We start from the raw sequence: 226959 nt of genomic DNA on the forward strand, positions 1-226959 counted from the left end.
AAAACGGAAGAGGCCAGGCAGGAGGCATCAAAGTTTGCTGATGAGCTTGAGGGACTGACGGAAAAAATGCAGGGCATGAACCGCGTTCAGCTTGAGGGAATGATAGCGAAAGCCACTCAGCATATGTCTACTCAAAAAGATGAAATTAAAGAGCTTGGCAGCGAAATAGACAGCCTGAATGAGAGGTACAAAAAGGCAGGGGAAAGGAACTACAGCCTTGCCGGGGCGGAAAGTGACAGAGCCAAAATACTCAATGAAATAAAGATAAAGCAAGCTGAATTAGATACAAAAACAACTGAGTATTCGCGCACATTAAACTCAACAGGACTGATGCAGGCTAAACTCAACGGTGAGTTACTGCAAGGCGCTGATCTTCTCAAGGCTCAATCAGGCTCTGTGTTGCCGAATGCCAGTGCAGCACTTAAAGCGTACGGGTTAAATCTTGAAGACGCCACAAGGGCAAAGCAGAGATTTAACGCAACATCATTGACTGTTGAGCGCAGTCAGGATGGCGATAAGTTACTGGAAAATCTTCGCAAGCAAAATGAGCTCCTGGCAATAACAGATGATCGTCAGAGGGCTATCGCCACCGCAAAGCAGAAAGCTGAAGAAGCAGGAGTCAAGGCTGACTCGACTCAAATGCAGCAAATAGAGAATGAAGCAGCCAGAAGTTATGATCTTGCTGATGCCAAAAAGGAAACAGTTCGCACATCGAAAGCAGCAGCCAGCGCAGCAGCAAAAGAAGCTACAGAAGCCGAAAAGCTCAAACAGAAGATAACTGACCTGGCTAATGCGACGAAGGTTGCAGAGTTGGAAACTAAAGGGCTTTCCCGTGAGGCAGCAATCCTTGAGGCAGTGCAGAAGCTTGGGTCAAAGGCTAATGCAGCACAGATAGCCGAAATAACTGAACTTGCCGGTAAGGAATACGACCTCACTCAGAAGATAAAAGACCGGAAAGATACCTTTGAGCAGAATCCTAGGGTGAAAGCCGATCAGGATATGAAACTGGCTCAGGAGCAACTTGAGCGACAACTGAAAGGTAAGTTGGTTACCGAAGAGCAATATCAGCAACGCAGGGCGGCGATATACGCTGAGTATTCGCGCAAAATATCAGAAGAAACATCAAATGGTCAGGTGAATATTGTCGCTGAGAATCGGGCAAAAATTGACCCAATTCAGGCACTGGCTAACGAAAATGCTCAGAAGTTGGCACTGATGGAATCGTACTATCAGGCAGAACAGGCATTGTTGAAGAAGTCGCAGCAGGACGGGCAAATCAGCCATGACCAGTATATAGCCGCAAAACAAGCTACCGATGCACAGTATATGGCGCTGAAAACCGCACAGGATAAACAGTATCAGGAGCAGCAAATTGCAGCACAGTGGCAACTGCTGAGTCAGCAAAGCATCGGCTATGACATGCTCACATCCGCAGTTGATTCTCTCTCCGGGAATGCGTCCAACGCTATCACCGGGCTGATCACACAGACCATGAGCTGGAGTGACGCTGCGCGGTCGCTGGGTAACACCATGCTTAACAGCGTGGTCAACTCCATCGTACAGGTTGGCGTGGAGATGGCTAAAAACTTCATCCTCGGCCAGACATTGGGTGTTGCCACTCAGGCGGCAAATGCATCAGCAGCTGTTGCTGGCGGCGCAGCGGCATTAGCTGCATGGACTCCGGCGGCTATTGCGGCATCTATCGCAACAATGGGGGCAGCATCCGCGAGTGGTCTTGGTGCGTATACTGCGGCACAGGCGACCGGAGCGGCAACCAGTATCGGAATGAAAGCACTCACGATTGCCGGCGCGCGTAAAGATGGTGGTCCGGTATCTGCCGGTGAAATGTACCGGGTTGGTGAGGGCGGCAAGCCTGAGATATTCAAAGCGTCAAACGGTAACCAGTACATGATCCCCGGCGATAACGGTAAGGTAATCAGTAACCGTGATATCGGCGGCGGACAGATTCCGGTGACGGTGAATATCAATGACTATTCATCCGGCGGCAGCAGGATTGATGCTCAGGCTAGACAGGACAGTAACGGCATGACCATAGATGTGTTTATCGCGGACATGGACAACAAGGGACCGATGCACAGCGCCATCACACGAAACACAACAGCATCTGCGAGGGTGAGATGATTATCGACTATCCTGACTGGCTTCCTCTGGCACAGAAGTCAGACAAAAACATGACCATCGACACCGGTTACATGACAGATCAGCCACAGGTCGGCGCACCGATATTCCAAAAACTGACCGATGACCTGAAAACGGTATGGAATGTCACCTGGATATTCACGCTGGCGCAGGAGCGGGCGTTTGCTCAGTGGCTGCGCCATCCCGATTATCTGGATAACTGTAACCGGTGGTTCCGGATGAAAATAGACATCGGCGGCAGCGGATTACAGGAGCAGGAATTACATTTCTTGCCATATCCTGTGCAGACCAGCGTTAACGGCGCGTCAGTCACATGGACCGGTCAGGTTATCTGTAAAAATCTTCATAACGATGATGATGAATTCGGTGATGTGATTATTGAGTTCCCGCCGCCGTTCGGCAGCTGGCTGGATGTCATTGTCACTGAAACACTGCCACGGTGTAAGGAGGGATAATGCCGACATTGCGTGAGTTCCGCGCACAACGACCAAACCGCATCCTGTACGAAACACTCCAACTATCACACCCATCGTTCGGCGACATTTACCTGATCACTCACCAGATTTTCCCGAAGGCACTCGGCGGTATTGAATACCTGCCGTGTAACTTTGAGATGTCTGAGAGTCAGCAAAGTAAAACGCCGATCATCGACGCAAGCGTAAAATTCAGCCGTGTAGCGCATGAGTTTAAGCAGAAGCTGAAAGCATGGCGGTCGTATTCACGGATGGTGCCGGTCGAGGTGACTTACCGGCTGTTTGATGAAGCGGACAAAGGTACGGCAATCGTGCGCTGGAAGCTGTTTGCAAAGGATGTATCACTGGACGCGGAAGCGGTATCAATGACACTTTCGATGACCAATCCGCTGAACAAGAATGTCGGACGCATTTATGAGCCGCAGGAGTGGCCGGGTCTGGAGGCAGTATGACGACAGATGAATTTACAGACAGGATGAGCGGGGTGCCGTGGGTTAATCGGGCATGTTCGTTTACTGCGTGTGACTGCTGGGGGCTGGTGACGCTCTATTACCGGCATGTTATCGGTGCTGAAATTCACCACGACAGCGGTTATGAATCTGACAGCGATTTTATGACCTGTTATCAAAATGAGGTGGATTTCTGGAAGCGGGAAGAGCACCCGGTAAGCGGCGGGATATTTGTGGCTTACAACGGGTCCGTGCCGGTTCATGTCGGCGTTGTGCTCGGCGGGATGGTTCTGCACAGCCGCGGCGATAACGGGCATGTCCGCCTGGACAGATTACTGACCATTCAGCGGATATACAGCAAAGTGGAGTTTATGACTTATGCCGGTAATTGAAATTCAGCGCCTGCCGGGAGCACCGAAAGAGAGAGTCGAAGTAAAATCCGGCTCTCTTTTTTTTGACTGGCTGAAAGAACAGAGCATCAGTAGTGACGTTGTGATCATGGTCAATGGTGTGCAGCTGGCTGACAGCGACAACCTTGATTTTGTTGTCACTGAATTGCATCACATTCAGGTATTTGACCAGCCGAAAGGTGGCGCAATTGGAAGCCTGTTGAGCCCGATATTCAAACTGGTGTCGAAGGTGTTCTCTTTTCTGGCCCCGAAAACGCCGTCATTCACATCCGCAGACGCGAACGTTAAAGACAGCCCGAATAACCGGCTCACAGGGCAAACTAACGTTGCCAGGACATACCAGGCGCGCCCGGAAATTCACGGTCAGGTGAGGGCATACCCGGATCTGATTCAGCAATCACTGTTTGAGTACATCGATAACAAGAAAAAAGTCACGGAGTGGATGAACTTCGGTATCGGGAAATTTGATATCGAAAACGTGAAATACTCAGAATCAGAATTAACCGCGCTGGACGGTGCCAGCTATCAGATATTTCAGCCAGGTGAGAATATCCCTGAGATATTTGAGGGGTTTGAGTTTCACGATGTTGACGGTCAGGAAGTGCCGGGGCCGAATGAAAGTGATGAAATACCGCAGTATCAGGCAACGGCGAATGAGGTCATTTCCGGTGAGATAAAGGGCGGCGAGGCGATGATTAAAATCAGCCGTCAGAGTGAGTTCGATTACTTCTATGACATTATCAAACCGCGCTCAGTATCAATGACCGTAAATGTATCGTATGGCACACCAACCGGTAACGTGACAAAAGACATCAAAGTCGATGCTTATCTGTCTGAGGCGAAAAAAACAGATGACGGGTCAATCGTATTGCCTAAAAAGTATTACGAGTTCTTTTTCACCAGCCTTTCCGGTGGTGACCTGGCGACGCTGCCGCCAAATGCTGTCGTCAATACCACGAAATTTATTCTGTATGACAATCAGTTTTTGACTGTCGGTCCGTTCTTTTCACCGATGGATGGTGGTCAGTTGTGGGTCCACATAAACGCCCAGCTCGGCGAGGGTGATTATGCCAATGCCAGGATGGAGTTCTGGAAAGTGGATGATAACAACGAGGAAATTTCCGGCACCAGGGAATCATATAATCGTGGATTTCCGGCAGCACCAAAGACAAAAAACTATTACAAAACGGAAAAATTCACACCACAAGGTGGGTACGGTCGATATGCATTCCAGTTAACCAGACTGGAAAACAGTAATGACCATAGCATCCTGAAACTGGAGAAGGCCCACATCATCCGCCGCAGGCTCAATGAGAAGCATCAGGACGATACTCTTGTCCGTGTGACCGTAAGGGCGACAGAGAACCCGACAAGCTCACGTGAGCGCAAATATAACGCCCTGGTGACGCGGCATGTGATTAGCTATGACATGGTCAACCGCAAAGTGGATTACACAGAGCGGCCTTCACGCTCATTTGCGGATGCAGTGGCACATACGTGGCTGGTTACCGGAAAGCAGCCTGAGAACACTATCGACCTGCACGGATTGTACGAGATTTACGCCGGACTGCCTGATAAACGCCTCGGGTACTTTGATTACACATTTGATGATGAGGATGTATCACTCGGTCAGCGTGTCGAGACGATCTGCAACGTGGCGCGGGTGACGGCATTCTTTGATAACGGCGTACTGACATTTTCCCGTGAGGAAGAGCGGAAATATCCGGCGGCGGTGTTTAACCGGTCAAATATCACCGGCAATAACTTCCGCATCTCATACGATATGTCTCTGCCGGGCGGGAATGACGGTGTTGAGGTTGAATACGTTAATCCTCGTACCAACAAAAAAACCTATCTGAAGTACCGCATCGAAAACGGAGCAGTGGTGAAGGGGGCAGCAAAAAGCCCGAATAAAATCACCCTGCACGGATGCAGGAACGAATATCAGGCCATTGACCGTGCGCAGTTGGAAATGGACAGACTGATCAGCCAGCGGACAAGCATCAGCCTGCAAACACTGGCAGACGGTGACTATGTTTATCCCGGCGATATGGTACTGGTGGCAGACAGCTACGACAGTAATCAGCAGGGCGGACACATCACCGGCAGAAACGGCAATGTGTTCAGCACCAGTGAGCGTATTGAGTTTTCCGGTGACATGGTGGTGAGCATCACTGATCACCTCGGAAACTCATCCGGTGAATATCCGGCGCAGGCACGGACCGATACGGATAAAGGTTTTATTGCCGACATCCCTGATATTCAACTCAATATCTATGACGGTCATAATGTTCAGTCACCGTCACGATACATCATATCAACCGTCACTGAAATGGACGCTATGCGCTGGGTAGTCTCTGACAAGAAACCAGACGCAGACGGCACGTTCTCCATCACCGCAAGCGAGTATTTCGCACCGAAAGCAGACTATAACGTCTGACATAACACTCAAACCAACAAGCCAGCCTCAGTGCTGGCTTTTTTATTGGAAGAAAAGGCACATGGCTACTATCCCTACTCAAAATGCAGTACCGAGTGAAGCACCGCGCGACCTGAAATTTAACTCAGGCAAAATTGACGAGTTCGTGACATCGCTGGAACACGAATATAAAGACCGGTTTGGCCGCTGCCATATGACTATCGAAGGCATGAAATGGATGTTCGACCAGCTTGTTTTGCGATTCAAAGTCGATATGAATCAGGCAATAATTTCAGCTGGTTACATCACCGTTGATAGTTTTCAGCAGGGTGCGCAACTGCCAAACAATGAGATCACCCAGCGTAATCAGATTCTGCGTGATGAAACCACCGGTGAATATTATCGCTGGGATGGTGATTTGCCTAAGGTTGTTACGGCTGGCTCAACTCCCGAATCAACAGGTGGTATCGGTAAAGGGGGGTGGATTGATATCGGCGGAGCTAACCTGAGAACTGATTTGAAAGCGGATAACGGGTTCACCTTTGTTGGTGGCCTGACAGAAAACTACCTTCGCGTCTTCGATAATGTCGCTGAAATGGTAGCGGAGACATCACTGCCACTTGGGGCTACGGTAAAAACTCGCGGATATTACTCTCCGGGGGATGGTGGTGAAGGAATTTACACAATCACAAATAATCAGCCAGACACGCTGGTAAACGTCATTCTGGATAACGGACTGACAGCAACACTGGATGTTACAAGCGGAGTTGATATCCTCTCTGTTGGCGCTCAGGCGAATGCTGATATCGGCGCTATTCTGGTTGGCCTTCAGGAAATTGTGGCAGTAAACACCATCCTGATCCCTAAAATGTCATTTGATTGCAACAGTCAGGTTAAGGTTAAAAAGAACTTCCGTTTTTCTCCAGGCGCACAATTTATTAACAGGTCTCTGCGTGATGACTGGTTTGTATTTGAAGAAAATAGCATTGAGTTCAGTACAGTTGGATATGGAAATAAAGCTAGGATTGCAGTTGATAACAATTTATTAGCTTGGAATCATGCGGTTGCTTTAGTTAAGGGTAATAAGGCAATAAGAAATCTTACTATTTCAAATGTTAATTTGGTTGGTAATTATGCAGATCATTCAGGGACAGCCCTAGAGTTAAGAGCTGATTTAAGTAATGACGGAGGAAGGGAAACAGATCCATCAAATCCGTATAAATGGAATAGTATTTCATGGGGGGTATTTAACAATCTGTCTCTCGAGTATTGCAATATAGGGTTGTCAGTTAAGGCATTTCAACCACAGCCATCTGATGTAGGCAGCGTATCTCTAAGCGACGGAGGGTCATGGATAACATCATGCCAATTCAGAAATTTGAAAATTGCCAGCGCTAGGCGCGGGGTGGAAATTATATGTGTGCCACTTGCGGCGGGGGCATACCCATATAACACGCAGATCGCTGAGATACAAATTGACTTTGTCCAACAGTGGATGAATGACTCAAAAGAGGCGGTGTATATAGATGGCGCTGGACAAAATAAAATTGAATTCTTTGCTTGGGACTACGATGGGTACACAACCAAACCAAGTGATGCCGTAATAGTCAAAGGTTCTGACGGTAGAGATAATTTCATTTCAGGAAATATGGCTCTAAAACACGTATTATTTTCATCTCCTGAGAACTCGTATCAGTTACTTTACAAATCAAAAGAGCAAAATCCAATACTTCATCGTAGAATTTGCGCGATAAGGCATACCGGAGGCGGAAATTATGAAATTGAAAAATCATATAGAATACCTTTCGGAATTAATGGTGTAGAAAAAGACCCAAATGATTCGTATTCCTTGATTGTTAATTACGATAGAGGGTTTGGCGGGTTTCAAATACCTTATATTATCTGTCAAGACACAAACAACACGAACGGGTATTCAATACAGCCATTTTATAATTTATCTCAATCATCAACTGGTAAGGCTAATTTTTATATAAGGAAACCAGGCGGGGGCGAAGTGTCGCCGCTAAGTGAAGTTCCAACTGGTGCTATTTTTATCATAGAGATCATTTGCGTATGATTTTTAGCCCATCACATCATAGTGATGGGCTTATTTTTTACTTACAATTCCTATCGAAATCTAAAACAAAAAAGTTACCATTTTTAGGCACTAAAATAGTATAGTATATGTTTTTACTGACTACATTAAATGAGCATTTTTCTTTATTTGAAATGTTCATTTCATCTTCACTAGGGTATAGTGCTGGAAGACTATATAAAGTTATTAATTGCCTATATCCCCAGCTCCACTCATTATGCATTGGTGTTTGAACTAACTTAAATATTATTGGGTTTTCCTTTCCTGAGAAGTTCAACTCATTGGAGTTTGGCATTTTTCCAGAGATAACCATGTTTTTACCAACGAGGTCATTATCAACCAAGTCTCTTGATAAATTGGCAGAAATAATGTCAAGAATCCTCATCTGAGAGCCAAATGAATTGCAGTAAGTAGACATTAGCGTTAGGGAATATATAAATGGCATTAAAAATGCTATGAGCTTTATTTTTTGTGATATGAAATCAGATTTCATTAAAAAAACAGCTATGGCTAACATCGATGCGCCAAACCCAATAAACACGCGTGGAGCATAACCAAAAGGGTCTGTTTTCCGCATAGCAAAAAATGAAAAACCCTGAATCATTATAATGAATACTGGCAATGATATAATAATTACGGTGATTATTGGAGCATATGTTCTAATATTACTTTCTTTTATTAATTTAGCAACAAGTGTAAGTATTGATATAAACGAAAGCAATAATAGTAAAGAGTACGCGACCATGAATCTATCACTGAAAACAACATTCATGTTATCTAAGAATATAGATAGCTTTTCTTTAAATGCGGAGAACCTATCAGGTGATGAGTATATTGTCTGTCTTACTGGGTAGTCTAAAATTTTACTACCTATTTTCCATGAAAATAATGCTAGGCAAACAGAGATTACTTGATGTGTAGTTACTTTATATAATGAAACCTTTTTTGTTTGAAACAGTGAGTTGCTAATGAATAGTGATATTGAAAGCGTTATGAATATCCCTAAACTTGGTTCATATAAAAACATCACTGCCGATAATATGATGGCTGATAGCAGTAGAGATTTTATATTACATATTGATGTTAAATATATTGCGTACACACATAAAAATATACTTATAGACATAGATAAAGAATCGAATTTATAAGATAGATTCTCTATATAAAACGGACTTGTCATAAGTAACGAACAAAATAGTACAGAAACTATGTTCCTCTTTATGGAAAATATTCTTGTCAAATAAACTGATGATAATGAAAAGAATAATAGAGATATAATCAATGGGTATGGAGATATGTTTATCACCAACCCACCGAATGTTAATGCTGAATATATGATATTTGTTAAATATCGAGCATCATGATCCCATCCGTGCCCATCTATTGCCCTTCCAAGATCATCCAGATAATAAATATCTGATATAATCAATGGGAATGTATAAATAAAAAAAACAAGCAGACAAGAAAGATAGAAATTTTTTTTCACTTAGTTCTTTATCTGTGTATGAAAGAATATTCATCTTACTTCCTTTTCAACAAATATTTAGGACGCTTTTTACTTTCAGTATAAATTCGGCCAATATACTCACCAAGCACACCTATCCCGATTAACTGGATACCACCCAGGAACAAAATAGACACAAGCAGTGACGGATATCCTGGCACTGGGTTGCCCCATATGAGCTTATCGATGATCATCCATCCACCGTACACAAATGACAGCGCGGCAACAAACAGGCCGATGTATGTCCACATGCGGAGCGGGAAAGTGGAGAAGCTGGTGATGCCTTCAAGTGCGAGATTCCACAGCTTCCAGCCATTAAATTTCGATTCACCTGCTGAGCGTTCGGCGCGGGTGTATTCCACAATATCAACGTTACCGCCGACCCATGACAGAACACCTTTCATGAACAGGTTACGCTCTGGCAGCAGCTTGATGTTTTCTACTGTCTCACGCGACATCAGCCGGAAATCACCAACGTTTTCTTCGATTTTCGGGGTACTGATTTTATTGTGAAGCTTATAGAACCACTCAGCTGTTTTTCGTTTTAACCATCCATCGGTTGAGCGGTCTGTGCGTTTTGCCAGAACAACGTCAGCACCTTCCTGCCATTTCTCAATGAGAACAGGGATGACATCGATAGGGTCTTGCAGGTCAACATCTATGGGGATAACAGCATCGCCCGTAGCGTGGTCGAGGCCAGCAAACAGAGCGGGTTCTTTGCCAAAGTTACGCGTGAAGCTCAGTGGCTTAACCAGGTTGTCTGCAATAGCCAGTGCATTGATGATACCTTCTGTTGAATCCTTGCTACCGTCATTGATGAAGATGATTTCGACTTCATGCTTTTTTAGTTCTTCATTTTCACGGACAGTTTTGTAGAAGATAGGTATTGCTTCTTCTTCATTAAATACCGGGACGACTAATGATATTTTCATTATTCCATGCCTTTAAAAACAAATAATTTTGAGTAAAGAAATCCGAGCACCAGGCTGATGGCTGAAAACGCCACCAAGGTGATAATAGGTGCGGCATTGACTTTATCCGCGATGAAGCCGGTCAGGTAACTAAGCACACCCATGAACCCCACAAAGGCTACATAGCGGCCACCAGTAGCCTTTTTCTTGAAAGTGAACTTTGCGTTGGCAAAAAACGAGAAGGTGACAGCGACAATGAACGCGATCAGGTTAGCTGTCGCCTGTGTTGTGCTGGCTAAGTAGACCAGTGCAGCAAAGACAACCCAGTGAAGCAGGGTGTTGATAACGCCGACTGAAAAGTATCTGGCAAACAGTTGAATCATCACATTTGATCTATAACGAAAATTGATGCGTGAGTTTACCATTCCTGTAAAGATAGGTCAGCATGAACGTGGAATAATCACTCCTTCTCATACTCGAACCCACGCGGAAGCCTTTTCCCGATCTCCCTGTAGTGCTCCAGCCTCTCTCTGAAGTACGGGCGTAAATGCTCGGGCTGCTGGTTTTCTGTTTCGTACAGATCATACGGCAGTCCAACCCTTTCTTTGTACGCGATACCGGATGCGGCTAAATCGGCATTAATTTTGTCTTTTTCGTCTTGGGGCAGGTTGGCTATGTTGTGCATGTTGGTTTCGGAGTGGTGGGTGATGATGGGAGTATAGCAGGGGAAGGGATATTGGGACGAGTTTGGGACGCGGAACATTTTGCATGCTTGCGTATCAGCAGGTAACTTTATGCATCTTGGTACGTGAGAGCGAGAAAAGATGCGGTGTAACGTGTTGTATTTTAATAAATCTTCGGTTTCGTAATGAAAAGGTCACCAGTTCGAATCCGGTATCCGGCACCATTACTTATCAAAGAGTTAGCGATTATACCCGAAGCCCCGCTGAAACAGCGGGGCTTTCTGATATCAGGGCCGGATAACCGTCAGCGGGACAGACTGTGCAACCAGCCGGTGTCCTTTATTATTAAGATGAAGGTGATCCCCTGAATCATAGTCCGTACTGAGCTGCTGAGGACTGACCGGGTCGCGTACCAGCCGGTCGCTGTCAATAACAGCATCAAACTCGCCGCTTGTGCGCATCCAGTGGTTTATATCCTGCCGTACAGCCTCTTTTTCCGGTGAATAAAAACCGGTCATACCATACTCACCGGTTCCGCGTAGTGGTACCAGGGTGACGACGGTCATACGGATATTTTTTCCCCGCGCCATGGTCAGCAATTGCCGGAATCCCGTAATCACATCCGCTGCCGAAGGCACAGAACCCGCCGGGTCCAAATCGGTTCCCGCCAGGCCGATATCATTTAATCCGACCTGCACGATACAGGCGGTAACACCGGGTTGCATCAGCACATCACGCTCAAACCGCGATAATGTACTGATGCCGATGCCGTCTTTCAGCAGGCGCGAACCTGATTGTCCGGCATTCACCACGGCAATGTTTTCGTCAATAAAACGTTCTGCCAGATAATCAGTCCAGCGGCCATAGGTGTCCATGTCCACGCCGTTGCCGTCAACCATTGAATCGCCGATCACCACGAGTGTGCGGGCTTCTGATTCCGGCTGAATCAGCACGCTTTCAAGTAAAAGACGGGAACTGACAGCCTCGCCGTTTCCGGCCTCTTCCTGTCGCGTCCGGTTACCCGGTTCCAGTAAAGAGAAACGACGGGCATCCCAGTGGAAGGTATTAAGTGGTACCGGCTCCGGCAGGAAGGTCCTCAGCGTGAGCTCCGATAATGACGGAACATGCAGTGCAATTTCATCACTGCACAGGATATCACCGGCAGGGATCACCGCACCCTGCTGTCCGCCAAAGGTGACCGGTATTGCACGGTACTGGCCGGGAACGGAGAGATAACTTTCACCTGTCACCAGTGGCTGTGTGCCGTAGCGGTTGGAAAACACCAGCTGCAGTTTCTGCCCGCCTGTGCTGATACGCAATGACTGCCGGAGTGTCTGATTGCCGGTGATGGCCGGCATATCCGGCGGAAACGGAAATGCTTCACCGGATGCGGGCTGGGAGGCGGAAAGCCATGTGCAGATCGGGCGGACGGAAGAGGACATCAGAGATTCTCCTGCAGACAGAAACAGATTCAGTGTGTGGCCGGTGAGGCGGTCATGAGATCAAACATGTGCATGGCAATCTCTGTCATGGCCAGCAGGCGGTCACGGCTGACACCATCCCGAGCCTGGACAGAAATTCCGTGCAGCAGTGTTGCCACATAGTCCCCGAGTGCCTGTGTATCCGTATGTTCCGGTAAATCACCGGACTCAGCCCCCCGGCGCAGACGCTGTATGATCCCGCTTGTCCGTTCCCGGCGGTGGTCTGCCAGCCAGTGCATAATGGCTTCATTATCAGCAGAATAATTGGTCAGTGACAGCACCACCATACAGCCGTGCGGCCGGTCATCCCGGGTGTAGGTATCAACGGCACCGGTAAGCAGCTTTTTGATAGCACTGCGGGTATCCGGCTCTTTCAGCGCCGCATCCGCAAATGCACCTTCTTCCGCCAGATAAAGGGCTATCGCCTCCCGGAACAGATTTTCTTTCGACCCGAAGGCCGCATAGATCCGGGCGGATGCAATACCCAGCGCCGCAACCAGATCAGACATGGATGTTCCTTCATAACCGCGCTGCCAGAACACCTGTTCAGCCTTGCGTAATGCAACTTCGCGATCAAATTCCCGTGGTCTGCCGGCCATCATATTTTCTCCGTATAGTTTATCTGAGGCAAATGCTACCAGTTCTTTATCGTTTAACAAAGAATTATTTTTTAGTGATTGACAAAGATTTGGATATCTCGTTAACCTATTAATTGTCGATCGACAAATAATTGAATTTCGTTGCAGGCAACATCCGTTTTGACGGGCTGCTGCGGAGACTTTTTAACTTATGACTTATACGGAACAGGTATGAATACATTATTCGGTAAGGTATTACTGGCAGCGGTAATGACTTTCGCAATCCACAATAATGTGCTTGCGGAGAATACACCGAAACCGCCGGTAACAGCACAGGTGAATGAGGCGGATTTTCAGCATCACTATACGGATGTGGCGGGGCAGCGGATACATTATGTGACGGCGGGAAAAGGCGAACCGGTGTTGCTGATCCCCGGCTGGCCGCAGACCTGGTACACATGGCGTTATGTGATGACAGGGCTGGCAGCACAGGGATATATGGCGATAGCGGTGGATCCGCCGGGAACCGGTTTTTCTGCCCGGCCGGACAGTGGCTATGATACCGGTGCGGTGGCCACAACGTTACATACCATGATGAATCAGCTGGGTTATAAAACCTATTCGGTAGTTGGTCATGATATCGGGATGTGGGTCGGTTATGCGCTGGCCGGTGACTATCCGGCAGATATTAAAAAAATCGTCCTGACCGAGGCTGTTATTCCGGGTCTGGCACCGGCTCCGGGTATTTTTGTTGATCCGGAGGAGAATATTTTCCTCTGGCACTTTATGTTTAATCAGGTTCAGGATTTACCGGAAACGCTGGCCGCCGGTAAAGAGCGGGAGTATCTGAATTTTATTTTTGACCACTGGGCATACTGCCGTGACCGCGTTGCCGCACAGACGTATATCGATGCCTATTCTTCTCCGGGCGGACTGCGTGCCGGGTTTGCCTATTACCGGGCTATTCCGCAGACCATCGCGCAGAATAAGCGGCGGGCAGAGAAAAAACTGACTATGCCGGTTCTGGCCATCGGTGCTGATCACGCGACCCGTGATGCCCCGCAGCTGACAATGCAGGGAAGAGCGGTGAATTTGCAGGGCGCGATACTCAGTGAATGCGGTCATTTTGTGACGGAAGAGTGTCCTGAACAACTGATGGATGTAGTACTGCCGTTTTTACGCCAATAAAAACACCGGGATCTGATACGGGCCTCCTTTACGGAGGCTTTATTTTTTGCTGGTACTTTTATTCAGGATTGATATTGTTTGTTGCCGGAAAACAGCCGGATTAAATGATAAGTCAAATATGGCGGGATAACGTCATCATTAAATCAGCGGATATACTGAACAATGAAAAAAATAACGATAATTTCTGCATTGGTTGCAGCGTCACTATTACTGGGTGCCTGTGATAAAACAAAAGCAGCGGATAACGGACAAGGTGAGCGTTATGCAGCTCCTTTCGGTCTGACCTGGGGAATGACGGAAGAGGCGTTGGTACCACGGCTCGGTAGTCAGTCTGAAACGGATAACAGTGAATATGTCTGCCCGCTGACTAAAGTGACGTCTAAAACATTTTCCGGCGGATTAAATGAAGCGGGGGAGTACGAATTCCGCTTCTTACCACAGTACGGACAGCCGGATTTCAGCGGGCTGGTCGGTATTGGTTATTTTTATTCCACAGATGATGAAGCGGCATATCAGACACTGCTGAAAGAATTACAGCACAATCTTGAAGCGGAATATGGGAAACCCTCAATACTGGAAAGCAAAAAAGCAGACGAAGAACATTTTATTTATAAATCCGAAGAAAATGAAATCAGTTTATTTGTCATGATGCGTAACGCCCGTTTTTATATTTCACTGGATTACAGTTATTTTCCCAAAGAACATCAGGTCTCCCTGAAAAATAATATACAAAAAATAAAAGAGACCTGCATTAAGCAGCGGGGGGAGTAAGATATCAATAAGTACAGAAAACCACCGCTCATCCGGTGGTTTTCTGTTTGCGGAATAAAACAGATTAGTGACAGTTTTCTCAGAATAGCGTGTTCCGGTGGCATATATTGGTCATCAGGGAAAATAGTTACCGGGATGGAATGCCGGATGAATAAACGAATTTTCAGAGAATTGTTTCAACCGGACAGATCTTCTGTTCTCACGGGCTGATCCTATTTTATTGCCAATATCTGACTAAAAAATAATTGTCTGCCTGAATGGTCCCCCTGTACCGGAGAGATGAATGTCCGTTTATTTTGTGATTTCTGTACTGATTATTTTTCTGATTATCCTGCTGATTATATTAATTATTACCAACAAAATTGTGATCAGCCGGAAGAAAATAGTTTATCTGTCACTGATTGCGCTGTTTTTTGTATTTTTTATTAAAAGTGCGGTGGTGGAAAAAAATGAACAGATAAAAACTCAGGTTCTTGAGATGGTACCGACACTAAAAGCCATCAATCAGGTTGATCCCGTTATGTCCGGGGCCTTTTTTGCCGATTTCAGAAATGCGGGTAAGGGTTCGAAAAAACGGGAAGAGTACTATATGCGCCTGCAGCAGTGGGCCACCGAAAATATTAAAAAACTGCTTTATCTCGCGGGGGATGACGCGGTGATTAATTACGGGAAAATGCGGCTGGAATTTTTGCAGAAAGCACTGGCGCAGGATACCTCCGGTGACTTCTGCTTTCGTGTACTGCATCCGGAAGTATCAGGCCCGCCGGATATGAAAAAGGCTTCCGCCGGGTACCGTGACTTTATTATCGGTAACAGAGCGTTACTGGATCTGGTGAATTCAGCCGGTGAAGGGGCTCCGGTTGCACATTATTCTGCGGATGAAATTCAGTCATTATTTTCGGCACAAATACAGGGGTCGGTGGATAAATACGGCGATAGTTTCCTGACGGATGATCCGTATGTACTGGCGGAAGACAAGCTGCAAACCTGTCAGATGGAAATTGATTTAATGGTGGATGTGCTGAGAGCACCGCCCCGTGAATCCGCAGAACTGATCCGCTATGTGTTTGCGGATGACTGGCCGGAATAAATAAAGCCGGGCTTAATACAGATTAAGCCCGTATCGGGTATTATTACTGAATACCAGACAGCTTACGGAGGACGGAATGTTACCCATTGAGACAACCAGACTGCCTTCTGATTATTAATATTTTTCACTATTAATCAGAAGGAATAACCATGAATTTTACCCGGATTGACCTGAATACCTGGAATCGCAGGGAACATTTTGCCCTTTATCGTCAGCAGATTAAATGCGGATTCAGCCTGACCACCAAACTCGATATTACCGCTTCGCGTACCGCACTGACGGAAACCGGTTATAAGTTTTATCCGCTGATGATTTACCTGATCTCCCGGGCTGTTAATCAGTTTCCGGAGTTCCGGATGGCAATGAAAGACAATGAACTGATTTACTGGGATCAGTCAGACCCGGTTTTTACTGTCTTTCATAAAGAAACCGAAACATTCTCCGTACTGTCCTGCCGTTATTTTCCGGATCTCAGCGAGTTTATGGCAGGTTATAATGCGGTAACAGCAGAACATCAGCATGATACCGGATTGTTTCCGCAGGGAAATTTACCGGAGAATCACCTGAATATATCATCATTACCCTGGGTAAGTTTTGACGGATTTAATCTGAATATCACCGGAAATGATGATTACTTTGCCCCGGTTTTTACGATGGCAAAGTTTCAGCAGGAAGGTGACCGCGTACTATTACCTGTTTCTGTACAGGTTCATCATGCAGTCTGTGATGGTTTTCATGCAGCAAGGTTTATTAATACACTTCAGATGATGTGTGACAACATACTGAAATAAGTTAATTAATTCTGTATTTAAGCCACCGTATCCGGCAGGAATGGTGGTTTTTTTTATATTTTAACCGTAATCTGTAATTTCATTTCAGAATGGTTCAGGATCACTGTACGATAATGCCCCCGCAGTTTGGTAATACCCTTAATAAAAAAGGAAACAGCAAAGACTAACAGCAATAATAATAAAATAAGCAGTAACAATAATATTAATAACACCAGATATAATAATAATAGTATTTAAGACACAAGAAAGACTGCTGCGACAGTCATTTGGAACAACACCAAAATGCCGTAAAGGTAGTAGTAACAACACCAGTGAAAACATCACGACAGCATAGCGATATGCCTGAGTGTGTTTAATTAAACAATAAATAAACCGCCATATATAACAGAAGATAGTATTCTGAATGGCATGCTTTTCTGTTCAGTATAAACATATCATCCCGGTTGGTATAAGGATGATATATAATAAGTTAAGCTGAACACGTATTTATTTTGGTTTTATTTTACAAATAAAGTAAGACGATCCGTTAAGTCAAAGCGGGGTATATTTATTATACCCCGCTTTTTTATTTGTCCGCCGGACGCGGGTAATGGATCAGATTATGCAGTGTCACAATGGTCTTACCGGGATTGGCGTAAGCGTGCGGGATATCCGCATAAAAGCGCAGGGATTCCCCGGCAGAAACGGTATGCCACTCATCCCCCAGCCGCAGTTGTAATGCACCTTCCAGCATAATGACATGTTCGATAACCCCGGGTTCATGAGGGCCGGATTCACTGAGCGCCCCCGGCAGCAGGTCAATCTTCAGTAAATCCGTTTTCAGTTCATCATCAAACGGGATCAGCGGTGTGACACGCATCCCGGAGCGGGTCTGTTCAAAGACCGGCAGTGTTGCAAACGAATGAAGCCCCGCCTGCACCTGCGGCTGTGCGCCTTCCAGAAAAACAGAGAAAGCGACATTGAAGCCGGTGGCGATTTTCCACAGCGTGGATACCGTCGGGCTGGATTGGCCGCGTTCAATCTGGCCGAGCATGGCTTTGCTGACGCCGGTCAGTTGTGCTGCCTGGCTGAGGCTCAGCCCGCGTTCGGCACGCAGTTGTTTAAAGGTCTCTGCAACAGCGGGTGTGATATCGTGCATAAATTGTCATTATTCCGGGTAAATGTCATTGTCCGTTATAGCATCCGGTGATAGAGTCCGATCGTCTGCTATAACATCCGATGGTGTGTTCCTATGAGTAAGTTAACATTTTTTCGTGCCTTTTCTCCAGCAATGATGATGACAGGCCTGGTTGCGGTGCTGGTCGGCTATGCCAGTTCAGTGGCGATTATTCTGCAGGCGCTGGATGTGGCGGGGCTTGATACCGCACAAACCGGCGGCTGGCTGATGATGCTGGGGATCGGGATGGGGGTGACAACGATCGGGTTGTCGCTCTGGTATAAAATGCCGGTGCTGACCGCCTGGTCTACGCCGGGGATCGCGCTGCTGGTAACCAGTTTGTCCGGCGTGACCATCAATGAAGCCGTCGGCGTGTTTATTTTTGCCTCCGGACTGATGTTTCTGTGTGGCGTGACCGGTATTTTTGCCCGGCTGATGAATTATATCCCGCGCGCACTGGCCTCGGCGATGCTGGCCGGTATTCTGCTGCGTTTCGGGCTGACGGCGTTCGGTGCGCTGAATACCAGCTTTGTGCTGTGTGCCGCGATGATAGCCGCGTATGTGGTGATGCGGCGGATTTTCCCGCTGTACGCTATTATTGCTGCCCTGATCACCGGTATCACCGTGACCGGACTGAGCGGCGATCTGCATTTTGTCCGGGCCGGCAATGTGTTTGCGCTGCCGGAATTTGTGATGCCGTCATTTACCCTGACGTCCCTGATCAGTGTCGGCATTCCGTTTTTTATTGTGTCGCTGGCCTCGCAGAATGCGCCGGGGATTGCGATTTTACAGGCTAACGGTTATCCGCCGCACACCTCTGTGCTGCTGAGCTGCTCGTCGCTGGCGGCTATCCTGCTGGCACCGTGGGGCGGGTTCAGTATCTGCATTGCGGCGATCACCGCCGCGATTTGCATGGCACCGGATGTGCACCCGGATCCGGCGCGGCGTTATACCGCAGCTGTCTGGGCGGGGATATTTTATCTGCTGGCGGGGATTTTCGGCGGCGCGGTTTTTATGCTGTTCAATGCCTTTCCGGCGGTTCTGATACAGATCCTGGCTGGGCTTGCTCTGCTGACCACGCTGATGAACAGCCTGCATCAGTCGCTGGCAGATGAAAAAGGGCGGGATGCGGCGATTATCTGTTTTCTGCTGACGGCATCGGGTATTACGCTGCTGGGTATCAGCTCAGCTTTCTGGGGATTGCTGGCGGGCATTGTGGTGCATCAGATTATGGCAATACGCAGGGGCTGAGTGTCAGGCTCCGGAATGTCTTAACATTCCGATAAGGTATATAACGGCTTATATTATAGAGTGGGGATAATAAATCCCGCCGATGCTTATACCATTCCGGAGACACCATGAGTTTACAGAATTACCGCGCGACAGAGCGCCATTTCTGGCGCAGTATCGCGCAGGATGTCATCACCGTAAGTGATCGTGCAGAATGCTATCTGACACCGCTGCCGGTGCCTGTCTTTAACTATATCTATCTGCAGGCCGGTGCGGATAGTAATGAGTTCTCACTGGCACAGCAACCTTTCATGCCACATCACAAACCTCATTGCCTGGTGGCAGAGAAATCCGCGGCAGAAACACTGCACCCGCAGATTATGGCGGCGGGTTATGAGGCGGACGGTGAAACCAGTGCTATGCATCTGTCTGTTGATGAGTGGCTGCCGTCCTCTGTTCTTCCGGCCGGATGTGAGATCCGTGAGGTAAATGAGCAGCTTTCGTTGTGGGCGGAGCCGCTGGAAGCCGCTTTTCCGGCGGGAGAGAATGACGGGGAAGATGCTCCGGATTTTAGTATCGTCAGTGACTATATCAGCTATCATCAGCGGGCAATGGCAAACGGTGCTGAGCTGTATCATGCTGTTCTGTTGTGTCAGGGGAAACCGGTCAGCTGCATCACGCTGTCGTTGTCAGAATACGGCGCGCGGATTGATGATCTCGGAACTGTTCCTGCATATCAGGGCAACGGCTATGCCACACTGTTGCTGGATTATGCACTGATACTGTGCCGGAAGCGGTGTATCGGGGATTGTTATCTGGAAGCGTCGTCCGAAGGGTTGAGTCTGTATCAGAAGCTCGGTTTCCGCACATTGTTTAATTATCTGTTTTATGTGAAGGGATGAAGAATGCGTAAGGCTGCCGTCTGTGCACTGCTGGGTTGTCTGCTGATGGCGCCTGCAATGGCATCAGAAACACAAAATACCGGGGAAGAGACTGTCCGGACAGAAAACCTTGCCCGTCAGGATGGCAGTGCTGTTCATTACTACCTGCTGCACCGGCAGGCGGAACCCACCCGCAAATTGCTGGTGCTGATTCAGGGCTCTGATTGTAACAGTGCTAAAAACAACCGTTTTATGGTGGATACTTTCGGTGGCGCGTTCCCGGACCATGACATTCTGCTGGTGGAGAAATACGGTATTACCGATGCGCTGCCTTTTAATGACCGCGATGGTGAGCGGGCAGACTGCCCGGCGGAAACCATGTTCAATGATTCTCTGTCGGTGCGGGTCAGCGACTATGCTGCGGTGCTCGACCGTCTGAAAGGGGAGTATGACACCGTGCTGCTGCTGGGCGGCAGTGAAGGGGCGACTGTTGCTGAACACACTGCGCTGGCATCACCGGCGGTTGACGCAGTGGTGGCTGTTAATGGCGGAGGGCGCTTTTTCCTGGATGATGTCACGGACAGCTTCCGCAATAGTCCTCAGCCACTTGAGGAGTCTCAGTTAGCCGGTTTTCTGGCATTTACTGATGCGGTAAAACGCAATGAGGTGGAGAACGATATGCTGGTCAGCCAGCACGGGATGCGCTGGTGGCGCGAATTTCTGGCGGCGGATGCGCAGCAGGTACTGAACGGGCAGACAAAACCGGTGCTGGTTATTCAGACGTTGAATGATACCAATGTCAGTGTCACATCGTTTAAGCAGATGCAGAAAGCGGTGGAGAACCCGGTGGTGACATTCAGAACCTTTGATAATCTGGATCACTATTTTAAAGATACAGACGGAAACCGGCATACCGCGCAGATCCTCGCGGTTATCCGTGACTGGTACACCCGGCAGTGATTCTTTGCTGATTGCAGGAAAATAAAGAAACAAACGCCCGTTAAAACGGGCGTTCAGTCAGGCGCTGCCGCGTATCAGCGGACAACCAGAACCGAGGTATGGGCGTAGCGTACAACCGCTGCGGCGTTGGAGCCGAGCAGATAGGTGGACATATCCGGGCGGCGTGAGCTGATGACAATCAGGTCGCTTTCCAGAGTATCCGCCAGTTTCAGAATCTGATCTTTCGGTGAGCCGGAAACCACATGCAGTTCAAACTGCTCTGCAGGCAGATTAAAATCACTGACCATCTTCGCCAGTTGTTCTTTGGCGCTGTCCAGAATTTCATCTTTTTCCGGCAGAGTTGCGGCATAGGCAATACCGAAAGAGGCAAAGTGAGAGAATGACGGGATCACCGCTATAAAGTGAATTTTGGCATTTTCAAATTTGGCTAATGTCTGAATCGTCGGGATCACCTCGCGGGTCAGCCCGGTTTCGGAAATATCGATTGGAACTATAATCGTTTTATACATACATACCTCGCAATCTGAAAGCCGGCAAATAAGTTAGTAGTAATAGTAACCTGCGTAATGAGCACTATACGTGAAAACGATCAAAATTCACAAATAAACCCCTTAACGGAGCTTAATTGTGTGATGTGGTGACTAACTGAAAATAAAACGGTCGGATTTATCATCCAGAACCTGTTTCAGCAGTGCACTCAGTGTACCGGCAGGGCAGTCCGGATAAGGCTGCCATTTGTTGTTATCCACATAAAAAAGCTGCCAGTTATCATCAGCTTCTGACCAGGTCAGTCTGGCAATTTGTTTTTCAATGGTTTGCGGGGTGCCGCACGGGCAGACGAGTTGTTTCTGATAAATCAGTATGTTGTTATTGTCCGTACGGTACTGAACATCGAACTCATCGGGGATATGACCATTCGGATACAGGCGCTCAGTGAACAGGCGCATGTTCTGCTTTATTTGCTGTGTCTGAACTGAATTAAATTCCATAGCATTACCATTTTGTGACGAACGAAAATGAAAACTTCCCGTTTATCCCGCCTGTGGTTCCGGCGGATCCGGCCGTATCAGGCAGTGCGTAATCTGCGTAAATTGCGGACCGTCACGGGAGATCATGTTAGCGCATTTCACTGAGGTGAGAAATACTTTTCCGGTAATTTCCGGACAACAGGCAGGGGATAATACAACAGAATTAATCAATCAAAGGAAAACGGACGAAAAAAACGGCTTCCGCAGAAACCGTTTTTCAGTGTACAGACTGTGATGCAGAAGCCGTTATTTTTTGATTTTGATGACAACGGTTTCGCCGACAGTGACCGGACCGGTCATTTTGGTCATCTCTTTGATTTCATCCATATTGGAGATAACCACCGGAGTCAGGGTGGATTTGGCTTTCTCTTCGAGAAGCGCCAGATCGAATTCAAGTACCAGGTCGCCTTTTTGTACGCGCTGGCCTTCTTCCGCAATACGTTTGAAGCCTTCACCTTTCAGTTCAACAGTGTCGATCCCGAAGTGAACAAACAGTTCAATCCCGCTGTCCGATTCAATGGAGAACGCGTGATTAGTTTCAAAAATTTTACCGATTGTACCGTCAACAGGGGCAACGATTTTATTCCCTGCCGGTTTGATAGCAATGCCATCGCCGACAATTTTTTCAGCGAAAACAACGTCAGGCACATCTTCGATATTCACAATCTCACCGGACAGCGGCGCCACGATGTCAATCGTGCCGCTGTCTTTTTTATCATCCGAAACCAGCGACTTCAGTTTGTCAAACAGACCCATGAATACTCTCCTAAATGTTGATACGGGACCGGGCGTGAATTTGGCTTTCTCAGCACAGGGTTTTTTCTTTGGTGAAGGTTTCCACCAGTGCCATCAGTTCTGTTGCCGTCGGCTGAGCGAGTGCCTGTTCAGCCAGTGCTTTCGCATCTTCATAATGCGTATTGCGGATCAGTTTCTTGATACGCGGGATAGCAATAGAACTCATACTAAATTCATCTAAACCCATGCCCAGCAACAATAAAGTTGCACGTTCATCACCCGCCAGCTCACCACACATTCCGGTCCATTTCCCTTCCGCGTGGGAAGCGTCAATGACTTGTTTGATAAGGTTCAGCACCGCAGGAGACATCGGGTTGTAGAGATGGGAAATCAGCTCATTTCCGCGATCCACAGCCAGAGTATACTGCGTCAGGTCGTTGGTTCCAATACTGAAAAAATCGACTTCTTTTGCAATGTGACGTGCATTAACTGCTGCCGCCGGGGTTTCCACCATGATACCAACTTCAATAGTTTCATCAAAAGGTTTCTGTTCATCCCGCAACTGCTGTTTCATTTCGTCCACTATCTTATTGAGTTCGCGGACTTCTTCGACGGAAATCACCATCGGGAACATGATACGCAGCTTTCCGAAAACTGAGGCACGTAAAATCGCGCGCAGCTGGGTGTCGAGAATTTCACGGCGATCCAGACAGATACGGATGGCACGCCAGCCGAGGAACGGGTTTTCCTCTTTCGGCAGATTCATATAAGGCAGGTCTTTGTCACCGCCGATGTCCATGGTGCGGACAATAATGGCTTCATCCGGCATTGCCTGAGCGACTTCTTTATAAGCGCGGAACTGTTCTTCTTCCGTCGGCAGCGAGTCGCGATCCATAAACAGGAATTCGGTGCGGTATAAACCGACACCTTCCGCGCCGTTGCGTTCGGCACCCGGCATATCGCGCACGGTACCGATGTTGGCACAGACTTCCACCTGGTGACCATCGAGGGTGACAGCAGGCAGATCTTTGAGTTTTGCCAGTTCGGCTTTTTCCGCCAGATAGTCATCGCGCACTTCTTTCATGCGCTCAATGTCTTCTTCTGACGGATTGAGATAAATGGTGTTGTTGACCGCATCCAGGATCAGGTAATCATCACTTTTGATATTTTCAGTGGCATTCCCGGTACCGACCACGGCAGGGATTTCCAGAGAGCGGGCCATGATGGAAGTGTGGGAGGTCCGGCCGCCGATATCGGTGATAAAACCCAGCACTTTTTTCAGGTTCAGCTGTGCGGTTTCGGACGGTGTCAGGTCTTTGGAAACCAGAATCACTTCCTCAGCGATGGCGCTGAGGTCGATAATCGGCATGCCGAGAATATTTTTCAGCAGACGGTTACCGATGTCGCGGACATCGGCCGCGCGTTCTTTCAGATACTCATCATCCAGACCTTCCAGGGCGGTGGCCTGTTCTTCAATCACCTGGTGTACCGCGTAATCGGCGGTTTTTTTGCTTTTGATGATGTCAGTGATTTCATTTTCAAGCTCCTCGTCTTCGAGCAGCATGATATGACCTTCAAAAATTTCGGCTTTTTCCGCACCGAGATTTTTTTCAGCGGTTTCTTTGATGGCATTCAGCTGTGCGGACGCTTTGGCGCGGCCTTCAGTGAAACGCCGGATTTCAGCATCAATCTGCTCAGCAGAAATCGACTTCTGGCTGATAATGATAGGTTCTTCTTTGAGTAACAACGCTTTACCAAAAGCGATACCCGGTGAAACAGAGATTCCTGAAACCATAATAATACCTTTGAGTTTACTGGGGGACGTACAGCAGCGGGCTGCGTGAGCGTACCCGGAAACGGACTATCCCCGGCATGAGACGGTGGCCGGGGATCCTGACAGGTGAGGGCGGAAGGAGATTACTCCAGTTCACCCATCAGTTTGACGAGGTGCTCTACTGCTTTCTGCTCATCTTCACCTTCTGCGGCGATAGTCACCACGGTGCCCTGTGTCAGACCCAGAGTCTGTAACTTGAACAGACTTTTGGCGCTGGCGCTTTTGCCGCCGGAAGTCAGGGTGATGTCAGAAGCGAAAGTTTTGGCTTCTTTGACAAACTGAGCCGCAGGACGGGTGTGCAGACCGTTAGGTGCAGTAATGGTGACTTCTTGCTGATACATAGCGTTACCTCATGTTTGGAATTTTTTATCGGCGGTTAATATTAAGACATATAACAGTAATCATAGCCGGAGCAAGTAAAATAGCACAACCCGAAGATTCGACATACGTATTTGGTGTCATTATTTTGAGCTGTGAAATAATTACTTTTTTAATACTAAACAACCGCACAAAAATCATCCCGCAGAGTGTCAAACTTTGATCCGTTGCACAAAAAAAGCACCCTTTGCGGGTGCTTTCGAGGTCAGGCAGGGCGGGGACTGAATCCGTTCAGTTGATCAGTTTTCACTGATATCGGCGAACAGCGCAGTACTCAGATAACGTTCACCGGAAGACGGCAGGATCACCACGATATTTTTGCCCTTGAATTTATCTTCTTTCGCGAGACGTTCCGCAGCAATTACCGCCGCACCGGATGAAATACCGGCGAGAATACCTTCGCGCTCCATCAGTTTACGGGCGGTGGCGAAAGCATCTTCGTTGCTGACCAGCTCGACGCGGTCAATCAGGCTCAGATCCAGGTTACCCGGGATAAAACCGGCACCGATACCCTGAATTTTGTGCGGGCCCGGTTTGATCTCTTCCCCGGCCAGTGCCTGGGTGATGACAGGGGAGCCTTCCGGCTCGACGGCCACGATAGTGACGTCTTTTTTCCCTTTGATGTTTTTCAGGTAACGGGCGATACCGGTGATGGTGCCGCCGGTACCGACACCGGCAACCACAACATCCACATTGCCGTCAGTGTCTTCCCAGATTTCCGGACCGGTGGTTTTTTCATGGATCGCCGGGTTGGCCGGGTTGCTGAACTGCTGTAACACAATATAGCGGGACGGATCAGACGCGCTGATTTCATCGGCTTTTTCAATCGCGCCTTTCATGCCTTTCGCGCCTTCGGTCAGTACCAGGTTGGCACCCAGGGCTTTCAGCAGTTTGCGGCGTTCGATACTCATGGTATCCGGCATGGTCAGGGTGAGTTTGTAACCACGGGCGGCAGCAACATACGCCAGTGCAATCCCGGTGTTACCGCTGGTCGGCTCGACCAGTTCCACACCCGGTTTCAGGATACCGCGCTTTTCCGCGTCCCAGATCATATTGGCGCCGATACGGCACTTGACGCTGAAACTCGGGTTACGGGATTCGACTTTCGCCAGGATATTGCCGTGACCGAAATGTTTGAGGCGCACCAGCGGTGTGTGACCAATGGTTAGCGAATTATCTTCATATATCTTACTCATCGGTTTTCCTTATAGGGTTATTCATAATCAGACTAAATATAAAACCACATTACCCGCTGACCGGCGGAAAGGAAATACATAATCGGCATATCCTTATAACCGGACAGACGATCAATAGCGAAAAAGTATAAGGAGCAAGAAAACGGCAGGGCAGTGTGATAACCGCCCTGCACGGAAGGGGGTTGCGGATCAGTCGCGGACAAACTGTGCGCGGTAGCGATCCACCCACAGCGCGGTGGCACCGCAGACCGCCGCAGGCATAATAAACAGGTTCACAAACGGGATCATGGTCAGCACACTGACCAGCGAACCGAACTGGAGATTGGTCATATTATCGCGGCGCAGTGTGCTTTTCATTTCCGGAAAACTGACCTTGTGGTTATCAAACGGGAAATCCCCGTACTGCACGGACATCATCCAGGCACCGAAAATAAACCAGAGTACCGGCGCGAGTGTCTGCCCGATCCCCGGAATGAAAAACAGGATCAGCAGAATAACGGCACGCGGGATGTAATAAAGCAGTTTGACCATCTCACGTTTCAGAATACGCGGGATATCATTTATCAGATCTGCCCAGCCCTGATCCGGTGCGGGACGCCCGGTGAGCTCCGCTTCCAGTTTCTCCGACAGCCAGCCGTTAAACGGCGAGGCGATGATATTGGCGATCGTGCTGAAAAAATAGCTGAAAATCAGCAGCACAGAAATCACCGCCACCGGCCAGATAAGATAATCCAGCCACTGCAGCCAGCCCGGTACTTTATCCATCAGCCAGGCTATCCACCCGCCGAACTGACTGAACAACCACCAGAGTGCACCGCCCATAACCACGATATTGGCCAGCAACGGCAGAATCACGAAGGCCCGGAGACCCGGACGCATCATCAGCCGCCATCCCTGTGCAACATATGCAAAGCCGCTGAGCGGCCTGACAGGATTTGTCATACTTCCTATTCACTCCTATGATTGGAAAACGTTATACTATCAGACTGAACTATTGATTTGTCCGGCCACAAATGAAATGTCAGGATGAAAAATCAGTCAAAAAGAGCAATTAAATGATCTTTATTGCAAGAAATTCGTGCAGGGACTTGAACTTAACATCATTGACAAATACTCTTGTAATCAAACGATAGTATTTTGCCATGGTGGCCTTTAATTTAAACAACAGAGATAGCACTGATGCAAGATTTGCGTCTGATATTAATCGTTGTGGGTGCGGTAGCAATCATCGCATTGTTACTTCACGGACTGTGGACGAGCCGTAAAGAGCGTTCTTCCCTGTTTCGCGCGCGCCCCATGAAGCGTCGTAAATACGAGTCGCAGGATGAAGCCGCTGATGATATGTCAGAGGCACACGGCTCCCGTCACTCTGCTGTATTACCGGAGGATCCGGCTCCGCAGGTCTCTCCGTATTCAGAAGCGCAGAATGAGCAGGATCCGTTATTATCTGCCGGCAGAATGTATCCGTCATCAGAGCCGGAAGAACCGCCTGTGATGCCGAAAGCCCAGAGCCCGCGCCGTCAGCCGGTAAAAGCACCGGAAACAGAGCCGCAAATCGGATTATTTGATGCCCTTGAGCAGGAAGCACAGGCACCGGCAGCTCCGGCTCCGGAGGTCATGACAACAGCCGCGGTGATCACTGCCGCTGAAACTGACATGCCTCACACAGAAGAGCCGGTAACTGAACCGGAACCGGTTCAGGAAGCGCCGCGCAGCAGTGCAGAGAACAATGAGATTGTGCTGGCACTGTTTGTGTCCGCCCATCCGGGACAGATGGTCGCAGGTGATATTCTGCGCACCGCTATCGAGCAGGCCGGGTTCCGTTTCGGGGCGATGAACATCTATCACCGCCATGTCGATCCGGCAGGCAGTGGTCCGGTGTTATTCAGTCTGGCCAATATGGTGAATCCGGGCACGTTTGTACCGGAGCAGATGGAAGAGATCGAAACCCCGGGCGTGGCCATGTTTATGATGGTGCCGTCTTACGGTGACGCAAACCAGAACTTCAAGCTGATGTTACAGGCTGCTCAGCGTATCGCCTCTGATGTCGGCGGCGTGGTTCTGGATGAGGAGCGCAAAATGCTGACACCGCAGAAAATCGAGGTGTACAAGGCGCGCATCCGCAAAGTTCTCGTCGCCAAACAGAACTGAGACACACAAATCGCACAAAAAACCCCCGCAATGACGGGGGTTTTTTTCAGGTATAAACAGATTGCAGATCACTATGATGCCAAAAAAATAACGAAAACGACATTGAACAGCTGCGCGCCACACTGCGCCATCATGAATATTGTTATCACGTGCTGGATAACCCGGAAGTGCCGGATGCGGAATATGATCGCCTGATGCAGCGTCTGAAAGCGCTGGAAGCGGAGCATCCGGAACTTATCACACCGGATTCCCCGACACAGCGGGTCGGGGCATCACCGCTGAGTGCATTTGAACAGGTGCGCCATGAGATTCCGATGCTGTCACTCGATAACGTGTTTGATGAGGAGAGTTATCTTGCCTTTGACAAACGTGTACGTGACCGTCTGAAAGACACGCAGGATCTGACATTCTGCTGTGAGTTAAAACTCGACGGCCTGGCGGTCAGTCTGCTGTATGAAAACGGCAGTCTGGTGCAGGCAGCCACCCGGGGTGACGGTACCACCGGGGAAAACATTACCGCCAATGTGCGGACCATCCGCGCTATTCCGCTGAAACTGCGCGGGGAAAATATCCCGCAGCGTATTGAGATCCGCGGCGAAGTCTTTATGCCGCAGAAAGGCTTTGAGGCGATGAATGAGGAAGCGCGCCGCACCGGAGGCAAAGTGTTTGCTAACCCGCGCAACGCCGCAGCCGGTTCATTGCGCCAGCTGGATCCGGCGGTGACAGCCAAACGCCCGCTGACTTTCTTCTGTTACGGCGTGGGCGTGCTGGAAGGCGGCACACTGCCGGGCAGTCACTATGATCGCCTGCAGCAATTTAAAGCCTGGGGCTTACCGGTCAGTGATCGTGTGATGCGCTGCACCGGCAGTCAGGCGGTGCTGGATTTCTATCACAAGGTGGAAGAGAGCCGTCCGGTGCTGGGTTTTGATATTGACGGCGTGGTGATTAAAGTGGATTCCATTGCACTCCAGGAGGCGCTGGGCTTTGTGTCCCGCGCCCCGCGCTGGGCGACTGCCTTTAAATTCCCGGCCCAGGAACAGATGACCGTTGTCCGTGATGTGGAATTCCAGGTCGGCCGTACCGGTGCGATTACCCCGGTTGCCCGTCTGGAGCCGGTGCTGGTGGCCGGTGTGACGGTCAGTAATGCCACACTGCATAATGCGGATGAAATCAGCCGTCTCGGTCTGAAAATCGGCGATACCGTGGTTATCCGCCGTGCCGGGGATGTGATCCCGCAGGTGGTGGGTGTGGTGGAATCAGAGCGTCCGGCGGATGCGCGGGATATTGAATTTCCGCTCAGTTGCCCGGTGTGCGGGTCAGATATTGAGCGGGTGGAAGGCGAGGCGGTTGCCCGCTGTACCGGCGGTCTGATTTGCGGGGCACAGCGCAAAGAAGCACTCAAACATTTTGTGTCCCGCCGTGCCATGGATGTGGACGGGCTGGGGGATAAAATTATCGACCAGCTGGTGGATGCGGAGTATGTGAAGACCCCGGCGGATCTGTGGCGTCTGACCCCCGGTAAGCTGACCGGGCTGGATCGCATGGGACCGAAATCCGCACAGAAACTGACTGACGCGCTGGCGGCATCAAAACAGACTACATTTGCCCGTTTCCTTTACGCGCTGGGGATCCGCGAAGTCGGCGAAGCCACGGCGGCCAATCTGGCAGAACATTTCGGAACCCTGGATGCCTTACAGCAGGCGGATACAGAAGCACTGAAAGCCGTTCCTGATGTCGGGGAGGTTGTCGCGAAGCATGTGGTCAATTTCTTCCGCGAGCAGCACAACCGCGAGGTTATCACTGATCTGACCGTAGATGTCGGTATCAGCTGGCCGGATGTGGTGGCGGTGGATGCATCGGCACTGGATAACCCGTTTGCCGGTAAGGTGGTTGTGCTGACCGGCTCACTGCAGATCCTGACCCGTGATGAGGCAAAAGATCGCCTGACGGCACTGGGGGCGAAAGTCACCGGCAGTGTCTCGAAGAAAACCGATCTGGTGGTTGCCGGGGAAGCCGCAGGCTCCAAGCTGGCCAAAGCGGAAGAGCTGGGTATTAAAGTGATCAATGAAGATGAGTTTATTGCACTGCTGAACTGACAGACAGGCTGAAAAACGGTCTTCCGCAGAAGACCGTTTCAGTCACATCAGGAGAGATGATGGAGAAAGAAGATTTAGTGGCAGTCGCTAACACTGCTATGCCATTTGGTAAATACAAAGGTTGCCGTTTAATTGACCTTCCCGAGGAATACCTGCTCTGGTTTGCCCGTAAAGACAGTTTCCCGGAAGGGCGCCTGGGGCAGCTGATGCAACTCACCCTTGCGATTAAAACCGAAGGTTTAAGTGGCCTGATAAAACCGCTTAAACGTCCCGCTCACTGATCCCGGGTCAGTGCATCGATGACTTTCCGGCTCAGTATACGAAACTGGCGCTGTTCATCGTCATTCAGACTTGCAAATACTTTTTCTGCATTGCGGGTGCGTCCTGTTGCCGCGCGGGACAGAAACTCTTCACCTTCCGGTGTCAGCTGGGTCACCAGTTCCCGTTTATCGGTCTCCGACTGATACTGGGAAACAAACTGGTGTTTTTTCAGCGCCCGTAATGATTTCGAGACATTCTGGCGCGAAATCCCGAGTTTCTGGCTTAAATCCGACGGGGTTAAATCCCCCTGAAGGCGCAACATTTCCATTACGTCATACTGTGCCCACGTCACCTTTTCAGGTGAGCAGATGGTCCGTTGCGCTACCAATGTGCACTGTAACAATGACAGTGTATTTTCCAGTTCCTTGAATGACATAACACCTCCCTTTTATCCTCCCCCTTAGTTTAGCCGAAAGGCAAAATCAGGAAAAGAAAGTTGATTAATAAAAGTTAATCAACTAAGCTTTTAGTTAACTAAAGTTAATTAAAAGGTGATGGTATGACAGACTTTCAACAGAAGATTATCCTGGTTACCGGAGCCTCAACAGGGGTGGGTGAAGGAATTGCCCGTGAATTACTGAAAAGAGGGGCTAAAGTTGCGATTACCGGGCGAAATCCGGAACATCTGCAAAAGGCAATAAATGAGTGGGATCCTACGGGAGATAGCGTGCTGGCAATTGAAGCAGATGTACGTAAACTGAGCGATTGTAAGCGGATGGTGAGCACAGTGTCAGATAAATTCGGTGCTTTACACGGGTTGGTAAACAATGCAGGGATCACCGGGCCGCATGGTGTGAAGATTGAGGATTATGATTTTGAGGCCTGGCAGGATGTGATGGCTACGGATGTGACCGGCACATTTCTCGGGATGAAATTCGCTATTCCTGCCATTATCAAAAGCGGCGGCGGGGCAGTGGTGAATTTATCAGCCTGTAACGGAGTCACCGGTATTGCGGGGATTGCACCTTATACCGCTGCCAAGCACGCAGTACTCGGGCTGACCCGCGCGGCGGCACTGGAATATGCAGAACAGGGCGTGCGGATTAATGCGGTCGGCCCCGGCTATGTGGCGACACCAAATATTCTGGCGTTACCGCAGGATGTACAGGCAATGATGGCGGAGAGTCACCCGATGAAACGGATGGCAACACGGGAAGAGGTGGCAAAAATGGTCGCGTTTCTGTTATCAGATGACAGTCGTTTTTGTACCGGCGGTTTTTATCCGGTGGATGGCGGGTATACCGCGCAATGACAAGAAAGCAGAAACGAAAAACCCCGGTCAGAGACCAGGGTTTAAATTTGGTGGAGCTAAGGGGGATCGAACCCCTGACCTCTTGCATGCCATGCAAGCGCTCTCCCAGCTGAGCTATAGCCCCGGAAAACCGGATGTCACGGTATTTATCAGTCACCAAAGATTTGGTGGAGCTAAGGGGGATCGAACCCCTGACCTCTTGCATGCCATGCAAGCGCTCTCCCAGCTGAGCTATAGCCCCGATAAAATCGACCGGACGCGCAGCATAATAGGCAAGGTTCCCTGAGCTGTCAACGGCTTAATATGAAATTCGTGTGCGACCGATGAAAAAGCCGTCAATTCAGTAAAATGACAAAAAAATACCCGGCACAGGGCCGGGTATCAGGTCGTTGACAATGATTACTGTGCTTCGCGCTCAGCAATAAAGGCCAGCGCCATATCGATACGCGCCAGAGAGCGGGACTGACCAATCGCATGTACGGTCACATCCAGACCCGGAGACTGACCGGCACCGGTCACAGCAACACGTAACGGCATACCGACTTTACCCATCCCGATTTCCAGTTCATCAGCCGTTGCCTGAATGGCTTCGTGTACGGCTTCCGGTGTCCAGGTGGTCAGTGCGGCCAGTTTGGCTTTAACCACTTCCAGCGGCTGACGGGCAACCGGGCGCAGATGTTTTTTCGCGGCATCGGCATCGAAGCTGTCAAAGTCTTCATAGAAGTAACGGCAGGTTTCCGCCATTTCTTTCAGTGTCTTGCAGCGTTCGCCCAGCAGGCGGACCAGGTCTGCCAGTTCAGGGCCGTTGCGGGTATCAATCCCGGCGTTCTCAATATGCCATTGCAGGTAAACAGCCACTTCTTCCGCAGGCATACTGTTAATGTAGTGGTGGTTGAGCCACTGTAATTTCTCAGTATTGAATGCACTGGCGGATTTGCTGACGGCTTCCAGGGTGAACAGCTCAGTCATTTCTTCAATGCTGAAGATTTCCTGATCGCCGTGAGACCAGCCCAGACGCACCAGGTAGTTCAGCAGTGCCTGCGGCAGATAGCCGTCATCGCGGTACTGCATCACACCCACTGCACCATGGCGTTTGGATAATTTCTTGCCGTCGTCGCCGTTGATCATGGATACGTGGGCATATTCCGGTACCGGCGCACCGAGGGCTTTCAGGATGTTGATCTGGCGCGGTGTGTTGTTGATATGGTCTTCACCACGGATAACATGGGTGATTTCCATATCCCAGTCATCGACAACCACACAGAAGTTATAGGTCGGGGAACCATCAGTACGGCGGATGATTAAGTCATCCAGTTCCTGGTTGCTGAATTCAATCGGCCCGCGGATTTTGTCGTCAAAAATAACAGATCCTTCCTGCGGGTTACGGAAACGCACCACGTGCGGCTCATCCGCAGTATGGTTATGAGCGTGATCGCGGCAGCAACCGTCGTAACGCGGCTTCTCATTATTCGCCATCTGTTTTTCACGCAGGGCTTCCAGACGCTCTTTGGAGCAATAGCAGCGGTAAGCCGTACCGTTTTCAATCATGGTGTCGATCACCTGATTGTAGCGGTCAAAGCGTTTGGTCTGGTAATACGGACCTTCATCCCAGCCGAGATTAAGCCAGTTCATCCCGTCCATAATGGCGTCGATAGCTTCCTGAGTTGAGCGTTCAAGATCAGTATCTTCTATACGCAGGACAAATTCACCGTGGTTGTGACGGCTGTACAGCCAGGAGTACAGAGCGGTACGTGCACCGCCCACATGCAGGTAGCCGGTAGGGCTGGGTGCGAAACGGGTTTTTACTTTACTCATTGGAATGCCTTTCATAACGTCTGCGCCAGACGTAGTGGATGAAGAAATACGATGCGGGATATTTTAGCACTGAGACATAATTCCTCAATGAAAAGGGGGAAAGAAGGCCGAAAAAGTCATTTTTCTCGTGTCAAAAGGAAAAACACATGACAAAACAGGACGTTTTTGCAGCACTGAATCTGACGGCGATCACGATTTATCCGATTTCTGCTTACATACTGCGCGCGGGTGGTGATAATCAGAACAGGGTGACTAAAATTACAACGAACGATCATTTTCTTTCGAAAAAGCGTTGACTCAAACGCGCAGATCCCTATAATGCACCTCCATCACGACGGGCGATTAGCTCAGTTGGTAGAGCATCTCCCTTACAAGGAGGGGGTCACTGGTTCGAGCCCGGTATCGCCCACCATTCTTATTAAGAATGAACGTTGTGATAGTGAAGTAAAGCAGTAAATGTTATGAATGGGCGATTAGCTCAGTTGGTAGAGCATCTCCCTTACAAGGAGGGGGTCACTGGTTCGAGCCCGGTATCGCCCACCATTCATAATAATGATGTAAGTTGCAGTCATCCTGAAGTGGGCGATTAGCTCAGTTGGTAGAGCATCTCCCTTACAAGGAGGGGGTCACTGGTTCGAGCCCGGTATCGCCCACCACTTCACATGATTCTCCCGCATCACTCAGGTATGGGTCGTTAGCTCAGTTGGTAGAGCAGTTGACTTTTAATCAATTGGTCACAGGTTCGAATCCTGTACGACCCACCATTCCTGAAAATCAATCCCAAAGATGGGTCGTTAGCTCAGTTGGTAGAGCAGTTGACTTTTAATCAATTGGTCACAGGTTCGAATCCTGTACGACCCACCATCTTTCTTCTCCCTGCAGTTCTCTTTTTTCTCAGTTATCCTCTTTCTTAATTTCTGTTTATTTCTCTCTGTTCTCTGTCTGATTTTGTGATCTGTCTCATGCTGTCCCATTAAAGTTTTTAACCGATCTGCCGTTATTTCCCTGTATCAGTCACGATTTTTTGTGATCTCTCTTTTTATAACAAACACTGACGTCGTTCCGGCAGCCCGGAGCGGCATATCTGTATTTCTTTCAGCATGGAGCTATATTCCGATGTCGTGGCCTGTTCCTGAATTTCCGGTTAAACGTGATGCACCGGGCGCCAAAATTACGCTGTGGCTGGGGTTGCTGTTCGTCGTTCTGGCCCTTATCTTTTTTCTCGATTTTTATATTTTCAAACTCCCGCTGACGGAAGTACTGATTTTTATCTATCTGCCGTACATTCTGATCTGGATGTGTCTGTTCACTTACGCCATGCACCGTCATGAGCAGGCGCGGATTGCCTGTCAGAGCTGGAATGCTTCCATTAATTTCAAACGTAATGAGTGGGTCAACTGGTGCCAGCGCAGACTGATGGTGACCGGGGTTTCATTGCTGATGCCGAAAAGTGTTAAACAGGTTTATACCTCAGAGCGGAAACAACGGACAGATGAAGAAGATAAACAACTGCTTGCCGGTTATGACCATTCGGTTGAGGCTATTTTTACCGCGCTGGCGAAAGATCTGAATCAGCAGCATGAAGGTTATCAGTCAAAACTGAAAACCGTGTATGTGATCACCCCGAATCAGCTGCAAAATACAGAAATTGAGCGCAATGTAACGAAAATCTGGGGTTGTGCGACTGAATTCATTCAGACACCGGATGATATCGGCCATCTGTTTGATGAGGAAGATAACAGCGCCATGTGGCTGCTGGTCGGACTGAATATCTGGCAGGCGGGTCAGATACCGGCTTATCACGAAATGGCAAGCGCCATTCTGCTGACATCCTGCTACTATTTTGAGCGCAATACATTTCCGTTTAACGGTAGTTTGTCGCGCTTTATGCCGATCAATGAAATGCAGTTAACCGCCGATCTGCCGATGCTGGAAAAAATGAATCTGCTGGATAAAGAGGAAGAGAAATCATTCTGGCTGATGCGGGAAAATGAACTGGCGCAGGATGTGATTTATCAGTACTGCAATAAAGCACAGCGCCGTACTTTCCTGAAAAATAATATTTATATTGCGGATAATCAGGTCAGCGCTGACAGGGAAGCGGTTTTTGTGATGGCAATGATGCTGATAAAAGCGATGGAAACCCTCAGCCCGCAGTGTCTGCTGATGATGGACAGTGATGGTCTCGGGTATGCCACCGTGGTCGGGTGCGAAGTCCGCTGACACAACATTCCGGTGGTGAAGGCACCACCGGAATCACTCACTTTTCCTGACCTGCGCGGATAGCCGCCGCCAGTTCAGCCAGCTTCTTATCATCTGCCCGCTCACAGTCGTGGGATGACAAAAATCCCGGATACTGTGTGTAAAATGCGGGCTGTTTATGCTCGATCGGCCGCCATTCTGTCATATCTGCGGTGCCGTGCATCGGGCTGAGTTTACTGTGGATATGATCCACCCCGTAGCCCTCGAAAAACATGCCGCAGCGCGCGACATCCGGAAATGCCTTTTCCAGAACTTTTGCCACTTTTTTAGTTGCCAGCACCAGGCCGGTCAGAACATCGTCTTCCAGGTCAAATGCATAGCTCGGGTAATGCGCCTTCGGGATCACCACCGTAAAACCGTCGGTATTGGGAAATATCGACAAAAATGCCAGATAATGCTCATCTTCCCAGATCTTATGACAGGGGGCTTTCCCCGCCGCGATATCACAAAAAATACACGCCATTTATCAGACTCTCCCGGTCAGTGAACAGGTCGTATCCAACATACAGGATAGGGCACGGAAATACCATTATGCAGGCGCTAAATCAGCCACTTAGGGAAAACTTTATTATTTTCAGTAAGTTGCTATAATAGGTGAACGTTCACAACAATGAGGAGTTTATTATGCGAACTAACAGAGCTGCGAGACGTTTGTTAGGAATGCCCTATACATACAGTAAAGGGAAATCAAAAATTAACATCTTTATTGCAGCTGCCGCAGATGAAAATGCGGAAAAAATCCCGCAGGCGCTGAAGTCAAAAAGCAGAATCTGTGTCATTCAGGACGATAATAAGAAAACCCGGACTTATCACAAAATCGAGACACATTATCCGGGCTATATGGCATGCTGATACCACTGCACATGTGATAACGGCATGATGCAATAAGAAAAGGGGCTGAGGCCTCTTTTTTAATGTCTGAAACGTGCAATCGCTCGCAACCTGAACAAATTATGTTTATGCTGGCAGCACAATAATTAAAACCATTCAGCATGTGATTACGGCAGGGGAAGATGGACTATCTGTATTACGCAGGGCAGGGGCTCGGTATTGTTGCGTTTATTATCGGCACGACGGTTTTTGTCCAGCGCAATGAGCGGAAACTCAAAATCCGGTTATCAATTTACACCGCCATTATGGCATCCCACTTTTTTCTGCTTGGTGCCTATCCCGCCGGGATCAGTGCCACGCTCAACAGCATCCGGACTTATGTGTCTATCAGCCATCGTCAGCGTTGGGTGCTCTGGTTATTTGTTTCACTGACACTGGTTCTGGCGGTGCCTAATATCCGTACCTGGCAGGAAGTGCTGCCGGTAACGGGCACCCTGATGAGCACCTTTGCGTTTTTTCTGCTGACGGGATTGCGTATGCGGTATGTGATCTGGTGTTCAACAGCCTGCTGGGTGGTGTATAACGCCTGGCTGGGAACGGTCGGCGGCACACTGATTGAATCGACGTTTCTGGTGATCAACGGCTGGGCGATTTTCCGTTTCCGGCGTCTGATAAAACAGGGAATTAATCCGTTCAGTTAAGCGGTTACGGCTGCTCATCCGGGGGGAGCGTGTCTTCCGGATCATCCGGAATTCCGGGGCTGTCGTCATCACCGGAGCCGTTTTCCCGCATCACCTCGTTACACATGAAGTAGAGGTTGGGACGGCGTTTGGCGATATATTTCAGGCGGAGTTCGCACTCATGTCTGGTATAGATATCTTCCGTGACCGGCAGTGCCTCGCAGGCATCGTCGCCGCAGGTACTCACCAGTAGCACAAATCCGATAGTTTCTAACATAAACATCCGCCGGTTTTATTTCAGAGGCGCTATTATGTCGTAAATGATTGCCTGTCGTCCAGTTTTTATACGGCGAAAGGGTCATCACCGGCATCATTATGCCACCGGTATTCAATGTGTTGTGCGATCTCCTCCGCTGCGGCCTCACCGTGGCGATCAGCAATAAATGCCAGCGCCATATCCGTGCCCGCCGATACACCGGAAGAGGTATAAAAACGGCCGTCCGCACACCAGCGTGCTTTTTTCACCCAGTTTACCTGTGCGGACAGAGAGGTCACCCACTGCCAGGCACGTTTATTGGATGTCGCCTGTCGGCCGTCAAGCACACCGGCCGCCGCCAGAAGGGCCGAACCGGTACAGACAGAAAGGCACCATTGTGCATGCTGTGCCGCGGTACGCAACGCCGCGAGCATGCCCTCATCACTGACCAGCCGCCGTGTGCCCTGACCTCCCGGTACCAGCATCAGTGCGGTTTTCTCCGGCTCAAATACCGTTGTTATTATCTGTGCCCCCTGTGAACTGGTGATCACACCACCGCTGAGAGAGCAGTAATTCAGTGTGTAATGCGGGGAACGGCCGAAAATCTCAGCAGGGCCGAACACATCCAGGGTTTCAAAATCATCGAACAGCACAATATCGGCTTGCATCAGTGTGATCTCATTTGCGGAAGGCTGCTTAAGATGTAACGCATCCGTGTAAATTATACAACAGCGGATATTTCCTGCCGGACATTGCCTTTGCGGATGTATTTCGTGGCTGAATCCCGGTGTAAATGTAACCGTTTCATTGAAAAATGTGGCGGCAAGCGATAACTTTTACTTGAACAGTGTAAATGGTAATGATTATTATTGTCAGCACTATTTGTATAATGACAATGAGGAATCAGCATGCGTATCGGGATGAGTGTGGCAGCAGCATTACTGGGCGTGGTATCAACCTCTGCCCTGGCACTGGAATATCCGCTCGGACAACCTGTTATCAAAAACGGTATGGAGATTCAGGGGGTGTATCTGCAGCCGATTACCATGGCAGTGGAAGGCAAACATGAAATGCACCATCTGGCGGCGGATAAGTCAGACATCCACCTGGAAGCAGATATCCACGCCGTTGAGGAAAACCCGAACGGCTTCGCGGAAGGGGACTGGATCCCGTATCTGAAAGTGGATTACAAAGTCACCAAACTGGATGATCCGAAAAAAGCCCAGTCCGGCACCTTTATGGCGATGGTTGCCAGCGACGGCCCGCACTACGGTGAAAACCTGAAACTGGATGGTTACGGTAAATACCGCGTCGAATACCGCATCTCTCCGCCAAGCATGAACGACAACGTGGCTTTCGGTCGCCATATCGATAAAGAAACCGGTGTTGCTCCGTGGTTTGAGCCGTTTGATGTCTCCTGGGACTTCGAGTATGCCGGTACCGGCCGCAAAGGCAGTTACTGAGTTTATTATTTAAGGAAAACAGCAGGCCGGTAACCGCGGTCTGCTGTCCGGACACCGGATGTCGCTATCCCGCTGAGGTCACTCATGAAACTCGTTGTTATGGCACTGTGTTTATCGGTGCTTTCCCTGATATCACTGCCCGCTGCAGCGGCAGAGAAATTCACTGTCGAACTGGAAATGAATAACGGCGAACTGACACCGCCGGTACTGAAGGTACCCGCAAAAACGCCGATCCGCATTAAAATCTCTAATACCGGCACCGAACCGGTCGAATTTGAAAGCACCCAGCTGCGCAAAGAGAAAGTGCTGGCTCCGGGGGCATCTTCCGTGGTGGTGATTGCGCCGCTCAAACCCGGAAAATATACCTTTTTTGATGATTTTCATCTGTCGCATCCGGCCGGTGAGATCATCGCGGAATAAGTGTCAGTTCACAGGAATTAATTATGGGACAGGTTCTTTTTGTCGTCTGGCGTGAAAGCTTTGAAGCTCTGCTGGTGGTCGGCATCATTTATGCGTGGATTAAACAGCATCCGGATGCTGCCGCAGGGCGCCGCTATCTCTGGGGCGGAGTGGCACTCGGTGTTGCGCTGTCACTGTTTCTCGCACTGCTTATCTATGGTGTGTTTAATGTGCTGGATGACAGCGGTCAGACGTACTTTATGATCGGTATGTCGCTGTTCGCGGCGGTATTGATCGTGCAGATGGTGTACTGGATGCAGCAGCACAGCGCATCACTCAAATCCGGTATTGAGCAGGAGATGAATGACAGTGCCCGGCAGCACTCCTGGTGGGGCGCGTTGTTTATTGTGGCGATCGCGATAGCCCGTGAAGGCAGTGAAATCGTGGTGTTCCTCTCCGGTATTGTGATGGGGCTGAATGCAGACACCATGTGGTCATTTACCGGGGAAGTCGTGGCCGGTATCGCGGTAGCGGCACTGACGTTGTGGCTGTTCCTGTTCACTTACCGGAAAATTGCCTGGAAATGGTTTTTCCGCATCACCGGTATTGTGCTGTTGTTCCTTGCCTGTTCGCTGCTGCTTAAGGGAACGGAAGAAATCGTCAACCTGTTGACCGAACATGATATCGAACTGAATGATTTCCTCATCTATCCGCTGTGGGATACCACCAACTGGCTGGATGACACAGGTACCACCGGCAGCTTCCTGGCCAGCCTGTTCGGTTACCGTGCACAGCCTATCGGCCTGAGTGTCATTACTTTTGTGGTGTACTGGCTGGTGATTATTGCGCTGTTCTGCCGCAGAGGAAAAAAACATGCGGATTAACCGGACAGCCGTACTGATTCTGACATCACTGTTGCTCAGCGCTCCCGGCTATGCGGAAAAATACCGTGCAGGTAATCCGGATACCGGCAGTGATGTGGTGATCGCCAAAGGGGATATTCCGTCACCTGAAAAATTCCGCCCGGTCGTGGCGGATTACATGACGATGATGGGGAAACAGACAGCTGCGGCTGAACATCAGCTGCAATTGCTGCAAAAAGCGCTGGCCGTGGGGGATATGGCAGCTGCACGGCAGGCTTATATTCAGGCACATTATGATTATGAGGTTATCCGCGCGGCAGTGGTGGTTTTCGGCCACGCTGACCGGGTGATTAACCCTCATGCCGGCTATTTTCTCAGCCGCGAGCAGGATCCGAAATTCACCGGATTTCACCGCATCGAATATGCGCTGTTTGCTCAAAATGATCCCGCAGCCGCTCAGGCCGCCACAGCCGATCTGCTGCGCAATATTAATGACCTGAAACAGCGGATCGACGTGGAAACCCTCCCTGCGGCAAAGCTGGTGCAGTCTGCGGATGACAGTATTGAACTGATTCTCAGCACTAAACTGAGTGGTGATGAAAACCGCTACAGCCGTTCAGATCTGTCAGATATCGCCGCCAATATTGAAGGGGCCCGGCGCATTGTCAGCGGGCTGGCGCCGTTATTATCCGCAAAAACCAATGAGGCACTCAGAAAGCAGTTTGCGGGACCGGATGCGGTCATGGCCCGTTACCGGGATACCCGGGGGCAGTATGCGGAATATGAGAAACTGACACCGGAAGATAAACAGCAACTCTATGCAGACCTGACGCTGCTGGCAGAATCTCTGGCACAACTGCGCGCTGAACTGAAAATAGACGTGTATTACAAATACCGGAATGAACCATGAAACACGGCAAAGTGAATCTGACTGAGACAGAAGAGTCTGTCAGTCTCAGCAAACGAAATACCCTGAAATGGCTGGGGGCAGGGAGTGTCCTGTTGTCCGGCGGGTTACCGGCTTTTTCTGCCGCCGCAGCACCGGCGGCGTGTGATAACAGCGCGCGGCTGCGGGAAATTCCGTACCTTGGTAAACATCAGGCCGGGGTTATCACACCGGAGCAGAAAGAGGCCATTTTTCTGTCACTGAATCTGACCGTTAAAACGCTGGATGAGGTTGAGGATGTTTTCCGGCGGCTGACCGGCTGTATTGCGGAACTGACCCGCAACCGTCAGGCGGCGGCACCGGGCGATGACAGAATGCCGCCGGCGGAATCCGGGATTCTCGGTACGGCACTGACTGCGGATGCACTGACAGTGACTGTCTCTCTCGGCCACTCTCTGTTTGATGAGCGCTTCGGCTTATCGCCACTGAAACCGCAAAAATTTACCGCCATGACGGCATTCCCGAACGACCGGCTTGATCCGGCCTGGTGCGGCGGGGATATCCTGCTGCAGTTTTGTGCCAACAGCCGTGAAACGGTGATTTATGCACTGCGTGAAGTGTTGCGCCGCCTCTCCGGCCGGGTAGCTCCGTTGTGGAAAATTGACGGTTTTCTGCCGGCCCGGGATATTGAATGCCGCACAACACCGGTTAACCTGTTTGGCTTTAAAGACGGTACCGGCAATGCCGATGCCGGTGATGATGCCCTGATGAACGACCTGGTCTGGATCACCGGCCGGGAACCCGCCTGGGCGGAAAACGGCAGTTATCAGGCGGTACGCCTTATCCGTTTTGAGCTGGAATTCTGGGACCGGACACCGCTGGAAGATCAGGAAAATGATTTTGGCCGTCACAAAGCCAGCGGTGCGCCGATGGGCAAAGAGCATGAGTACGACGACCCGGACTTTAAGCAGGATCCGCACGGTGACCGGGTCTTATTTGATTCCCACATGCGCCGCGCTGAACCGCGTTCCACAGAGCGACACGTGGCCAAACTGCGCCGCCGCAGCTACAGCTACTCGCTGGGGCTGACCCCGTCCGGGCAGCTGGATATGGGGCTGGTATTTATCTCCTTCCAGAAGGATTTGAAAAAAGGCTTTATCGATACACAGAAACGGCTGAACGGTGAACCGCTTGAGCGTTACATCAAACCGTTCGGCGGCGGATACTATCTGGTATTGCCGGGGATTACCTCAGAAAAAAGCTATCTGGGCGAGGCACTGATTGCTGCCGCGAGGGATCAGGGCAGATAAGAGGATACCGGGCGGTATCCTCACCTGTGCTGTTTTATCAGAGCAGTGCTTCCGGGGATTCCGGTAAAATCTGGCCGCCGTCAATAATGATGGTCTGTCCGGTGATGTATTTAGCTTCATCAGAGGCAAGGAACGCCGCAGCATAACCGATATCTTCCGGCTCACCGAGCGTGTGCGTCGGAATAGTGGCACGCATCTGGTCCAGATAGGTTTCACCCTGTGCTTTCAGTCCTTCAGTCAGGATATTGCCCGGCTGGACTGCGTTAATGGTGATCCCGAGACGGGCATATTCCAGCGCGGCACTGCGCATAAAACCAAGCTGTGCGGCTTTGCTTGCACCGTAATGGCTCCAGCCCGGAAAGCCGGTGACCGGACCGGTAATGGAAGAGGTAATCACGATCCGGCCATATTTTTGTTCTTCCATCACACCCAGCGCGGCCTGAACCAGGAAAAACATCCCCTTCACGTTCACCTTCTGCATGGTATCCCAGTCCTGCTCCGTCATGGATTTGATGGTGCATTGCGGGAAAATACCGGTATTTGAGCAGAGGATATCCAGACGACCGTACTTTTCTCTGACCTTACTGATAACAGCGCGGCACTGAGACTGAGAGGTTACATCCAGTGCCATAAAGTCTGTTCCCAGCTCTGCAGCGGTTGCGCTGCCGGTTTTTTCATCAATATCGGCGATAACAATGGTGGCACCGCCCTTTTTCAGCGCGGTGACGATGCCGCGCCCGATCCCTTTGGCGCCGCCGGAAACCACTGCGATTTTACCTGTCAAGTCGAACATATACATTCTCCTGTTTACCGGGGTTAACACTTAAGTCGTAAATCATTACAGCATGGCTGTCCCGGAATGCAATGGCAAAGCCGCCATGATTGAGGAAGTATGAGGATTGTCACACCGGTAAGTATCTGCAGGGTGAGCAGGATGTTGTAACAGATAATTGTGTCAGCGGCGCATAAAACCATTCTTATGACTGAATCGATTTTAGCAAAATAACATTTTCTGCCGTTTTAATGCTGTGCGGCAATGGATTTATCACATGGGCTGATTATTTTCACAGTAAATATTAAATCTGAAAAATCGCAATATTGAAGTTTTAAATGCTTATCTGTCTGTCGTAGTTGGCTTATGTTGACATTAGCGACTATACCCACAGGCAAAAACCGGCTATTTCCGTCCGGGAAGAAATAAAAAGGAAAAAATCGGGTTATAAAAAAAATAGCCAGATATCATTTTTGATTATTAAAAATAGTATTCAGTAAATTAATATTTTTCATTGTTTTATTTTGGTTTAAAGATGTCTGATAAATAAAATTGTCACAAATTAAATATATATTTAATTAATTGCAAGGTTAAAAAAAACACAGATTCAGGCCAAAAAAACAGCCATTTAGCTGTTTCCTAAAGTGAACACTTTTTTGGGCTGTCAGGCAAAAAAACGTTACGATTTATGTCATGGAAATGTAACACTCCGGCTATAAATGGGAATCATTAACATATAAATAAATAATTTGATGATTTTTTATCCGAATTTGGCTTGGGTAAGCACCCGGTGATAATGCGTACAGAACAACTGAACATGTTACGATCTGCCGCAAATCAGGATTGTAATGAGTAAAAAATATTCAAATCGTTAATAAACAAATAGATATAATATTTATAGTGATTTGAATCACATTGCATTTTCAGGATTGTTAAAAAAATCAGGATATTTTGCTGTAAGATGGGGCCTTGGTAAGATTAATTTTTGTCAAAATACATGCCCTTTTTTACGTGGTGGGATCATTTATACGTCTTTTTACGCAGTGATTCTTTAACAATAATGCAGCATTGATAACAAAAGATGGGAAAAAGATTGCGTTGCGCAACCAAATGTTAATCCGATTGCTGTTATTTAACAAATAATCAACATTAAGTTATTTTCATTTAACTTGAAATGAAATATAAAACATTAAAAAAGACAGAAAACCGAAAGAAGTTTGGATTGGATCACACGTTGAGAAAGTTTTTCGGGAATATTTTAAAAATATGATTTGAAATACAGTTGTTTTTAAATTTGTCGGTATAGTTAGACTTAATTTTAATATATATAAAAAGATAGGACGAGGTTTGTCATGATTACATACGATCTGCCGGTAACCATTAAAGATATCATTGATGCACAAAAAACCATCAGAGGACATGTCTATAAAACGGGTATGCCGAAGTCCAATTATTTAAGTGAAAAGTGCAACGGCACAATCCACTTAAAATTTGAGAACATGCAGCGCACAGGTTCATTTAAACTCCGTGGTGCATTTAACAAGTTAAGTTCGCTGACACCAGAAGAAAGAGCACAGGGCATCGTTGCCTGCTCAGCCGGTAACCATGCTCAGGGCGTTTCTTTATCCTGCGCTATGTTAGGTATCAACGGCAAAGTTGTTATGCCTACCGGTGCACCAAAATCCAAAATTGCAGCAACCTCAGATTACTCTGCGGAAGTTGTTCTGCACGGTAATAACTTCAATGACACGATTGCTAAAGCAAGAGAGATCATTGAGCAGGAAGGCCGTATCTTTATCCCGCCATACGATGACGAAAAAGTGATCGCAGGCCAGGGGACTATCGGTCTGGAAATCCTTGAAGATCTGTATGACGTCGATAACGTTATCGTTCCAATCGGCGGCGGCGGTCTGATTGCCGGTGTTGCAGTTGCTCTGAAATCCATCAACCCGACTATTAATGTGATCGGTGTCCAATCTGAAAACGTTCATGGTATGGAAGCATCATATCGTGCTGGTAAAATCACGACCCATCGTGATGCCGGTACTGTGGCAGATGGTTGTGATGTTTCGACTCCGGGCAGTATCACGTATGACATCGTGAAAGAGCTGGTGACAGACATCATTCTGGTAACAGAAGAAGAAATCCGCGAAAGCATGATTGCGTTAATCCAGCGCAACAAAGTAGTGACCGAAGGTGCCGGTGCACTGGCGTCTGCTGCGATTCTTAGCGGGAAACTGAAAAAATATATCGAACACAAGAAGACAGTCAGCATCATTTCCGGCGGGAACATTGACCTGACTCGTATCTCTGAAATTATTGGTACCCACGAAAAATAATATTTGCATAGTCTTTTAAAAGGAAAAGCAACATGAGTACTGACAAAACCCAGATTCCGGCTGAGTATAAAAGCTGGCGTAAATCGGACACGACCTGGACACTCGGTCTGTTCGGTACTGCTATAGGTGCAGGGGTACTATTCTTCCCGATCCGTGCCGGTTACGGTGGCCTGATCCCGATTCTGATCATGCTGGTTCTGGCATATCCGATTGCGTTCTTATGTCACCGTGCATTAGCACGTTTATGTCTGTCAGGCAAAAATCCGTCAGGCGATATCACAGAAACTGTTGAAGAGCACTTTGGTAAAGGCGGTGGTGTTGTTATCACTTTCCTGTACTTCTTCGCAATCTGTCCGCTCCTGTGGATCTACGGCGTAACCATCACCAATACCTTTATGGCATTCTGGGAACAGCAGCTGGGCATGATGCCGCTGAACCGGGGTGTGGTTGCACTGATTCTGCTGTTAGCAATGGCTGTCATTATTTACTTCGGTAAAGATCTGATGGTCCGCGTCATGAGCTACCTGGTATTCCCGTTCATTGCCAGCCTGGTGCTGTTATCTCTGGCTCTGATCCCTTACTGGAACACAGCCGTATTTGAAAGCGTGAACGCAGACAGCTTCCAGCTGTTCGGTCACAGCGGTATCCTGGTAACAGTATGGCTGGGTATTTCCATCATGGTGTTCTCTTTCAACTTCTCACCAATCGTATCTTCTTTCGTGGTATCAAAACGTGAAGAATACGAAGCGGCGTGCGGTAAAGATTTCACCGAGCAAAAAGTGAACAAAATCATCTCCCGCGCAGGTTTACTGATGGTGGGTGTGGTTATGTTCTTCGCATTCAGCTGCCTGTTCGCGCTGTCTCCGGCTAACATGGCTGAAGCGAAAGAGATGAACGTTCCTGTTCTGACTTACCTGGCTTACCACTTCAACAACGTGGGCGGCGCTAACGGTACTCTGGCGACTATCCTGGTCTGGGCTGCACCAATCATTGCACTGGTTGCAATCTTCAAATCCTTCTTCGGTCACTACCTGGGTACTCTGGAAGGTATGAACGGTCTGTTACTGAAATTTGCGTTCGGTGGCGACAAAAACAAAGTCAGCGTTGGTAAACTGAACCTGATCTCTATGGTGTTCATCATGGGTTCTACCTGGTTCATCGCTTACATCAACCCGAACATCCTGGACCTGATTGAAGCAATGGGTGCACCAATCATCGCATCACTGCTGTGCTTACTGCCAATGTATGCTGTTAACCGCGTACCGGCTCTGAGCAAATACAAAGGTCAGGCATCTAACTACTTTGTTACCATCATCGGTCTGCTGACCATCGGTAACATCGTGTTCAAACTGTTCGTATAATTCTGCTGACAGTTAATGACTGAAAACCCGCACTCACCGGAGTGCGGGTTTTTTTTTGCGTTGTAATCGTGACCCCGCATCCGGAATCAAATTCATGTTATGGTAAATAAATCATCCGGATAATAAATGGAATAAACAGGAGTCTGTATGAATGTTATTGATGCCGTGCGTCAGCGCAGAGCAACCAAGAAGTTTGATCCTGATTTTGTGATCCCGCTTAACGAGAAGAAAGCACTACTGTCACTGGCGATGGAAAATGCCCCGAGTGCCTTTAACCTTCAGCACTGGCGGCCGCTGCTGGTGGAGGATCCGGCACAACGCCGCAATATCCGCAAAGTGGGCTGGGATCAGCCGCAGATGACGGACGCCTCCATGCTGGTGATTTTATGCGGTGATGTGGCAGCCTGGAGTTCCCGTCCCCGTGAAATCTGGCGTGATGCCGACCCGCTGGTGCGGGATTTTATGGTCAATGCGGTTGATAACTACTATCGCGGTAAACCGGAAACCCAGCGTGATGAAATTATGCGCAGTGCCGGTATTTTTGCCCAGACGCTGATGCTGCTGGCAAAAGCGCAGGGCTATGACAGTTGTCCGATGGACGGATTTGATTTTAATGCGGTGGCTGAAGTCATTGATCTGCCGGAAAACTATGAAATCTGCCTGATGGTGGCGATTGGTAAATCCGCCGGTGAGCCTTATCCGCGTATCGGTAAACTGCCTTTTGATCAACTGGTCAGCATTGACCGTTTTCATCCTGATATGCCGTAACATTATCTGCCTGTCTCCGGCTGCTGTCTCCCGGCAGCCGTCTCCTTTCATGTCCTCTGTTTCTGTTGAATCATCACTGCAATCAATTTTTAGTCGTGAGATATATTTATAATATTCAGCCTGTTACCGGAAGAATGTCATCTTTATTAAATAACGGTTTAACCAGGCCTTGTATAATTTACGGTAAATTTATTGAAAATTCAGAAAGGAGTTCTGTGTGATTTCAGTATTGGTGGCAAATTCGAATGAATTTTACCGTGCAGGGATTGGTGCCATTATCACGGCAACACCGGGTATGAAAATGGCGGGGGAGGTCAGGGACAGCACCGGTGCAGTGCGCTGGTGCCGTGATAATCATGCGGATGTGGCATTGCTTGATATTGGTTTTCCGGTGATGAGCGGCCTGGAAGCTGCAAAAAAAATCACCCGCTATACCTCAGAAACCAAAGTGATTATCCTGACAGATGAACACAGCCTGATCTCACCGTATAAAGTGATGAACAGCGGTGCGGCGGGGTATTTGTATCAGAGCAGTGACCGTGAGGATTTACTGCACGCCATCCGGATTATCAGCCGGGGCCAGCGCTATGTGGCACCGGATATCGCCCAGCAGACCATTCTTGACACCCGCCTGCATGCACATGACAGCAATCCGCTGGATAAACTGAGTCACCAGGAGCGCCAGGTGATGGTTATGATAGCGCAGGGCATCAAAGTCACACAAATTGCCGACAAAATGTGTCTCAGCAGCAAGACGGTGAACAGTTATAGATATAGAATATTTAATAAGCTGAATATTAATGGTGATATTAAACTCACCCATCTGGCACTGCGCTACGGACTGATCCATATTGACAGCGTGGTGCCGGATGAATGAATAAACACTGAGAGCAGAGAGTTTGTACCCTGTATGGAAAAAGCGGTTGTAACTGAATTCGATGCGAAAGCATTTTTAAAAACTGTGACCAGCCAGCCCGGTGTATACCGGATGTATGATGCTGAAGGCACAGTGATTTATGTCGGGAAAGCCAAAGATTTGAAAAAACGGCTTTCCAGCTACTTCCGTACGCAGGTTTCGGGAAAAAAAACCGAGCAGCTGGTTAAGAATATTGCTCAGATAGATGTCACAGTGACGCACACGGAAACAGAAGCGTTGCTGCTGGAACACACCTATATCAAAAAATATCAGCCGCGTTACAACGTGTTGTTGCGCGATGATAAATCCTATCCGTATATCTATCTGAGCAGCAATGACAAACACCCGCGGCTGGCTGTTCACCGCGGGGCCAAACACGCCAAAGGGGAATACTTCGGGCCGTTCCCGAACGCCTATGCCGTGCGTGAAACGCTGGCGCTGATGCAGAAACTGTTCCCCGTCCGTCAGTGTGAGGACAGCGTCTACCGCAACCGCTCCCGCCCGTGTCTGCAATACCAGATTGGCCGCTGTCTGGGGCCGTGTGTCAAAGGACTGGTAAGTGATGAGGATTATGACAGAGAAGTGAACCTGGTCCGCCTGTTCCTGGAAGGTAAAGATCAGCAGGTGCTGACAGAACTGGTGGAAAAAATGGAGCAGGCCAGTCAGGCTCTGCGCTTTGAAGAAGCTGCCCGTCTGCGCGATCAGATTCAGGCTGTCCGTGCTGTCACTGAAAAACAGTTTGTTACCGGTTCCGGAGATGACCTGGATGTAGTGGGTGTTTATTTTGATGCCGGTCTGGCCTGTATTCATGTCCTGTTTATCCGCAACGGCCGCGTGCAGGGTAGCCGCAGTTACTTCCCGAAAGTCCCGGCAGGTACTGAGCCGGACGAAATCGTACAAACTTTTATCGGCCAGTTTTATCTCCAGGGCAGTGAGAACCGTTCATTACCGGATGATATTCTGCTGGATTTCCCGTTACCGGAAAAAGAGATTATGGAAGAAACCCTGTCTCAGTTTGCCGGCCGGCGGATCCTTATCCAGCCGAAACCGCGCGGCGACCGTGCCCGTTATCTGAAGCTGGCACACACCAATGCCGTGACCGCGCTGATGACAAAACGGGCGCAGCAATCCACTATCGCGACACGTATGAAAGCCCTGTCAGAACTGACCGGCATTGAAACCATCAATCGTATGGAATGTTTTGATATCAGCCATACCATGGGAGATCAGACGGTAGCTTCCTGTGTGGTTTTTGACAGCAACGGGCCGGTGAAATCGGAATACCGCCGTTACAATATCACCGGTATCACGCCCGGGGATGACTATGCGGCGATGGATCAGGTGCTGCACCGCCGCTACGGCAAACATATCGGCAATGAAAAAATCCCCGATATTATTTTTATCGACGGCGGTAAAGGCCAGCTCGGTAAAGCGATTGAAGCCTTTGACGGCCTGGACGTGGACTGGGATAAAAACAGACCGAAACTGATCGGCGTGGCAAAGGGCAGTGACCGCAAAGCGGGTCTGGAAACCCTCTTTTTTGCCGCCTCCGGGGAAGGGATGGCGCTGCCGCCGGACTCACCGGCACTGCATGTGATCCAGCATATCCGTGACGAATCCCACAACCATGCGATCACCGGTCACCGGCAACGCAGGGCAAAAGTTAAAAACACCAGTGCGCTGGAATCGATAGAAGGTATCGGGCCGAAACGGCGGCAGATGCTGCTCAAATACATGGGCGGATTACAGCCGCTGCGTAACGCCAGCATCGATGAAATCGCCAAAGTCCCGACTATCTCGTATGCACTGGCGGAAAAAATTTTCCATGCACTTAAGCATTAATAAACAGGGCTTATCTGTGCGGCGGATAAGAGAATTTTTTCAATAACAGCGGTGAGTTATCTGTAACTGTGGTAGTATGATGTTATCCGGTAGGATTGCGCAGAACCTGAAAATCACGCAACAGGCCCCGGAATCAGCGGGGCGGTAATATGTGCCGGCAGATGCGCAAGCGGCTTTTTCATCTGACTTATAAAATAATGGCTCCGTTATGCGATTAAATATCCCTACATGGCTGACTCTGTTTCGCGTTATCCTGATACCGTTCTTTGTCCTCGCCTTCTATTTGCCGTTCAGCTGGGCACCTGTTGTCAGCGCCGCTATTTTTGTCATTGCTGCGATGACAGACTGGTTTGATGGTTTTCTTGCCCGTCGTTTAAAACAAACCACCCGTTTCGGGGCCTTTCTGGATCCTGTCGCTGATAAAGTGATGGTGGCGACCGCTCTGGTGCTGGTAACAGAATACTATGCGGTCTGGTGGATAACGCTGCCTGCTATCACAATGATTGCCCGTGAAATTATTATTTCATCACTGCGTGAATGGATGGCTGAGCTGGGCAAGCGCAACAGCGTTGCGGTTTCCTGGATGGGTAAAGTCAAAACCACGGCACAAATGGTGGCACTGGTGGGGCTTATCTGGCGGCCGAATGACCTGACGGAAATTGCTGCTTTCATCCTTTTCTACATTGCAATGATCCTGACTTTCTGGTCTATGTTCCAATATTTACGCGCTGCATGGGCGGATTTGAGTGAAGCCTGATCGATATGCTGTAAAAAACAGCGAACGATCATTTTTCATGAATTAAGCGGTTGACTCACAGCGTGAAATCAGTAGAATGCAACGCATCCGAACGACACAGCGGTTTGCGAAAACAAATAAGTAAATCAGTAAGTTCAGAGATGCGGGAATAGCTCAGTTGGTAGAGCACGACCTTGCCAAGGTCGGGGTCGCGAGTTCGAGTCTCGTTTCCCGCTCCAGGGCGCGTTGGCAGAGTGGCCATGCAGCGGATTGCAAATCCGTGTACCTCGGTTCGACTCCGGGACGCGCCTCCATATTCAGCCCAGATGGTGAAATCGGTAGACACAAGGGATTTAAAATCCCTCGGCCGCAAGGCTGTGCGGGTTCAAGTCCCGCTCTGGGCACCATACAGAAATTCATTGATTTATCAGTGAGTTAGAGTTAAAAGAGAGCGACCTTTATGGTCGCTTTTTTTGTGACTAAAATCACACTTCGCTACTGTTTCGCTATTAACTTTCGCTATTAACTTTCGCTATTAATCCCCTTGTTTTGTTCTGTTTTTTGGGCCGCCGACGACCGGTACAACCTGAACTTTTCTGTCATATCTGGCTGTCTGAGTAATGCTTTTATGCCCGGATATTGTTTGTTTCTCCTGCAGCGTTCCTTCCAGATCTGATATGCCTTTGGCCTTTAAATCGTGGACAGTAAAATCAAATGAGACATCGGGATAATTTTGAATGGCAGCCTCTCTGGCCATCAGCCAACGGCTGTTAAATCCATCCCTGGTATATTTCCCCCATTCTGTTGATGGACAACATAAAGGCAAGATATTCCAGGTTTGTTTGGCAAGGTTTCAGCCATTTTTATGACTTTAGGCAATCTGTCAGTCCAGCCTTTAATTTGTTTCTTGCGGGAACCCCGGAAACGGAAACCATCTTCGCGGATAAGGGGGGATGTCGTTTTCATTCAGCAGACCGGCATCATTTGCTGTGCAGACCATGCCGATAACGGTAGTGTTGACGGTGCGGATTGGCCGGGAACCGTTATTGTGCTCAATAACGCGTACACCGTGGTAATATTTTTGTGACATAGAAATTCCCTTTATTGAGATTTTCTATGGTGTTATTGGTGTGGTTTTGTGTCGTGTTGCCGGTGTTGCAAAAGGCGGGAATACAACAATCAGTCCTGACATTGCGGGCATAAAAAAGCTCCGGAAGGAGCCTGTTTTCAATAAATGAATCAGATAGGCTTAGTGACAACCTGACCGGACTGTTCGGCTTTTTTCTTAGCCAGCAGGAAACGCTGAAGCATTGCATTCTTCTGCGCTTTGATAGCGGCATAGTCAATCTCAGTGTTTTTCTTAGTTGTCCGTTCGTATAACATAACAAGCCCCTTCTATATGTGCGTCCAGATTTCTGGCTGCGGCATAGCGTCTTATAAGTTTATCGTATACACGACGTAACTCTTCGCGGTATGCCTGGAAAGTTAATATCCGGATATCTTCAGTTTCAGCTATCCGGAGAATGATGTCAACTAATGTACTATAAAGGTAAAGTGCCTCTGACGCGGTAAGATCCGGTGCGCCGGGCGGCTTTTCAAACATGGTGTCACATTCTTTATTATTTTCAGCGTCAATATTATAAAAACTGATAACGCTGATGGTGAGGGTAATTAGTTCATCACCAAATAATTTATAAAGAATATTATTGTCAGACTCATTTTTGCAAAAAACTAACCGGAAGGTTATCCGGCGGGTATCATCACCAGAGAAAACGTAATTAATATCTGTGTATCTGAATACATCAAATCCCTGTAGTTCATCATGTAAAATGTAATGCGAATGACGCGGCATCTTAAACTCGTGTTGTTTGTGTTATGCCGGAAATAATACATTAATATTTATGTTATCGTCACCCGGGATGTGTGTTTTTTGTTAGAAAATAATTTTTATGGGGATGGAATACTTACCTTATTTACTGGTTTATATTATAATTATTTTAAAATCAATTAGTTGCTTGATTTTTGTAATGATTTTTGTAATGTGGGGCTTGATTTACATTTACTCTTGATAACAAATTCCGGACGAAACATATAATTTATTAAATGAACTTTGCGTTTGGCTTGTTCTGCTACGGATGAGGAAAGGGCTGTGATTTATGCAGAGGAGGATGGTTTTGTGGTGCATGAAATCTCGGTTTAATTCATGCATGCGATAGACATATAAAATAAAATCTTAAAATAGATTATATATTTAATTTATTCTGTGGGAATTAATGGATAATCAGGCGAACAAATTTTTAATTTTCATTTATTTTAATGTACATAATTATTATTTTTTATTGTTATTTTTACCAAAAATATTTTTTGTAATGAGGAAAAATGAAACGTAAATTTTGTCATCGGTGTTTTGCTTAAACACAACCCCCTACCCACGGCGATAGTTTGATGATTAAATGATAACCCGGAATTTTCAGACCAGTAATCAAGAGATAAATCATGCAAAATAAATACATTATGACCATTTTGATTAGTACCTTACTGTCAGGCTGCTCTGCGTTTGATAATAATCACGGGACTAATTGGGGAAGTGGTACTTGCCGGAGCCATCCACTGATGAGATTGCAGCGTCAGGGCATCTTAAAATCATGGATGGCAGGACACTGAAATGTCAGTTGCGCCCTTATGTCAGTAATATGGCCTGTCAGGGCATTACGGATAGCACGAACGCAGACGGCATGGTTTGTCAGGATGCATCAGGAAAGGGAATGTTATTTATCTTTGATGATAACGGTGTGCTCAAAGGGCATAAGTCGCTGCAGAATTGAACCGGAATGAAGCACAGAAAATACAGAGGTATCAGTTCTCTCATCAGGTCAAATCCTATTCCATATCGCCAATTCTCTTTGCTAATATCACTATAATACTAAAACCACTGATGACCGGGGACAGACACGGAAAGCTCCGTTAAGGGATGAACATGAAAAAAGTTTATTTTTGATTTTGGGAATTATGCTGATTGGCGGCTGTCAGGCACCGGCAAATAACAGTGCAACAGACGGGATGTCTGAAAAATGGGGAAACTGCCTTATCCGTTATTCTGCCGGGCAGGCACTGACAACCACTGACAGCAAAAAAACAATTACCGATAACGCGTATAAGAATTGTAAGAAAGAAATGAATGAAGCGGTGGATATGCTGGTTGAGGATATCTCAGCGGATAGCGCAACTAAAGCAGCCGCCAGAAAAAAGGCGTTTGAGATGATAGAAGAAGGGTACAGACAAGAGATTGTTCCTGAGCTCTATAATGCTATCGATGAAGTCAGAAAATTATAACAGCACAAAAATTACTGTGCTGTTATGACCCCGGATGTAATATCCGGCACCTGAATTCTGCAGGTGCCGGTGTTTTCTGAAATGCCTCAAGGCAGGTGATTTTCTCAGTCAGATTTTTTCTTTCATCACAGGATAATAAATTAACAGTATTATCAGTGAGCAGAGCGGAATGGTAATAACGCAATGCTGTTTGTAAATCCTCACCGGAAGGGGCGCAGCTGCCCGGGGTATTCTTATTATCCGTCAGCATCATAAGATTTGCATCGGTATAATTTATAATCATCTGAGGTGACGGATAACGAAGCATATTCTCAGAAAAGAATTTGATAGCGGATGTGTAATTTTTATTATGCATGGCATCAAATGCCAGATCGTTAAACTCTGAAAACAACGGGTTATCCAGCGTGATCTTTGCCTGTCTGAGGCTGGAAATTACCAATTTTGCATTTGCTGCATCCGGTGGAGAGCGCAGTACAGCCGGACCGGTATCAGCTGAAGCAGAAAGGGAGATGCTCCACAGAAATAACACCGAAAATAACTGTTTCATTATGCAAAAATAGCCTTTTATTGATTGCCTCTTCTTAAGATTAATCAATTAGTGATCTTATGTAAATATCTGGTCCTAAAGTGAAGTGGTTTTATTATTTTTATGCGGGATATACCGGAAAAGGAGAAATGGCAAAGTAAACAAGTGAAAATGAAAATATCATGTGTCTGACTTTAGTCAGTCATGAGTGCATAAATAATATATAATATTTGATGGTGTTTATATTGAAAAACGGAATAACAATACAAAGCCAGAGGTGTATGATGGATAATTCATCACCGGATAATGTTCAGATCCGGGAGTTTGTGGAACGCTTAAAAACGGTGACAGGGTCGCGTTTTTTTCATTATCTGAATGATAAGCAAGTTAAAACCACGTGTCTGATGTGCGGGCATAATGGCAGGCAGGTTATAGATGAAACAAACTATACGACAGCGCAGGACCGGCTGGATAACAAACCTCCGCGTACGTTCGTCACATTTTATTACCACACTCCGGGGATTCCGGCAGACAGTATAAACCATTATTATTATCGTCTTATCTGTGATAACTGTGGTTTTGTTACTCAGCACAGCGCCAGATATGTCATAAACTGGCTGGATGAAGAAGCACTCCGGGAACAGCATCTGTCGGATGCTGAATGGGTAAATATGCCGGAACCGGCTACTGCAGAACCGGACGAAGAATAACTGCACATATAATACCGGGGGATAACGCCCGGTTTTTTCTTTTCTGTATTCCTTTGACTGCGTTTTTAATCACCATCTTCTTGCTTTGCCATCAAAATATTGTGATTTTTAAGAACTTTACTTTGCCTTAGCGGCAAGGTTCAATGTCATACGCAGAATTACCTGCAGGAAAAGGTGAACGGAGGATATATGGAAGATGGTTTAATGGTTATTGCGGGACTGGCGCTTGTTGCCGCAGCTGCAGGTCTGGTAAAGCCTTCTCTTGTGGGGATGAAGAGCCGTGTTGGCGCGGTATTGGGTTATCTTATTATTTTCATTATTTTTTTAGTACCTGCATTAATACTGATGCCCGACTGACAGAATAATATCTGAATTGTTCAGACATTGTGGAGAGAGCTTTATTAAATGTAAATATGGTAAAGTTATTTCTTATCACATTGACCTTTCCCTTAGGGCAACCTTTATGATTAATTCCATCAACCAAATACGAAAAAGGAATTAATCATGAAAAAAACACTTATTCTCACTGCTCTGTTATCCGGCGTTATGACATTCGGTGCCGTGGCAAATCCGGTATTATTAAGTGGTGATATGCATGCTGTTACCACTCCGGTGCAGAAAGAGCTGGGTGATTCTATGATGCGTATGCATGATGATATGGCAAAAACATTATCTGAGCAAAATGCGGATATTGCATTTGCTGAAGGTATGATTGCACATCATAAAGGAGCTGTTGAAATGGCTCAAATTGAACTGAAGTATGGTTCAGATCCGGAAATGCGTAAGTTAGCTCAGGACATTATTGATGCACAGGGACCGGAAATAAAGCAGATGCAGGATTGGCTTAAAAACAATAAGCCAGTAAAGAAATAAATATTTAATAATTACGGCATATCTTTTCGGATATGCCGTTTTTGTATTATTGCTGTTAATTTTATTTATTAAATTCCATTCAGATCGCAAAAAAAACACACCGGTACGTAAAAATCACAATGCTGGTAGACAATCCCCTTTCAAAGACATATTAAATATCCCGTCAGTTGATGAAGATTCATTCAATGCCGGATTGAATTTTCAATATTATTGTCAAATTAAATTATTTTAAGAAAAGGATATTCTATGTCGGACCCGGAAATTACTGCATTTTTTACAAAATATCAGGAGTCAAAAAAAAATTCCTGAGTTTTCGCGTCTGCAATGGCTGTCTGATGCGGCAGGACGCGCGGAACAACTGTCATTGACGACACATCCGTTTGCTTTTACACATCCCTGTGCCCGCAGGAATCGCTATGGCAAAGCGGGAGCGATACTGGCGGAGGTTAAAAAGAAAAATGATGGCTTTCTGCGATCCGGTAATGTGGTTGTTCCGCAGGATGCTGAGGGTAATGCTGCTGCACTGGAAATATATACGTTTCTGATGCTGAAAATGCAGGATGGAAAAACATTACTGACACATTTGTGTGAGGAAAGTGAAACGGCAAAGAAAATTCTGGGCAGTGAAAATTACCGGGAGCTGCGTGCCGGTTTTTTACAGATATTCTCCGAGGATAAAATACCAGTAACAAACTCTAAGATAAAGCAGGTTTTTTTCCCTGTGCCGGATAAAGAATGCAATGCGGGTTATCATTTACTGTCAGTACTGACTCCGTCGGGGTTATTATTTGAGTTATACCGCCGGCTTGGTAAATCCGGTATATTCCCGGGGCATCTTGTTGTCATTCATATCGGCGGGTCTAAACCACAAAATATTTCTGCACTTAATATGCAGAATAAAGGGAAAGCCTGTTTATTATTATCTGTCCCGCCGGGAGCCGTCACTACCGGAGGTCGTTACAATGTCCATTAATTATCTGCTGCTGAAAAATATTCTTATCCGGAATGCCAATGCGTTATCCGGTGCACTGATAGCCGGTTTTCCGGCAGTTACTGCCTGGCTGGGATTTATTCATGCGCTTGAGCGAAAAGTGAGGAAAAAAGGGTTTCCGTCCGTCAGGTTTAATCACACCGGTATTATCTGTCACCACTGCCATTTACAACTGTATGCCGAACCCGGCGGAGTAATATATTCCGCATTAAACAGGCGTAAACCGCCGGATAAAAAAGGCAGAAACCCATCACTGGTTGAGGAAGTGTATTGTCATCTCAATGTTTCACTGCTTATTTGCGGCGGGAATATACAAGATAAAAATAAGGAATTCCTCACTGTGGTATCTGAAACAATAAAAATGCTGAAAATTGCCGGCGGGGATATTACAGATTCCGGTAAACAAGAGACCGGCTCTTTTCCCGACAGTAAACCGCGATGGTGTGAATTGCGGCAATGTATTGCTTCGGGATATGCATTACTGGAGCGGCGGGATGTCATGGTCAATGCAATGAACAGCGGAATGGATGCAATGGAGGCATTACTGAAATATACCACTGCTCCCGGTTCGGTGCTGATCCCGGTCGTCACCGGATATCAGGGACTTTCCCCGCCGGGAATAGCGAAAAATGCCAGGGCAGAAGGTATACCCCACCGTTTTGCGGAAAGTGTTATTACCTTAGGGGAATTCCGGCCGGTGGATAAATTGCGGGATCCTTCGGATATGTTGTGGCGTTATCACTATTTACCTGACGAGAACCTTTATCTGTGTCAGCAGGGAAAACACGATTAACGGAAAAGAGAAAATGACCGGATTCAGGAATATACCGTCTGTTTTATCATTTTCAAAAAAACTGATCCCCTCTGACGGTATTTTTTCCGGAACATCACAGCATCCGGATTCACGGGTTACTCCGCTGACAATACAGACGAGAACTGTCCGGGGAACATTTGCTTTCCGCCGGAAAAACGGGAGGGGAAATGAAAAAATATCCGGACAGAACATTAATGATCCCAATATTCAGTCTATGGATTACTGCATGCTGGAAGCTGAACAAAATGTAATCATATTTAGCTTCTCACTGAAAATTACCGGTGGGCTGAAATATCCTGCTGCCTGTAATAATGAAATATTCCGTCAGCGCTATCAGGCGGTAATAACGGATTATCTGGAAAGAGAGCATTGCCGTGAGCCTGCGCGGCGATATGCACATAATATTGCCTGCGGACGTTTTTTGTGGCGGAACCTGGTTGGCGCAGAGCATATTGAGGTGGTTGTGGATAATCTCAGCGCGGAAAAAAAAACAGCAGTGGATATTTGATGCACGAAAGTACAGCCTTCGTCATTTTGAGCAGACGGATAATATAGCCGGCGACCTGGGGAGACATATTGCCGCAGCACTGAGTTGCGATGATGGTGCATTATTACTGGCTGTTTCAGCCAGAGTGATAACCGGAAAAGGGCAGGAAATTTATCCTAGTTGTGAATTTGTGATGAATAAAAGAAAAGGGGGGAGCAGCCGGATACTCTGCCATATTGACGGCACTGCGGGAATGCATTCACAAAAAATCGGCAATGCTTTGCGCTCAGTGGATACCTGGTATCCGGCCTTTTCTGATTTAACCGCAGGGGCGGGCGTTATCGCGGCCGATCCCTATGGCGCGGTCACACATCTGGGGGCAGTATTTCGTCCGCCGGGGTCAGGGCAGGATTTTTATACACTCTTTGAAAAATGGGTCAGCGGAAAAAAAACTCGCTGAACATGAAGAAAATTATGTCGTGGCAGTGTTAATTCGCGGCGGTGTTTTCGGTGGTGGAGGGTAAGCGGATGCGATTTTATCAGACAATCACGATTTTGCCGGATGCACTGATATCGGCAGTATTTCTCCGCCAGCAAATCTGGCGGCAGCTTCACCTGATACTGGCAGAGAATAAAACCGGTGAAAACAGCAGTGCTGTTGCTGTCGCATTTCCGGATTACTGCCGCAAGCCGCAGACACCGGGGAACCGTCTGCGGTTGCTGGCCGGGGATTACCCTTCTCTGGCGGAATTGGGGCTCTCTGTACGGTTAGCTGCTTTTTACCCGTATATCCGGTTAAGCGGGATCTTACCTGTGCCGGAAAAAACGTTACCGGTCAGTTACATCCGTGAACATGTAAAAGGGTTACGCCGTTCTCAGACTGCGGGTGCCGGGCGGTTATTTATCCCGGAAACGCTGCCGTTTATCTGGACGAAATCGTTGTCAGGAGGCAGACATCACCGGCTATTTCCTTTTTTTATCCGGAAACTGGATGCAAAATCTGCCGCAGAAGGGCGGTTTACCTGTTACGGACTGAGTCATAAGAGGACTGAAAGCGGGAGGGTGGCGACAGTGCCTCACTTTTGAGGTGATTTACTGCCATAACGGCAGCTCAGAAATAATTATGATAAAAAAATAATGCACTGCCGGAAATGCCCCCGCACATATGCTGGCAGGGGCGGCAGCTGACTATTGCGGAGGAAAACCGGCTGGGGCGGGAGTAGTGCTGGTGCTGTGTGAACCGGGATCAACAGCAAAGTGTATGTCGGAGGAAAACCGTTTTTTCGGTGCCAGCTCCCATACCACCCGCACCGGAAACTCACCGTATTCTGTTGGTGTACCGTGCAGAATACCGGTTCTGTCGTTAAAACTCAGGCCGATATTGCGCTGGAAATAAATACCGGGAATGGTTACTGCCCGGCCATCGTCCAGCGTTGCGGTTACCGGTGAACTGAACGATTCGGATAACCTGGCGCGGCAGATTTTGACACGGATTGCCGGTTGTCCGGAAGGCTGAGTCATTGTTGCCGGAGCCTTACTGTCAGGTGAGGTATCTGGTGTAACCGCTGTTTTTCCGACGGACTCCGGGCTCTTCACCGGCGCTGAAACGGCTTATGCAATGTTTTTTCATGATATTAAACAAAGATTCAGGCATCGCTGATTGTTTCTGAAATGAAGGTCGCTAAGATAGGCATTCCACTTAAGGAAAAGCGGCAGTGCGGGTAAATCTACCGGAGGAGACGGCGGAATGTCGTATCGCGCATTTTTTCAGCCTGTAAAAACCCTGACACAGGCGCAGCGTCAGGAAATGGCCTCACTCTATTTTATGTATTATACCGGCAGCGACGGTACGCAGTTTTTATCAGATCTCGATCATAAACAGGAAGTTCTGTTTCTGATGTCAGGGGATGAAATGGCCGGGTTCAGTACCCTGCAGTTTTATCCGTTCCGCGGACACCGGATTGTCTATTCCGGCGACACAATTGTGCATCCCGCCCACTGGAAGCAGCAGACGCTGCACGGTGCCTGGCTGCGGCGTATTGCGCTTTTGCGCAGTGAATATCCCGGCGAACGGGTGTTCTGGTTCCTGCTGGTGAAGGGCGTGCGCACTTACCGGTATATGAGCACGCTGGCGCAGACCTTTTATCCGCACTGGAACGGTAATGTCAAAGAACCGGAACTGGCACGGCTGGCGGCGGAACTGGCGAAAGATAAATTCGGCTCACTCTATAACCCGGCCCGCGGCGTGGTGGAATGCCCGTCGGCGTTTGGCTATCTGAACCGCACAATGGCAACGGTCACTGACGCGCAGCGCAGCAAACCGGATGTTGCATTTTTCCTGCACAAAAACCCGCACTATGTCTGCGGCCATGAACTGGTCTGCCTGTGTGAAGTCTCTCCTGATAATGTGGCTAAACGTTATCAGTCACTGTTTGAAGAACCCGATGTTGAGTTCTGCTATGGATAATGCCTGGCAGCATTTCCGTGCCGGGATGCCATCTGTTGCGCCGCTGGGCTCTCTGCGCGAAAGACAGTTCCGCTGGTTATCCGCCTGTCTGGCCGCAAATGCGGCGTGTGAATACGGGCAGCGGTATCATTTTTCCGCTGTAAAATCAGTGGCGGACTATCAGCAGAACGTCCCTCTGACAACCTATTCTGACCTCAGCTCCTTTATCACCCGCATGACGGCCGGGGAAGAAAATCTGCTGTGCAGTGCACCGGTCACGGCATTTGAGCTGACCGGCGGCAGTCACAGCGGCGGCAAACTGCTGCCTTATACTTCTGCCGGGTTAACCGATTTCCGTCTTGCTGTCACCGGCTGGCTGCGGGATGTGACCCGCCGTTTTGATCTGACCTCCGGTCATGTTTACTGGGCGCTCAGCCCGGCAGTGACGCGGATGACAAAAACGCCCTGCGGTATTACTGTCGGTGGTGGTGATGCGCTCTATCTGGGGGCGGATAATCTGGCGGCATTCAGTGAATTATCGGCTGTGCCGCTGACACTGGCGCAGGTTGAGGATGCGGCAGACTGGCAGTTGCTGACCCTGATTTATCTGCTGCAATGCCCGGATTTACGTCTGATCTCCGTCTGGAGCCCGGTGTTTTTATTTCCGCTGCTCACGGCTCTTGATACCCGGCAGGCTGAGATTTCTGCACTGCTGCGCGACGGCGGGGAAATTGCCGGACATTCGCTGAGTGCTGACCCGGCGGCGCTGGTACGTTACCGGCGTTATCTGCGGGAACAGAATACCGCGCTGTTATGGCCGCAGCTGGCGCTGATCAGCTGCTGGGATCAGGCTGCGTCCGCCTCACCGGCACAGGCGCTGATGACGCGCTTTCCCGGCGTGACACTTCAGGGCAAAGGGCTGCTCTCCACCGAGGCGGTGATCACCGTTCCGTCTGACTGCGGTGACCCGCAACTGAGTGCAGACAGTAATTTCTATGAATTCCGCCGGGATAACGGGCAGATATATTTGGCGGATGAATTGCTGTCCGGTGAAACATACAGTGTGATTGTCACCACGAATAGCGGGCTGTACCGCTATCAGACCGATGATCTGGTTCTGTGTACCGGCCACACGCCGGAAGGGCTGCCGCAGCTGCGTTTTTGCGGGCGTGAGGGTATATGCAGTGATTTGGTCGGAGAAAAACTGACCGAGTCGTTCGTTTGTGCCGGTTTACCGCCATCGCAGAATTTTGCTGTACTGGCAGCGGATGAGCAGGGCTATGTGCTGCTGCTCAGCGATACCTGCACTGAGACACAGGCACAGGCATATTGTGAGGAAACTGAGCAGTATCTGTGCACCAATCCGCAGTATCACTACGCCCGCCGTATCGGACAGCTTAAACCGCTGACATTCCTCCGCCTGCATCAGCCGGCGGAGCACTATTTTCACCGGCAGCTTCAACGGGGAAAGCGGCTGGGGGAGATTAAAATCCCGGCATTGCTGACCTCGTCTGACTGGCGTGCCATGTTTGAGATCAGGGAGTTTCCGTGATGACACAGACTGTTTATACGCCGCAGCGGCCGCTGGATCTGGTGCTGCTTTCACCGAAAGGGCCGCTGTACCGCAAACGGGGCGGGATTTTCAAACGCTCGCTGCGTTATCAGCCGCTGACGCTGACCACCCTTTCCGCACTGGTGCCGAAATCCCTGCCGGTTAATATCCGCCTGATTGATGAAAGTATTGAGGAACTGCCGGAGGATTTCACGGCAGATCTGGTGGCGATGACGGTGATCACGGGGAATGCGCCGCGCGCCTATGAACTGGCGGCACAGATGCGGGCGAAAAATATCCCCGTCGTGCTCGGCGGGCCGCATGTCACACTGCTGCCGCAGGAGGCGCTGCAGCACGCCGATACGGTCTGCACCGGCTATTCCGAGCAGAGCTGGCCGCAGCTTATCCGTGATTTTATGGCGGGTAATATGCAGCGTGAATACCGTCAGGGCGCGGATTTCACGCTTGATATCCCGGACTTGCCGTTTCCGGAACGCGAACGGTTTGATGCAAAGCATTTTCTCACCCAGGGGGTTTTTGAAGCGACACGCTCCTGTGCTCACAACTGTGAGTTCTGTGTTGCACCGAGTGCCTGGGGGCGTAAGCAGTTTCAGCATCCGGTGGAGTGGGTGGTTGAAGATATCCACCGTTATGTGGCGCGTACCGGTAAACGGAAAGTAATATTTGTTGATCTGAACCTGGTGTCGGATATTGGTTATGCCAAACGGCTGTTTACCGCACTGATCCCGCTGAATATTCAGTGGTTCGGTTTATCCACCGTGCTGATAGCTCATAACCACGAACTGATGGAGCTGATGGCCCGCAGCGGCTGCAAAGGGCTGCTGCTGGGGCTGGAAACGGTCAGTGACGGCAGCCTGAAAGATGCCGGGAAGAAATTTAACGGCTCGGTGGATTATAAAGAATTGATTGGTGACCTGCACCGGCTGGGAATTGCGATTCAGGGATGTTTTGTATTCGGTCTGGATCACGACACCACTGATGTGTTTGACCGTACGGTGGATCTGGCTATCGATGCCGGGATTGATTTACCACGTTTCTCAGTGCTGACACCGTTCCCGGGCACGTCGCTGTTTAAGCGCCTTGAGGAAGAACAGCGGATTTTAACCACGGACTGGTCGCTGTATGACGCGCAACATGTGGTATTCCGCCCGGCGCTGATGAGTGCGCATGAGCTGGAACTGGGTCACGAACGCGCCTGGAAAAAAGTGTACCGTTACCGCAGCATCGCGAAGCGGCTGTGGCAGGCGCGTAACTTTAAACCGCTGGCGCTGACGGCAAACCTGGGTTACCGCTTCTATGCGCATCACCTGCATCAGTATTACACCTGTGACTGGCCGGTTGAACACCGTCCGGCGAAGTCGGGCAGCCACTGATGCGGCTGACATTTATTCATCCGGCGATCGGCCACCGGCGCGGCGAAACCTATCTGCGATCCTGGCAGATGGAGCCTCTGCCGGTCGCGGCACTGAAAGGGCTGACACCGGTGGATATTGAAACACGGTTTTACGACGATCGTCTGGAGCTGATCCCGTTTGATGAACCGGCAGATCTGATCTCAATTTCAGTTGAAACCTATACCGCGAAGCGGGCCTATCAGATAGCCAGTGAGTACAGAAAGCGCGGTGTGCCGGTGCTGATGGGCGGGTTTCACGCCACGCTGATGCCGGAGGAAGTGAAACGCTTTGCGGATGTCATTATCACCGGAGAGGCGGAATCAGTCTGGGAAACCATGATTGATGATTTACGCCACGGCACACTGCAGCGGGAATATCACGGAACACAGACTGATCTGCGCAGTATCCGTGTTGATCGCAGCCTGTTCGCGGGAAAACGTTATCTGCCGATAGGGCTGGTGGAAACCGGGCGCGGCTGCCGTTTCCACTGTGAATTCTGTGCGGTGCAGTCGTTCTATCAGCAGCGTTACCGGCGGCGCGATCCGGATCATGTGCTGAGGGAACTGGCGGGTCTCAAAGGCACAAAAAATCTGTTTTTCTTTGTGGATGATAATTTCGCGGGCAGCCTGCGGGAAAGCCGCGAGTTTCTGCCGGCACTGGCGAAAGCCGGGATCCGCTGGGTGACCCAGATGAGTATTGATGCCGCACATGATGAGGAATTTGTCCGCGCGCTGTCACAGGCTGGTTGCCGGGGCGTGCTGATTGGCTTTGAATCCCTGAATGAAGCCAATCTGCGGCAGATGAAAAAAGGTTTTAACACCATGAAAGGCGGCTACAGTCAGGCACTGGCTAACCTGCGCCGCCATCATATCGCCGTTTACGGCACATTTGTGTTCGGCTATGACCATGATACCCCGGACTCATTCGGCGAGGCGGTGGCTTACGCCCGCGAACAGAGTATGTATATCGCGGCATTCAACCATATGACGCCGTTTCCGGGAACGCCGCTTTATGCGCGGCTGGCGCAGGAAAACCGCCTGCGCTTTGAGCACTGGTGGCTCGATGATCATTACCGTTACAACGAACTGCCGTTCAGTCCGGCACAGCTGTCTCCGGAGGCAGTAACGCAGGGGTGCCTCTCAGCAAGGAAGGCATTTTACAGTTCACGCTCGATTCTTCAGCGCAGCTGGCGTAACCGGGGCGATTTCTTTATGTTTCGTAACTATTTCCCGATTAACTGGCTGCATCACCGTGAAATCAGCTGCCGCAACGGCTATCCGCTCGGTGATGAGAATTGGCAGGGTAAATTAGCAGAGGTTAAATGATAGAGGTTATTGACGCGACAACGGAGCATATCGCGGATTTACTCAGGCTCCTTGAAGATAATGCCATGCAGGGGGACTGGGAGCTGGTGATGACCCGGCGGCCCGGTTATTTTTCTCCGAGGGATGATTTCGGTGAAGTCTATCCGGCACTGGCAAGAGACGGTGATACCCTGGTCGGCATGTGCCAGCTGAGCATACAGAGCGGCTGGGTTAACGGCGAAGAAGCGCGGATGGGTTATCTCGGCAGTCTGCGTATTGTGCCGAAATACCGTAATCACCTGAAAGTGTTACAGGCCGGATTTTCTTATCTGCGCCAGCTGCCGACACCGGATCACTGTTATACCAGTATTGCGGAGAATAATTTACTGGCCCGGCGCCTGCTGGAGCGGGGCGTGGAAGGACTGCCGCTCTACCGTTTTCTGAGCAGCATGAGCACGCTGGCGATCAGCAAAAGCAGAGGCAAAGACAGAGGATTGTGGAAAGTGGTGCCGCCGGAGGATTACACCGATGTCATCCGTTTCTTTGCACAGGAATCCGCTTCCCGTCAGCTGGCACCGGCGCTGAACCTGAAAGCGATGCAGCAAACCGGTATTACGGTGCTCGGCAGTTATCAGAACGGGCAACTGGTGGCCTGCGGTATGCTCTGGGATCAGCGTGCTTTCAAACAGGTTATTGTGGCCGGTTACTCCGGCAGAATGAAAATGCTGCGCCCGCTTTACAACGCTTTTGCCGGAATGACCCGGCGGCCGCAGATGCCGGCGGCGGGGGAAGTGGTTCCGCAGAGTTTCCTGTCATTCCTGGCCTGTACCGATGATACCAAACTGCCTGATCTGATTGAGGAAGCGCTGTTGCACTGCACCACCCCGGTTATGACCGTCGGGCTGCCGCCGGGGCATATCTGCACTAATGATGTGATTAAACGCACCGGGGCATCCGTTTACCGCACCCGGATTTACGGCGTCGATCTGACTGCCGCACCACAGTGGGACGGCCGCATTGTCTGGCCGGAGATAGCGCTGCTGTGAATATCGTGCTGATCTACCCGAACATGGGGGATTACCGCACGAAAGATGCTATGACACCATTGGCGATCGGTATCCTGGCTGCCCTGTCGCCTGGGCACCGGGTCACATTTTATGATGACCGGCTGGATAACATCCCGGAATCACTGCCTGATGCGGATCTGATCGCCATTTCGGTGGAAACGTTCACGGCACAGCGCAGTTATCAGCTGGCTGACCGGTTCCGCCGTCAGGGAAAAACCGTGGTGATGGGCGGCTGCCACGTCACTTTTATGCCGGATGAAGCACTGCAGCATGCGGACAGCGTGCTGCTCGGTGATGCGGAAGGGGCGTGGGAACAGATGCTGGCGGATTGTGAACAGAATGCGCTGAAACCCCGTTACCGGGGCGCGCATGACCGCCCGCTTGCCGGTTACCGTCTTGACCGCACCATTTTTGAGGGTAAACGCTACGCGCCGGTGTCGCTGGTGCAGTTCTCGCGCGGCTGCCGGTTTGCCTGTGATTTTTGCTCTATCCATGCATTTTATCCGGAAGGTGTGCGTACCCGGCCGGTTGATGAGATGCGGGATGAAATTTTATCTCTGCCTGCAAAGCGCTTTCTGATTTTTGTGGATGACAATCTTTTTGCCGGTAAGCGGGCGCTGAATGAGTTGCTGGCGATGCTCACACCGCTGAAACGCCGCTGGGGATGCCAGATAAGTATCGATATCGCCCGTAATGAGGAAATGCTGGATAAACTGGCCGCCGCCGGCTGCTGCTTCGTGCTGATCGGCTTTGAAAGCCTGAATGAAACCACGCTGAGGCGGATGGGAAAATCCCGCAGCCATACGGCGGATGATTATGCTGCCGTACTGGCGGCGCTGTACCGGCGTGGTATCTGTGTCTACGGCACTTTTATTTTCGGCTATGACGAAGACACGCCGGAGACCATCCGCAGCACACTAGCGTTTGCGGAGAGTAACAAACTGGCGATTGCCAATTTTAACCTGCTGATCCCGACCCCCGGCACGGCGTTGTATGCCCGGCTGGAGGCTGAAGGACGGCTGATTTATCCGGCCTGGTGGCTTGACCCAGATTTCCGCTACGGCGAACCGGCTTTCCGGCCGGGCGGAATGAGCACCGCAGAACTGGCTGCCGGATGTTTTTATGCCCGCACCCGCTTTTACCGTTATGCGTCCGTTATCCGGCGTCTGTGCCGTTCCGGCAGCCGGAGCGGCTGGCGCACGCTGCTGGTTGCCTGGCTTTACAATATTGCCTCGCACCGGGATATCGCCCGCAAGCAGGGAAAACGCCCGGGAGAAAAAGAGTGAAACTGATACTGATTAAACCGAATATCGGCCGTCAGGAGCACAGTCTGTATGTGGATGAGGGGCGGATGGAGCCGCTGATGCTCGGTGTTCTCGCAGGTCTGACGCCACCGGATGTGGAAGTGGTGCTGTATGATGATCGGATGGAAGCCATTCCTTATGATGAACCGGCGGATCTGGTCGCTATTACGGTCGAAACGTTTACCGCCCGCCGCGCTTATGAGATTGCGGCGGAATACAGGGCCCGTGATGTGCGGGTGGTGATGGGCGGGATCCACGCCACACTGCTGCCGGAGGAAGTGGCGCAGCATTGTGACAGTATTTTTACCGGTGACGCGGAAACCCGCTGGACAGAGATGATCCGTGATGCGGAGAAAGGCCGCCTGAAGCCGCGCTATGATGCTCCTGCCGGAGTCGGCCAGGTCGATCATAATCTGTGCGGCTGTCTGCCGCGCCGGGATATCTTCCGGGGAAAAGGCTATCTGCCGATCAGCCTGATGCAGTTTACCCGCGGCTGTCGCTTCGCCTGCCGTTTCTGTGCGGTCAGCCGTTATTTCGGGCGGCAGCACTATATCCGCCGGATCGATGAAGTGGTGCGGGAGATAGAAACACAGAAACCGAAATTTATCTTTTTTGTTGATGACAATATCGCGTCTGATCACCGCGAGCTGAGTGAGCTGTGCAGTGCGCTGATCCCGCTGAATGTGCGCTGGATAAGCCAGGCAAGCCTGGATATGACCCGTAACCGCCGTCTGATGTCGCTGTTACAGCAGAGCGGCTGCTGGGGTAATGTGATGGGATTTGAATCCATCAACCCGGACAGTCTGCGTGATGCGCGAAAATCGCCGAATATGCGGACATTTTCACAGTATCGTGAGGAAATTTCGGTATTACGGGACTTCGGATTGCAGACCTGGGCGGCGTTTACCCTGGGGTATGACCACGATACGGCAGAAACCGTGGAAGATACCGTGGCATTCGCCCTGAAAAACCGCTTTGCGTTCGCCGCCTATAACATTCTGATGCCGTACCCGAACACACCGCTGTATCAGCAGCTGGCGCAGGAAAACCGCCTGTTGTTTGACGGCAAATGGTGGTTGCATCCGGAATACCGTTTTAATCAGGCCGCCTTTCAGCCTGCAAATATGAGCCCGGAAACGCTGACAGAATTGTGCCATGCCGCACGCAGCCGTTTTAACAGTGTGCCGTCGATTATCCGCCGTTTTTCTGATTTGCGTCTGACGCTGCAATCCTTATCGCGGATGGCAACTTTCTGGCGTTATACCCTGTTATTCCGCAAAGAGGTGCATAAAAAACACCGGATGCGTTTTGGTTTAAAATAAGGGGGATGAATGAATACCGATCCGGATTCTTTTTCCCGCCGGGTGATCAGTTATCTGCTGTGGTGTATTCCGGTCAGCGTGGTGTTTTTCACGGTTTACCCGCTGATGAATGCATATACGGCCGGGCGCGACAGCCTGTATAGCCTGTGGTTTCCGGCTGAACTTCACATCCCGTTTGTGCCCGGTTTTATCTGGGTGTACTGCTCGTTTTACCTGATTATTCTGATGCCGGTTTTGTTTCTGCCGCGCCGGGAGCACCGGCAACTGGCACTCACCTTTATGGTGATGACATTACTGGGCGGCGTGATCTTTTTTCTGTTTCCGGCACAGCTCGGTTTTGTCCGCCAGGTACCGGAATCGCCGCTGTACCGGACGATGTACACGACACTGTTTGCGCTGGATCATCCGCATAATCTGGTGCCGTCCCTGCATGTGGCCTGGTCGTGCGCGGCGGTGCTGGCCATTATCCGCCATACCGGACGCGGGCTGACACTGTTGTTTCTGTTGTGGCTGGTGCTGATTGTACTGTCTGTGCTGCTGGTTCATCAGCACCATGTGGCGGATGTGGTCACCGGCCTGCTGTTGGCGGTAACGGTTTCATATATGATGAGGAAATAATGATGAAAAGGATAATTATCAGTGCGTTAATGATATTCAGTTTTTCGGTGTATGCACAGCCCGGAGAAGAGGACGGCGCTATCCATGATGAACTGCGGCAGGTGATCGGTACCGTGGAAAATGCTATCAACAGCGGTGATTATGACAAAATGCTGCCGGTGATGAGTGAAAATCTGCGTGCCACGCCCATCACCCAGGAGTTTATCTCCGGCAAAGCAGCAATAAAACCGTATTTTGAATCCTGGTTCGGGCCGGATAAGTTCCTGAAAAAACTGAATATCAGTTTTAATGCTGATGTGGTGACGGAGTTATCCCCGGATAAAACCTGGGGTGTCGCCTACGGTAAAGGGATGGAAAAATATCAGCTGAGTGACGGCCGTACCTACGATTTTCCGACCCGCTGGACAGCGACGGTTGCGCTTGAAGACGGCGCCTGGAAAATCCGCACAATTCATATCGGTACCGATTTCACGGATAACCCGCTGCTGAATGAAACCCGTAATGCCTTACAGGGCATGATGTACGGAGCGGGCGGTCTGGTAATTGGTCTGCTGGCCGGTATTGTGCTGTTCCGCCGTAAAAGTGCGGTAAAACCGGCGACAGAAGTCGGAAAGAAATAATATTTTAATAAATCAGTGGATTATGTAAGTCGTCAGGTAACGGGCAGGCGAACGAAAAGCATGCGCGTCATGGATGACGCGCCTGAGCGTACAGGGAGGTATTTACAGCGACTTTTCGTTTTGCCCGTTATCAGACGTTGCACGGACTGACAGAAATCACTATCCCTTTTATTTTTCCGGCGGAAACAGAAAATCCAGATCCGCTGCTGCGCCCATCTGCGGTGCAGGCCGCACACCATAGCGCCACATGGTGAAATAGACACGCCAGAAGGTCGGACGCGGCTGGTCATCCACCAGTGACGGCAGTTCATACCACGGTGCCTGCGGGTGCTGGTGGTGCGCGAGATGGCAGTGATAATTCAGCGCCAGCCAGCGGGAGACCGGCAGTACTTTCAGGTTCCACGCGCCGTTCATCACATCGCGGCGGCTCCAGGCGTGATCCGCATATTGCAGGGCCGACCAGTGTAGCGCAAAAGCCCACAGGCAGAGCAGATAACCGGCCGCACTTAAATCCAGCGCCCAAAACAGCAGCGCCTGCCAGAGAAATGCACCGAGCAGTTCACTCCAGATGGTCAGCGGCGGCAGTTTTGCCAGTTCCGGCACCTGTGACCCGAACCCCAGCGCCGGGGCGATTTTGGTGACAAACACCCGTGAACGGTACACGCGCGGCGCAATAAACCAGAGAAGATTACCGAGCAGTACGCAAAAATAGTACAACCCGAGCAGATTGCCGCCGTACATCCAGATATTGCGCAGCCAGCGCGGCTGGTTTGGCAGGTAATAATCATACAGCTCTTTATCTGTCCGGTTATTTTTATGGTGATTCAGATGCGCACGGCGCTGCAGGGTAAAAGAAGTCGGAAACGCCCACGCGGCAATAATCCCGATGGCGCGATTACCGGCGGCAGTGCGGGCGGCCACACCATGTACCGCTTCATGCAGAATAGCGAACGGCATATTGTTAATCAGCATAAAACCGATCAGGGCAGGCAGTGCATAATACCAGGCGAGATGGCTCACTCCCCATAAACAGGACGCTGCCGCAGTCATCGAAAAAATCAGCAGAATACTGTTGAGTAAAAGACGCATCAGTCTGTTTTCCTTGTGTTATTCGTCACTATTGCCGGGTTGAACAGCCCGGTTTTTTCATGGCGTAACCGGCGGGCGTACAGCCGGAAGCCGAGATTGGCCGCCAGGCGGATAAAACGGCTGCCCGGACGGTGCAATACCCGGCGCAGAATGGCCGTCAGACGGTATGTTTCCCGCCAGGCTTCGTGCAGTAAGGATTGCAGGGTTTCCGGTGACATATTTTGCGGCTGAAAAACCACATGTTCGTTGTCATACAGGCTCAGGTCCTGTGTGATTAAGCGGCCGTTTTCCGCCATCCGCTGCCACAGCCGTGTACCCGGCAGTGGGGTGAGGACAGAAAAACGTACCAGATCCAGCCCGAGAGACGGGATCTGCCGTATCGTATCGCGGATGCTCTCCGGGGTGTCTTCATCAAACCCGAGCACAAAACAGCCGAGTGCGGCAATCCGGTTATCGCGCAGCCGCCGGATCTGACGGCGGTATTCGCTGACCTGGTTACAATTCTTGCCGGTGGCCGTCATGGTCTGCTGACTGAGGTTTTCCAGCCCGATAAGCAGGCCTTCGCAGCCGCTGTCACACATCGCCCGGAAAACCTCGTCGTCATCCGTCACATTGAGTGTCGCCAGTCCCGACCAGCGGATTTTCAGCGGGATCAGTGCCCGGAACAGTTCCAGACTGTACTGCCGGTCGGCGTACAGATTAGGGTCGAGGAATATCCAGCGCTGTCTGCCGCTCTGTTTTATCTCGTTAATCACATCTGCCGCTGGCCGTGCTGTGCCTTTGCGTCCCCACTGATGCTGCACCGAACAGAATTCACAGGCAAGCGGACAACCACGGTCGGCAATAATAGTGGCGATATTCATGTAGGCGCGGGACGGCAGCAGATCACGGCGCGGCACCGGCATCGGCAGAAAGCCGCGCTCTGGGCGGTGCTGATAACGCGGTTGCGGATGTCCGTCAGCCATATCCTGTAAAAATTGCGGCCAGATGAGTTCACCGGCACCGATGAGGACGGTATCGGCGTGTTGTGCCGCCTCATCCGGCTGCAGTGTGACGTGTGCGCCGCCCATTGCGGTTCTTGCCCCGCGTTCGCGCCAGTAGCGGCACAGCGCATAGGCGCGGGGGGAAGAGGAGGCGGTGGCGGTGATCACCACCAGATCAAAATCCCCGGCAGTGACCGGCGGGGAAACGCCTTCATCACAAAGGGTCAGTTCGGCATTCAGATGCGGGGGAACCAGGGCGGCGAGGGTGATAAGGGTCAGCGGGGCATAGCTGATCGCCACGGAAAACGCGCTTTTCCGGTAGCGGTAAGTCCTGTCAAACGGCAAAATCAGTAATATTCTCACCGGTGCTTCCTGCTCCGCAGCTGACATAAGGACTTTTACAATGGCACAGTACGTCCGGGAACGCACTGTGCCGGATCAAAGATCAGGCCGCAACCACTTCAAGCACAGAGATATAGCATTCAGTCGGGATAAGGCGGTTTATTTTCAGTCCTGCTTCAGCCAGCAGAGCCTCAAACTCCGGAATAGTCCGCTCACTGCCGCCGGGCAGAATCGCCATACAGAGAATACCCATACCATAATGCGCCGCCGGATTGGTTTCCGGATGCACAACGGATTCGATGATCAGCAGTTTACTGTCCGGTTTCATGGCCTTGCAGCAGTTTTTCAGTACAGCGAGGGCGTTGGCATCATCCTGATTAAAAATGACTTTTTTCAGCAGATACATATCCGCCTGCGGCACGGATTTAAAGAAGTCACCGCCGTCCAGCGACCAGCGGGAATCGTCACCCAGCTGAGACAGGTATTTGTCTGATATCACATGCGGGCTGTCGAACAGGGTGGCGGTCAGTGTCGGGTCGCTGCGCAAAATCCGCAGCAGCAGTGAGCCTTCGCCGCCGCCGATATCGGCAATATGGCACGATGACGGGAAGTTATAAGCCCGGGTGACAAAATAGTTTTCCATCTCTGACAGGGCAGACATCCCGGACGGAAAATTATAGCTGTCGTTGCGGTTGGGTTTGGTGGCCTGATATTCGTAGAAGGTTTTACCGAACAGCTTTTTAAAGTTCAGTTCACCGCGAACGGATTCATTAAGCCGCCCAATGGTTGACCAGTAAGTATTGTCGGTCAGTGTCAGAACGGCATCCCGCTGTGAGCAGGGGTGATCACGGCGGAGAAACTCCGCATCAGGAGAGAGCCGGTAACTGTCATCATCCGTACCGGTGAAAATACCGTTCAGTGCCAGCATCCGCAGAATGCGGCGCAGGTTATCCGGATCCGAGCCGGTGCGTTCTGCCAGTGCGGTAACAGAGAGCGGCCGGTCAGCCAGATGGTCGGCAATATTCAGCTCTGCCGCAACCCGCAGACAACCGGGCAGCGCCAGCCCGAGAGTCACATTCAGGATACGGATGACAGATTGCTCTTCCGCCGGACTCATCAAATCCGGTTCAGTATAAGACATAGCGGTAACTCCTTTCTGACATGAATAACAGGGCTGGTCAGAGTGCCTGATGCGGCATACAGCACTCTCTATGTTAAATAAAACTAAACAATAGAGGGAGGATAGCTCAGCAGCAGAAAATTACCGTATCGGAATATGAAGTATTATTAATTAATGATAAGTGAATCAAATATTCACTGATGAATGAGCCTGTTTCTGCTGATCTTCAGGCCGCGCATCATACACAGCCAGGCGCAGGCGGAAACACCAATCAGCAGCAGCCACAGGGTATTTGGCGGGAAATAGGTCAGCACACCGCCGGTCATCAGCGGGTTAAAGGCACCGCCGAGCCAGCCGAGGGATTGAGCGGAAAAGTAGCTGGATTTCATGCCGTCCGGCGCAATGTTGTCGATCAGCATATATTCACCCGGCGCATAAATCAGTTCACCGAGGGTAAAAACAAAGGCGGCAATTCCCCAGAACACAAGGTTGCTGCCTGACATCATAAATCCGGCCAGTCCGGCCATAAAAAAGAGTGTACCGAGTGTCATCAGCTTTTGCAGATTGTCTGTGCTGATCCGGCGGCCGACCATATATTGCAGTGAAACCACTACTGCAGCATTGACCGGCAGTACCACACCAATCACTTTTTCTGCCAGTGTGGTATCTGCCACCGTCAGGACATACTGGGAAATACAGGCGGAAAACGAACCAAACACCAGCGATCCCAGAAAGGCGGATAATGTGAACCAGAGCAGGGCTTTATCATGCAGCATGACAGAAGGCTGCCAGGTGGTACTGTTGCTGCCGGAGGCAGAAGGCGGCACGCTGCGGACAAAACGCTGAATAAAGAATATCGGGAATGAGGCGGTGCAGGCCGCCAGCCAGAACGGCAGATCCGCGCTGTACATCAGCAGGCCGGTACCAATCGGCGGCCCGACAGTCCAGCCCATATTGACGAAGGTATAGTTCAGGGAAAAGACTTTGGTTTTGCGCGCCGGTGGCAGTGTATCGGCGAAATAGGCTTTCAGCACCGTAGCAAAAACGGAGTAGGCGCAGTTAATGAGTGAAAAGAAGACAACGACGAGCGCGATATTATGAGTCAGCGGAATAGCGATAAATCCGGCGATATAAACCAGAATTGCCATCAGCATGTAGCGTTTTTTATCAAATTTATCCGCAATGATGCCGAAGCCGAGGCTGAATAACACGCCGGTTGTCAGTGCGACCGTCAGTGCCACCCCGACCTGATCCACCGCCATGTCATACTGACGGCTGAGATAAATCGCCATAAACGGGATAGTGGCACCCCGTCCGATAGTAATTAAGAATGAGGAAGCGAGCAGTGCAATGGTGGAACGGGTGGCGGCTTGCATGGTGACATTCTCAGTATTTTTATTTTATTTTTTAATATTCACGTAATCAATATCATGCAAATCAGGCGCTGTACAGCGCCTTCCGGTTACGGCAGCACGGCGTGAGCTTCGATTTCAATCAGCCATTCGGGCAGCGATAATCCGCTGACAATAATCCATGATGAGGCGGGGGCATTATCTGCAAATTTTTCTTTCAGCACATCCGCAATTGCCATTTGTTCATCGTGTGAATCCGCACCGGCACGGATATAAATCCGCAGCATAACCACATCAGACAGAGAACCGCCGGCTGCCGCGAGGGCACGGGCAATATTGTTCACCGATTGTGCGGCTTGTTCCCGCATACCGCCTGCGATTGTCACTTCATTATGATCAACGCCGACCTGTCCTGACAGAAATAACTGCCGGGTGCCGGTTGTTTCCACGACCTGACTGAAACCGTATTGCAGGGAATTAAACAGTGAGGGCGGATTAATCCGTTTTATAGTCATAACAGCCTTTTCAGTAGTGAAATAAAAGAAAATATCGTTTTATCATAGATTATTTCAGACGCTGTAAATTAACTGATTATTAACAGCATTCTTTATTTTCAGTCTCTGTTGCAGGAGCTGAATAAAAGGGGGCTCAGTGAGTTTCTGAGATATACAGGGGGAATATTTTTATATCAGAAAAGGATATTCAACACTTACAGGACCGGCGTCGGAGATTTTTACAACACCGGCTTAATTTTTCTTTACTTAATATAAGAATCCAGCACCTTCAGGACAATATCCAGATCACCCTGACGTTTTTCCTCATCTTCCTCATGAACTACGTGTTCAATCAGGTGGCCTTTAATCACTTCCCGCATTAATCCGTTTACCGCGCCCCGGATAGCCGCAATCTGTTGCAGTACGGCGGAGCACTCATGCGGTTCATCGAGCATTTTTTTCAGTGAGTTGACCTGCCCCTGAATTTTACTGGCGCGGTTCTGAAGTTTCTGTCTGTCCCTGATGGTATGTGACATGGCAACCCCGTGAAATAAGGTGAAAAGAAAGTGACGGGCAAAATAGTAGCATCTTCGTGATACAAAGAGGTAGTGTAATTATACTGGGGGGGAGTATACTCAATTCACGCTTTCTTCATTCTGAAAACAGGGATCACACGTCATGACCGATTTTGCCTCTTTACTGCAGCAGGGAAATGCCTGGTTTTTTTATCCCGGCGCGATTGCACTGGGTGCGCTGCACGGCCTGGAGCCGGGTCACTCAAAAACCATGATAGCGGCTTTTATTATTGCGGTGAAAGGGACGGTCAGACAGGCAGTAATGCTGGGACTGGCGGCGACGTTGTCGCATACTCTGATAGTCTGGCTGATTGCCCTCGGGGGGATGTATATCAGTACCCGGTTCACGCCGGAAGCCGTAGAGCCGTGGTTACAAATGGTGTCGGCGGTGATTATTCTGGCAACCGCGTTCTGGATGTTTATGCGGACATACCGCGGTGAAAAAAACTGGCTGACAGAAATGCAGCAGGAAAGCCATACACACAGTGACCATCATCATGAGCATGATCATCATCACAGCCATGAACATGACCACGATCATCATCACCATCACCATCATGCAGAGCATCACCATGATCACCATGACCACCATGATGACGAATATCAGGATGCGCATGCCAGAGCACATGCGCATGAAATCAAAACCCGGTTTACCGGCGGCAAAGCCACCAACAGCCAGGTGTTACTGTTCGGCCTGACCGGCGGGTTAATTCCGTGTCCGGCTGCGATTACTGTTTTGCTTATCTGTCTGCAGCTGAAAGCTTTTACCCTGGGGGCAACCATGGTGCTCAGTTTCAGTATCGGGTTGGCACTGACACTGGTCACAGTCGGTGTGGTAACCGCGGTGGGGTTGCGCCAGGTCAGCCGCCGCTGGCAGGGGCTGGGTGATATTGCCAAAAAAGCACCGTACTTTTCGGCGGCGCTGATAGCGCTGGTCGGGCTTTATATGGGGATCCACGGCTATATGGGGCTGGCAAACTGATACCATTTGCCGGTGTGGTAGTTTGAGGTGAATCAAAAAGAGCTTGCCGGATAACAAAATATATGGCTTAATATTGGCATTGGTTTGGAAGTACAGACCTATTTATGTCAGTCCGATTTTAAGTTGTTCTCCGTCAAGCGTTATCCAAGATACCACTTCATAGCGAATTCCTTCTGATAGTTCCCATAAGTAAAAACGTAATCAAACCGCTTATATGCCTTATGGCAACAAAATCAATTTAAAGGAAATTCATATGTCCGCAACAATTACCGGTACTGTAAAATGGTTTAACGATGATAAAGGTTTTGGCTTTATCACTCCTGCTGACGGCAGCAAAGACGTGTTCGTTCACTTCTCTGCAATCCAGAGCGACAGCTTCAAATCTCTGGCAGAAGGCCAGCAGGTTTCTTTCACCATCGAAAATGGTATGAAAGGCCCGGCTGCAGCTAACGTGGTTGCTCTGTAATCACCGCTGTCAGTAACAGATTTTAAAAACCTCACTCTGGTGAGGTTTTTTTATGCCTGCAGAACAGAATCGTGGCGGAAACCGGCAAACTATGAATATAATTTGCTCGTTATTTAAGGAGTAAGTTATGTCTCAGAATATTTATGATAATCCTGATTTCTTTGCCGGTTATGCCACGCTGCCCCGCTCAGCAGAAGGACTGGACGGCGCGCCGGAGTGGACTGCCATGCAGACATTGCTGCCGTCACTGGCCGGGAAGTCAGTGATCGACCTGGGGTGCGGGTATGGCTGGTTCTGCCGCTGGGCAAAAGAGCAGGGCGCTGCCCGGGTGACCGGTTTTGATCTGTCAGAGAAAATGCTGGCGAAAGCCGCATCGATGACCACGGATCCGGATATTACCTGGCTGCGTGCTGATCTCGAGACACTGCAATTACCGGCGGCACAAAGTGATGTGATTTACAGCTCACTGGCACTGCATTATCTGCGTGATATCCCGGCACTGTTTGCCACGCTGTTTCAGGCGCTGGTCGCGGGCGGCAGTCTGATTTTTTCCGCAGAACACCCGATCTACACAGCTCCCGTCATTCAGAACTGGTGTACGGATAGTGCAGGTAATAAAGCCTGGCCGGTCAATCAGTATCAGCAGGAAGGCGTCAGGATCAGCAACTGGTTTGCCGACGGTGTGGAAAAGCAGCACCGGAAATTATCCACCTGGATAAATGCACTGATTACAGCCGGTTTTGAAATCACCGCCATGAATGAGTGGGGACCGTCAGCGGCACAGATTGCCGCCAACCCGGCACTGGATGAAGAAAAAGAACGGCCGATGATCTTTCTGCTCAGCGCCCGCAAGCCGGAATAGTGGCTGACGGGCGGGTTTGTTCCGCAGTTTACAGCGTGAATTTATGCTTTCTTATCAGCACAAACAGACCGGCAACCGCCGCGAGGATAAGGAACCAGGCAAGGTAAGTATGCAGCGGCAGGGCAAGGATTGCCGCGCTGATAAAATACCCCGCAGAGACAATAACGCTTCCCCATAGTGCTCCGCCGAGAATATTCAGCACAAAAAATTTCAGCGGATTAATACCGGCGGCGCCGATAATAACGGGGCCGATAGTCCTTAATCCGTAAGCGAAACGTATTCCGATAATAATCAGGCTTTCACGGCGGTGAATTATCCGTTGCAGACGGGCTATTTTATCCGCATGTTTATGAATGCGGGGAAGGATCCGGTTTCCGGCAAAATAACCGGTAAAAAACAGAACATTGTCACTGATAATTCCGCCCAGTGCGGCCACCAGCATCACTTTCGGATAGGATAATAACTGATGGTGTGCAGCAATGCCGGACAAAAATGCAGCGGTTTCCCCTTCGATCATGGTACCGAAAAAGGTTGCCCAATAGCCGTATTCTGTAATCCAGTGTGTCAGTAATGTTTCCATCCGCCACTCCGTTTAAAATAAACCGGCGGAGATATTAATACATAATCCCAGTATCGCCATATTAAAAACAAAAGAGACGACGGATTGCATTAATACCGCGCGGCGCATCGGGGAGGATGCGATTTCGACATCGGCAGTCTGTGAGGCGACGGCAATCGTAAATGAGAAATACATAAAATCAGAGTAAGTGGGTTCAGCCGGTCTGTCCGGAAATAATAACCACGGTTTTTCCTGTTGCGGGTTGGTGTAATAAAGGTGCGCATAGTGCATGGTAAATCCGGCCGGTAATAACAGCCAGGAAGACACTAATGTGGATGCGGTCAGAATATATTGGAAAGCTTTATCATTACCTGTCAGATTACCGTGCCCGCCGAGGGCAAAAAAGAGCACCAGTAAACTGACACAACACCCGGCCAGCAGGAAAAACATCACCATGCGGGCGCTTTCATCCTCAATTTTAGTCAGTTTACGGATATCTTTTACTTTCTTATTAATGATCCGCTCAAAAAGAAACAGCAAATACACCCAGGAGAAGGCATTCCAGCTGAGGATCAGGCACATCAGTGCACTCTGTACGGGCAGCAGAGCAAAAAAAGTCACAAACGCGACCATCAGAGAGATAATAAAACGCGGACGCGAGTGAAAGGCGTGCCGGAAAATATGAGTAATGCGAATACCATAGCGCAACATACCAGTATCCTGTTCAGAAAGATGACATTTTATTATACCAAATATCCGGCAGCAGGGGCGGCATCACTTTTTCGGATACGTGCTTTTTATATACTGAATATCCCTGCCATTTAAAGTGTCTTTCCATGAGCATAACATTTCTTATTGTCATGTTTTTTGTCGCCGTGGCCGCCGGATTTATCAACGTGGTGTCAGGCGGTGGTGGTTTTCTGTCGATTACCGCACTGCTGATTTCCGGGTTACCGCCTGCTAACGCACTGGCAACAAATAAGATGCAGGCACTGGGCAGTTCATTAACATCCGGTATTTATTTCTTGCGTCAGGGGCGGATTGATTTAAAGAATAATAAATGGGTATTTATTGCGACATTCTTCGGTGCCGCATCCGGCACGATTTTTGTGCAGTTTATTGATCCGACTTTTCTGAAAAAATTACTGCCGGGATTAATTATCAGTGTCACGCTGTACTTTATTTTTGCACCCGATATCACTAAATCCAAAGAAAAACAGCGTGTTTCTTTTTTCCTGTTTTCATTTATCTGCGGCGGCGGTGTCGGGTTTTATGACGGATTCTTAGGTGCCGGTGCCGGGACATTTTATACCATCAGTTATATGCTGCTGTTAGGATACCGGATAGATAAAGCACAAATTCACTCCAATTTCCTGAACCTGGCCTCCAATACCTCGTCCGTTATCTTTTTTATCGCAGGCGGTAAAATGATGTGGTCGCTGGGATTACTGATGTTTGCCGGACAAGCTATCGGGGCGCGGCTGGGGGCCGGTGTGGTACTGAGCTCCGGGCTGAAAGTCATAAAACCGATGATTATTCTGGTCTCTGCCGGGATCAGCACCAAAATGTTATTTGATATGTATTTTTGACAGGGACAAAATCACCGGAAGAGTACGACACACTTCAGGCGATGATCATTAAAAATGAGAGTCAGCTGCTGCCGCACCGGGTTGATCCTTTCACCGTTCTGACAGAAGTCACCCGGAAAGATAACGTGATTATCCTGAATTATCAGGTTACTGGTCTGCCGCCGGAATTATTCAGAGAAGAAAAATCGGTAAATAAAATGCAGGGCATTCTGACAGGGAAATATTGTCAGGACTCGGCCATCATGCGGTTATGGCAACTGGCGTTCCCGTCGGGGTTACAGCATAACTATTTTTCGGACGGCACCCGGGTGATGCAGATAAATATTAAACCATCAGATTACGGGGCGCAAATTTGTCAGTGTGTTTTCTGTATTTTTGGTTATTTTTACCGGATAGGCTCTTCCCGTGGTGTCTGTCCGGTAAATAAGATGAATTTCACCGTCGCCGGGCTGTCCGGCAATATCTTCAGGGGTTAACTGCCCGCTGTATTTACACTGTCCGATAGCTGTAATATCAATTTTTGCCTGTGCGGCAGACATCGTTATTAAAAGCAAAAGCAGGGAATATCTCAGCAAAATGATCTCCGTCAGCAGGGGGTAACTATATTGCCATAATCTGTTTTTTTATCCGCAGATATCCCGGTAAACCGCATCCGGACCGGATAACAGCGGAATGATTTATTTTACTGTCCAGGCTTCAGAAAATTCCCGCTCAGAAAATAGTTCAGCCAGACCGCTGATTTGCTTAAGCCGTAATACTTCATCCGGCGACATTCCCAGTTCCTCTCCGATTCTTTCATCGCTCCAGCCCAGTCGTGATAAGTCCCGGACAATATCTGACATCGCGGTAACCTGATGCTGTCCGCGGGCCCGGTTATGGCGGATAGTAACGGCCATCTGTTCAGCAACTCCGTGATTTTCCGTATCGAGCAGCGTTACCGGCAGGTATCCGTTAAGTCGTTTTTTCAGTGCATTTTTCCGGCTTAATAAATAACGATGATAGCCATCAACCACCTGCAAGTCTGAGCGGTCGTGCGGAGATGGCAGCACAACAACCGGCTGGGTATAACCGTCTTTGGTCAGAGACGTTTCCAGCAATTTTTTCTCCGAGGGTGACATCACGTTCGGATTATAATCATTTGCGGTCACCTGTGCCCGCTTTACCCACAGCACACAATCGACCGGTTCATCTTTAAACGGACTGCGCTGATGTAAAAAAAGTTTTATCCGGTTGAGTGCCTCAATTGTTTGTTCTTCATTATCCAGTCCGTTCAGATAGTTTTCCAGTAAAGAGAGTACTGTTTTCATATTTATGTTATCCGTCTGCTATATCAGTTGCCAGTCTTTGCGTTTTGCCTGTATGCGCCTGCAATACTTGTCGTAGCAATGAGATTTGGTCGGGCTGAATGCCAGTGAGCGGCACCAGAAATCATTACGTAAAAGGGTTTTGCAGATCCGTCGCCAGGACGGAATATCTTTACTGCCTGTATCACCGGATTGTTCATCCGGGATCCCGTCCGGATAATCCCGCTCTGCATACCAGTGCAGATAGACCGCAATTTTGTTCCGGTAGTGTTCTGCGGTTTTTTCCGGCAGGCTGGCCAGTAAAAAACGGGCGTAGGATTTCCAGGTATGACCGGCAGGCTTGCTGATTTGGCGGGAACCGAAAAAACCGGCTTTATTTCCGGGTCGTGTGTACAACATACCGGCATCCGCACCACTGACCCGCGCACAGGCAAGGCTCCATGTTTCCGGCTCCAGGACATGATACAGCCACAACCCTCTGCGCTGTTCCGGGCCGAAGGGTTCACAGATCCGCATTTTACTGAGACTGACACCGGCCTGATGCATCAGATCATAAATCGTATTGTAAGGAAGTCTGCTGCGGGAAATATAAGTCCAGATATCTTTCACATGCCAGTCATAAATCGGGTAACCCATATAATAGAATCCTTCCGGTGATGCGGTTGTCCACGGGATATCATCGGCATAACGCAGTTTCCGGTTATTACTGATGGCGAGAAACCGGTTTAATGATTCATCGGCGCGGATCCCCAGCAGTATGACAGAGCTGTGATGATCTCCGGTGATCCACTGATTAAATGAGGGAGTAAAATCTTCAAAAATAATCCCCGGATGATAGAAGGGAAAGAAATCAGGGTCAGTAATGGCATCTTCCGGTGGTTGCCGGACCCATTTTTTACCGGGTTCCCAGGCCGTCCAGGCCGGTTCATACTGGGAAATACCACTTTCGGTGGTGACAGGCAGCGCTATCCAGTAAAACCGCTGAGTACAGTCGGCATAGAGTGATTTCATGGCAGCAACATGGCTGATAGTAGCGGAATACTGTACTTCCCAGTCGAGAAACATGACATTGAATTTCCGGTGCCGTCTTCTGGCCTCTGCTGCAACCAGATGAAAAAGAACGGTGGAGTCTTTGCCGCCGGAAAAGGAAAGGGTGATTTGTTCAAAAGTATCAAACAGCCATTCAATCCGCTTTTGTGCTGCATCCAGCACGTTTTCTCCGAGCGGAATTTTACGTTTGCAGGACATCTCGATTACCGGAATATAGTTAGTTAATAATATTAATATCTAATCATATTTTGATGATAACAGTAAATTATGGTGTCAGGCTATTATTTAACCGGAATTTCGGTTGGCAGGTAAGAGGGTGCCTGAAGATTACGCCGGATCTCAGCCAAAGGCGTGGTCTGCGCGGGCATTGTCCTTTATACTGCGCGCTGTAATGACTCAGCAACAGATGATTAAGCAGGTGGTAACGGCGATGAACGGAACAATCACAACATGGTTTGAAGATAAAGGTTTTGGGTTTATCAAAGATGAGAACGGGGATAACCGTTATTTTCATGTGGTTAAGGTCGCCAATCCTGACCTGATTAAGAAAAATGCCGCCGTGACATTTGAGCCCGGCACCAATAATAAAGGGTTGTCAGCCTATGCGGTAAAAGTAGTGCCGGAAAGCAAATATGTTTTTATCGCCGGTGAGCGTATTAAGCTGACGGCCATTAAGTCCTTCGTGGTTTACAGTGAGGAAGAAGCGGCAGATACCGGGATTGATAAAGAGAATGCAGTCCTGTCTGTCGGCGTACTGATGAACAACATCAAACCAAAATCCGCCGGCCCGGCCGAAATGCGCACACTCAGAAAACTGGCGATCACCACACAGCACGGCACCACCCTGATTTTCTCAGAAGATGAGATAGATATCGATGAAACGGTGAAAATGCTTAAGGTGTGATGATTTTCGAATTACAGGCACAAAAAAAACCAACCATAAGAGGTTGGTTTTTTTATAAAAATGCTGGTCGGCATGACAGGATTTGAACCTGCGACCCCCGACACCCCATGACACCGACTTGCTATTGTGTAACTGCATGATATTTATTAAATAATATCGTTTTAACTGTGTTTGCAAACAGTGCTTTATTCTCAATATTTGCGCTATACGAATCATAGGCTTACAGTTCGTTTTACCACCCGTATTTATGCGATTTCACAGTGCGGTACCTCGACCCAATCAACATGGTTTTCTGTATAAATTTTTGTTGATTCAGCGTCACTATGTGCCATCCTGGCTTGTGGATCAAATCCGCGTTGTTTAAACATAAATGCGGCCAGCGCTCTGATCTCATGAAAAGTTGGCCTCTCATCTGGTTCAAGGTGTGCGCCAACCCCAACTTTATCTCTGACTTTTGAGAATCCCCGGCTGACATAATCCGGTGCCACCTGTGTGGGGTGGTTTACATACTGGCTTATTTTGTTTGGTAACCGCTCAGGAACGCGGTGAACAACGTACGGACTGGCAACGTTATCGCGGCTGTTATCAATAATTTCCTTTATAACTTTACCGATCGGTATTGCCACATGAGCAGCTTCCTTGTGTTGTACTTTCTGCCGGTGAATGTACAGCATCCCGTAGATCCCGTTTCTTTCCTCCGGGAACCAGATGCATCCGCAGGTGTTTTCCTTCGGTGCTTTAATGTTATATTTTATGCGCGACACTTCAAGCCGTGCCTGTGTTGTCTGTAGGGCCAGATCCATAGCAGTACGGAGCCATGGTTCAGCAGCCGCTCTGATTTTCAGGAAATCATCATACGACAATCGCCGCCGGCGTTTACTGTCGACACGCTTCATTTTTTTGCGTTCTGCCGGGTTATCCAGCATCAGCGATTCATCCATTGCGTAACTGAAAATCTTCTTCAAAAATCCGACTTTCCGGTTCTGAACGTTTGCTGATGCGTCAGCATGGTATTCAGCGATAAATCCGTTCACATGCTCCAGGGTGATCTCGGCAGACGGGATATCTTTAAAAAAATTCTTTCACACGTTCGGCATCTTTTATCCAGTCAGACTGGGTGCTTTTAGACGGTTGTTCGTCACGAATAATCCGCTCGAACAGCCGATCAAAATGCTCAGCGAGTGGTAGTGATTCCCCATTAACACCACCAGAGTCAGTGATCAGCGAGGTAACGCTGATTGCACGTTCCTGACGCATAATATTGTTGTATTCACGGGCAATGGCTATAGCTTTTGCCTTGTCAGTACCAACACTTTTACGGACACCGTTTACAAGTATGAAGCGGTAACATTTTGCTGACTTATCATAGTAAAGGAAATCCGGCAGGTGCCGGAATTCCCGTTTGCGAGGTCGTGCCATATTATGAAGCCTTAATCAGATCGCTTACGCATGAGGAAACCTCAGACTCAACCCCCCCATCGTTCAGATGAATGAACAAGAATAGTTCCGTCAACAATTCGGCCTTTCAGCGATCCGATTTCTATCCAGCGCCGGACGGTTCTGTTATCGGGTATTGATCCTGTCTCAAATTCTCTTTTTGCCCATGCGCTGGCTTTCATAAGTTTTCCGATAGCCATAGTCTTCTCTCCACACATCGCCGTATACGATTAGAGGTTTTTAAATAAATGCTGGTGGATTGCGACCACGTAATTCACCTGGTGCAATGCATCATCCAGTGCATTGTGTGCTTCACCAACAAACGGGAAATCTTTTTTCGGGTCGATGCCGGCATTGCGGCCAAGCTCGACAATGGTGCGCACATCCCGGTCATTCCAGTACTTCCAGAACGGAGTTATCCCGCAGTTTTCATAAGCTGATCGCAGAATAACGTTATCGAAACTACTTCCGTTACCCCACACCTGAACCTGTTCTCCACAGAACTCAGAGGCAAACGAATGAAGTCGGCCCAGGGCAACAGGCAGATTAATCATTATTGTGCTGTTAGTAATTTCACCCCTGGCATTCTCACTCTGACCCAGCCACCACAGCACGGCATCAGCGTCGATACTTCCGCCCAATCCGGCACTGCTACGCAGATCGACCACCTCATAAAAAAGCGCATCATCGGTTACACCGGAAACCATATCGAACGGTACAGCCGCAATAGCTGCTATAGCGCCATCCGGCTTTTTAGCCATAACTTCAAGGTCAATCATCAGATGTTTGAATTTATCCATTTTCTTCCCCTTTGTAGAATACCATCCAGTGTGTTTTATCGTTCTTCCCGACACGCTGCACAATGGTAGGTTTATATTCGGTCAGCTCAAGAATATGGCTTGCCCATATCTGCGTTTCATTCCACTTAAAAATTAAACTGCCGTGTGGCCGCAACACCCTGAATGCTTCTCTGAAACCGGCAGCAAGATCAGAACGCCATGAGTGCTTATCCAGTGAGCCGTATTTTTTAAACATCCAACTATTTTTACCAACCCGAGTGAGGTGGGGCGGATCAAACAGTACCTGGTAAAATGTTTCATCCGGGAACGGCAGGTTTTTAAAGTCAGCAATGATATCCGGTGTAATTTCCAACAGACGGCCATCACACAGGGTATGTTCTTCATTTCTGATATCACTGAACAACACACGCGGATCTTGCTTATCGTGCATAAACATCCGGCTGCCGCAGCACATATCGAGGATGGGTTTCATGCGGACACCTGCTTAAATAAAATCAGTTTATCGACCGCAGCCTCAGCCAGTTCTTTATTCGCAATACGCTGACAGGCATATTGAATTGCTTCACACGCCCATGCGTAGTGATGTGTCGGTTTGAAATGTGGACTTAAATTTTCCCAATCCCACGGTGACGAGTGACCAGGCCATGAGTCGTCTTCCATGTCTGCCTCTGCTACAGCGCGGTAAAAAACATACTCTGATATTCTTCCACTTGAATAATCAGATATAAGTGACTTTAACCGGCCGATACGTTCCGCAAATTCTCTGTATGATCTTTTAATTGCACTTAATGTATCTTTGTCGTCCTCACCTTCAATGGTATCTGCGAGCCACTCTTCTAATGACCGGCGATAAAATTCAAGAGTTGAAGATAAATCGACCTCTTTGTATGCCGCTGAAACCTCACTACGTCCTGAACCCATCTGTAATTTTTCAGCCCAGTACCCATAATCAATACTGTCGTGATTAAAGAACTGGATCATGTCGCGTATACGGCTAAAGGCCCACGTCCCCATATCACCGGTCATGAATAAATAACCAGGCACTGTCACAATATCGAACCAGTAGCACGAATTACGCGGATTGGAAAAATGATAATGCCGGTGCAGGCCATCTGATTTTATGCATGTCATTTCATGCAATTTTGTGTCGTTTTGAAAGCTCATAATCGTCGCCTTACTCAGCTGTCAGCATTTCAAACCGCGCCATAAACTGGTGATATGCCTGCGGTGGTGTCAGTGGCTGGATGATGATGTCATCATGTGGCGGAGCTGAATCCAGCATCGGCCAGTGGCCGCCGGGGTCTATTTCAAAGTCCCGCTTTTCGGTCGCCAACATGACCAGATCGGCATAGTGAACATCAACGGTCATTATCGGCGGCAGGCCGAACTTCTCACGGATAACCGCTTCAATGCGTTTTTCCACGGCCTTGTAGTCCGGCAGCATGGCTTTCAGCGGTGAGGGGATATCTTTGATATACGCCTCGGCGGCATCGTGCAGCAGGGCTTCCAGAGCGTATTCCGGCGGCACAATCTGGCTGACATATACAGAGTGCTGAGCCACGGAATAGAAACTTTCCAGTTGCCCGGCAAACCGGCATTCATTCGACAGACCACGCGCGATATCTTCGATACAAATCTGAGCCGGAGTGATATTGGTGAAATCAATATGTTTTCCGGTACTGGTTGCTATATATGACATTTATCTCTCCACACAATTTAGGTAATAAAAAGCCGTTACTTTTTATAAGTAATTAATTCCCCGGTGTTGGAATATAAAAATGCCGCCGGTTAAAGCGGCATAAAATAATTATGCTTTGAATTTACCGATATACGTCTGGATTTCAGTTTCTTCGAATTTATCAGCCAGCAGATCACGGAATTCCTGTGCGATTTGCTCTTCCAGTTTTTCCAGCTGAACAATACGCAGTACCAGCACAGGTACATCACCACCGGTCAGAACGCTGTAACGCAGTTTGATAGCACGTTCAGACAGTTCATCGTATGGTGTGCAAGTAAACTGGAATACTGCAGGCATGACGTCACGGCTTTTCGCTTCCACACTTTCCATCACAGAGCGCTTAGCGCCGAAATCACTGTCTTCATGATCTGCGGAGCGGCTTGCTTCGATGGTGATTTTGCGGACGGCATTGATTGCCTGCTTAATATCAATGGCATTACCTTCTGCATCAAATGCCATCAGGTTATCGCGCCAGTCTTCCAGCCATTCTGCCAGCGCTTTCTGACTCAGACGATCACCATTAATATTCAGCAGTGATGCAAAAGGTGATGTCTTTTTCAGTGACACCACGGCTGTATTATCAGCGTGTCCCGGTTCACCGATGGTGCCGATATTGAAGATGGTTTTTGCACTCATCACATCGGCATCAATAAAGCAGCTGACACCTCCCTCAACACCGTGTTGCAGGGAATACTTCACAAAATCAGTGATACTGGTTGTATCCATTGCACCACGGAAGCGGTAGCGGCCTTCCTGTAAGTGCTCCAGGCTTTTAACATTAAAATCACCCGGTAAAACCACAGCAGGGCAGAGAGATTTTTCTACAGTACCCAGACTTAATGCAGCGACAACCATATTCTTAATCTGAGAAATAGCGGCTCCGTCTAAATTAGACATACAAAGGCTCCTGTTTAATTAAAAACATAAAAAGTAAATGGAATGATTTATTTAAAAAATGGAAATTAATTAATGGCTTTTAATTTCCCGTCGATACTGCCGTCAATACCAAATAACTGCCCTTGGTCTTCTGGCAGAATAGTGAGTTTCCCGCCTTTACCGACCCACATCGGTGTTTCGGTTGTATCCTCTTCCGATTTTTTACCGCGCTTGGTCGGGGTAACCATTTTCAGTTTGTGAGATATTTTCACACGGTCTTCATCTGACTGAGTGAATTTAAAAATAACATGTACTTCACCGGTACCGCCGTTCTTATTGGTACCAAAAGCGACTTCATTCAGTGCAGCAGAAAGTTTGTTTTCAAACACACCGGCATCTAACTCGGAAAAAAAGTCCGGTATACTGGTCATGCGGTTATTCTCGCTCATTGCGTTTTTCCTTTCGTTGTCTCTTCACACAAAGATAAGTCCACCAGCAGTCAGGCAAGGTATCTATCCGGCAGGACGATTTACGCCGGTGGACTTATGTTTGTAAAAAAATGGCGGCCGGCTGGTGGACTGCACCGTGTTATGCACGGCCGCTAATGGTATTGCATGGTTATTGTTGTGGGGTCGTTTACTCTTCACACAGTTATTCAGATACGCAGCCGTTACTGCGGTTGTACTGTTAAAGTACAGCGGTCTTCCCATTTGGCAATGTCTTCGTCAAAGCGGTCCAGAGCACGTTAGTGATCGCGGATTGCTCTTTCGCGTTCTGTACGGAGTGATTGCAGTTTGTGAAAGGCCTTGGCTTTTTCGGTGATCCACATGGCAACGTCGTCTACTGACATGTTGTTAGTGGTGATGATTGGTTCTGTTTGCATTAGATTCTCTCCTAATCTTCGTTAGGATTAAATCTAATTCAACTTAGATTTTCAGTCAACACAAAATCTAAAATAATTTTGATTTTGTGTGTGGGCGGGATTAAAGCTCGTATTGAACACCCTTCACAACACCAACAATTTCGCAGTTTCCGTTGATGGGGATATTGTCGTATCGTGGGTTGAGTGGTGATAGGTATTTATTGGGGCCATCAAAAACAAGTTTTTTTACTGTTACTTCACTGGTTCCGTCTAGGCGGGCGACAACAATCTTTCCATGCACTGGCTCTTCACTGGGGTCAACTATAACTTTAACTCCTTCTGGTATGGATGGCATTCCTGCTGGGTTTGTCATGGAATCCCCTCTAACAATTAACGCAAAGCTTCCAGGGGATACCTTCATTGACGTTTCGATATAGTCAATAGCTTCATCATATATTTCTGCAGGGATGCTTTCAGTGAATTTCCCTGCTTGTACGTATGACAAAATAGGTAGTCTTTTCATTGTGGTAACAACTGCATTAGCCTGCTTCGATGGAATACCATAGAGGATATAAGCTTCGGTAGTGTTGAAATACTTTGCCAATCTTATTAAGGCATCTCCATTTGGTAAATTAAGGTCCTTTTCCCAGTAACCTACTGCAACACCGGACACACCGCAGTACTTCCCAAGATCATTTTGAGTTGTCTTGGTTGTTTTCCTGAGCCTTTTTATTCTGCTACCAACAGTATCCATGTTCATCCCAATGTTAGTTTTTAACTAAGTTAGCTTATATTTTGTTGATAAAAATTAAATTGTATTTTAATATCTAAATTAACTTATAAATGGAGGTGGGTATGACCGCAAACGATGTCGAAATTTACTTCGGAAGCGCCAACAAAGTAGCTGATTTTTTTGGGATAACCCGAGAAGCATTTTACCAATGGAAAAAACGTCCGGGAGGGCTAATCCCTAAAAGCAGGGCATTAGAAGCAGCCTGTCGTACTGGCGGAAAACTGAAATTCGACCCCTCTTTTTACAAACAGGGTACCAAAGCTATCTAACCCAGTTAACTACAACCCAATCCAAAAGCGAGTAGGCAATGAAGAATGAATCACTGAAAGAAGTCGTAAAAAAGATGTGCTGCGCCATGCCGGGTGGGCGGGAAGCACTGGCCGGAGCGCTGGGGATGTCACTGACGACATTCAACAACAAACTGTATGAGAAGAACGGCTGCCGGTTTTTCGACAATGACGAACTGGAAGCGATGGAAGATCTGACCAAAACCCGTCACCTGGTCGAATACCACATGGACCGCCACGGCATGACACCAATGCCAGATGTGTCACCAGAAGATATCGACAAAGTTGAATTATTTGATATCCGGATGACCCTTTCAGCCTTACGGGCAGATCTGGAATTACATATCGATAAAAGTCTGAAGGACGGAAAGTTAACCCGGGAGGAAGTCAGGGGTATGTATAAAAAATCAGGAAAGGTATTTGCTTACTTTTTGGGGTTTGTCGGGAGTCTTGACGCTGTATTCGGGGTTCCGGATGAAAAGTGAGACCACCGGTATACGGCCGGTGGCCTCGGTTGCGCTATATCAATTTGTGTGAAGAGATAAACGCATGAGCAGATTAACTCATTTGGCAGGCTTTGCGCAACTCCGTGTTGCTCCTGTAAAGGGTGGTAAAGACCCTGCCGCATTTGTTTATACGGTAAGAGTACCGGAAGGTTTCTCAGAAACAAACTACCAGTTTGTGAAGTGGGCGGTAGGTGATTTTAACCGTCTGGGTAAGACAGCAGGAGCCGCGGCATGAAAGAAACAGCTGACAATCTGGATCGGTATTACACCGACAGCCGCGGGCGGAAAGTTCATGTTGTCCGGTTTGACCGGCAAAACAGCCGGGTGATTTTCATGCGTGACGGCTATGAGCATCCGTGTTTTGAACCTCTGAAAACCTTTCAGGAGCGGTATACACGCGTGGATGAGGTGAAACCATGAGTATGATTTTAACTGCGCGGGCTTTGCAGATAAAAACCGGCAATGCGCTACGCAAACTGGTACTGGTAAAGCTGGCTGATAACGCCAACGACCAGGGCGAGTCGTGGCCGTCCGTGCCGTACATTGCTGAGCAGTGCGAAATGTCAGAGCGCTCAGTACAGAACCACATTAACGCTCTGGTGGAAATGGGGCTGGTTCGTATCGAATCCCGGAAATCGGCCAACGGTCTGAACCAGTCAAACATCTATCATCTGCGTCTGAATACCGCCGTTGTGAGTGGTGAATCTCCTGCACCATATGGTGCAAATCCTGCGGGGGTGAGTGGTGCAAATGGTTCCGGGACTGGTGCAGGAGATTCACCAGGTGGTGCAACTGGTTCCGGTAGTGGTGCAGGAGCTGCACCCAGAATCAGTAATGATCCAATCATAGATCCAGATAATAAAAATATTAATCCTGTTCGCGGAAAAGCGAAAAGCAAAACCGTGATGCCGGAAAACTTCGCCCCGTCACCGGAACACACTGAACGGGCAAAAACTGCCGGATTGGATGTTCAGGATGAGTTTGGCAAATTCAGGGACTACCACGCCAGCAAGGGCACCCAATACGCTGACTGGAACGCTGGGTTTAATTACTGGCTGAGACAGGCTGAAGGATTTAAACGCGCTGCGGACTCAAAGAACATCGACACCACCGAGTGCGATGAAGTCTTCAGAAAAATGTTCTCATCCTCCAACTGGAAGCCAGAAAACCGCGTGCAGGAACTGGTTTACAAGCATAAATCACATATTGGCCGGATGAATGAAATTGCCGGACGCGCAGCATTTCGCGGGTACTGGAAACAGGCCACAGAGCAGGCCGCAAAAGAACGGGAGGCAGCATGAACATGCGCTCAGAAAGCAAAGAGATTTACGGCGTGAGTGTGCTTCCGGTGCTGGCTGTCCTGCATCAAATCCGCCGGTGGTGGGTACTGCATGACCTGAAAGACCACTGGAACAGCCGCCATAAGGTAATCCGCATTTGCCACAGTCGTGGCTGGGATGACCTCATTCGGTTCCAAAATATCGAGCGGCAGTATTTCATGACCCGCGCCACAGCTAAATGCTACCAGCACAAGGGGGTTATCTGATGGATTACCAACTGATTGGCGGCCGCTGTGAACATGCCTTAAAAAACCTTCCGGATAACTCAGTGGATTCAATCGTAACCGATCCCCCGTATGGCATCGGGTTTATGTCGAATAAGTGGGATTATTCGGTGCCGACCGTTGAGCAGTGGGCGGAATGCCTGCGGGTATTAAAGCCGGGCGGACACTTACTGGCATTTGGCGGCAGCCGGACATATCACCGCCTGGTGGTAAACATCGAGGATGCTGGTTTTGAGATACGTGATCAAATTATGTGGATTTACGGCAGTGGCTTCCCGAAATCGAAAAACCTTGATGGTGAGCATAAGGGCAAAGGAACGGCATTAAAACCGGCCCATGAGCCCATTGTCATGGCGCGTAAACCGTTCAGCGGCACGATTCTGGATAATGTCACGGAGTTCGGAACCGGCGCCCTGAATATTGACCTGTGCCGTATACCGACAGAAGAAATGCTGGCTGGTGGTTCGGGCGGTTTACTGTCTGATGTTCGTGATGGTAAAGCACCAGCAGGGAATGAGTGGGCACAGAACAATGAGGGGCGCTGGCCTGCAAATGTGATTCATGACGGCAGCCACGAAGTGATAACTGCATTTCCTGATGCAAAAGGGCAGCAGGGAAAGGCCAAAAATGACTGCTCAGACAATGGCAACAGAGTGTACGGCGAACTTAAAAATGTAGTTTCAAACCCGGAGCCACGCATTGAATCTGCAACATCAGCGGCAAGGTTTTTTTACTGCGCAAAAGTTAGTAAATCAGATCGCGATGCAGGTATGGATCGGTTTGTTGCCGCCTCTGCTTCAGAAATGACCGGTGGCCGCGCAGAGGGCAGCGTTGGAATCAATAATCCGAGAGCCGGTGCCGGACGTACCAGTGGCGCCAAAAACACACATCCGACAGTGAAGCCTGTGGATTTAATGCGCTATCTCTGCCGTCTGGTAACGCCTGCAGGCGGGACTGTACTTGATCCGTTCATGGGGTCCGGTAGCACAGGAAAAGCGGCCATTGCGGAAGGGTTCCGGTTTATCGGGATTGAGATGGATCCTGACCATCTGGTTACAGCAGCGGCCCGCATTGGTCATGCAGTGAAGGAAATGGAGAAAACAGGGGAGGCTGCGTGATGATTCTTTATCTCAGAATCGCAACTGATATCCCGGCGGGTACTGCAATCACGACCCGCTACATCATGGACAAATACAAAGTGTCACGCAGTACAAGCCGGAACGCATTAGCTGTTCTGGCTCATATAGGCGCCGCTGAGGAAATAAGCCGTATCCACACAGAGGGTACTGCTTACTCGCTGTCACCTGACGCGGCAGATAAGGCACAGAGATACAGAAAGCTGGTGATCATCATGCGGGAAAACCCGAATGAGGTCCGGCGCAACAACGGCCCGATCCTGTCCAGTCCGGCAGATATGGCAGAACGGGGGTTTGTATCTGCGCATAACCGGTTGTTTATGGCGCTGGCGGCAAAGCGCCGGGAGATGAAACAGAGCTGCGGGGTGATGGCGTGAGCAAACTGATTAAAAAGACACAGAAACTAAAATCGTGCCCGTTTTGCGGATGTGCTGATATCACGATACACCGCCCCAGCAGCCACGGCCTGACATTGTACGGTGTTGCCTGTGACGTATGTGGGGTGCGGATGAAACGGTTTGATGAAGACGAGGCGATCGCAGCCTGGAACAGGAGACCGTCATGCACAGCGCAATAACTCTGACCCTCCCGTTCCCGCCGAGCATGAACACTTACTGGCGCTCCCCATCGCGGGGAGCCTTAAAAGGCCGGGTGCTGATCAGCGAAAACGGCCGCCGGTTCCGTCTGAATGTTATTGCTGACATCCTGGATCATTTTAACGGCCGGACACCGAAACCGGTCACCGGTGATATCAGCCTGAAGCTGTTGCTGTTCCCGCCATCGAATCACCGCCGGGATCTGGATAACTTCATCAAGGCGATACAGGACGCACTGACACATGCCGGTATCTGGAATGACGACAGCCAGGTAAAGCATCTTGATATTGAATGGGGTGAAAAAGTCGCTGGTGGTAAATCCGTGGTGACGATCAGCCCCTATGTAAAACGCGCAGTATACGGCTGCGCTTAATGAGTGGAGAGATAACGATGAGCAATCTGATTATTGTCGATGGTATTAATGTGCGCCGGGATATGGCCGGCCGCTATTGCCTGAATGATTTGCACCGGGCCGCTGGTGGAGAGGAAAGGCATAAACCACCTTACTGGCTGAGAAATGCACAGACAGAGCAACTTATTGCCGAGTTGCAAATCTGCGACTCGGGTACACAGCCGGTAAATGTGTTGCGTGGTGGCACCGAGCAGGGCACCTATGTGTGCAAAGAACTGGTTTATGCCTATGCGATGTGGATCAGCCCTTCATTCAATCTGAAAGTGATCCGCACGTTTGATGTGGTGGCCGGAACACAGCAGGCGATACAGCTGGCTGATAAGGTTCAGGCCGGAGCTATCCTGCTGGAGTCTATGGCGAAAACACTGAATCTGTCGAATTCGTCAAAGCTTGGCGGGTATCAGAAACTGCAAAAGATGGCCGGTCTTCCTGATCTGGCTCCGTCCTATACGATTGATGCACCGGCGGGCGCAGTGGATGGTTCCAGCAGACCGACAACATCTCTGACTACGCTGCTGAAAAATCACAATGCCGCATTGTCTGCGACCAGAGCATACAAACGTCTTGCTGAGCTGGGGATTGTGGAGCAGAAAGCCCGGCCCGGATCCAGAGGTACACAGCGCCTGTTCTGGTCGATAACGACGCGTGGACTGGCATATGGTAAAAACATGACATCCCCGGCAAATCCGCGGGAAACGCAGCCGCATTTCTTTGAGAGCAAATCAGCGGAACTGTTGGCACTGATGATGACTCCGGCGGTGGCCTGATGAATTACCTGTTAACCGGCTTTGTCCAGAAAGATGCCCGGATACTGATGTTTAATCCGGGTGCGGAGATCGGTAATTTCCGGAACGGCACCCGTTATGTTGTGAGCGTGGCGCCGCAGTGCATGAATGGTATTCCGTCCGGTCGTGTTCCGGCAGATGCGCAGCCGCTGCTGACAGATGAGCGGGTGCTTCGTTTCCTGGATAATCCCGCCGTGATAAAAGCCGCCGGCGGACTATCCGGATCCCGTCACTACGTTAAATCAGTTGGCTACTGCCAGATTAATGATCCGGAAAACCCTTACCACCACCACGAACTGACCATGACCCGCCACAAAGATGGTTTTATCCGGACATGCTGGCACCATGACAACATCTTGCGGGCGGGTGATGTCCACCAGCAGCAGGCAGACGAAATTCTGTTACACAACCAACGGGCGTTTGTGGCACGCAGCATCTTTACCGATCTGCGGCTGCCGGCCGGTCATCTTCTTAATCCTTCCGATTTGTTCACCTGGTCGGTGATGCGCCGCGTCAGTGATCATCTTCCTGCCTTTATCAGCTCATACATCCTGATGCAGAAACCGGAGGAAGAGATAACCGGCACCATGACAGAGCATTCCATTGTCCATCAATCGTGCTCACACAGCCGGATTGTTCAGGAAATCGTAGAGAAGATAAAGCCGGTCGTTGTTCTTAAAGTGGATCCTGAGCCGCCGCAAAGCTTTATGAAAATCCCGAAATATCAGCGCTGGGTGTGCCCGACGTATCTGCAATGGGTGAAAAAACAGCCGTGTTGTGTGTGCGGGCAGCAGGCAGACGACCCGCATCACATCATCGGTCATGGAGCTGGTGGTATGGGGACAAAGGCACACGACTACGAAGTTATCCCGCTGTGCCGTATTCACCATGACGAGTTACACCGCGATCCGACAGCATGGGAAGCAAAGTACGACAGCCAGAATGAGTTTATGGCGAAATGTTTACGCCGGGCATTCGGCCTCGGTGTTTTTGGTTAATGCGCTGTACGGAGCGCGGAGAGATAAACGATGATTGAGCACGATTTGCAGTACCTGCGGGATATGGCGACTATCGCAATGACTGACCACAGCAGCAGAACCAAAGGCCAGCTTGAAGCATTTGAGGGATTTGTATTGGGAAACACAACGCGCTACCCACGTAAAAAGCCCCGTGATATTACCGTGAACGGCAGAAAGGTAAGCCGGGAAACCGAGGCGGTATCCTGCTGGTCAACACACTATTCCGTGTTACCGATGCCACCTATTGACCGGGTGGACTATCAGAACTGTTCCTGGCGGCGGGCAATTATGGAATTGGATGAGGCAGAGCAGTCCTGGCTGCTGTATTGCTATGGTAAAGAATTGAAGTTCTCACACCAGACGGCTATCACCGCCTATGTATGGAGCGAAATGCAGGAACGGATTAAAGGCCGCCGGGTGTCAAAGAAAGTAAAAGAACGACTCAGGGCGCTGGTATGGCTGGCAGTGCAGGATTACACCATGAACAAAGACGGGTATTACTATCAGTCTGAGCTGGCCGAGCTGGTGGGGGTAGCTTCTGATAACTGGTGCAGAAACTACAAAACACACTGGCAGGAACTGTTGCTTATCTGTAAAACCCTGGACTGCGGGGCATTACGGAAAATGAGAAACAACAGGCTGGAAATACGGCGCAAAAATGTAGTTGGAACTTGCAAAAGTCAATAATTTGAGCCATATTTAATGGTAATTTGATATGTTGTCATAATTGTATATAAACCTCGCAATCGCGGGGTTTTTTATTGCCTAGAATAAACATAAGACTTGCTGTTACGTTTGGTCAGAGTTACATGTGTATTTATGCACAATAACTGACCAAAGGTATAAAATACCATGTTAAAACAGAAAGATATGACAACAGCAGCGGCTTGTTTTTTTGAGGTGTTACCGGAGGGGGTTTTCTCCGTCAGCGATGCGGCTGCCTTGTCAGGGCTTTCCCTGCCGCGTTGCCAACTTCTTCTTACTCAGTTCAGCCTTGCCGGTCTTTTGAAAGACTGCGGCAACGGTGAACGGTTCAGACGACTTTAAACTGTGAAATGGGCGGCTGGTGGGTGTTGGTAGCACCTTCCCAGCCATTCACCCGTTATAGCGATCACGGATAAACCAAGGCCCACTGCTTGTGTGCACAAAGCAAAGGGAGCTTAACAAAAAAGGTTACCCGGATCTATGAAAAACACTGTTAATTTAAACAGTATTAATTTAGTCAACGACGACTCACTCAGCTATATCAGAACCCTCCCGGACAATTGCATTGATTTAATCGCCACTGACCCTCCGTATTTTCAGGTAAAAACATGTGCCTGGGATAACCAGTGGCCGGACGTTTCTGCTTATCTTTCCTGGCTGGACGAAATGTTGGCAGAGTTCTGGCGGGTACTGAAACCAAACGGCAGCCTGTACCTGTTTTGTGGTTCACGTCTGGCCTCAGATACAGAAATGCTGTTACGGGAGAGGTTCAGCGTTCTCAGCCATATCATATGGGCGAAACCTTCCGGACCGTGGCGGCGGCAAAACAAAGAAAGCCTGCGTTGTTTTTTCCCGTCTACTGAGCGGATCCTGTTTGCAGAGCATTATCAGGGACCGGTAAAAGGAAAAGGCAGTGAGTACCACCAGCGGCGGGATGAACTGAAGAAAAATGTGTTTACCCCGCTGATTGAGTATTTCCGGCAGGCGCGTGATGCATTGGGTATCACGGCAAAAGAAATTGACCAGGCAACCGGCAAGCAGATGTCTTCACACTGGTTCGGGTACAGTCAGTGGCAGTTACCGAATGAAGCAGATTACCGGAAATTACAGGCACTTTTTCAGCGGACAGCTGCAGAGTGTCAGCGAAATAACCCGTTATACCGTGAACATAATGATCTGGTCAGTGAGCAACATACACTCAGGCGTGAATATCACAAACTGGCAGATCGGTATTCGCTGTTACGTCGTTACTTTACGGTATCAGTTGATGTGCCTTATACCGATGTGTGGACTTTCCCGCCGGTTCAGTATTATCCCGGAAAGCACCCCTGTGAAAAACCGGCCACAATGATGGAGCACATCATAAAAGCCAGCAGCCGTGAAGGTGATTTGGTCGCTGATTTCTTTATGGGGTCCGGAGCGACACTGAAAGCCGCACTGAAGCACAATCGCCGCGTTCTGGGTGTGGAGATGGAAGCGGAGCGGTTTGAGCAGACGAAGACTGAAATAGTATTGCCAGGTCTTGAAAGTTTCACGTGAAAACACTACATCTGTAGTGCGCTGCTATAGTGTGATTAAACGTGGATTAAAGTACCGAAACAGTAGCGCAGGCCTCACTTCGGTGGGGCTTTTTATCTGATTTATCAGAGTGTAGAGTCGTTATTTATAAAACTAGCAAATAAAGTGTAATGTTACTAATATGAGTTCAATTACTATATATCAGCGTTTTTTTTATAATTGATTTCGTATAAGGTGACAAAAATGAATTTTTTACCTACATCTGATTATATGAATAATACTTTTGATAAAAAAATCCCTGTAGGTATTAGTGCTTGCTTATTGGGTAATAGTGTTAGATTTGATGGTGGACATAAGCGCTTTCACTTTGCAGTTGATGAGTTATCAGATTATTTCGAATACCAATCAGCATGCCCTGAGATGGCGATTGGTTTGCCTGCACCCAGACCTGCATTGAGGTTGGTTAAGTCTGAAGAAAAGAACGTTATACTCAAATTCAGTGATGGACGGGAAGGTGATTTAACTCAAAAAATGGTGGATTTCTCTACTGAATATCTGAGCAAAACTATTAATTTATCCGGTTATATTGTTTGTAAAAACTCACCTAGTTGTGGTTTGGAAAGAGTTCGGGTATATGATTCTGTAGGTAATGGCAATAAAAAGTCTGGAATCGGCCTTTTTACTGAGAAATTACTAAAAGCGATGCCGTGGTTGCCGGTTGAGGAAGATGGCAGGTTAAGTGACCCTCATATTCGGGAAAATTTTATTATACGGGTGTTTGCTCTTCATGAACTGAATGAACTAAAGCAAAAATCATTAAATCGTCGCTCATTAATGGATTTTCATGCCCGATACAAACTCCTTTTACTTGCACACTCTCAGCCTCTTTATAGAGAATTAGGCCGTCTCGTTGCTAATAACAAAGAATGGAATTCAATAGAATCATTTTTTATAGAGTATCGAAATAAATTCATGAAACTATTGCAAAATCAAGCAACACGACGCAATCACACTAATGTGCTTATGCATATCCAAGGTTATTTTAAACGCTATTTAACATCAAACCAAAGACAGGCATTAAGTAAATTAATTTTAGAATATCGTCAGGGAATACAGCCTTTATTGGCGCCATTGACATTAATAACGCACTATTTATCTGAGTATCCTGATAACTACCTGAATAAACAAAGGTATTTTAACCCTTACCCTCAATCATTAAGATTGCGTTATGGGTTGTGATATTAAAAATAATACTCTGGTGTTTTGAGAGCGGTTCATATATTCGGCTATTCTTGCTATGAGGCTCTGGTAGCGCAGGGCAGTCCGGCTGAACTAAATCAGCCTCTCTTTTCAGGCACAAAAAAAAGCCGGTTTGGGAATAACCGGCATAAAGAATAAACGACATTATTTTCATATAAATTCAGGTTTTTGTTACCTTTCGATTATAACCTAAAAATACGCATTTATCCGTAATAGGCTTGAAAAACGATTAAACATGCGAATGTGTCTTTTATAGACTTATCTATCAGATATTTATTGTGTGAATTAAAAGTAATACGTATTACAAAGGTCGCTCAGTGCGGCCTTTTTCATATACGCCTCCACAGTATCAATCATCTCGTTATCACTTAACACAAGAGCTGTGTGCGGCTTTTTACCATTAGCAACAATAAGAGCATTGGAATACGACAGGCTCATTACCTAATCCGTATTCGGCCACAGTGCTCTTTTTATTGCTTTCCCGCCGCTGGCGGGATTATCCGAATAATGCCGCAGCCACCTCACTTTAACCGTCTGTAACAATATAAACCGGTTGCGGCATTACCCTATCACTCAACATACGGAACACTCCGCAGGGGGTGGATATGCGCATGCCTGACAAATATTCCAGCCCTACAGCATACGCCTGGGGACTTATAACCTCTGCTTTTGGCGTTTTATCTCTGGACCAGTGGGCTATTGTTGCCGGGATCATCTGTACTGTCGGGACGTTCCTGGTGAACTGGTATTACAAACGGAAAGAATTCCAACTGAAAGCCGGAGAACATCATGAATAACCGATTATTTAAAAAAGTCATGGCCGCTTGTGCCGCCGGGGCGATTGCCGGAGCGCTGGTGCTGATCCCCGCGTATGAGGGTGTTGAGTACAAACCTTACCGTGATGTGGCCGGAGTGCTCACCGTATGTTATGGCCATACCGGCAGTGATATTCAGCCCGGCAAGTTGTACACGGATGCTGAATGTAAGGCGCTGCTGCATGACGACCTGACGAAAGTCCGGCGCGCGATTGACCCGATGATCAAAGTACCGATTGATGACAATACCCGGGCGGCCATCTATTCATTTGCATATAACACCGGAACCGGTGCGTTCTCGCGTTCGACAATGCTGCGGAAACTCAATGCCGGTGATATCGCGGGTGCCTGTGACGAAATGAAACGCTGGACATTTGCCGGTGGTAAGCAGTGGCAGGGTCTGATTAACCGGCGCGAAACGGAGAAAGCGGTATGCCACGGAACCCTTTAACACTGATCATCATTGCTATCATCCTGCTGACTACTGCTCTGTTGGCGGGTTGTTATCTGTATTCACTCCCGAATCACTGTAAGCCGCTGCCGGGTAACCCGCTGGACGGCGTGATCCATTATGAGTGTGAAGCGCTATGAAAAGGGTAATCACTGTATTACTCAACGGCTGGGTGTGGGCTGTCGTGTTCTTTGGTCTGTGGATGTTCAGCATGCTGTCAGCCGAACAAACGGAAGGCCAACACAAGGACAAGGTTATCACTGACCAGCAAAAGGTGATTGATAACGCCTACACCAGTATCGAAATCTTTGATCGCGTGGCCGCGGCGAACGCCAACCGTAATATGCGCGCCGATGCTCAATCACAGGAGAAGCAGATTGAATACCGCACAATCATCCGGAAAGAGGCTACCTGCAATTTGTATATTCCTCAGCCTGTTTCTGACGGGTTGCTCAGCCACGTCTACACCATCCGTGAATCAGCAATGCGTTCCGCTCCCGGCATCACTGACACAACCGGTACTGGCACCACTGCCACTCGCCGCCTGACATATTGCCAGGCGGTTGAATGGATAGAGCCACTACTGACCGCACTGGATAAGGCGAACGGGCAGTTAATGGATATCCGGAAAGCGGATACAGAGCGAAGCGGGAAGCCAAGATAAGCGGGCGATGCGGGAGATTGAGGCGGAGAGGGTGAAGTAAAAAAAAGCCCCCATGACGAGGGGCACATATAAAAGACTCAGGAAATGTTTATTGTGATTTTCGTGTTGAGTATATCCCCGATAATTCCGTAATTTCAATATGCGGAACAAATAAAAAATGCCCTGTAAGAACAGGGCAAGTAAGCAATCGACAAAGAATATTTACTCTAACTACGATGCTCAATATACAGGCAATTTTGCGGGCGAATCAATAGAGCCTCGCTAAATAGCGGAGCATTTTATTACCAGAGGAAAAGCTATGTTTAAACATGAATTAGGTCAGGTTGTGCAGGTCACCATCAGCGGTGAAGAAGGTCATGTGAAAGCCCGTGCTGAATATCATAACGGCCCGAATCAGTATCTCATTCATTATCTGGCAGCGGATGGACGTGGGACTGATGGCTGGTTTGAGGAAGGTGAGCTGTCCCCGGCAGAACAACAATAACCCATCACAAAGCCTGCTCACTGAGTGGGCTTTTTAATTGGTTACGGAGAAATTAGCGTGAACCTTATAACCCATTGTTTATATGTGTGCTTGTGAAAAGGTACTCCCGGAGGGGTACCCTTACCACGGGGCGGCGGCATCGCGGGAAACGGCTCATTTTCGGATTTCCATGCTGTCAGCAGCAGGCCAGTTAATTCATTGATATCGTTGATAAAAAACAACACTGAGGTGACAAGGCTGGTTTTTGTCTGTCACCTGAGTGTTGTTTATCCATTTGATTAACAACAATAAATAAGGAATCCACCTGACAGTGTGAGGTGACAATGTCTAATATCAGCAATCTCGGGGACGCGTATCACTGGAGTGTTGCAAAGATTGCTGAAGCGTTCGGACTGAACCGGGGTACGGTTAAAAAGCGGCTGCTCGATGCAAATGTGGCGATAGCGGGAACAGTACGCGGCAATCCGGTGTATGCCCTCCGCGATGTCGGTCCGGTGATATTCGGTGCTGACACAGAGAAAGATCCGTCCGGTATTCAGGATCCGGACAAAATGTTCCCGAAAGACCGTAAAGACTGGTTCCAGTCTGAAAACGAACGCATCAAACTTGAAACCTCGCTGCGCCAGCTGATACCTGCTGAAGAATCTCACCGTGAGATGGCGACCATCATCAAAGCGATAGCCCAGGTGCTGGACACCTGGCCTGACCGACTGGAGCGTGACCACGGCTGGCAGCCTGAGCAAATCACACAGGCACAGGATGTGGTGGATGAACTCCGCGATCTGCTGGCGATGGAGGTGGAAAACGCAGAGGAAGAAAACGGATGAGTACAGGTTATGCGTCGGCGGCTGAAATGCGCCGGGATGTCTCTGTGCTGCTGCGTCCGCCGCGCCGGATGCCGGTGGCGGAGGCCGTTAAAAAATACATGCGGGTGCCGATGGGCGGCGGCAGTGCGGTGCAGTGGGAAGACACCCTGACGCCGTACATTATTGAGCCTATGAACTGCCTGACATCCCGGAAATATGATGCGGTGATCTTTGTCGGTCCGGCGCGTACCGGTAAAACCGTGGGGCTTATCGACGGCTGGATTGTCTACACGATAGTCTGTGATCCGGCTGATTTTCTGCTGATTCAGATGACGGAAGAAAAAGCCCGTGAGCATTCCAAAAAGCGCCTCGACCGGACATTTCGTGCGAGTCCGGAAGTAGCTAAACGGCTGAGCCCGCGCACCAATGACAATAACGTGCATGACAAAACATTTCGCGCCGGTAACTACCTGAAAATCGGCTGGCCGTCCGTCAATATCATGTCCTCATCGGATTACCGGTTTGTGGCACTGACGGATTATGACCGGTTTCCGGAAGATATCGACGGCGAGGGGGATGCTTTCTCCCTTGCGTCAAAACGTACCACAACATTTATGTCCGCCGGGATGACACTGGTGGAAAGTTCACCCGGCCGGGAAATCACCGATCAGAAATGGACGCCGTCATCACCCCATGAAGCACCGCCGACCACCGGTATTTTATCGCTGTACAATCGCGGCGACAGGCAGCGCTGGTACTGGCCGTGTCCGCACTGCGGGGAATACTTTCAGCCGGTGTTTGATGCGGTGGCCGGTTACCGGGATGACCCGGATCCGGTGACAGCCAGTGAGGCGGCTTATATTGAGTGCCCGCACTGCACCGGACACATTTCCGGCAGCGAAAAGCGGAAGCTGAATAATCGCGGTGTCTGGCTGAAAGACGGCCAGGACATTGACCGGTACGGCAACATTACCGGCGATGCCCGCCGCTCCCGTATCGCGTCATTCTGGATGGAGGGACCGGCTGCCGCCTATCAGACGCTGTCCCAGCTCGTTTATAAATATCTCACCGCCGAACAGGAATATGAGCTCACTCTGAGCGAAGAAACCCTGAAAACGGTGATCAATACGGACTGGGGGCTGCCGTACCGGCCGAAACATACTCAGGATCAGCGCAGGGCAGAAGAACTGCTGGCGCGGGCGGAGGATCTCGGGATCTGCTGTGTGCCGGAAGGTGTCCGCTTTCTGGTGGCAACCGTCGACGTACAGGCCGGGAAAAACCGCCGGTTTGTGGTTCAGGTCACCGGCTACGGTGAAAAAGGTGAACGCTGGATTGTGGACAGGTTTGATATCACCCAATCCCTGCGGACGGACGGCAACGGCGAGTGTGTCCGTATTCATCCCGGTGCCTATCCGGAGGACTGGAAGCTGCTGATAACAGATGTGCTGGATAAAACATATCCGTTGTCCGGACATCCGGCGATCAGAATGCCCGTCATGATGCTGGGGGTGGATACCGGCGGTGAAAGCGGTGTTACTGATAATGCGTATGCTTTCTGGCGGCAGTGCCGCCGTGACGGCATCAGCCGCAAAGTGTTTCTGTTCAAGGGGGGCAGCCGTACCGGCGCAAAACTGATCACCAAATCCTATCCGGATAACACCGGACGCTCTGACCGGCAGGCGAAAGCCGCCGGGGATGTGCCGTTATATCTGCTGCAGACTGACAACCTGAAAGACCGGGTGGCTGCTGCACTGAGCCGTGATATGCCGGGCCCGAACTATGTGCATTTTCCGGACTGGCTGGATGACTCTTTCTATGACGAACTGACCTATGAGGAGCGGCTGACCAGCGGTAAATGGGAAAAGCCCGGGCGGGGCGCAAACGAAGCCTTTGACCTGATGGTGTACGCCCATGCACTGGTGATCATAAAGGGGTACGAGAAAATCAAATGGGATAAACCGCCGCCCTGGGCACGGTTACCCGATATTCCTGTTATTCCGCCTGAAAACACTGACTCCCCCGACAATATCACCCTTATTTCAACAACCGGATCCGCGAAACCGAAGAAACCGAAAAAACGGAAAGCATCGGCGTGGGCCCCTGTTTCATCATCCGGAGGTGGCTGGATATGACCATAGAAGAGATTGACGACATGATCCGGCAGTACGCGGAAGCGGAACGCGCTGTATTGCAGGGCAGAAGCATCACGATGAACGGTCAGAGCATGTCGATGGAAAGCCTGAGCGAAATCCGCAAAGGGCGGGAATACTGGGAGCGCCGCCGCAGCGGTTTGTTATCGTCCCGCTCCGGCAGGCCGGGTTATAAACTGGCGAGGTTTCCGCGATGAAGCTGATCGACAGTGCTATCGGCCTGATTGCGCCGGGCTGGCAGGCGTCCCGGATGCGGTCCCGCCTGCAGATAAAAGCCTATGAGGCCGCGATGCCGACCCGTACCCACCGCGCGCGGCGGGAATCCCGTAACGCGAATCAGCTGGTGAAATCCGGCGGCCGGTCACTGCGCGAGCAGGCCCGGTTTCTGGATGACAACCACGACCTTGTGATCGGTCTGCTGGATAAGCTGGAAGAGCGGGTGATTGGTGCGAAAGGCATTATTGTTGAGCCGCAGCCGCTGCTGCGCGGCGGTGAACTGGCAGATGACCTGGCAAAACAGATCCGTGCGGCCTGGTCGGAATGGTCTGTCAGTCCGGATGTGACCGGTCAGTATACCCGTCCGGTACTTGAACGGCTGATGACGCGTACCTGGCTGCGTGACGGAGAGGTATTCGGTCAGATGGTGTCCGGACGGGCCAAAGGTCTGAGTCGGGAAAACGGGGTGCATTTCTGGATTGAGGCGCTGGAGCCGGACTTTGTGCCGCTGAATCTGGATGTGCCGGGCAGCAATATCTGCCAGGGTGTGAAACTCAATGAGTGGGGGCGGCCTGTCAGTTACAACGTGTATAAAAATATGCCGTCAGCCCTGTACCGGTCGCAGGATCTGAAAACCATCGACGCTGAAAACATGCTGCACCTTAAGTTTACCCGCCGCCTGCATCAGCTGCGCGGGCACAGTCTGTTGTCCGGCATTCTGATCCGCCTGAGTGCTCTGAAAGATTATGAGGACGCGGAACTCACCGCTGCCCGTATCGCCGCATCACTCGGAATGTACATCAAGAAGGGGGATATCTACAGTACTGATAATGAGCAGGAAGAGCGTGAGCTGAATATCGAGCCTGGCATTATCTTCGATGAACTGGCACCCGGTGAGGATATCGGTATGGTCAAATCTGATCGCCCGAACCCAAACCTGCAATCTTTCCGTAATGGTCAGCTGCGTGCGGTGGCCGCCGGCAGCCGCGGCAGTTATTCCAGTATTTCACGTGATTATGACGGCACTTACAGCGCCCAGCGCCAGGAGCTGGTGGAGTCTTTTGAGGGCTACGGCATTTTACAGGATGCGTTTGTGGCCGCAGTGACCCGCCCGATGTACCGCAGCTGGCTGACAATGGCCGTGGCGGAGGGGGTGATTGATGTACCGCCGGATGTTGATCCCGCTTCTTTAATGAATGCGGTTTACAGCGGCCCGGTGATGCCGTGGATTGACCCGCTGAAAGAAGCGAAAGCCTGGCAGGTGCTGCTGCGCGGCGGCGGGGCAACAGAAGGTGAATGGGTCAGAGCCAGAGGCTCCAGCCCGGCTGATACAAAACGCCGCCGTAAAGCGGAAATTGATGAAAACAGAAAGCTGGGGCTGGTGTTTGACACCGATCCGGCGAATGACAAAGGAGCGCCTGACGATGCCAAATCCCGGGACGATGACAAGTAACCCGAAAGCATCCGCACCGGTTAAAAGCTGGTTCCGAATGAAAGCCGCGGCGGATACCCAATCGGCGGACATTTATATCTATGACGAAATCGGCGGCTGGGGGATCTCGGCAAAGCAATTTTCAAAAGAGCTGCTGGCGCTGGGGGATGTCAGTCAGATTAACCTGCATATTCACTCCCCAGGCGGTGAGGTGTTTGACGGGATCGCCATTTATAACCAGCTGAAAGGCCATGATGCAAAGATCACAGTCTATATCGACGGACTGGCAGCCTCGATGGCCTCTGTTATTGCCATGGTCGGTGACACCGTGATTATGCCGGAAAACGCCATGATGATGATCCACAAACCGTGGGGAATTGCCTGGGGTGATGCGGATGAAATGCGGGATTACGCCGACCTGCTGGATAAGCTGGAAAATGTGCTGATCCCGGCGTATGTCGCCAAAACCGGCAAAACGGCGGAAGAGATTGCCGCCATGTTAGAAGAGGAAACCTGGATGAACGGCGACGAATGTCTGTCACACGGGTTTGCTGATCAACTTACTGACCCGGTACAGGCGATGGCCTGTATCACATCCAAACGTATCGAGGACTTTACTGCTATGCCACAGGCTATTAAAAACCAGGTATCACCGAAAAATACCGCTCAGACCACACCGGTTTCTGTGCCGAATCCGGCACCGGTCACGCAGCCCGCCGCAACCGTGACTCAGACTCAGCCGGTCGCGCATCCGGATAATGCGGATGTACAGAATCAGATCCGCGCTCAGGAACAAACCCGTCTGAACGGTATTAAGGATTTGTTCGCTATGTTCGGCGGCAAACATAATGATCTGATGGTGGATTGCGTGACTGACACGCAGTGCTCACTGGAAGACGCCCGTGCGAAACTGCTGGAAAAACTGGGGGCTGAATCCACACCAAGCAACAAAAATAATGCTCATATCTATGCCGGGAACGGTAATTTCACCGGTGACGGCATCCGTGCATCGGTCATGACCCGTGCCGGGCACGAAGAAGCACAGCCGGATAACCCGTATAACAGCATGACACTGCGTGAACTGGCGCGTATGTCGCTGACGGAGCGCGGTATTGGTATCAGCACCCTGAACCCGATGCAGATGGTCGCTGCGGCATTCACACACAGCACTTCGGATTTCGGCAATATCCTGATGGATGTGGCTTATAAATCCCTGCTGACGGGCTGGGAAGAGGCGGAAGAAACCTATGATAAGTGGACGAAGAAAGGTCAGCTCAGCGACTTTAAAACTGCTCACCGTGTCGGCCTCGGTGGTTTTCCGTCACTGCGTCAGGTGCGCGAAGGGGCAGAATATAAATACGTCACCACAGGTGACAAGGGGCAGACCATTGCGCTGGCAACGTACGGGGAACTGTTCAGTATCACCCGTCAGGCCATCATCAACGATGATATGAATGCGCTGACCGATATCCCGAACAAACTCGGCCGGGCTGCAAAAGCCACCATTGGTGACCTGGTGTATGCCGTACTGACAGAGAACGGGAAACTGAGTGACGGCAAAGCCCTGTTCAGTGCAGATCATAAAAATACGCTGTCCGGCGGCATGGATGTGGAGACCATCAGCAAAGGCCGTACTCTGATGCGCCAGCAGAAAGAGGGTAAACGTACGCTGAATATCCGTCCGGCCTTTATGCTGGTACCGGCAGCTCTGGAAACACATGCGCTTCAGGTTGTCGGCTCCGGCAGTGTGAAAGGGGCGGATGTGAATGCCAATATCATCAACCCGATCCGCAATATTGCGGAAATTATCACGGAGCCGCGTCTGGATGATAACAGTGAAAAAGACTGGTACATGGCCGCTTCTCAGGGCAGTGACACCATCGAAGTTGCCTACCTGAACGGTATCGATACCCCGTATATCGATCAGCAGGAAGGGTTCACCTCAGATGGTGTAACCACGAAAATCCGTATTGATGCCGGTGTGGCACCGCTGGATTATCGCGGAATGATCCAGGTGAAAGGCCAGTAATCCGGCTGAGAATCACATCATGAACGCCCGTAAGGGCTTTTTTTATACCTGAAATCCGGCACCTGCGGGTGCCGCGGAGACGATTATGGCTAAGAATTATCAGCAGCAGGGGATGACCATCGCGATTGTTAACAGCGGAACCAAACCCGTTACCAGCGGTTCACTGGTGCAGGTTGGCTCACTGGCCGCGGTGGCAATTACAGACATTGCCGCCGGTGCAACCGGTGACGGATTTGCCGAAGGGGTTTTCCGGCTGCCTAAAAAAAACGGGCTGGTGCTTAAAGCGGGGGCGGCGGCTTCCGTTAAAGACGGTCAGCTGGTGGATACCGGCGGCGTGGTGATCGGCGTAGCCTGGGAGGATGCGGCTGCCGGTGACGCAGATGCCGCTGTGAAGATTAACGTCTTCCCGCCGGCGGCACAGGGATAACGCTATGACCCCGTTTCAGCAGATGAAGTCCCGGATGGATGCACTGACAGCGGAAAAAATGGGGGAAGTCATTTATCTGAATGATCAGCCTGTCTGTGCTGTTGAGTTTCATTTTCTTCCGGAAATGGGACCGGTCAGCGGTGACGGGGTCAGTTACGTGATTTTCACCCCGGGGGTCACCGCACGCCGGAATGACAGGGTCGTTATCAGCAATGCGGAGTACACCGTAACCCGTGCTCTGCGCTATAACGGCAAGCCCCATATTTTTATCGAGAGTGAATAATATGGATGGTATTCAGCAGGCGATTAATAACCTGAACACAATCAGCGGCACGGCGGTACCGGTCGCCACGGCTCAGGCCGTAAACCGGGTTGCAGTCCGTGCGATAGGGCGCAGTGTCAAAAGGGTATCAGGCGAAACGCAACTGCAGCAGAAGCTGATCCGTCAGCGTGTCCGTCTGCGCAGAGCAAGCAGTAAACAGTCTGTGCCCCGTGCGCGGTTACTTGTGAACAGAGGCAATCTCCCGGCCATTGCACTCGGTACAGCTAAGGTTCAGTTGTCACGCAAACGGCGTGATAAACACGGACGCGGCAGTGTACTGAAAATCGGGCGGTTTAAGTTTGAGGATGCGTTTATTCAGCAACTGGCAAACGGTCGCTGGCATGTTATGCAGCGCACCAGTAACTCACGTTATCCGATTGATGTGGTGAAAATCCCCCTGGTGACCCCGCTGACACAGGCATTTACGGATGAAACAGAATCACTTCTGAAATCCGATATGCCGAAAGAACTCGGGCAGGCACTGAAAAATCAGCTCCGGCTGTATATCAAAGCGAGGCTCCCCTGATGCATAAACATTCCGCTATCCGGCTGACGGTGGCTGATGCCCTGCGGGCACACCTCGGGGAAACTCAGGTATATGACGGTCGCCCGGTATTTCTTGAGGGGTCTGAACTCCCGGTTGTCGCGGTGTATCTCACTGACGCTTCGCCGACGGATGATGTTGTGGATGAAGACCAGTGGCAGGCCGTTCTGCATATTGAGGTTTTCCTGAAAGCGAGTAATCCGGACTCAAAACTGGACGAATGGATGGAAGACAAAATTTATCCCGCCATGCAATCCGTACCGGCACTGGCCGGACTTATCGAAACCATGTCAGCGGCAGGCTACGACTATCAGCGCGATGATGAAATGTGCCTGTGGGGCTCAGCCGATCTGACATATCACCTGACGTATTCAATGTAAGGAAAAATTATGCCTTTACCTCCTAACCCGCTGACTCCTGTCAAAGGCGCCGGAACAACGCTGTGGATTTATACCGGCGAAGACGACCCGACCAAAAATCCGCTGGCAGACGAAGGCTGGACGCGCCTGGCAAAAATCAAAGAGCTTCAGCCCGGGGAAATCAGCGCTGACAGTTACGACGATACCTATCTGGATGATGAGGACGCCGACTGGAAAGCAACCGCTCAGGGTGAAAAGTCAGCCGGTGAAGCCAATATCACACTGGCCTGGAAACCCGGCGAGCAGGGACAGAAAGACCTGGTCAGCTGGTTTGATACCGGTGATGTCCGTTACTACAAAATCCGCTATCCGAACGGCGCGGTTGATCTGTTCAAAGGATGGGTCAGCAGCCTGGGTAAATCGGTACCGGCAAAAGAGGTGATCACCCGCACCATCAAAATCACCAACTCCGGCCGCCCGGCACTGGCGGAAGAAATGAAACCGGCAGCCGGAGAAACCCGCACAGCCCCCAAAGCCACGGAATAATCCGGAGGAGAAACAATGATGAATTTTCTGAAACAGAAAGAATTCACGTACAACGGCGAATCACTGATGCTGAGCGAATTATCGGCCTTACAGCGGGTGGAGTACTTCGATCACCTGGTGACTCAGACTGAAAAAGAAGCGCCGGCAGAGGATGCGCAGAGCCTGAAACGTACTGCTGTCTATGTGCGTATGAATATCGAATCAAATGCGTTTCTGGTAGCCCGTTCTCTGTTCAATGTGGGTAATACAGCGGGTAAACAGGTTGATGAGATCCGCGCTGATATTCTCAGCACCTGGCCGCCGGTCGCGCTGGAGCAGGCGGCAAAACTGGTACTTGAACTCAGTGATATGCAGGTCAAAACCACAGACGGTGAAAGTGCTGAACCGGTCGCAGATCCGGAACCGGCCGAAAAGTAATCGCCCGTGAGCGTCAGTTTATCCTGCGCCTCGCTCATGAATTTAAACGGGCGGACTGGCGCAGGATGCTGGCGGATATGACGGCAACAGAGCTGGGGGACTGGTACACCTATTTCGGGGTAACGCCATTCACTTATCAGCTGATTGATCTGGAGTTCGCCGCACTCAGTAACACCGTGGTGTCGCTGGTGGGCGGCAGCAAAGACCTGTCGCTGAATGATTTTCTGTTACTGAAACACAGCGAAGAAACCGGTGAGACTGACGACTCACTGTTAATGACAGCAGGCGAGGGGATCGCCGGGGGAGTACGTTATGAGCCAGCAGATAGCTGATCTGGTCATTAATCTCAGTGCGGACAGCACCACATTCACTGAGCAGGTTGGACGCGTCGAACGTCAGTTATTGCAGGCTGCAGCCAGTGCGGATGCGTCAGCTGAGCGTATGCGTAAATTTGCCGAAGGGCAGTCAGCAGCGGTTAATCAGGCAGCGAACAGTACACAGGCCACACTGAAAACGCTGGATGAGTCTCAGATATTCAGTGCTGATAAGTTTGTTCAGAAATGGAAAGCCGCGGCGCGTGAAATTGACAGCATGCACCGCCGGATGAATGAACAGATCAATAACAGCAGGCAGAAAGATTCGGCCGGTCGGGATCTGGCGCGGCAGCAGGATGCCATGACCGAAAGTTTCTTCCGTCAGATTGATGCGGTAAAGAAGACCGGCAGCGGGCTTGAACAACTGGCTGTCATTCAGACAAAACTGAACCAGGCGCAGCGTGCCGGTACCATTTCGCAGCAGGATTATCTGACCCTGATCTCATCCGTCACGCAGCGCACAACAGAGTTACGCCGTGCGGATGAAAACCTGACGCAGCAGAAAACCCGGTTTATTCAGCGCCTGAAAGAACAGGTAGCCACACAGAACCTGTCCCGCAAAGAAATGCTGCGTTACCAGGCGGCGCAACTGGGCGTCAGTTCATCAGCGGATATCTATATCAATAAACTCCGTGACAGCAACAAAGAAACGGAGAAGTTTAAGAATAACAGCAAACTACTCAGTAACGGGCTTAACAGTCTTGCCAGTCAGTTCGGGATGTCAGGGTTACTGCGCGGCGGTATATGGGGTGGGATCATATCCGGCATCGTGGGTGCAGGTAAGGCTGCATACGATGCGGAATCAGAGTTTACCAACTTCAATAAACAGCTGATCCTGACCGGTAATTATGCCAATAAAACCGCATCTCAGCTTAATGAAATGGCACGGACACTGTCCGGCGGCGGCATAACCCGCCATAAAATGGCAGAAACATTGTCAGAGGTAGTCGGCACAGGCCTGTTCCGGGATAACGAATTAACCCGCGTATCGAAAGCGGCTGCACAGATGAACTATATCACCGGCCAGTCAGTGGAAACCACGATCAGCCAGTTCAAACGCCTGCAGGACGAGCCGTTACAGGCCTCACTGGAACTGGAAAAGGCCAATCATCACCTGACCGCCGCACAGCTTGAGCAGATCCGCACACTGGAATTACAGGGTGATAAAACCGCCGCTGCCCGCCTGGCGGTGGATGCTTACGCTCAGGCCATTAATGATGGCGCCACGGATATAAGTAATAACCTCGGGTATCTTGAATCTGCGTGGGTTACCTTGCGGGATGCGGCAGGAAAGGCCTGGGACACCATGCTCGGGCTTGGCAGAAAACAGACACTTGATGAAGAAATCCGTGATATTGAAGATTCGCTTAAGCGGATGTCGGACTCTCCATGGTCGGTTAACAGCTCGGTTAACTCAGAGCACCTTAAAAGCAAGCTTTCCTCGCTGAAAGAGCAAAAGTTTAAAGAAGACTTAGATAAAGCTCGTGCGCAGGCCGACAAAAATAATGAACAGATAGAAGTTAACAGGATCAGAATAAGGCAGGAAAATTTTTTAAAAAATGCCACCTGGGAGGAAAAACAAAAAGCTGACCTGGCTAAACTGGAAAAAGACAGATGGGCATTATCGGAAGACGAATATGAAAATGCTAAGCGAATGATCGCTTGGCGAAATAGACCAAGGGATAAACCGCGAGAAAGAAAGGGGAAGGGGTACCAGGTAGGCGAAGGTACCAAAGCCGAAGAGCAGGCCATTAAAGAGCAGGTAGCCCTGGAGTCAAAGCTCCGCGTCCTGAAAGAGCACAAATCAGTCACTGATGTGATCAGCGCTGAGCGTAAAAAACTATGGGAAATGGAAGCGCAGATCGCCATTACCGAAGAGGCCAGGGGTAAGCGGCAGTTAACCAAACAGGAACAGGCACTTCTGGCTAATAAAGCGGCGGTACTGGCTCAACATGAGAAACTGGCTCTGCTGGGTGATGAAGTTGTTGCACAGGAACGCCTGAATAAACTTCAGGATCAGGCAGATAAATACGTTAAGCAGCAGACTGAAAAGCAAAATGCGATCCGTGATGCTATCGGTAAATCCTCGCGTGAGGCACAGCAGGCGCTTGAACGGTCGCAGATTCTATCCGCACATCAGGATAATCCGCGATTGAATGACATGCTTGAGTCTCAGGCGGCAACATATGCAGCGGAAGAGGAAAAACGCGCTAACTGGCTGGCTGGGGCACAGACTGCATGGGGTGATTACCGTGATGCCGCACTGGATTCAAATGCTCAAATCCAGAATGCAACTATGGCTGCACTGAACGGATTCTCAACTGAGCTGACATCCGTTCTGACAACCGGTAAGGCTAATTTCCGTGAGTTCACTACATCGATACTGAAAATGCTGACAGAAATTTTTGTTAAAAAGTCGATTGTCATGGGGATGGATGCAATGGGATTTAACTTCACGGCGAACGCAAACGGCGGCGTTTATAACTCTCCGTCACTGAGCGCATACAGCGGACAAGTGGTTCGTACGCCAACGATGTTTGCTTTTGCGCATGGCGCTGGTGTTATGGGGGAAGCCGGACCAGAAGGAATCTTCCCGTTACGGCGCGGTGTTGACGGAAAATTAGGCGTGGTGGCTAAACTGGCTGGTGGAGGTGGGGAACCTCTTATTCAGAATAATTATTTCACTATCAATAATGACGGCAGCAATGGACAGATGGGCCCGCAGGCAACTCAGCAGATCCTGAAGTTAGTTGAACAAAAAACCAAACAGGTATTAGCATCAGAACGCCGTCCGGGCGGAGCGATGGGGTAACAATGGAAATATTCACCTGGAAAGTAAAACCCGGCATGAACATAGAGAGCGAACCCCGTGTTCGCTCTGTTCGTTTCGGTGATGGCTATGAGCAGCGCCGCCCTGACGGCTTCAATACTAATCTTGAAAAATACAGCGTTACATTATCACCAAAGAATGCTGAGGCTCAGGTTGTCAGGGCTTTTCTGGAAAAACATGCGGGCGTAACCGCGTTTCTCTGGAAACCTCCTCATCAAATGAACGCAATCAAGGTATTATGCCGTAAATGGTCATTTTCAGTGGGGGCGCTTAGAACCGATGTTACCGCTGAATTTGAAGAGGTTTTGGCATAAAACTGATTAACGCGGGGTTCACCATGAAAAAAAACATCGCATTTTTTACATTCCTTCTTGGCTTTTGCTTTTCATCATCAGCGGTAACAAATGGAAAAGAAATAACAGCACCTCTCGGACTGAAGTGGGGGATGACTAAAAATGAGATTATTGAAAAAACTGGCGGCATAAAGGAAATAGGATTCAGAGACGGTATTAAGCAATTTTTGGTAAACAATAAAGATAATAAAGTTGATGGATTAGAGTTGTACAGTATTGGTATTGATAAAAAGTACGGACTCACAAGTGTCGAAATGATGTTTTATATAGATAATGATAGTAACGGTAATAAGGCTGTTGAAAAATATAATGTTTTGAAGGAGGTTTTAGTTTCAAAGTACGGTGAGCAATACTCAGATGAGTATCTGTGGCGTAATTATAATAAAGGCTCGATGTCATTTGCAGCATGTATTGGTAATGAGCAATGTGGAAAATATTTTTCATCATTTGAAGATGATATAGGCGGCAATACTGGGTTGATGCTGACTACCGATTCATCTGGTGAAAACGCGAATGTATTCTTATTATATAAATCTCCTGCAATTAAAAAAAATAAAAGAAGAAGCCAAAGCCAGTTCTGAAAGCGAAGTACAGAAAAAAGCGCAAGCATTATCTGATTCGCTATAGCGCCAACGAAACATATCCATGAATAACCCGCTCCGGCGGGTTTTTTATACCTGAAATTCAGTTTTATCCACCTGTGCACCACATGCACACACGCTTTTAAACATCGAACCGATATTTAGGAATGAGCCTTTGAGGGGATCAGTTATAGCTGATGCTGCTTCGATGGGCTGATCTCCTATGTGGCAAAGGTTCATTACCTAAATAAGGAAAGCATCATGATTAAAATCATACCCATGAAGTATGACGAATCCCTGATCCCGTTTAATGGTGATTGCTGGGTGAATGCAACAGTGGCAGCCCGGTATTTTGGAAAGCTTACGAAAGACTGGCTGAGAGCTACATCGACAAAAGAATACATTTCAGAAGTTGGACAAGAGCTTGATATTGAAGCCTATAATTCTAAAGAGGAGATTTCCCCCCTTTTAGTTCGGGTGGAGAAAGGTCGCTATGGGGGCACCTGGATTCACCCGGAACTGGTCATTGAGTTTGCCCGCTGGTTATCACCAAAGTTCGCCCGTGCCTGTGACCGGCATATAAAAAATATGCTGATGGCGCAGAATATGACACTGACGGAAGATCAGGTTATCGGCCTGCTGACATACAAAGACGCCACTGAGTGGGAAAAGCGTTTTCAGGAGCCCTATTATCGCGCACTGTCAAAAATGGCCGGTGTTCCTTACTTTGGTCATGTCGGCGGGTGCCCGTCACTCTTCGGGATGATCACGGCGAAGTGGGTATACGGCGTTGCATTGCCTGATTATGTATACGAATCGGTAAAAGAAAGTCGGTCTGCGCGTGAGAAAATTCACCAGTACCTCAAGGCAGATGCCTTACGGAAAGTTGAAGAGCAAATGGTGGCGGTGACCAATATCGCCAACAGCTCAGCAGACTATAAGGATTTTGATGCCCGGTGTATGGCCGCATTTGATGTTAAAGGGCAGATGCAGCTGCTTTATCCGGTGACGGGAAATAATTCACAGATTACCCGGTTACAGTAGCGGGAGGCGCAATGCAGAACATCTCTCCGGAAATGCGGATTGCAGTTACTGAGCTGGCTTCCGACCCCGAAATTGAACTGTTTGAAATCGACCTTACTCATATCGGCGGTATCCGGTACCGGTTTTATAACGGCATGAATGGTCAGCGAAAGCCGCTTATCTGGCAAAAACAGGTTTATGATCCCTATCCTGTCAGTGGTGAGGGGTTCACCTACAGCGGAAAAGGCCCGTCAGGACGACCGACGATTACACTGTCCAACCTGTTCGGCCTGATCACCGGTATTGTCAGTCAGCTGGATGGGGCCGGTGGCGGTTATGTGATCCGCCGGGTGGTTAAATCCCGGTTCCTCGATGCAGATAACTTTGAGGGCGGAAATCCGGACGCTGATCCGTCACAGGAAATTATCAGCCGCTGGGTTATTGAACAGGTCACCAGTCTGAATAATAAAACAGCTTCCTTCATGCTGGCCGCACCCAGTGAGACAGACGGCGCAATGCTGCCGTGCCGGGTTATTTTGTCGGACGTGTGTCCGTGGGGGTACCGGTCTGCCGAATGTGGTTACGCGGGTCCGCCGGTCGCTGATGAATGGGGTAAACCAACCAGTGACCCGGCAAAGGACAAATGCGGCAAACGACTGCCGGACTGCAAACTCCGCAACAACCAGTCACGTATCGGGGCATTTGTCTCCACTTCCCGTCTCAGCAAATAGCATTTCAGAGGGTTTCCATGATTAAACACGCCATTCTGGCGCACGCTCAGGCGGATGCGCCCCGGGAATCGTGCGGCCTGATTATCCGTAATGAGCAGGGGGAGCAGTATCTGCCGTGCCGGAATCAGTCTCCGGATCCTGAACACCATTTTACTGTCGGGTTTGACGATTTTATCCGTGCCGGTGAGCAGGGCGAGGTTGTGGCTGTGGTTCACAGTCACCCGGGCGGCCAGCCGTATCTGAGTAGTGCAGACAGGACCATGCAGATAAACAGCGGACTGCCGTGGCTGCTGGTCTGTGACGAAAAAATCCACCGCTATGAACCGGTGCCGCCTCTGCTGGGCCGCCAGTTTGTGCACGGCGTGACCGACTGCTACAGCCTGTTCCGGGATGCGTATCACCTGACAGGCATCAACCTGCCGGATTTTGAACGGCATGATGACTGGTGGCGGCACGGTGAAGAACTCTACCTGGACAATATGGAGAGCAACGGTTTTGTCCGGGTGAAAAAAGATATTCAGCCGGGGGATGTGATCCTGTTCTGTTACGCCAGTTCCCGGGCGAATCACGCCGCCGTTTATCTCGGCGCACAGACCATTCTCCACCACATACCCAATCAACTCAGTAAGCGCGAGGCATATAACCCACGATGGCAACGAATGACTCACTCGATCTGGCGTTACCGCCACTGGCAACCTTCCGGCTTTACGGGGATTTGCAACGATTTGGACGCCGTTTTGATCTGAGTGTCAGAACGGCGGCGGAAGGTATCCATGGGCTTCTGCTCCAGCTCCCGCAGCTACGGCAGCGTATCCGTGACGGCTGGTACCAGATACGGATCGCCGGCAGTGATGTTTCCCCGGATGAAATTCACCGGCGTTTTAATGATCCGCTTCCCCGGAATGCGGTCGTTCACATTGTCCCGCGTATCGAAGGGGCTAAGAACGGAGGTGTGTTTCAGTTTATCGCCGGTGCTGCTGTGCTGGCAATCGGATGGTGGAACCCCGGCGGCTGGGCTATCGGTGGTGCGCTGATGTCGGCCGGTGCGGCCATGATGCTGGGCGGTGTGGCACAGATGCTGACACCGGTAGCGAAACAGTCGGATATGTCACGGGGTGAGGAAGAGAAGGGTAATACCTATTTCAGTAACCTCGAAAATACCGTGGCACAGGGCGTGGCCGTACCTGTGGCCTACGGGCGGATTATGTGCGGGTCGCGGGTGATTTCACAGTCCATTGAGATTATGGATGACAGCGACGGTACTAATATTGATGCCGGTAAACACGGCGGGTAAGTGAGGTAACAGATGGGAAAGGGCGGCGGCGGGCAGCGTACACCGTATGAGGCACCGAATGATTTAAGTTCACGGCAGAAAATATCCCTGATTGACCTGATAAGTGAGGGGCCGATTGAGGGGCCGGAAGAAATTAACAATGTGGTGAATGATTTGTCCTGCGTGTATCTGGATGATACGCCTGTCATTGACGGATCCGGAAACAGTACAGTAAACGGACTGACGGCGCAGTGGCGCGCAGGAACACTGGAACAGCCGGGACTATACGGCTTTACTTCATCAGCTAATGAGGAACCGGTTGGTATCGAGGTAAAATACAATGTCCCGGTCACCCGGACAATCACCTCACCGTATATCGACCGCCTGCGGCTGACGTTCGGGACACAGTCCCTGGTGGAATCCAAAGACAACGGCGACAGGGTGGCGACATCGGTGCAACTGGAAATTCAGATCCAGCGTGGCAGTGTCTGGTCAACGGAAAAAGTGGTCACCATCACCGGCAAGCGCAGCAACTCCCCTTACCTGATGGCGGTCATTCTGGATAACTTACCGCCGTCCCCGTTCAGTGTCCGGATGCGCCGGTTAACTCCGGACAGCACCACGGATAAAATTCAGAACAATACGGTCTGGTCGAGTTATTCAGAGCTTATTGATATTAACCAGACTTACCCCGGCTCCGCGGTCGCCGGACTGACATTTGAAAGTGAGCAGTTCGGTAATAAATTCCCGCGCCGTAACTATCTTATTAAGGGCCGTATTATCCAGGTACCGGCCAACTACAACCCGGATACACGGGTGTATTCCGGTATATGGGACGGCACCTTTAAACCTGCATGGTCGGATAACCCTGCGTGGGTGCTGTGGGATCTGCTGACACATCCGCGCTATGGCATGGGGCAGCGCCTGAAAATAGCCGAAGTGGATAAATTCGCGTTGTATATGATCGGGCAGTACTGCGATCAGGAGGTGGATGACGGTTTCGGCGGTAAAGAGCCGCGTGTCCGCTGTAATGCTTATATTACCGATCTGCGTAAAGCCTATGATGTGATCAGTGAGCTGTGTTCCTCAATGCGGATTATGCCGGTGTGGAACGGTCAGGTTCTGACGTTTGTGCAGGACCGCCCGTCTGATTCTGTATGGCCGTACACTAACGCTAACGTTGCTGACGGGGTGTTTGAATACAGCTTCAGTCCGTCAAAGGCGCGACATAACGTGGTTGAGGTTCGCTTCATTGATCCTGATAACGGCTGGAAAACCAGTGTGGAGCAGGTGTCTGATGATGTCTCTGTGGCACAGAACGGCCGGAATGTACTGCGTGTGGATGCTTTCGGCTGCACCAGTCGCGGGCAGGCTCACCGGCACGGATTGTGGATCCTGACGACAGAAAAACTCGAAACGCAGACGGTTGAATTCAGAATTGGTGCGGAAGGATTACGCCATACGCCCGGTGATATTTTCGAGATAGCGGATAACGACTGGGTGGATATGCAGATCGGCGGCCGCATTCTGTCTGCTGACCCGGAAAAGAAAACGCTGCTGCTTGACCGCAACATAGAAAAACCGGCCAAAGGTGATGCGCATGTTATTGTCACCGATGGTTCCGGCCTGCCGAAAACCATCAAAGTGACCGGCTATCCGGCTACGAATCAGATTACCCTCGATGTGATGCCGGAAGGTATACCACAACATTCTGTCTGGACGCTCTCCCTGCCGTCACTGCGCCGCCGGTTATTCCGGGCGGTGTCACTGGCGGATAACAGTGACGGAACCTTTATTGTTACTGCGGTTCAGCATGCGCCGGAAAAAGAAGCCATTGTGGATAAGGGGGCGGTATTTGAACCGAAGCCGGATACACCTCTTGGTGGTTTTATTCCCCCGGTTGAAAATCTTACTGTGGAAATAAGCAGTGATAATGAGGCATGGCAGGCAGCAGCATCATGGAACTCACCCTATGCCCTGCGCGGTGTTGAGTATCTGCTGAAGCTGACCATCGGCGACCGTGTTGCCGGAACGGCGGTAACGAAAGAATCGTTTTACCGGTTCAGTGGTATGCCGCAGGGTAATTATGTGCTGACAGTCACCCCGCAGAATGACAGAGGGCAGAAAGGGGAACCGGCCAGTACATCATTTTCCGTCAATCCGCCGCTGCCACCGTCTTATATTGAAGTTGAACCCGGCTATTTCAGTCTCGGTATTGTTCCGCGTTCCGGCGGACAGAACAGCCTACGGGCGCAATATGAGTTTTGGTTTTCAGATAAACAGGTAGCCGATATCCGCGATGTTGAATCTGTGGCCGCTTATCTGGGTAACGGCACTATGTGGATTGTGCAGGGACGTAATATGAAAGCAGGTCACCGCTATTATGTGTATGTCCGCAGCATAAACGTGGTCGGAAAATCGATATTTGTTGAGGCCAGTGGTATTCCGGAAAGTAATGCCGATGAAATCCTCGACGCTGTGCAAAAAGAGCTCGAAGACTCAGCCATCATCAAAGACCTGCAGTCGCAGGCTGACGATAATTTTGAGGCCATTATCAACAACGCCAACAACGCTTACGGCCAGTGGGGCTACTGGCAGCGCGAAAACGGCGCGATGAAAGCCGAAATTATCGAAGTCCGCAACTACACGATTACGGAAACAACGGCACTTGCGGAGAAACTGGACGCGGTACAGGTTAAAGCAGAAGACGGACTGGCGCTGGCGCAGAACTCCATCCGCGCGCAGTGGGATATGGCATCCGGTCAGGCATCCGTGGTCCACGATATGAAAGTCCGGATCCGTTATAACGGTGAGGATTATTCCGCCGGTATGGTGATCGGGGCTGAGCTGAAAGGTGGTCAGGTGAACACCCTTATCGGTTTTAACGCTCAGCAGTTTGCGTTTTATAATCCGGTGAAAAAATCGATGGACATGTTCATGTACATGAAGGACGGACAGGTCTTTATGCGTGAGGCGTTCATTAATCAGGCATGGCTCAACAGCGTGGTTGTTACTGACAAAATGCAGTCAGAAAATTATGTGCCGGGTAAAACAGGCTTCCTTATTGATGCCAAAGGCGGGAATGCAGAATTTAACAGTGCGACATTTCGCGGAAACCTCGATATCCGCAGCGCGGCATCAGGTGGCCGGATGGAAATTAATAACGCAAAGATAGATGTTTTTGATGAAAACAATGTGTTGCGGGTCAGGATCGGGAGGTTGTCTTGAGTCGGTACGGTATTTATGTTCAGCCTGAAACCGGGTCAAAGCCTTTTTATCTGGATGATGAGCAGTGTCAGCCACTTGCGAAACTGGGGCAGTTTAAATTTTATTTCCCCTATGAATCTGCAAAATTAAACAGAGTGGAGCCACCCGGCGTGTGGGAATACATCCGTGACCGCAAAGCATGGCGTGCTGTGGTTCCGAGTATGTCAGACTATAACTGTTTTATTGTGGTGAAAAAAGGGGCGCACGCGGCGAGAACAAACGGTATGACAGGAGTAATTCAGTTATGGACAGACAGACTATGGCTGGAAGAACCATACATATACGTTTATGCAGAATGCGGGGACTACTCTGCCTGGGGTGATGACCCTTACGGCAAGTTTTTTGTGTACGATGTATATGGCACCCCAAAACCCAAATCCGCTGCGGGTAAATATGGCATCCAGCTTCGTGGCATGAATGGTGTCACAACGCTGACAGATTTCTCTAAGCTGGGATACTGCGTGTGGGCCGGTACGGTTTACAGCGATGGTAAAAAGGGAAGCGGCGCTAAAATACCCGGATATGACATCAGCAACGAAAGTCGCTATACAATTTATGTCAGGCCAAAATCTCAGGCATGCACGATGCTGAGGCGTGGTAATTCAATCTGGACTGACGTCCCTGCCTATCTGAATGTACTGTTGTTCGATCACAACCCTGATTTATCTGTGTTGCCAAAATACGGGATTCAAATCTGTAACCAGAATGGAAAGACAACCTATACCAGCAAATATTGCCCGCTGATGGGAGGGCAGCTGTTATCTGCAATGTCCGGCTATTCTCAATATAAGAATCCTTATTTTAATCTTGGTAACTATGGCACGTTCGTCTCTTCCATCAAGAATAAATACTACGACCTGGCAGCACTTGGCCTGTATGTCAGCGGTAATTATTACGATGTCCGGTTTCTGGCAACAGTGGACTCCGGCTGGATGGGGGATATGTGGACAAATAACGGTAATGTGCAGGGGATTTACAATACTCACTGTATCGACGGCGATTTATATTTATAACTGACGCATAGCCTCATCAAAATAACCGCTCCGGCGGTTTTTTTTCGTCTGAAATTTAAGGAAACCCCATGATTTACACAGACGGCACCATAGCCATTAAAGCCGGTTCACCGATCGTAACCGGCACCGGTACACAGTGGAAAAAGAATATTCACGGTGTGGCACCCGGCCAGCTCATCAGTATCGAGAACGGCACAGCACCGGTCAGCATGATGATCCGTGCGGTAAACAGTGATACCGAGCTGGTGTTGTCATTCAATGCCCCGGTAACACTCAGCGGCGCGAAATACTCCATCGCTACCACGGTACCGGATACCATTTCGGATGCGGCACGCACTATGTCAGCCAATCAGGGCTATATCGTTTACTTTCTCCAGGCAATGCAGCAGTGGATGACAGACACCGGCCAGGTGGAAATTGAGTTGCCGAACGGGCAGAAGGTGACACTGGAGGATGTAAAAGGGCTGGCTTCGAGGGAATGGGTCGGGGAGATGCTGTATAAACCGAATTCCGCTGTTACCCGCGTACAAAGTCCAAACAAAAGGAACGTTGTTCAGCTGGAAAACGGGGGAACAGTGGGTTTTAAAGACACCGTGACAGACAGATATCGTTTTGCGTTGATTTCGGATGGCTCCACCCGCTGCTTTAGTGACGGAGAATATACCGGACTGGATTTAGTAAAGACCGATGGCCGCTATGTGCGACTGGAAACAAATCCTCATGCGGGTACAGCATCAATGCTTAGCATTGTGTATCGGCAGGCTAACGGCGAAAACCAGCACATTGTGACGATACCATATGACACCGGCGTAGTTGCGACTCGCTCCTGGATTCAGCAGGCAACCGGATGGGGGTCAGTATACGCGGACTATCCTCCGTATATGACAAATTTCACTAACACCAATTTGCCTAATGGTATGTATAGATTTGACCAGAACAGTCAAAATCCCCCTTCTGTCATAGGAGACAGATTTGGAAGCGTTATAACCACCAGGTATTCCGGAGATATTGGACAAAGGATAGTCCTTCCCAACTACGGTGCGACGCACATGGCGATACATCGGTATACTGGTTCTGCATGGGAATCGGTAAGGGTGTTGACATCCAATATGTATATCGTAGACGGCAGTGGATATTATAAAAAATCGTCGCCAATCGTTCAGATTTACCCTGATGGCTATTATGAAACCAACGACGAATCCGAAGGCGCGGAAGTCCGCCGTACCGGCACCGGCCAGTATCACATTACCGGTATCCTGGGTTATAATTCAGATGGCGCATGGGGCGTAAACGGTGGTATTTCGGTACCGAAAGACAATAACGGCCTTGAGCTGGTTTATGTCGATGACCGCGTACAGAAAGACGGCAGTATCATCATCGAAACCTGTCATCGTCAGCATGCGCATTTACCGGAACGTTTCCAGAACTGGCGGCTGAAAGACATCACCTCGGAAGGTGAGCGCGTTTTCTATCAGGACGGCGAACCGTGTGACCTGCCGGAATCCACCCGCCTCGATGTGCGTGTTGAAATGCCGCAGGGCTCAGTGTGGAATGTGAAACAGCGTGAACTGGCCGAACAGATAGAACGTGAGCAGGCAGAACGTGAAGCGCAGGAAGCTGCAGAGCAGGGCGTAGACTCAGATCAATAAAACAAAGCCGCGCTGGTGGACGTCCGGTGTGACTATTTTTCTGTATTACGATTGCTCATTAAAAGCATGATGTCACTGTACTCTGAGGAAAGGTAATCACTCAGTAACTCATTTACAGAGACATTAAGCACATGAGCAATCATTATAACCGTGTTTATGGTCATTGGCGTTTGCCCGGATTCATAACGTGATACCTGTTGCTGTGAGACACCAATCTTTATGGCAAGGTCATTCCCGGACATTCCGGCAGATATTCGCGCGTCTTTAATTTTACAACCTATGTTGATGTCCACGCTGTTTTTTGTATTCGTCATTGTTATAGAGATCAGATAGATAATTTTATTTATTATAATCTCCTTTTCTGAAATGTGTAACGAAATATGAATGCAATAGTGTTATTTATCAAAATATTCTGCATCATCGGAAGCGTCTGCCGTTTCAGGCACCCAACTGCCATCCTCAAAAATCTCCTGCACTATCTCTTTTATTTTTTTATTATCTTTATCATTTTTCCCGCCGGTTACTGACATTGCCGCATTGGTTCCCCACGCAATACGAACGTTCATATCCGGATACTGAGCCCGTAGCTTTCGGTCTATTTCCTTTTCCAACGCCTCAAATGTGCCAGGCGGCATCATCTCTTTTTGGCTTCTGCTGAAAATAACATCAATACGGAGCATGCGATCACCTCTTAATTAACTGGTTATATATACAGTATAAATTAACGGGGCAGAATAATGCTGTCAAGACTGACTTTGATCTTTGGGGCACCGGTGGGGCAAAGAGTTGTCATAAGTGTGCACAAATGTGCGGATGTGTGATTTTTAGAGATCTGATTACTTATTGATTTATATAGAGTGTGCGTAACTGTGCTAGCTGTTTAAAACATGGCTCAACATCGAATAAACGTATTGAGTGAATGCAGGATTTTTGTCGGTGGTTTTACCATAGTTTTACCATTATTTTACCATCGGCATTTTGACAGGCACAAAAAAACCAACCATAACGGGTTGGTTTTCTTATATAAATGCTGGTCGGCATGACAGGATTTGAACCTGCGACCCCCGACACCCCATGACGGTGCGCTACCAGGCTGCGCTACATGCCGAATGTTATCTATACTACTGTTTTGTTTGGTTAAAGCAAGACGCTACTGTATCAGTTGCGCTTTTTTTATCCCGGGCTCAGTGGGTATCGATAAAGCGTTTCTGCTCTGTCAGAACCTGGAGTAATTCCGCCATATCCGGCTTGGCGTTGCGGATCTTCTCATTATTCTCATCAAAGCGCTGGTATTTACCCTGAGCGGTCAGCAGTGATGCGGAATCCGGCTTGATAATGACCAGATTGCTGTTATCGCCGGTGAATATCCGAGGTTTACGCCGCGTGGTAGTGAACAGATCATCACCCTGAGTGTATTCTCCCGGCGGATTGCTGACGTGCAGCAGTCTCTGCATCAGGGTAGCCATAATATCCGGATGTGCGGTCAGTTTGCTGATGGTTTGTGCCGGGGTATCCGGCCAGTGAATAATCAACGGCACGCGTAACTGGTCGCGGTTAAATTTGCCGTCGGTGACCCAGTTATCCTGTAATTTGGTCATGCTGTGACCAGCACCGGCGGTGATGACAATCACTGTTTTATCCCACTCACCGCGCGCACGGATATCCTGAATCAGTGTGCCCAGCGTGTTATCAATATCTGTCATATCCGGGGCGGAATGACCATCCGGTAATGGTGTGCTGAGGTTAATTAGTGCAAACCACGGCTGATCTTTGCGGGTCTGTTTCAGCCAGAGTGACCAGCGATCTGCCACATCCGCAGAGGCGGTAGCTGTTCTGTTATTGTCCTGTCCGTCACGCAGCGGCGGCAGGCTGTAATCCGCCAGCAGGGCATAGCGGAAGAGCGGGGAGGCAAAGTGTTCTGTGGAGAAGAACCCTGACTGATAATTCTGTGCACTCAGCGCCGTCATCAGTGCGGACGGAATGCGTCCGTTGAGAATACCGTCATAATAGGTACCTGAGATGCCGTAATAGAGCCCGAACTGTGCCCGTTCCGGATTAATTTCACTGCTGTAGTGCTGTGTGAATTGCGTGCTTTCCTCTGCAAACCGGTTCAGGTTCGGCATTGCCTTATCAATATCTTCCCGGCTCAGTGAGGTGAGGGTGATAAGCAGCAAATTGTAGCCGCTGCCATTGTCTGCATAGGTCAGTTTGTTGATCGGGTACTCAACACCCTGGGCGGTCGGGTCGCCGTGCAGAAGCAGTTGCTGCTCATAACTGGTGCTGTCGAGCAGGCCGTGACGCTCCAGGAATTTGCGGGCGGTCATCGGGTAAGAGACCGGCAGGTTATAGCGCTGCATCGTCACCGGGCGGTAGAAATTGGCATCCGCCCAGATATACATAATATGAGAGGTAATAAAGGCGGTGATAAATACCACCGCAACAGGTTTACCGAATTTTTGCCGGTTCAGGCTGCGCAGTTTTTGCCAGCTCCAGGTGCCGAACAGCATTTCGATCAGGAAGATAACCGGGATCGCAATAAAGATAAACTGCCAGCGCCGCGCCATTTCCCCCTGTTCAGGGTTCACGACTAAATCCCACACCACCGGATTTAAATGCAGGCGGAACTGTTCATAGATGCCGATATCAAACAGCAGCAGTGTCAGCCCGGCCGTACCGAGGGCAGCGGATAAAAAGCGCAGAAGCCGTTGTGACATCACCACAAAGGTGAGCGGGAACACAATCAGCAGATAGAGGGCGAATGCCAGGAAACTGAAATGTCCCAGCCAGCTGGTGATGGCGTAAATGCGGCCAATCAGCGTGTCCGGCCAGTCAGAAATAAACAGGTAACGGCTGCTGAGTGCAAGACTCAGCAGGATATTAAACAGGGTGAACCAGTGTCCCCAGCTAATCATCTGGGAAACTTTGTCACCGTATTTCGGACGATACGTTACCATAGAATTTCGTCGTCAGCCGGAATGCGGTCAGTGCGCTTTATCTTCACTGACGGAAGATTGCAGGGCGCGGGCGAAGGATTCAGCAATATGAGCGCGTTGTGACGGCGCAACACTGGTATTGATGAGATTGGTCACCATATTTCCTAACACCATAAGAGAAAGGTCGGTCGGTGTCCGGTTTTTTTCCAGCACACTGACCAGCTCAGCCAGTAACTTTTCAACGTGTTCATCACTGTAGCGGGATGATTGCGGCATAAACGTAGATATCCTGATTGTACAAAGCTCTATATCATAACTGATGAGCGGCCGTATTTCTGCTTTTTGCGGAAAATTATTTCAATTATGGATCCGGTTACGCAGGGAATACGCCATTTTCAGTATGCACGCCGCTGATTATCCTGTCTTGTCGCATTCTCCTGTGATTGTGACTTGCGCACAGATTACAACGGTGTTTGAATACGCGCAAACGAGGCCGAAGGAGTAAAAGATGAGTCTGGATATCATTCAGATTGCGTTGCATCAATTGATTAAACGCGATGAACAGACACTGGAAGTAGTGCTGCGGGACACACCACTGGAAAAAACCGCCATTGTTGAGGAAATGATGGCTGAGCTGCACCGGGTCTACAGCGCGAAAAGCAAAGCGTACGGTGTGTTTAATGAAGAGAGTGAGCTGTCAGAGGCGCTGCGTCTGCAGCGGCAGGGCGAGGAAGAGTTTCACGCTTTTACCCGTGCGGCAACCGTCCGCCTGAAGGATGAGCTGGCAAAATACCCGTTTGCCCAGGGCGGCGTGGTGTTATTTGCCCATTACCGCTATCTGGCGGTGGAGTATCTGCTGGTGGCGGTACTCGACAGCTGCCAGAGCATGCTGGTCAACGAGAGCCTGGAGCTTAACAGCACCCATTATCTGGATATTCCGCATGCGGATATTATCGCCCGTATTGACCTGACCGAATGGGAAACCAATCCGGAATCCAGCCGTTACCTGACCTTCCTCAAAGGCCGTGTCGGGCGCAAAGTTTCCGATTTCTTTATGGATTTCCTCGGTGCCGCTGAAGGCTTTAATGCCAAAATCCAGAACAAAGGCCTGTTACAGGCACTGGACGATTACTGCGAGGAGGCACAGGCGGACAAACAGGAGCGCCAGTCTTACCGCAAACAGGTGTTTGATTACTGCACGGAGCAATTACAGAGCGGTGAAGAGATTCAGCTGACAGAGCTGTCTGCGGAACTGCCGCCGCTGGGTGAGCAGAGTTTTGCGCAGTTTACTCAGCAAAAAGAGTACGGACTGGAGGATTCGTTCCCGGCCGATCGCAGCACATTACGTCAGCTGACAAAATTTGCCGGCAGCGGCGGCGGGCTGACCATTAATTTTGATGCGATGTTACTGGGGGAGCGGATTTTCTGGGATGCGGCCACGGATACTCTGACGATTAAAGGGACACCGCCGAATCTGCGGGATCAGTTACAGCGCCGTGGTAATAAAGGATAGTGAGAGCAGAAATAAATAACGCCGCAAAAGCGGCGTTATTTACTCGGCGTCCCGATTAAAGCTCGATAGGTGGCGTAATTAAGCGCGCAGGAAATCGATGTGTGTCAGTTTTGGCTTGAACGGATGACGCTGTACAGCCTGTACTTTCACTTTGGTTTCTTTACCATCGATAACCAGGTTCAGAACTTCGTAAAATTCTGGTTTAGCTTCCTGGTTGATCAGGACGTCGTGGTCCAGTTCGATGGAAACAGGTTCCTGGTTGCCACCATAAACGATAGCAGGGAACTTGTTTGCGCGACGCAGGCGGCGGCTCGCACCCTTACCCTGCTCTTTACGTAATTCAGCATTGATAGTTAACATAACTTTTCTCTTTAACAAGAGTAAAAAAAAATCTTTGCTACAGGCGACCCAGCAGCAAAGTCGGTATTTGGCTTCAGCAGGGTTACCCGTGGTGAAGCGGCGTGCATTTTACCGAAAATGCGGACAAACGGCAAACGAAACCCGGTATAAAACCAAAAAAGCAGCACTCAGGGTTATGCCAGACTGTCAGATTTGCGGAATCGCCCCTGATAATCAAAGATTTTTTCGCGGATTTGCCAGTAGTTCTCTTTTTTGCGTGAGACAACAAAATCCGGGTAACGCAGCAGCACCTGCTGACGGATCACGGATTCTGCATCCTGCCACTGAAAGGGCACACCGGGTGCGCGCAGATGCTGTGCCAGAAACTGTTTTTCAAAGACAAAACGCTGTGCCGGGGTGGTCAGGCGGAAACGTTCGCTGACAGTGGTGCCGTCTTCATCGTAATAGTTTATGGTCAGCCATTCACCGCGGTTATCCTGTCCGGCAGAAAGCGCCATACCGCCGCAGCGCAGCACCAGGGCATCTTTCAGGCGCAGTGCGGCTTTCAGCAAGTCGTCCGGGTCACTGAGGATTTCATCACAGTGGCAGCAGCGCCGTGCGGCAATATCATTTTCCCCGTTACAGGACGGGCAGAGTTTAAAGCGGAAACGGAAATCGCACTGATGACGGGCGGATTCATCATCCGCATCAATAATTCCCTGACAGCGGCGGCCATAGTGCTCGATGATATGCCCGTCGTCGGTACATAATCCCCAGAACAGATTAGCAAAGCCGCACAACGGGCAGAATACCTGCACCGGCTGGCTTTTGCTGTTCGGTTTGTGATTGCCGACTTCCGGCATATAAAGGTCATGCGGGTTTCCGGCGTAATCGAGGATCAGACACTCCGTTTTTCCGGGAGACAGGCGCAGCCCGCGGCCGGCGATTTGCTGGTAGAGGCTGACTGACTCTGTCGGGCGCAGAATGGCAATCACATCCACATGCGGGGCATCAAACCCGGTGGTGAGCACGGAAACGTTGACCAGATAATGCAGCTCCCGCGCCTTGAAATTCCGGATAATCGTTTCCCGCTCCGCTGACGGGGTATCCGCACTGACCAGTGCCGCTTCGCCCGGCGGCAGCAGTGATACAATTTCAGCCGCATGTTCCACAGTGGCGGCAAATATCATGCAGCCCTGACGGGGGCGGCATACTCAATAATCTGGCGGACAATACGCGGTGTGATCCGCTTTTGTTTTTTCACTTCCCGCGCCAGCACCTGCGTGTCAAACATCCCGGCGGCGCTGACCGGTACCTGTGAGAAATCATATTGCAGTACCGGCATATCCAGCCGCTGCGGCGGCACCAGATACTGATGGCTGACCATATAACGCAGCGGCAGTTCATAAATACAATCACGGAAGAAGCATTCATGATCGCCGCGGATCATGCCATGATAGTGATACTGATAGATCCAGCCGCTGCCCAGCCGGTACGGCGTGGCTGTCAGGCCGAGAATGCGCAGGGCCGGGTTATTTTTCTGCAGATGCTGTATCACCTGCTGATACTGACTGTCTTCGCTGAGGCTGATACGATGGCACTCATCAATAATCAGCAGGGAAAATTTGCCGTCAAAGTCCGCCGTATTACGGGCGACAGACTGCACGCTGCCGAAAATGACTTTTTGTGAAGACTCTTTTTGTGATAATCCGGCGGAATAGATACCGGCATCTAACCCGTAAGCCTGATATTTACTGTGATTCTGCTCTACCAGCTCTTTGACATGCGCCAGCACCAGCACACGGCCGTGTGCCAGCCGCGCCAGTTCGGCGATCACCAGGCTTTTTCCTGCCCCGGTGGGCAGAACAATCACCGCAGGTGAGGTGTGTTTGCGGAAATAGAGCAGGGTGGCATCAACAGCCTCCTGCTGATAAGGTCGCAGGGTAAACGTCACAGAAACTCCGGCGGAACAGACAAAATCAGGGCGTCAGCATATCACACTTTGGGCGCGACAATTGACTGCATGACGGCGGATAAACAGCGGAAGCGCCGTCAGAAAGGCGCTGTGATGTTGACGGTTTGTTGTTATAATGATTACTGTGGTTATTATCAAACAAAATTCTTTCATTTTATCTGCTTATCAGCCTGCAGCATGCTGCGGGCACGTCAGGTTTAAGAGACATTCATGCGATTAGATAAATTTCTTGCCCATCAGATGGGTATCAGCCGGAACCTTGTGGCCAGAGAGCTGCGTGCGGGGATGGTGACTGTGGATGGTGCGGTCGTGAAAAACGGCGCACTGAAAGTCAGCGCGGAGAACGAAGTGGCGTATGACGGCAATGTGATGACACACGTCACCGGGCCGCGCTACTTTATGCTGAATAAACCGCAGGGCTATGTCTGCTCAACGGATGACCCGGTTAACCCGACTATTCTTTATTTTATCGATGAGCCGGTTGCCCATAAACTGCATGCCGCCGGACGGCTGGATATTGATACCACCGGGCTTGTGCTGATGACTGACGACGGGCAGTGGTCGCACCGTATCACCTCACCGAAACATCATTGCGAGAAAACCTACCGCGTCACCCTGGCGGAGCCGGTGGCGGACACTACCGCAGCGCTGTTTGAGCAGGGTGTGTTACTTAACGGCGAACAGCACCCGACCAAACCGGCAAAACTCGAGATTATCACCCCGCAGGATGTGCGGCTGACGATTTCCGAAGGGCGCTATCACCAGGTCAAACGTATGTTTGCCGCTGCCGGTAACCATGTGGACGAACTGCACCGCGAGCGTATCGGCGGCATTGTGCTGGATGACAGCCTGGCGCCGGGGGAATACCGCCCGCTGACTGATGAGGAAATTCAGTCGGTTCTCTGAACACCTTTTTTACTGAATCCAATACGGAGTAACAGGCGTGCAAGTGCAACGTTCGGCCCATTTCGGCCTGATTTTTATCCTGGGGCTGTTATCGATGCTGATGCCTCTGGCTATCGATATGTATCTGCCAAGCATGCCGACCATCGCCCGTGACTTTGGTGTCACTGAGGGCGATGTCCAGATGACACTCAACAGTTACCTGATCGGTTTCGCCGCCGGGCAACTGGTATACGGTCCGATGGCGGATGCGCTCGGCCGCAAGCCGGTGATCCTCGGGGGAACACTGATTTTCGCCCTGGCCTCCGCCGGGTGTGCGATGTCTCAGGATATCGGCACCTTTATCGGGATGCGCGGGCTGCACGGCTTTGCAGCGGCTGCGGCAAGTGTGGTGATCAACGCCCTGATGCGCGATATGTTCACCAAAGATGAATTCTCCCGCAGTATGTCGTTTGTGGTGCTGGTAATGACAGTGGCACCGCTGCTGGCACCGATCATGGGCGGTATGATGATGCTCTGGTTCAGCTGGCACGCGATTTTCTGGACCATCATGATTGCCGCGCTGATCGCTGCACTGCTGGTGCTGTTCTTTATCCGCGAAACCCTGCCGAAAGAGCGGCGTCAGCCGTTCCGGCTGCGGATCATGCTCGGCCAGTTTGTCACGCTGTTCCGCCAGAAGCGGGTACTGTGCTATATGGTGGCATCCGGTTTTTCATTTGCCGGGATGTTTTCGTTTTTATCCGCCGGGTCATTCGTTTACATTCAGCTTTACGGGCTGACGGAGCTGGAATTTGGTTACTGCTTCGCGCTGAATATTGTTTTCCTGTTTATTATGACCACCATTAACAGCCGTTATGTCCGCCGTTTCGGCGCACTGAATATGCTGCGCACCGGGCTGGTGGTGCAGTTGCTGGCCGGATGCTGGCTGGTACTGGCCGCATCCGCCGATCTCGGCTTTGTGGCGCTGATGATAGGTGTGGCCTGCTATGTGGGGAATATTGCCATGATCACATCAAATGCCATGGCGGTGATTCTGGATGATTATCCGCATATGGCCGGTACCGCCTCATCACTGGCCGGTGTGCTGCGGTTTGGTATCGGTGCGGGTGTCGGTGCGGTGGTAGCTTCATTTAACATGACAACGGTCTGGCCGATGGTCGGCGTGATGGCGCTCTGTATTCTGATTGCCGCTTCTCTGGTGCTGTACGCACGGCGTTTTGCCTGATTTCCTTTCCCTGTTGCCGGTCCGGGTGTCTCCGGGCCGGTCATTTCCCGAATATCAGTAATAGTCGAATGATTACTCCGGATAACTACTCAGTCGTCATTTGGTTGATCTGAGTCATGAAAAGTTACACTAATGTGAATTCTGTTTCACGGCAGAAAGTAACGTATAATATCGTACGCCTTTCTCTTAATTATATAATTAACTGATATTTCATCGTATTTACGGGTATTCGGGTCATTACAGCGCGGAATTATATCCTTCTTCATTCAATTTAAGCTATATGATATAAAATAAATCAGTTGAGAAAATTAACAAAACAGTATACAAATAGAGGTAATTGGATTGATGATGTTAACATCCGGCGAAAGAGCACAATGTGTTTTATTACCGGATCGGGAGTAAATCACCGGCGTTTCATCATCCGTGAACACAGAATGTTCGTTAATTCCGAAGGATTGGGTCGGAAAATTTATTTCAGATGATTCACCGGCACAGTAAGACAGGATAATAGTGTGAATAGTAATGCGCTTTCAGTTGTTTCCCGCCTGCCACAGCATTACCGGCTTGCCGGTCATGATGACGGCCGCCGGTTAGAGGCGTTACCGGAATCTTTGCAGAGCAGGGAAGACAGCCTGACCGGTTTAAAATTACTGAGTCACGGCCACCATTCAACATACGATGCACTGTGCGCCATCCGGTCGCACCTGGAAGGATTACAGATTGATAGTCTGATCCTGACCTGGGAAGGGGAGCCGTGCCTGTTTTTACACAGTGATGATGAAAGTACCGCACTGTGTGCCCTGAAAACCGCAGGGGCGGCAATTGCGGAGAATATTTCTGCCCGTTACCCGTTCTGACAGGTAACACTGCCGTTCTGTGTGACGGATTCTGATAAAATGCAGACATAAAAAAAGCTTCCTGAAAAGGAAGCTTTTTCTTGTTAAATAATACACTGCAAGGGAGTGAATGTATTATTTAATTAAACGGCGTCCGTCGTAATAACGGTTGTTCCAGTATTTATCCGTCATGTTTGAGACGATAACACCGTTTGAAGTGGATGCATGGACAAATTTGTCATTGCCGACATAAATACCGACATGGCGCTGACGTTTTCCGGTTTTAAATAACACCAAGTCGCCGGCCTGTAATTTAGCGCGTTTTACGCTGGTGCCGACAGACTGCTGCTCTGCGGTTGAACGCGGCAGTTCCATACCGAACTGGTCAAGGAAAGTCTGACGGACAAATGCGGAGCAATCAATACCGGAGCGGGTGGTGCCGCCGAGGCGGTAAGCAACGCCTTTCCAGCTGGCATACTGAGACATCAGTTTGGATTTAACATCAACATTATTAACTAACTGTTCGAATTCATCCTGAGACGCTTGCAAGATAAAGCTGTTTGTACGGGTTTCAGATTGAACTTGACGGGCTGAATTTGGAGATGTACTGCATGCTGACAATGTCGCCGCGATAATCAATGCCGGAACAATCCGGGTGATATATCTCAGAATTGGTTGAGATGTGACCATGTGTGAGTTTTCCCTTGCAGTCCTTATGTGACAAACGTCACTTTAAAAAACAAAACATATCAACACTAATTAAATCTGTGTATGTGCACAATATGTTTATTCTAAAAACGTGCGGAACGGCACGTTTAATATCCATGAACAATTACTGAGGAAAAATTAATCAGTCATCCGTAAAGGCGTAATTATCGGTGAAATTAATCAATTCCTAATAATCGGACGGATTGATACTACATAAAGGTGCCGGAAATGGCGAGGGAAAAAACCTGTTATTTACAAAACCTTAAATTTGTCAGCGAAACAATCAGGATGTGATGTCAAATATGTTTAACTAATGTGAAATTTTCTTTGTAATATCGGATAAACGGGGCATATGGCGTACCAGAAAATTTACACACTGATCACTCAGCGGTGTCAGTAAAATCCAGGGAACCGTGATCAGTGCCAGTGACAGCGAACCGGCCATAATATCGCTGAACCAGTGTGCACCGGCCATTATCCGCGGTAAAGAAAATATAATTGTCAGCAAAACTGCTGCCGCAAAATAACGGAATCCGGCATAACGCCAGACAAAGGCGGCAAAAATGATCAGCATCAGCCCGTGGTCGCCCGGAAAACTGCTTTTTGAGGCATCTTTTGTAAAGATCCCGGTGATATCGCTGACACGGTGAACAGCGTCCAGTTCCAGTGTCGGGCTGAGGCGGTTAAAAGGAATTGCCTGTCCGGCCTGATTAATCAGTACCGCACTTATTACCATCACCACACCTGCCATTACCAGACGGCGTTTACCGTCGCTGTCCTGTTTGCGGAAAGCCGCATAATAGATAAGTCCCATCAGCAGGAGTGCTGCCAGATCAAATGCCCGGTTGTTAATAACCGCAATAAATACAGCCAGTGAATGATTACCGGCGAGCGGGGTATTGAAAAAACGGAAAACAGCATGGTCAGGTAGCGCCCACCAGCCGTGATCAACCGGCAGGTACCAGGAAAGAAACAGCATGATACCGGCGAGGCTGATAAAAAGCGGAAGTGTGATGCGTTGTACTGCCATGACAAAACCTGATGATAATAAAATATTATTACGGAAATAGTTCCGGATAGTCTGACAGAAATACGGATAAGGGTTTATACAGAAAAAGGGAAATAACGCATGTTATTTTTATGTAAAAGTTGTTGGTTTCGTGGTGGCGTCTATAATCATAAGTGAAGAGAGTGATGTAGTTAATAAAGCCGAATGCATATCATAAAATAAGGAATTTCAGATTATAACGCTGAAGGTGTACTAAAAATACGGCTGTTTGTTATAGCGCAGTAAAGATTAGTGACCTATTGTCGATAAGGAATAAGCGAATATTTTTCATCCCGGCGGTAACGGATTGCCTCCGTGAATACTTATCTGAAGAGGTACGTTATGAAAAAGCTACAGTTCTTTATCGCTGCTGCAGGCTTATTAATGAGCAGTTTTGCTCCGGCAACTGAAAGTAAAGGCCAGACAGCATCGGGTGTGATCATTTTTCATGGTGCGATTGTTGAAGGCCCTTGTGCAATGGACTTTCAGACCAATGACATCAGTTCCCGCTGTTACCGCTCCGGGATGAAAAAAGAGCGGCTGAATACCCAGACTATTACCCGTAATACCCGGTCAGTTTCTGATTTGATACCGGCCAATATGGGTGATGCAAAACTTCACTGGATGGATGACAGTAAGCTGATAGCGATGGTTATTGTCAGTTATCTTTAATGCAGACTGAGAATCACAATTAATGCATTCAGAGGAAACCGGAAAAATCGTGTGACGTATCACACCACGATATCTGTTTCCTCTTCTTTTTTTGTGTCCGGCGCGTTATAACAGATACAGCGGTAACGTTAACACGCTGGTCGTCAGTCTGACGAAACAACAGTGAGGTGCCTGTGATGAATCATCTTAAGGCTATTTTCAGTGGTATGTTGTTAAGCTTGTCAGTTATCACACCGGGTGCGGCAGCCGGTGTCAGTGAAGGGACGATTCTGCTGTTCGGCAGTGTGGTGAATGCCGCCTGTGAGGTCAGTGTCCCGGCGGCGGAACAGCCGCAGAACAGTCAGCCGTCATTTGAATATCGCTGCCTGCGCAACGGAGAGCCTGCCAGTGTGCAGGACAGTATCGCTGAAGGTGAACTTGTGCAGGGGCGTCTGCCGCAGTCAATGGGGCGTACGTCTTACTCGGTGCTGAATGAAGAGCGCCGGGAAGCGTATCTGCGGGTGGATTATTTCTGAGGGACGGGGAAAGGACGGCGGGTCAGCCGGTCTCCGCAATGTGCAGAAAACCGGTAACCCGGTAACAGGCAGTTTTTACCGGCTGCGGGAATTAATCCGCGCGGCCCATATAACGGCGTTCCGCGATATGAATGCGGATTTTTTCACCGTTACTCAGGTATTCAGGCACCTGAATCACCAGCCCGGTCGGCATGGTTGCCGGTTTGGTCCGTGCACTGGCGGATGCACCCTTGATGCCCGGGGTGGTTTCAACGATTTCCATATCGACAGTCTGCGGTAACTCCAGCGCCAGCACCTGGCCATCCATTGTCAGTACCTGCATACCCGGCAGACCTTCCTCGGGAATAAACAGCAGTTCTTCTTCGATCTGATCTTTTTTCATCGGATACGGCGTGAAGTCTTCATCATCCATAAAGACATACTCATCACCATCAACATAAGAGAGCTGAACAGCGCGGCGGGTTAAGGTAATGGTCTCAATAATATCATCGCCTTTAAAACGCTCTTCCACTTTCTGACCGGTACGGACATCAGTAAAACGCATTTTATACAGGGTGCTGGCCCCGCGGGCACTTGGCGTCTGGACATCGATATCTTTGACCATCAGCAGCTTGCCGTTATAGCTCACTGCGGTTCCGCGTTTAATTTCATTGGCTTTTGCCATAATTTGTCCCGTTACATAATGAACATCAATAGTAAAGCAGGCCTTAAAGCCTGCCGATTGGCGACAAAATTACTCGCAGTTTTTCCAATGTGCAAGCCCAAATTATCACACCCGCCTGCAGAAATGCAGCGGGTGTGATATCCGGGTGAAATCAGCGGTAAACCGGCAGGAGATCCATCATGGATAAAATATGTGTGACGGCGTTGAGAAGCCCGAACAGAATGATAAAGATGATCATCGCATTGCCGCCCGGCACACGGTAGGCTGCCTGCGGGAAGCGGCGGCGGGTGGCTTTTGCCATCAGCGCCGGGACAATCACCGCCCAGATGGTTGCTGCCAGCCCGGCATAACCGATGGCATACAGGAACCCGTCCGGGTACAGCACTGCCAGAATCGCCGGCGGAACAAAGGTAAACACGGCGGATTTCAGGCGTCCGGTGCCGTTATCCTTAAACTTAAAGAAGTCAGCGATGTAGTCAAACAGTCCCAGCGACACCCCGAGGAAGGAGCTGGCCAGCGCCATATAACTGAAGGCATTGAGTAACTGCACCGTAGTGTCACTGTTGATAGCGGCTTTCATCTGGCTTAACAGCGCGGTGATATTGCCGCCTTCCGCGATAACCTGCTTAAAGTTTTCACGCGGGACGTTACCCTGGGCGGCCAGCTGCCATAAGATATAGATCACCAGTGAAATCAGGGAGCCGATAAGCAGACTGCGCACGACGGATTTCGCGTCATTACGGTAATATTTCACCAGACCCGGCACGTTACCGTGGAAGCCGAATGAGGTCAGCAGGAACGGCAGCGCTACCAGTGCATACGGCAGATAGCGGGCTTCCGGGTCCTGTGTGTTAAATAATACCGCGGTTTTCACTTCCGTGATCATGCCGCCTGCGGACATCACAAATGCAATCACCATCCCGCCGATTAAAATGGTGCACAGACGGTCAACGGCTTTGGTGGAAATCCAGACAATCACGGCCACCACGGCAGCAAAGAAAATCCCGCTCATCGCCGGGGTGATATTGAGTCCGCGTGCTGCCAGGTTCTCCTGTAACATCGAACCACCGGCCGAGATATATGCATAAGTCAGAATATAGAGCACAAAGGCGATGGAGAGCCCGTTAATTACTGACCAGCCGTTACCCAGCAGATCTTTGGTAATGGTGTGAAAGCTGGAGCCTGACGGATAATTGAGGTTTGCCTCGAGGATCATCAGCCCGGAGGTATACATACAAAACCAGGTGTAAATCAGCAGCAGAACGGAGCCGGTAAACCAGACACCCGCTGTCATTACAGGGATGGAAAACATGCCTGCACCGACAGCGGTACCGGCGATAATCATGGCACCGCCCAGGACGGAAGGGCGTTTGGTTTGTGTTATTGCGTCGCTGCTCATTAAATAAATCCTCCGGTTACTCAGCTCCGTGTACTAGCTTGATGATACGGCGGCAAAAAAAGGTTGTAAAGCAGATAAACTGATAAATCCGCGTAATTGTGTGTGATTGAATGATAAATGAGCAATTACCGCCCCGGTAGTCAGGTGCGGCATGTAACGGATTATTTTGTCAGATAAAACTGATTGGTCTGCCACAGATGAATGGCGTTGCGGCTGGCTTCAAAATGCGGTTCGGGCAGATTATCCGGAGAGCACCAGATAATGCCGTCAAATTTATCCGGCTCCCGGATCACCGGCAGCGTATCGCTGTCATAGTGTGCCAGCAGGCAGACTGATACCGTGTGCTTGCCTTCCGCCCGGTATGTTTCCAGGTTATTGCACAGACCGATAACCTTCGGGTCAGTAAGGGTAATGCCGATCTCTTCCTGAATTTCACGGATAGCGCAGGCTTCAAAGGTTTCACCGGGATCAACATGTCCCCCGAAAATGGACCAGTATGGCGCATGTTTGCCGCTGCGTTTACCCAGCAGCACTTCACCTTTGCTGTTGACAATAACCACCCCGGTACCAACGACGACTGACATTATTTTTTCCTTCTTTTTAATCAGATTGCGGGCGCTATGGTACACTTCCGTGCGCCGGAGTGACAGCCTGTCTGTTTTTGACAATATCTTCCTGCAAAATGAATGATTCAGAGCATAGAATATCTGCCTGTCTGTGTTATAACTGAAACGATTCAAAAGCAGCTGTTGTATCATGCTGCATTATATTACTAATGATTATAACCCGTTAGCCAAAAATAACAGAGGGAGCACCCGGCTGATGACCCGTCGAGTAGCCACAATTACCTTAAATCCGGCCTATGACCTTGTGGGAATGTGTCCGTCCCTTGTCCCGGGCGAGGTGAACCGTGTCAGAACGGTTGGGTTACATCCTGCGGGAAAAGGCATTAATGTCGCCAAAGTTCTGCGCGACCTCGGGGTGGATGTAACTGTCAGCGGCTTTCTGGGGAAAGATAATCAGGAAGAATTTCAGCATTTTTTCAGTGAAAACGGGCTGGCAAACCGCTTCCATGTGATCCCGGGGCGCACCCGGATCAACGTGAAACTGACCGAAAACAGCGGCTCGGTGACGGATCTGAATTTCTCCGGTTTCCGTATCACCGAGAGCGAATGGCAGAAGTTTATGGCCGATTCACTGACCTGGCTCGGGCAGTTCGATATGGTGGTGGTCAGCGGCAGCCTGCCGGAAGGTGTGGATCCGGCGTGGTTCACCACCTGGATGAGCCGCCTGCGCCAGCTGTGTCCGTGCATTATTTTTGACAGCAGCCGTGAGGCGCTGGTGGCCGGTCTGAAAGCCACGCCGTGGCTGGTGAAGCCCAACCGTCATGAACTTGAGATCTGGGCGGGTAAACCGCTGCCGGAACTGAAGGATGTGATTAACGCCGCCCATGCCCTGCGGGACAAAGGCATTGCCCATGTGGTGATTTCGCTGGGGCAGGAAGGGGCGCTGTGGGTGAATGCCTCCGGTGCCTGGCGTGCACTGCCGCCGCATTGCGAGGTGGTGAGCACCGTCGGGGCAGGGGATTCAATGGTCGGCGGCCTGGTATACGGCCTGCTGATGAGCCAGAGCAGCGAACACACGCTGCGGATGGCGACAGCGGTGTCTGCACTGGCAGTGAGCCAGCCCGGTGTCGGTGTCCGTGACCGCGCCGAACTGGCGGCAATGATGGCAAAAATTAAACTCAGCCCGGTGGTATAACCCGGGTTATTTTTCCAGCGATTTCAGCCAGGCAATTTCCTGCGCCCAGATATCCGGATTCACGGTTTCCAGTACCATCGGGATGCCGTCGAACCGTTTATCTTTCATAATAAACTCAAACGGCGCATTGCCGATTTTACCCTGACCGAGACTATCGTGACGGTCAACGCGGCTGGCGAACTCACTTTTTGCATCATTCAGGTGCATGCCCTTCAGATACTCAAACCCGACAATGCTTTCAAAATCCGCAAACGTGGCTTTGCAGGTTTCCGGTGTCCGCAGATCATACCCGGCGGCAAACGCGTGGCAGGTATCGATACAGACACCAACGCGGGATTTATCCTCCACGCCCTCAATAATGGCGGCCAGTTGCTCAAAGCGGAACCCGAGGTTGCTTCCCTGTCCGGCGGTATTTTCAATCACGGCAATCACACCGCTGGTTTTATCCAGCGCAATATTAATGGATTCCGCGATCCGCGCCAGACAAGCCTTTTCCTCAATCTTATTGAGGTGGCTGCCGGGATGGAAATTCAGACGGTCGATCCCGAGCTGTTCGCAGCGCTGCAATTCATCAAGAAATGCCTCGCGGGATTTTTCCAGTGCTTCCGTTTCCGGATGGCCGAGGTTAATCAAATAGCTGTCGTGGGGCAGGATCTGCCCGTGGCCGTAGCCGTATTTTTTGCAGTTGGCCTTAAAGGCCGCGATGACGTTTTCCGGCAGGGGGGCAGCTTTCCACTGGCGCTGATTTTTGGTGAACAGGGCAAAGGCTGTGGCGCCCAGTTCATGCGCACGGATAACTGCCTGATCAACACCACCGGCGGCGCTGACGTGTGCTCCGACATATTTCATTGGTTTTTCTCCTTCTTTGTGCCGATTATGGCATAAGGAACCGGAGAATGCAGTGACAGGATATCCCGGCCGCACAACCGGGATATCACAGAAAGAAGGGCAGGATCAACCGGTGATCAGCGGGATAAGCAGGTTAATTGCCGCACCGCCGCCAATCAGCCAGCCGAACAGCACCAGCGCCATCAGCATCGGCTTGATACCGGCCTGGCGGATAGCACTGACGTGAGTGGTCAGGCCGAGTGCCACCATTGCCATCGCCAGCAGAATGGTATCGAGCACAATAATCTGGCGGACAATAATTTCCGGGATCAGATGGAAGGAGTTAAATCCGGCCACCAGAATAAAGAAGACGGCAAACCACGGGATAGTGATTTTGGATTTTTCCTTCGCCGCGCCCCCGGCACTGCTTTTCTGACGGCTCAGATACTGAGACAGGATCAGAAGGAACGGCGCCAGCATCATCACGCGGATCATTTTACTGATCACGGCGCTGTTTTCCGCATCCGGGCTGATGGTGTGACCAATCGCCACCACCTGAGCCACTTCATGCACGGAAGACCCGGCATACACCCCGAAACTCATGTCGGTGAACGGCAGCCAGCCCAGCGCGGCATTGAGATGGAACAGCCACGGGTACAGGAAGATACCGATGGTGCCGAAAATCACCACGGTGGAGACCGCAACCGCCACTTTACTTGCCGGGGCTTTAACCACCGGCTCGGTGGCCATCACCGCTGCCGCACCACAGATACTGCTACCGGCACCAATCAGAATGACGGTTTCTCTGTCCAGCCCGAACCATTTACGGCCGATATACATGGCGATCAGGAAGGTGCTGGTCAGCATCACGGCATCAATAATCACGCCGCTGATCCCGACATCGGCAATCTGCTGAAATGTCAGACGGAAGCCGTACAGGATGATCCCCGCCCGTAAAAAATAGTGTTTGGCAAACCCCACCCCGGCTTCGCACTGTGGCTTGATATGCGGGTAAACGGTATTACCGGCAATAATCCCCAGCAGAATAGCCAGTGTCAGTGCGCCCAGCCCGAGGTTGATAAACCAGGGCATTTCCCCGAGCAGCATAGCGGCGGTGGTCAGAACCCCCGCCAGGACAAAGCCCGGAAGTAGTCTCAGCCACATCGGTTTTGCTGTGCAGCGGGCTTTTTCGGTTTTGATATGACTTTCAGACATAAGTAACTCACAAAAAGGAATAACGATGTGCAAAGCATAGCGGAAAGCGTAATATTTTTAAAATTCATAATAATTCTATAATCAACCTAAAAATCAGGTTAGCGGTAATGGCAATGTTAAATTATAAGTATAATGTTAATATGATGATAATAATCGGGATAAAATAAGGGAGCGCTTTGCCATGCGCATCACACTGAGACAGCTCGAAGTCTTTACAGAAGTTCAGAAGTCCGGTTCGACGACACAAGCTTCCCAGCAGCTGGCGCTTTCACAGTCCGCCGTGAGTGCCTCTCTGACGGATCTGGAAAATCAGCTGAATGTTCAGCTGTTTGACCGGGTCGGTAAACGGCTGGTGACCAATGAACACGGACGGCTGCTGTATCCGAAAGCCATTGCCCTGCTCGAGCAGGCCGGTGAAATTGAACAGCTGTTTAAAACCGATGCGGGGGCATTGCGTTTTGCGGCCAGTACCACCATCGGCAACTATATGCTGCCGGAAATGCTGGGGGCATACCGTGCAGTGCATGAAAATACACCGGTTGAATTATTTATCGCTAATACTGAGGAAGTGATTAAAGCCGTGCTGGAGTTCCGCGCGGATATGGGGCTTATCGAAGGGGTCTGCCATTCCCCGGAACTGATTACCGAGCCGTGGCTGGAAGATGAGCTGGTGATTTTCTGCAGCCCGGATAATCCGCTCAGTCAGAAAAGCAATGTGACTCCTGATGATCTGAAAAATGTGGCCTGGGTTCTGCGTGAACGCGGTTCGGGTACGCGGGAAGTGCTGGATCAGATCCTCTTTAACCGTCTGCCGGGTTTCCGCGTGGAAATGGAGCTGGGGAATTCCGAGGCCGTCAAACACGCGGTACGCTTCGGGCGCGGGGTCAGTTGTCTGTCGCGGCGGGTGATTGCCGAACAGCTGAGTAACGGGCTGTTGTCAGAGGTGAAGATTGCCGGGCTTACCCTCAACCGCACACTTTTCCGGATTTATCACCGTCAGAAACATATCTCCAACGCCCTCAATACCTTCCTGACCTATTGCCGCTGACGCGGCATCTGTTTCTTCTGCCGCCGGTTTCCGGCGGGCAGCTGAGGCAAATTATAAGCCGGGTGCTTATAATTCCGCAGCGATTATGCAGGTATCTTATAATGCCGCATATTTGCTGGGTACAGTCCCGGGATTTCGCTACAATCACGCTCAGTGGATGAAAATAACTACATGAAACAGGATTGTAATGTCTCAGCAAGCAAATCAAATCGCGGGTGAACAACCGCAGACACTGCGCCGTGAATTAAAGGCGCGCCATCTGGCGATGATCGCCATCGGCGGATCTATCGGTACGGGGCTGTTTGTCGCTTCCGGTGCCACTGTTGCCCAGGCCGGTCCCGGCGGGGCGCTGTTAACCTATGCCATTATCGGCCTGATGGTCTATTTCCTGATGACCAGCCTCGGCGAACTCGCGGCCTATATGCCGGTATCGGGTTCATTTGCCACTTACGGCGCCAAATATGTGGATGAAGGCTTCGGTTTCGCACTGGGCTGGAACTACTGGTACAACTGGGCGGTGACTATCGCGGTTGACCTGGTGGCAGCACAGCTGGTGATGACCTACTGGTTCCCGGCAGATCAGATTCCGGGCTGGGTCTGGAGTGCGGCGTTCCTCGCCATCATGTTCCTGCTTAACTTTATCTCTGTAAAAGGATTCGGTGAGGCGGAATACTGGTTCTCCTTAATTAAGGTCAGTACCGTTATCCTGTTTATTGTTGTCGGCGTGATGATGATCACCGGCATTATGAAAGGCGGGGAAGGTGCTGGCTGGCATAACTGGACTGTCGGCGAGGCACCGTTCAAGGGCGGGTTTGCCGCGATGATCGGGGTGGCCATGATTGTCGGCTTCTCCTTCCAGGGAACAGAACTTATCGGTATCGCTGCCGGTGAATCCAAAGATCCGGCCAAAAATATTCCGAAAGCGGTGCGTAAGGTGTTCTGGCGTATCCTGCTGTTCTATGTGCTGGCGATTCTGGTGATCAGCCTGATTATCCCGTACACCGACCCGAATCTGCTGCGTAATGATGAAACCGATATCAGCGTCAGTCCGTTCACCCTGGTCTTTGAACGCGCCGGTCTGCTCTCTGCGGCAGCAGTGATGAACGCGGTTATCCTGACAGCGGTACTGTCTGCGGGTAACTCCGGGATGTATGCCTCCACCCGTATGCTGTACACCCTGGCAAAATCCGGCAAAGCACCGAAACTGTTTGCCAAACTGTCCAAAGGCGGTGTGCCGCGTAACGCGCTGATTGCCACGACGGTGATTGCTGCGCTCTGCTTCCTGACATCGATGTTCGGTAACCAGTCTGTGTATCTGTGGCTGCTGAATGCCTCGGGGATGACCGGCTTTATCGCCTGGCTGGGGATTGCCATCAGCCACTACCGTTTCCGCAGAGGCTATATTAAGCAGGGCTATGACCTGAACGATCTGCCGTACCGCTCCGGTTTCTTCCCGGTCGGCCCGATCTTCGCCTTTATTCTGTGTCTGACCATCACCCTCGGTCAGAACTACGAAGCCTTCCTGCAGGATCAGATTGACTGGGTGGGTGTGGTCGCGACCTATATCGGTCTGCCGCTGTTCTTCGCCATCTGGTTTGGTTATAAAATTGTTAAGCGTACTAAGTTTGTCCGCTACGGCGAAATGGACTTTCCGGCCAGCCATAAATAAGGCTGTGTGACCCGATTTTGTGACATATCACGTAAATTGATAAAAAACCTGACGATCCTGGTCAGGTTTTTTTTTATGTTTGTCGTTACAGGCTTTGCAGGGGTATTTACGGGTTGAAACTGTGTTTATCCGTTAAGTCAGTCGTTTTATCTGTTAATAATGAATATCACTTACAGATTATCTTTCGATATATCGCTATCACCTGATGATAACGAATATTGTAATGAGGAAGATAATTATTCCGTATTGATAAGGGTTCTTATTTGCTTTATTGTTAACGCCAATTTCTGACAGATAACAGGAGTCGGTAACGTGAAATTAGTATCTGTAGCAAAAGGGCTGACCATGAGCCTGGCAGCAGGGGCTGTTCTGATGAGCAGCGCAGCATGGGCGGAAACAGTGGTTGATGCCGCAGGGCGTACGGTGGAAGTACCGGAAAAAGTGGAGCGCATCCTGTTAGGGGAAGGGCGTATGATCCACGCGGTGGCATTGCTGGAAGGGGACAAACCACTGGCACGTATTGCCGGCTGGCAGGGTGACTTCCGCAAACTCGACCCGCAGTCTTATGCTGTCTACAAAGCTAAATTCCCGGAAATCGACAAGATCCCGCTGATCGGTAACACGACAGAGGACAGCGTCAGTGCAGAAAAAGTATTAACCCTCAATCCGGATGTGGCTATTTTCGGCCTGGCCGGTCACGGACCGGGTAAAAACAGCGAGCTGGTCGGTCAGCTGGAAAAAGCCGGTATCCCGGTTGTCTTTGTGGATTTCCGCAACGAACCGCTGAAAAACACTCTGCCGGGTATGCGTGTGCTGGGTAAAGTGCTGCACCGCGAAGAAAAAGCCAAAGCCTTTGAAGATTTCTATCAGAAGCAGATGAAGTTAGTCACTGACGTGACAGACAAAATCCCGGAAGATAAAAAACCGACCGTGTTTATCGATCTGCGCGCCGGGTCTTTCCCTGACTGCTGCGGTACTGCCGGTAACGGTAACCTCGGTAACTTTATCGATCTGGCGGGCGGTAAAAACATCGCCAAAGACGTTCTGCCGACACCACTGGGTACCATGAACCTGGAGAAAGTGATTGCGGCGGATCCGGATATTTATCTGGTCAGCGGCGCGAAAGCCCCGGGCAGCACCGATGCGGGTGTTCAGCTGGGTGCGCAGGCAACAGAAGCGGATGCCAAAGCCAGCCTGAAAGCCATTACTGAGCGTAAGGGCATTAATACCCTGACCGCAGTGAAAGAAGGGCGTGACTATGCTATCTGGCACAACTATTATAACTCACCTTATAACGTGATTGCCGCGCAGGCCTTTGCCAAGTGGTTCTATCCGGAGCAGTTTAAAGATCTGGATCCGAAGAAAACCATGGATGAAATGTACAGTCAGTTCCTGGCTGTCGAACCAACCGGCACATACTGGGTCAGCGGTAAATAATTTTAAGTAGTCAGCAGGTATTTGAATAATGAGTATTACCACAGAAGCAATGCTACAGACGAAGCCGGAACAGGCAGGCAGTGAATTAAGCTGTGATGTGAAATCACATTACCGGCGTGTACTGCGCAGGCGGCTGATGTGGATGTTTGCGGTGGTTGCGGTAATACTCTGTACCGTGGTGCTCGATTTCACCATGGGGCCGTCCGGGCTGACCCTTGATGCACTCTGGCAGACCCTGGTGTCGCCGGAAAGTGTATCCGCGGGCACCCGTGTGATTGTCTGGGAAATACGTCTGCCGTATGCCCTGATGGCCGTGGTGGTCGGCATGTCTCTCGGTCTTGCCGGGGCAGAGATGCAGACCATCCTCAATAACCCGCTGGCGAGTCCGTTTACCCTCGGCGTCTCCAACGCCGCATCGTTTGGTGCGGCGCTGGCGATAGTCCTCGGAATTGGTATTCCGGGCGTACCGGATCAGTGGTTTGTTTCCGCGAACGCCTTTATTTTTGCCCTGTTTTCCGCGCTGATGCTTGACGGCATCACCCGCTGGACACGAGTGGCAACCTCCGGTGTGGTGTTATTCGGTATCGCAATGGTCTTTACCTTTAACGCACTGGTATCAATGATGCAGTTTATCGCCACGGAAGACACCTTACAGGGGCTGGTTTTCTGGACGATGGGCAGCCTGGCGCGCGCCACCTGGGTGAAACTGGGTGTGATGACGCTGGCCTTTGCCATTCTGCTGCCGATTTCCATGAGTAACTCGTGGAAGCTGACCGCACTGCGCCTCGGCGAAGATCGCGCTGTCAGTTTTGGTATTAACGTGCGCCGTCTGCGTCTCGGTACGTTGCTGCGCATCAGTATTCTGACCGCGCTGGCGGTGGCTTTTGTCGGCCCGATTGCGTTTATCGGCCTGGTCGCGCCGCACATTGCCCGCATGATGTTCGGTGAGGATCACCGTTTCTATCTGCCGGCGAGTGCATTAATCGGGGCGCTGGTATTGTCGATGGCATCCATTGCCTCGAAAAACCTGATTCCGGGCGTGATTATTCCGGTCGGTATTGTGACATCACTGGTAGGTGTGCCGTTCTTCCTGAGCATGATCCTGCGTCATAAAGGGAGCATGTAAGATGGATTTGAATGCAATGTCTGCTCAGAGCGGGTTACAGATTAAACACTTCAATGCCGGTTATCCGAAACGGAAAATCATTGAAGACCTGAATGTTGAGCCTCTGCCGCGCGGTAAAATCACCGTGCTGCTCGGGCCGAACGGCAGCGGGAAATCGACCCTGCTGCGCTCCCTGGCCGGTCTGAACAAGGCGGAGGGGCAGTTACTGCTCGATGGTCATGATCTGACGCGGATGAATTTTGCCGAACGCGCGAAGCAGGTGGTTTATCTGCCGCAGACACTACCTGCCGGGGTGCACCTGCATGTGCTGGAATCCGTGATTGTTGCACAGCGGGCTTCAGGCGGTATTTCTGACCGCGACAGTGAGCAGGAAGTGATGTCTCTGCTGTCACAATTAGGCATTGAACATCTGGCGCTGCATTATCTGGATCAGTTATCCGGCGGTCAGAAACAATTAGTCGGGCTGGCGCAATCATTAATCCGTCAGCCGACACTGTTATTACTGGATGAGCCGTTAAGTGCGCTGGATTTAAATTATCAGTATCACGTAATGGATTTGGTACGCCGTGAAACTCAGCGCCGGAATATTATTACGGTGGTGGTTGTGCATGATATTAATATCGCACTGCGTCACGGTGATCATATATTAATGCTGAAAGACGGGAATTTAATTGCGGAAGGGGATCCGGAAGCGGTTATTACGCCGGACAGCCTGGCAACCGTTTATGGTGTGCGCGGCCGTATTGAGCACTGCTCGCAGTCTGTGCCGCATGTTGTTATTGATGGCCTGGTGCCGCGCGCGGTTGCGGTGCTGGCATAATAAAACCGGTTTATATTACATATTCTTTTTTATTCTCTGCGGAATATATTTCCGCAGAGGGTGATTATCTGCATGCCGCATATGTTTTTATGCGCTGATAATACATTGTTTTCTGTATAATTTATTTTTATAAAAACAAATAACCTTATAAAAGGTAATAATAAAATAATGACGAATGCCTGCAATGGCAGGGTCATTATTATTTAAAAAAAGGGATATAAATCCCTCAGAGCGAATGTCGATTGTCCATAAATATATTATCTCTTGGAGAATCAAAAGAATGGTTATTTTTTCAAAAAGAAAAGTGGCGGTATGTGTTATGGCAGCACTCGCCGCTCAGGTGATGGCTGCTCAGGCTGCAAATAAAGAAGACGTGATTGTGGTTACCACCGCATCCGGCTTCCAGCAGAAAATTGAGGATGCTGCGGCGACTATTTCCGTTGTTTCACGCGAACAACTGGAAGATAAAGCCTACCGCGATGTGACTGATGCCCTGAAAGATGTGCCGGGTGTTGTGGTCACCGGCGGCGGCAGCTCGTCAGATATCAGTATCCGCGGGATGGATCCGAAGTACACCATGATCCTCGTGGACGGGAAACGGGTTGCCAGCCGCGAAACGCGCCCTAATAGTGATAACTCCGGAATTGAACAGGGATGGTTGCCGCCGCTGACTGCGATTGATCGCATTGAAGTGGTGCGCGGACCGATGTCTTCACTGTATGGTTCGGATGCCATGGGCGGGGTTATCAATATTATCACGCGGAAAGCGCAGGGTGAGTGGCATGCGAGCGTCCGGACAGATGCAACCATTACCGAACGCAAAGACAGCGGTAACACCGGGCAGGGCAGCTTCTTTGCCGCCGGTCCGCTGGTGGATAACCTGCTGAGTATGAAAGTGAATGGCCAGTATTCCCATCGCGGTGAAGATAATTTCGCGAACGGCTTTAACCGTCAGATCATGACCAGCGGCGGCGGTACACTGACATTAACGCCGGATGAGCAGAACAGCATCGATTTTGATTTCAAAAAAGATAATCAGCACCGCGATTCCCGTCTCGGGAAAAGTGCCTCTGCGCGCAGCAAAGAGAGCAGCTTCAGCAAGTATGAGATGTCGCAGTATGCGATTACTCATGACGGTAACTATGACTGGGGCAGCATGAACAGCTATGTTCAGCGTAATGAAACCAAAAACCCGGGCCGTAATATGGAGTATTACGACACTATCGCCCGTAACCAGACTGTTATGCCGCTCGGCGACCATATGTTGAGCCTCGGCGGTCAGTACCGTTTCGAAGAGCTGAAAGATCAGGGCAATAAATTAGCCGGCAATAAACTTGACCGCTACAGCTGGGCGCTGTTTGCAGAGGATGACTGGGCGCTGACCAATGATTTCACCCTGACCGGCGGTCTGCGTATGGATAAGGATGAAAACTTCGGTACGCACTGGACGCCGCGTGTTTACGGTGTGTGGCATCTGGATGAGAGCTGGACAGTGAAAGGTGGCGTGTCCACCGGTTACCGTTCACCTGATCTGCGCCAGGCAACGGCTTCATGGGGTCAGGTGACCGGCGGCGGCAGTCTGAACGGTGTTATTTTCGGTAACCCGGATCTGAAACCGGAGAAAAGTGTCACCGAAGAGATCAGTGTGCTGTGGAATAATCAGGATAATCTCAATATGAGCCTGACTGTCTTTAACACTGACTTTAAAGATAAGATCACCGAAATCCGCCGTTGTGGTACAGGAACCGATACTATCTGTACGGAAAAAGATCCGGATAACAAAACCTACGATTTCATCAGTGACCGTATCAACGTCGATAAAGCCAATATGCGCGGTGTGGAAGCGATTATGAACTGGCAGATTGTCGAGTCTGTGGATCTGACAGCGAACTATACCTTCACCGATTCCGAGCAGAAGAGTGGTGCTTTCAAAGGCAAAGCGCTGAATAAGATGCCGAAACATATGGCTAACGCCACGCTGAACTGGGATACCACGCAGGATATCAAAACCTGGAGCCGGATTAACTTCCGCGGCAAAACCTCCGATTATCTGTCCCGCACCAGTATGGCTACAGGAACCGGTTCTTATGCCACGGTGGATGTCGGCGGCAGCTATCAGCTGAATAAAGACCTGAACTTTGTGGCGGGTGTGTATAACGTGCTGGATCGCCGTATCAATAATGAAAACTACGGTGCCACACTTGACGGCCGTCGTTACAATATCGGTCTGAATTATAACTTCTGATGTAACCATCATTCATTATTATGTGCCGAAACACGGCGTCCTTTTCAGGGCGTCGTGTTTTTTTATGGCAGGCAGAGTGACTGGAAAACACACGAACAGCCGGATTTTTTAACGTTTCAGCTATAAATATTCAAAGTTTCATCACAGAAATTCTGCCGGTAAAGCAGTATGTAAAAAAATTACTGGATCAGGGCGAACAAAGCTTGAAATTTATGACTGAGGGGTGCAGAATGCGCCATCCAAAAAAAATAACTGATGCATTTATACGCATCGGTTTTTTTTTTGCACTAAAATATTGTCACCGACAAAAAAAGGGGCCGATAGGCCGGATAACTGTTTACTGAATTACACCGGACGATAAACACCGGTATGAGGATGCGATAAATGGCGCAATTTTTCACTTTTGCACCTGTGCCAATCGGCGCTGGCTGCTGCAACGACGACTACGGAGCACGGCGCTCCTGCTCAGCACTCCAAACCCCTTCTTACTTCACTGCCTACAGGCAGATGCGAAGTCTTCCCGGTAACACGCCATCTGATAGTAGTATCAGTATGATTGTCGGTGTTACGGGGGGGATTCGCTCATGTCGCATAATACTACCCTCGATATTGGCCTGAATCGTACAGCTGCCAATAACCGCGTACAACTCGCAAAAACACTTACCCTCGTTCAGGTTGTCATGATGGGGCTTGCGTACCTGCAGCCGATGACTATCTTTGATACGTTCGGGATTGTGTCCGAAATTACCAGCGGTCATGTTGCGACCTCTTATGCTATCGCACTGACAGCCATTCTTTTTACTGCGCTGAGTTACGGCAAACTGGTTAAACGGTTCCCGTCCGCAGGCTCGGCGTATACTTATGCCCAGAAATCCATGAGTCCACATATCGGCTTTATGGTTGGCTGGTCATCGCTGCTGGACTACCTGTTCATGCCGATGATCAACATTCTGCTGGCAAAAATTTATCTTCAGGCAATCTTCCCTGACTGTCCGCCATGGATTTTCGTCGCGGGTCTGGTTTTCCTGATGACATTATTTAACCTGCGCGGCATCAATGTTGTGGCAAACCTCAATACCGGGATTGTACTGGTACAGGTTGCTGTGATGATTGTGTTTGTCGGTCTGCTGGTCCGTGGTGTGTCTGCGGGTGAAGGGGCGGGTACGCTGCTCTCCTTCCGTCCGTTTGCTTCCATTGATGCGGAACTGATCCCGATGATAAGCGGGGCGACCATACTGTGCTTCTCCTTCTTAGGATTTGACGGTATCAGCTCACTGTCAGAAGAAACACCGAATGCCGGGAAAGTGATCCCGAAAGCGATTTTCCTGACCGCACTGATTGGTGGTCTGATCTTTATCGCGGTGTCTTATTTCCTGCAGCTCTATTTCCCGGATGTATCCCGTTTCAACAATCCGGAAGAGTCACAGCCTGAAATTATGTACATGGTGGCCGGTGCCTTCTTCCAGTCCATCATTCTGGTATTCTCCTGCGTAACCGTACTGGCTTCCGGTATGGCGGCACAGGCAGGGGTATCCCGTCTGATGTATGTGATGGGCCGTGACGGCGTGTTCCCGGAGAAATTCTTCGGCTACGTGCATCCGAAATGGCGTACCCCGGCACTGAACGTGCTGCTGGTGGGTGTGCTGGCGCTGAGTGCAGTCTGGTTTGATCTGGTTACCGCAACCGCGCTGATTAACTTCGGGGCACTGGTGGCGTTCACTTTCGTTAACCTGTCTGTGATTTCACAGTTCTACATCCGCGAGCGCCGTAACAAGACGCTGGGCGACCAGATCAACTATCTGCTGCTGCCGATTATCGGTGCCGCGACAGTGACCGTGCTCTGGTTCAACCTCGATGCGAAATCGATGGAACTGGGTCTGAGCTGGGGCGCGCTGGGTCTGATTTATATGTTATGGCTGACCCGCCGTTTCCGCCGTCCGATGCCGCAGATGCCGGAACAGTAAGTCTTTAAGCAGTTATGTCGTGAAAACGGCGCACAGTTTGATGCTGTGCGCCGTTTTTTTTATGTGTAATCGCGTATAGTAACCCTCTGAAAGTATAGAAAATGATAATAATTAAGGGATGCGGATGTATATTGAGCACAGTCTGATGGCAGACTATTTTTATGCGGGACTGGCACTGCTGGTCATCGCCTCTTTTGTGGCCGGATATATTGATTCCATTGCCGGCGGTGCAGGGCTGATTCTGATCCCGGCCTTTATGCTGACCGGTCTGCCGCCGCATATGGCGCTGGGACAGGAAAAACTGGTGAGCTCTGTCGGTACGCTGGCGGCCATTTCTAATTTCATTAAAAACAAATCGGTTTACTGGCAGATAATTCCGGCCGGGATTATTTCATCGTTCTTCGGGGCCTGGGTGGGCGCGAAAGCGATTATATATCTGCCGTCTGAAACGATTACCTATATTATTATCTGTATGCTGCCGATCGGCCTGCTGGCGGCCTTTTTTAAAGGAAAACTCGGTGGTGCACAACAGGGCAGCGCCGTGCGCAAATCTGTATGGCTGGTCTTTTTCACCTGCTTTATTGTCGGTTTCTATGACGGCTTTTTCGGGCCGGGTACCGGCAGTATCTTTATTATCTGTCTGTTTCTGATCAATAACCTCGATTTACTGAAATCCTCCGCGACCTCGAAAATCTTTAACCTGGCATCAAATGCCGGCGGACTGGTCGCCTTTATTATGGCCGGGCATATCGCCTTTCTGCTCAGTATCCCGATGATCGCCGCCAGTCTGCTCGGGAATCACCTCGGCAGCCAGCATGCTATCCGCACCAACGGAGAAATTGTCCGTAAAATCCTGATCCTGACAGTCGGGATTATGATGGTGACGCTGCTGATCAACCTGTTCAGATAAGCCGGATTCGTGGTTAATCTGTTAAATTTGTTAAAAATAGTATTTGTATTATAAATAAGATAAGAGGCATAATTACTTAATGAACAATAAGTAATCTGAATCGGGGTAAAGTATGATCAACAATCAACAACCTGACGGCGCACGTCTTATTCAGGCACTGACAGATATTGTCAGTCACAAACACATTTTAACAGAGCCGCGTAAGACGGAGCGATACCGCAAAGGCTTCCGTTCCGGAGAAGGCAGCGCGCTGGCGGTGGTGTTCCCGGGCACGCTGTATGAACTGTGGCAGGTGTTTAAAGCCGCTGTTGAAGCTGACAGAATTGTGATCATGCAGGCGGCCAATACCGGTCTGACCGAAGGCTCCACCCCGAGCGGAGATGATTATGACCGCGAAATTATCATTATCAGCACACTGCGCCTGGATAAAATTCAGGTACTGACAAAACAGCAGCAGGTGGTGGCACTGCCGGGCAGCACTCTGTGGCACCTGGAAAAAGTCCTGAAACCGCTGGGTCGTGAGCCGCATTCAGTGATCGGTTCTTCCTGTATCGGGGCTTCCGTGGTCGGCGGGATTTGTAATAACTCCGGTGGTTCACTGGTGCAGCGCGGTCCCGCTTATACCGAACTGGCGCTGTACGGCCGCGTTAATGCGGACGGCAGCGCAGAACTGGTTAACCATCTGGGGATTGATTTAGGATCCACGCCGGAAGAAATTCTGAATTGTCTGGAATACCGGCAGTATCAGGATGCGGATATTGAGGACACGGATAAACCGGCCTCTGACCATGATTATCATCAGCGTATCCGTGATGTGGATGCGGACACCCCATCCCGTTTCAACGCCGACGAACGCCGCCTGTTTGAAGCCTCCGGCTGTGCCGGTAAGCTGGTGGTGTTTGCAGTGCGCCTTGATACCTTCCCGTCTCAGGGAGAGAGTAAAGTTTTCTATATCGGCACCAATACGCCTTCTGTGCTGGAAGATATCCGCCGTCATATTCTCGCGGAGTTTGAGCATCTGCCGGTGGCCGGTGAATATATGCACCGCGAATGTTATGACATCGCAAAAGTCTACGGCAAAGACAGCTTCCTGATGATTGATAAACTCGGCACTGAAAAAATGCCGAAGCTGTTCACAATCAAAGGGCGGATGGATGCTGTTTTCAATAAAATCCCGCTGCTGCCGAAAAATCTGATTGACCGCACAATGCAGTTATTCAGTCATCTGTGGCCGAACCATCTGCCGCGCCGGATGGAAGAGTACCGCGATAAATATGAGCATCACCTGATGCTGAAAATGGCCGGAGAGGGGATTGATGAAGCCCGTAACTGGCTGAGCACTTTCTTTGACAATGCAGAGGGTGCTTTCTTTGAGTGTGATGCCAAAGAGGGGGCGGATGCTTTCCTGCACCGCTTTGTGGCCGCCGGTGCCGCCATCCGCTATCACGCGGTCAACAGCAGCAAAGTGGAAGATATCCTCGCACTGGATATTGCACTGCGCCGTAATGACCAGGCGTGGCTGGAAGTCCTGCCGCCGGAAATTGAGAGCAAACTGGTGCATAAACTCTACTACGGACATTTTTTATGCCACGTTTTCCATCAGGACTATATTGTGAAGAAAGGCGTGGATCCGCATGCGCTGAAAGAGGAAATGCTGGAAATCCTGAACACGCGCGGGGCGGAATATCCGGCAGAGCATAATGTCGGCCATCTGTATAAAGCGAAACCTCAGCTGAAAGCCTTCTATAAAGCCACCGATCCGACCAACACCCTGAACCCGGGACTGGGCAAAACCAGTAAATTAAAATATTGGGGGGAAGGGCACGAAGGATGTGGCTGCGGAAAGTATAATCAGTAATGTTAATAAGGGATTAAATTCACTATAATCAGCTTTTCTCCCTGTTTACTGATGATTATGTTTAAAAGACTCAAGAATGCCTTCGGCAAAGCGGTTCCGGTCAAGTGCCATAAAGCAGAGGTGCTGCATAACCTCAGCACGGATGAGCGGGCGCTGATTGTGTATATCCTGAATGCCCGTGATGAAAATGTCAGTATCGGCATTAAGCACAGCAGTGCGGATTCACTGATCACCAAAGGGGTGCTGAAAGAACTGGGGCGGGATACAGAGAGCCGCACGCGGCTGGTCTCTGTTTGTCCGAAGTACAGGGAATCCCTGTGCCGGGTATTCTATACCGCCAATAAAGCGGGATGATTTCACTGCCGGGAGTCTCCCTCCCGGCAGTCTGTTCTGATTACTGCGCCAGGTGCTGCGCGTACTGCACCAGCTTCTTCAGTAATTCTGTCTTGTTTGCATCATGCTGATATTCCTGCATCATTTCACCAATCTGCTCAAAATAACGGGTTAAATTATCCTGATTAAAGACCTCACGGCGATGGGCAAGCCAGCGCTGCTGCTCATGCTCATCCAGTGTGCCGGGGAAATTCCGGGCGCGGTAGCGGAACAGTAACTCCGGCAGACGGGCATCCTGGTAACTCAGCGCCAGTGCCGGCAGATTCTTTGGATCCGTTTCGCGGATAATCGTCATGGCCGCTTTATCCGAATCACTGAAAAAGCCCTGATAAATCATGCGATCCACATCATTCTGCGGCGGAAACTCACGTGGTTGTGCGAACACTGCCACGACTTTTTCGCGGATCTCCGGATGCTGATGCAGCAACTCTGCATTACGGGCACACAGGTCTTTATCCAGCCCGATACGCTGTGCATCCTGCGGGCGCAGGGTATTTTCCGGTGCCAGGATCGGACACTTATTGATATGCACCAGTTTGAGCGGTACCGGGGACGCGTCTTCCGGCAGTTCATCACGGCGGGTGTACAGGTGTTCGCGCAGGGTATCCGCATCCAGCGTCAGCAGCGGGGTCAGGTCACCGGCGAGGTCACACATAATCACGGCATTGCGGTTATCCGGATGCCATGCCAGCGGGGCTACCAGGCTGGTATTGGCGCGGACAGCCCCGAACATTCCGGAGACATGCACCAGTGGTTTCATGGACGGAATATCAATCAGTGCCGCGAGTTTGCGCTTATCGCGCAGACTGAAGAAATAATCGAACAGACGCGGCTGTGCACCGCGCAGCTGTTTTGCCATGGCAATGGTAGCATATACATCCGCCATCGCATCGTGGGCATTTTCATGAGCGATACCGTTGGCGGCAGTCAGGTGTTCCAGCTTAAAGCTCGGCAGCCCTTCGTCATTCTCCGGCCAGTTTGTGCCGTCCGGACGCAGCGCATAGCAGGCGCGGGTGATATCGATCAGATCCCAGCGGGAATTGCGGTTCATCCAGCTGTAGGCATACGGGTCGTAAAAATTCCGGTAGAAAATATTACGGGTGACTTCATCATCAAAACGAATGCTGTTATAGCCGAGAATACAGGTGTCCGGCTGTGTAAAGGTGTCATGAATCAGCTTAGCAAACTGCGCTTCATTAACCCCTTTATGCAGGGCTTCCTGCGGCGTGATGCCGGTTATCATCACAGCAGCGGGCTGCGGCAGATAATCATCCGCCGGGGCGCAGTAGGCGATCACCGGGTCGGCGATAATATTGAATTCACTGTCAGTGCGGACACCGGCAAACTGCGCCGGGCGGTCACCGGCAGGATCCTGCCCGAAGGTTTCGTAATCGTGAAAGAAAAATTGTGCTGAAGACACCGTATGGCCCGTTTTCTGATAAATGATGGGCTACAGGGTAACAAATTGGGAACAAAATACCAATTTCAGTCCTGATTATCCCGGCAATACGATTTGATGGCAGATCTCACAAAATGGCGGTAATTTGTGCGGAATTTATATTAGCTGAAACAATTCCGCTCAGAAATACGCTACACTGAAGAAAACCGCAGAAAACCGGCGGAATTGCTTGTCGGCAGTCATGGTTAACCTGTATTGTTTAATGAATCACATTTCAGATATGACTAAGGGTAGAATAATGGACAACACAACCAAGCCTTCCTTTCACAATGTCCTGGAGTTCGTTCGTATGTTTCGCCGTAAAAACAAAATACTGCGTGAAATAACTGACAACGAAAAGAAAATTCGTGATAACCAGAAACGTGTACTTCTGCTTGATAACCTGAGTGAATACATCAAGCCGGGCATGTCCATTGAAGATATCCAGGCTATCATTGCCAATATGCGCAGTGACTATGAAGATCGTGTGGATGAGTACATTATCAAGAATGCGGATCTGTCAAAAGAGCGCCGCGAAATCTCCAGAGAACTCAAAGCGATGGGCGATATCAAAGATATTAAGTAATCGCACAGACTGAACAGCAGAAACCGTGAATTGAATATTCGCGGTTTTTTTTATCTTTTCCATAAAAAAATGGCTCCCGGGGGAGCCATTTTCAGTTCAGTGCGGATTATCAGAGCAGGGTTTTTGACGGCTCTGATGCAGCATGGTTAGTGGCCGCATGACCGCCTGCACCGTGCAGCGCATAGGCTTCGCGGGCTTCACGCTGGTATTCGGTGATAACAAAGGCTTCGCCGGTGGTTGCCGGAGCAGGGGCTTTGGTCATCGGTGAATAAGCATGACGGCCGGCAGCAACGACAGTTGTTTCAGTAACCGGAGCCGCAACCGGTGCGGTAACAGGTTCAGCCACAACAACTGCCTCAGGCTCTGCAATCACTTCCGGTTCTGCAACAACAACCGGTGCAACTGGTTCCGTGACAGTAACAGGCTCAGTAACAATCACGTCAGTCACAACAGGCTCACTGGCGACAACGTCAGCCGTTTCCTGTACAGGCTCTTCTGCCGGTACAGATTCAGTGGCAGTATCCGCAACCGGTGTTTCTTCCGGAGCAGTGACCTGAGGAGCCTCAGATGCGACAGTCAGAGAGAACTGTTCTGCCACAACGGTGGTTTCTGTAGTTTCAGCAATCACCTGAGCAACAACAGCGGTTTCGGTAATCACAGCGGTTGTTTCGGTGATTTCCGGTGTCTCAGCTGCGATTTCCTGTTCTGCCTGTGCAGCAGGTGCCACAACCGGATACTGGATCCACACTTTACCGGAAGCCAGTTCAGGGGAGAACACAGCCATTTCCAGCGGAACCGGAGACTGCGTCAGCTGACGGTCTTCACGGTAACGGCGGCGGCGCTGACCACTCACACGCAGATGACGCGGTGAACGGCGGGAGCGGCGCGGCAGGATGTTATCACTGTGTGCCTCATCACCATTGTTTTCCGCCGCTGCCGGTACGTCGGTATCTGCGGGAACTGCCACTGGTGCATTATCGATAACAACCGGAACCGGTGCTGCAACAGCCGGTTTAGTCTGTGTTTCACCATCAGTGATACGGACAGAACCGTTCAGCTGGCGGCGGGTACGACGCTGACGAACCGGTGTCGGTGCATCATCATCTTCCGTATTGCCGTCATTGTTCAGTGCATCCTGATCTTCCTGCTGGGCGCGCAGTTTTTTCGCATCCTGCTGGACACGTTTTTCGTCCTGACGGCGGCGCTGACGCTCTGCGCGCTGTTCACGGCGTAACTGCTGCTGTGCTTCGCGGGCGGCCAGCTCTTCCGGTGTCAGATCTTCGTTCGGGGTATTCTGATTGCGGCCTTTACGCGGCTCATTCACAGTATCGCGATCGCGTTTGTTGCGCGATTCGTTGTCACTGCGTTCACTGCGCTCAGGGCGGTCAGCACGCTCGGTACGTTCGCCGTTGCGATCATTACGGTCACGACGGTTACGGCGCTGTTTGTTACGATCATTCCCGCCGCGGCGGTTGTTGTCGTTAGTCTGTTTTTTCTCTTTCTGTTCAGTTTCTTCCGGGACAGCAGGAGCGGAGCCGAACAGTTTTTTGATGAGACGGCTGAAGAAACCACCTTCAGAAGCCGCAGGTGCCTGCTTGTCCTGACGGTTATCGCGTTTGCTTTCCGGTTTGCGGGTGGCGGCAGTCTGTGCCGGTACCGGTGCATCGGATGTGATAGCAAAGGCATTGATAGCCGGTTGTTCCGGTGCACGGCGTTCCTGAGTTTCCTCTTCTTCACCGGCAGCGGATTCCGCTTCGTATTTCTCCGGCAGGCGGTAGCTCAGGGTACCGATTTCATCACCTTTACGGACACGGACCACACGGAAGTGCGGGGTTTCCATCTGGTTGTTCGGCACGATAATCACGCTGACACCGGCCTGACGTGCTTCAATCGCACTGACAGCCTGGCGTTTTTCGTTCAGCAGATAAGAGGCGACCGGTACCGGCACAATTGCATGTACCTGATGGGTATTCTCTTTCAGCGCTTCTTCTTCAATCAGACGCAGAATGGAGAGCGCCAGTGATTCGTTATCACGCACAGTCCCGGTGCCGCTGCATCGCGGACACACATGATGGCTTGATTCACCCAGTGACGGGCTCAGACGCTGACGGGACATCTCCAGCAGACCAAAGCGGGAAATGCGGCCAATCTGGATACGGGCGCGATCCTGACGGACAGCTTCGCGCATGCGGTTTTCCACTTCGCGCTGATGACGGACCGGGGTCATATCGATAAAGTCGATAACAATCAGGCCGCCGAGGTCACGCAGGCGCAGCTGGCGGGCGATTTCATCCGCCGCTTCCAGGTTGGTGTTAAAGGCAGTTTCTTCGATATCACCGCCGCGCGTTGAGCGGGAGGAGTTGATATCGATAGCAGTCAGGGCTTCGGTGGTGTCGATAACAATCGCACCGCCGGACGGCAGACGGACTTCGCGCTGGAAAGCGGATTCAATCTGCGACTCAATCTGATAGTGACTGAACAGCGGCACTTCGCCCTGATACAGTTTAATTTTGCTGGCAAAATCCGCACGGCCGATAGCAGTGATGTGCTTGCGTGCCAGTTCCAGAATTTTCGGGTTATCGATGAGGATCTCACCGATGTCCGGGCGCAGGTAATCACGGAACGCGCGGACGATAACATTACTTTCCTGATGAATCAGGAATGGTGCAGGGCGGCCTTCAGCAACTTTTTTGATGGCTTCCCAGTGCTTGATACGGTACTCGAGATCCCAGCGCAGGGCATCGGCTGATTTACCCACACCGGCGGTGCGGACAATCAGACCCATTCCATCCGGGATATCCAGGGCAGACAGGGCTTCTTTCAGTTCGGTGCGGTCATCCCCTTCGATACGGCGGGAGATCCCCCCGGCACGCGGGTTATTCGGCATCAGAACCAGATAGCTGCCGGCCAGGCTGATAAAGGTGGTGAGTGCCGCGCCTTTATTACCGCGCTCTTCTTTGTCCACCTGAACAATGACTTCCTGACCTTCTCTCAGGACATCTTTGATATTCGGGCGGCCGGATGCGTGGTAATTAGCAGGGAAATACTCGCGGGCAATTTCTTTGACGGGAAGGAAACCGTGACGCTCTGCGCCATAGTCAACAAAAGCAGCTTCTAAACTCGGTTCAATACGGGTGATTTTCCCTTTATAGATGTTTGCTTTTTTTTGTTCGTGACCGGGGCTTTCGATATCCAGATCATACAAGCGCTGCCCGTCGACAAGGGCAACACGCAACTCTTCCTGCTGAGTTGCGTTGATTAACATTCTTTTCATTATAAGTTACTCAATTTTTTTCATTTAATTAGTGCGCTGCGGGCAATTTCGTTGCTACCGGAACCGATGACCTCGTGGCTTTTACCGCACCGTCAGCCTCCCGGCTGTCGATCGTATAGAGGTGCAAATTGTGTCGGTGAGGTTCAGTCTTGTCTGAATCCCCGTTGCCGGCTGAAAATCACGTTTATACGTGATACCGGCCCGGTAAGCTGCAACCCGCAGCCCGCTGATTATCTGACCGGAAATAACGTCTTACGCCATTGCTGCGTTGTCATCGGTCAGACAAAGATAAAATATCTGTTTTGCCAAAATCGGCGCATGCATTATTCCATTGCCGGTGTGGTTATAGCAAGGTGACATTGCATGTTTCGGTGAAAATTATGCAGAAATTTGTTAATGACGTTAATCCTTGGTCTTTTTCCGGAAAAAATGGGAAAATAGCCGCGTAAAACATTGATGCACATTTGCCGCCTGTTTCACCGGAAAAATATACCGGTTTACGGAGCAACGGTTCAGAGGATAGCCCCCCGTTTCATGAAAACTGATAATCAGACAGTTCAATTTGTTGTTGTGTCCGGCGATGAAGCCGGCCAGCGTATTGATAATTTCCTGCTCGCGCGCCTCAAAGGGGTGCCGAAGAGCATGATTTACCGCATCATCCGTAAAGGGGAAGTGCGTGTCAATAAAGGCCGGATTAAGCCGGAATACAAAATCGCGGACGGGGACAGCATCCGTATCCCGCCGGTGCGTGTGGCTGAGAAAAACGATGCCCCGGTGTCGGCGAAACTGGATAAGGTTTCTGCACTCGCAGAGTGCGTATTGTATGAAGATGATCATATTCTGGTGATTAATAAACCGGCGGGTACGGCGGTACACGGCGGCAGCGGTCTGAGTTTCGGTGTGATTGAGGCAATGCGGGCGCTGCGTCCGGAGGCGCGTTTCCTGGAACTGGTACACCGGCTTGACCGCGATACTTCCGGTATTCTGCTGATCGCCAAAAAACGTTCCGCGCTGCGGGCACTGCATGAGCAGCTGCGTCTGAAACAGATGCAGAAAGATTATCTGGCACTGGTGCGCGGCCAGTGGCAATCTTCAGTAAAAGTGGTGCAGGCACCGCTGCTGAAAAATATTCTCCAGAGCGGCGAGCGCGTGGTGAAAGTCAGCCCGGAAGGCAAGCCATCGGAAACACGCTTTAAAGTGGAGGAGCGGTTTGAGGCTGCCACGCTGGTCAAAGCCAGTCCGGTCACCGGGCGCACACATCAGATTCGTGTGCACACACTGCATGCAGGGCATCCTATTGCCTTTGATAACCGTTACGGTGATGCGCAGTTTGATGCTCAGCTGAAAGGGACAGGGCTTAACCGGCTGTTTTTACATGCGGCGGCACTTGCCTTTACCCATCCGTCCACCGGCGAGGCGATGCGCCTTCAGGCACCGCTGGATGAAAAACTACGCCACTGCCTGACGGTACTGCGGTCGAAACAGGCAAAATAAGCAGAGAACAGAAATAAAGAACCCGCGCAGAACGCGGGTTCAGGCCGTTGACAAACCCGTAAGGGTTGGCGACGACCGACAGAGGTTGTGAAAATAAACTAGGAAAATCAATTCATTGATTTTCGGCTGATAACACAAAGCAGGAAAAACCACGTTTTATCCTGCTTTGTCAGCAATCTCAACCCGCGCAGAACGCGGGTTTTTTCTTATACAGAAGGTATTCTGCGGTTACTGCGGCTGTACACCGATAATCTTTGTGGTACAGCTCTGTGCAATCTCACCGATCGCCTGAGAGTCCTGTTCGGTCAGCGCCTGACCTTTGCGGACCCGGTCATCCAGTTTTTCCAGCCCTTCTTTGCCGAATTTCGCCAGTGAGTTGTCATACACACACTCACAGACTGCCGGGACTTTGCTGCGGTTATCCGGGTTTTTCAGGTTGGTCACAGCACCTTTTGTACAGTCGGCAACAAAGGTTGTTTTATCCGCCAGTGACGGGGCAGCCAGACCGGCAGCACTGAACAGCAGCGTTGCGGCAGCGATCATTTTCAGCTTCATGTCAGTTCCTCAAAATCATCAGATACCCGGCGTGTGTCAGCGGGGGATCTTCAGTGGGTTGTATCCGGCCTGAATCAGTAATTCTGTCAGACGGATCAGCGGTAAACCTATCAGTGTATTAGGGTCATCTCCTTGAAGTTTTTTAAATAAGGCGATTCCTAAACCTTCAGATTTAAAGCTTCCGGCACACTGATAGGGCGTTTCCGCCAGCAGATAGGCACGAATTTCGTCATCATCCAGTGTACGGAAATGCACACAGTAAGGTTCACATATCGTGTGATCTTCCCCGGTGGCACTGTTGTACAGGCTCAGCCCGGTATAAAAGGTGATGCACTGACCGGAGGCTTTGCGCAGTTGTGCAAAGGCAGCATCGTAATGATGCGGTTTGCCGGTGATTTCCCCGTCCAGCACACAGACCTGATCAGAGCCGATAATCAGGCTGTCAGAGTACTGCTGTGTCAATGAACGGGCTTTTTCGCGTGCCAGGCGCATGACCAGAGACTGCGCATCTTCTGCCGGGTGCGGGGTTTCATCCGTACCCGGGGCGGCGGATACAAACGGGATGCCGAGTTTTTCCAGCAAAGCTTTGCGGTACAGGGAGGTGGAGGCGAGAACCAATGAGATCATAAATATTCCGAAAGTCGTGGTAAAAAGAATAAACTCATTCTAAACTATGCGCCGCTTATTGAGTGTATTTTTAGCGGGAAGGCAGGTTACCGCCCTCTTTGCTGTCTATATTTTCTTTGACTATATCGTCTTACGAATATAAGATGCGCGCCTTATGCAAAAGATAAAATTACCTCTGACTATTGATGCAAAGCGCGCCGCGCAGAAGCGTCTGGATTACCGGGGGTGCTATGCACCTGAGCAGGTTACGCGGTTAGCCGAATCGGTAGTCAGTGTGGACAGCGATGTTGATGTTGATTTGACGTTTGAAATCGACCCGCAGCGTCTGACAGTCATTAAGGGAACAGCAGAAACTGATGTTTCACTTGAGTGTCAGCGGTGTGGTAATATCTTCCCGCTTCATGTCCGCGCAACGTATTGTTTCAGCCCGGTTGTCAGCGATGAACAGGCTGAGGCATTACCGGAAGAGTATGAGCCAATTGACGTAAATGATTTTGGTGAGACAGATTTACTGGCAATGATTGAAGATGAATTAATTCTTTCTCTGCCTGTGGTTCCGGTACATGATTCTGAACACTGTGAAGTGTCCGACGCGGTGAAAGTCTTTGGTGAGCTTCCTCCGGAAGCAGAAAAGCCAAATCCGTTTGCCGCATTAGCCAGTTTAAAGAAAAGTACTTAAGGAGTAAGGTCAATGGCCGTACAACAAAATAAACCAACTCGTTCCAAACGTGGTATGCGTCGCTCTCATGACGCACTGTCAGCAACTCTGGTTTCTGTTGACAAAACCTCTGGTGAAACTCATCTGCGCCACCATGTGACCGCTGATGGTTACTACCGTGGTCGTAAGGTAATCAACAAGTAATCTGCTGCTTTTTAAGCACGTTGATATCTTGACTAATCTAACCATCGCGTTAGATGCCATGGGTGGGGATATCGGCCCCCATGTCACAGTGCCTGCCTCGCTGCAGGCACTGGCATCTAATCCAAAGCTCACCCTGTTGCTGGTCGGGCACCCTGATTCCATTTCTCCTCTGCTTGCAAACCAGAATGCTGAGCTGCTCAGTCGTCTGCGGGTGATCCCTGCCTATGAGACGATTGCCGGTGATGCCAAACCTTCTCAGGCTATCCGCCAGAGCAAAGGCACATCCATGCGTATCGCGCTGGAACTGGTGAAAGAGGGGGAGGCACAGGCGTGCGTCAGTGCCGGAAACACCGGGGCGCTGATGGGGCTGGCAAAACTGATGCTGAAATCGATTGAAGGCATCGAGCGTCCTGCACTGATGACCGTGGTGCCAAATCAGAAGAAAGGCAAAACGGTGCTGCTTGATCTGGGCGCAAATGCGGAGTGCAGCAGTGACATGCTGGTGCAGTTTGCTGTTATGGGCGCGGTGATGGCAGAAGATGTGGCCGGGATCCCGCATCCGCGTGTGGCATTACTGAACATCGGCGAAGAAGAAACCAAGGGACTCGACAATATCCGCGAAGCAGCCACTGTGCTGAAATCGATACCGGACATCAATTATATCGGCTATGCCGAAGGCAACGAACTGCTGACCGGTAAAACTGATGTGCTGGTCTGTGACGGCTTCGCGGGTAACGTTACCCTGAAAACCATGGAAGGGGTGATTCGTGTGATCCTTTCTATGTTTAAATCACAAAATGAAGGCAAATCGTCATCCCTGCTGTACAAACTTGTGAAGAAAGTGGTGACAAAATGGCTGAATAAACGCTTCAGCCACCTGAACCCCGACCAGTATAACGGTGCTTCTCTGTTAGGATTACGCGGCATTGTGATTAAGAGTCACGGTGCGGCGAATGTAAGTGCATTCAACGCTGCCATAACGCAGGCGGTTCAGACTGTTGAAAAGCAGGTGCCTGAACGAATCGCATCCCGTCTCGCTATGGTATTACCCAAGAGTAACTAACTAATATGTATACGAAAATTTTAGGAACCGGGAGCTATCTTCCTGCACAAATCCGCACAAATGCTGATCTGGAAAAAATGGTCGACACAACCGATGAGTGGATTGTTACTCGTACGGGTATCCGTGAGCGCCGTCTGGCCGGTGATGATGAAACCGTTGTTACAATGGGCCACCAGGCAGCACTGAACGCACTGGATATGGCGGGTATTCCTGCCGGTGATATCGATCTGATTGTTGTGGGCACCACTTCTTCCACGCACGGTTTCCCGAGCGCGGCCTGTGAAATCCAGAAACTGCTGGGCATTGACAGCTGCATCTCTTTTGATGTGGCGGCGGCATGTGCCGGTTTCAGCTATGCCATCAGTGTGGTGGATCAGTTCATTAAAACCGGGATGGCGAAAAAAGCCCTGGTGATCGGTTCGGATGTGCTGGCGAAAACGCTGGATCCGGCAGATCGCGGTACGGTTATCCTGTTTGGTGACGGCGCAGGTGCTTTTGTGGTTGAAGCCTCAGAAGAGCCGGGCATTCTCTCCACCCATTTACATGCAGACGGCCGCTACGGCGACCTGCTGACATTACCGAATAAAGATCGCAAAGACAGCGAAAAACCGGCGTACCTGACAATGGCAGGTAACGAAGTATTCCGTGTGGCGGTCCGTGAATTAGCCAACGTCGTTGAAGAAGCGCTGGTGGCGAACAATATTGATAAATCAGAACTCGACTGGCTGGTGCCGCATCAGGCAAACCTGCGCATTATCAGTGCCACAGCAAAAAAATTAAATATGGGCATGGATAAAGTGGTGGTTACCCTGGATCGTCACGGCAACACCTCTGCAGCCTCTGTACCGACTGCATTCGACGAAGCGGTTCGTGACGGGCGCATCAAACGCGGTCAGCTGATTCTGATTGAAGCCTTCGGCGGCGGTTTTGCCTGGGGTTCTGCATTAATTCGTTTTTAATTTTTCAGGAAGCTAAATCATGTCTGCATATGCAATGGTATTTCCGGGACAGGGTTCTCAGTCAGTCGGTATGCTGGCGGACCTCGCGGCAAATTTTCCGGTCGTTGAGGCAACCTTTGCCGAAGCATCCGCTGAACTGGGCTACGATTTATGGGCACTCGTTCAGAACGGGCCGGAAGAAGAACTGAATAAAACCTGGCAGACCCAGCCTGCACTGCTGGCGGCCTCTGTGGCCATCTGGCGTGTCTGGCAGGAAAAAAACGGCGCCATGCCTGCCATGATGGCCGGTCACAGCCTGGGGGAATACTCCGCGCTGGTGTGTGCCGGTGTGATGGATTTTAAAGAAGCTATCAAACTGGTGGAATTACGCGGCCGCCTGATGCAGGAAGCTGTTCCGGCCGGTACCGGGGCAATGTATGCCATCATCGGTCTGGACAATGATGCTATCGCCAGAGCCTGTGAAGAAGCTGCACAAGGTCAGGTCGTATCACCGGTTAACTTTAACTCGCCGGGCCAGGTGGTTATCGCCGGTGAGAAAGACGCCGTTGAGCGTGCCGGGGCATTATGTAAGGAAGCCGGAGCAAAACGTGCGCTGCCGTTGTCGGTCAGTGTGCCGTCACATTGTACATTAATGAAGCCGGCTGCTGATAAATTAGCCGTTGCGCTAAAAAATATCACATTTAATACACCAATCTTTTCTGTTGTGAACAATGTTGATGTTAAGATAGAGACTTCCGCCGATGCAATTCGTGATGCATTAGTCCGTCAGCTTTATAATCCGGTGCGCTGGACAGAAACTGTTGAGTTTATGGCCGCGCAGGGTATTGAAGATCTGCTGGAAGCAGGGCCGGGCAAAGTACTGACCGGGCTGACTAAGCGTATTGTGAAAACATTAACATCATCTGCTGTCAATGATATGTCATCATTGGAAACAGCACTTGAAAATCGCTGAGGTTGAGATGAGCTTTGAAGGCAAAATTGCCCTTGTCACCGGTGCGAGCCGCGGAATCGGCCGTGCAATTGCTGAGAAATTAGCAGCACGTGGTGCAACTGTGATTGGTACTGCGACCAGCGAAAGCGGTGCGGCTGCTATCAGTGAATACTTAGGCGCAAAGGGTAAAGGCCTTGCCCTGAACGTGACCGACAGCGCATCCATTGACCATGTATTAGAAAATATTCGCGCTGAGTTTGGCGAAATTGATATTTTGGTTAATAATGCAGGTATCACACGTGACAACTTACTGATGCGTATGAAAGACGATGAGTGGCAGGATATCCTCGACACTAACCTTTCATCCGTATTCCGTCTGTCCAAAGCGGTTATGCGCGCCATGATGAAAAAACGTTGCGGGCGCATCATCACCATCGGTTCTGTTGTCGGAACGATGGGGAACGCCGGACAGGCTAACTATGCGGCGGCGAAAGCCGGGCTGATTGGTTTCAGTAAATCACTCGCCCGTGAAGTCGCGTCGCGCGGCATCACCGTCAACGTCGTTGCCCCGGGTTTTATCGAAACCGATATGACTCGTGCATTGACAGACGACCAGCGTGCAGGCATTTTATCTCAGGTTCCTGCTAACCGTTTGGGTGATGCTGAAGAGATTGCCAGTGCTGTAGCCTTCTTAGCTTCTGATGAAGCGGCTTACATCACAGGCGAGACATTGCATGTCAATGGTGGCATGTACATGATTTAATGTTTGAGCTAACCATTTGCTGTTTTTGTGTAAACACACGCAAAAGTGAGTATTTATATGGTTAGACCAGCCGGGATTGGGTTGCATCTTTTCCTGTATTTTATAAACTACGAAAACCATCGCATATAGCGAGTTTTGATAGGAAATTTAATAGTATGAGCGCTATCGAAGAACGTGTTAAGAAAATCATCGTTGAACAACTGGGTGTTAAAGAGGAAGAAGTAAAAAACGAAGCTTCATTCGTTGATGACTTAGGCGCTGATTCTCTTGACACAGTTGAGCTGGTGATGGCTCTGGAAGAAGAGTTCGACATCGAAATCCCAGACGAAGAAGCAGAAAAAATCACAACTGTACAGGCTGCTATTGACTACGTTGAGAACGCAGGCAAGTAAGCATCCCTCATGTCCAGGCGGTCACCCGACCGCCTTGTTTCTTTTTTCCCCCCCGGAGGATAAGCGTGTCTGAGCGTCGTGTAGTCGTGACCGGACTTGGCATGTTATCTCCTGTCGGTAATACAGTCGATTCATCCTGGAAAGCTGTGTGTGCCGGGCAGAGTGGTATCAGCCTGATTGATCATTTTGACACCTCTAACCATGCGACCAAATTCGCAGGTATGGTAAAAGATTTCAATCACGAAGATTTTAATATTTCGCGCAAAGATGCCCGGAAGATGGATCTCTTCATTCAATACGGTATTGCAGCCGGTATCCAGGCAATTGCGGATTCCGGAATCGAAGTAACAGAAGCCAATGCAACCCGTATCGGAGCTGCGATTGGTTCTGGTATTGGTGGTCTCGGACTGATTGAAGAAAACTGCAGCTCTCTGGCTGCCGGCGGCCCGCGTAAAGTGAGCCCGTTCTTTGTTCCCTCAACTATCATCAATATGGTTGCCGGACACTTAAGTATTATGTACGGCCTGCGCGGACCAAGCATTTCCATTGCCACTGCCTGTACATCCGGCGTGCATAACATTGGTCATGCTGCCCGGATCATCGCTTACGGTGATGCGGATGTGATGGTTGCCGGTGGTACTGAAAAAGCCAGCACACCATTAGGTGTTGCCGGGTTCGGTGCTGCGCGTGCCTTATCCACCAATAATGACAATCCTCAGGGCGCAAGCCGTCCGTGGGATAAAGATCGTGACGGGTTTGTGCTCGGTGACGGTGCCGGTATGCTGGTGCTGGAAGAGTACGAACACGCGAAAAACCGCGGTGCGAAAATCTATGCGGAACTGGTCGGTTTCGGGATGAGCAGCGATGCTTATCACATGACATCACCACCGGAAAACGGTGACGGTGCCGCACTGGCCATGGCAAATGCGATTCAGGATGCAGGCATTCCTGCTGACAGCATCGGCTATATCAATGCGCACGGCACATCCACCTCTGCGGGTGATGTGGCGGAAGCGAAAGCCGTTGAAACGGTATTTGGTGAAGGAACCAACGTTCTGGTCAGTTCCACCAAATCCATGACCGGTCACCTGCTGGGTGCCGCCGGTGCAGTGGAATCCATTTTCACCATTCTGGCACTGCGTGATCAGATTGTACCGCCGACCATCAACCTGGATAATCAGGATGAAGCGGTCTGCAAACTCGACTTTGTACCGGGCAAAGCCCGCAAAGTGGAAGGTATGGAATACGCACTCTGTAACTCTTTCGGCTTCGGCGGCACCAACGGTTCCCTGATTTTCCGTAAGATCTGAGTCTGTTTTCTGAGAGAAAAGCGCCTGACGGCGCTTTTTTTTACCTGGCGGGTGACGCTATCGCAGTTTTGCACAAAAATCACAGCTGTACTATTATACAGGTCTGTCCGCATACTGAATGACGGTTAAATAATAACCGTTAAAACAATGAGTTGGCTATGACACAACAGACGCATTACTGGGTTAATGGTGTACCGCAGCACACCATCGCGATTTCTGATCGCAGTGTGCAGTTTGGTGACGGCTGTTTTACCACGATGCGCATTGTGAACAGCAAACCGTCGCTGCTTTCACGTCACCTGCACCGGCTCCGCAGTGGTTGTGCCGGGCTGGGGCTGACACCGCCGGATGACGCGCTGCTGCCCCAGTGGATAATGCAGGCCGCAGAGGGTACAGCGGATGGTGTGCTGAAAGTGATTGTTTCCGCCGGTGAGCAGGGACGCGGTTATCTGCGTGCGGATGTACCGCCGCTGGTGATCCTGATCCGCTCCGCATATCCGGAAAGCTATCCGGTATTGCAGGAGCGCGGGTTATCGGTGATGAAAAGCCCGGTGCCATTGTCGGTCAATCCGTATCTGGCCGGTATCAAACACCTGAACCGGCTGGAGCAGGTGCTGATCCGCCGTTATACGGCAGAACAGCAGGCCGATGAAGCCATTGTCTGTGATACTGACGGCCTTCTGACCGAAGGCTGCAGCGCCAATCTGTTCTGGCGCTGCGGCGATGATGTGTTTACCCCGTCACTGAGCAAATGTGGTGTGGCCGGTGTGATGCGCGCGCATATCATGGATGTGCTGAAAGGCAGCCGTTACCGCTGTTATGAAACCGAACGTTTTCCGCAGGTGCTGGCAAAAGCGGATGAAGTGATTATGTGCAACGCGCTGATGCCGGTCATGCCGGTCAATGATATCCGCGCGGATGCCCGTCATCACTGGCATTATACTTCCCGCTCACTCTTTACCTGGCTTTTGCCGCACTGTCCGGCAGCAATACCCTGAATTAACAGAGTTAATGACTGATGAAAAAAACACGGATTTTCCTTGTGACATTTTTGGTGCTGCTTGCGGTTGCGGGCAGCGTGGCGTACTGGCTTTATCATCAGGTGAACGCATTTTCCGGACAAAAAATTTCTGTCACTGAAGAAACCATTTTCACCATTCCGCCGGGCACCGGTCGTGTGGCGCTGGAGAAAAAACTGGCGGAAAGCGGGATTATCCCGGAATCACACAATTATGACTGGCTGCTGCAACTGGAGCCGGATCTGGCAAAAATCAAAGCCGGTACTTACCGACTGACGCCGGATATGACGGTCAAAAGCATGCTGCAACTGTTTGTCAGCGGTAAAGAGGCACAATTTAGTATCCGTTTTGTTGAGGGCAGTAAATTAGCGGACTGGCAGAAAATCTTGTCAGAAGCCCCTTACCTGAAACAGACCCTCGCGGATTTACCGGCAGATAAACTGACAGAAATGCTCGGCCTGCCGGCCGGCAGCCACCTGGAAGGGCGTTTCTACCCGGATACCTATCTCTATACAGCCGGAACAGAAGACACGCAAATCCTGAAGCGGGCACATCAGCAGATGGAAACCAAACTCGCGGCAGCCTGGAAGACCCGTAATACCGACTTACCGTATGCGGATCCGTATGAAATGCTGATTATGGCCTCGCTGATTGAAAAAGAGACCGGCGTGGACGGTGAACGTAAAAAAGTGGCGTCGGTCTTTATGAACCGGCTGAAACTGAAAATGCGCCTGCAAACCGACCCGACGGTAATTTACGGCATGGGTGAGCGTTATCAGGGCACGATTTACCGCAGCGACCTGGTGCGGGTAACGCCGTATAATACCTATCAGATTGACGGCATGCCGCCGACACCTATCGCCATGCCGGGCAGTGCCTCGCTGGATGCGGCAGCCAAACCGGACACCACGGGTTACCTTTACTTTGTCGCGGACGGCAAAGGCGGACATGTATTTACCACGAATCTGCGGGATCACAACCGGGCGGTTGCGGATTACCGTAACGGATTAAAAAAACAATGACAGGCAAATTTATTGTAATTGAAGGGCTTGAAGGTGCCGGAAAAACCACGGCACGTCAGGTGATTGTTGATACGTTGCGTGAAAACGGCATCACTGACCTGGTCTATACCCGTGAGCCGGGCGGCACACCGCTGGCAGAAAAGCTGCGCACCCTGATTAAAGACGGAATCGACGGCGAAACGGTTACTGATAAAGCGGAAGTACTGATGTTATATGCCGCGCGTATTCAGCTGGTGGATAATGTTATCAAACCGGCACTGGCGCGCGGACAATGGGTGATCGGCGACCGTCATGATCTCTCCTCTCAGGCCTATCAGGGCGGCGGACGCGGTATCGATCGCAAACTGATGGAGTCACTGCGTGATACCGTACTGGGGGATTTTTATCCTGATTTCACCCTGTATCTCGATCTGCCGCCGGAAACCGGCCTGGCCCGCGCCCGCAGCCGGGGCGAGCTGGACAGAATCGAACAGGAATCACTGGATTTCTTCCGCCGCACCCGGGCCCGTTATCTGGAGCTGGCTGAATCCGATCCGCGCATTGTAACCGTTGATGCTTCGCAATCAATAGATAACGTCCATCAATCAATCCGCACTGCCGTACTGAACTGGCTGGCACAGCAGGAAGAGGCGTAATGAACTGGTATCCGTGGCTTAATCCGGTTTACCGCCAGCTGGCAACCGCGTGGATGTCCGGTCAGGGGCATCATGCTCTGCTGCTGTACGGTATGCCCGGCACCGGCACTGATGAGCTGGCCTATGCCCTGACACGGCTGCGGATGTGTCAGCAGCCGCAGGGCATCAAAAGCTGCGGGGAGTGCCACAGCTGTAAACTGATGCTGGCAGGCACCCATCCGGATTTTTATCTGCTGCAGCCGGAAAAGGGTAAATCTGCCACCGGGATTGATGCTGTGAGAGCCGTGACAGAAAAACTGTATGAGCACGCCCAGCAGAGTGGTGCCAAACTGGTGCATATTCCGCAGGCGGAACTGCTGACCGAAGCAGCCGCCAACGCCTTACTGAAAACCCTGGAAGAGCCGACAGAGAATACCTGGTTTGTGTTACAGAGCCTGCGGGCGGAGCAGTTGCTGCCGACACTGCGCAGCCGCTGTTTTGCTTATCATCTGGCACCGCCGTCAGCGGAGACCGGTTTACAGTGGTTACAGCGCGAGCATCCGCCGTCTGATGCGGTGTCGCGGCAGACTGCGCTGAATCTTTGCCACAATGCCCCGGCGGCGGCACTGTCACTGCTGACCACCGCTGACTGGCAGAACCGGCTGAATCTGTTTACCCAGCTGGCAGAATCCGTGCGCAGCGGGGATTTTCTGTCGCTGTTATCTGAACTGAATCATCAGGATGCGGAAAAGCGCATCAGCTGGCTGACCACCCTGTTTATGGATGCGGTAAAATATCAGCAGAATATGGCACCTGCCTGTCTGAATCAGGACCAGTCTGCTCTGATTGCACAACTGGCAGCGCATTACAGCAGTGCACACTTACTGAATGCAGCGGAAAGCTGGCTGACCTGCCGCCACCGGCTGATGACCATCACCGGCGTGAATCAGGAACTGCTGCTGACAGAACAATTGTTACACCAGGAAACCCTGTTTTCTGCATCACCTAATTTAAAATAATGAGTTAATTATGTTTTTAGTAGATTCCCACTGCCACCTCGATTGCCTTGATTATGAAAAAAAGCATGAAAGTGTGGATGATGTTATGCAAAAGGCCGCGCAGCGAGATGTGAAATACGCACTGGCGGTGGCGACAACCCTGCCGGGTTACACAAAAATGCGCGAGCTGATTGGTGAGCGCCCGGATGTGGCCTTTTCCTGTGGTATTCATCCGCTGAATCTGGATGAGCCGTATGATTTCACACAGCTGCGTGAACTGGCGGCGGATAAACGGGTGGTGGCCCTCGGCGAAACCGGGCTGGATTACTACTATCAGAAAGAGAATGCCGCGCTTCAGCGTGAGGTTTTCCGCGAGCATATCCGTATCGGACGTGAGCTGAATAAACCGGTGATTGTGCACACCCGGGATGCCCGTGAGGATACCCTGGCGATTATCCGCGAAGAACAGGCCGGGGAGTGCGGCGGCGTGTTACACTGCTTTACCGAAGACAAAGAGACGGCATCAGCGCTGCTGGATGAAGGTTTTTATATCTCCTTTTCCGGCATCGTGACGTTCCGCAATGCGGAGCAGATCCGCGAAGCCGCCCGCATTGTCCCGCTGGATCGCATTCTGGTGGAAACCGATTCGCCGTATCTGGCCCCGGTACCGTTTCGCGGTAAAGAGAACCAGCCCGCGTATGTGCGTGATGTGGCGGAGTATATGGCTGTATTAAAAGGGGTGAGCGTTGAGGCGCTTGCTGAGATCACCACTGACAATTTCTGCCGTCTGTTTCAGGTGTCTGTCCGGTAAATCCGCACACATCTGTCAGGCTGATTAATTACAGGAGCAGGTTATGGCCGAAGAAACTATTTTCAGTAAAATTATTCGTCGTGAAATTCCGTCTGATATCGTCTATCAGGATGACAGCGTGACGGCGTTCCGGGATATTTCCCCGCAGGCACCGACACATATTCTGATTATTCCCAACCATCTTATTCCTACTGTGAATGATGTTACGCCGGAAGATGAACAGGTTCTGGGTCATATGATCACGGTCGCGGCCAAAATCGCACAGCAGGAAGGTATTGCGGATGACGGCTACCGCCTGATCATGAACTGTAACCGCCACGGCGGACAGGAAGTGTTCCATATTCATATGCATCTGGTCGGCGGCCATCATCTGGGGCCGATGCTGGCGAAATAACCGGCTGACAGGAGAACGGTGATGAAACGTCTTTTATGTGTGATAGCGTCAGTCTGGCTGCTCGCCGGGTGTCCTTCAACGGCACCGGTGACACCTACGGTACCGGTGGGTACCGTAACACCGCCGCCGGATACCACGCCGCCACCACTGCCGCTGCCGCCGCCGGATACGGTGCCGGTTCCGCCGAAAATGAAAAAAATCGAGTGGGAACAGAGTATTACACCACTGGTTAATCAGATGGTTCACAGCGACGGCGTGAATCAGGGCAGTACGCTGCTGGTGAATAAAGTCGGTAATAAAACCAACAGCAGCCTGCAGACCAGCGTTGCGACCGGTGCGCTGATGAATACCATCGGAAAAACCGGGGTACTGAATGTGATCCCGGCCGGTGCGGTCAGCAGTGCCATGTCGGTGCTGGGTATGGGTGATAACGATACACTGACCCTGCGCAGCAAAGCTATCGGTCTGGCGCGTTATCTGAATGCCGACTATGTGCTGTACAGCGTGGTGACCGGTACCCGTGATGCCCGTCAGATGGAGATGCAACTGATGTCTGTCAGCAGCGGTGAAATCATCTGGTCCGGTAAGGGCGCGGTGCTTGAGCAGTAACCGCGCGTTACTGTTATGCCTCGCTGAACACTTTCCCGCACTGCCTGCCGCCGGCTGGACAATCCGTCCGCTGAACGGGCTGACGCGGGAAAGTGTCAGTATTGAACAAAAAGGTGTATCTCTGATTGGCAGAGCACAGACCGTGCACAGTGCGGATATCGGTGTCAGCCGTCAGAAAGAGGCGCGTATCCTGCACCGGCTGCGTGACAGCGGTCTTGCTCCGCGCGTGGCCGGGTTCAGCCACGGCTGGCTGCTTTTGTACCGGGTGGAGGGTGAAACACTGCCGCCGGAACGGATACAGCAACCGGATTTTATTCCGCAGCTGGCGGCGCTGGTCAGCAATCTGCATAATCAGCCGCTTACCGGGTATCGTCTGCCGCTCAAAGCGCAGGCAGACCGCCACTTTCACCTGACCGACAAACGCCGCCGCACCCCGCAGCTGTTGCGTATTCATCGTCACTTTATGCGCGAAGCAGAGCCTCAGCCGCTGAAACTGGCGCCTGCACATATGGATATCCACCCCGGCAACATTGTGACGGCGGCAGGGGAACTGCATCTGATTGACTGGGAATATGCTGCTGATACCGATATCGGTCTGTCTCTCGCCACACTTTTTCGTGCCAATCACTGGTCACTGACGTTAATTCACACTTTTCTGCGTTATTATTCTGCTTATCACTGTCCGCAGCGCGTACTGGCGCAGACCTGCCGCTGGCAGGCACGGGCAGATTATATGATGGTTATGTGGTTCGAGAGCCGCTGGGGACAAACCGGCGACCCGCAGTTTCTGCAATACCCGGCCGCGCTGAAAGCCGCCGCCGGGCTCAGGTAAATACAACGAGGTTTCACCATGGGTCCTGTAATGTTAGATGTTGAAGGGTATGAGCTGGACAGCGAAGAGCGCGAGATCCTGCGCCACCCTTCAGTCGGGGGAGTGATTCTCTTTACCCGTAATTTCCATGACACGGCACAGCTGCGGGAACTGACGCGGCAGATCCGTGAAGCCACCCGCGACAACCGGGTTGTGATTGCGGTTGACCAGGAGGGCGGCCGCGTCCAGCGGTTTAAAGATGGCTTTACCCGCCTGCCGGCGGCACAGTCTTTTGCACAGTTTAATGACCTGCTCACCGGCTCTGCGCTGGCGGAAGAGGCGGGCTGGCTGATGGCGGCGGAAATGATCGCTATGGATATTGATATCAGTTTCGCGCCGGTGCTGGATCTGGGGCACGGCAGCGCGGCTATCGGCTCACGCGCGTTCCATGAGGACGGCGACATTGCGGCGCAGATGGCGGAACGCTTTGTGCGCGGTATGCGCAGTGCCGGGATGTCGAGCACCGGTAAACACTTCCCGGGGCACGGCGCAGTCAGTGCGGATTCTCACAAGGAAACGCCGCGTGATGAGCGCGACCCGGCGGTGATCCGTGGTAAAGACATGGCGATTTTCCGCGAATTTATCCAGCGCGGCCTGCTTGATGCTGTGATGCCCGCACATGTGATCTACACACAGATTGATGATCGTCCGGCGAGCGGTTCATCTTACTGGCTGAAATCGGTGCTGCGTCAGCAACTCGGGTTTGACGGGGTGATTTTCTCGGATGACCTGTCAATGGAAGGGGCGGCGGTGATGGGCGGCTATGCAGAGCGTGGTCAGGCATCACTGGATGCGGGCTGCGATATGATCCTGGTCTGTAATAACCGCAGAGGTGCTGTGACTATCCTTGATAATTTGCCTGTTATCACGGCACAACGTATTGATAAGTTGTATCATCGGGGTAAAGGTTATGATCTGACCGAACTGCAGCGCAGTGAGCGCTGGCAGCAGGCGAACAAAACCCTATCCGTATTACACGAACAATGGCAGGAGCGAGCATGATTATTTATCTTCATGGATTTGATTCAACCAGCCCGGGCAATCATGAAAAAGTGATGCAGCTGAAATTTGCGGATCCGGATGTCCGTTTTATCAGTTACAGCACGCTTCATCCGCGTTATGACATGAAATATCTGCTGACCGAAGTGGATAAAGCGGTAAAACAGAGCGAAGGACCGGCCATTGTGCTGGGCGTGGGTCTGGGGGGCTTCTGGGCTGAGCGTGTCGGATATCTGTGCGGGATCCGCCAGGTGATGGTGAACCCTAACCTGTTCCCGTATGAAAATATGGAAGGCAAAATCGACCGCCCGGAAGAGTATCTGGATATCATGACCAAGTGTATCTCGGATTTCCGCGAGCTGAACCGGCAGAACTGCCTGGTGCTGTTGTCCCGCAATGATGAGGCGCTGGATAACCAGCGTGCGCATGACACGCTGTCACCGTACTATCAGGTTATCTGGGATGAAGAACAGACCCACAAGTTTAAGGATCTGTCCCGTCATTTACAGGAAATCAAAGGGTTTAAAACCGCGTTTAAAAAAGCCTGATATCACCGCCTCTCGGTAAAACAGCCGCGCCTGCTGAAGGCGCGGTATTTTTTTCCCCCGCAACTGAAGCGATTCCTGTCTCAAATCTGCCTTTTCTGTGATCGTTCTCTTACGTATCTTTCCGGTCATTGCGTTATATCAATAACTTTCTGGTGCTGAATCAGCAAGATAACGGGCTTTTTTCATCTGCGGGTGTGAAAAGTTAATCCGGTGATTAAAGAAAGCATCAGAGGTAAACCAAAAGTAAAATAGTTTTGTTAAATTTAAAATAATGTTTGCATTTTTCCGCCGGATTACCCAGAATTTGATTATGATCAAATATGGTATGACCAAATTACCTGTTGTGGTATACCATGGTGTGACACGATTCAGTTTTATCTGATGTTATCTCACTGTTTTTCCTGAAGAGCCCTGAGATAACGTTAGATTATTTTTCAGAGGATGTTATGACTACACCGAATACGAAGATTGTGATTATCGGCGGTGGCGCAGGCGGGCTGGAACTGGCAACGCAACTCGGCCACAAATTAGGTAAGAAGAAAAAAGCGGAAATCACTCTGGTCGATCGCAACAGCAGCCACCTGTGGAAACCGCTGTTACACGAAGTGGCGACCGGTTCTCTGGATGACGGCGTGGATGCCCTGAGCTACCTGGCGCATGCCCGCAATCACTATTTCAATTTCCAGCTGGGTTCAATGACCGGACTGGATCGCGACAGTAAAAATATCACCCTGGCAGAAATCCGTGATAACAACGGTGACCTGCTGGTACCGGAGCGTGAGCTGGATTATGACATTCTGGTGATGGCGCTGGGCAGTACCTCCAACGATTTCGGTACACCGGGGATCAAAGAAAACTGCATCTTCCTCGACAGCCCGTCACAGGCAAACCGCTTCCATAATGAGATGCTGAACCTGTTCCTGAAATACTCCGCCAGCCACGGCGAAGGCGACAAAGTGAATATCGCGATTGTCGGCGGCGGGGCGACCGGAGTGGAACTGTCAGCAGAACTGTATAATGCCGTTGAGCAGCTTCACAGCTACGGTTTTAAAGGCCTGAATACCGATGCACTGAATGTGACGCTGGTGGAGGCGGGTGAGCGTATTCTGCCTGCTCTGCCGCCGAAAATTGCCGGTGCCGCTCACCAGGAGCTCACCAAACTGGGTGTGCGTGTGATGACGCAGACCATGGTCACCAGCGCCGATGAATCCGGCCTGAACACCAAAGACGGCGAGCATATCACGGCGAGCCTGATGGTCTGGGCGGCAGGTATCAAAGCGCCTGATTTCCTGAAAGAGATTGGCGGGCTGGAAACCAACCGTATTAATCAGCTGGTGGTCAAACCAACACTCCAGACCACCCGTGATGACGCAATTTTCGCTATCGGTGACTGCTCATCCTGCCCGAAAAAAGAGGGCGGATTTGTTCCGCCGCGCGCGCAGTCAGCACATCAGATGGCGACCCGCTGCTATCACAACATCCTTGCGGTACTCAATGATAAGCCGCTGAAGGATTATGTGTTTAAAGATCACGGCTCACTGGTTTCCCTCTCCCGGTTCAGTACGGTCGGGAGCCTGATGGGTAACCTGATGCGCGGGAATATGATGATTGAAGGGCGTATTGCCCGTGTGATGTATATTTCTCTGTATCGTATGCATCAGATTGCGCTGCACGGTTATATTAAAACCGGGCTGATGATGCTGGTTGGCGGTATAAACCGGATTATCCGTCCGCGGCTGAAATTACATTAATTGATCTTCCCCAAAAATGACGCTTCCGGGCGTCATTTTTTATAATAATAAACCCTGCTCAGAACAGGGAAATATACATTGTACAGATTTGATATAAAGCCGGAAAATGCATTATTTAACAGGAGTTCAGTATCATCACTAACAGATAATTCCGGTGGTAATGAACAAAATAAGGCAGATACTGCTCTTTATTAATTATTGTTGATCGTTGTCAGTACACACACAGTCAGGTTGAATTAATAAATTACAGGGACAGAATTATTGTTTCATCATTATTATTTAACTTTTATTTAGCGGTGCTGTGGGAATATAGTCCGGTAAGATTAATCGTTAAAAATAAAACCGGGTTTGATAGGAATAATCCCAATTATTACCGCTGGATATTTATATAATTTGACAATGAATAAAAATGAACGAAAACCATTATCACGAATAACATTCACAGGGCTTGTGCTTCTGTTTGTTATTTTTGCGGTAATCATTTCTTTTGCTGTGACAAAGAATAAACATCCCGCTGTTGCTGAGGTTCTCTCATCCGAACCTATCATGGCAACGGTGCCTGTACGCCATGAATACTGTGACCTGACAACCATGCCGGGTCCGTACAAGCGTGAACTCCTGGATATCGTCCACCCGACTGAGCAGGTCTGCACCCCGTACCTGCTGTATGAAACCCTGCTGCATGCACCGAAGGTGTACGGTGGCCCGACATACCGCTCCTGTACGACGGCATACACCTATGAGCACCGGATTGTCGGCTATGATGTGGTGTATAGAATCAATGACACCGTCGGTAAGGTCAGAATCAATTATAATCCGGGTGATGTCATGCCGGTGGATAATACCGGGCGGCTGATCATTTTACCCGGGCTGAATACAGTAAAATAAAGTGTGTTACAGACAAAAAATAAGAATACCGGTTTATGTCATAAACCGGTATTCACCACGTTTTTTATTTAATGTAACCGGAAATTAAACCCAGCCCTTCTGACGAAACTGCTTTAATACCGCCACAAATTGCTGCATCTCTTCCGGCGTGCCTAATGTCAGGCGGCTCCAGCCGGTTACCGGCGGAAATTCACGGCCGACCATTATATGGTTTTCTTTCATCCGCTGCTGATAGGTTTTTACATCTCCGGTCACCTTATGGAAGATGAAATTAGCCTGTGAGGGCGCATAAGGCAGATTTAATTCCTTCAGTGCGGCAACCACAATTTCCCGTGAAACATCCGTTGAATGGCGGCTGTAATCAATAAACGGTTTATCATTCAGGGATGCCAGTGCGGAAACTGCACCTGCTATATTAGTATTATCGATAGAATTGAAAATATTTACCTGTTCCGTTACTGCCGGTACGGAAATACCGTAACCGACACGAAGCCCGGCCAGGGCAAATATTTTCGAGAAAGTGCGTGTCACGATAATATTGGATTTTCCGGCAGCCACCCATTCAACCGCACTTTTAAATTGCGGATCAGACACAAATTCCGCATATGCCTCATCAATAATAAAATTCTGCTGCGGCGGTGCCTGGTTTACCCACTGTGCGAGTTGTGATGCCGGGGTGATCATAGCGGTCGGGTTATTCGGGTTACAGATATAGATAACGGAATGACCGGCAAAGTTATCGGCGATCGCCTGCATGGCTGTGAGGTCGAAAGAGAGATCGGCTTTCAGCGGCACTTTGACAATATTGACGCCCAGCGGCTCAGCATACAGTTCGGCATAATTGAATGTCGGATCCGGTACAATCAGCTGCACCGGCTGCTGTTTTTTCTGTGCATCCGCCACCAGCATCTGCACAGCCGCCTGAATGGTTTCTGAGGAACCATTTCCGAGGCTGATGTGTTCCGGTGTCAGTGAGAAATGCGCGGCAATCTGCTCAATCAGCGCTTCGCGGGCAGCATCCGGATAGCGGAATGCGCCGGGAAGGGCGTCAATAATCGCCTGACGGGCTTTCGGAGACATCCCCAGTGAGTTTTCATTGAAGTTCAGCAGCAGCGGATTTTCCGCGCTGAGCGGCGCTGCTTTGGTTGTTGGTGAGACAGTACCGGTGGCGGCCTGACTGGTGGTGACCAGAGAGGCGGCGGTTAATCCGCCGAGCGCGATCCCTGTTGATTTCAGAAACGAACGACGATCCATAGTATTTACCCTGTTGTTGTCATTATATTTTGGTAAATACTAACCGAACTAATAATCACCTTGCAAATTAATATTCACAATAAATGGATTTTTATTCATTTTTAAGGTACCGGCCGAAACCGGCACCTGACAGAGAGGATGTTGTACGTTATACCGGATGAGCGGCAAATGCAGTCAGTAAATCCGCGATAAACTCAATGCGTTTGGTGCGGTCGGTCAGGTCACAGATAAATTTCAGTTTTGACGGGCCGTCCAGCCGGTACTGTTTCGGGTTATTTTGCAAAAGCCCGATAAGATACGCCGGGTCGACATGGTTTTTCTCACTGAACTCAACAAAACCGCCTTTCTCCTGCGCCTCAATCCGGCGGATCCCCAGGTCCTGTGCCTGCAGGCGCAGACCCGCTGCCGCCAGCAGGTGACGACCGGCATCCGGCAGCAGACCGAAGCGGTCAATCAGCTCAATTTTCAGCTCGGTCAGTTCGGTATCGCTGCGCGCGCTGGCAATCCGTTTGTAGAAGGAGAGGCGCATGTTTACATCCGGCAGGTAATCTTCCGGCAGCAGGGCCGGCATACGCAGCTCCACTTCGGTCTGGCTCTGCGTGAGATCTTCCAGTGACGGCTCTTTGCCGCTTTTCAGGGAATCAACCGCACTTTCCAGCATTTCCATATAGAGTGTGAAACCAACGCTGGCCATCTGGCCGCTCTGATCCTCGCCCAGCAGCTCACCCGCACCACGGATTTCCAGGTCATGAGTGGCGAGAGCAAATCCGGCTCCTAAATCTTCCAGAGAAGCAATTGCTTCCAGGCGTTTATGGGCATCGGTGGTCATGGCTTTCGGGTGTGGCGTCAGCAGATAAGCATAGGCCTGATGGTGTGAACGCCCGACACGGCCGCGCAGCTGATGCAGCTGTGCCAGCCCGAAATGATCGGCCCGTTCGATGATAATGGTATTGGCGCTGGGAATATCGATACCGGTTTCAATAATCGTGGTGCATACCAGCACATTAAAACGCTGATGGTGGAAATCGGTCATGACCCGTTCCAGCTCGCGCTCACGCATCTGTCCGTGGCCGACTGCCACACGGGCTTCCGGTACCAGTTCCGCAATACGGTTGCGGGCTTTTTCAATATTCTCCACATCATTGTAGAGATAATAGACCTGGCCGCCGCGCAGTACCTCACGCAGAATCGCCTCCCGCACCACCAGCTCATCATACTGACGGACAAAGGTTTTCACCGCCAGCCGTCTTGCCGGCGGGGTGGCGATAATAGAAAGGTCCCGCATGCCGCTCATCGCCATATTCAGGGTACGCGGAATCGGGGTGGCGGTGAGGGTCAGGATATCCACATTGGCGCGCATTGCCTTGATGCGCTCTTTATGGCGGACACCAAAGCGGTGCTCTTCGTCCACCACCAGCAGGCCGAGATCATGCCAGTGCACATCGCTCTGCAACAGCTTATGTGTGCCGATAATGATATCCACTTTTCCTTCTCTGGTATCATCCAGCACCTGCTGCTGCTCTTTGGCGCTGCGGAAACGGGACAGAACTTCAATCCGCACCGGCCAGTTGGCGAAACGGTCACGGAAGTTATCATAATGCTGCTGCGCGAGCAGAGTGGTCGGCACCAGCACAGCAACCTGCTTGTGGTTATGGACGGCGAGGAAGGCCGCCCGCATTGCGACCTCGGTTTTACCGAAACCGACATCACCGCACACCAGCCGGTCCATCGCCACCGGCTGACACATATCGCTCAGCACGGCATTAATAGCCTGCTCCTGATCCGGAGTGGTTTCAAACGGGAAAGACTGGCAAAACTCGCGGTACTGTTCGCGATCATGTTTAAAGGCAAAGCCGGGTTTGACGGCCCGCTGTGCATAAATATCCAGTAACTGTGCCGCCACATCGCGGACTTTTTCCGCTGCTTTCTGACGTGCTTTGCTCCAGGCTTCACCGCCGAGTTTATGCAGCGGGGCGCTTTCATCTGCCCCTCCGGCATAGCGGCTGATCAGATGCAGCGATGACACCGGGACATACAGTTTGTCTTCCCCGGCGTAGGTGAGGATCAGGTATTCTGCCTTGATCCCCCCGGCCTCCAGGGTGGTTAATCCCTGATAGCGGCCGACCCCGTGCTCCAGATGCACTACCGGCTGACCGGGGCGCAGTTCCGCGAGGTTGCGGATCAGGGTGTCGGTGTTAATTGTGCGGCGGGTGTCCTGGCGGCGGCGCACCACTCGCTCACCCAGCATATCGCTTTCGCAGATCAGGACGCGCTGACGGTCGTTATCAACAAAGCCGTGCTCAGCGGCACCGATCATGACATAAATACCCGGCACGGTAGCATCCGTCAGACTGCGGATTTCCGCCGGTTTGATTTTGATGCGCGCCAGCAGTTCCTGTACGCTTTCGCGCCGTCCCTCACTTTCCACCGAGAAAATCACGGCAGCCTCTGTGCTTTCCAGGAAGCGGCGCAGCGGGTCAAGCGGGGATTTCAGCTGCGGATTGACTTTCAGATCCGGCAGAGCGGTATAGCCGAGGTTGGTATTGGCGGCTTTGCGTGGCAGTTTGTCATTATTGAGCCGCACACGCGGCAGCGTTTTCATCTGCTGATTGAGTTCTTCCGGTGTCAGCCACAGCTGTGACGGCGGCAGTAACGGGCGCATCGGATCCACACCCCGGCTCTCAAAACGCTGTTGCACATCACGGCGGAAGCGGTCGGCGGATTCCTGTAAATCCTGGGTCACCAGCAGGGTGTTATCCGGCAGATAGTCAAACAGCGGTACCAGCGGTGCGGTGAAAAACAGCGGCTGCCAGTACTCGATACCGGCGGGCAGGGTACCTTTGCTGACCTGCTGATAAACATGCTCCGGGTCGCGGCGCACCTCAAAGGTTTCCCGCCACTGACTGCGGAACAGCTCGATAGCATCTTTATCCGTCGGGAATTCGTGAGCAGGCAGAAGATTGATCGCATTCACTTCATCGAGGGTGCGCTGGGTGTCGACATCAAAGGTGCGCAGGCTGTCGATTTCATCATCAAAGAAATCAATCCGGAACGGCAGTTCGCTGCCCATCGGAAACAGATCCAGCAATGCGCCGCGAATGGCAAACTCGCCGTGCTCCAGTACTTGTTCGACACTACGGTAGCCGCCCTGAACCAGCTCTTCACGCAGCTTATCCCGCGACAGCTTTTCCCCTTTGGCCATCACCAGCGCATGACTGGTGAGAAATTCAGGCGGACACACTTTCTGCATCAGTGTATTGACCGGCAGAATCAGTGCGCCTTTTTCGAGGGTCGGCAGACGGTATAATGTGGATAACCGGTTGGAGATAATCTCCTGGTGCGGCGAAAAACTGTCATACGGCAGGGTTTCCCAGTCGGCAAGGGTTTCTGCCGGGAGCGCGGTAAACTGGCGGATTTCATCCCGCAGCCGCAGGGCATTCTGCATATCGCGGGTCACCAGGATAACGGGGCCGTCGTGTTGTTCAATTATCGACGCGGTTTCCACCGCACAGGCTGCACCGGTCATTTCACCGAGCTGGCGGGTGTCTGCGGCACGGGCCGGGAGTTCATAGCGTGTTTTCAGCGACATTCGGTTTTCCATCGGGCTACGTGTTTCTGTCAGGTAACAAGGTTCTGCCATACCGGAGTGGCTTGTCCGGGCAATAAAAGGCCGCCGCGCTGCCGGTCCGGAGGTGGTCTGATACCGGCAACACGCTGACCGTCAATGAAAAAAAACTGCCGCAAACGGGCGGGAGTGGTTCCATTCATCAACCGGAGCCTTTATTATCCCTGAACACTTCGCTTTGGCAACAGGGGCGTTCAGATTTCATGTTTCAGTCTGTCTCATTTTTAATCGGTCTGCGTTACATGCGGGGACGCGGCACGGATCGCTTTGCCCGTTTTGTCTCGCTGCTTTCCGCCATCGGCATCACGCTGGGGGTGACAGCACTTATCACCGTGACATCCGTGATGAACGGTTTTGAACGCTCATTGCAGCAGAGTATCCTCGATTTTATGCCGCAGGCGGTAATCACCACCGGAAACGGCGTGCTGGATCCGCAGACACATCCGGTCTCACAATTAGCCGGGCTGCGTGATGTGGTAAAAACCGCCCCGATTGTCACCGGTGATGTGGTATTGCAGAGCACCGGCAATGTGGGGATCGCCTCCGTGACCGGAATTGATCCGCTGGGGGATGAACCGCTGATGAATTATCTGGTGAATACCCGGCCATCCGACCTGGCGGCAGGTCAGTATCATGTGGTGGTCGGCGAAGGCGTGGCGAAACGCATGGGGCTTAAACGCGGGGATAGTGTCCGTATCCTGGTGCCGAATGTGTCGCAGCTGACGCCGATGGGACGCATCCCGAGCCAGCGCCTGTTCACCGTGGCGGGCTTTTTTTCCTCCGGCAGTGAATCCGATAACACCCAGGTGCTGATGAATCAGGAGGATGCGGCACGTCTGATGCGCTATCCGGCGGGTAATATCACCGGCTGGCGTCTCTATCTGTCACAGCCGTTACAGGTGGACAGCCTCAGTCAGCAGACATTACCGGAAGGGCTGGTCTGGACAGACTGGCGCGTGCAGAAAGGTGAGTTTTTCCAGGCTGTGCGCATGGAGAAAAATATGATGGGGCTGCTGCTCAGCCTGATTATCGCCGTGGCCGCGTTTAATATCATTACCTCACTGGCCTTGCTGGTGATGGAAAAACAGACCGAAGTGGCCATCCTGAAAACCCTGGGAATGACACGCGGCAAAATTATGCTGATCTTTATGATTCAGGGCGCGGGGGCAGGGATCCTCGGCTCGGTGATCGGCGTTCTGCTGGGCACACTGCTATCGTCACAACTGAATATTCTGATGCCGCTGCTGGGGCTGATCCCGAAAGGAATCGCGCTGCCGACGGTCATTGAGCCGCTGCGCGTCATCACTATCGGCGCGGCTGCCATGCTTATCTCTTTATTATCCACACTCTGGCCTGCGTGGCGGGCGGCAGCGGTACAACCCGCGGAGGCTTTACGTTATGAGTGAGTTATTACTGGCATGTCGTCAGTTATGCAAATCTTATCATGAGGGCACAGTGGAAACTGATGTCCTGAAACAGGTTAATTTTGAACTCCGGCGCGGGGATATGCTGGCGATTGTCGGCAGTTCCGGTTCAGGGAAAAGTACGCTGCTGCATCTGCTCGGCGGGCTGGATTCCCCGACCTCCGGTGAGGTGATTTTTAACGGCACGGCACTTTCCGCCATGAGCCAGAACGCTCTGTCGGCGCTGCGTAATCAGGAAATGGGCTTTATCTATCAGTTCCACCATCTTCTGCCGGACTTCACGGCGGCGGAAAACGTGGCGATGCCGCTGCTGATCGGCGGTATGGCGCGGGATAAAGCGCTGGCACAGGCGGGGGAGATGCTGGAGCGGGTTGGTGTGGCAGCGCGTGCCCATCATCGTCCGTCTGAGCTCTCCGGCGGGGAGCGTCAGCGGGTGGCGATTGCCCGTGCGCTGGTGAATAAACCGTCACTGGTTCTGGCGGATGAACCGACCGGTAACTTAGATCAGCGCAATGCGCAGAGCATTTTTGATTTGTTATCCGAACTGAATAAAACCCTCGGCACAGCCTTCCTGGTGGTTACCCATGACCTCGCCCTGGCGGCGAAAATGGGGCGGCAGATGGAAATGCGCGACGGTATTCTGAATGCACAGCCGGAGACGGCGCTATGAATGCACTACCGCTGTCATTACTGACTGCGCTGCGTTTCAGCAAAGGGCGGAAACGGGCGGGAATGGTCTCGCTGATTTCCGTTATTTCCACCCTGGGGATCACGCTCGGGGTGGCGGTACTGATTATCGGGCTGAGTGCCATGAACGGCTTTGAGCGTGAGCTGGAGAACCGGGTACTTTCCGTGGTGCCGCAGGGGCAGATTTCCACTGTTGAGCAGCCGTTTGATACCTGGGCGCAGAGCCTGCTGCGGATCAAAAATACTCCGGGTGTGGTGGCCGCCAGCCCGTATATTGAATTTACCGGGCTGGCAGAAAAAGGCAGTAAATTACAGGCCATGCAACTAATGGGTGTGGATCCGGTCACTCAGAAATTGGTGAGCGGATTGCCGGAATTTGTGGCGGATAATGCATGGGCGGATTTTCAGGCCGGGAAAAATCAGATAATCCTTGGTGACGGCGCGGCAAAATCCCTCGGTGTTGCGCAGGGTGACTGGCTCACCATCATGATCCCGAATCACGACAGCACGGAGCGCCTGTTACAACCGAAACGTATCCGTTTGCAGGTCGCGGGGATTTTCCGCTTAAGCGGCATGCTGGATCACAGGCTGGCGCTGCTGCCGCTGGAAGATGCACAGCAGTACCTGGATTACGGTGAGGGTGTCACCGGGATTGAAATCCGCACGGATAATGTTTTCAATGCCAATGACGTGGTTCTGCGGGCGGCGGAAGCCAGCCGTGAACATGTCTTTTATAAAAGCTGGATCAACGAATACGGCTATATGTACAGCGACATTCAGTTAGTGCGCAGTATTATGTATCTGGCCATGATTCTGGTGATTGGTGTGGCGTGCTTCAATATCGTTTCCACCCTGATTATTGCCGTGAAAGATAAAAGCGGGGATATCGCCATTTTGCGCACTCTTGGTGCGAAAGACAGCCTGATCCGCTCCATTTTCCTCTGGTACGGACTGCTGACCGGCATGGTCGGCTGTATCAGCGGGGCGGTTCTCGGCACACTGGCGGCGCTGAATCTGACACCGCTTATCCGCGGTATTGAATTTCTTATCGGGCACAAACTGTTGTCCGGCGATGTCTATTTTATTGATTTTCTGCCGTCGGAGCTGCGGCTGACCGATCTGCTGTATGTGGTCTTAACCACCATTGTGCTGAGCCTGCTGGCAAGCTGGTATCCGGCGAGACGCGCCTGCCGCCTTGAACCGGCACGTATTCTGAGCGGGCAGTAAAGCCCGCAGGAATTGTAATGATTTTTGAATCCGAAGTGCGGATGCATTACCCTGAACGGAGACAGTGATGAACAAAGGCCGGATTATGCGCAGAACGCACCGATTAAGAAAGTTACGCAAACAGCGGCGGATCCTGCGCCAGCGTTTTCACTTACGCTTTTTCTATCGCGATAAATGGATGGCCGGAAAAATGGATCAGTTTAAACCTAAAATTGTTGTGCTGACCGGCGCGGGTATCTCCGCCGAGTCCGGGATCCGGACATTCCGTTCGGAAGACGGGCTGTGGGAAGAGCACAACATCGAGGATGTGGCGACGCCGGAAGGCTATGCCCGCAATCCGCGTCTGGTGCAGCAGTTTTACAATGACCGCCGCCGCCAGTTACAGTCCCCTGACGTGCAGCCGAACCCGGCACATCTCGCCCTGGCGGAGCTGGAACAGGTGCTGGGGGATAACTTCCTGCTGGTCACCCAGAATATTGATAACTTGCATGAGCGGGCAGGTAGTCAGCGGATTATTCATATGCACGGCGAGTTGCTGAAAATTCGCTGTGCGATGTCCGGACAGGTTCAGTCGTGCACCGGTGACCTGTCAGCGGATGAGCGCTGCCACTGTTGTCAGTTCCCGTCACCGCTGCGGCCGCATATTGTCTGGTTCGGTGAAATGCCGTTCGGCATGGATGAAATCTATCAGGCACTGAATGATGCGGATATCTTTATCGCCATCGGTACCTCCGGGCATGTCTATCCGGCGGCCGGGTTTGTCCATGAGGCACGGCTGTGCGGGGCACATACAGTGGAACTCAATCTGGAACCGAGTAAGGTGCAGAGTGAGTTTGAGGAGTGTCACTACGGTCCTGCCGGGCAGGTGGTGCCGGAGTATGTCCGTCAGCTGCTGGCGCAGATTAACAACACTAAATCTGATTTGACGCAATAACTCAATTTATGTTTCCCCGATAATAAGAAATCAATGTTATTGGGGGAACACATGGATAAGTTATTAGAGCGCTTTTTCGGTTATGTCTCTTTTGACACGCAGTCGAAGCCGTCAGCCAAGCTGACACCAAGCAGCGACGGTCAGTTAAGGCTGGCGCGTGCTCTGGAAAAAGAGCTGAAAACGCTGGGGTTATCAGATGTCTCGCTGGATGATAACGGCTGCGTGATGGCAACGTTACCGGCGAATGTTGACTGGCCGGTACCGGTTATCGGTTTTATTTCTCACCTTGATACCTCACCGGATTTCTCCGGGCGTAATGTGAATCCTCAGGTTCTGGAAAATTACCGTGGTGGTGATATCGCACTCGGCATCGGCGATGAAGTGCTGTCGCCGGTAATGTTCCCGGTGCTGCACACCATGCTGGGTAAAACCCTGATTATGACCGACGGTAAAACCCTGCTGGGTGCGGATGACAAAGCCGGTATCGCAGAAATCATCACTGCCATGGTACGTCTGAAAAACAGTGATATTCCGCACGGTGATATCCGCATTGCCTTCACGCCGGATGAAGAAATCGGCCGTGGCGCGCAGTATGTGGATCTGAAAAAATTCGGTGCGCAGTGGGCTTATACCGTTGATGGCGGTGGTGTCGGTGAGCTGGAATATGAAAACTTCAATGCGGCGGCAGTTGCCATCCGTATTGAGGGCAATAACGTGCATCCGGGCAGTGCCAAAGGTGTGATGGTGAACGCGCTGTCACTGGCAACCCGCATCCACAGCGAATTACCGCCGGAAGAAACGCCGGAAAATACCGAAGGGTATGAAGGTTTCTATCATCTGCAAAGCATCAAAGGCACGGTTGAACGCGCGGAAATGAACTATATCATCCGTGATTTTGACCGTAACAATTTTGAAAAACGCAAAAGCAATATGATTGCGATTGCCGAGAAAGTCGGTAAAGGTCTGCATCCGGACTGCTATATCGAGCTGACGATTGATGACAGCTATTACAATATGCGCGACCATGTGGTGAAACACCCGCATGTGATTGAACTGGCCAAACAGGCAATGATTGACTGCGATATTGAACCGGATATCAAACCTATTCGTGGTGGTACTGACGGTGCGCAACTCTCTTACCGTGGTCTGCCGTGCCCGAATCTGTTTACCGGTGGTTATAACTTCCACAGTAAACACGAGTTTATCTCACTGGAAGGCATGGAACAGGCAGTTTCCGTGATTATGCGGATTGCAGAATTAACTGCACTGGATATGAAGAAATAAATAATTCACATATCAATTAAATATTATAAAGGCCATCTTGCATAAGATGGCTTTTTTATTAAATAAACTGACTTAAATAAACAGTAAGATTATTATGTTGATGTGATTTTTTATCACTCACTGATTAATCTTTGTTTTGTGTTTGTTTATCTCCTGCTGGTATAGTCATCCGCTTGTCAATATTTAGTGTATGATTATATCTGTTCAGATAATACATGTCATAAGAAACATATATTTGTTGAATATTTAAAAGGTAATTTTTATGTCTTTATTTAAAAGAAAGTTAATTATTTCATCCTTACTTTTATTTTCCTTTAATGCATTCTCTGCGGATGGTGATGTTAATGAAATCGCTCCGGAAGTCGACGTCGATCCCAAAGAAATAACAGGGAATATCAGATTTACAGGGAAAATCACTGACTCAAGCTGTGATATTACACTAAAAGATAAAGATGTTTATCTGGGCGAGCATTCAGTCGCTAAACTGAAGAAAAATGATGACAGAACGGAAGAAAAAGCCTTTGATATTTCTCTGATTAACTGTTCATTAGCAATGACATCGCTGAAAATCAAAATGGAGGGCACGGCGCATGCAGACAATGCAACGCTGTATGCATTGGATGCCAATGAAAAAAGTGCCGGAAAAGTAGGGATCAGCATTGCGACTGCTGAAGGGCAGCAGGTAACGCCGGCAGGTGGCTATCGTGATATTCTGCTAAAGGCCGATTCCCGTGATTATACTCTGAATTATACCGCAGCGTATCAGGCTACCGGCCTGGCAACACCGGGTGAAGGTAATGCAACGGTGAATTACACTGTTTCTTATGAGTAACATTTAATACCGGCGGCAACAGGTGTTGCCGCCCCGGATAAACAGCATCATGAAAATCGGTTTTACTTTTCTTATTATTACTTTTCTGACAATGAGTCAGGCGATTGCTGCCGTGGTTGTCGGCGGCACCCGGTTTATTTATCCGCAGGATAAAAAAATGATCACAATTCCTGTTGATAATACGGATAAAAAATCAGCCTATTTAATTCAGAGCTGGGTTGAAAAAAAAGATGGCATGACGAAAAGTAAGGACTTTATTCTCACGCCGGTTATTTTTCAGCTGGATGCAGGAAAAAAAGGAATTTTGCGTGTCATGCTGAAAAAAACAGAATTTCCGGATGACAGAGAGTCATTACTCTGGCTGAATATAAAAGGCATTCCGGAAACAGATGAAAACAGAGAAAATAAACTTCAGATTGTTATTAATTCAAAGTTTAAATTATTCTATCGCCCTGCAGGATTAACTGAGCCTGATTATAATAAACTGAGGTATGAACGAAAAGGAAACAGAATAAAAATCATTAATGACTCACCTTTTCATATCACCGTCAGAAATATTTTGGTTAATAATAAGGAATATACTGTTTCGGAGATGATAGTTCCCTTCGAATCATTAACTGTACCGGTAACAACTATTCATAGTAATGACGAAATAACCATAAGCTACATCTCCGATTTTGGCGGGATTATTTCTAAACCTGTTGTTTTTGATAAATAATATTATTATGCAATTGAAAACACCTTATTTTTTTCTTCTGGCAGTGGTGATCGTTTTTCCTCCGGTAACCGTTTTTGCTGCACCTTATTTTAATCCGGCGGCGCTTGGTCTGGACGGAGATGATCCGGTGATGGATCCTGCACAGTTTCAGTATTTGCGGGAACGGCAATTTCAGGAAGAAGGCCGTTACTTCGTGGCTGTAACTGTCAATCAGCAGGCAGTCAGTGGTCAGTGGCTGGAGTTTCGTTATCATCCGCAGCAAAAAAGATTGCTGCCATGGGTGAACCGCAGGCAATGGCTGATATGGGGATTACGGCCGGATGCATCGCCGGCATTTGCAGAAACAGAAAATACAGCGCCGGTTGCGGATATTACTGCGCTGGTCAGCGGGGTCTCGCTGAGTTTTGACTCCGCGCGGCAGTCGCTGGATATTACTATCCCGCAACGTTTTTTTCTGACAGAAGCACAGCGGGCCGCAGATGCTTCGTTATGGGAACCGGGTATTACTGCATTTATGCTCAATTATGATTATCGCTTTTCGCGGGACAGTAACAGCTTCAGTCAGCGTACCGGACATACTCTTTTGCTGCAAAGTGGTGTTAATGCGGGGGACTGGCGGTTGCGGCATCACAGCAGGGCGGAACACCGTGAGGGTAAACTGACATGGCAGTCAGAGCGGTTGTGGATGTACCGTGCCATTGCTTCCCGGCGCAGCGAGTTACAGCTGGGGGAATTGTTCAGCGGGGATGTGCTGTTTGACAGCCGAGCGTTCAGAGGGATCCGGCTGGCTTCACAAAGTGATATGTATCCGCTGAATCAGCAGGGTTATGCACCGGTTATCCGCGGAATAACCGGTCAGAGTGCAGAACTGACTATCAGGCAGCAGGGAATGACTATCCGCCGTGAAACATTACCTGCCGGTGAATTTGTTATTGATGATCTGAATACGTCTTTTCAGGGAACTGAACTGGATGTCACCATTGAGGAGGCGGACGGCACTGTACAGCGTTTTACACAGCACGGAACCTCAGTTCCGGTTATGCAGCGGGAGGGCCGGCTCAGCTACACGCTGGATACAGGAAAATACAGAGGAAACAGAAATAATAACAAAGACCTGTTTGTGAAAAGTACGGCAGCATACGGCATTAATTCAGTCCTCACACTGTACGGTGGCGGCTATGCAGCACAACACGCTCTGAGCAGCGGTGTGGGGGCCGGTGTCAATATGGGCGCGGCAGGCGGGGTGTCTGCTGATATTCTGATGCGGCATACAACAGCAACGCAGCATCCGCGTTACCGGCTGAATTATCAGAAATTTTTTCCGCTGGCCGGAACATTGGTGAATACAGGGGCTGCACATGAGCAACAATCTAGGCAATGGCAGGTCAGGTTGCTGCAACCGCTGCCGGGGGATAACGGTACGCTGTCGGCAGGCTATCACTATAACCGCACAGGCCATGACGGGCGCGTATACCGGGCGATGATTAACAGGGATGCCGGCTATTCCGGTCACATCGGCCGGGTACATTACGGAGTGAATGCACAATACCGTACAGGCGGGCATTTTCGGAAGGCAGATAAACGGGTGTCTGTTGCGTTGTCGGTGCCGCTGGATTTTGCCGGACAACAAGCCCGCAGTCATTTTCATTACCACCAGCGGGCAGGAAAGGCTTCTCTGCAAACATCCGTGAATGGTTTGCTCGGAGATGAACAACGTCTCGGGTATTCAGTTACACACAGTTATCAGCAGCAGGGGGCTGCACATTACCGCGGGGCGGAGCTGCGCTGGCGTCACGACCTGGCCGATATCCGGGGACGTATTAATCACAGTCAGGGACACAATACCCTGAACGGGGATATACAGGGCGGGCTGATTATTCACGGTGACGGCATCACATTGTCACGTCCGCTGGGTGAAACCAACGGGCTGGCAGATACCGGCGGTACCGGGGGGATCCGTGTGGCCTCAAGGGCAGCGGCGCAGACTGACAGTGCGGGGTTCAGTGTTATTCCGCAACTGAGTCATTATCATCAGAATGTTATCCGTATCGACCCCGAAACCCTGCCGGATAATGCGGATGCGGATGATCCGGTCGTACAGGTGATCCCGTCAAAAGGGGCGCTGGTGCCGGTTCGTTTTGCAGTGAATACCGGTTATCGCGTGATTTATGCACTGCGGACTGCACAAGGCCCGGTACCGTTCGCCGCACGGGTGAAGGTGAAAAAAGCAGATGACAGCAGCGTCAGCGGTATTACCGGTGAGGACGGGGAAGTGTATCTCAGCGGGTTACCGGCTCAGGGGCATTTACAGGCTGTCTGGGGGAAAGGAATGCATGAGCAGTGCGGGGCGGATTTTACTATCCCGGAAGATCAGCAGGGACTGATAACTCTCCCTCTGATATGCCGGTAAAGGAGAAGCAATGTTTACTCAGATCAGAGCACTATGCCGGGCAGTTTTTTTCCTGTGGCTGACAGCCGGATATATTCCGGCCGCTCCGGCCGGGGAAACCTGTGCACTTATCACACCGGAAACGACTCTCCGCATACCAGCCGGCTATATCATGGCTGCGTATAATGTACCGGTTGGCGGTATTATCGGGGAGACAATATTTTCGGATAGTATTGATGTCTCTCAGTGCCGGATCGACAGCGGCAGAGAGATTGAATTTGTGCTGGTTGGCGGAATGCCGGGTAACAGAACACAAAATGCGTCGGGACACACTATCTATGAACTCTCCGGTGGTATCGGCTACAGCCTGGGGGCGGTGGCGGAGCATCCGGAATGCATGAAATCGTCGCGCTATGTGGACGGTCGTGATTCACCGGACAACAACACGGCCAATAAACGACTGTGTACGATCAGCAGCGGAATGGATCCGTCTCAGCCATATCGGGTACGGGCAGCGGTGACACTCTATAAACTGGAACCTGAAATAGCTGTTCACCATCCGGGAGGCTATCTGGGTGAAATCGCTATGCGTGTGGGCGGGCACTGGGCTGCAGGATTGTATAGTATGCCGGAAACCAAAATCTATCTGGACGGATTTACTGTCCGGCAACATTCCTGTGATCTTGATCCACAAACAGAAACAGATGTGGATTTAGGTGTCGTATCGCGGACTGATTTCAGCGGCAAAGGGTCTGTTGCCCCGGGAAGCATCCGTAACCTGACTATTGCACTGCAGTGCAGCCATGTGACAACGGCGGATATCCGGTTAACAGGCAATGTATTTACTGCCAGAAACAGTCCCGGAACACTGAAGTTACAGCGGAGAAACGGCAGTGCATCCGGTGTGGGAGTCCGGCTGACAAATAAGGGCAGCCGGTCACTTTCGGAGGGCCACTTTTATTTGATGAAATCACCACTCAGCGGGCCGTATTGCGGTTACAGGCCGCCTTTATACAGACGAGGGATACTATTGAGCCGGGCACGGCGGAAACAATTCTGAATTACACCATTCGTTACCAGTAAAAAAACGCCGCATAATGGTGCGGCGCTTTTATCTGAACGATGAATACAATTTTATTGCGGATTAATCATCAAAATACCAGTAACCGTTATTAATCAGCACTGTCAGCAGGGTCACAAATTCCGGATCGCTGAAGGCAACTCCCAGCATTTCGGCAGTGACTTCATCATACTGGCAAAGCACATCCGCTGCTTCAATATGCGGGGTTTTCAGGGCTTCGCCGTTAACGAAACAGGTATCACCGACACGCAGTACCCGCAGTCCATTGAGGCGGAACAGAGATTCCCCCTGTGACAGCAGTTCCTGAATTTCATCCGGGCTGTATGCCGGCTCCGGCGGTGCCAGATCCAGCTCATGGCGGGACTGGGAAATAAATTCACCGAACCACTTGCGGAACACATCCGGCTGGTCGAGCAGATCCTGCATCATACCATGCAGCTTGGTCAGTTCGCCCTGCTGAATCAGCGCCGGATTATCACGGAACGCCAGATCCGGGTCGCTGTAGCGGTAACTGCCGAGCTCATTGGCAATCACATAGTCGGCAAAGCCGCTGAACAGTTCGCGGGCATTCGGGGCGCGGAAACCGACAGAATAGTTCAGTGATTCCTCAATGGCATAGCCTTCGTGCGGGAATCCCGGCGGAATATAGAGGATATCGCCCGGCACCATTTCATCATCAATAATGGCATCAAACGGATCCACCTGTAACAGATCCGGATGCGGCGCGTGCTGTTTCATCGGGATTTTTTCCCCGACACGCCAGCGGCGGCGTCCCTGGCCCTGAATAATAAACACATCATACTGATCCAGATGCGGACCCACACCGCCACCCGGAACAGAATAGGAAATCATCAGGTCATCCATCCGCCAGTCAGACAGGCAGCGGAACGGCTTCATCAGTGCGGCAGACGGAAAATGCCAGTGATCAACGGCCTGAACCAGGATAGACCAGTCTTTCTCACCCAGCCCGTCAAACTCCTGAAACGGCCCGTGGCGCACATCCCATTTTCCGCTGAAACGGGTGACGATACGGCTGTCGATTTCATCTTCCATTGCCAGCCCCGCCAGTTCATCCGGGGAAATGGTGTCGCGGAAATTGCGGAAACCGCCTTTGATCAGTAACGGACGTTTTTGCCAGTGGCTTTCCATAAAGGTCTGCCAGTCTATATTCAGTTCATAATCCATGTGTTCGTCCTCAATAAACGCCGTGATCAGGCAGATGAAGGGAGTATAACGGAAAAAGACATATTATATTCATGCATATATTTATAACTTGCCGGCAACAACAGACTGACTCTCAGTCTGTGTCTTCGTCGTGAACAGTCTGACACCGGAATGTCACAGTAATACGGGCACCGCCCAGCGGGCTTTCAGTGACAACTGCGCCGCCGTCATACTGCTCCAGAATATCGGTGACAATTGCCAGCCCCAGTCCCTGACCCGACCGCAGGGTATCAACCCGCTGACCGCGGCTGAAAATCAGTTCCCGTTTCTCCTCCGGCACACCCGGACCATCATCATCGACAATCAGAATAACCGCATCATGCTGCCACTGCGCCGTCACCTCGACAAACTCCAGACAGTATTTGCAGGCATTTTCCATAATGTTGCCCATGACTTCCATAAAGTCATTCTGCTGTCCCAGCCAGGTGATATCCGGCGGAATATCGACGGTAATATCCACGCCCTTGCGCTGATACACTTTTGACAGCGCACTGGCGAGACTGTCAATCAGCGCCGGAACGGAGGAAATGTCCCGCATCAGCACGGTATTGTCACCGCCGATACTGGCGCGGTGCAGATAATAACCGACCTGCTGGGAAATTCGTCCGATCTGCTCAAGCATGACAGGCTCGGCGGTTTCAATCGTCATATCTTTGCCGCCGCGCAGTGAGCGCAGGGTACTCTGCAGCACTGCCAGCGGGGTTTTCAGGCTATGAGTCAGATCAGAAAGCGTGCGCTGATAGCGGGTATAGCGCTCCCGCTCACTGTGCAGCAGCAGGTTCAGGTTACGCACCAGTCCGCGTAGTTCGCTGGGCGGGGTTTCATCCAGATCTTCCCGCTCGCCTTTTTCAAGTGCGCTGATCTGCCCGCTGAGAGCATTAATCGGCCGCAGGCTCCAGTGTGCGGCCAGCCAGATCAGCGGTGTGAGCAGAAACAGGTTGGCGAGCACCACGTAACCGAACCATTCCCAGACACGGAAGGTCTTCTGCAGATTCTGCGGGATGGTATCCACCACCACAATCGTCAGCGGCGGCAGGGTACCGGTTTTGCCGTAACGGCTGACAGACACGGAGTGGATCATCCGTCCGTCGTGATCATCATCCAGGTCATTAATCCGGATATCTTCCGTGGCAAAGAGCGGGGTATTGACCAGCAGGGATTTGGTGGCTTCCAGCGAGGTATTCAGATCATACAACCCCTCTTTGGTCAGCCATTTGGCCGGAATGGCTCTCTCCAGCGCGTCAATATGATACTGCCGCCAGAGCAGATTCTGATTGTCATCATAAATCAGCACCACAGACGGGGCATTCAGGGAGAAATTCGGCGGAAAACGGATATTGAGTTTTCCGTCATCCCACTGCGACAGGCTGTAGAACAGATTGCTCTGGCTGCGCAGCATGGTGTAGGTGGTTTTATCAAAGCTGACCAGGTAACCGACCAGCGCCACGGCGCCGTAAGAGAGCGTCATGGCGAGGATCACGGCAAACGTTGCCAGTAAAAACCGGGTCCGCAGAGAGAAAGGGCGCGTTGTCCGCCTGGTCATGCGCAATACCTCAGTGGCTTAAGCCGTGTCTGTTATTTCCCGGCGTCGAAACGGTAGCCCTGTCCGCGGACAGTGACGATGGCATCAATATCGGTAAATGCCTGGATTTTCTTGCGCAGACGGCCCATCAGCACATCAATGGTATGGCTTTCACGCAGTTCGGCATCCGGATAGAGCTGGCGCATCAGGGAATCTTTACTGACGACTTTACCATTATTCCGCATCAGTGTTTCAATAATGGTGTATTCAAATGCGGTCAGTTTGACGGCGTTACCGTCAACGAGGAATTCTTTGCGGGAAAGATCGATCACAAAAATGCCCAGTTCCAGTGTCTGGGAGGCGAGGCCGCTGTTACGGCGCATCAGTGCCTGCATACGGGCAACAATCTCTTCCAGTTGGAAAGGCTTGGTGACATAATCATCCGCCCCGGCATTCAGCGCGGCGACTTTTTCCTGCCAGCTTTCACGGGCGGTCAGCACCATAATCGGGATTTTGACCTGCTGCTGACGCCAGCGGGCAATCATCACCATGCCGTCCTCGCCGGGCAGACCGAGGTCAACCACTGCGATATCCGGCTGACTTTCCTGAAGAAAATAATCTGCTTCTTTTGAATCTTCCGCCGCATCAACCTGATGGCCGAGCTCGCGGAGCTGAACCGTCAGATGATGACGGAGTAAATTGTTATCTTCCACGATGAGCACGCGCATACATAATTCCTTACAAAGACAGACATCCCAACAGGAAACGATGTGAATTGTAACAGTTTATATGAAGGATAGGGAACTTGTACGCCAAATAATACGCGCGATATGCGTTTAATCATAAAAAAAAGAGGCAGATATCCTCTGCCTCTGTGTGATTAATTATCAGTGAGTTAATAATTACAACTCATCTGCCAGACGGATAGCATCCCCGAGATAGTTTTGCGGGGTCAGGGTTTTCAGCCGGGCTTTTTCTGCGTCAGGCAGCTCCAGTCCGTCGATAAAGACCTGCATCGCCTGAGCATCAACACGCTTGCCGCGGGTCAGCTCTTTGAGCTTTTCATACGGTTTTTCGATACCGTAGCGGCGCATCACGGTCTGAATCGGCTCTGCCAGTACTTCCCAGTTCTGATCCAGTTCATCACGCAGATGTTTTTCGTTCACTTCCAGCTTGTTCAGGCCTTTTTGCGTGGACTGATAAGCGATCAGCGAGTAACCGATCCCCACACCCAGGTTACGCAGCACAGTGGAGTCCGTCAGGTCGCGCTGCCAGCGGGACACCGGCAGTTTGGTTGCCAGATGGCCGAGTACCGCGTTAGCCAGACCCAGGTTACCTTCTGAGTTTTCAAAATCAATCGGGTTGACTTTGTGCGGCATGGTGGACGAACCGATTTCACCGGCGATCGTCTTCTGTTTAAAGTGATTGAGGGCAATGTAACCCCAGATATCACGGTCGAAATCGATCAGAATGGTGTTAAAACGCGCCACGCAGTCAAAAAACTCAGCGATATAATCGTGCGGCTCAATTTGTGTGGTGTACGGGTTCCACTGAATACCCAGCGAGGTCACAAAGTCACCGCTGAATTTATGCCAGTCAATATCCGGATAGGCAGATAAGTGTGCGTTATAGTTACCGACCGCACCGTTGATTTTGCCGAGGATTTCGGTCTGCTGTAACTGGCGGTACTGGCGCTCCATCCGGTAAGCGACGTTGGCAAACTCTTTACCGACGGTGCTCGGGGTTGCAGGCTGCCCGTGGGTACGGGAGAGCAGCGGCAGGTCGCGGTAATCCGCCGCCATGGCACGGACAGTATCGATCATCTGACGCCATGCCGGCAGCAGCACGGTTTCACGGGCGGTGCTGAGCATCAGGGCGTGAGAGAGGTTATTGATATCTTCGGATGTGCAGGCGAAATGGATAAATTCAGACACCGCGTGCAGGGCAGGCACGGCTTCGACTTTTTCTTTGAGGAAGTACTCCACCGCTTTCACATCGTGGTTGGTGGTGCGCTCAATCTCTTTGATCCGCATTGCGTCTTTTTCGCTGAAATTCGCGACAATTGCATCCAGGTAAGCGATTGCGTCATCATCAAAAGCCGGAACTTCGGGGATGTCTGCACACGCCGCCAGTTTTTGTAACCAACGCACTTCGACCTGTACACGGAATTTCAGTAAACCGTATTCACTGAAAATATCGCGCAGTGCGCGTGTTTTGTCACCATAACGGCCATCGACAGGGGAAACGGCGGTAAGTGAGGATAATTCCATTGGTTGCAACTCCCGGTAATTTTAGTGTTGAGCGAGAAGATATTTGGCAGTGTCCACCAGGCGTGAACGGGAAAACAGCAACTGTAAACGGTTGCCGCCGACCTGGCGCCAGAGCACGGCGCTGCGGATCCCGCTCAGTAACAGCGAGCGGACTTTAGCCTGAATCAGGGTGTTACGCAGGATCTCCGGCGAGCCGGTTACCTGGATGCGCGGGCCGAGGCTGCTGATGTTGTCCACATAGATACCAGCGATGGTATTAAGCATAGCTTCCTGTGACAGCCCAAAATGGTCGCGCTGGTGTTCAAGATTATCAATACGGCGGCCGAGTTCATCCATCGCGCCCGGCGCTTTGTTCAGGCGGCGCTCCAGCAGCATCACACCCAGCATATAGCGGGTCAGCTCGGCATTCAGCCCCTGAGAGCCGGTCATATTGAACATCCCGGCGAACGCGGACAGGCCGGTATGCAGGTTCTGCACATTGTCGCCGTAGACATTCAGGACAGAAGACGGATTATTATTGATGATGCTGTTGATCATCACATCAACCGCATCATTATCTGTCTGACCTTCATGCGCCAGTTGCTGCACCAGGCGCGCGGCCTGGCAGATCCCGGCCAGGGCGAGGGTTATGTCTTCGTAATTTTTAGCCATAATCACTCCGTAATACGCGCTTCAATGACTCCGCCGCCCAGGCAGACTTCATCCTGATAAAAGACAGCGGACTGACCCGGCGTGACCGCAGCAACCGGGTTATCAAACCGGACACTGATTTTGTCATCACCGAGCGGGGTGACAGTACAGGGAATATCTTCCTGACGGTAACGGGTTTTCACCACACAGCGCATCGGCTGAGTCAGCGGCTCCCGCGATACCCAGTCCAGCTGCTGCGCGATAAGCCCTGCAGACATCAGACGCGGGTGTTCATGGCCCTGTGCGACAATCAGAATATTGTTTTCAACATCTTTATCGACAACATACCACGGCTCGTCGGAACCTTCACGGGTTCCGCCGATTTTCAGCCCTTTGCGCTGGCCGAGGGTATGGTACATCAGCCCGTCATGCTGACCGATTTCCTGACCATCAACCGTCATAATCGGACCCGGTTTGGCGGGCAGATAACGGGCGAGAAAATCACGGAACTTGCGCTCACCGATAAAGCAGATCCCGGTGGAATCTTTTTTCTTCGCGGTGATAAGCCCTAATTGTTCCGCAATCCGGCGGACTTCCGGTTTTTCCAGTTCACCGACCGGGAACAGGCTCTGTGCCACCTGGTCGTGGCTCAGTGTATACAGGAAATAGCTCTGATCTTTATTGCTGTCCAGGCCACGCAGTAACTGCGTGGTACCGTTGATATCACGGCGGCGCACATAATGTCCGGTGGCGATATAATCCGCCCCGAGATCTTCTGCGGCATATTCCAGGAAGGCTTTGAATTTGATTTCTTTGTTGCACAGAATATCCGGGTTCGGCGTGCGTCCCGCTTTATATTCTTCCAGGAAATGCTCGAACACATTATCCCAGTATTCCGCCGCGAAGTTGATGGTCAGCAGTTCAATGCCGAGTTTATCGCAGACGGCCTGTGCATCCGCAAGATCTGCGGCGGCGGAGCAGTATTCGGTATCATCGTCCTCTTCCCAGTTCTTCATAAACAGCCCGGTCACCTGATAACCCTGCTGTTGCAGTAAATAGGCTGAGACGGAGGAATCCACACCGCCGGACATTCCGACGATGACTTTTTTCTGGCTGTTATCTGACATGGCTGATCTCGCGGCGATTCGGTCTGCTCCGCAAACAGTGACGCGAAGAAGAACCGGGGAAAAAAACAAGCGCCGTACTTTACCATGATACGCACAGCGGCGCATCATTCAGGTGCGGGATCGGCATTTTTTTCGCAAAGAATTTTCCGCAGTCTGTTCCCCGCAATGCATTACGGCGCGACCGGTTCCCCGAACGCATCCCCGAACGTTCCCAGCAGCGAGAGTGGCAGCGGTTCGGCGGCAAACCAGGCAAACATACTTTCTTTTACCAGCGGGGAGCGCAGGATCGGACTGTGAATAATCTCATCCGCACTGACCCAGTGGCAGCGGTCGATATCGTTGTCCTGCGGGTGTGTCTCACATTCACTCTCCAGCAGCACACGGAACAGAAAACGGATAAACGGTGTGCCGTCCGGTGCAACCCACTGATGAATTTTCAGCAGGGCATCGGGAGCAGCACGGATCCCGGTTTCTTCATACAGCTCGCGCTCTGCGGCGGCAAGCAGGGTTTCCCCGGCTTCCAGATGCCCGGCGGGCTGATTCCAGGTGGCTTTGCCGTTAACGGTTTCTTCCACCACCAGAAATTTTTCACCGGCGCTGACCAGGCAGGCCACTGTCACATGAGGTCTGAATATCATTCACTTCTCTCCATTCGCCGGGGGCAAGGGTATCAAGGGCAAAATCACCAATCCGCACGCGGATCAGACGCAGGGTCGGGTGGCCGGTATGGGCGGTCATCCGGCGTACCTGGCGGTTACGGCCTTCCCGCAGTGTCAGTTTCAGCCAACTGACCGGTACCGATTTCCGCTCGCGGATAGGCGGATTACGCGGCCACAGCCAGTCCGGCTCATCCACCAGCTCGGCACCGGCAGGGCGGGTCGGGCCATCATTCAGGGTGATACCATTACGCAACTGATTCAGCGTGTTTTCGTCCGGCACACCTTCCACCTGAGCATAATACACTTTCGGGGCTTTGTTCTCCGGCTGTGTCAGCGATGCCTGCAATGCGCCGTCGTTGGTCAGGATAAGTAACCCTTCGCTGTCGCGATCCAACCGCCCGGCGGCGTACACATCTGTAACCGGAATGTAATCTTTCAGCGTGCTGCGTCCGGCTTCATCGGTAAACTGCGGCAGTACATCAAACGGTTTATTGAACAGAATAATTTTGCGCGGACCGCGCGGCCGGGGTTTGCGGGCAGCTTTCTGACGCGGATGGGCGCCTGCCGGACGGGATTGCGGCTTTCGGGAGATGCGGGAGTTCGTGGTTTTACCTGTCATTATCTTTTTTTTACATAAAAATGAGACTTACATTATAGCTTAAAACAGTTAGGATTTGCGTGATGCGATTATTCAAGTAGTATTGACAGGACCATTACAAAAAATTAACAAAGCATTGCGCTTACATAAAGGAGAGGTTGATGGAAAGCAAAGTAGTTGTTCCGGCGAAAGGCGCTAAAATTACCATTGACGCAAAAGGCAAATTAATCGTTCCGGACAATCCGGTTATCCCGTTTATTGAAGGGGACGGAATCGGGGCTGATGTAACGCCAGTAATGATTAAAGTTGTTGATGCCGCTGTAAAAAAAGCCTACGGCGGTAAGCGTGAAATCTCCTGGATGGAAATCTACACCGGTGAGAAATCCACAAAACTGTATGGCAGTGATGTCTGGCTGCCGGATGAAACCCTCGATTTTATCCGTGACTACCGCGTGGCTATCAAAGGCCCTCTGACCACTCCGGTCGGCGGCGGTATCCGCTCCCTGAACGTGGCACTGCGCCAGATTCTGGATCTGTATGTTTGTCTGCGCCCGGTGCGTTACTACGCCGGTACACCAAGCCCGGTAAAACAACCTGAACTGACTGATATGGTGATTTTCCGTGAAAACGCGGAAGACATCTACGCCGGTATCGAGTGGAAAGCCGGTTCTGCGGAAGCTGATAAAGTGATTAAGTTCCTGCAGGACGAAATGGGTGTGACCAAAATCCGCTTCCCGCAGGATTGCGGTATCGGTATCAAGCCGTGCTCTGAAGAAGGGACAAAACGCCTGGTCCGCGCAGCGATTAACTACGCCATTGATAACGACCGTGATTCCGTCACCCTGGTTCATAAAGGCAACATTATGAAGTTCACCGAAGGTGCCTTCAAAGACTGGGGATATGAACTGGCACGCGAAGAGTTCGGCGGCGAGTTACTGGACGGCGGCCCGTGGTTAAGCCTGAAAAACCCGAAAACCGGCAAACAGATCATTATCAAAGACGTGATCGCGGATGCGTTCCTGCAACAAATCCTGCTGCGTCCGGCAGAATATGACGTTATCGCCTGTATGAACCTCAACGGCGACTACATTTCTGACGCCCTCGCGGCACAGGTTGGCGGTATCGGTATCGCACCGGGCGCGAACATCGGTGATGAATGCGCGCTGTTCGAAGCCACCCACGGCACCGCACCAAAATACGCCGGTCAGGACAAAGTCAACCCGGGCTCAGAAATCCTCTCCGCTGAGATGATGCTGCGCCACATGGGCTGGTTTGAAGCCGCTGACTTAATCGTTAAAGGAATGGAAGGGGCAATCGCTGCCAAGACTGTCACTTACGATTTCGAACGTCTGATGGAAGGCGCTAAGCTGCTGAAATGCTCAGAGTTTGGTGACGCAATCATCAAACACATGTAATTAAGTTTACAGTGAAATAGTTAACGGGAACTTATCAGTTCCCGTTGTTTTTTTAGCCACTTAAAATCTTCCCCAAAACATCCCCAAAACTCTTCCCCAAAACGGTATGAAATTTGTACGGTTTGTGGTGTGTTTTAGGTTCAGATGCGTGGGGGTTGTAAGCAAGCATGGCTGTTTTGAGCTATAAGCGAAAACATAATCAGCACGGGTAGTTAGACCTGCTGCACGGGTCATTGCGGCTCATGCGGTTTTCATATCTCTTTGCCCTGCTATCAATGACTGTAGAGCCTGAATATCGCTGAACTATCGCGCACCTGCCTTTTTTTCTGGATCGATAAAATTTTTCAGTTTCTTTTTTTGCAAACCAAACTATCAGACTCCACCAGTTCTCGCGGCTTTCGGGAAATCTCAAACTTAAAAAATTGAAAACAATTTCAGGGAATTTCAGTAGAAAGAATCTACTGGAAGGCCGATAGATAATCTTATCTATCAGAAATTAAAGTAAAAATTAAATTTTCATTACTAAATATGAGGTACTTAAGCATTGAGTTAATCTTGAAGCTGAGAGGTTTGGCCATAGGTGGGGAGCGGGTTATAGAGGATTGGGCGTCATTTTTTTACTGAAATTCCTACGGCGTTCTGAATGAGTTTATGGGTATTGGTTTGATCTTGGTAAGGTTCTTTAAAAACCTATCTTGATGTTACTAAATTACTCTATAAAATGTAAAAAAAGTCAATTCCACCATAGGATGTGAGCGCAAATGGCAAAGCAGATTATTCAAGGTACAACTGAAATCAACAGCTCGGGTATCAAGAATCATTTTGTGTCAGTTGAACCTGTACAGGCGATATTGGAACTCGTATGGAATGGATTTGATGCTGGCGCTAAGAATATTAACATCAACATAGTTTATGACCATTTTAATACAGTAAAAAACTTGACCATTCTTGATGATGGTGACGGGATAAACTTTACTGATTTAGGCAGCAACTTTAATCGATTTAACGATTCATTAAAAAAAACAAGCATTGATCAACACGGTTCTAAAGGTCGAGGGCGTTTATCATTTCATAAGCTTTGTCATCAAGCTAACTGGTATACTAAATATCAAGGTAGAAATGCTTGTATTAAAATTAATGATGACGATATTAAGGTATATGAAGCTCAAATTGATATCAATGCTGAAGAGCAAAACAGTTTATTGAATGTAATGGATAAGGGGACGTGTGTTGAATTAACATTATTACATTCAAGCCTTCCAGATAGAAATAAATTAATTTCTATTCTGTCCAATGAGTTTTGTTGTAAATTGGCATTAGATGATGAAAGGAAGATTTTTTTAAATGGTGCTGAAATTGATATCCCTGAACACGAAATAAAAGAGATCTCTTTTGAGATTGAGAATAATGATTTTATGGTGAAAGGAATACGCTGGGATAAAAAACCGGCGACTGAAAAATCATTTATTTATTTAACTGATAGTTCAGGGAAAATTGTCCACAAAGAATCGACAACATTCAATAAAAAAAGAGACTTTCATTTAAGCGTGTTTGTTTCATCTATTTGGGCTGATACTTTCAGTGCTAATGGCGATGATATTTTCTCCACAGCTAAAAGCAATCCTGATTCAAAAGTATGGAAATATTTAGTTAAAAATATTTTGAAGTTCTCAAGATATATATATGATGATTTCCTTAGAGTGCAGGTTGAAAAAGCCATACAAAAACTTGAGGAGGATGGTGCATTTCCTACATACAATGAATACGATATAACATATGCTAACTGGAAAAGAAATAATATCAAGCAGGTTGTGAGAAGTATTTATATTGCTGATCCTCAGTTTTTGGTATCACTGAATATAAAGCAGAAAAAGGTAATCATCAGACTTCTTGATAAGATGCTTGTGTCAAACCAAAATGAAGATTTATTTGATATCCTTGAAAGTGTTTTAGATTTAAGTGATAGTGATCTTTCTAGATTTGCATCACAATTGAAAAAAACAAAATTAGAAAATATTATAAGTTCAATTGAGGAATTACAAAGAAGGCGTTTTGCAGTTGAGAAGTTAAAGCTAATAATGAATGAGCATTATAAAGAAGTTCTAGAAACGCCTGACTTACAAAAAATCATTGAAAATAATACATGGTTATTTGGTGAAAGATACGAAACTATAGGTGCGGAGGAAGATACTTTTACTAAGATTGCAAAATCATTGAGGGATAGCGTTTACTCCATTAATAACATAGATGCACAAGATGTAGAAAATGGAGAGGATATTGTAGGTGCCAAGAGACAAACTGATTTATTCTTAGCGAGAAGGATACCAACCTTCGACTCTAATGGTAATAAGATTTTCAGATGCATAATTATTGAAATTAAAAGGCCAAGTATAGCCCTAAATGTTAAGCATTTACGTCAACTAGAGGATTATGCTGCGATTATTAAACGGCACCCTGAGTTTTCTAGCCAAAATTTGCATTTTGAATTAATTCTTATAGGTAGAAAAATTTCTAGTCAAGATATAGAGATTCCTACTCGCTTGTCAAATTATGCTGGCCGTGGTGATGTTGGTTTAGTATCTGATGATGCAAATATGAAGCGTTATGTTAAGAATTGGTACACAATATTTGATACTTTTGAATTGACAAATAGTTTCATGCTTGAAAAATTACAAATGGAAAGAGATGTAATTGAAAATAAATCCAGGGAGGAGCTTGTTAAGGAATTACAAGAAGATAGTGTTGATGTTTAAAAATAAAACATTAACACTACACTTGAAGAAGTTTCTTTCTTGCTAGTGTACTTGTAAGTATCCCACATAATCATGCCATTTCACACTAATGCTGAGATAGTTACATCTTCCCTAAAAGGGTATAAAATTTGTACGGTTTGTGGTGTATTTAAGATTCAGATGAGTGGGGTTTTAAGCAAACATGGCTGCTTTGAGCAAGTATCGGATATTTAGGCTGCTATAACAAGCCTAATGGTTGGCTTTTATGAGAATATGTATTTAACTGCCATAATGTAATAAATGGAATTAAGGCATAATGAAGGCACGAACAAAATCACAGTCCGCTAGTCAACGGGGCACGACAGTTCGTTACTGAAAGAGAAAATGTTATGTCGAAATCAAAAGAGCCAATCGCTATTGCTCTGAATCTTGCATATGTTAGGGCAGGGTAACTCGCTGTGGCATTACAATAATGAACGACCTCATCAGGAAAAATGTGTTGTGGCCGTATGCCAATGGAAATATTACTTGATAAGAAACGCATTTGGGATAAGAAGAATTTAATCCAGATGTAATCTGACTGATACATTTATAAATAACTGGTAACAGCCAGATCAGGACTGAGCTAATACAAATTATACTACAGACTTATGCGATCACGTTGGATATTAAACCTTTCCGTGTAACAGTGCATCATGAGATCTCTATGAGTTTGATAAGGCTCTCCAGCATTTTGATTAACCAGGGCTATATCTTTGAATGATGTTTTATTCAAAAATCCAACATCTAAACACGACGCGAAATTGATAAATTTCGAGATATATCTATTTTCATATACATCTTGTATCTCTGCCTTTGCAAGGCAATCCACATGTAAACCACATATACTTAAAAACTTTTTTTTCCTCAGCCGCAGTGAAATCAGGGAACATATCAAAATCCACTTTCCAATCACCACATATCCTAATTTGATCCCAAGCGTGATGCTCCATACTATTAGCAATTAGAAAAAACTTGAAGGGATTTGTAAATACAGAGGCTGGGAGAGCTAAATATTCAAAGTCCTTGTAAACTATTAAGTTAACAAATTCATCATATTCTCCATCTGGTACAATTATAAAGGCAATATCGTTCGGCTCAAAAGAAACATTTTTATTGATACGCCACTCATTTTCCCAGCGCATATCATACGTTTTTCCGTAAGCTTCTAATGCGAAAGGCTCATTGAAAACTAGCTGGCGAATTGACTCTTTTTTTTCTTCATTAATATACCTTACAGGTATCATCCCCAAAGATTGAAGAAAGTCGTGATAGAAGATGATCCCATACTCTGAATTTCGCGCTTCAAAATGCTTAGCTACTTCTTCCTGCGTGCAATGTGCAAAACTAACGGACTTGATTTCCTGAGGGAATACTTCTCCATTTTTTATTTTATTGGCATAAAAACCTTTTGGGTTAGCGGTCAGTTCTTTGTTTTCCAACAGGCTCAAAAATCTTTCTTTAGCAGATAGCCCAGCTATATCTCTCAGTACTCGTGCCGAACCCACACCTTTCTCATATCTACAAGATGAATCGCTGACTACATGTAAAAACAATTCGATGTGGTAGTCACGATAACGCTCTATTATTCCATCAAATGTTTCAATTTTAGGCTCAAAAAGATGCTTCTCTACAAAAGAAATTCTGTTATTCTTAATGGTTATCATTATATTTCCTCTAAAGCGAAATACCAATATTCTCGCAGATATATCTGAACGGTTAATTTTGTCATTCTCTACTACTTTTTTAGTTTTCTCATTGTATCGATGAAGATCGACTGGGAGATAAACCATATGATTAGTATCCAAAAATAGGGATGGTTATTCAAATGCTTTTATTTGAGGAATGTCTGTTCTTGGCACAAAGCATACATGCAGTTTGAAAGGCTGATATACGAGTTTAACTATGGTTCAATAAAATATTATATCAACACTCTTATCCAATCTTTGCCACGATCATCATGATATTTATCGGTTTGTTGCTGATTTTTATGGCCCAGCAGATTTTTGGTGTTAATTCCCTGTTGCCGGTATAAACGCTCCGATAATGACCGCATTTCATGAAATGTCGGTGCTGTTCCTTCCTCCCATTTTATTCCGCATTTATCCCTGGCTTTCCGGAAAGTTGTAGTCAGCGTATTGGCTGTTACTTTTTCTCCTTTTTGCGCCTGTGATGTGGTGTGCTGATAATGCACCAGGTATTTACTGACAACACGATCCCGGCAGAAAGTAATAACTTCGCGTAACGACATACCTATTGCCTGACATCTCAGTGAGAGGGGGATAGCCAATTTTACGCCGGTCTTTTCCTGTTCGATGTGTAGCATGTCGTCCCATACATCCGAAAACTTCATATCAGAAATATCTCCCAGGCGCTGTCCCGTTACGACAGCCAACAGCATTCCGCATCTGAGATAGTGAGGGTAATGCTCCGCCTGGCTGAATATCGCCTGCCATTCTTCCAGTGAAAGCCGTTCGCGCTTTATTCTGTTTCGTGGCTGTTTGGTTGCCTGCGCTGGGTTATATCCCGGAGGTACGTGACCGGCATGCTGGGCTTCTTTGAAAACGTCGATCAGCACCATTCTGACAACCTGAGCCATTCGGTTATGGCCGGCCGCTTTAACTTGATCTGTGATTTCAGCTATTTCCAGTGCGGTAATATCTTTAAGTTTCAGCATGCCGCAGTGTTCCCGGAATAAATTTACAGGTTTATTTTTCTGCTTCAGCGAGTTAGGTTTTAGTTCACCTTCACGTACTCGTTCGTTCTGAATTTCAAGGTATTTATCAAGCCACACGCTGACACTGATCCCTTGTCTGGCGTTTTTAATTCCTGACAGGCGATCATTGATACTCAGTATTTGTTTTGTTTGTTGTTCGGCAATTATCATATTTGCCTGGATAGCGACTTCCTTTGCTTCTTTCTCATCGGTACCCAGGCTGTGAAATTTACCTGTCAACGGATGCTTGTACTGCCAATATGTCTTGTTGTTTCTTTTATCAAGTTTGCAGTACAAATTAGGGACAATAATATTATGAGAGCGTGGTCTCGCAGCCATCAGACAAAATCCTTCTTAACATATCGCCAGAATTGCCCGGTAATTGAGGTTTCGAAATAATTCCGACATAACGAGCGTCACGATCTACCATCCATTTTTTACCGACTTTTAAAGCTGGTGGTACCATCATGTGAGATTTCGCATATTTATATAATGTCCGCCTGCTCGGAGCCTCATCACCAAACTCATGTTCTGCCCACGCTTCAAGATCTACCATTCTTGACATCGTTTTCTCTCCACACAATTTAGATAATAAAAAGCCGTTACTTTTTATAAGTAATTAATTCCCTGGTGCTGGAATGATGGTTATTTCTTTTTTATTATTCACAAAAATAAGTCCACCAGCGGTTATGCAAGGTATCTATCCGGCAGGACGATTTATGCCGGTGGACTTATGTTTGTAAAAAAGGGCGGCCGGCTGGTGGAATGTACCGTGGTATGCACGGCCGCTAATGGTATTGCATGGTTATTGTTATGGGGTCGTTTACTCTTCACACAGTTATCAGATACGCAGCCGTTACTGCGGTTGTACTGTTAAAGCACAGCGGTCTTCCCACTTGATGATATCTTCATCGAGTCGACTGATGGTGCGTTCGTGGTCGCGGATCTCTCTGTCACGTTCTGCATGTAGTAATTGCAGCTTTTGAATCGCTTGGGCTTTTTCGGTGATCCACTGTGCAACATCGTCGGCGGACATATTGCTGGTGATGGTAGGTTCTGTTTGCATGGTCAGATGCTCCTAAGTTTCGTTAGGTTTAAATCTAAGATAACTTAGTTTATCTGTCAATACAAATCTAAGAATTGTTAGATTTGCATGCTGAAAGGATTAGAGTTCGTACTGTACGCCTTTGACAACGCCAACAATTTCGCAGTTGCCGTTAATTGCAATATTCGGATAACGAGGATTCAGTGGGGACAAAAATCTATTGGGGCCATCTATAACCAATTTTTTAATGGTAACGTCATTAGTCCCGTTTAGTCTAGCAACAACTATTTTGCCGTGGGTGGCTTCTGCAGACGGATCGACAATAACCATAACTCCTTCCGGAATGGAGGGCGTTCCAGTTGGGTTTGTCATGGAATCACCCTGAACTATAAGCGCAAAACTATTCGGTGACACTTTAATGGAAGTCTCTAAATATTCGGTAGCTTCATCATATATTTCAGAGGGGATACTTTCTGTGAATTTACCTGCCTGTACATAGGAAATTACCGGCAATCGCTGCATTGTAGTAACAACACTATCAGCTTGTTTTGAGGAAATACCATGTAAAATATAGGCCTCAGAGGTGTTAAAAAACTGAGCTAATTTAATCAGGGCGTCACCATTTGGTAGGTTTAGATCTTTCTCCCAATACCCAACAGCAACACCAGACACACCGCAATACTTTCCCAAGTCATTTTGAGTCGTCTTTGTCAGGCTTCTAAGCCGCTTAATCCTGCTTCCTACAGTATCCATGTGAATCCCAGAGTTAGTTAAAAGCTAAGTTATCTTAGTTTTTGTTGATAAAAGATAACTTATATTTTAATATCTAATTTATCTTAGATTTGAGGGCGTGCTTATGACCACCAGCGAAGTTGAAAGCTATTTCGGAGATGCAAACAAAGTAGCTGATTTTTTTGGAATAACCCCTGAAGCATTTTACCAATGGAAGAAACGACCGGGAGGTCTGATCCCTAAAAGCAGAGCATTTGAAGCAGCCTGCCGTACTGACGGAAAGCTGAAGTTCGATCCAATCCTTTACAAGCAGGGTACCAAAACTCTCTGACTTTGGTAACTACAACCCAACCTGAAAGCGAGTAGGCAATGAAGAATGAATCACTGAAAGAAGTCGTAAGAGAGATGTGCAGCGCTACTAATGGTGGGCGCGAAGTTATGGCCGGTGCACTTGGTATGTCTGCCACGTCGTTCAATAACCGATTTTATGAAAAGAACGGCTGCAGGTTCTTCGATCACCACGACCTGATGACGATGCAGGAAGTCTCCGGGACGAAACTGTATGCCGAATATGTTGCAACAGAATCTGAAATGCTGCTGGTGGAAAGAATCAATCTTGATGATCTGGACGAGCCCGAATTATTTCGCCTGCATAGCAAGGTAGCGGCTAATCAGGGGGCACTGGCTGTGTTTATGGATAAATCACTGGAAGACGGGCAGGTAGACAGTGAAGAAGAAAAACAACTGAAAAAACTGTTGGATCGGACTGTGGCGACAGGAAGGACATTTATCTATGCATTCATTAAGTACCACAAGAAAGGGTGAAGCCGAGAGTATACGGCTCTCGGCTTCGGTCGCGCTATATCAATGGTGTGAAGAGATAAACGCATGAGCAGATTAACTCATTTGGCAGGCTTTGCGCAACTCCGCGTTGCTCCTGTGAAGGGTGGTAAAGACCCTGCCGCATTTGTTTATACGGTAAGAGTACCGGAAGGTTTCTCGGAAACAAACTACCAGTTTGTGAAGTGGGCGGTAGGTGATTTTAACCGTCTGGGTAAGACAGCAGGAGCCGCGACATGAAAGAAACAGCTGACAATCTGGATCGGTATTACACCGACAGCCGCGGGCGGAAAGTTCATGTTGTCCGGTTTGACCGGCAAAACAGCCGGGTGATTTTCATGCGTGACGGCTATGAGCATCCGTGCTTTGAACCTCTGAAAACCTTTCAGGAGCGGTATACACGCGTGGATGAGGTGAACCATGAGTAATTTACTACTGAAAAGCCGTCCGCTGGTAATCATTCCTGAGCTGGCAGTCCGGCTTGGTGTGAGTGAAGCGATAGTACTTCAGCAGGTTCAGTACTGGCTTAACGATACTGCCTCAGGTGTTGAAATTGATGGTCGCCGCTGGATTTACAATACGATAGATCAGTGGAAAGAGCAGTTTCCGTTTTACTCAGAAAAAACCATCAAACGGGCGTTTACTAACCTGAAAACCCTGGGTGTTCTGAACGTTGAGCAACTTAAAAAAGCATCTCATGACCGAACGAATTACTACTCAATAAACCATGAACACCCGCTTCTTTCCGATGGGGTCAAAATGTCTTCACCGAACGGGTCAAAATGTCCTCATCGAGCTGGTCAAAATGACCATGTCGAAGAGGTCAGCATGAACTCATCGAACGGGTCAGATTGTCCCGATCTTACAGAGACTACAACAGAGATTACTACAGAGAATACAACAGAGAATACAACAGAGAATTCTTGTCCGGTTCCTGCGGAACAGGACCCGGCGAAAGAGGTTCTTGATTATTTTAATCTCACGACCAATTCAAATTACCGTGACGGAAAAACTACGATGGGACATATCCGCGCAAGACTGGCTGAGAATTATCTCCCATCTGACCTGAACCTGATCACCGACTACCTTACTGAAAAATGGCAAAACGACAGCAGGATGCGGGATTACCTGCGCCCTAAGACGCTGTTCAGCCCTGAGAACTGCGAAGAATATTTTGCCAAAGCACAGAAATGGCATGAATCCGGCCGCCCTGCGTGTGTTAACGGCCACTGGCTGAAGCCTGGCGAGGTGCATGTGGAAATTGATCCGCTGGAACGTGACGAGGCATTCGCTCGCCTGATTAGCAGCGGGTCAAAGCCGCGTAACCGCATCGAGGAAATCGCACTAAAAATGGCCGGTAAAACTGGTATCCGGAGGCAGACAGAATTCATGGGTCGCAAAACATGGATTTATATCTGGAAACAGGCCACAGAGCAGGCCGCAAAAGAACAGGAGGCAGCATGATCATGCGTTTGGAAAGCAAAGAGATTTACGGTGTGAGTGTGGTTCCTGTGATGGCGGTTCTGCACCGGTTTATTCGGTGGTGGGTACTGCGCGACCTGAACCGCGCCTGGTCAGATGATCGCTTTTTTGAAAAGCACATTCAGCGCCGCGGCTGGCTGCATATTGCGGACGCGTTCACATTCCACAACCGGTATCAGCGACTGCGTGAAGTGGTGAAAGCATATCAGGGGAAGGGCGCTATCTGATGAATTACCTGTTAACCGGCTTTGTCCAGGAAGATGCCCGGATCCTGATGTTTAATCCGGGCGCGGAGATCGGCAATTTCCGGAATGGCGCCCGTTATGTTGTCAGTGCTGCTCCCCGTTCAATGGATGGTATTCCGTCCGGTCGCGTTCCGGCAGATACGCAGCCGCTGCTGACGGATGCTCGGGTATTACGTTTCCTGGACAATCCCGCAGTGGTAAAAGCTGCCGGCGGTTTACAGGGGTTTCGGCATTACGTTAAATCGATGGGTCACTGCCAGATTAACGATCCGGAAAACCCTTATCACCACCACGAACTGACCATGACCCGGCGCAAGGACGGATTCATCCGGACGTGCTGGCACCATGACAACATCTTGCGGGCGCGTAATGTCCACCAGCAGCAGGCGGATGAAATTCTGTTATGCAACCAACGGGCATTTGTGGCGAGAAGTATTTTTACCGATCTTCGGCTGCCGGCCGGCCACTTTCTGAATCCCTCCGATTTGTTCACCTGGTCGGTGATGCGCCGTGTCAGTGATCATCTTCCGCCCTTTATCTGTTCATACATCCTGATGCAGCCACCGGAAGAAGAGATAATCGGCACCATGACGGAGCATTCCATTGTTCACCGGGCGCGTTCACACAGTCAGATTGTTCAGGGCATTGTTGAGCAGGTAAAGCCGGTCGTTATTCCGGAGATAGAGCCGGAGCCACCAGCCAGTTTTATGAAAATCCCGAAGTTAAAACGCTGGGAGTGCCCGAAATACCTGCAATGGGTGAAAAGCCAGCCGTGTTGTGTGTGCGGCCAGCAGGCGGACGACCCACATCACATCATCGGTCATGGCACCGGCGGTACCGGCACAAAGGCACACGACAGCTTTACTATCCCGCTGTGCCGTATTCACCATGACGAGTTACACAGCGACCCGGCAGCATGGGAGCAGAAGCACGGCAGCCAGCTGGAGTTGTTATTTAAGTTTATGAACCGGTCATACGGGATCGGTGTTTTTGGTTAATGCGCTGTACGGAGCGCTGAGAGATAAACAATGAGAGATATTCAGATTGCATTAGACCGCTGGGGCGGATGGTCTTCATCAGACAACTGTGGAGTGGATTACTCACACATAGCAGCAGGATTTAAAGGGCTCATCGTCAGTAACAGATCGGAGCGCCAGTCATGTAGCGATCACGATGGCCGTGTTATCGACCAGGCAATCACTAAGTTAAAAGCTGTCAGAAAAGATGAAGAACTCGATCTGATTGTTGCTCATTACATGTACGGGGTATCAAAACGGGCAATAGCCCGTAAATGGAAGTTAAGCGAGGGGCGTATACGTCAGATGCTTCAGGTTGCAGAAGGGTTTGTCGATGGTTATCTGTATGCCACCGGTGCAGTTCTTGATATGGATTTAGAGATAGAAAAAGCCAGGGTAATAAATTGCAGTAAAAAAGTATTAGTGCGCTACGCAAATTCGGTGCTACTGTGATAAGAGTGATTCCTATGTCACATTGCTTATAAACAGAAACCTCGCAATTGCGGGGTTTCTAATATATTATTCATAATATATGGTTAATTTATGAGTGATATTTATGAATGATGAGAAAAGCAAGCAAGAGCAAGAGTATCGTATTTTTGTAGATAATTTAAAAAATACTACTATGTGTATTGACTCATTAAGCAGTGATAATTTTATCAATGGTATTTCTAATAAATTAAATAATGATAAAAATAATATACATAGTATAGAATTAATTAAAAAACTATATGATGATATTGTAGATGTAAATAAATATATAAATATCCGTAGTGATATGCTATATAATGTATGCAAAAAATCAAGGTTATTTGGTTATGTGAAGTATGATGATAAAACTAATAGAGTTCAATATCTTTTGTATATGTATACATATTTTATTCGTTTTATTATGGAATATAATTTTGAAAGAGTGGACAATGGTATTGTTCCTGAACTTATACTGCCAATAAATAATTATCAATACTATGATATAATATATGAAAACATAATAGATGATTATAATTTTAGTTTATATGGTTATTATCTTTATGCTAAAAACGAATTTTTGAATAATATTATTAAGGATAAGTTACAATTACTGAGAGGTAATGATATTGAACTCAGTACTATCAATAAAAGTATCAAAGATCTATCAGATAAAAATAATGAAATAATAAATAAATTTAATGAAATCGAAGTTAGTGGTGAAGACTATATTTTAAAATTTAAAAGTGAAATGAATGAGATAGAAAGGACTTTAAGAGATGATATTTTTGAAAAAGTAAGTATAATTCAGGGCTTAGAGAAAAGTGTTAATAATATCAATAACGGATTAACTTTTATTGGTCTCGAGAAAGCATATGAAAAATTTTCTATTCAGAAAGGCAGAGAAAAAAGAAATGCAAGGAATGTTTTGAAAATATCTGTTTCATTATTATTTTTACCTATTATAGTTAAGATAATTTCATATGCTTGTGGTGTTGTTTACAATTATTATGGTTATGCGCTTACAGCAACAGCAACTTTACTTTTTTTATACCTATTCAGAGTGTCATTACTAAACTATCAATCTATAAAAGCAGAACTAACTCAAATAAACCTAAGAAGAAGTCTGTGTATGTTTATCCAGGGATATACGGAATTTTCTGTAAAACACGAAGATCGGTCATCTCTCTCTAAGTTTGAAAGCTTAGTTTTTTCAAACGTAATACCAGATTCTAAAAAAAATACCATCTACTCTTGATGGTTTAGAGCAGTTGGCTAAATTATTCGAATCAATGAAGGGAAAGAATAGCTAAATTCTATAAATTACTTAAGGTCGCTCCGGCGGCCTTTTTTTTGCCAGCAACAACAAGAGCATTGGAATACGACAGGCTCATTACCTAATCCGTATTCGGTCACAGTGCTCTTCTTCTTGCTTTCCCGCCGCTGGTGGGATTATCCGAACAATGCCGCAGCCACCTCACTTTAACCTGTTTAAAACATATAAACCGGTTGCGGCATTTCCCTATCAATTCACACACGGAACACTCCGCAGGGGGTGGAAAAATGCGTATGTCCGATAAATATTCCAGCCCTGCGGCGTATGCGTGGGGTGTCTTTACTGCTGCTTTTGGTGCTCTGTCTCTGGATCAATGGGCTATCGTTGCCGGTATCGTCTGCACCATCGGGACGTTCCTGGTGAACTGGTATTACAAACGGAAAGAATTCCAACTGAAAGCCGGAGAACATCATGAATAACCGATTATTTAAAAAAGTCATGGCCGCTTGTGCTGCCGGGGCAATTGCCGGTGCGCTGGTGCTGATCCCCGCATATGAGGGTGTTGAGTACAAACCTTATCGTGATGTGGCCGGAGTGCTCACCGTATGTTACGGCCATACCGGCAGTGATATTCAGCCCGGCAAGCTGTACACGGACGCTGAATGTAAGGCGCTGTTGCATGACGACCTGACGAAAGTCCGGCGCGCGGTTGACCCGATGATCAAAGTGCCGATTGATGACAATACCCGGGCGGCCATCTATTCATTTGCATATAACACCGGAACCGGTGCGTTCTCGCGCTCCACTATGCTGCGCAAACTCAATGCCGGTGATATCGCCGGTGCATGTGACGAAATGAAGCGCTGGACGTTTGCCGGAGGTAAACAGTGGCAGGGTCTGATCAACCGGCGCGAGACGGAGAAAGCGGTATGCCACGGAACCCTTTAATGCAGATCATCATTGCTATCATCCTGCTGACTACTGCTCTGTTGGCGGGTTGTTATCTGTATTCACTCGAGAGTCACTGTAAGCCGCTGCCGGGTAACCAGCTGGAAGGTGTGATCCACTATGAGTGTGAAGCGCCATGAAAAGGGTAATCACTGTATTGCTCAACGGCTGGTTGTGGGCAGTTGTGTTCTTCGGGTTATGGATGTTCAGCATGCTGTCAGCCGAGAAAACGGAAGGCCAACACAAAGACGATGTAATCACCGATCAGCAAAAGGTGATTGATAACGCTTACACCAGCATCGATATCTTTGACCGCGTGGCCGCAGCGAACGCCAACCGCAGCATGCGCATCGAGGCCAAATCACAGGAGAAGCAGATTGAATACCGTACCATCATCCGGAAAGAGCCTACCTGCAATCTGTATATCCCTCAGCCTGTTTCTGATGGGTTGCTCAACCACGTCTACGCCATCCGTGAATCAGCAATGCGTTTCGATTCCGGCATCACTGACCCAGCCGGTGCTGGTACCGCTGCCACCCGCCGACTGACATATTGCCAGGCGGTTGAGTGGATAGAGCCGCTGCTGATGGCATTGGATAAGGCTAACGGGCAGTTGATTGATATCCGGAAAGCGGATACAGAGCGAAATAGAAAGCCACGATAAGCTGGTATTTGAACAGCAAAGGCTTGATCGCGTATATTAATAGGGAGATGCTAAATATTATGGAGTGTACACTTATGTTTGATTGGATTAGTCTATCTGTGAATTCAGTTGTTGCGTTAATTACGGGTAGTCTTGCTGCAATTATTACTTCACGAATTGCCATGAATAAATTTTACAAAGAAAAATGGTGGGAAAGGAAGAGTCAGTCGTACAATACGTTAATTGATGCATTAATAGAAATGGAATCCATTTACAAAAAGGCGTCAAGGCACTTTGAAATTGTTTATCAAATTGAAAGGTCAGATAATGAAATTATACCGAATATTAATTTTGAGTGGAGTCGGTATGATGAATTAAGTATTGTTATTCGCCGAATTTATATACTGTCGCCAATATCTTTAAGCAAAAAAGCAAAAGAACTTTTAGAAGAATATTTTACAAAATCAGAATCACTTGAATACTCAGTACATAAAGAGGGGTTCCACAATTTTATCGCATATGGTCAACTAAGTGAGGCAATAAATTCAATTATTAATCCTATTATAGATGACGCAAGGAAAGAGCTAAGGTTTAATTAAATATAGGTACATAGAAATATAACTTCGGAAAGCTTGAGTTCCTGCTCTGTTGCAAATCACAAAAAGAACATAATGACCCGCCACGTGCGGGTTTTTTATTGGAGAATTTTAATGCCACCACGCATCCCCCGGGCCTGCCGCAAACGTGGCTGCGCAAAGACAACCACCGACCGCAGCGGCTACTGCGAAGAACACCGAAATACAGGCTGGGAGAACCACCAGCAGGGTAAGAGCAGACACGAGCGCGGCTACGGTACCAGGTGGGACCGGTTGCGTGCTGTGGTGCTGAGCAGGGACAAACATTTGTGCCAGCAGTGCCTGAGTGACGGTCGCGCAACAGAGGCAAAGACAGTGGACCACATCACCCCGAAAGCTCATGGGGGGGACCGATGCGGAAAGTAATCTGCAAAGCCTGTGCTGGCCCTGTCACTACCATAAGACGGCAACAGAACGTAATCGCGGCTGACTGCTGATGATGCATGGGGGAGGGGGAGGTCAAATCCCTGCCGCCCCACGGCCAGAGGACCGCCGCCTTACCTCTTTTCAGATCGCCGCAGGTTAGAAAACTTTTTTCCGGGATCCCCGGATGGGAATCAATAGGAGAAAACGATTATGTCGGGACCACCGAAAACCCCGTCACACCTGCGTTTGGTCAGGGGTAACCCATCAAAACGCCCGATCAATAAAAAAGAACCGAAACCGCCGTCAGGGGTACCCCCAACTCCGAAGCATTTTACCAAGCAGGGGAAATACTGGTTTAAGCGGATCGGGGAAGAACTCGATGCCATGGGCGTGATGAGTTCGATGGATGCCAAAGCGCTGGAGCTGCTGATCGAGGTATACACCGAATACCGGCAGCACTGCGATACCCTGGACGAAGAAGGTTACACCTACACAACACAGAGTGATGGCGGCACACTGATAAAAGCACACCCGGTGGCGGCAATGAAAGCCGATGCCTGGAAACGGATCCGGGCAATGCTGGGTGAATTTGGTATGACCCCGGCGTCCCGCTCGAAGGTAACGATTAACACACCAGCCGAAGAAGACCCTTTCGAGGCATTTATGAAAAAGCGCAAATGATGAATGGCAACCGTAGCAGATGGGATCCGGTACGCCGAACAGGTAGTTGCCGGAGAAATAGTTACGGGCGAACTGATACGCCTGGCGTGTCAGCGGTTTCTTGATGATTTAGAGCGTGGCCCTGAGCGCGACATCTTTTTCATTGAAGAACGCGCCCAGCATATTCTGGATTTTTACCAGTTTGTCCCGCACGTCAAAGGGGCGCTGGCAGGCAAGCCGATAGAGCTGATGCCGTGGCATACCTTTATTCTGATTAATATCTTTGGTTTCGTGATCCCGCTGGTTGATGAACTCAGCGGTGAGGCTCAGTACGACGATGACGGCGATCCGGTACTGGTTCGTCGCTTCCGGACAGCCTATAACGAAGTTGCACGTAAAAACGCCAAATCCACACTTTCATCCGGCATCGGCCTGTATATGACCGGTGCTGACGGTGAGGGGGGCGCCGAGGTTTACTCGGCAGCTACAACCCGTGATCAGGCCCGTATCGTGTTTGAAGATGCGAAAAACATGATTAAAAAGGCCAAAAGCTCACTCGGCCGCCTGTTTGAATTTAATAAGCTGGCGATTTACCAGGAGCGGTCCGCATCCAAGTTTGAGCCGCTTTCCAGCGATGCAAACAACCTCGACGGCCTGAATATTCACTGCGGCATTGTGGACGAACTTCACGCCCACAAAACCCGTGATGTGTGGGATGTGCTGGAAACCGGGACCGGTGCCCGTCTGCAATCGCTTCTGTTTGCGATCACCACCGCGGGATTTAACCGCGAAGGCATCTGCTACGAACTGCGGGATTACGCCATCAAGGTACTGCGGGGCGTAGTGGAGGATGACACTTTTTTCGCGGCCATTTACACGCTGGATAAAGATGATGAACCGTTCGATGAGTCTGTCTGGATAAAGGCTAATCCGGGGCTGGGTGTCTGCAAGCGCTTTGATGATATGCGCCGCCTGGCGAAAAAAGCAAAAGAGCAGATTGCCGCCCGGCCTAACTTTCTGACCAAACACCTCAATATGTGGGTTAACGCGGAGTCGATCTGGATGGACTCAGGAAAATGGGACAACTGCCCTGAAAACGCGCCGGATGATGAACTGAAGAACTGCCCGGTCTGGGTCGGTGTTGACCTGGCAAATAAAATCGACGTGGCCGCGGCAATTAAGGTTTATGAAGATCCGCGCGGACAGGTGCATGTTAAGTGTAAATTCTGGCTGCCGGAAGACCGGATAGAAACCGCACCGAATCATATTGCGGAGCTGTACCGGAAATGGGCGGCCGCCGGGCATCTGGAGCTGACTGATGGTGAGGTTATTGATCATGACATCATCAAAGCCGACATTCTGGCATGGTGCGAAGGTGATGACCTGCGTGAGCTCGGGTTTGACCCGTGGAGCGCGGTGCAGTTCTCACGCCGCCTGGCGGAAGAGGGGATCCCGCTGGTGGAAGTGGCGCAGACGGTGAAAAACATGTCTGAATCCATGAAAACAGTACAGGCCGATGTCTATTCCGGAAAATTTCACCATGATCACAATCCGATGATGTCCTGGATGATGTCGAACGTGACCGTAAAACCGGACAAAAACGACAACATTTTCCCGAACAAATCGACACCGGAAAACAAAATCGACGGACCGGTCGCGCTGTTTACGGCCAAATCACGCCAGATGGTGAACGGCGGGGAGGATAAGCAGGATCTTTCCGGATTCTTTGAAAACCCAATTATGGTAGGTATTTAATGAAGCAAAATAAGCAACTGGGCCGCATCCGCAGTGCGCTGCTTAACTGGCTGGGTGTGCCTGTTCATCTGACATCCGGTGAGTTCTGGCAGGAATGGGCCGGTACCAGCAGCAGCGGAAAGGTAGTGACGGCAGATAAAGCCATGCAGCTGTCTGCGGTATGGTCCTGTGTGCGCCTGCTCAGTGAGTCCATCTCAACATTACCGCTGAAAATCTATCAGAATCAGCGTGACGGCTCCCGGACGCTGGCGAAAGAGCATCCGGTATACCGGCTTTTATGTAAGCAGCCGAACGCCGAGATGACACCATCCCGTTTTATGCTGATGGTGGTCGCCAGTATCTGCCTGCGGGGTAACAGCTTTATTGAGAAGCGGTATATCGGATCAAAACTGGTCGCTTTGCACCCGCTCTTACCACAGAACATGGTGGTAAGACGCGGAAAAAGCGGTCGTCTGGAATATGAATATACCGACCCGCTGACACAGACAAAGCGCGATATTCCTCTGAAATCGATGATGCATATACGTGGTTTCGGGATGGATGGTATCTGCGGCATGATCCCGGTAAAAACCGGGCGTGATGTGATTGGTGCCGCGATGTCTGTCGAGGAGTCCGCCGCAAAAATATTCGAAAACGGTCTTCAGAGTTCCGGGTTTCTGTCAGCTGAGATGCCGCTGAACGATGATCAGCGCGGGAGGATCAGAAAATATATTGAGGCATTTGTCGGCTCGAAAAATGCCGGGAAAATTATGGTGCTTGAAGGGGGGATGAAATACAACAATGTCACCATGAACCCGGAGGCTGCTCAGATGCTGGAAAGCCGGACCTTCAGCATAGAGGAGATTTGCCGCTGGTTCCGCGTGCCGCCGTTCATGGTTGGTCACATGGATAAACAGAGCAGCTGGGCGTCAAGTGTGGAAGGGATGAATATGCAGTTTCTGACCAATACACTGCGTCCGCTGCTGGTGAATATCGAACAGGAAATCAGCCGTTGCCTGCTGAACGATGACGATGATTATTATGCTGAATTTTCTGTTGAGGGGTTATTCAGGGCAGACAGCGCGGGGCGTTCAGCTTACTACACAACATCACTGCAAAACGGATGGATGAGCCGCAATGATGTCCGCCGTCTTGAGAATCTTCCGCCGATTGATGGTGGCGATATTTATACTGTCCAGCTTAACCTGACCCCGATCGATCAGCTCGGTAAAGACAACGGGAAAAATGAATCAGAAAAACTGCGGGCAGGAATAGCGAACTGGCTTTTCCCTGAATCATCTTCTGCCGCAGCGGGTCCGCAACAACAATCCACGCAATCACCTCATTCCGGGGAGTAAATTTCATGAAAAAAAGTAACCTGCCGGCAGCGCCGGAGGGTCGCCCCTGCGCGTCAGTTAATTATGAACTGAAACCGAAAGCGCTGGAAAACTGGAACAGCGGCATAAAAGCCGCCAGCGCTGATAACACTATTTCCATTCTTGATGTGATCGGTGCCGATATGTGGGGTGATGGTGTTTCCGCAAAGCGGATTGCCGCAGCGCTGCGGGTTATCGGTGACAATGATGTGGTGGTAAACATTAACAGCCCCGGCGGTGACATGTTCGAAGGTCTGGCTATTTACAACCTGCTCAGGGCACACAATGGTCATGTCACCGTCAATGTCCTGGGTATCGCCGCGTCAGCAGCATCAATAATCGCGATGGCCGGAGATGAAATTCTGATGGGCCGGGGCGCGTTTCTGATGATTCATAACTGCTGGGCTATCAGCATGGGTAACCGACATGATTTTGCAAAACTGGCCGCTGATCTTGAGCCGTTTGATAAAGCCATGGCGGGTATCTACATGGCCAGAACCG

At 49.9% G+C, this 226959-nt stretch carries 240 protein-coding genes, 11 tRNA genes and 8 pseudogenes (2 of these 259 running past the window's edge); 177 read left to right on the forward strand and 82 right to left on the reverse strand.

Annotation, left to right across the window (positions count from 1 at the left end; all coding sequences use genetic code 11):
• The 6 genes and pseudogenes from JL661_RS05335 to JL661_RS05360 form a co-directional block, all read left to right on the forward strand.
• Window positions 1–2142, forward strand: a pseudogene (locus JL661_RS05335) (tape measure protein); it begins 1321 nt to the left of the window's first position.
• Window positions 2139–2615: a hypothetical protein gene (locus JL661_RS05340; RefSeq protein ID WP_062772912.1), complete on the forward strand. Its 477-nt coding sequence runs from the start codon at window positions 2139–2141 to the stop codon at window positions 2613–2615. The pseudogene JL661_RS05335 and the gene JL661_RS05340 overlap by 4 nt, the downstream one beginning before the upstream one ends.
• Entirely contained in the window at window positions 2615–3085 is a 471-nt protein-coding gene (locus JL661_RS05345; protein WP_062772915.1) for a DUF1833 family protein, read from the forward strand. The genes JL661_RS05340 and JL661_RS05345 overlap by 1 nt, the downstream gene beginning before the upstream one ends.
• Window positions 3082–3474: an NlpC/P60 family protein gene (locus JL661_RS05350; protein WP_062772918.1), complete on the forward strand. Its 393-nt coding sequence runs from the start codon at window positions 3082–3084 to the stop codon at window positions 3472–3474. The genes JL661_RS05345 and JL661_RS05350 overlap by 4 nt, the downstream gene beginning before the upstream one ends.
• Complete coding sequence (locus JL661_RS05355) at window positions 3461–5932, forward strand: host specificity factor TipJ family phage tail protein (protein WP_062772921.1); 2472 nt, start codon at window positions 3461–3463, stop codon at window positions 5930–5932. Before JL661_RS05350 ends, JL661_RS05355 begins: the two co-directional genes overlap by 14 nt.
• 61 nt (window positions 5933–5993) lie before the next feature.
• Window positions 5994–7988, forward strand: a complete 1995-nt coding sequence (locus JL661_RS05360; RefSeq protein ID WP_062772924.1) for a tail fiber/spike domain-containing protein — start codon at window positions 5994–5996, stop codon at window positions 7986–7988.
• 37 nt (window positions 7989–8025) lie between these two features.
• Here JL661_RS05360 and JL661_RS05365 read toward each other — a convergent pair whose 3' ends face one another.
• The 6 genes from JL661_RS05365 to JL661_RS05390 form a co-directional block, all read right to left on the reverse strand.
• Window positions 8026–9492, reverse strand: coding sequence for a glucosyltransferase domain-containing protein (locus JL661_RS05365; RefSeq protein WP_218481029.1), 1467 nt, complete (start codon window positions 9490–9492; stop codon window positions 8026–8028).
• A gap of 35 nt (window positions 9493–9527) precedes the next feature.
• Window positions 9528–10442, reverse strand: a complete 915-nt coding sequence (locus JL661_RS05370; RefSeq protein WP_062772933.1) for a glycosyltransferase family 2 protein — start codon at window positions 10440–10442, stop codon at window positions 9528–9530.
• Window positions 10442–10804 (reverse strand): GtrA family protein, encoded by a 363-nt coding sequence (locus tag JL661_RS05375; RefSeq protein WP_024472895.1) that lies wholly within the window; start codon window positions 10802–10804, stop codon window positions 10442–10444. Before JL661_RS05375 ends, JL661_RS05370 begins: the two co-directional genes overlap by 1 nt.
• 77 nt (window positions 10805–10881) lie before the next feature.
• A complete protein-coding gene (locus JL661_RS05380; protein WP_062772935.1) occupies window positions 10882–11106 on the reverse strand; it encodes a DNA polymerase III subunit theta in 225 nt (74 codons plus the stop codon).
• Between the two features lie 285 nt (window positions 11107–11391).
• Window positions 11392–12546: an SGNH/GDSL hydrolase family protein gene (locus tag JL661_RS05385; protein ID WP_062772938.1), complete on the reverse strand. Its 1155-nt coding sequence runs from the start codon at window positions 12544–12546 to the stop codon at window positions 11392–11394.
• Between the two features lie 29 nt (window positions 12547–12575).
• The gene (locus tag JL661_RS05390) at window positions 12576–13184 is read right to left on the reverse strand and encodes a TetR/AcrR family transcriptional regulator (RefSeq protein WP_036415943.1); all 609 of its coding nucleotides are present in this window, start codon (window positions 13182–13184) and stop codon (window positions 12576–12578) included.
• 210 nt (window positions 13185–13394) lie between these two features.
• Here JL661_RS05390 and JL661_RS05395 point away from each other — a divergent pair, with 210 nt between their 5' ends.
• The 4 genes from JL661_RS05395 to catA all read left to right on the forward strand — a co-directional run bounded on the left by JL661_RS05395 (window position 13395) and on the right by catA (window position 17003).
• A complete protein-coding gene (locus tag JL661_RS05395; protein WP_062772941.1) occupies window positions 13395–14351 on the forward strand; it encodes an alpha/beta fold hydrolase in 957 nt (318 codons plus the stop codon).
• Between the two features lie 162 nt (window positions 14352–14513).
• Window positions 14514–15122 (forward strand): hypothetical protein, encoded by a 609-nt coding sequence (locus tag JL661_RS05400; RefSeq protein WP_032098806.1) that lies wholly within the window; start codon window positions 14514–14516, stop codon window positions 15120–15122.
• A gap of 283 nt (window positions 15123–15405) precedes the next feature.
• Window positions 15406–16212, forward strand: coding sequence for a hypothetical protein (locus tag JL661_RS18300; protein ID WP_225310056.1), 807 nt, complete (start codon window positions 15406–15408; stop codon window positions 16210–16212).
• A 149-nt stretch (window positions 16213–16361) separates the two neighbouring features.
• Window positions 16362–17003, forward strand: a complete 642-nt coding sequence (gene catA, locus JL661_RS05410) for a type A chloramphenicol O-acetyltransferase (RefSeq protein WP_004903992.1) — start codon at window positions 16362–16364, stop codon at window positions 17001–17003.
• 565 nt (window positions 17004–17568) lie between these two features.
• On the opposite strand, the gene JL661_RS05415 is transcribed toward catA, so the two are convergent.
• Complete coding sequence (locus JL661_RS05415; protein ID WP_004903993.1) at window positions 17569–18141, reverse strand: helix-turn-helix domain-containing protein; 573 nt, start codon at window positions 18139–18141, stop codon at window positions 17569–17571.
• Window positions 18142–18234: 93 nt separating this feature from the next.
• Between JL661_RS05415 and JL661_RS05420 the strand changes: the two genes are divergently transcribed.
• The 3 genes from JL661_RS05420 (at window position 18235) to JL661_RS05430 (ending at window position 21230) form a co-directional block, all read left to right on the forward strand.
• Window positions 18235–19410, forward strand: coding sequence for a benzoate/H(+) symporter BenE family transporter (locus tag JL661_RS05420; RefSeq protein ID WP_206426455.1), 1176 nt, complete (start codon window positions 18235–18237; stop codon window positions 19408–19410).
• 107 nt (window positions 19411–19517) lie between these two features.
• Complete coding sequence (locus tag JL661_RS05425; protein ID WP_004903996.1) at window positions 19518–20291, forward strand: GNAT family N-acetyltransferase; 774 nt, start codon at window positions 19518–19520, stop codon at window positions 20289–20291.
• 3 nt (window positions 20292–20294) lie between these two features.
• A complete protein-coding gene (locus JL661_RS05430) occupies window positions 20295–21230 on the forward strand; it encodes an alpha/beta fold hydrolase (RefSeq protein ID WP_004903997.1) in 936 nt (311 codons plus the stop codon).
• A 74-nt stretch (window positions 21231–21304) separates the two neighbouring features.
• Here JL661_RS05430 and uspF read toward each other — a convergent pair whose 3' ends face one another.
• The 7 genes from uspF to cysZ all read right to left on the reverse strand — a co-directional run bounded on the left by uspF (window position 21305) and on the right by cysZ (window position 27343).
• A complete protein-coding gene (gene uspF, locus JL661_RS05435; protein ID WP_004240247.1) occupies window positions 21305–21739 on the reverse strand; it encodes a universal stress protein UspF in 435 nt (144 codons plus the stop codon).
• A gap of 132 nt (window positions 21740–21871) precedes the next feature.
• Window positions 21872–22219 carry a DUF3024 domain-containing protein gene (locus JL661_RS05440; RefSeq protein ID WP_004240248.1) on the reverse strand — a complete coding sequence of 116 codons (348 nt, stop codon included), beginning with the start codon at window positions 22217–22219 and terminating at the stop codon, window positions 21872–21874.
• A gap of 285 nt (window positions 22220–22504) precedes the next feature.
• Window positions 22505–23014, reverse strand: a complete 510-nt coding sequence (gene crr / locus JL661_RS05445; RefSeq protein WP_004240252.1) for a PTS glucose transporter subunit IIA — start codon at window positions 23012–23014, stop codon at window positions 22505–22507.
• A gap of 49 nt (window positions 23015–23063) precedes the next feature.
• Window positions 23064–24788 (reverse strand): phosphoenolpyruvate-protein phosphotransferase PtsI, encoded by a 1725-nt coding sequence (ptsI, locus tag JL661_RS05450; RefSeq protein ID WP_004240253.1) that lies wholly within the window; start codon window positions 24786–24788, stop codon window positions 23064–23066.
• Between the two features lie 122 nt (window positions 24789–24910).
• The gene (gene ptsH / locus JL661_RS05455; RefSeq protein WP_004240254.1) at window positions 24911–25168 is read right to left on the reverse strand and encodes a phosphocarrier protein Hpr; all 258 of its coding nucleotides are present in this window, start codon (window positions 25166–25168) and stop codon (window positions 24911–24913) included.
• A 276-nt stretch (window positions 25169–25444) separates the two neighbouring features.
• Window positions 25445–26401: a cysteine synthase A gene (cysK, locus tag JL661_RS05460; protein ID WP_004240255.1), complete on the reverse strand. Its 957-nt coding sequence runs from the start codon at window positions 26399–26401 to the stop codon at window positions 25445–25447.
• A gap of 189 nt (window positions 26402–26590) precedes the next feature.
• Window positions 26591–27343 (reverse strand): sulfate transporter CysZ, encoded by a 753-nt coding sequence (gene cysZ / locus JL661_RS05465; RefSeq protein ID WP_004240257.1) that lies wholly within the window; start codon window positions 27341–27343, stop codon window positions 26591–26593.
• Between the two features lie 234 nt (window positions 27344–27577).
• Between cysZ and zipA the strand changes: the two genes are divergently transcribed.
• The 3 genes from zipA (at window position 27578) to JL661_RS05480 (ending at window position 30929) form a co-directional block, all read left to right on the forward strand.
• Window positions 27578–28552: a cell division protein ZipA gene (zipA, locus tag JL661_RS05470; RefSeq protein ID WP_036415376.1), complete on the forward strand. Its 975-nt coding sequence runs from the start codon at window positions 27578–27580 to the stop codon at window positions 28550–28552.
• Between the two features lie 101 nt (window positions 28553–28653).
• Window positions 28654–30648, forward strand: a complete 1995-nt coding sequence (gene ligA / locus JL661_RS05475; protein WP_218481055.1) for an NAD-dependent DNA ligase LigA — start codon at window positions 28654–28656, stop codon at window positions 30646–30648.
• 59 nt (window positions 30649–30707) lie between these two features.
• Window positions 30708–30929: a DUF3820 family protein gene (locus JL661_RS05480; RefSeq protein ID WP_004240260.1), complete on the forward strand. Its 222-nt coding sequence runs from the start codon at window positions 30708–30710 to the stop codon at window positions 30927–30929.
• On the opposite strand, the gene JL661_RS05485 is transcribed toward JL661_RS05480, so the two are convergent.
• On the reverse strand, window positions 30923–31345 hold the full coding sequence (locus JL661_RS05485) for a MarR family transcriptional regulator (RefSeq protein WP_036423379.1): 423 nt from the start codon (window positions 31343–31345) through the stop codon (window positions 30923–30925). The genes JL661_RS05480 and JL661_RS05485 overlap by 7 nt on opposite strands.
• Window positions 31346–31468: 123 nt before the next feature.
• On the opposite strand from JL661_RS05485, the gene JL661_RS05490 reads away from it, so the two are divergent.
• Window positions 31469–32221, forward strand: coding sequence for an SDR family NAD(P)-dependent oxidoreductase (locus tag JL661_RS05490; RefSeq protein WP_036418568.1), 753 nt, complete (start codon window positions 31469–31471; stop codon window positions 32219–32221).
• Window positions 32222–32269: 48 nt separating this feature from the next.
• Here JL661_RS05490 and JL661_RS05495 read toward each other — a convergent pair.
• The 3 genes from JL661_RS05495 to gltX all read right to left on the reverse strand — a co-directional run bounded on the left by JL661_RS05495 (window position 32270) and on the right by gltX (window position 34036).
• A tRNA-Ala gene (locus tag JL661_RS05495) sits at window positions 32270–32345 on the reverse strand.
• A gap of 41 nt (window positions 32346–32386) precedes the next feature.
• Window positions 32387–32462, reverse strand: a tRNA-Ala gene (locus JL661_RS05500).
• A 158-nt stretch (window positions 32463–32620) separates the two neighbouring features.
• Window positions 32621–34036 carry a glutamate--tRNA ligase gene (gene gltX / locus JL661_RS05505; RefSeq protein WP_004240265.1) on the reverse strand — a complete coding sequence of 472 codons (1416 nt, stop codon included), beginning with the start codon at window positions 34034–34036 and terminating at the stop codon, window positions 32621–32623.
• A gap of 146 nt (window positions 34037–34182) precedes the next feature.
• Between gltX and JL661_RS05510 the strand changes: the two genes are divergently transcribed.
• The 7 genes from JL661_RS05510 (at window position 34183) to JL661_RS05540 (ending at window position 36259) form a co-directional block, all read left to right on the forward strand.
• Window positions 34183–34332, forward strand: a complete 150-nt coding sequence (locus JL661_RS05510; RefSeq protein ID WP_155275760.1) for a hypothetical protein — start codon at window positions 34183–34185, stop codon at window positions 34330–34332.
• A gap of 40 nt (window positions 34333–34372) precedes the next feature.
• Window positions 34373–34448, forward strand: a tRNA-Val gene (locus tag JL661_RS05515).
• Window positions 34449–34503: 55 nt separating this feature from the next.
• Window positions 34504–34579, forward strand: a tRNA-Val gene (locus JL661_RS05520).
• Window positions 34580–34616: 37 nt separating this feature from the next.
• A tRNA-Val gene (locus JL661_RS05525) sits at window positions 34617–34692 on the forward strand.
• Between the two features lie 32 nt (window positions 34693–34724).
• A tRNA-Lys gene (locus JL661_RS05530) sits at window positions 34725–34800 on the forward strand.
• A 24-nt stretch (window positions 34801–34824) separates the two neighbouring features.
• Window positions 34825–34900, forward strand: a tRNA-Lys gene (locus JL661_RS05535).
• 252 nt (window positions 34901–35152) lie between these two features.
• Entirely contained in the window at window positions 35153–36259 is a 1107-nt protein-coding gene (locus JL661_RS05540) for a hypothetical protein (protein ID WP_024473500.1), read from the forward strand.
• A gap of 37 nt (window positions 36260–36296) precedes the next feature.
• On the opposite strand, the gene JL661_RS05545 is transcribed toward JL661_RS05540, so the two are convergent.
• Window positions 36297–36761, reverse strand: coding sequence for an HIT family protein (locus JL661_RS05545; protein ID WP_004240268.1), 465 nt, complete (start codon window positions 36759–36761; stop codon window positions 36297–36299).
• 161 nt (window positions 36762–36922) lie between these two features.
• Here JL661_RS05545 and sra point away from each other — a divergent pair, with 161 nt between their 5' ends.
• Complete coding sequence (sra, locus tag JL661_RS05550) at window positions 36923–37150, forward strand: stationary-phase-induced ribosome-associated protein (protein WP_015422863.1); 228 nt, start codon at window positions 36923–36925, stop codon at window positions 37148–37150.
• Window positions 37151–37311: 161 nt separating this feature from the next.
• Complete coding sequence (locus tag JL661_RS05555) at window positions 37312–37830, forward strand: YgjV family protein (RefSeq protein ID WP_004240270.1); 519 nt, start codon at window positions 37312–37314, stop codon at window positions 37828–37830.
• Window positions 37831–37834: 4 nt separating this feature from the next.
• Here the strand turns inward: JL661_RS05555 and JL661_RS05560 are convergent, their stop codons facing one another.
• Window positions 37835–38086, reverse strand: a complete 252-nt coding sequence (locus JL661_RS05560; protein ID WP_048822556.1) for a hypothetical protein — start codon at window positions 38084–38086, stop codon at window positions 37835–37837.
• 65 nt (window positions 38087–38151) lie between these two features.
• Window positions 38152–38733 (reverse strand): DJ-1/PfpI family protein, encoded by a 582-nt coding sequence (locus JL661_RS05565; RefSeq protein WP_062772944.1) that lies wholly within the window; start codon window positions 38731–38733, stop codon window positions 38152–38154.
• Between the two features lie 240 nt (window positions 38734–38973).
• Between JL661_RS05565 and JL661_RS05570 the strand changes: the two genes are divergently transcribed.
• From JL661_RS05570 to efeB, 5 genes are all read left to right on the forward strand, one after another.
• Window positions 38974–39528 (forward strand): iron transporter, encoded by a 555-nt coding sequence (locus JL661_RS05570; protein WP_004240274.1) that lies wholly within the window; start codon window positions 38974–38976, stop codon window positions 39526–39528.
• Window positions 39529–39627: 99 nt separating this feature from the next.
• A complete protein-coding gene (locus tag JL661_RS05575) occupies window positions 39628–39948 on the forward strand; it encodes a cupredoxin domain-containing protein (protein ID WP_004240277.1) in 321 nt (106 codons plus the stop codon).
• A gap of 23 nt (window positions 39949–39971) precedes the next feature.
• Window positions 39972–40811 (forward strand): FTR1 family iron permease, encoded by an 840-nt coding sequence (locus JL661_RS05580; protein WP_004240281.1) that lies wholly within the window; start codon window positions 39972–39974, stop codon window positions 40809–40811.
• Window positions 40801–41700 (forward strand): EfeM/EfeO family lipoprotein, encoded by a 900-nt coding sequence (locus JL661_RS05585; protein WP_004904007.1) that lies wholly within the window; start codon window positions 40801–40803, stop codon window positions 41698–41700. The genes JL661_RS05580 and JL661_RS05585 overlap by 11 nt, the downstream gene beginning before the upstream one ends.
• The gene (gene efeB / locus JL661_RS05590; RefSeq protein ID WP_062772947.1) at window positions 41697–42986 is read left to right on the forward strand and encodes an iron uptake transporter deferrochelatase/peroxidase subunit; all 1290 of its coding nucleotides are present in this window, start codon (window positions 41697–41699) and stop codon (window positions 42984–42986) included. The genes JL661_RS05585 and efeB overlap by 4 nt, the downstream gene beginning before the upstream one ends.
• A 37-nt stretch (window positions 42987–43023) precedes the next feature.
• On the opposite strand, the gene fabG (JL661_RS05595) is transcribed toward efeB, so the two are convergent.
• Entirely contained in the window at window positions 43024–43779 is a 756-nt protein-coding gene (gene fabG, locus JL661_RS05595) for a 3-oxoacyl-ACP reductase FabG (RefSeq protein WP_004240285.1), read from the reverse strand.
• 1331 nt (window positions 43780–45110) lie between these two features.
• Here fabG (JL661_RS05595) and tdcB point away from each other — a divergent pair.
• The 9 genes from tdcB to JL661_RS05640 all read left to right on the forward strand — a co-directional run bounded on the left by tdcB (window position 45111) and on the right by JL661_RS05640 (window position 52127).
• Window positions 45111–46097, forward strand: a complete 987-nt coding sequence (tdcB, locus tag JL661_RS05600) for a bifunctional threonine ammonia-lyase/L-serine ammonia-lyase TdcB (RefSeq protein ID WP_004240287.1) — start codon at window positions 45111–45113, stop codon at window positions 46095–46097.
• A gap of 32 nt (window positions 46098–46129) precedes the next feature.
• Complete coding sequence (gene tdcC / locus JL661_RS05605) at window positions 46130–47458, forward strand: threonine/serine transporter TdcC (RefSeq protein ID WP_004904012.1); 1329 nt, start codon at window positions 46130–46132, stop codon at window positions 47456–47458.
• A gap of 147 nt (window positions 47459–47605) precedes the next feature.
• A complete protein-coding gene (locus JL661_RS05610; protein WP_004240289.1) occupies window positions 47606–48226 on the forward strand; it encodes a nitroreductase family protein in 621 nt (206 codons plus the stop codon).
• 217 nt (window positions 48227–48443) lie between these two features.
• A complete protein-coding gene (locus tag JL661_RS05615) occupies window positions 48444–49103 on the forward strand; it encodes a response regulator (protein ID WP_004240290.1) in 660 nt (219 codons plus the stop codon).
• Window positions 49104–49136: 33 nt separating this feature from the next.
• Window positions 49137–50984 (forward strand): excinuclease ABC subunit UvrC, encoded by a 1848-nt coding sequence (gene uvrC, locus JL661_RS05620; RefSeq protein WP_004240292.1) that lies wholly within the window; start codon window positions 49137–49139, stop codon window positions 50982–50984.
• Window positions 50985–51192: 208 nt separating this feature from the next.
• Window positions 51193–51741 (forward strand): CDP-diacylglycerol--glycerol-3-phosphate 3-phosphatidyltransferase, encoded by a 549-nt coding sequence (gene pgsA, locus JL661_RS05625; RefSeq protein ID WP_004240294.1) that lies wholly within the window; start codon window positions 51193–51195, stop codon window positions 51739–51741.
• A 142-nt stretch (window positions 51742–51883) separates the two neighbouring features.
• Window positions 51884–51959 (forward strand) — tRNA-Gly (locus JL661_RS05630).
• A gap of 1 nt (window position 51960) precedes the next feature.
• A tRNA-Cys gene (locus JL661_RS05635) sits at window positions 51961–52034 on the forward strand.
• 6 nt (window positions 52035–52040) lie between these two features.
• Window positions 52041–52127 (forward strand) — tRNA-Leu (locus JL661_RS05640).
• A gap of 128 nt (window positions 52128–52255) precedes the next feature.
• Here JL661_RS05640 and JL661_RS18720 read toward each other — a convergent pair.
• The 4 genes and pseudogenes from JL661_RS18720 to JL661_RS05660 form a co-directional block, all read right to left on the reverse strand.
• Window positions 52256–52629, reverse strand: a pseudogene (locus tag JL661_RS18720) (site-specific integrase); the annotation flags it as partial.
• Window positions 52616–52810: a hypothetical protein gene (locus JL661_RS18640; protein ID WP_062772950.1), complete on the reverse strand. Its 195-nt coding sequence runs from the start codon at window positions 52808–52810 to the stop codon at window positions 52616–52618. The pseudogene JL661_RS18720 and the gene JL661_RS18640, both read right to left, overlap by 14 nt.
• Window positions 52811–52959: 149 nt before the next feature.
• Complete coding sequence (locus tag JL661_RS05655) at window positions 52960–53103, reverse strand: hypothetical protein (RefSeq protein WP_165894507.1); 144 nt, start codon at window positions 53101–53103, stop codon at window positions 52960–52962.
• Complete coding sequence (locus tag JL661_RS05660) at window positions 53081–53572, reverse strand: hypothetical protein (RefSeq protein ID WP_036423267.1); 492 nt, start codon at window positions 53570–53572, stop codon at window positions 53081–53083. The genes JL661_RS05655 and JL661_RS05660 overlap by 23 nt, the downstream gene beginning before the upstream one ends.
• Before the next feature lie 793 nt (window positions 53573–54365).
• Here JL661_RS05660 and JL661_RS05665 point away from each other — a divergent pair.
• On the forward strand, window positions 54366–54545 hold the full coding sequence (locus tag JL661_RS05665; RefSeq protein ID WP_004240713.1) for a hypothetical protein: 180 nt from the start codon (window positions 54366–54368) through the stop codon (window positions 54543–54545).
• Window positions 54546–54714: 169 nt separating this feature from the next.
• On the forward strand, window positions 54715–55053 hold the full coding sequence (locus JL661_RS05670; RefSeq protein WP_223302406.1) for a hypothetical protein: 339 nt from the start codon (window positions 54715–54717) through the stop codon (window positions 55051–55053).
• A 22-nt stretch (window positions 55054–55075) separates the two neighbouring features.
• On the opposite strand, the gene JL661_RS05675 is transcribed toward JL661_RS05670, so the two are convergent.
• On the reverse strand, window positions 55076–55648 hold the full coding sequence (locus JL661_RS05675) for a hypothetical protein (protein ID WP_247709578.1): 573 nt from the start codon (window positions 55646–55648) through the stop codon (window positions 55076–55078).
• A 212-nt stretch (window positions 55649–55860) separates the two neighbouring features.
• On the opposite strand from JL661_RS05675, the gene JL661_RS05680 reads away from it, so the two are divergent.
• The 7 genes and pseudogenes from JL661_RS05680 (at window position 55861) to cas6f (ending at window position 60540) form a co-directional block, all read left to right on the forward strand.
• A complete protein-coding gene (locus JL661_RS05680) occupies window positions 55861–56289 on the forward strand; it encodes a hypothetical protein (RefSeq protein WP_004904249.1) in 429 nt (142 codons plus the stop codon).
• 189 nt (window positions 56290–56478) lie between these two features.
• A complete protein-coding gene (locus JL661_RS05685; protein ID WP_004240708.1) occupies window positions 56479–56646 on the forward strand; it encodes a hypothetical protein in 168 nt (55 codons plus the stop codon).
• Between the two features lie 147 nt (window positions 56647–56793).
• Complete coding sequence (copM, locus tag JL661_RS05690) at window positions 56794–57162, forward strand: CopM family metallochaperone (protein WP_062772952.1); 369 nt, start codon at window positions 56794–56796, stop codon at window positions 57160–57162.
• A gap of 364 nt (window positions 57163–57526) precedes the next feature.
• A complete protein-coding gene (locus JL661_RS05695; RefSeq protein WP_247718681.1) occupies window positions 57527–58135 on the forward strand; it encodes a type I-F CRISPR-associated protein Csy1 in 609 nt (202 codons plus the stop codon).
• Window positions 58125–58946: a type I-F CRISPR-associated protein Csy2 gene (locus tag JL661_RS05700; protein ID WP_062772958.1), complete on the forward strand. Its 822-nt coding sequence runs from the start codon at window positions 58125–58127 to the stop codon at window positions 58944–58946. Before JL661_RS05695 ends, JL661_RS05700 begins: the two co-directional genes overlap by 11 nt.
• Window positions 58947–58959: 13 nt before the next feature.
• Window positions 58960–59914: pseudogene (gene csy3 / locus JL661_RS18725) on the forward strand (type I-F CRISPR-associated protein Csy3).
• Window positions 59915–59982: 68 nt separating this feature from the next.
• Window positions 59983–60540, forward strand: coding sequence for a type I-F CRISPR-associated endoribonuclease Cas6/Csy4 (gene cas6f, locus JL661_RS05710; RefSeq protein ID WP_032099201.1), 558 nt, complete (start codon window positions 59983–59985; stop codon window positions 60538–60540).
• Between the two features lie 102 nt (window positions 60541–60642).
• On the opposite strand, the gene JL661_RS05715 is transcribed toward cas6f, so the two are convergent.
• Complete coding sequence (locus tag JL661_RS05715) at window positions 60643–60975, reverse strand: hypothetical protein (RefSeq protein WP_225310057.1); 333 nt, start codon at window positions 60973–60975, stop codon at window positions 60643–60645.
• A gap of 226 nt (window positions 60976–61201) precedes the next feature.
• Between JL661_RS05715 and JL661_RS05720 the strand changes: the two genes are divergently transcribed.
• Genes JL661_RS05720 through JL661_RS05760 form a run of 9 tightly spaced genes read left to right on the forward strand, consistent with a single transcriptional unit; the run spans window position 61202 to window position 71102 of the window.
• Window positions 61202–61921, forward strand: a complete 720-nt coding sequence (locus JL661_RS05720) for a hypothetical protein (protein ID WP_004240699.1) — start codon at window positions 61202–61204, stop codon at window positions 61919–61921.
• A complete protein-coding gene (locus JL661_RS05725; protein ID WP_225310058.1) occupies window positions 61899–63452 on the forward strand; it encodes a GH3 family acyl-acid amido synthetase in 1554 nt (517 codons plus the stop codon). The genes JL661_RS05720 and JL661_RS05725 overlap by 23 nt, the downstream gene beginning before the upstream one ends.
• The gene (locus JL661_RS05730) at window positions 63452–64846 is read left to right on the forward strand and encodes a B12-binding domain-containing radical SAM protein (RefSeq protein ID WP_004904265.1); all 1395 of its coding nucleotides are present in this window, start codon (window positions 63452–63454) and stop codon (window positions 64844–64846) included. Before JL661_RS05725 ends, JL661_RS05730 begins: the two co-directional genes overlap by 1 nt.
• Window positions 64846–66192 (forward strand): B12-binding domain-containing radical SAM protein, encoded by a 1347-nt coding sequence (locus JL661_RS05735; protein WP_036418592.1) that lies wholly within the window; start codon window positions 64846–64848, stop codon window positions 66190–66192. Before JL661_RS05730 ends, JL661_RS05735 begins: the two co-directional genes overlap by 1 nt.
• Window positions 66189–67217, forward strand: coding sequence for a GNAT family protein (locus JL661_RS05740; protein ID WP_004904268.1), 1029 nt, complete (start codon window positions 66189–66191; stop codon window positions 67215–67217). Before JL661_RS05735 ends, JL661_RS05740 begins: the two co-directional genes overlap by 4 nt.
• A complete protein-coding gene (locus JL661_RS05745; protein ID WP_046025111.1) occupies window positions 67214–68524 on the forward strand; it encodes a B12-binding domain-containing radical SAM protein in 1311 nt (436 codons plus the stop codon). The genes JL661_RS05740 and JL661_RS05745 overlap by 4 nt, the downstream gene beginning before the upstream one ends.
• On the forward strand, window positions 68521–69864 hold the full coding sequence (locus tag JL661_RS05750; RefSeq protein ID WP_036418596.1) for a B12-binding domain-containing radical SAM protein: 1344 nt from the start codon (window positions 68521–68523) through the stop codon (window positions 69862–69864). The genes JL661_RS05745 and JL661_RS05750 overlap by 4 nt, the downstream gene beginning before the upstream one ends.
• A gap of 9 nt (window positions 69865–69873) precedes the next feature.
• Window positions 69874–70482 carry a phosphatase PAP2 family protein gene (locus JL661_RS05755; RefSeq protein ID WP_036418598.1) on the forward strand — a complete coding sequence of 203 codons (609 nt, stop codon included), beginning with the start codon at window positions 69874–69876 and terminating at the stop codon, window positions 70480–70482.
• Window positions 70482–71102: a YybH family protein gene (locus JL661_RS05760; protein ID WP_225310059.1), complete on the forward strand. Its 621-nt coding sequence runs from the start codon at window positions 70482–70484 to the stop codon at window positions 71100–71102. The genes JL661_RS05755 and JL661_RS05760 overlap by 1 nt, the downstream gene beginning before the upstream one ends.
• Window positions 71103–71270: 168 nt before the next feature.
• On the opposite strand, the gene JL661_RS05765 is transcribed toward JL661_RS05760, so the two are convergent.
• The 6 genes from JL661_RS05765 to rcnR form a co-directional block, all read right to left on the reverse strand.
• The gene (locus JL661_RS05765) at window positions 71271–72191 is read right to left on the reverse strand and encodes a fatty acid desaturase family protein (protein ID WP_062772964.1); all 921 of its coding nucleotides are present in this window, start codon (window positions 72189–72191) and stop codon (window positions 71271–71273) included.
• Window positions 72191–73537, reverse strand: a complete 1347-nt coding sequence (locus JL661_RS05770) for a B12-binding domain-containing radical SAM protein (RefSeq protein WP_225310060.1) — start codon at window positions 73535–73537, stop codon at window positions 72191–72193. The genes JL661_RS05765 and JL661_RS05770 overlap by 1 nt, the downstream gene beginning before the upstream one ends.
• Before the next feature lie 82 nt (window positions 73538–73619).
• A complete protein-coding gene (locus JL661_RS05775) occupies window positions 73620–74657 on the reverse strand; it encodes a methyltransferase (RefSeq protein WP_062772967.1) in 1038 nt (345 codons plus the stop codon).
• Window positions 74658–74830: 173 nt separating this feature from the next.
• Window positions 74831–76012 (reverse strand): efflux MFS transporter YdeE, encoded by a 1182-nt coding sequence (ydeE, locus tag JL661_RS05780; protein ID WP_004238004.1) that lies wholly within the window; start codon window positions 76010–76012, stop codon window positions 74831–74833.
• Window positions 76013–76098: 86 nt separating this feature from the next.
• Window positions 76099–76503, reverse strand: coding sequence for a RidA family protein (locus JL661_RS05785; protein ID WP_004238005.1), 405 nt, complete (start codon window positions 76501–76503; stop codon window positions 76099–76101).
• A 242-nt stretch (window positions 76504–76745) separates the two neighbouring features.
• Entirely contained in the window at window positions 76746–77018 is a 273-nt protein-coding gene (rcnR, locus tag JL661_RS05790; protein ID WP_004238006.1) for a Ni(II)/Co(II)-binding transcriptional repressor RcnR, read from the reverse strand.
• Between the two features lie 142 nt (window positions 77019–77160).
• Between rcnR and JL661_RS05795 the strand changes: the two genes are divergently transcribed.
• The 3 genes from JL661_RS05795 (at window position 77161) to JL661_RS05805 (ending at window position 79367) form a co-directional block, all read left to right on the forward strand.
• On the forward strand, window positions 77161–78039 hold the full coding sequence (locus JL661_RS05795) for a nickel/cobalt efflux transporter (RefSeq protein ID WP_218481031.1): 879 nt from the start codon (window positions 77161–77163) through the stop codon (window positions 78037–78039).
• Between the two features lie 253 nt (window positions 78040–78292).
• The gene (cspE, locus tag JL661_RS05800; RefSeq protein WP_004240684.1) at window positions 78293–78505 is read left to right on the forward strand and encodes a transcription antiterminator/RNA stability regulator CspE; all 213 of its coding nucleotides are present in this window, start codon (window positions 78293–78295) and stop codon (window positions 78503–78505) included.
• Between the two features lie 127 nt (window positions 78506–78632).
• Window positions 78633–79367 carry a class I SAM-dependent methyltransferase gene (locus JL661_RS05805; RefSeq protein ID WP_004238009.1) on the forward strand — a complete coding sequence of 245 codons (735 nt, stop codon included), beginning with the start codon at window positions 78633–78635 and terminating at the stop codon, window positions 79365–79367.
• 28 nt (window positions 79368–79395) lie between these two features.
• Here JL661_RS05805 and JL661_RS05810 read toward each other — a convergent pair whose 3' ends face one another.
• Together JL661_RS05810 and JL661_RS05815 are read right to left on the reverse strand one after the other, a co-directional pair.
• Entirely contained in the window at window positions 79396–79947 is a 552-nt protein-coding gene (locus JL661_RS05810; RefSeq protein ID WP_004238010.1) for a DedA family protein, read from the reverse strand.
• A gap of 12 nt (window positions 79948–79959) precedes the next feature.
• Window positions 79960–80637 (reverse strand): DUF1345 domain-containing protein, encoded by a 678-nt coding sequence (locus JL661_RS05815; protein ID WP_004238011.1) that lies wholly within the window; start codon window positions 80635–80637, stop codon window positions 79960–79962.
• Between the two features lie 125 nt (window positions 80638–80762).
• Between JL661_RS05815 and JL661_RS05820 the strand changes: the two genes are divergently transcribed.
• Window positions 80763–81515, forward strand: coding sequence for a TSUP family transporter (locus JL661_RS05820; protein ID WP_015422839.1), 753 nt, complete (start codon window positions 80763–80765; stop codon window positions 81513–81515).
• Window positions 81512–81991, forward strand: coding sequence for a hypothetical protein (locus JL661_RS05825; protein ID WP_004238013.1), 480 nt, complete (start codon window positions 81512–81514; stop codon window positions 81989–81991). Before JL661_RS05820 ends, JL661_RS05825 begins: the two co-directional genes overlap by 4 nt.
• Window positions 81992–82192: 201 nt before the next feature.
• Here JL661_RS05825 and JL661_RS05830 read toward each other — a convergent pair whose 3' ends face one another.
• Window positions 82193–82822 carry an IbrB-like domain-containing protein gene (locus JL661_RS05830; RefSeq protein WP_004238015.1) on the reverse strand — a complete coding sequence of 210 codons (630 nt, stop codon included), beginning with the start codon at window positions 82820–82822 and terminating at the stop codon, window positions 82193–82195.
• A gap of 18 nt (window positions 82823–82840) precedes the next feature.
• On the reverse strand, window positions 82841–84067 hold the full coding sequence (locus JL661_RS05835; protein ID WP_032098699.1) for a phosphoadenosine phosphosulfate reductase: 1227 nt from the start codon (window positions 84065–84067) through the stop codon (window positions 82841–82843).
• Between the two features lie 232 nt (window positions 84068–84299).
• Between JL661_RS05835 and JL661_RS05840 the strand changes: the two genes are divergently transcribed.
• Window positions 84300–84773, forward strand: a complete 474-nt coding sequence (locus JL661_RS05840; RefSeq protein ID WP_032098716.1) for a cold-shock protein — start codon at window positions 84300–84302, stop codon at window positions 84771–84773.
• 245 nt (window positions 84774–85018) lie between these two features.
• Here JL661_RS05840 and JL661_RS05845 read toward each other — a convergent pair.
• From JL661_RS05845 to JL661_RS05885, 10 genes and pseudogenes are all read right to left on the reverse strand, one after another.
• Window positions 85019–86192 (reverse strand): annotated as a pseudogene (locus JL661_RS05845) (recombinase).
• Window position 86193: 1 nt separating this feature from the next.
• Window positions 86194–86404: pseudogene (locus JL661_RS18315) on the reverse strand (hypothetical protein).
• A gap of 36 nt (window positions 86405–86440) precedes the next feature.
• On the reverse strand, window positions 86441–87010 hold the full coding sequence (locus JL661_RS05850) for a 3'-5' exonuclease (protein ID WP_062772973.1): 570 nt from the start codon (window positions 87008–87010) through the stop codon (window positions 86441–86443).
• Window positions 87003–87446, reverse strand: a complete 444-nt coding sequence (locus tag JL661_RS05855) for a class I SAM-dependent methyltransferase (RefSeq protein ID WP_225310061.1) — start codon at window positions 87444–87446, stop codon at window positions 87003–87005. Before JL661_RS05855 ends, JL661_RS05850 begins: the two co-directional genes overlap by 8 nt.
• A gap of 32 nt (window positions 87447–87478) precedes the next feature.
• Window positions 87479–88174, reverse strand: a complete 696-nt coding sequence (locus tag JL661_RS05860) for a hypothetical protein (RefSeq protein WP_062772979.1) — start codon at window positions 88172–88174, stop codon at window positions 87479–87481.
• Window positions 88175–88184: 10 nt separating this feature from the next.
• Window positions 88185–88709 (reverse strand): hypothetical protein, encoded by a 525-nt coding sequence (locus JL661_RS05865; RefSeq protein ID WP_062772982.1) that lies wholly within the window; start codon window positions 88707–88709, stop codon window positions 88185–88187.
• A gap of 108 nt (window positions 88710–88817) precedes the next feature.
• On the reverse strand, window positions 88818–89645 hold the full coding sequence (locus JL661_RS05870; RefSeq protein WP_062772985.1) for a YfdQ family protein: 828 nt from the start codon (window positions 89643–89645) through the stop codon (window positions 88818–88820).
• A gap of 65 nt (window positions 89646–89710) precedes the next feature.
• Complete coding sequence (locus tag JL661_RS05875) at window positions 89711–90073, reverse strand: hypothetical protein (RefSeq protein ID WP_062772988.1); 363 nt, start codon at window positions 90071–90073, stop codon at window positions 89711–89713.
• Between the two features lie 296 nt (window positions 90074–90369).
• Window positions 90370–90507 (reverse strand): hypothetical protein, encoded by a 138-nt coding sequence (locus JL661_RS05880; protein ID WP_155724829.1) that lies wholly within the window; start codon window positions 90505–90507, stop codon window positions 90370–90372.
• Between the two features lie 100 nt (window positions 90508–90607).
• Window positions 90608–91240 (reverse strand): LexA family protein, encoded by a 633-nt coding sequence (locus JL661_RS05885; protein WP_062773027.1) that lies wholly within the window; start codon window positions 91238–91240, stop codon window positions 90608–90610.
• Between the two features lie 101 nt (window positions 91241–91341).
• Between JL661_RS05885 and JL661_RS05890 the strand changes: the two genes are divergently transcribed.
• The 43 genes and pseudogenes from JL661_RS05890 to JL661_RS18320 all read left to right on the forward strand — a co-directional run bounded on the left by JL661_RS05890 (window position 91342) and on the right by JL661_RS18320 (window position 125823).
• Window positions 91342–91548: a Cro/CI family transcriptional regulator gene (locus tag JL661_RS05890; RefSeq protein ID WP_062772991.1), complete on the forward strand. Its 207-nt coding sequence runs from the start codon at window positions 91342–91344 to the stop codon at window positions 91546–91548.
• Between the two features lie 38 nt (window positions 91549–91586).
• Entirely contained in the window at window positions 91587–92051 is a 465-nt protein-coding gene (locus tag JL661_RS05895) for a YmfL family putative regulatory protein (RefSeq protein WP_062772994.1), read from the forward strand.
• Window positions 92052–92115: 64 nt separating this feature from the next.
• Window positions 92116–92307, forward strand: a complete 192-nt coding sequence (locus tag JL661_RS05900; protein ID WP_036423206.1) for a hypothetical protein — start codon at window positions 92116–92118, stop codon at window positions 92305–92307.
• A complete protein-coding gene (locus JL661_RS05905; RefSeq protein ID WP_025155132.1) occupies window positions 92304–92492 on the forward strand; it encodes a DUF4222 domain-containing protein in 189 nt (62 codons plus the stop codon). Before JL661_RS05900 ends, JL661_RS05905 begins: the two co-directional genes overlap by 4 nt.
• Complete coding sequence (locus JL661_RS05910; RefSeq protein WP_062772997.1) at window positions 92489–93373, forward strand: helix-turn-helix domain-containing protein; 885 nt, start codon at window positions 92489–92491, stop codon at window positions 93371–93373. Before JL661_RS05905 ends, JL661_RS05910 begins: the two co-directional genes overlap by 4 nt.
• Complete coding sequence (locus JL661_RS05915) at window positions 93370–93618, forward strand: hypothetical protein (RefSeq protein ID WP_062773000.1); 249 nt, start codon at window positions 93370–93372, stop codon at window positions 93616–93618. Before JL661_RS05910 ends, JL661_RS05915 begins: the two co-directional genes overlap by 4 nt.
• Window positions 93618–94754, forward strand: a complete 1137-nt coding sequence (locus JL661_RS05920) for a DNA-methyltransferase (RefSeq protein WP_062773003.1) — start codon at window positions 93618–93620, stop codon at window positions 94752–94754. The genes JL661_RS05915 and JL661_RS05920 overlap by 1 nt, the downstream gene beginning before the upstream one ends.
• Window positions 94751–95149, forward strand: coding sequence for a hypothetical protein (locus JL661_RS05925; protein ID WP_125112390.1), 399 nt, complete (start codon window positions 94751–94753; stop codon window positions 95147–95149). The genes JL661_RS05920 and JL661_RS05925 overlap by 4 nt, the downstream gene beginning before the upstream one ends.
• A complete protein-coding gene (locus JL661_RS18645) occupies window positions 95146–95349 on the forward strand; it encodes a Lar family restriction alleviation protein (protein WP_073970189.1) in 204 nt (67 codons plus the stop codon). The genes JL661_RS05925 and JL661_RS18645 overlap by 4 nt, the downstream gene beginning before the upstream one ends.
• Entirely contained in the window at window positions 95346–95741 is a 396-nt protein-coding gene (locus tag JL661_RS05935) for a RusA family crossover junction endodeoxyribonuclease (protein ID WP_062773030.1), read from the forward strand. Before JL661_RS18645 ends, JL661_RS05935 begins: the two co-directional genes overlap by 4 nt.
• A 17-nt stretch (window positions 95742–95758) precedes the next feature.
• Window positions 95759–96547, forward strand: coding sequence for a KilA-N domain-containing protein (locus JL661_RS05940; RefSeq protein ID WP_062773009.1), 789 nt, complete (start codon window positions 95759–95761; stop codon window positions 96545–96547).
• A complete protein-coding gene (locus JL661_RS05945; RefSeq protein WP_062773012.1) occupies window positions 96547–97563 on the forward strand; it encodes a DUF968 domain-containing protein in 1017 nt (338 codons plus the stop codon). The genes JL661_RS05940 and JL661_RS05945 overlap by 1 nt, the downstream gene beginning before the upstream one ends.
• A 30-nt stretch (window positions 97564–97593) precedes the next feature.
• Entirely contained in the window at window positions 97594–98271 is a 678-nt protein-coding gene (locus JL661_RS05950; protein ID WP_024474760.1) for a bacteriophage antitermination protein Q, read from the forward strand.
• 165 nt (window positions 98272–98436) lie between these two features.
• Window positions 98437–98631 carry a hypothetical protein gene (locus JL661_RS05955; protein WP_062773656.1) on the forward strand — a complete coding sequence of 65 codons (195 nt, stop codon included), beginning with the start codon at window positions 98437–98439 and terminating at the stop codon, window positions 98629–98631.
• A gap of 138 nt (window positions 98632–98769) precedes the next feature.
• Window positions 98770–99828, forward strand: coding sequence for a DNA-methyltransferase (locus JL661_RS05960; protein WP_062773653.1), 1059 nt, complete (start codon window positions 98770–98772; stop codon window positions 99826–99828).
• A 222-nt stretch (window positions 99829–100050) separates the two neighbouring features.
• Complete coding sequence (locus JL661_RS05965; protein ID WP_062773651.1) at window positions 100051–101046, forward strand: YbgA family protein; 996 nt, start codon at window positions 100051–100053, stop codon at window positions 101044–101046.
• A gap of 626 nt (window positions 101047–101672) precedes the next feature.
• The gene (locus JL661_RS05970) at window positions 101673–101864 is read left to right on the forward strand and encodes a phage holin family protein (protein ID WP_024474664.1); all 192 of its coding nucleotides are present in this window, start codon (window positions 101673–101675) and stop codon (window positions 101862–101864) included.
• Window positions 101857–102333 carry a lysozyme gene (locus JL661_RS05975; RefSeq protein ID WP_070580166.1) on the forward strand — a complete coding sequence of 159 codons (477 nt, stop codon included), beginning with the start codon at window positions 101857–101859 and terminating at the stop codon, window positions 102331–102333. Before JL661_RS05970 ends, JL661_RS05975 begins: the two co-directional genes overlap by 8 nt.
• A complete protein-coding gene (locus JL661_RS05980; protein WP_163623278.1) occupies window positions 102315–102473 on the forward strand; it encodes a hypothetical protein in 159 nt (52 codons plus the stop codon). The genes JL661_RS05975 and JL661_RS05980 overlap by 19 nt, the downstream gene beginning before the upstream one ends.
• Complete coding sequence (locus JL661_RS05985; RefSeq protein WP_062773645.1) at window positions 102470–102997, forward strand: hypothetical protein; 528 nt, start codon at window positions 102470–102472, stop codon at window positions 102995–102997. The genes JL661_RS05980 and JL661_RS05985 overlap by 4 nt, the downstream gene beginning before the upstream one ends.
• Before the next feature lie 298 nt (window positions 102998–103295).
• Window positions 103296–103481, forward strand: coding sequence for a hypothetical protein (locus JL661_RS05990; RefSeq protein ID WP_004242385.1), 186 nt, complete (start codon window positions 103296–103298; stop codon window positions 103479–103481).
• A 323-nt stretch (window positions 103482–103804) separates the two neighbouring features.
• Window positions 103805–104308 (forward strand): DUF1441 family protein, encoded by a 504-nt coding sequence (locus JL661_RS05995; protein WP_024474667.1) that lies wholly within the window; start codon window positions 103805–103807, stop codon window positions 104306–104308.
• Window positions 104305–106419: a phage terminase large subunit family protein gene (locus tag JL661_RS06000; protein ID WP_125112376.1), complete on the forward strand. Its 2115-nt coding sequence runs from the start codon at window positions 104305–104307 to the stop codon at window positions 106417–106419. Before JL661_RS05995 ends, JL661_RS06000 begins: the two co-directional genes overlap by 4 nt.
• The gene (locus tag JL661_RS06005; protein ID WP_004242389.1) at window positions 106416–106634 is read left to right on the forward strand and encodes a DUF6148 family protein; all 219 of its coding nucleotides are present in this window, start codon (window positions 106416–106418) and stop codon (window positions 106632–106634) included. The genes JL661_RS06000 and JL661_RS06005 overlap by 4 nt, the downstream gene beginning before the upstream one ends.
• Window positions 106631–108106 carry a phage portal protein gene (locus JL661_RS06010; RefSeq protein ID WP_096875279.1) on the forward strand — a complete coding sequence of 492 codons (1476 nt, stop codon included), beginning with the start codon at window positions 106631–106633 and terminating at the stop codon, window positions 108104–108106. Before JL661_RS06005 ends, JL661_RS06010 begins: the two co-directional genes overlap by 4 nt.
• Window positions 108078–110114 (forward strand): ClpP-like prohead protease/major capsid protein fusion protein, encoded by a 2037-nt coding sequence (locus JL661_RS06015; RefSeq protein ID WP_096875280.1) that lies wholly within the window; start codon window positions 108078–108080, stop codon window positions 110112–110114. Before JL661_RS06010 ends, JL661_RS06015 begins: the two co-directional genes overlap by 29 nt.
• Window positions 110115–110199: 85 nt before the next feature.
• Complete coding sequence (locus JL661_RS06020; RefSeq protein ID WP_004242395.1) at window positions 110200–110541, forward strand: DUF2190 family protein; 342 nt, start codon at window positions 110200–110202, stop codon at window positions 110539–110541.
• A 4-nt stretch (window positions 110542–110545) separates the two neighbouring features.
• Window positions 110546–110824, forward strand: a complete 279-nt coding sequence (locus tag JL661_RS06025) for an ATP-binding protein (RefSeq protein WP_062773603.1) — start codon at window positions 110546–110548, stop codon at window positions 110822–110824.
• 1 nt (window position 110825) lies between these two features.
• Window positions 110826–111389, forward strand: a complete 564-nt coding sequence (locus JL661_RS06030) for a phage tail protein (protein ID WP_004242398.1) — start codon at window positions 110826–110828, stop codon at window positions 111387–111389.
• Window positions 111389–111787 (forward strand): phage tail terminator protein, encoded by a 399-nt coding sequence (gene gpU / locus JL661_RS06035; protein WP_062773605.1) that lies wholly within the window; start codon window positions 111389–111391, stop codon window positions 111785–111787. Before JL661_RS06030 ends, gpU begins: the two co-directional genes overlap by 1 nt.
• Before the next feature lie 9 nt (window positions 111788–111796).
• Window positions 111797–112261, forward strand: a pseudogene (locus tag JL661_RS06040) (phage tail tube protein); the annotation flags it as partial.
• Window positions 112262–112327: 66 nt separating this feature from the next.
• Window positions 112328–112729, forward strand: a complete 402-nt coding sequence (gene gpG, locus JL661_RS06045) for a phage tail assembly chaperone G (protein ID WP_049246345.1) — start codon at window positions 112328–112330, stop codon at window positions 112727–112729.
• 65 nt (window positions 112730–112794) lie between these two features.
• Window positions 112795–113061, forward strand: a complete 267-nt coding sequence (locus JL661_RS06050) for a phage tail assembly protein T (RefSeq protein ID WP_316576523.1) — start codon at window positions 112795–112797, stop codon at window positions 113059–113061.
• Window positions 113042–115915, forward strand: coding sequence for a phage tail tape measure protein (locus JL661_RS06055; protein WP_062773608.1), 2874 nt, complete (start codon window positions 113042–113044; stop codon window positions 115913–115915). The genes JL661_RS06050 and JL661_RS06055 overlap by 20 nt, the downstream gene beginning before the upstream one ends.
• Before the next feature lie 2 nt (window positions 115916–115917).
• Window positions 115918–116247, forward strand: coding sequence for a phage tail protein (locus tag JL661_RS06060; RefSeq protein ID WP_062773611.1), 330 nt, complete (start codon window positions 115918–115920; stop codon window positions 116245–116247).
• A gap of 23 nt (window positions 116248–116270) precedes the next feature.
• Entirely contained in the window at window positions 116271–116867 is a 597-nt protein-coding gene (locus JL661_RS06065) for a hypothetical protein (protein ID WP_218481034.1), read from the forward strand.
• 261 nt (window positions 116868–117128) lie between these two features.
• Complete coding sequence (locus JL661_RS06070) at window positions 117129–117911, forward strand: KilA-N domain-containing protein (protein WP_062773617.1); 783 nt, start codon at window positions 117129–117131, stop codon at window positions 117909–117911.
• An 11-nt stretch (window positions 117912–117922) separates the two neighbouring features.
• Window positions 117923–118621, forward strand: coding sequence for a phage minor tail protein L (locus tag JL661_RS06075; protein WP_004242408.1), 699 nt, complete (start codon window positions 117923–117925; stop codon window positions 118619–118621).
• A gap of 17 nt (window positions 118622–118638) precedes the next feature.
• Entirely contained in the window at window positions 118639–119367 is a 729-nt protein-coding gene (locus tag JL661_RS06080) for a C40 family peptidase (RefSeq protein WP_062773621.1), read from the forward strand.
• Window positions 119271–119915, forward strand: a complete 645-nt coding sequence (locus JL661_RS06085; RefSeq protein ID WP_187305318.1) for a tail assembly protein — start codon at window positions 119271–119273, stop codon at window positions 119913–119915. The genes JL661_RS06080 and JL661_RS06085 overlap by 97 nt, the downstream gene beginning before the upstream one ends.
• Window positions 119916–119927: 12 nt before the next feature.
• Window positions 119928–123122: a TipJ family phage tail tip protein gene (locus tag JL661_RS06090; RefSeq protein WP_125112374.1), complete on the forward strand. Its 3195-nt coding sequence runs from the start codon at window positions 119928–119930 to the stop codon at window positions 123120–123122.
• Window positions 123119–124174: a DUF6453 family protein gene (locus JL661_RS06095; RefSeq protein WP_062771353.1), complete on the forward strand. Its 1056-nt coding sequence runs from the start codon at window positions 123119–123121 to the stop codon at window positions 124172–124174. The genes JL661_RS06090 and JL661_RS06095 overlap by 4 nt, the downstream gene beginning before the upstream one ends.
• Before the next feature lie 68 nt (window positions 124175–124242).
• Complete coding sequence (locus JL661_RS18320) at window positions 124243–125823, forward strand: phage tail fiber protein (protein WP_062771355.1); 1581 nt, start codon at window positions 124243–124245, stop codon at window positions 125821–125823.
• 32 nt (window positions 125824–125855) lie between these two features.
• Here the strand turns inward: JL661_RS18320 and JL661_RS18650 are convergent, their stop codons facing one another.
• The 5 genes from JL661_RS18650 to JL661_RS06125 all read right to left on the reverse strand — a co-directional run bounded on the left by JL661_RS18650 (window position 125856) and on the right by JL661_RS06125 (window position 129032).
• Complete coding sequence (locus JL661_RS18650) at window positions 125856–126137, reverse strand: helix-turn-helix domain-containing protein (RefSeq protein ID WP_051456193.1); 282 nt, start codon at window positions 126135–126137, stop codon at window positions 125856–125858.
• Window positions 126138–126218: 81 nt separating this feature from the next.
• Entirely contained in the window at window positions 126219–126503 is a 285-nt protein-coding gene (locus JL661_RS06110; RefSeq protein WP_062771357.1) for a DinI-like family protein, read from the reverse strand.
• 351 nt (window positions 126504–126854) lie between these two features.
• Window positions 126855–126931: transfer RNA gene (locus JL661_RS06115), tRNA-Pro, on the reverse strand.
• Window positions 126932–127007: 76 nt separating this feature from the next.
• A complete protein-coding gene (gene yejM / locus JL661_RS06120) occupies window positions 127008–128777 on the reverse strand; it encodes an LPS biosynthesis-modulating metalloenzyme YejM (protein ID WP_036418618.1) in 1770 nt (589 codons plus the stop codon).
• Window positions 128778–128804: 27 nt separating this feature from the next.
• On the reverse strand, window positions 128805–129032 hold the full coding sequence (locus JL661_RS06125) for a YejL family protein (protein ID WP_004238019.1): 228 nt from the start codon (window positions 129030–129032) through the stop codon (window positions 128805–128807).
• 232 nt (window positions 129033–129264) lie between these two features.
• Here JL661_RS06125 and yejK point away from each other — a divergent pair, with 232 nt between their 5' ends.
• Complete coding sequence (yejK, locus tag JL661_RS06130) at window positions 129265–130269, forward strand: nucleoid-associated protein YejK (RefSeq protein ID WP_062771358.1); 1005 nt, start codon at window positions 129265–129267, stop codon at window positions 130267–130269.
• A gap of 78 nt (window positions 130270–130347) precedes the next feature.
• Here yejK and rplY read toward each other — a convergent pair whose 3' ends face one another.
• Together rplY and radD are read right to left on the reverse strand one after the other, a co-directional pair.
• Window positions 130348–130629, reverse strand: a complete 282-nt coding sequence (rplY, locus tag JL661_RS06135; RefSeq protein ID WP_004238022.1) for a 50S ribosomal protein L25 — start codon at window positions 130627–130629, stop codon at window positions 130348–130350.
• Window positions 130630–130802: 173 nt separating this feature from the next.
• Window positions 130803–132562: pseudogene (radD, locus tag JL661_RS06140) on the reverse strand (DNA repair helicase RadD).
• Between the two features lie 231 nt (window positions 132563–132793).
• Between radD and rsuA the strand changes: the two are divergent.
• From rsuA to JL661_RS06155, 3 genes are all read left to right on the forward strand, one after another.
• On the forward strand, window positions 132794–133489 hold the full coding sequence (gene rsuA / locus JL661_RS06145; RefSeq protein WP_062771360.1) for a 16S rRNA pseudouridine(516) synthase RsuA: 696 nt from the start codon (window positions 132794–132796) through the stop codon (window positions 133487–133489).
• A 37-nt stretch (window positions 133490–133526) separates the two neighbouring features.
• Window positions 133527–134711, forward strand: a complete 1185-nt coding sequence (locus tag JL661_RS06150) for a Bcr/CflA family multidrug efflux MFS transporter (RefSeq protein ID WP_062771362.1) — start codon at window positions 133527–133529, stop codon at window positions 134709–134711.
• A gap of 512 nt (window positions 134712–135223) precedes the next feature.
• Window positions 135224–135568 (forward strand): YejG family protein, encoded by a 345-nt coding sequence (locus JL661_RS06155; protein ID WP_036418621.1) that lies wholly within the window; start codon window positions 135224–135226, stop codon window positions 135566–135568.
• A gap of 114 nt (window positions 135569–135682) precedes the next feature.
• On the opposite strand, the gene mepS is transcribed toward JL661_RS06155, so the two are convergent.
• Together mepS and JL661_RS06165 are read right to left on the reverse strand one after the other, a co-directional pair.
• The gene (mepS, locus tag JL661_RS06160) at window positions 135683–136237 is read right to left on the reverse strand and encodes a bifunctional murein DD-endopeptidase/murein LD-carboxypeptidase (protein WP_004240669.1); all 555 of its coding nucleotides are present in this window, start codon (window positions 136235–136237) and stop codon (window positions 135683–135685) included.
• Between the two features lie 328 nt (window positions 136238–136565).
• A complete protein-coding gene (locus JL661_RS06165) occupies window positions 136566–137285 on the reverse strand; it encodes a phosphatase PAP2 family protein (RefSeq protein WP_004238031.1) in 720 nt (239 codons plus the stop codon).
• Window positions 137286–137645: 360 nt separating this feature from the next.
• On the opposite strand from JL661_RS06165, the gene JL661_RS06170 reads away from it, so the two are divergent.
• Both JL661_RS06170 and JL661_RS06175 read left to right on the forward strand, forming a co-directional pair.
• Window positions 137646–137975 carry a type 1 fimbrial protein gene (locus JL661_RS06170; RefSeq protein ID WP_004238032.1) on the forward strand — a complete coding sequence of 110 codons (330 nt, stop codon included), beginning with the start codon at window positions 137646–137648 and terminating at the stop codon, window positions 137973–137975.
• A gap of 176 nt (window positions 137976–138151) precedes the next feature.
• Window positions 138152–138490, forward strand: coding sequence for a type 1 fimbrial protein (locus JL661_RS06175; protein WP_062771363.1), 339 nt, complete (start codon window positions 138152–138154; stop codon window positions 138488–138490).
• A 91-nt stretch (window positions 138491–138581) separates the two neighbouring features.
• Here the strand turns inward: JL661_RS06175 and yeiP are convergent, their stop codons facing one another.
• The 3 genes from yeiP to JL661_RS06190 form a co-directional block, all read right to left on the reverse strand.
• The gene (gene yeiP / locus JL661_RS06180) at window positions 138582–139154 is read right to left on the reverse strand and encodes an elongation factor P-like protein YeiP (RefSeq protein WP_004238035.1); all 573 of its coding nucleotides are present in this window, start codon (window positions 139152–139154) and stop codon (window positions 138582–138584) included.
• A 151-nt stretch (window positions 139155–139305) separates the two neighbouring features.
• The gene (gene mtr / locus JL661_RS06185) at window positions 139306–140553 is read right to left on the reverse strand and encodes a tryptophan permease (protein ID WP_004238037.1); all 1248 of its coding nucleotides are present in this window, start codon (window positions 140551–140553) and stop codon (window positions 139306–139308) included.
• A gap of 161 nt (window positions 140554–140714) precedes the next feature.
• Window positions 140715–141137 carry a nucleotide triphosphate diphosphatase NUDT15 gene (locus tag JL661_RS06190; RefSeq protein ID WP_004238038.1) on the reverse strand — a complete coding sequence of 141 codons (423 nt, stop codon included), beginning with the start codon at window positions 141135–141137 and terminating at the stop codon, window positions 140715–140717.
• A 238-nt stretch (window positions 141138–141375) separates the two neighbouring features.
• Between JL661_RS06190 and fruK the strand changes: the two genes are divergently transcribed.
• Window positions 141376–142314 carry a 1-phosphofructokinase gene (gene fruK, locus JL661_RS06195; RefSeq protein ID WP_036418649.1) on the forward strand — a complete coding sequence of 313 codons (939 nt, stop codon included), beginning with the start codon at window positions 141376–141378 and terminating at the stop codon, window positions 142312–142314.
• 6 nt (window positions 142315–142320) lie between these two features.
• On the opposite strand, the gene nfo is transcribed toward fruK, so the two are convergent.
• Window positions 142321–143163, reverse strand: coding sequence for a deoxyribonuclease IV (nfo, locus tag JL661_RS06200; protein ID WP_004238040.1), 843 nt, complete (start codon window positions 143161–143163; stop codon window positions 142321–142323).
• Window positions 143164–143268: 105 nt separating this feature from the next.
• On the reverse strand, window positions 143269–144357 hold the full coding sequence (locus JL661_RS06205; protein ID WP_036406030.1) for a YeiH family protein: 1089 nt from the start codon (window positions 144355–144357) through the stop codon (window positions 143269–143271).
• 181 nt (window positions 144358–144538) lie between these two features.
• On the opposite strand from JL661_RS06205, the gene yieE reads away from it, so the two are divergent.
• From yieE to JL661_RS06255, 10 genes are all read left to right on the forward strand, one after another.
• Entirely contained in the window at window positions 144539–145405 is an 867-nt protein-coding gene (gene yieE / locus JL661_RS06210; protein ID WP_004238044.1) for a DNA-binding transcriptional regulator YeiE, read from the forward strand.
• A gap of 187 nt (window positions 145406–145592) precedes the next feature.
• Complete coding sequence (locus JL661_RS06215; RefSeq protein WP_004238046.1) at window positions 145593–147074, forward strand: amino acid permease; 1482 nt, start codon at window positions 145593–145595, stop codon at window positions 147072–147074.
• Window positions 147075–147419: 345 nt separating this feature from the next.
• Window positions 147420–148511: an ABC transporter substrate-binding protein gene (locus JL661_RS06220; protein ID WP_004238047.1), complete on the forward strand. Its 1092-nt coding sequence runs from the start codon at window positions 147420–147422 to the stop codon at window positions 148509–148511.
• 28 nt (window positions 148512–148539) lie between these two features.
• The gene (locus tag JL661_RS06225; RefSeq protein WP_004238048.1) at window positions 148540–149637 is read left to right on the forward strand and encodes a FecCD family ABC transporter permease; all 1098 of its coding nucleotides are present in this window, start codon (window positions 148540–148542) and stop codon (window positions 149635–149637) included.
• 1 nt (window position 149638) lies between these two features.
• Window positions 149639–150457: an ABC transporter ATP-binding protein gene (locus tag JL661_RS06230; RefSeq protein ID WP_004238050.1), complete on the forward strand. Its 819-nt coding sequence runs from the start codon at window positions 149639–149641 to the stop codon at window positions 150455–150457.
• 280 nt (window positions 150458–150737) lie between these two features.
• The gene (locus JL661_RS06235; RefSeq protein ID WP_032098687.1) at window positions 150738–152702 is read left to right on the forward strand and encodes a ligand-gated channel protein; all 1965 of its coding nucleotides are present in this window, start codon (window positions 150738–150740) and stop codon (window positions 152700–152702) included.
• Window positions 152703–153286: 584 nt separating this feature from the next.
• Window positions 153287–154666: an APC family permease gene (locus tag JL661_RS06240; protein WP_004240658.1), complete on the forward strand. Its 1380-nt coding sequence runs from the start codon at window positions 153287–153289 to the stop codon at window positions 154664–154666.
• Between the two features lie 124 nt (window positions 154667–154790).
• On the forward strand, window positions 154791–155576 hold the full coding sequence (locus JL661_RS06245; RefSeq protein ID WP_004238053.1) for a sulfite exporter TauE/SafE family protein: 786 nt from the start codon (window positions 154791–154793) through the stop codon (window positions 155574–155576).
• Between the two features lie 112 nt (window positions 155577–155688).
• Entirely contained in the window at window positions 155689–157434 is a 1746-nt protein-coding gene (dld, locus tag JL661_RS06250; RefSeq protein ID WP_004238055.1) for a D-lactate dehydrogenase, read from the forward strand.
• 57 nt (window positions 157435–157491) lie between these two features.
• The gene (locus tag JL661_RS06255) at window positions 157492–157788 is read left to right on the forward strand and encodes a hypothetical protein (RefSeq protein ID WP_223302402.1); all 297 of its coding nucleotides are present in this window, start codon (window positions 157492–157494) and stop codon (window positions 157786–157788) included.
• Between the two features lie 40 nt (window positions 157789–157828).
• Here JL661_RS06255 and sbcB read toward each other — a convergent pair whose 3' ends face one another.
• Complete coding sequence (gene sbcB, locus JL661_RS06260) at window positions 157829–159247, reverse strand: exodeoxyribonuclease I (RefSeq protein WP_062771365.1); 1419 nt, start codon at window positions 159245–159247, stop codon at window positions 157829–157831.
• Window positions 159248–159524: 277 nt separating this feature from the next.
• On the opposite strand from sbcB, the gene tmaR reads away from it, so the two are divergent.
• Window positions 159525–159851, forward strand: coding sequence for a PTS system regulator TmaR (gene tmaR, locus JL661_RS06265; RefSeq protein WP_015422834.1), 327 nt, complete (start codon window positions 159525–159527; stop codon window positions 159849–159851).
• Window positions 159852–159960: 109 nt separating this feature from the next.
• Here the strand turns inward: tmaR and rne are convergent, their stop codons facing one another.
• Window positions 159961–163125 carry a ribonuclease E gene (gene rne / locus JL661_RS06270; RefSeq protein ID WP_062771367.1) on the reverse strand — a complete coding sequence of 1055 codons (3165 nt, stop codon included), beginning with the start codon at window positions 163123–163125 and terminating at the stop codon, window positions 159961–159963.
• A gap of 534 nt (window positions 163126–163659) precedes the next feature.
• Between rne and rluC the strand changes: the two genes are divergently transcribed.
• Entirely contained in the window at window positions 163660–164619 is a 960-nt protein-coding gene (gene rluC / locus JL661_RS06275; RefSeq protein WP_004238062.1) for a 23S rRNA pseudouridine(955/2504/2580) synthase RluC, read from the forward strand.
• A 228-nt stretch (window positions 164620–164847) separates the two neighbouring features.
• Here rluC and JL661_RS06280 read toward each other — a convergent pair whose 3' ends face one another.
• Both JL661_RS06280 and JL661_RS06285 read right to left on the reverse strand, forming a co-directional pair.
• On the reverse strand, window positions 164848–165174 hold the full coding sequence (locus JL661_RS06280; RefSeq protein WP_062771369.1) for a hypothetical protein: 327 nt from the start codon (window positions 165172–165174) through the stop codon (window positions 164848–164850).
• 36 nt (window positions 165175–165210) lie between these two features.
• Entirely contained in the window at window positions 165211–165801 is a 591-nt protein-coding gene (locus JL661_RS06285; RefSeq protein ID WP_062771371.1) for a Maf family protein, read from the reverse strand.
• 154 nt (window positions 165802–165955) lie between these two features.
• On the opposite strand from JL661_RS06285, the gene yceD reads away from it, so the two are divergent.
• The 19 genes from yceD (at window position 165956) to JL661_RS06380 (ending at window position 181717) form a co-directional block, all read left to right on the forward strand.
• Complete coding sequence (yceD, locus tag JL661_RS06290) at window positions 165956–166480, forward strand: 23S rRNA accumulation protein YceD (protein ID WP_004238065.1); 525 nt, start codon at window positions 165956–165958, stop codon at window positions 166478–166480.
• Between the two features lie 12 nt (window positions 166481–166492).
• Window positions 166493–166663 carry a 50S ribosomal protein L32 gene (gene rpmF, locus JL661_RS06295; protein ID WP_004240653.1) on the forward strand — a complete coding sequence of 57 codons (171 nt, stop codon included), beginning with the start codon at window positions 166493–166495 and terminating at the stop codon, window positions 166661–166663.
• Between the two features lie 28 nt (window positions 166664–166691).
• Window positions 166692–167726 (forward strand): phosphate acyltransferase PlsX, encoded by a 1035-nt coding sequence (gene plsX, locus JL661_RS06300; protein ID WP_071823274.1) that lies wholly within the window; start codon window positions 166692–166694, stop codon window positions 167724–167726.
• A 5-nt stretch (window positions 167727–167731) separates the two neighbouring features.
• Complete coding sequence (locus JL661_RS06305) at window positions 167732–168685, forward strand: beta-ketoacyl-ACP synthase III (RefSeq protein ID WP_004238069.1); 954 nt, start codon at window positions 167732–167734, stop codon at window positions 168683–168685.
• A gap of 19 nt (window positions 168686–168704) precedes the next feature.
• Complete coding sequence (gene fabD, locus JL661_RS06310; RefSeq protein WP_024473430.1) at window positions 168705–169637, forward strand: ACP S-malonyltransferase; 933 nt, start codon at window positions 168705–168707, stop codon at window positions 169635–169637.
• A gap of 7 nt (window positions 169638–169644) precedes the next feature.
• The gene (fabG, locus tag JL661_RS06315; protein WP_004240650.1) at window positions 169645–170379 is read left to right on the forward strand and encodes a 3-oxoacyl-ACP reductase FabG; all 735 of its coding nucleotides are present in this window, start codon (window positions 169645–169647) and stop codon (window positions 170377–170379) included.
• Window positions 170380–170534: 155 nt separating this feature from the next.
• Window positions 170535–170771, forward strand: coding sequence for an acyl carrier protein (gene acpP / locus JL661_RS06320; protein WP_004238075.1), 237 nt, complete (start codon window positions 170535–170537; stop codon window positions 170769–170771).
• A gap of 65 nt (window positions 170772–170836) precedes the next feature.
• The gene (gene fabF, locus JL661_RS06325) at window positions 170837–172081 is read left to right on the forward strand and encodes a beta-ketoacyl-ACP synthase II (RefSeq protein WP_015422831.1); all 1245 of its coding nucleotides are present in this window, start codon (window positions 170837–170839) and stop codon (window positions 172079–172081) included.
• Window positions 172082–172239: 158 nt separating this feature from the next.
• Window positions 172240–173079 carry an aminodeoxychorismate lyase gene (gene pabC / locus JL661_RS06330; protein WP_062771373.1) on the forward strand — a complete coding sequence of 280 codons (840 nt, stop codon included), beginning with the start codon at window positions 172240–172242 and terminating at the stop codon, window positions 173077–173079.
• A gap of 20 nt (window positions 173080–173099) precedes the next feature.
• On the forward strand, window positions 173100–174122 hold the full coding sequence (gene mltG, locus JL661_RS06335; protein ID WP_049241114.1) for an endolytic transglycosylase MltG: 1023 nt from the start codon (window positions 173100–173102) through the stop codon (window positions 174120–174122).
• Entirely contained in the window at window positions 174119–174757 is a 639-nt protein-coding gene (tmk, locus tag JL661_RS06340) for a dTMP kinase (protein ID WP_004238080.1), read from the forward strand. The genes mltG and tmk overlap by 4 nt, the downstream gene beginning before the upstream one ends.
• Window positions 174757–175755 (forward strand): DNA polymerase III subunit delta', encoded by a 999-nt coding sequence (gene holB, locus JL661_RS06345; protein ID WP_004238081.1) that lies wholly within the window; start codon window positions 174757–174759, stop codon window positions 175753–175755. Before tmk ends, holB begins: the two co-directional genes overlap by 1 nt.
• Window positions 175756–175765: 10 nt before the next feature.
• A complete protein-coding gene (locus JL661_RS06350) occupies window positions 175766–176545 on the forward strand; it encodes a metal-dependent hydrolase (protein WP_004238082.1) in 780 nt (259 codons plus the stop codon).
• A 43-nt stretch (window positions 176546–176588) separates the two neighbouring features.
• Window positions 176589–176939, forward strand: a complete 351-nt coding sequence (hinT, locus tag JL661_RS06355) for a purine nucleoside phosphoramidase (protein ID WP_004238084.1) — start codon at window positions 176589–176591, stop codon at window positions 176937–176939.
• Window positions 176940–176960: 21 nt separating this feature from the next.
• Entirely contained in the window at window positions 176961–177548 is a 588-nt protein-coding gene (gene lpoB / locus JL661_RS06360) for a penicillin-binding protein activator LpoB (RefSeq protein WP_062771377.1), read from the forward strand.
• Window positions 177538–178380, forward strand: coding sequence for a protein kinase family protein (locus JL661_RS06365; protein ID WP_004238086.1), 843 nt, complete (start codon window positions 177538–177540; stop codon window positions 178378–178380). Before lpoB ends, JL661_RS06365 begins: the two co-directional genes overlap by 11 nt.
• Window positions 178381–178398: 18 nt before the next feature.
• On the forward strand, window positions 178399–179421 hold the full coding sequence (gene nagZ / locus JL661_RS06370; protein WP_015422830.1) for a beta-N-acetylhexosaminidase: 1023 nt from the start codon (window positions 178399–178401) through the stop codon (window positions 179419–179421).
• Window positions 179418–179966: an alpha/beta hydrolase YcfP gene (gene ycfP / locus JL661_RS06375; protein ID WP_004238088.1), complete on the forward strand. Its 549-nt coding sequence runs from the start codon at window positions 179418–179420 to the stop codon at window positions 179964–179966. The genes nagZ and ycfP overlap by 4 nt, the downstream gene beginning before the upstream one ends.
• A gap of 446 nt (window positions 179967–180412) precedes the next feature.
• The gene (locus JL661_RS06380; RefSeq protein ID WP_004238091.1) at window positions 180413–181717 is read left to right on the forward strand and encodes an NAD(P)/FAD-dependent oxidoreductase; all 1305 of its coding nucleotides are present in this window, start codon (window positions 180413–180415) and stop codon (window positions 181715–181717) included.
• 323 nt (window positions 181718–182040) lie between these two features.
• Here JL661_RS06380 and JL661_RS06385 read toward each other — a convergent pair whose 3' ends face one another.
• Entirely contained in the window at window positions 182041–182265 is a 225-nt protein-coding gene (locus JL661_RS06385) for a hypothetical protein (RefSeq protein ID WP_125460926.1), read from the reverse strand.
• Here JL661_RS06385 and umoD point away from each other — a divergent pair.
• Window positions 182168–182605: a UmoD family flagellar biogenesis regulator gene (gene umoD / locus JL661_RS06390; RefSeq protein WP_004240640.1), complete on the forward strand. Its 438-nt coding sequence runs from the start codon at window positions 182168–182170 to the stop codon at window positions 182603–182605. The genes JL661_RS06385 and umoD overlap by 98 nt on opposite strands.
• A gap of 84 nt (window positions 182606–182689) precedes the next feature.
• Here the strand turns inward: umoD and JL661_RS06395 are convergent, their stop codons facing one another.
• Together JL661_RS06395 and mfd are read right to left on the reverse strand one after the other, a co-directional pair.
• Window positions 182690–183859: a pyridoxal phosphate-dependent aminotransferase gene (locus tag JL661_RS06395; RefSeq protein WP_062771379.1), complete on the reverse strand. Its 1170-nt coding sequence runs from the start codon at window positions 183857–183859 to the stop codon at window positions 182690–182692.
• A gap of 148 nt (window positions 183860–184007) precedes the next feature.
• Window positions 184008–187448, reverse strand: coding sequence for a transcription-repair coupling factor (gene mfd / locus JL661_RS06400; protein WP_062771381.1), 3441 nt, complete (start codon window positions 187446–187448; stop codon window positions 184008–184010).
• Window positions 187449–187687: 239 nt separating this feature from the next.
• Between mfd and lolC the strand changes: the two genes are divergently transcribed.
• The 9 genes from lolC to JL661_RS06445 all read left to right on the forward strand — a co-directional run bounded on the left by lolC (window position 187688) and on the right by JL661_RS06445 (window position 198039).
• Window positions 187688–188890, forward strand: a complete 1203-nt coding sequence (lolC, locus tag JL661_RS06405) for a lipoprotein-releasing ABC transporter permease subunit LolC (protein WP_004238098.1) — start codon at window positions 187688–187690, stop codon at window positions 188888–188890.
• Window positions 188883–189578 carry a lipoprotein-releasing ABC transporter ATP-binding protein LolD gene (gene lolD / locus JL661_RS06410; RefSeq protein WP_004238099.1) on the forward strand — a complete coding sequence of 232 codons (696 nt, stop codon included), beginning with the start codon at window positions 188883–188885 and terminating at the stop codon, window positions 189576–189578. The genes lolC and lolD overlap by 8 nt, the downstream gene beginning before the upstream one ends.
• Entirely contained in the window at window positions 189575–190822 is a 1248-nt protein-coding gene (lolE, locus tag JL661_RS06415) for a lipoprotein-releasing ABC transporter permease subunit LolE (protein WP_032098674.1), read from the forward strand. The genes lolD and lolE overlap by 4 nt, the downstream gene beginning before the upstream one ends.
• Window positions 190823–190907: 85 nt before the next feature.
• Window positions 190908–191756 (forward strand): Sir2 family NAD+-dependent deacetylase, encoded by an 849-nt coding sequence (gene cobB / locus JL661_RS06420; RefSeq protein ID WP_024473418.1) that lies wholly within the window; start codon window positions 190908–190910, stop codon window positions 191754–191756.
• 51 nt (window positions 191757–191807) lie between these two features.
• Entirely contained in the window at window positions 191808–193040 is a 1233-nt protein-coding gene (pepT, locus tag JL661_RS06425) for a peptidase T (protein ID WP_004238103.1), read from the forward strand.
• 262 nt (window positions 193041–193302) lie between these two features.
• Window positions 193303–193872 carry a fimbrial protein gene (locus tag JL661_RS06430; protein ID WP_004238104.1) on the forward strand — a complete coding sequence of 190 codons (570 nt, stop codon included), beginning with the start codon at window positions 193303–193305 and terminating at the stop codon, window positions 193870–193872.
• 49 nt (window positions 193873–193921) lie between these two features.
• A complete protein-coding gene (locus JL661_RS06435; protein WP_062771382.1) occupies window positions 193922–194590 on the forward strand; it encodes a fimbrial biogenesis chaperone in 669 nt (222 codons plus the stop codon).
• Window positions 194591–194597: 7 nt separating this feature from the next.
• Window positions 194598–197000, forward strand: a complete 2403-nt coding sequence (locus JL661_RS06440) for a fimbria/pilus outer membrane usher protein (RefSeq protein ID WP_062771792.1) — start codon at window positions 194598–194600, stop codon at window positions 196998–197000.
• 151 nt (window positions 197001–197151) lie between these two features.
• Window positions 197152–198039 (forward strand): fimbrial protein, encoded by an 888-nt coding sequence (locus tag JL661_RS06445; protein WP_247718683.1) that lies wholly within the window; start codon window positions 197152–197154, stop codon window positions 198037–198039.
• 84 nt (window positions 198040–198123) lie between these two features.
• Here JL661_RS06445 and JL661_RS06450 read toward each other — a convergent pair whose 3' ends face one another.
• The 8 genes from JL661_RS06450 to rluE all read right to left on the reverse strand — a co-directional run bounded on the left by JL661_RS06450 (window position 198124) and on the right by rluE (window position 206111).
• Window positions 198124–199245: a ribosomal protein uL16 3-hydroxylase gene (locus tag JL661_RS06450; RefSeq protein WP_004238108.1), complete on the reverse strand. Its 1122-nt coding sequence runs from the start codon at window positions 199243–199245 to the stop codon at window positions 198124–198126.
• Window positions 199246–199357: 112 nt separating this feature from the next.
• The gene (gene phoQ / locus JL661_RS06455; RefSeq protein ID WP_062771386.1) at window positions 199358–200827 is read right to left on the reverse strand and encodes a two-component system sensor histidine kinase PhoQ; all 1470 of its coding nucleotides are present in this window, start codon (window positions 200825–200827) and stop codon (window positions 199358–199360) included.
• A gap of 32 nt (window positions 200828–200859) precedes the next feature.
• Window positions 200860–201534 carry a two-component system response regulator PhoP gene (phoP, locus tag JL661_RS06460; RefSeq protein WP_032098669.1) on the reverse strand — a complete coding sequence of 225 codons (675 nt, stop codon included), beginning with the start codon at window positions 201532–201534 and terminating at the stop codon, window positions 200860–200862.
• Window positions 201535–201708: 174 nt separating this feature from the next.
• Complete coding sequence (purB, locus tag JL661_RS06465; RefSeq protein ID WP_062771387.1) at window positions 201709–203076, reverse strand: adenylosuccinate lyase; 1368 nt, start codon at window positions 203074–203076, stop codon at window positions 201709–201711.
• Window positions 203077–203097: 21 nt separating this feature from the next.
• Complete coding sequence (gene hflD, locus JL661_RS06470) at window positions 203098–203727, reverse strand: high frequency lysogenization protein HflD (protein WP_004238114.1); 630 nt, start codon at window positions 203725–203727, stop codon at window positions 203098–203100.
• A gap of 2 nt (window positions 203728–203729) precedes the next feature.
• Window positions 203730–204833, reverse strand: coding sequence for a tRNA 2-thiouridine(34) synthase MnmA (gene mnmA, locus JL661_RS06475; protein WP_004238115.1), 1104 nt, complete (start codon window positions 204831–204833; stop codon window positions 203730–203732).
• 170 nt (window positions 204834–205003) lie between these two features.
• Window positions 205004–205468, reverse strand: coding sequence for an NUDIX domain-containing protein (locus tag JL661_RS06480; RefSeq protein WP_036417826.1), 465 nt, complete (start codon window positions 205466–205468; stop codon window positions 205004–205006).
• Window positions 205422–206111: a 23S rRNA pseudouridine(2457) synthase RluE gene (gene rluE, locus JL661_RS06485; RefSeq protein ID WP_036417797.1), complete on the reverse strand. Its 690-nt coding sequence runs from the start codon at window positions 206109–206111 to the stop codon at window positions 205422–205424. The genes JL661_RS06480 and rluE overlap by 47 nt, the downstream gene beginning before the upstream one ends.
• A gap of 140 nt (window positions 206112–206251) precedes the next feature.
• On the opposite strand from rluE, the gene icd reads away from it, so the two are divergent.
• Together icd and JL661_RS06495 are read left to right on the forward strand one after the other, a co-directional pair.
• Window positions 206252–207505, forward strand: a complete 1254-nt coding sequence (icd, locus tag JL661_RS06490; RefSeq protein WP_004240623.1) for an NADP-dependent isocitrate dehydrogenase — start codon at window positions 206252–206254, stop codon at window positions 207503–207505.
• Between the two features lie 761 nt (window positions 207506–208266).
• Window positions 208267–210258 (forward strand): ATP-binding protein, encoded by a 1992-nt coding sequence (locus JL661_RS06495; protein ID WP_062771389.1) that lies wholly within the window; start codon window positions 208267–208269, stop codon window positions 210256–210258.
• Between the two features lie 809 nt (window positions 210259–211067).
• Here the strand turns inward: JL661_RS06495 and JL661_RS06505 are convergent.
• From JL661_RS06505 to JL661_RS06525, 5 genes are all read right to left on the reverse strand, one after another.
• Window positions 211068–211943 carry a hypothetical protein gene (locus JL661_RS06505; protein ID WP_218481035.1) on the reverse strand — a complete coding sequence of 292 codons (876 nt, stop codon included), beginning with the start codon at window positions 211941–211943 and terminating at the stop codon, window positions 211068–211070.
• Between the two features lie 254 nt (window positions 211944–212197).
• The gene (locus tag JL661_RS06510) at window positions 212198–213331 is read right to left on the reverse strand and encodes a site-specific integrase (protein WP_062771393.1); all 1134 of its coding nucleotides are present in this window, start codon (window positions 213329–213331) and stop codon (window positions 212198–212200) included.
• A complete protein-coding gene (locus JL661_RS06515) occupies window positions 213306–213557 on the reverse strand; it encodes an excisionase (protein ID WP_071992669.1) in 252 nt (83 codons plus the stop codon). The genes JL661_RS06510 and JL661_RS06515 overlap by 26 nt, the downstream gene beginning before the upstream one ends.
• Window positions 213558–213848: 291 nt before the next feature.
• Window positions 213849–214058 (reverse strand): hypothetical protein, encoded by a 210-nt coding sequence (locus JL661_RS06520; protein WP_062771394.1) that lies wholly within the window; start codon window positions 214056–214058, stop codon window positions 213849–213851.
• A gap of 99 nt (window positions 214059–214157) precedes the next feature.
• Window positions 214158–214790 (reverse strand): LexA family protein, encoded by a 633-nt coding sequence (locus tag JL661_RS06525; protein WP_036422711.1) that lies wholly within the window; start codon window positions 214788–214790, stop codon window positions 214158–214160.
• 103 nt (window positions 214791–214893) lie between these two features.
• Here JL661_RS06525 and JL661_RS06530 point away from each other — a divergent pair, with 103 nt between their 5' ends.
• From JL661_RS06530 to JL661_RS06620, 20 genes and pseudogenes are all read left to right on the forward strand, one after another.
• A complete protein-coding gene (locus JL661_RS06530) occupies window positions 214894–215100 on the forward strand; it encodes a Cro/CI family transcriptional regulator (RefSeq protein WP_062771396.1) in 207 nt (68 codons plus the stop codon).
• Between the two features lie 38 nt (window positions 215101–215138).
• Window positions 215139–215594 (forward strand): YmfL family putative regulatory protein, encoded by a 456-nt coding sequence (locus JL661_RS06535; RefSeq protein ID WP_062771397.1) that lies wholly within the window; start codon window positions 215139–215141, stop codon window positions 215592–215594.
• Between the two features lie 63 nt (window positions 215595–215657).
• Window positions 215658–215849 (forward strand): hypothetical protein, encoded by a 192-nt coding sequence (locus JL661_RS06540; protein ID WP_062771399.1) that lies wholly within the window; start codon window positions 215658–215660, stop codon window positions 215847–215849.
• Entirely contained in the window at window positions 215846–216037 is a 192-nt protein-coding gene (locus JL661_RS06545) for a DUF4222 domain-containing protein (protein ID WP_062771401.1), read from the forward strand. Before JL661_RS06540 ends, JL661_RS06545 begins: the two co-directional genes overlap by 4 nt.
• Window positions 216030–217073 (forward strand): conserved phage C-terminal domain-containing protein, encoded by a 1044-nt coding sequence (locus tag JL661_RS06550; RefSeq protein ID WP_062771403.1) that lies wholly within the window; start codon window positions 216030–216032, stop codon window positions 217071–217073. Before JL661_RS06545 ends, JL661_RS06550 begins: the two co-directional genes overlap by 8 nt.
• Window positions 217070–217318, forward strand: a complete 249-nt coding sequence (locus tag JL661_RS06555; protein WP_062771405.1) for a hypothetical protein — start codon at window positions 217070–217072, stop codon at window positions 217316–217318. The genes JL661_RS06550 and JL661_RS06555 overlap by 4 nt, the downstream gene beginning before the upstream one ends.
• A complete protein-coding gene (locus tag JL661_RS06560) occupies window positions 217318–218334 on the forward strand; it encodes a DUF968 domain-containing protein (protein WP_062771407.1) in 1017 nt (338 codons plus the stop codon). Before JL661_RS06555 ends, JL661_RS06560 begins: the two co-directional genes overlap by 1 nt.
• A gap of 30 nt (window positions 218335–218364) precedes the next feature.
• Entirely contained in the window at window positions 218365–218805 is a 441-nt protein-coding gene (locus JL661_RS06565) for an antiterminator Q family protein (RefSeq protein WP_062771409.1), read from the forward strand.
• A 103-nt stretch (window positions 218806–218908) separates the two neighbouring features.
• On the forward strand, window positions 218909–220078 hold the full coding sequence (locus JL661_RS06570; RefSeq protein ID WP_218481036.1) for a hypothetical protein: 1170 nt from the start codon (window positions 218909–218911) through the stop codon (window positions 220076–220078).
• A gap of 305 nt (window positions 220079–220383) precedes the next feature.
• Entirely contained in the window at window positions 220384–220575 is a 192-nt protein-coding gene (locus JL661_RS06575) for a phage holin family protein (protein WP_036418393.1), read from the forward strand.
• Window positions 220568–221044, forward strand: a complete 477-nt coding sequence (locus JL661_RS06580; RefSeq protein ID WP_036413627.1) for a lysozyme — start codon at window positions 220568–220570, stop codon at window positions 221042–221044. Before JL661_RS06575 ends, JL661_RS06580 begins: the two co-directional genes overlap by 8 nt.
• Window positions 221044–221184: a hypothetical protein gene (locus JL661_RS06585; RefSeq protein WP_162268131.1), complete on the forward strand. Its 141-nt coding sequence runs from the start codon at window positions 221044–221046 to the stop codon at window positions 221182–221184. The genes JL661_RS06580 and JL661_RS06585 overlap by 1 nt, the downstream gene beginning before the upstream one ends.
• Window positions 221181–221708, forward strand: coding sequence for a hypothetical protein (locus JL661_RS06590; protein WP_062771413.1), 528 nt, complete (start codon window positions 221181–221183; stop codon window positions 221706–221708). The genes JL661_RS06585 and JL661_RS06590 overlap by 4 nt, the downstream gene beginning before the upstream one ends.
• 74 nt (window positions 221709–221782) lie before the next feature.
• Window positions 221783–222286: a hypothetical protein gene (locus tag JL661_RS06595; protein ID WP_150974937.1), complete on the forward strand. Its 504-nt coding sequence runs from the start codon at window positions 221783–221785 to the stop codon at window positions 222284–222286.
• A 111-nt stretch (window positions 222287–222397) separates the two neighbouring features.
• Window positions 222398–222457 (forward strand): annotated as a pseudogene (locus JL661_RS18730) (HNH endonuclease); the annotation flags it as partial.
• 151 nt (window positions 222458–222608) lie between these two features.
• Window positions 222609–222752, forward strand: coding sequence for an HNH endonuclease (locus JL661_RS18655; RefSeq protein WP_425593541.1), 144 nt, complete (start codon window positions 222609–222611; stop codon window positions 222750–222752).
• Between the two features lie 146 nt (window positions 222753–222898).
• Window positions 222899–223369 (forward strand): phage terminase small subunit P27 family, encoded by a 471-nt coding sequence (locus JL661_RS06605; protein WP_062771418.1) that lies wholly within the window; start codon window positions 222899–222901, stop codon window positions 223367–223369.
• Between the two features lie 3 nt (window positions 223370–223372).
• The gene (locus JL661_RS06610; RefSeq protein WP_062771420.1) at window positions 223373–225103 is read left to right on the forward strand and encodes a terminase large subunit; all 1731 of its coding nucleotides are present in this window, start codon (window positions 223373–223375) and stop codon (window positions 225101–225103) included.
• On the forward strand, window positions 225103–226440 hold the full coding sequence (locus JL661_RS06615; RefSeq protein WP_062771422.1) for a phage portal protein: 1338 nt from the start codon (window positions 225103–225105) through the stop codon (window positions 226438–226440). The genes JL661_RS06610 and JL661_RS06615 overlap by 1 nt, the downstream gene beginning before the upstream one ends.
• Before the next feature lie 5 nt (window positions 226441–226445).
• Window positions 226446–226959 carry the 5' portion of a head maturation protease, ClpP-related gene (locus JL661_RS06620; RefSeq protein ID WP_062771424.1) on the forward strand. The gene runs 338 nt beyond the window's last position, so the window shows 514 of its 852 coding nt (coding positions 1–514); the start codon lies at window positions 226446–226448; its stop codon lies off the right edge, out of view.

The sequence above is a fragment of the Morganella morganii genome (assembly GCF_019243775.1).
Classification (GTDB): domain Bacteria; phylum Pseudomonadota; class Gammaproteobacteria; order Enterobacterales; family Enterobacteriaceae; genus Morganella; species Morganella morganii.

Excerpts from the sequence above, each read along its gene's own strand:
- cysZ (WP_004240257.1), bottom strand. The coding sequence starts at position 27,343 with ATGACAAATCCTGTCAGGCCGCTCAGCGGCTTTGCATATGTTGCACAG.
- JL661_RS05680 (WP_004904249.1), top strand. The coding sequence starts at position 55,861 with ATGATGGATAATTCATCACCGGATAATGTTCAGATCCGGGAGTTTGTG.
- JL661_RS05385 (WP_062772938.1), bottom strand. The coding sequence starts at position 12,546 with ATGTCCTCTTCCGTCCGCCCGATCTGCACATGGCTTTCCGCCTCCCAG.
- tmk (WP_004238080.1), top strand. The coding sequence starts at position 174,119 with ATGACAGGCAAATTTATTGTAATTGAAGGGCTTGAAGGTGCCGGAAAA.
- JL661_RS05885 (WP_062773027.1), bottom strand. The coding sequence starts at position 91,240 with ATGGATACTGTTGGTAGCAGAATAAAAAGGCTCAGGAAAACAACCAAG.
- JL661_RS06580 (WP_036413627.1), top strand. The coding sequence starts at position 220,568 with ATGAATAACCGATTATTTAAAAAAGTCATGGCCGCTTGTGCTGCCGGG.
- icd (WP_004240623.1), top strand. The coding sequence starts at position 206,252 with ATGGAAAGCAAAGTAGTTGTTCCGGCGAAAGGCGCTAAAATTACCATT.
- lolC (WP_004238098.1), top strand. The coding sequence starts at position 187,688 with ATGTTTCAGTCTGTCTCATTTTTAATCGGTCTGCGTTACATGCGGGGA.
- JL661_RS06610 (WP_062771420.1), top strand. The coding sequence starts at position 223,373 with ATGGCAACCGTAGCAGATGGGATCCGGTACGCCGAACAGGTAGTTGCC.
- JL661_RS05960 (WP_062773653.1), top strand. The coding sequence starts at position 98,770 with ATGAAAAACACTGTTAATTTAAACAGTATTAATTTAGTCAACGACGAC.
- JL661_RS06230 (WP_004238050.1), top strand. The coding sequence starts at position 149,639 with ATGGATTTGAATGCAATGTCTGCTCAGAGCGGGTTACAGATTAAACAC.
- JL661_RS06015 (WP_096875280.1), top strand. The coding sequence starts at position 108,078 with ATGCCAAATCCCGGGACGATGACAAGTAACCCGAAAGCATCCGCACCG.
- JL661_RS18320 (WP_062771355.1), top strand. The coding sequence starts at position 124,243 with ATGATTTACACAGACGGCACCATAGCCATTAAAGCCGGTTCACCGATC.
- hflD (WP_004238114.1), bottom strand. The coding sequence starts at position 203,727 with ATGGCTAAAAATTACGAAGACATAACCCTCGCCCTGGCCGGGATCTGC.
- JL661_RS06560 (WP_062771407.1), top strand. The coding sequence starts at position 217,318 with ATGAATTACCTGTTAACCGGCTTTGTCCAGGAAGATGCCCGGATCCTG.
- JL661_RS06090 (WP_125112374.1), top strand. The coding sequence starts at position 119,928 with ATGGGAAAGGGCGGCGGCGGGCAGCGTACACCGTATGAGGCACCGAAT.
- JL661_RS05395 (WP_062772941.1), top strand. The coding sequence starts at position 13,395 with ATGAATACATTATTCGGTAAGGTATTACTGGCAGCGGTAATGACTTTC.
- efeB (WP_062772947.1), top strand. The coding sequence starts at position 41,697 with ATGAAACACGGCAAAGTGAATCTGACTGAGACAGAAGAGTCTGTCAGT.
- JL661_RS06385 (WP_125460926.1), bottom strand. The coding sequence starts at position 182,265 with ATGATAGGTTCGGATGAGAGAACCTCAGCAACAGCGGGATGTTTATTC.
- rluC (WP_004238062.1), top strand. The coding sequence starts at position 163,660 with ATGAAAACTGATAATCAGACAGTTCAATTTGTTGTTGTGTCCGGCGAT.
- JL661_RS05985 (WP_062773645.1), top strand. The coding sequence starts at position 102,470 with ATGAAAAGGGTAATCACTGTATTACTCAACGGCTGGGTGTGGGCTGTC.
- JL661_RS06595 (WP_150974937.1), top strand. The coding sequence starts at position 221,783 with ATGTTTGATTGGATTAGTCTATCTGTGAATTCAGTTGTTGCGTTAATT.
- mnmA (WP_004238115.1), bottom strand. The coding sequence starts at position 204,833 with ATGTCAGATAACAGCCAGAAAAAAGTCATCGTCGGAATGTCCGGCGGT.
- JL661_RS05920 (WP_062773003.1), top strand. The coding sequence starts at position 93,618 with ATGGATTACCAACTGATTGGCGGCCGCTGTGAACATGCCTTAAAAAAC.
- rpmF (WP_004240653.1), top strand. The coding sequence starts at position 166,493 with ATGGCCGTACAACAAAATAAACCAACTCGTTCCAAACGTGGTATGCGT.
- JL661_RS06175 (WP_062771363.1), top strand. The coding sequence starts at position 138,152 with ATGAATCATCTTAAGGCTATTTTCAGTGGTATGTTGTTAAGCTTGTCA.
- fabG (WP_004240650.1), top strand. The coding sequence starts at position 169,645 with ATGAGCTTTGAAGGCAAAATTGCCCTTGTCACCGGTGCGAGCCGCGGA.
- JL661_RS05570 (WP_004240274.1), top strand. The coding sequence starts at position 38,974 with ATGCGTATCGGGATGAGTGTGGCAGCAGCATTACTGGGCGTGGTATCA.
- JL661_RS05980 (WP_163623278.1), top strand. The coding sequence starts at position 102,315 with ATGCCACGGAACCCTTTAACACTGATCATCATTGCTATCATCCTGCTG.
- nagZ (WP_015422830.1), top strand. The coding sequence starts at position 178,399 with ATGGGTCCTGTAATGTTAGATGTTGAAGGGTATGAGCTGGACAGCGAA.
- lpoB (WP_062771377.1), top strand. The coding sequence starts at position 176,961 with ATGAAACGTCTTTTATGTGTGATAGCGTCAGTCTGGCTGCTCGCCGGG.
- JL661_RS05560 (WP_048822556.1), bottom strand. The coding sequence starts at position 38,086 with ATGTTAGAAACTATCGGATTTGTGCTACTGGTGAGTACCTGCGGCGAC.
- phoQ (WP_062771386.1), bottom strand. The coding sequence starts at position 200,827 with ATGACCAGGCGGACAACGCGCCCTTTCTCTCTGCGGACCCGGTTTTTA.
- JL661_RS06225 (WP_004238048.1), top strand. The coding sequence starts at position 148,540 with ATGAGTATTACCACAGAAGCAATGCTACAGACGAAGCCGGAACAGGCA.
- JL661_RS06030 (WP_004242398.1), top strand. The coding sequence starts at position 110,826 with ATGGATGGTATTCAGCAGGCGATTAATAACCTGAACACAATCAGCGGC.
- crr (WP_004240252.1), bottom strand. The coding sequence starts at position 23,014 with ATGGGTCTGTTTGACAAACTGAAGTCGCTGGTTTCGGATGATAAAAAA.
- yeiP (WP_004238035.1), bottom strand. The coding sequence starts at position 139,154 with ATGGCAAAAGCCAATGAAATTAAACGCGGAACCGCAGTGAGCTATAAC.
- rsuA (WP_062771360.1), top strand. The coding sequence starts at position 132,794 with ATGCGATTAGATAAATTTCTTGCCCATCAGATGGGTATCAGCCGGAAC.
- JL661_RS05400 (WP_032098806.1), top strand. The coding sequence starts at position 14,514 with ATGAAAAAAATAACGATAATTTCTGCATTGGTTGCAGCGTCACTATTA.
- JL661_RS05840 (WP_032098716.1), top strand. The coding sequence starts at position 84,300 with ATGAACGGAACAATCACAACATGGTTTGAAGATAAAGGTTTTGGGTTT.
- JL661_RS05725 (WP_225310058.1), top strand. The coding sequence starts at position 61,899 with ATGTTGAGTTCTGCTATGGATAATGCCTGGCAGCATTTCCGTGCCGGG.
- JL661_RS05910 (WP_062772997.1), top strand. The coding sequence starts at position 92,489 with ATGAGTATGATTTTAACTGCGCGGGCTTTGCAGATAAAAACCGGCAAT.
- JL661_RS06255 (WP_223302402.1), top strand. The coding sequence starts at position 157,492 with ATGTTTAAAAGACTCAAGAATGCCTTCGGCAAAGCGGTTCCGGTCAAG.
- JL661_RS05510 (WP_155275760.1), top strand. The coding sequence starts at position 34,183 with ATGACAAAACAGGACGTTTTTGCAGCACTGAATCTGACGGCGATCACG.
- JL661_RS05805 (WP_004238009.1), top strand. The coding sequence starts at position 78,633 with ATGTCTCAGAATATTTATGATAATCCTGATTTCTTTGCCGGTTATGCC.
- JL661_RS06440 (WP_062771792.1), top strand. The coding sequence starts at position 194,598 with ATGCAATTGAAAACACCTTATTTTTTTCTTCTGGCAGTGGTGATCGTT.
- JL661_RS06245 (WP_004238053.1), top strand. The coding sequence starts at position 154,791 with ATGTATATTGAGCACAGTCTGATGGCAGACTATTTTTATGCGGGACTG.
- JL661_RS06505 (WP_218481035.1), bottom strand. The coding sequence starts at position 211,943 with ATGATAACCATTAAGAATAACAGAATTTCTTTTGTAGAGAAGCATCTT.
- JL661_RS06550 (WP_062771403.1), top strand. The coding sequence starts at position 216,030 with ATGAGTAATTTACTACTGAAAAGCCGTCCGCTGGTAATCATTCCTGAG.
- ptsH (WP_004240254.1), bottom strand. The coding sequence starts at position 25,168 with ATGTATCAGCAAGAAGTCACCATTACTGCACCTAACGGTCTGCACACC.
- JL661_RS06450 (WP_004238108.1), bottom strand. The coding sequence starts at position 199,245 with ATGGATTATGAACTGAATATAGACTGGCAGACCTTTATGGAAAGCCAC.
- acpP (WP_004238075.1), top strand. The coding sequence starts at position 170,535 with ATGAGCGCTATCGAAGAACGTGTTAAGAAAATCATCGTTGAACAACTG.
- JL661_RS06025 (WP_062773603.1), top strand. The coding sequence starts at position 110,546 with ATGACCCCGTTTCAGCAGATGAAGTCCCGGATGGATGCACTGACAGCG.
- JL661_RS05730 (WP_004904265.1), top strand. The coding sequence starts at position 63,452 with ATGACACAGACTGTTTATACGCCGCAGCGGCCGCTGGATCTGGTGCTG.
- cysK (WP_004240255.1), bottom strand. The coding sequence starts at position 26,401 with ATGAGTAAGATATATGAAGATAATTCGCTAACCATTGGTCACACACCG.
- JL661_RS05655 (WP_165894507.1), bottom strand. The coding sequence starts at position 53,103 with ATGTTATACGAACGGACAACTAAGAAAAACACTGAGATTGACTATGCC.
- JL661_RS06430 (WP_004238104.1), top strand. The coding sequence starts at position 193,303 with ATGTCTTTATTTAAAAGAAAGTTAATTATTTCATCCTTACTTTTATTT.
- JL661_RS05900 (WP_036423206.1), top strand. The coding sequence starts at position 92,116 with ATGAGCAGATTAACTCATTTGGCAGGCTTTGCGCAACTCCGTGTTGCT.
- cas6f (WP_032099201.1), top strand. The coding sequence starts at position 59,983 with ATGCGATTTTATCAGACAATCACGATTTTGCCGGATGCACTGATATCG.
- JL661_RS05660 (WP_036423267.1), bottom strand. The coding sequence starts at position 53,572 with ATGCCGCGTCATTCGCATTACATTTTACATGATGAACTACAGGGATTT.
- JL661_RS06165 (WP_004238031.1), bottom strand. The coding sequence starts at position 137,285 with ATGGCAGTACAACGCATCACACTTCCGCTTTTTATCAGCCTCGCCGGT.
- JL661_RS05440 (WP_004240248.1), bottom strand. The coding sequence starts at position 22,219 with ATGGAATTTAATTCAGTTCAGACACAGCAAATAAAGCAGAACATGCGC.
- JL661_RS06585 (WP_162268131.1), top strand. The coding sequence starts at position 221,044 with ATGCAGATCATCATTGCTATCATCCTGCTGACTACTGCTCTGTTGGCG.
- JL661_RS05890 (WP_062772991.1), top strand. The coding sequence starts at position 91,342 with ATGACCGCAAACGATGTCGAAATTTACTTCGGAAGCGCCAACAAAGTA.
- rne (WP_062771367.1), bottom strand. The coding sequence starts at position 163,125 with ATGAAAAGAATGTTAATCAACGCAACTCAGCAGGAAGAGTTGCGTGTT.
- catA (WP_004903992.1), top strand. The coding sequence starts at position 16,362 with ATGAATTTTACCCGGATTGACCTGAATACCTGGAATCGCAGGGAACAT.
- JL661_RS05830 (WP_004238015.1), bottom strand. The coding sequence starts at position 82,822 with ATGAAAACAGTACTCTCTTTACTGGAAAACTATCTGAACGGACTGGAT.
- JL661_RS06615 (WP_062771422.1), top strand. The coding sequence starts at position 225,103 with ATGAAGCAAAATAAGCAACTGGGCCGCATCCGCAGTGCGCTGCTTAAC.
- mtr (WP_004238037.1), bottom strand. The coding sequence starts at position 140,553 with ATGAGCAGCGACGCAATAACACAAACCAAACGCCCTTCCGTCCTGGGC.
- JL661_RS05855 (WP_225310061.1), bottom strand. The coding sequence starts at position 87,446 with ATGTTTATGCACGATAAGCAAGATCCGCGTGTGTTGTTCAGTGATATC.
- pgsA (WP_004240294.1), top strand. The coding sequence starts at position 51,193 with ATGCGATTAAATATCCCTACATGGCTGACTCTGTTTCGCGTTATCCTG.
- tdcB (WP_004240287.1), top strand. The coding sequence starts at position 45,111 with ATGATTACATACGATCTGCCGGTAACCATTAAAGATATCATTGATGCA.
- JL661_RS06110 (WP_062771357.1), bottom strand. The coding sequence starts at position 126,503 with ATGCTCCGTATTGATGTTATTTTCAGCAGAAGCCAAAAAGAGATGATG.
- JL661_RS06350 (WP_004238082.1), top strand. The coding sequence starts at position 175,766 with ATGTTTTTAGTAGATTCCCACTGCCACCTCGATTGCCTTGATTATGAA.
- JL661_RS06530 (WP_062771396.1), top strand. The coding sequence starts at position 214,894 with ATGACCACCAGCGAAGTTGAAAGCTATTTCGGAGATGCAAACAAAGTA.
- rluE (WP_036417797.1), bottom strand. The coding sequence starts at position 206,111 with ATGACAGGTAAAACCACGAACTCCCGCATCTCCCGAAAGCCGCAATCC.
- JL661_RS06020 (WP_004242395.1), top strand. The coding sequence starts at position 110,200 with ATGGCTAAGAATTATCAGCAGCAGGGGATGACCATCGCGATTGTTAAC.
- fruK (WP_036418649.1), top strand. The coding sequence starts at position 141,376 with ATGACCCGTCGAGTAGCCACAATTACCTTAAATCCGGCCTATGACCTT.
- lolD (WP_004238099.1), top strand. The coding sequence starts at position 188,883 with ATGAGTGAGTTATTACTGGCATGTCGTCAGTTATGCAAATCTTATCAT.
- JL661_RS06510 (WP_062771393.1), bottom strand. The coding sequence starts at position 213,331 with ATGGCTGCGAGACCACGCTCTCATAATATTATTGTCCCTAATTTGTAC.
- JL661_RS05995 (WP_024474667.1), top strand. The coding sequence starts at position 103,805 with ATGTCTAATATCAGCAATCTCGGGGACGCGTATCACTGGAGTGTTGCA.
- JL661_RS06495 (WP_062771389.1), top strand. The coding sequence starts at position 208,267 with ATGGCAAAGCAGATTATTCAAGGTACAACTGAAATCAACAGCTCGGGT.
- JL661_RS05565 (WP_062772944.1), bottom strand. The coding sequence starts at position 38,733 with ATGCAAGCCGATATTGTGCTGTTCGATGATTTTGAAACCCTGGATGTG.
- JL661_RS05580 (WP_004240281.1), top strand. The coding sequence starts at position 39,972 with ATGGGACAGGTTCTTTTTGTCGTCTGGCGTGAAAGCTTTGAAGCTCTG.
- JL661_RS05785 (WP_004238005.1), bottom strand. The coding sequence starts at position 76,503 with ATGACTATAAAACGGATTAATCCGCCCTCACTGTTTAATTCCCTGCAA.
- copM (WP_062772952.1), top strand. The coding sequence starts at position 56,794 with ATGAAAAAAACACTTATTCTCACTGCTCTGTTATCCGGCGTTATGACA.
- JL661_RS06395 (WP_062771379.1), bottom strand. The coding sequence starts at position 183,859 with ATGGATCGTCGTTCGTTTCTGAAATCAACAGGGATCGCGCTCGGCGGA.
- JL661_RS05970 (WP_024474664.1), top strand. The coding sequence starts at position 101,673 with ATGCGCATGCCTGACAAATATTCCAGCCCTACAGCATACGCCTGGGGA.
- JL661_RS06235 (WP_032098687.1), top strand. The coding sequence starts at position 150,738 with ATGGTTATTTTTTCAAAAAGAAAAGTGGCGGTATGTGTTATGGCAGCA.
- JL661_RS06515 (WP_071992669.1), bottom strand. The coding sequence starts at position 213,557 with ATGTCAAGAATGGTAGATCTTGAAGCGTGGGCAGAACATGAGTTTGGT.
- fabD (WP_024473430.1), top strand. The coding sequence starts at position 168,705 with ATGTCTGCATATGCAATGGTATTTCCGGGACAGGGTTCTCAGTCAGTC.
- uvrC (WP_004240292.1), top strand. The coding sequence starts at position 49,137 with ATGGAAAAAGCGGTTGTAACTGAATTCGATGCGAAAGCATTTTTAAAA.
- JL661_RS05895 (WP_062772994.1), top strand. The coding sequence starts at position 91,587 with ATGAAGAATGAATCACTGAAAGAAGTCGTAAAAAAGATGTGCTGCGCC.
- JL661_RS05905 (WP_025155132.1), top strand. The coding sequence starts at position 92,304 with ATGAAAGAAACAGCTGACAATCTGGATCGGTATTACACCGACAGCCGC.
- holB (WP_004238081.1), top strand. The coding sequence starts at position 174,757 with ATGAACTGGTATCCGTGGCTTAATCCGGTTTACCGCCAGCTGGCAACC.
- JL661_RS06575 (WP_036418393.1), top strand. The coding sequence starts at position 220,384 with ATGCGTATGTCCGATAAATATTCCAGCCCTGCGGCGTATGCGTGGGGT.
- JL661_RS05415 (WP_004903993.1), bottom strand. The coding sequence starts at position 18,141 with ATGCACGATATCACACCCGCTGTTGCAGAGACCTTTAAACAACTGCGT.
- JL661_RS06000 (WP_125112376.1), top strand. The coding sequence starts at position 104,305 with ATGAGTACAGGTTATGCGTCGGCGGCTGAAATGCGCCGGGATGTCTCT.
- yceD (WP_004238065.1), top strand. The coding sequence starts at position 165,956 with ATGCAAAAGATAAAATTACCTCTGACTATTGATGCAAAGCGCGCCGCG.
- JL661_RS05775 (WP_062772967.1), bottom strand. The coding sequence starts at position 74,657 with ATGTCTTATACTGAACCGGATTTGATGAGTCCGGCGGAAGAGCAATCT.
- JL661_RS05975 (WP_070580166.1), top strand. The coding sequence starts at position 101,857 with ATGAATAACCGATTATTTAAAAAAGTCATGGCCGCTTGTGCCGCCGGG.
- JL661_RS06205 (WP_036406030.1), bottom strand. The coding sequence starts at position 144,357 with ATGTCTGAAAGTCATATCAAAACCGAAAAAGCCCGCTGCACAGCAAAA.
- JL661_RS05835 (WP_032098699.1), bottom strand. The coding sequence starts at position 84,067 with ATGTCCTGCAAACGTAAAATTCCGCTCGGAGAAAACGTGCTGGATGCA.
- JL661_RS06605 (WP_062771418.1), top strand. The coding sequence starts at position 222,899 with ATGTCGGGACCACCGAAAACCCCGTCACACCTGCGTTTGGTCAGGGGT.
- JL661_RS05940 (WP_062773009.1), top strand. The coding sequence starts at position 95,759 with ATGAGCAATCTGATTATTGTCGATGGTATTAATGTGCGCCGGGATATG.
- phoP (WP_032098669.1), bottom strand. The coding sequence starts at position 201,534 with ATGCGCGTGCTCATCGTGGAAGATAACAATTTACTCCGTCATCATCTG.
- JL661_RS05755 (WP_036418598.1), top strand. The coding sequence starts at position 69,874 with ATGAATACCGATCCGGATTCTTTTTCCCGCCGGGTGATCAGTTATCTG.
- JL661_RS05950 (WP_024474760.1), top strand. The coding sequence starts at position 97,594 with ATGATTGAGCACGATTTGCAGTACCTGCGGGATATGGCGACTATCGCA.
- JL661_RS05540 (WP_024473500.1), top strand. The coding sequence starts at position 35,153 with ATGTCGTGGCCTGTTCCTGAATTTCCGGTTAAACGTGATGCACCGGGC.
- JL661_RS06445 (WP_247718683.1), top strand. The coding sequence starts at position 197,152 with ATGGCTGCGTATAATGTACCGGTTGGCGGTATTATCGGGGAGACAATA.
- JL661_RS05915 (WP_062773000.1), top strand. The coding sequence starts at position 93,370 with ATGAACATGCGCTCAGAAAGCAAAGAGATTTACGGCGTGAGTGTGCTT.
- JL661_RS06070 (WP_062773617.1), top strand. The coding sequence starts at position 117,129 with ATGATTAAAATCATACCCATGAAGTATGACGAATCCCTGATCCCGTTT.
- JL661_RS05880 (WP_155724829.1), bottom strand. The coding sequence starts at position 90,507 with ATGCAAACAGAACCAATCATCACCACTAACAACATGTCAGTAGACGAC.
- JL661_RS05735 (WP_036418592.1), top strand. The coding sequence starts at position 64,846 with ATGCGGCTGACATTTATTCATCCGGCGATCGGCCACCGGCGCGGCGAA.
- JL661_RS06435 (WP_062771382.1), top strand. The coding sequence starts at position 193,922 with ATGAAAATCGGTTTTACTTTTCTTATTATTACTTTTCTGACAATGAGT.
- purB (WP_062771387.1), bottom strand. The coding sequence starts at position 203,076 with ATGGAATTATCCTCACTTACCGCCGTTTCCCCTGTCGATGGCCGTTAT.
- nfo (WP_004238040.1), bottom strand. The coding sequence starts at position 143,163 with ATGAAATATGTCGGAGCACACGTCAGCGCCGCCGGTGGTGTTGATCAG.
- JL661_RS05425 (WP_004903996.1), top strand. The coding sequence starts at position 19,518 with ATGAGTTTACAGAATTACCGCGCGACAGAGCGCCATTTCTGGCGCAGT.
- mepS (WP_004240669.1), bottom strand. The coding sequence starts at position 136,237 with ATGGTCACATCTCAACCAATTCTGAGATATATCACCCGGATTGTTCCG.
- JL661_RS05815 (WP_004238011.1), bottom strand. The coding sequence starts at position 80,637 with ATGTTGCGCTATGGTATTCGCATTACTCATATTTTCCGGCACGCCTTT.
- JL661_RS06520 (WP_062771394.1), bottom strand. The coding sequence starts at position 214,058 with ATGCAAACAGAACCTACCATCACCAGCAATATGTCCGCCGACGATGTT.
- rplY (WP_004238022.1), bottom strand. The coding sequence starts at position 130,629 with ATGTTAACTATCAATGCTGAATTACGTAAAGAGCAGGGTAAGGGTGCG.
- cspE (WP_004240684.1), top strand. The coding sequence starts at position 78,293 with ATGTCCGCAACAATTACCGGTACTGTAAAATGGTTTAACGATGATAAA.
- JL661_RS05870 (WP_062772985.1), bottom strand. The coding sequence starts at position 89,645 with ATGTCTAATTTAGACGGAGCCGCTATTTCTCAGATTAAGAATATGGTT.
- JL661_RS05795 (WP_218481031.1), top strand. The coding sequence starts at position 77,161 with ATGACCGATTTTGCCTCTTTACTGCAGCAGGGAAATGCCTGGTTTTTT.
- JL661_RS06215 (WP_004238046.1), top strand. The coding sequence starts at position 145,593 with ATGTCTCAGCAAGCAAATCAAATCGCGGGTGAACAACCGCAGACACTG.
- JL661_RS05990 (WP_004242385.1), top strand. The coding sequence starts at position 103,296 with ATGTTTAAACATGAATTAGGTCAGGTTGTGCAGGTCACCATCAGCGGT.
- gltX (WP_004240265.1), bottom strand. The coding sequence starts at position 34,036 with ATGAGTAAAGTAAAAACCCGTTTCGCACCCAGCCCTACCGGCTACCTG.
- yejK (WP_062771358.1), top strand. The coding sequence starts at position 129,265 with ATGAGTCTGGATATCATTCAGATTGCGTTGCATCAATTGATTAAACGC.
- JL661_RS05390 (WP_036415943.1), bottom strand. The coding sequence starts at position 13,184 with ATGGCCGGCAGACCACGGGAATTTGATCGCGAAGTTGCATTACGCAAG.
- mltG (WP_049241114.1), top strand. The coding sequence starts at position 173,100 with ATGAAAAAAACACGGATTTTCCTTGTGACATTTTTGGTGCTGCTTGCG.
- JL661_RS05610 (WP_004240289.1), top strand. The coding sequence starts at position 47,606 with ATGAATGTTATTGATGCCGTGCGTCAGCGCAGAGCAACCAAGAAGTTT.
- JL661_RS06535 (WP_062771397.1), top strand. The coding sequence starts at position 215,139 with ATGAAGAATGAATCACTGAAAGAAGTCGTAAGAGAGATGTGCAGCGCT.
- JL661_RS05420 (WP_206426455.1), top strand. The coding sequence starts at position 18,235 with ATGAGTAAGTTAACATTTTTTCGTGCCTTTTCTCCAGCAATGATGATG.
- fabG (WP_004240285.1), bottom strand. The coding sequence starts at position 43,779 with ATGTTCGACTTGACAGGTAAAATCGCAGTGGTTTCCGGCGGCGCCAAA.
- JL661_RS06565 (WP_062771409.1), top strand. The coding sequence starts at position 218,365 with ATGAGAGATATTCAGATTGCATTAGACCGCTGGGGCGGATGGTCTTCA.
- JL661_RS18640 (WP_062772950.1), bottom strand. The coding sequence starts at position 52,810 with ATGTCACAAAAATATTACCACGGTGTACGCGTTATTGAGCACAATAAC.
- JL661_RS05860 (WP_062772979.1), bottom strand. The coding sequence starts at position 88,174 with ATGAGCTTTCAAAACGACACAAAATTGCATGAAATGACATGCATAAAA.
- JL661_RS05700 (WP_062772958.1), top strand. The coding sequence starts at position 58,125 with ATGTCCATTAATTATCTGCTGCTGAAAAATATTCTTATCCGGAATGCC.
- JL661_RS06170 (WP_004238032.1), top strand. The coding sequence starts at position 137,646 with ATGAAAAAGCTACAGTTCTTTATCGCTGCTGCAGGCTTATTAATGAGC.
- ptsI (WP_004240253.1), bottom strand. The coding sequence starts at position 24,788 with ATGGTTTCAGGAATCTCTGTTTCACCGGGTATCGCTTTTGGTAAAGCG.
- JL661_RS05480 (WP_004240260.1), top strand. The coding sequence starts at position 30,708 with ATGGAGAAAGAAGATTTAGTGGCAGTCGCTAACACTGCTATGCCATTT.
- JL661_RS05720 (WP_004240699.1), top strand. The coding sequence starts at position 61,202 with ATGTCGTATCGCGCATTTTTTCAGCCTGTAAAAACCCTGACACAGGCG.
- JL661_RS06055 (WP_062773608.1), top strand. The coding sequence starts at position 113,042 with ATGAGCCAGCAGATAGCTGATCTGGTCATTAATCTCAGTGCGGACAGC.
- JL661_RS05345 (WP_062772915.1), top strand. The coding sequence starts at position 2,615 with ATGCCGACATTGCGTGAGTTCCGCGCACAACGACCAAACCGCATCCTG.
- JL661_RS05490 (WP_036418568.1), top strand. The coding sequence starts at position 31,469 with ATGACAGACTTTCAACAGAAGATTATCCTGGTTACCGGAGCCTCAACA.
- JL661_RS18650 (WP_051456193.1), bottom strand. The coding sequence starts at position 126,137 with ATGACGAATACAAAAAACAGCGTGGACATCAACATAGGTTGTAAAATT.
- uspF (WP_004240247.1), bottom strand. The coding sequence starts at position 21,739 with ATGTATAAAACGATTATAGTTCCAATCGATATTTCCGAAACCGGGCTG.
- dld (WP_004238055.1), top strand. The coding sequence starts at position 155,689 with ATGATCAACAATCAACAACCTGACGGCGCACGTCTTATTCAGGCACTG.
- JL661_RS05715 (WP_225310057.1), bottom strand. The coding sequence starts at position 60,975 with ATGACTCAGCCTTCCGGACAACCGGCAATCCGTGTCAAAATCTGCCGC.
- JL661_RS05545 (WP_004240268.1), bottom strand. The coding sequence starts at position 36,761 with ATGGCGTGTATTTTTTGTGATATCGCGGCGGGGAAAGCCCCCTGTCAT.
- ydeE (WP_004238004.1), bottom strand. The coding sequence starts at position 76,012 with ATGCAAGCCGCCACCCGTTCCACCATTGCACTGCTCGCTTCCTCATTC.
- JL661_RS06080 (WP_062773621.1), top strand. The coding sequence starts at position 118,639 with ATGATTAAACACGCCATTCTGGCGCACGCTCAGGCGGATGCGCCCCGG.
- JL661_RS06050 (WP_316576523.1), top strand. The coding sequence starts at position 112,795 with ATGCTGGCGGATATGACGGCAACAGAGCTGGGGGACTGGTACACCTAT.
- gpG (WP_049246345.1), top strand. The coding sequence starts at position 112,328 with ATGATGAATTTTCTGAAACAGAAAGAATTCACGTACAACGGCGAATCA.
- JL661_RS06305 (WP_004238069.1), top strand. The coding sequence starts at position 167,732 with ATGTATACGAAAATTTTAGGAACCGGGAGCTATCTTCCTGCACAAATC.
- JL661_RS06085 (WP_187305318.1), top strand. The coding sequence starts at position 119,271 with ATGGCAACGAATGACTCACTCGATCTGGCGTTACCGCCACTGGCAACC.
- JL661_RS06190 (WP_004238038.1), bottom strand. The coding sequence starts at position 141,137 with ATGTCAGTCGTCGTTGGTACCGGGGTGGTTATTGTCAACAGCAAAGGT.
- JL661_RS18300 (WP_225310056.1), top strand. The coding sequence starts at position 15,406 with ATGTCCGTTTATTTTGTGATTTCTGTACTGATTATTTTTCTGATTATC.
- tdcC (WP_004904012.1), top strand. The coding sequence starts at position 46,130 with ATGAGTACTGACAAAACCCAGATTCCGGCTGAGTATAAAAGCTGGCGT.
- JL661_RS06240 (WP_004240658.1), top strand. The coding sequence starts at position 153,287 with ATGTCGCATAATACTACCCTCGATATTGGCCTGAATCGTACAGCTGCC.
- JL661_RS06005 (WP_004242389.1), top strand. The coding sequence starts at position 106,416 with ATGACCATAGAAGAGATTGACGACATGATCCGGCAGTACGCGGAAGCG.
- JL661_RS06280 (WP_062771369.1), bottom strand. The coding sequence starts at position 165,174 with ATGAAGCTGAAAATGATCGCTGCCGCAACGCTGCTGTTCAGTGCTGCC.
- JL661_RS05360 (WP_062772924.1), top strand. The coding sequence starts at position 5,994 with ATGGCTACTATCCCTACTCAAAATGCAGTACCGAGTGAAGCACCGCGC.
- JL661_RS05585 (WP_004904007.1), top strand. The coding sequence starts at position 40,801 with ATGCGGATTAACCGGACAGCCGTACTGATTCTGACATCACTGTTGCTC.
- JL661_RS05850 (WP_062772973.1), bottom strand. The coding sequence starts at position 87,010 with ATGGATAAATTCAAACATCTGATGATTGACCTTGAAGTTATGGCTAAA.
- JL661_RS06075 (WP_004242408.1), top strand. The coding sequence starts at position 117,923 with ATGCAGAACATCTCTCCGGAAATGCGGATTGCAGTTACTGAGCTGGCT.
- JL661_RS05340 (WP_062772912.1), top strand. The coding sequence starts at position 2,139 with ATGATTATCGACTATCCTGACTGGCTTCCTCTGGCACAGAAGTCAGAC.
- JL661_RS06555 (WP_062771405.1), top strand. The coding sequence starts at position 217,070 with ATGATCATGCGTTTGGAAAGCAAAGAGATTTACGGTGTGAGTGTGGTT.
- mfd (WP_062771381.1), bottom strand. The coding sequence starts at position 187,448 with ATGTCGCTGAAAACACGCTATGAACTCCCGGCCCGTGCCGCAGACACC.
- JL661_RS05575 (WP_004240277.1), top strand. The coding sequence starts at position 39,628 with ATGGCACTGTGTTTATCGGTGCTTTCCCTGATATCACTGCCCGCTGCA.
- JL661_RS05765 (WP_062772964.1), bottom strand. The coding sequence starts at position 72,191 with ATGCGTCTTTTACTCAACAGTATTCTGCTGATTTTTTCGATGACTGCG.
- JL661_RS06010 (WP_096875279.1), top strand. The coding sequence starts at position 106,631 with ATGAAGCTGATCGACAGTGCTATCGGCCTGATTGCGCCGGGCTGGCAG.
- tmaR (WP_015422834.1), top strand. The coding sequence starts at position 159,525 with ATGGACAACACAACCAAGCCTTCCTTTCACAATGTCCTGGAGTTCGTT.
- pepT (WP_004238103.1), top strand. The coding sequence starts at position 191,808 with ATGGATAAGTTATTAGAGCGCTTTTTCGGTTATGTCTCTTTTGACACG.
- hinT (WP_004238084.1), top strand. The coding sequence starts at position 176,589 with ATGGCCGAAGAAACTATTTTCAGTAAAATTATTCGTCGTGAAATTCCG.
- JL661_RS05355 (WP_062772921.1), top strand. The coding sequence starts at position 3,461 with ATGCCGGTAATTGAAATTCAGCGCCTGCCGGGAGCACCGAAAGAGAGA.
- gpU (WP_062773605.1), top strand. The coding sequence starts at position 111,389 with ATGCATAAACATTCCGCTATCCGGCTGACGGTGGCTGATGCCCTGCGG.
- JL661_RS05865 (WP_062772982.1), bottom strand. The coding sequence starts at position 88,709 with ATGTCATATATAGCAACCAGTACCGGAAAACATATTGATTTCACCAAT.
- sra (WP_015422863.1), top strand. The coding sequence starts at position 36,923 with ATGCGAACTAACAGAGCTGCGAGACGTTTGTTAGGAATGCCCTATACA.
- JL661_RS05555 (WP_004240270.1), top strand. The coding sequence starts at position 37,312 with ATGGACTATCTGTATTACGCAGGGCAGGGGCTCGGTATTGTTGCGTTT.
- JL661_RS05380 (WP_062772935.1), bottom strand. The coding sequence starts at position 11,106 with ATGCACAACATAGCCAACCTGCCCCAAGACGAAAAAGACAAAATTAAT.
- JL661_RS05430 (WP_004903997.1), top strand. The coding sequence starts at position 20,295 with ATGCGTAAGGCTGCCGTCTGTGCACTGCTGGGTTGTCTGCTGATGGCG.
- JL661_RS05965 (WP_062773651.1), top strand. The coding sequence starts at position 100,051 with ATGAATTTTTTACCTACATCTGATTATATGAATAATACTTTTGATAAA.
- JL661_RS06060 (WP_062773611.1), top strand. The coding sequence starts at position 115,918 with ATGGAAATATTCACCTGGAAAGTAAAACCCGGCATGAACATAGAGAGC.
- JL661_RS06285 (WP_062771371.1), bottom strand. The coding sequence starts at position 165,801 with ATGATCTCATTGGTTCTCGCCTCCACCTCCCTGTACCGCAAAGCTTTG.
- JL661_RS05370 (WP_062772933.1), bottom strand. The coding sequence starts at position 10,442 with ATGAAAATATCATTAGTCGTCCCGGTATTTAATGAAGAAGAAGCAATA.
- JL661_RS05875 (WP_062772988.1), bottom strand. The coding sequence starts at position 90,073 with ATGAGCGAGAATAACCGCATGACCAGTATACCGGACTTTTTTTCCGAG.
- JL661_RS05685 (WP_004240708.1), top strand. The coding sequence starts at position 56,479 with ATGGAAGATGGTTTAATGGTTATTGCGGGACTGGCGCTTGTTGCCGCA.
- rcnR (WP_004238006.1), bottom strand. The coding sequence starts at position 77,018 with ATGTCACATACCATCAGGGACAGACAGAAACTTCAGAACCGCGCCAGT.
- yieE (WP_004238044.1), top strand. The coding sequence starts at position 144,539 with ATGCGCATCACACTGAGACAGCTCGAAGTCTTTACAGAAGTTCAGAAG.
- pabC (WP_062771373.1), top strand. The coding sequence starts at position 172,240 with ATGACACAACAGACGCATTACTGGGTTAATGGTGTACCGCAGCACACC.
- JL661_RS05955 (WP_062773656.1), top strand. The coding sequence starts at position 98,437 with ATGTTAAAACAGAAAGATATGACAACAGCAGCGGCTTGTTTTTTTGAG.
- JL661_RS06220 (WP_004238047.1), top strand. The coding sequence starts at position 147,420 with ATGAGCCTGGCAGCAGGGGCTGTTCTGATGAGCAGCGCAGCATGGGCG.
- JL661_RS05760 (WP_225310059.1), top strand. The coding sequence starts at position 70,482 with ATGATGAAAAGGATAATTATCAGTGCGTTAATGATATTCAGTTTTTCG.
- JL661_RS05665 (WP_004240713.1), top strand. The coding sequence starts at position 54,366 with ATGGATGGCAGGACACTGAAATGTCAGTTGCGCCCTTATGTCAGTAAT.
- JL661_RS05350 (WP_062772918.1), top strand. The coding sequence starts at position 3,082 with ATGACGACAGATGAATTTACAGACAGGATGAGCGGGGTGCCGTGGGTT.
- JL661_RS06540 (WP_062771399.1), top strand. The coding sequence starts at position 215,658 with ATGAGCAGATTAACTCATTTGGCAGGCTTTGCGCAACTCCGCGTTGCT.
- JL661_RS05945 (WP_062773012.1), top strand. The coding sequence starts at position 96,547 with ATGAATTACCTGTTAACCGGCTTTGTCCAGAAAGATGCCCGGATACTG.
- lolE (WP_032098674.1), top strand. The coding sequence starts at position 189,575 with ATGAATGCACTACCGCTGTCATTACTGACTGCGCTGCGTTTCAGCAAA.
- JL661_RS05740 (WP_004904268.1), top strand. The coding sequence starts at position 66,189 with ATGATAGAGGTTATTGACGCGACAACGGAGCATATCGCGGATTTACTC.
- JL661_RS05820 (WP_015422839.1), top strand. The coding sequence starts at position 80,763 with ATGAGCATAACATTTCTTATTGTCATGTTTTTTGTCGCCGTGGCCGCC.
- ycfP (WP_004238088.1), top strand. The coding sequence starts at position 179,418 with ATGATTATTTATCTTCATGGATTTGATTCAACCAGCCCGGGCAATCAT.
- JL661_RS06125 (WP_004238019.1), bottom strand. The coding sequence starts at position 129,032 with ATGCCGCAATCATCCCGCTACAGTGATGAACACGTTGAAAAGTTACTG.
- yejM (WP_036418618.1), bottom strand. The coding sequence starts at position 128,777 with ATGGTAACGTATCGTCCGAAATACGGTGACAAAGTTTCCCAGATGATT.
- cobB (WP_024473418.1), top strand. The coding sequence starts at position 190,908 with ATGCGCAGAACGCACCGATTAAGAAAGTTACGCAAACAGCGGCGGATC.
- JL661_RS05485 (WP_036423379.1), bottom strand. The coding sequence starts at position 31,345 with ATGTCATTCAAGGAACTGGAAAATACACTGTCATTGTTACAGTGCACA.
- JL661_RS06065 (WP_218481034.1), top strand. The coding sequence starts at position 116,271 with ATGAAAAAAAACATCGCATTTTTTACATTCCTTCTTGGCTTTTGCTTT.
- JL661_RS05375 (WP_024472895.1), bottom strand. The coding sequence starts at position 10,804 with ATGATTCAACTGTTTGCCAGATACTTTTCAGTCGGCGTTATCAACACC.
- JL661_RS06525 (WP_036422711.1), bottom strand. The coding sequence starts at position 214,790 with ATGGATACTGTAGGAAGCAGGATTAAGCGGCTTAGAAGCCTGACAAAG.
- JL661_RS05810 (WP_004238010.1), bottom strand. The coding sequence starts at position 79,947 with ATGGAAACATTACTGACACACTGGATTACAGAATACGGCTATTGGGCA.
- JL661_RS06590 (WP_062771413.1), top strand. The coding sequence starts at position 221,181 with ATGAAAAGGGTAATCACTGTATTGCTCAACGGCTGGTTGTGGGCAGTT.
- JL661_RS06570 (WP_218481036.1), top strand. The coding sequence starts at position 218,909 with ATGAATGATGAGAAAAGCAAGCAAGAGCAAGAGTATCGTATTTTTGTA.
- JL661_RS06545 (WP_062771401.1), top strand. The coding sequence starts at position 215,846 with ATGAAAGAAACAGCTGACAATCTGGATCGGTATTACACCGACAGCCGC.
- JL661_RS06380 (WP_004238091.1), top strand. The coding sequence starts at position 180,413 with ATGACTACACCGAATACGAAGATTGTGATTATCGGCGGTGGCGCAGGC.